Source organism: Bradyrhizobium sp. AUGA SZCCT0283 (genome assembly GCF_018130385.1).
Classification (GTDB): Bacteria; Pseudomonadota; Alphaproteobacteria; order Rhizobiales; family Xanthobacteraceae; genus Bradyrhizobium.
Genome location: NZ_JAFCLU010000001.1, coordinates 1 through 225,557, shown reverse-complemented (window position 1 = coordinate 225,557; position 225,557 = coordinate 1). Strand labels below are relative to the sequence as shown.

Annotated in this window: 212 protein-coding genes, 2 tRNA genes and 4 pseudogenes; 119 read left to right on the top strand and 99 right to left on the bottom strand. The window is 63.4% G+C overall.

Going from position 1 to position 225,557, the window contains the following annotated elements:
- Positions 1 to 38 precede the first annotated feature (38 nt).
- The 3 genes from JQ624_RS01070 (at position 39) to JQ624_RS01060 (ending at position 3,333) form a co-directional block, all read left to right on the top strand.
- On the top strand, positions 39 to 1,445 hold the full coding sequence (locus tag JQ624_RS01070; RefSeq protein WP_212416980.1) for an MFS transporter: 1,407 nt from the start codon (positions 39 to 41) through the stop codon (positions 1,443 to 1,445).
- Between the two features lie 150 nt (positions 1,446 to 1,595).
- Positions 1,596 to 2,798: a PHB depolymerase family esterase gene (locus tag JQ624_RS01065; RefSeq protein ID WP_212416979.1), complete on the top strand. Its 1,203-nt coding sequence runs from the start codon at positions 1,596 to 1,598 to the stop codon at positions 2,796 to 2,798.
- Between the two features lie 157 nt (positions 2,799 to 2,955).
- Complete coding sequence (locus JQ624_RS01060) at positions 2,956 to 3,333, top strand: Rid family hydrolase (protein ID WP_212416978.1); 378 nt, start codon at positions 2,956 to 2,958, stop codon at positions 3,331 to 3,333.
- A gap of 110 nt (positions 3,334 to 3,443) precedes the next feature.
- On the opposite strand, the gene JQ624_RS01055 is transcribed toward JQ624_RS01060, so the two are convergent.
- Positions 3,444 to 4,112, bottom strand: coding sequence for an MBL fold metallo-hydrolase (locus JQ624_RS01055; RefSeq protein WP_212416977.1), 669 nt, complete (start codon positions 4,110 to 4,112; stop codon positions 3,444 to 3,446).
- Between the two features lie 159 nt (positions 4,113 to 4,271).
- On the opposite strand from JQ624_RS01055, the gene JQ624_RS01050 reads away from it, so the two are divergent.
- The gene (locus JQ624_RS01050) at positions 4,272 to 5,087 is read left to right on the top strand and encodes an RMD1 family protein (RefSeq protein WP_212416976.1); all 816 of its coding nucleotides are present in this window, start codon (positions 4,272 to 4,274) and stop codon (positions 5,085 to 5,087) included.
- A gap of 59 nt (positions 5,088 to 5,146) precedes the next feature.
- Here the strand turns inward: JQ624_RS01050 and JQ624_RS01045 are convergent, their stop codons facing one another.
- Positions 5,147 to 6,265 carry a VWA domain-containing protein gene (locus JQ624_RS01045; protein WP_212416975.1) on the bottom strand — a complete coding sequence of 373 codons (1,119 nt, stop codon included), beginning with the start codon at positions 6,263 to 6,265 and terminating at the stop codon, positions 5,147 to 5,149.
- Positions 6,266 to 6,431: 166 nt separating this feature from the next.
- On the opposite strand from JQ624_RS01045, the gene JQ624_RS01040 reads away from it, so the two are divergent.
- Complete coding sequence (locus JQ624_RS01040; protein ID WP_212416974.1) at positions 6,432 to 6,917, top strand: MmcB family DNA repair protein; 486 nt, start codon at positions 6,432 to 6,434, stop codon at positions 6,915 to 6,917.
- A gap of 153 nt (positions 6,918 to 7,070) precedes the next feature.
- On the opposite strand, the gene JQ624_RS01035 is transcribed toward JQ624_RS01040, so the two are convergent.
- Together JQ624_RS01035 and JQ624_RS01030 are read right to left on the bottom strand one after the other, a co-directional pair.
- Positions 7,071 to 7,625, bottom strand: a complete 555-nt coding sequence (locus tag JQ624_RS01035; RefSeq protein WP_057852373.1) for an ActR/PrrA/RegA family redox response regulator transcription factor — start codon at positions 7,623 to 7,625, stop codon at positions 7,071 to 7,073.
- Between the two features lie 120 nt (positions 7,626 to 7,745).
- Positions 7,746 to 9,071 carry an ActS/PrrB/RegB family redox-sensitive histidine kinase gene (locus tag JQ624_RS01030; RefSeq protein ID WP_212416973.1) on the bottom strand — a complete coding sequence of 442 codons (1,326 nt, stop codon included), beginning with the start codon at positions 9,069 to 9,071 and terminating at the stop codon, positions 7,746 to 7,748.
- Between the two features lie 204 nt (positions 9,072 to 9,275).
- Here JQ624_RS01030 and JQ624_RS01025 point away from each other — a divergent pair, with 204 nt between their 5' ends.
- The 4 genes and pseudogenes from JQ624_RS01025 to JQ624_RS01010 all read left to right on the top strand — a co-directional run bounded on the left by JQ624_RS01025 (position 9,276) and on the right by JQ624_RS01010 (position 13,413).
- Complete coding sequence (locus JQ624_RS01025; RefSeq protein WP_212416972.1) at positions 9,276 to 10,073, top strand: ABC transporter ATP-binding protein; 798 nt, start codon at positions 9,276 to 9,278, stop codon at positions 10,071 to 10,073.
- 47 nt (positions 10,074 to 10,120) lie between these two features.
- Complete coding sequence (locus JQ624_RS01020) at positions 10,121 to 10,888, top strand: ABC transporter permease (protein WP_249129287.1); 768 nt, start codon at positions 10,121 to 10,123, stop codon at positions 10,886 to 10,888.
- Between the two features lie 127 nt (positions 10,889 to 11,015).
- A complete protein-coding gene (locus JQ624_RS01015; protein WP_212416970.1) occupies positions 11,016 to 12,365 on the top strand; it encodes a polyhydroxyalkanoate depolymerase in 1,350 nt (449 codons plus the stop codon).
- 197 nt (positions 12,366 to 12,562) lie between these two features.
- Positions 12,563 to 13,413 (top strand): annotated as a pseudogene (locus tag JQ624_RS01010) (M48 family metallopeptidase).
- A gap of 153 nt (positions 13,414 to 13,566) precedes the next feature.
- On the opposite strand, the gene JQ624_RS01005 reads toward JQ624_RS01010, so the two are convergent.
- The gene (locus JQ624_RS01005) at positions 13,567 to 15,792 is read right to left on the bottom strand and encodes a transglycosylase domain-containing protein (protein WP_212416968.1); all 2,226 of its coding nucleotides are present in this window, start codon (positions 15,790 to 15,792) and stop codon (positions 13,567 to 13,569) included.
- 146 nt (positions 15,793 to 15,938) lie between these two features.
- Between JQ624_RS01005 and JQ624_RS01000 the strand changes: the two genes are divergently transcribed.
- A complete protein-coding gene (locus JQ624_RS01000; RefSeq protein WP_212416967.1) occupies positions 15,939 to 16,400 on the top strand; it encodes a DUF1330 domain-containing protein in 462 nt (153 codons plus the stop codon).
- 186 nt (positions 16,401 to 16,586) lie between these two features.
- Here JQ624_RS01000 and JQ624_RS00995 read toward each other — a convergent pair whose 3' ends face one another.
- From JQ624_RS00995 to JQ624_RS00985, 3 genes are all read right to left on the bottom strand, one after another.
- Positions 16,587 to 17,813 (bottom strand): ABC transporter substrate-binding protein, encoded by a 1,227-nt coding sequence (locus tag JQ624_RS00995; RefSeq protein ID WP_212416966.1) that lies wholly within the window; start codon positions 17,811 to 17,813, stop codon positions 16,587 to 16,589.
- A gap of 327 nt (positions 17,814 to 18,140) precedes the next feature.
- The gene (locus tag JQ624_RS00990; protein ID WP_212416965.1) at positions 18,141 to 19,364 is read right to left on the bottom strand and encodes an ABC transporter substrate-binding protein; all 1,224 of its coding nucleotides are present in this window, start codon (positions 19,362 to 19,364) and stop codon (positions 18,141 to 18,143) included.
- Between the two features lie 130 nt (positions 19,365 to 19,494).
- Positions 19,495 to 19,857, bottom strand: coding sequence for a DUF1304 domain-containing protein (locus tag JQ624_RS00985; protein WP_212416964.1), 363 nt, complete (start codon positions 19,855 to 19,857; stop codon positions 19,495 to 19,497).
- A gap of 97 nt (positions 19,858 to 19,954) precedes the next feature.
- Here JQ624_RS00985 and JQ624_RS00980 point away from each other — a divergent pair, with 97 nt between their 5' ends.
- Positions 19,955 to 20,521: a methylated-DNA--[protein]-cysteine S-methyltransferase gene (locus JQ624_RS00980; protein WP_409334290.1), complete on the top strand. Its 567-nt coding sequence runs from the start codon at positions 19,955 to 19,957 to the stop codon at positions 20,519 to 20,521.
- Positions 20,522 to 21,196: 675 nt separating this feature from the next.
- On the opposite strand, the gene JQ624_RS00975 is transcribed toward JQ624_RS00980, so the two are convergent.
- The 3 genes from JQ624_RS00975 to JQ624_RS00965 form a co-directional block, all read right to left on the bottom strand.
- Positions 21,197 to 21,586, bottom strand: coding sequence for a response regulator transcription factor (locus tag JQ624_RS00975; protein ID WP_212416962.1), 390 nt, complete (start codon positions 21,584 to 21,586; stop codon positions 21,197 to 21,199).
- Between the two features lie 95 nt (positions 21,587 to 21,681).
- Complete coding sequence (locus JQ624_RS00970; protein WP_212416961.1) at positions 21,682 to 22,353, bottom strand: response regulator transcription factor; 672 nt, start codon at positions 22,351 to 22,353, stop codon at positions 21,682 to 21,684.
- The gene (locus JQ624_RS00965) at positions 22,350 to 24,113 is read right to left on the bottom strand and encodes a PAS domain S-box protein (protein ID WP_409334289.1); all 1,764 of its coding nucleotides are present in this window, start codon (positions 24,111 to 24,113) and stop codon (positions 22,350 to 22,352) included. The genes JQ624_RS00970 and JQ624_RS00965 overlap by 4 nt, the downstream gene beginning before the upstream one ends.
- Positions 24,114 to 24,547: 434 nt before the next feature.
- Here JQ624_RS00965 and JQ624_RS00960 point away from each other — a divergent pair, with 434 nt between their 5' ends.
- A complete protein-coding gene (locus JQ624_RS00960; protein WP_249129228.1) occupies positions 24,548 to 24,835 on the top strand; it encodes a hypothetical protein in 288 nt (95 codons plus the stop codon).
- A 654-nt stretch (positions 24,836 to 25,489) separates the two neighbouring features.
- On the opposite strand, the gene JQ624_RS00955 is transcribed toward JQ624_RS00960, so the two are convergent.
- Entirely contained in the window at positions 25,490 to 28,285 is a 2,796-nt protein-coding gene (locus tag JQ624_RS00955) for a [protein-PII] uridylyltransferase (protein ID WP_212416960.1), read from the bottom strand.
- A gap of 208 nt (positions 28,286 to 28,493) precedes the next feature.
- Here JQ624_RS00955 and JQ624_RS00950 point away from each other — a divergent pair, with 208 nt between their 5' ends.
- Both JQ624_RS00950 and JQ624_RS00945 read left to right on the top strand, forming a co-directional pair.
- The gene (locus JQ624_RS00950; RefSeq protein ID WP_212416959.1) at positions 28,494 to 29,003 is read left to right on the top strand and encodes an OsmC family protein; all 510 of its coding nucleotides are present in this window, start codon (positions 28,494 to 28,496) and stop codon (positions 29,001 to 29,003) included.
- Between the two features lie 144 nt (positions 29,004 to 29,147).
- Positions 29,148 to 29,942, top strand: a complete 795-nt coding sequence (locus tag JQ624_RS00945; protein WP_212416958.1) for a hypothetical protein — start codon at positions 29,148 to 29,150, stop codon at positions 29,940 to 29,942.
- A 131-nt stretch (positions 29,943 to 30,073) separates the two neighbouring features.
- On the opposite strand, the gene mutS is transcribed toward JQ624_RS00945, so the two are convergent.
- Positions 30,074 to 32,809, bottom strand: a complete 2,736-nt coding sequence (mutS, locus tag JQ624_RS00940; protein WP_212416957.1) for a DNA mismatch repair protein MutS — start codon at positions 32,807 to 32,809, stop codon at positions 30,074 to 30,076.
- A gap of 320 nt (positions 32,810 to 33,129) precedes the next feature.
- Here mutS and pcaF point away from each other — a divergent pair, with 320 nt between their 5' ends.
- From pcaF to JQ624_RS00865, 15 genes are all read left to right on the top strand, one after another.
- Positions 33,130 to 34,338: a 3-oxoadipyl-CoA thiolase gene (gene pcaF, locus JQ624_RS00935; RefSeq protein WP_212416956.1), complete on the top strand. Its 1,209-nt coding sequence runs from the start codon at positions 33,130 to 33,132 to the stop codon at positions 34,336 to 34,338.
- A 191-nt stretch (positions 34,339 to 34,529) separates the two neighbouring features.
- On the top strand, positions 34,530 to 35,231 hold the full coding sequence (gene pcaH / locus JQ624_RS00930; RefSeq protein ID WP_212416955.1) for a protocatechuate 3,4-dioxygenase subunit beta: 702 nt from the start codon (positions 34,530 to 34,532) through the stop codon (positions 35,229 to 35,231).
- Entirely contained in the window at positions 35,232 to 35,834 is a 603-nt protein-coding gene (gene pcaG, locus JQ624_RS00925) for a protocatechuate 3,4-dioxygenase subunit alpha (RefSeq protein ID WP_212416954.1), read from the top strand.
- A gap of 47 nt (positions 35,835 to 35,881) precedes the next feature.
- A complete protein-coding gene (locus JQ624_RS00920; protein WP_212416953.1) occupies positions 35,882 to 36,820 on the top strand; it encodes a LysR family transcriptional regulator in 939 nt (312 codons plus the stop codon).
- Positions 36,821 to 36,949: 129 nt separating this feature from the next.
- Positions 36,950 to 37,840: a shikimate dehydrogenase gene (locus JQ624_RS00915; RefSeq protein WP_212416952.1), complete on the top strand. Its 891-nt coding sequence runs from the start codon at positions 36,950 to 36,952 to the stop codon at positions 37,838 to 37,840.
- A 108-nt stretch (positions 37,841 to 37,948) separates the two neighbouring features.
- Entirely contained in the window at positions 37,949 to 39,085 is a 1,137-nt protein-coding gene (locus JQ624_RS00910; RefSeq protein WP_212416951.1) for an ABC transporter substrate-binding protein, read from the top strand.
- Positions 39,086 to 39,184: 99 nt separating this feature from the next.
- On the top strand, positions 39,185 to 40,060 hold the full coding sequence (locus JQ624_RS00905; protein WP_212416950.1) for a branched-chain amino acid ABC transporter permease: 876 nt from the start codon (positions 39,185 to 39,187) through the stop codon (positions 40,058 to 40,060).
- The gene (locus JQ624_RS00900; protein ID WP_212416949.1) at positions 40,057 to 41,055 is read left to right on the top strand and encodes a branched-chain amino acid ABC transporter permease; all 999 of its coding nucleotides are present in this window, start codon (positions 40,057 to 40,059) and stop codon (positions 41,053 to 41,055) included. Before JQ624_RS00905 ends, JQ624_RS00900 begins: the two co-directional genes overlap by 4 nt.
- Complete coding sequence (locus JQ624_RS00895) at positions 41,052 to 41,795, top strand: ABC transporter ATP-binding protein (RefSeq protein ID WP_212416948.1); 744 nt, start codon at positions 41,052 to 41,054, stop codon at positions 41,793 to 41,795. Before JQ624_RS00900 ends, JQ624_RS00895 begins: the two co-directional genes overlap by 4 nt.
- 11 nt (positions 41,796 to 41,806) lie before the next feature.
- Entirely contained in the window at positions 41,807 to 42,547 is a 741-nt protein-coding gene (locus JQ624_RS00890; RefSeq protein WP_212416947.1) for an ABC transporter ATP-binding protein, read from the top strand.
- Positions 42,544 to 43,602, top strand: a complete 1,059-nt coding sequence (locus tag JQ624_RS00885; RefSeq protein WP_212416946.1) for a Gfo/Idh/MocA family protein — start codon at positions 42,544 to 42,546, stop codon at positions 43,600 to 43,602. Before JQ624_RS00890 ends, JQ624_RS00885 begins: the two co-directional genes overlap by 4 nt.
- Complete coding sequence (locus JQ624_RS00880; RefSeq protein WP_212416945.1) at positions 43,599 to 45,470, top strand: bifunctional sugar phosphate isomerase/epimerase/4-hydroxyphenylpyruvate dioxygenase family protein; 1,872 nt, start codon at positions 43,599 to 43,601, stop codon at positions 45,468 to 45,470. Before JQ624_RS00885 ends, JQ624_RS00880 begins: the two co-directional genes overlap by 4 nt.
- 36 nt (positions 45,471 to 45,506) lie before the next feature.
- Positions 45,507 to 47,336 (top strand): tannase/feruloyl esterase family alpha/beta hydrolase, encoded by a 1,830-nt coding sequence (locus JQ624_RS00875; RefSeq protein ID WP_212416944.1) that lies wholly within the window; start codon positions 45,507 to 45,509, stop codon positions 47,334 to 47,336.
- A 6-nt stretch (positions 47,337 to 47,342) separates the two neighbouring features.
- Positions 47,343 to 49,064: an FAD-dependent oxidoreductase gene (locus tag JQ624_RS00870; protein WP_283816888.1), complete on the top strand. Its 1,722-nt coding sequence runs from the start codon at positions 47,343 to 47,345 to the stop codon at positions 49,062 to 49,064.
- Positions 49,064 to 49,873: a sugar phosphate isomerase/epimerase gene (locus tag JQ624_RS00865; RefSeq protein WP_212416942.1), complete on the top strand. Its 810-nt coding sequence runs from the start codon at positions 49,064 to 49,066 to the stop codon at positions 49,871 to 49,873. The genes JQ624_RS00870 and JQ624_RS00865 overlap by 1 nt, the downstream gene beginning before the upstream one ends.
- Before the next feature lie 14 nt (positions 49,874 to 49,887).
- On the opposite strand, the gene JQ624_RS00860 is transcribed toward JQ624_RS00865, so the two are convergent.
- The 3 genes from JQ624_RS00860 to JQ624_RS00850 are packed head-to-tail and all read right to left on the bottom strand — an operon-like array spanning position 49,888 to position 53,111.
- On the bottom strand, positions 49,888 to 51,447 hold the full coding sequence (locus tag JQ624_RS00860; RefSeq protein ID WP_212416941.1) for an MDR family MFS transporter: 1,560 nt from the start codon (positions 51,445 to 51,447) through the stop codon (positions 49,888 to 49,890).
- A gap of 4 nt (positions 51,448 to 51,451) precedes the next feature.
- On the bottom strand, positions 51,452 to 52,624 hold the full coding sequence (locus tag JQ624_RS00855; RefSeq protein WP_212416940.1) for an HlyD family secretion protein: 1,173 nt from the start codon (positions 52,622 to 52,624) through the stop codon (positions 51,452 to 51,454).
- Positions 52,617 to 53,111, bottom strand: coding sequence for a MarR family transcriptional regulator (locus JQ624_RS00850; protein ID WP_212416939.1), 495 nt, complete (start codon positions 53,109 to 53,111; stop codon positions 52,617 to 52,619). The genes JQ624_RS00855 and JQ624_RS00850 overlap by 8 nt, the downstream gene beginning before the upstream one ends.
- A 139-nt stretch (positions 53,112 to 53,250) precedes the next feature.
- Here JQ624_RS00850 and JQ624_RS00845 point away from each other — a divergent pair, with 139 nt between their 5' ends.
- Both JQ624_RS00845 and JQ624_RS00840 read left to right on the top strand, forming a co-directional pair.
- Complete coding sequence (locus JQ624_RS00845) at positions 53,251 to 53,742, top strand: Fur family transcriptional regulator (protein WP_212416938.1); 492 nt, start codon at positions 53,251 to 53,253, stop codon at positions 53,740 to 53,742.
- A gap of 34 nt (positions 53,743 to 53,776) precedes the next feature.
- Positions 53,777 to 54,715, top strand: coding sequence for a DMT family transporter (locus tag JQ624_RS00840; protein ID WP_212416937.1), 939 nt, complete (start codon positions 53,777 to 53,779; stop codon positions 54,713 to 54,715).
- A gap of 47 nt (positions 54,716 to 54,762) precedes the next feature.
- Here JQ624_RS00840 and JQ624_RS00835 read toward each other — a convergent pair whose 3' ends face one another.
- Positions 54,763 to 55,638 carry a sulfurtransferase gene (locus JQ624_RS00835; protein WP_212416936.1) on the bottom strand — a complete coding sequence of 292 codons (876 nt, stop codon included), beginning with the start codon at positions 55,636 to 55,638 and terminating at the stop codon, positions 54,763 to 54,765.
- 268 nt (positions 55,639 to 55,906) lie between these two features.
- On the opposite strand from JQ624_RS00835, the gene ispG reads away from it, so the two are divergent.
- The 4 genes from ispG to JQ624_RS00815 all read left to right on the top strand — a co-directional run bounded on the left by ispG (position 55,907) and on the right by JQ624_RS00815 (position 61,454).
- Complete coding sequence (gene ispG / locus JQ624_RS00830) at positions 55,907 to 57,193, top strand: flavodoxin-dependent (E)-4-hydroxy-3-methylbut-2-enyl-diphosphate synthase (protein ID WP_212416935.1); 1,287 nt, start codon at positions 55,907 to 55,909, stop codon at positions 57,191 to 57,193.
- Between the two features lie 202 nt (positions 57,194 to 57,395).
- Positions 57,396 to 58,289, top strand: coding sequence for a TauD/TfdA family dioxygenase (locus JQ624_RS00825; protein ID WP_212416934.1), 894 nt, complete (start codon positions 57,396 to 57,398; stop codon positions 58,287 to 58,289).
- A gap of 194 nt (positions 58,290 to 58,483) precedes the next feature.
- Positions 58,484 to 59,989, top strand: coding sequence for a toll/interleukin-1 receptor domain-containing protein (locus JQ624_RS00820; RefSeq protein ID WP_212416933.1), 1,506 nt, complete (start codon positions 58,484 to 58,486; stop codon positions 59,987 to 59,989).
- 124 nt (positions 59,990 to 60,113) lie between these two features.
- Positions 60,114 to 61,454: a Rieske 2Fe-2S domain-containing protein gene (locus JQ624_RS00815; RefSeq protein WP_212416932.1), complete on the top strand. Its 1,341-nt coding sequence runs from the start codon at positions 60,114 to 60,116 to the stop codon at positions 61,452 to 61,454.
- Between the two features lie 164 nt (positions 61,455 to 61,618).
- Here the strand turns inward: JQ624_RS00815 and JQ624_RS00810 are convergent, their stop codons facing one another.
- Positions 61,619 to 63,226: a Na+/H+ antiporter gene (locus JQ624_RS00810; protein WP_212416931.1), complete on the bottom strand. Its 1,608-nt coding sequence runs from the start codon at positions 63,224 to 63,226 to the stop codon at positions 61,619 to 61,621.
- Between the two features lie 189 nt (positions 63,227 to 63,415).
- Between JQ624_RS00810 and JQ624_RS00805 the strand changes: the two genes are divergently transcribed.
- Positions 63,416 to 64,777 carry an NAD(P)/FAD-dependent oxidoreductase gene (locus JQ624_RS00805; protein ID WP_212416930.1) on the top strand — a complete coding sequence of 454 codons (1,362 nt, stop codon included), beginning with the start codon at positions 63,416 to 63,418 and terminating at the stop codon, positions 64,775 to 64,777.
- Between the two features lie 7 nt (positions 64,778 to 64,784).
- Here the strand turns inward: JQ624_RS00805 and JQ624_RS00800 are convergent, their stop codons facing one another.
- Positions 64,785 to 65,159, bottom strand: coding sequence for a nuclear transport factor 2 family protein (locus JQ624_RS00800; protein ID WP_108512509.1), 375 nt, complete (start codon positions 65,157 to 65,159; stop codon positions 64,785 to 64,787).
- A gap of 102 nt (positions 65,160 to 65,261) precedes the next feature.
- Between JQ624_RS00800 and JQ624_RS00795 the strand changes: the two genes are divergently transcribed.
- A complete protein-coding gene (locus tag JQ624_RS00795) occupies positions 65,262 to 65,690 on the top strand; it encodes a GFA family protein (protein WP_212416929.1) in 429 nt (142 codons plus the stop codon).
- A 240-nt stretch (positions 65,691 to 65,930) separates the two neighbouring features.
- Positions 65,931 to 67,691 carry a caspase family protein gene (locus JQ624_RS00790; protein ID WP_212417429.1) on the top strand — a complete coding sequence of 587 codons (1,761 nt, stop codon included), beginning with the start codon at positions 65,931 to 65,933 and terminating at the stop codon, positions 67,689 to 67,691.
- Positions 67,692 to 67,779: 88 nt separating this feature from the next.
- On the opposite strand, the gene JQ624_RS00785 is transcribed toward JQ624_RS00790, so the two are convergent.
- The gene (locus JQ624_RS00785; RefSeq protein WP_212416928.1) at positions 67,780 to 68,460 is read right to left on the bottom strand and encodes a DUF1345 domain-containing protein; all 681 of its coding nucleotides are present in this window, start codon (positions 68,458 to 68,460) and stop codon (positions 67,780 to 67,782) included.
- A gap of 17 nt (positions 68,461 to 68,477) precedes the next feature.
- Entirely contained in the window at positions 68,478 to 69,398 is a 921-nt protein-coding gene (locus JQ624_RS00780) for a polyprenyl synthetase family protein (protein ID WP_212416927.1), read from the bottom strand.
- A 178-nt stretch (positions 69,399 to 69,576) separates the two neighbouring features.
- On the opposite strand from JQ624_RS00780, the gene mtgA reads away from it, so the two are divergent.
- From mtgA to JQ624_RS00765, 3 genes are all read left to right on the top strand, one after another.
- On the top strand, positions 69,577 to 70,248 hold the full coding sequence (gene mtgA, locus JQ624_RS00775; protein ID WP_212417428.1) for a monofunctional biosynthetic peptidoglycan transglycosylase: 672 nt from the start codon (positions 69,577 to 69,579) through the stop codon (positions 70,246 to 70,248).
- Positions 70,249 to 70,399: 151 nt separating this feature from the next.
- Positions 70,400 to 70,582, top strand: a complete 183-nt coding sequence (gene rpmF / locus JQ624_RS00770) for a 50S ribosomal protein L32 (protein ID WP_028347701.1) — start codon at positions 70,400 to 70,402, stop codon at positions 70,580 to 70,582.
- Between the two features lie 135 nt (positions 70,583 to 70,717).
- Complete coding sequence (locus JQ624_RS00765; protein WP_212416926.1) at positions 70,718 to 71,407, top strand: hypothetical protein; 690 nt, start codon at positions 70,718 to 70,720, stop codon at positions 71,405 to 71,407.
- A 56-nt stretch (positions 71,408 to 71,463) separates the two neighbouring features.
- On the opposite strand, the gene JQ624_RS00760 is transcribed toward JQ624_RS00765, so the two are convergent.
- The gene (locus JQ624_RS00760; protein WP_212416925.1) at positions 71,464 to 71,748 is read right to left on the bottom strand and encodes a hypothetical protein; all 285 of its coding nucleotides are present in this window, start codon (positions 71,746 to 71,748) and stop codon (positions 71,464 to 71,466) included.
- Between the two features lie 233 nt (positions 71,749 to 71,981).
- On the opposite strand from JQ624_RS00760, the gene JQ624_RS00755 reads away from it, so the two are divergent.
- A complete protein-coding gene (locus JQ624_RS00755; protein WP_212416924.1) occupies positions 71,982 to 73,673 on the top strand; it encodes a bifunctional diguanylate cyclase/phosphodiesterase in 1,692 nt (563 codons plus the stop codon).
- A gap of 28 nt (positions 73,674 to 73,701) precedes the next feature.
- Here the strand turns inward: JQ624_RS00755 and JQ624_RS00750 are convergent, their stop codons facing one another.
- The 4 genes from JQ624_RS00750 to phaR all read right to left on the bottom strand — a co-directional run bounded on the left by JQ624_RS00750 (position 73,702) and on the right by phaR (position 77,486).
- A complete protein-coding gene (locus tag JQ624_RS00750) occupies positions 73,702 to 74,415 on the bottom strand; it encodes an ABC transporter ATP-binding protein (protein ID WP_212416923.1) in 714 nt (237 codons plus the stop codon).
- Positions 74,412 to 75,647, bottom strand: coding sequence for an ABC transporter permease (locus tag JQ624_RS00745; protein WP_212416922.1), 1,236 nt, complete (start codon positions 75,645 to 75,647; stop codon positions 74,412 to 74,414). The genes JQ624_RS00750 and JQ624_RS00745 overlap by 4 nt, the downstream gene beginning before the upstream one ends.
- On the bottom strand, positions 75,644 to 76,720 hold the full coding sequence (locus JQ624_RS00740; protein WP_249129222.1) for an efflux RND transporter periplasmic adaptor subunit: 1,077 nt from the start codon (positions 76,718 to 76,720) through the stop codon (positions 75,644 to 75,646). The genes JQ624_RS00745 and JQ624_RS00740 overlap by 4 nt, the downstream gene beginning before the upstream one ends.
- 166 nt (positions 76,721 to 76,886) lie before the next feature.
- Positions 76,887 to 77,486, bottom strand: a complete 600-nt coding sequence (gene phaR, locus JQ624_RS00735; RefSeq protein WP_212416920.1) for a polyhydroxyalkanoate synthesis repressor PhaR — start codon at positions 77,484 to 77,486, stop codon at positions 76,887 to 76,889.
- Between the two features lie 304 nt (positions 77,487 to 77,790).
- On the opposite strand from phaR, the gene JQ624_RS00730 reads away from it, so the two are divergent.
- From JQ624_RS00730 to JQ624_RS00720, 3 genes are all read left to right on the top strand, one after another.
- The gene (locus JQ624_RS00730) at positions 77,791 to 78,969 is read left to right on the top strand and encodes an acetyl-CoA C-acetyltransferase (protein ID WP_212416919.1); all 1,179 of its coding nucleotides are present in this window, start codon (positions 77,791 to 77,793) and stop codon (positions 78,967 to 78,969) included.
- A gap of 223 nt (positions 78,970 to 79,192) precedes the next feature.
- Positions 79,193 to 79,918: an acetoacetyl-CoA reductase gene (phbB, locus tag JQ624_RS00725; RefSeq protein WP_212416918.1), complete on the top strand. Its 726-nt coding sequence runs from the start codon at positions 79,193 to 79,195 to the stop codon at positions 79,916 to 79,918.
- A 116-nt stretch (positions 79,919 to 80,034) separates the two neighbouring features.
- Entirely contained in the window at positions 80,035 to 80,907 is an 873-nt protein-coding gene (locus tag JQ624_RS00720) for a DMT family transporter (RefSeq protein ID WP_212416917.1), read from the top strand.
- Between the two features lie 32 nt (positions 80,908 to 80,939).
- On the opposite strand, the gene JQ624_RS00715 is transcribed toward JQ624_RS00720, so the two are convergent.
- Together JQ624_RS00715 and gloB are read right to left on the bottom strand one after the other, a co-directional pair.
- Complete coding sequence (locus tag JQ624_RS00715) at positions 80,940 to 81,371, bottom strand: cupin domain-containing protein (RefSeq protein WP_212416916.1); 432 nt, start codon at positions 81,369 to 81,371, stop codon at positions 80,940 to 80,942.
- Positions 81,371 to 82,138 carry a hydroxyacylglutathione hydrolase gene (gene gloB, locus JQ624_RS00710; RefSeq protein WP_212416915.1) on the bottom strand — a complete coding sequence of 256 codons (768 nt, stop codon included), beginning with the start codon at positions 82,136 to 82,138 and terminating at the stop codon, positions 81,371 to 81,373. Before gloB ends, JQ624_RS00715 begins: the two co-directional genes overlap by 1 nt.
- Positions 82,139 to 82,258: 120 nt before the next feature.
- Between gloB and JQ624_RS00705 the strand changes: the two genes are divergently transcribed.
- A complete protein-coding gene (locus JQ624_RS00705; protein WP_212416914.1) occupies positions 82,259 to 83,005 on the top strand; it encodes a methyltransferase domain-containing protein in 747 nt (248 codons plus the stop codon).
- Between the two features lie 145 nt (positions 83,006 to 83,150).
- On the opposite strand, the gene JQ624_RS00700 is transcribed toward JQ624_RS00705, so the two are convergent.
- The 5 genes from JQ624_RS00700 to JQ624_RS00680 all read right to left on the bottom strand — a co-directional run bounded on the left by JQ624_RS00700 (position 83,151) and on the right by JQ624_RS00680 (position 90,230).
- Positions 83,151 to 83,891, bottom strand: a complete 741-nt coding sequence (locus JQ624_RS00700) for a DUF4167 domain-containing protein (RefSeq protein ID WP_212416913.1) — start codon at positions 83,889 to 83,891, stop codon at positions 83,151 to 83,153.
- Between the two features lie 486 nt (positions 83,892 to 84,377).
- Positions 84,378 to 85,250: a peptide chain release factor N(5)-glutamine methyltransferase gene (prmC, locus tag JQ624_RS00695; protein ID WP_312014363.1), complete on the bottom strand. Its 873-nt coding sequence runs from the start codon at positions 85,248 to 85,250 to the stop codon at positions 84,378 to 84,380.
- Positions 85,247 to 86,326 carry a peptide chain release factor 1 gene (gene prfA / locus JQ624_RS00690; protein ID WP_212416912.1) on the bottom strand — a complete coding sequence of 360 codons (1,080 nt, stop codon included), beginning with the start codon at positions 86,324 to 86,326 and terminating at the stop codon, positions 85,247 to 85,249. Before prfA ends, prmC begins: the two co-directional genes overlap by 4 nt.
- Positions 86,327 to 86,382: 56 nt before the next feature.
- A complete protein-coding gene (ptsP, locus tag JQ624_RS00685) occupies positions 86,383 to 88,650 on the bottom strand; it encodes a phosphoenolpyruvate--protein phosphotransferase (protein ID WP_212416911.1) in 2,268 nt (755 codons plus the stop codon).
- A gap of 326 nt (positions 88,651 to 88,976) precedes the next feature.
- Positions 88,977 to 90,230, bottom strand: coding sequence for an aspartate kinase (locus tag JQ624_RS00680; RefSeq protein ID WP_212416910.1), 1,254 nt, complete (start codon positions 90,228 to 90,230; stop codon positions 88,977 to 88,979).
- Between the two features lie 173 nt (positions 90,231 to 90,403).
- Here JQ624_RS00680 and JQ624_RS00675 point away from each other — a divergent pair, with 173 nt between their 5' ends.
- From JQ624_RS00675 to JQ624_RS00665, 3 genes are all read left to right on the top strand, one after another.
- On the top strand, positions 90,404 to 90,883 hold the full coding sequence (locus JQ624_RS00675) for a PH domain-containing protein (protein WP_212416909.1): 480 nt from the start codon (positions 90,404 to 90,406) through the stop codon (positions 90,881 to 90,883).
- A gap of 3 nt (positions 90,884 to 90,886) precedes the next feature.
- The gene (ubiG, locus tag JQ624_RS00670; protein WP_212416908.1) at positions 90,887 to 91,657 is read left to right on the top strand and encodes a bifunctional 2-polyprenyl-6-hydroxyphenol methylase/3-demethylubiquinol 3-O-methyltransferase UbiG; all 771 of its coding nucleotides are present in this window, start codon (positions 90,887 to 90,889) and stop codon (positions 91,655 to 91,657) included.
- 123 nt (positions 91,658 to 91,780) lie between these two features.
- Positions 91,781 to 92,680: a DMT family transporter gene (locus JQ624_RS00665; RefSeq protein ID WP_212416907.1), complete on the top strand. Its 900-nt coding sequence runs from the start codon at positions 91,781 to 91,783 to the stop codon at positions 92,678 to 92,680.
- Positions 92,681 to 92,806: 126 nt separating this feature from the next.
- Here the strand turns inward: JQ624_RS00665 and JQ624_RS00660 are convergent, their stop codons facing one another.
- Genes JQ624_RS00660 through JQ624_RS00645 form a run of 4 tightly spaced genes read right to left on the bottom strand, consistent with a single transcriptional unit; the run spans position 92,807 to position 95,263 of the window.
- Complete coding sequence (locus JQ624_RS00660) at positions 92,807 to 93,280, bottom strand: DUF1178 family protein (RefSeq protein WP_212416906.1); 474 nt, start codon at positions 93,278 to 93,280, stop codon at positions 92,807 to 92,809.
- Positions 93,277 to 94,155, bottom strand: a complete 879-nt coding sequence (locus tag JQ624_RS00655; RefSeq protein WP_212416905.1) for a carbon-nitrogen hydrolase family protein — start codon at positions 94,153 to 94,155, stop codon at positions 93,277 to 93,279. The genes JQ624_RS00660 and JQ624_RS00655 overlap by 4 nt, the downstream gene beginning before the upstream one ends.
- Entirely contained in the window at positions 94,152 to 94,424 is a 273-nt protein-coding gene (grxC, locus tag JQ624_RS00650) for a glutaredoxin 3 (RefSeq protein ID WP_212416904.1), read from the bottom strand. Before grxC ends, JQ624_RS00655 begins: the two co-directional genes overlap by 4 nt.
- Before the next feature lie 29 nt (positions 94,425 to 94,453).
- Entirely contained in the window at positions 94,454 to 95,263 is an 810-nt protein-coding gene (locus tag JQ624_RS00645) for a ComF family protein (RefSeq protein WP_212416903.1), read from the bottom strand.
- Between the two features lie 78 nt (positions 95,264 to 95,341).
- Between JQ624_RS00645 and JQ624_RS00640 the strand changes: the two genes are divergently transcribed.
- Positions 95,342 to 96,187, top strand: a complete 846-nt coding sequence (locus tag JQ624_RS00640) for a methyltransferase domain-containing protein (RefSeq protein WP_212416902.1) — start codon at positions 95,342 to 95,344, stop codon at positions 96,185 to 96,187.
- 210 nt (positions 96,188 to 96,397) lie between these two features.
- Here JQ624_RS00640 and JQ624_RS00635 read toward each other — a convergent pair whose 3' ends face one another.
- From JQ624_RS00635 to JQ624_RS00625, 3 genes are all read right to left on the bottom strand, one after another.
- Entirely contained in the window at positions 96,398 to 96,808 is a 411-nt protein-coding gene (locus JQ624_RS00635) for a (deoxy)nucleoside triphosphate pyrophosphohydrolase (RefSeq protein ID WP_212416901.1), read from the bottom strand.
- 15 nt (positions 96,809 to 96,823) lie between these two features.
- Positions 96,824 to 98,065, bottom strand: a complete 1,242-nt coding sequence (gene argJ, locus JQ624_RS00630) for a bifunctional glutamate N-acetyltransferase/amino-acid acetyltransferase ArgJ (RefSeq protein WP_212416900.1) — start codon at positions 98,063 to 98,065, stop codon at positions 96,824 to 96,826.
- Between the two features lie 161 nt (positions 98,066 to 98,226).
- On the bottom strand, positions 98,227 to 99,135 hold the full coding sequence (locus JQ624_RS00625; protein WP_212416899.1) for a peptidylprolyl isomerase: 909 nt from the start codon (positions 99,133 to 99,135) through the stop codon (positions 98,227 to 98,229).
- A gap of 349 nt (positions 99,136 to 99,484) precedes the next feature.
- Here JQ624_RS00625 and secA point away from each other — a divergent pair, with 349 nt between their 5' ends.
- A complete protein-coding gene (gene secA / locus JQ624_RS00620) occupies positions 99,485 to 102,322 on the top strand; it encodes a preprotein translocase subunit SecA (protein WP_212416898.1) in 2,838 nt (945 codons plus the stop codon).
- Between the two features lie 124 nt (positions 102,323 to 102,446).
- Here secA and JQ624_RS00615 read toward each other — a convergent pair whose 3' ends face one another.
- The 5 genes from JQ624_RS00615 to JQ624_RS00595 all read right to left on the bottom strand — a co-directional run bounded on the left by JQ624_RS00615 (position 102,447) and on the right by JQ624_RS00595 (position 107,366).
- Positions 102,447 to 102,782: a GYD domain-containing protein gene (locus JQ624_RS00615; protein WP_212416897.1), complete on the bottom strand. Its 336-nt coding sequence runs from the start codon at positions 102,780 to 102,782 to the stop codon at positions 102,447 to 102,449.
- Positions 102,783 to 103,264: 482 nt separating this feature from the next.
- The gene (locus JQ624_RS00610) at positions 103,265 to 104,740 is read right to left on the bottom strand and encodes a L,D-transpeptidase family protein (RefSeq protein ID WP_212416896.1); all 1,476 of its coding nucleotides are present in this window, start codon (positions 104,738 to 104,740) and stop codon (positions 103,265 to 103,267) included.
- Between the two features lie 286 nt (positions 104,741 to 105,026).
- Complete coding sequence (locus tag JQ624_RS00605) at positions 105,027 to 105,989, bottom strand: acetyl-CoA carboxylase carboxyltransferase subunit alpha (RefSeq protein WP_212416895.1); 963 nt, start codon at positions 105,987 to 105,989, stop codon at positions 105,027 to 105,029.
- 200 nt (positions 105,990 to 106,189) lie between these two features.
- The gene (xerD, locus tag JQ624_RS00600; RefSeq protein ID WP_212416894.1) at positions 106,190 to 107,152 is read right to left on the bottom strand and encodes a site-specific tyrosine recombinase XerD; all 963 of its coding nucleotides are present in this window, start codon (positions 107,150 to 107,152) and stop codon (positions 106,190 to 106,192) included.
- A 67-nt stretch (positions 107,153 to 107,219) separates the two neighbouring features.
- The gene (locus tag JQ624_RS00595) at positions 107,220 to 107,366 is read right to left on the bottom strand and encodes a histidine kinase (RefSeq protein ID WP_212416893.1); all 147 of its coding nucleotides are present in this window, start codon (positions 107,364 to 107,366) and stop codon (positions 107,220 to 107,222) included.
- Positions 107,367 to 107,509: 143 nt separating this feature from the next.
- On the opposite strand from JQ624_RS00595, the gene JQ624_RS00590 reads away from it, so the two are divergent.
- From JQ624_RS00590 to JQ624_RS00580, 3 genes are all read left to right on the top strand, one after another.
- The gene (locus tag JQ624_RS00590) at positions 107,510 to 108,142 is read left to right on the top strand and encodes a shikimate kinase (protein ID WP_212416892.1); all 633 of its coding nucleotides are present in this window, start codon (positions 107,510 to 107,512) and stop codon (positions 108,140 to 108,142) included.
- A complete protein-coding gene (gene aroB / locus JQ624_RS00585; RefSeq protein ID WP_212416891.1) occupies positions 108,139 to 109,281 on the top strand; it encodes a 3-dehydroquinate synthase in 1,143 nt (380 codons plus the stop codon). The genes JQ624_RS00590 and aroB overlap by 4 nt, the downstream gene beginning before the upstream one ends.
- A 70-nt stretch (positions 109,282 to 109,351) precedes the next feature.
- Positions 109,352 to 110,704: a hemolysin family protein gene (locus tag JQ624_RS00580; RefSeq protein WP_212416890.1), complete on the top strand. Its 1,353-nt coding sequence runs from the start codon at positions 109,352 to 109,354 to the stop codon at positions 110,702 to 110,704.
- A 62-nt stretch (positions 110,705 to 110,766) separates the two neighbouring features.
- On the opposite strand, the gene pyrF is transcribed toward JQ624_RS00580, so the two are convergent.
- From pyrF to JQ624_RS00560, 4 genes are all read right to left on the bottom strand, one after another.
- A complete protein-coding gene (gene pyrF, locus JQ624_RS00575) occupies positions 110,767 to 111,669 on the bottom strand; it encodes an orotidine-5'-phosphate decarboxylase (RefSeq protein WP_212416889.1) in 903 nt (300 codons plus the stop codon).
- 163 nt (positions 111,670 to 111,832) lie between these two features.
- A complete protein-coding gene (locus tag JQ624_RS00570; RefSeq protein ID WP_249129220.1) occupies positions 111,833 to 112,276 on the bottom strand; it encodes a hypothetical protein in 444 nt (147 codons plus the stop codon).
- A gap of 143 nt (positions 112,277 to 112,419) precedes the next feature.
- The gene (locus tag JQ624_RS00565) at positions 112,420 to 112,935 is read right to left on the bottom strand and encodes an AAA family ATPase (protein ID WP_212416888.1); all 516 of its coding nucleotides are present in this window, start codon (positions 112,933 to 112,935) and stop codon (positions 112,420 to 112,422) included.
- Positions 112,936 to 112,969: 34 nt separating this feature from the next.
- Positions 112,970 to 113,248: a BolA family transcriptional regulator gene (locus tag JQ624_RS00560; protein WP_212417426.1), complete on the bottom strand. Its 279-nt coding sequence runs from the start codon at positions 113,246 to 113,248 to the stop codon at positions 112,970 to 112,972.
- 110 nt (positions 113,249 to 113,358) lie between these two features.
- On the opposite strand from JQ624_RS00560, the gene JQ624_RS00555 reads away from it, so the two are divergent.
- Positions 113,359 to 114,006: a J domain-containing protein gene (locus JQ624_RS00555; RefSeq protein WP_212416887.1), complete on the top strand. Its 648-nt coding sequence runs from the start codon at positions 113,359 to 113,361 to the stop codon at positions 114,004 to 114,006.
- A gap of 173 nt (positions 114,007 to 114,179) precedes the next feature.
- On the opposite strand, the gene JQ624_RS00550 is transcribed toward JQ624_RS00555, so the two are convergent.
- Positions 114,180 to 115,271, bottom strand: coding sequence for a citrate synthase/methylcitrate synthase (locus JQ624_RS00550; protein WP_212416886.1), 1,092 nt, complete (start codon positions 115,269 to 115,271; stop codon positions 114,180 to 114,182).
- Between the two features lie 73 nt (positions 115,272 to 115,344).
- Between JQ624_RS00550 and JQ624_RS00545 the strand changes: the two genes are divergently transcribed.
- Entirely contained in the window at positions 115,345 to 116,562 is a 1,218-nt protein-coding gene (locus tag JQ624_RS00545; RefSeq protein ID WP_212416885.1) for a citrate synthase family protein, read from the top strand.
- Here JQ624_RS00545 and JQ624_RS00540 read toward each other — a convergent pair.
- On the bottom strand, positions 116,520 to 117,203 hold the full coding sequence (locus JQ624_RS00540) for a DedA family protein (protein WP_212417425.1): 684 nt from the start codon (positions 117,201 to 117,203) through the stop codon (positions 116,520 to 116,522). The genes JQ624_RS00545 and JQ624_RS00540 overlap by 43 nt on opposite strands.
- Positions 117,204 to 117,502: 299 nt before the next feature.
- Between JQ624_RS00540 and cobS the strand changes: the two genes are divergently transcribed.
- From cobS to JQ624_RS00510, 7 genes are all read left to right on the top strand, one after another.
- Positions 117,503 to 118,501 (top strand): cobaltochelatase subunit CobS, encoded by a 999-nt coding sequence (gene cobS / locus JQ624_RS00535; RefSeq protein WP_212416884.1) that lies wholly within the window; start codon positions 117,503 to 117,505, stop codon positions 118,499 to 118,501.
- A 3-nt stretch (positions 118,502 to 118,504) separates the two neighbouring features.
- On the top strand, positions 118,505 to 118,759 hold the full coding sequence (locus tag JQ624_RS38335; protein WP_249129216.1) for a hypothetical protein: 255 nt from the start codon (positions 118,505 to 118,507) through the stop codon (positions 118,757 to 118,759).
- Positions 118,704 to 118,916, top strand: coding sequence for a GNAT family N-acetyltransferase (locus JQ624_RS38330; RefSeq protein WP_249129213.1), 213 nt, complete (start codon positions 118,704 to 118,706; stop codon positions 118,914 to 118,916). The genes JQ624_RS38335 and JQ624_RS38330 overlap by 56 nt, the downstream gene beginning before the upstream one ends.
- Positions 118,913 to 120,814, top strand: a complete 1,902-nt coding sequence (gene cobT / locus JQ624_RS00525) for a cobaltochelatase subunit CobT (protein WP_212416883.1) — start codon at positions 118,913 to 118,915, stop codon at positions 120,812 to 120,814. Before JQ624_RS38330 ends, cobT begins: the two co-directional genes overlap by 4 nt.
- Positions 120,815 to 120,818: 4 nt before the next feature.
- Complete coding sequence (locus JQ624_RS00520) at positions 120,819 to 121,889, top strand: esterase-like activity of phytase family protein (RefSeq protein ID WP_212416882.1); 1,071 nt, start codon at positions 120,819 to 120,821, stop codon at positions 121,887 to 121,889.
- Between the two features lie 125 nt (positions 121,890 to 122,014).
- The gene (locus JQ624_RS00515; RefSeq protein ID WP_212416881.1) at positions 122,015 to 123,127 is read left to right on the top strand and encodes an NADH:flavin oxidoreductase/NADH oxidase; all 1,113 of its coding nucleotides are present in this window, start codon (positions 122,015 to 122,017) and stop codon (positions 123,125 to 123,127) included.
- Between the two features lie 129 nt (positions 123,128 to 123,256).
- A complete protein-coding gene (locus JQ624_RS00510; RefSeq protein WP_212416880.1) occupies positions 123,257 to 124,357 on the top strand; it encodes an LLM class flavin-dependent oxidoreductase in 1,101 nt (366 codons plus the stop codon).
- 164 nt (positions 124,358 to 124,521) lie between these two features.
- Here the strand turns inward: JQ624_RS00510 and JQ624_RS00505 are convergent, their stop codons facing one another.
- From JQ624_RS00505 to rpmB, 7 genes are all read right to left on the bottom strand, one after another.
- A complete protein-coding gene (locus JQ624_RS00505) occupies positions 124,522 to 125,646 on the bottom strand; it encodes a DUF2336 domain-containing protein (protein ID WP_212416879.1) in 1,125 nt (374 codons plus the stop codon).
- Between the two features lie 1,262 nt (positions 125,647 to 126,908).
- Positions 126,909 to 127,346, bottom strand: a complete 438-nt coding sequence (locus tag JQ624_RS00500; RefSeq protein WP_212416878.1) for a hypothetical protein — start codon at positions 127,344 to 127,346, stop codon at positions 126,909 to 126,911.
- 24 nt (positions 127,347 to 127,370) lie between these two features.
- Positions 127,371 to 128,657 carry a DUF2235 domain-containing protein gene (locus JQ624_RS00495; protein WP_212416877.1) on the bottom strand — a complete coding sequence of 429 codons (1,287 nt, stop codon included), beginning with the start codon at positions 128,655 to 128,657 and terminating at the stop codon, positions 127,371 to 127,373.
- A 113-nt stretch (positions 128,658 to 128,770) separates the two neighbouring features.
- Entirely contained in the window at positions 128,771 to 129,097 is a 327-nt protein-coding gene (locus JQ624_RS00490) for a transcriptional regulator (RefSeq protein WP_212416876.1), read from the bottom strand.
- 182 nt (positions 129,098 to 129,279) lie between these two features.
- Complete coding sequence (locus JQ624_RS00485; RefSeq protein ID WP_212416875.1) at positions 129,280 to 131,031, bottom strand: UvrD-helicase domain-containing protein; 1,752 nt, start codon at positions 131,029 to 131,031, stop codon at positions 129,280 to 129,282.
- Positions 131,028 to 132,854, bottom strand: a complete 1,827-nt coding sequence (locus tag JQ624_RS00480) for an ATP-dependent endonuclease (RefSeq protein ID WP_212416874.1) — start codon at positions 132,852 to 132,854, stop codon at positions 131,028 to 131,030. The genes JQ624_RS00485 and JQ624_RS00480 overlap by 4 nt, the downstream gene beginning before the upstream one ends.
- A gap of 215 nt (positions 132,855 to 133,069) precedes the next feature.
- The gene (gene rpmB, locus JQ624_RS00475; RefSeq protein WP_212416873.1) at positions 133,070 to 133,378 is read right to left on the bottom strand and encodes a 50S ribosomal protein L28; all 309 of its coding nucleotides are present in this window, start codon (positions 133,376 to 133,378) and stop codon (positions 133,070 to 133,072) included.
- Between the two features lie 331 nt (positions 133,379 to 133,709).
- On the opposite strand from rpmB, the gene JQ624_RS00470 reads away from it, so the two are divergent.
- The 7 genes from JQ624_RS00470 (at position 133,710) to JQ624_RS00440 (ending at position 142,126) form a co-directional block, all read left to right on the top strand.
- Positions 133,710 to 134,600: a DUF3108 domain-containing protein gene (locus JQ624_RS00470; protein WP_212416872.1), complete on the top strand. Its 891-nt coding sequence runs from the start codon at positions 133,710 to 133,712 to the stop codon at positions 134,598 to 134,600.
- Between the two features lie 634 nt (positions 134,601 to 135,234).
- The gene (locus JQ624_RS00465) at positions 135,235 to 138,651 is read left to right on the top strand and encodes a helicase-related protein (RefSeq protein ID WP_212416871.1); all 3,417 of its coding nucleotides are present in this window, start codon (positions 135,235 to 135,237) and stop codon (positions 138,649 to 138,651) included.
- A 14-nt stretch (positions 138,652 to 138,665) separates the two neighbouring features.
- Positions 138,666 to 138,935 carry an RNA-binding S4 domain-containing protein gene (locus tag JQ624_RS00460; RefSeq protein ID WP_212416870.1) on the top strand — a complete coding sequence of 90 codons (270 nt, stop codon included), beginning with the start codon at positions 138,666 to 138,668 and terminating at the stop codon, positions 138,933 to 138,935.
- Between the two features lie 136 nt (positions 138,936 to 139,071).
- Positions 139,072 to 139,410, top strand: a complete 339-nt coding sequence (gene fdxA, locus JQ624_RS00455; protein WP_212416869.1) for a ferredoxin FdxA — start codon at positions 139,072 to 139,074, stop codon at positions 139,408 to 139,410.
- Positions 139,411 to 139,825: 415 nt separating this feature from the next.
- The gene (locus JQ624_RS00450; RefSeq protein ID WP_212416868.1) at positions 139,826 to 140,620 is read left to right on the top strand and encodes a CarD family transcriptional regulator; all 795 of its coding nucleotides are present in this window, start codon (positions 139,826 to 139,828) and stop codon (positions 140,618 to 140,620) included.
- Positions 140,621 to 141,373: 753 nt separating this feature from the next.
- Positions 141,374 to 141,559: a hypothetical protein gene (locus JQ624_RS00445; RefSeq protein ID WP_212416867.1), complete on the top strand. Its 186-nt coding sequence runs from the start codon at positions 141,374 to 141,376 to the stop codon at positions 141,557 to 141,559.
- A gap of 207 nt (positions 141,560 to 141,766) precedes the next feature.
- Positions 141,767 to 142,126: a hypothetical protein gene (locus JQ624_RS00440; RefSeq protein ID WP_249129212.1), complete on the top strand. Its 360-nt coding sequence runs from the start codon at positions 141,767 to 141,769 to the stop codon at positions 142,124 to 142,126.
- Between the two features lie 230 nt (positions 142,127 to 142,356).
- Here the strand turns inward: JQ624_RS00440 and JQ624_RS00435 are convergent, their stop codons facing one another.
- From JQ624_RS00435 to JQ624_RS00425, 3 genes are all read right to left on the bottom strand, one after another.
- Positions 142,357 to 142,713 carry a cytochrome c gene (locus JQ624_RS00435; protein ID WP_249129210.1) on the bottom strand — a complete coding sequence of 119 codons (357 nt, stop codon included), beginning with the start codon at positions 142,711 to 142,713 and terminating at the stop codon, positions 142,357 to 142,359.
- Between the two features lie 160 nt (positions 142,714 to 142,873).
- On the bottom strand, positions 142,874 to 144,406 hold the full coding sequence (locus tag JQ624_RS00430; RefSeq protein WP_212416866.1) for a M48 family metalloprotease: 1,533 nt from the start codon (positions 144,404 to 144,406) through the stop codon (positions 142,874 to 142,876).
- Positions 144,407 to 144,461: 55 nt separating this feature from the next.
- Positions 144,462 to 144,989 (bottom strand): thermonuclease family protein, encoded by a 528-nt coding sequence (locus JQ624_RS00425; RefSeq protein WP_312014362.1) that lies wholly within the window; start codon positions 144,987 to 144,989, stop codon positions 144,462 to 144,464.
- Here JQ624_RS00425 and JQ624_RS39480 point away from each other — a divergent pair.
- The 6 genes from JQ624_RS39480 to JQ624_RS00400 all read left to right on the top strand — a co-directional run bounded on the left by JQ624_RS39480 (position 144,978) and on the right by JQ624_RS00400 (position 152,925).
- A complete protein-coding gene (locus JQ624_RS39480) occupies positions 144,978 to 145,199 on the top strand; it encodes a hypothetical protein (protein WP_312014361.1) in 222 nt (73 codons plus the stop codon). The genes JQ624_RS00425 and JQ624_RS39480 overlap by 12 nt on opposite strands.
- Positions 145,200 to 145,224: 25 nt before the next feature.
- On the top strand, positions 145,225 to 145,746 hold the full coding sequence (locus tag JQ624_RS00420) for a VOC family protein (RefSeq protein ID WP_249129208.1): 522 nt from the start codon (positions 145,225 to 145,227) through the stop codon (positions 145,744 to 145,746).
- A gap of 640 nt (positions 145,747 to 146,386) precedes the next feature.
- Positions 146,387 to 149,734 carry an adenylate/guanylate cyclase domain-containing protein gene (locus JQ624_RS00415; protein ID WP_212416864.1) on the top strand — a complete coding sequence of 1,116 codons (3,348 nt, stop codon included), beginning with the start codon at positions 146,387 to 146,389 and terminating at the stop codon, positions 149,732 to 149,734.
- A gap of 210 nt (positions 149,735 to 149,944) precedes the next feature.
- Entirely contained in the window at positions 149,945 to 151,111 is a 1,167-nt protein-coding gene (locus JQ624_RS00410) for an ABC transporter substrate-binding protein (protein ID WP_409334296.1), read from the top strand.
- 234 nt (positions 151,112 to 151,345) lie between these two features.
- Positions 151,346 to 152,140, top strand: coding sequence for an enoyl-CoA hydratase (locus tag JQ624_RS00405; RefSeq protein WP_212416862.1), 795 nt, complete (start codon positions 151,346 to 151,348; stop codon positions 152,138 to 152,140).
- A gap of 20 nt (positions 152,141 to 152,160) precedes the next feature.
- Positions 152,161 to 152,925 (top strand): hypothetical protein, encoded by a 765-nt coding sequence (locus JQ624_RS00400; protein WP_212417421.1) that lies wholly within the window; start codon positions 152,161 to 152,163, stop codon positions 152,923 to 152,925.
- A 106-nt stretch (positions 152,926 to 153,031) separates the two neighbouring features.
- Here the strand turns inward: JQ624_RS00400 and JQ624_RS00395 are convergent, their stop codons facing one another.
- Genes JQ624_RS00395 through JQ624_RS00385 form a run of 3 tightly spaced genes read right to left on the bottom strand, consistent with a single transcriptional unit; the run spans position 153,032 to position 156,136 of the window.
- Entirely contained in the window at positions 153,032 to 153,832 is an 801-nt protein-coding gene (locus tag JQ624_RS00395) for an enoyl-CoA hydratase/isomerase family protein (protein ID WP_212416861.1), read from the bottom strand.
- Between the two features lie 41 nt (positions 153,833 to 153,873).
- Positions 153,874 to 155,034, bottom strand: coding sequence for an acyl-CoA dehydrogenase family protein (locus tag JQ624_RS00390; protein WP_212416860.1), 1,161 nt, complete (start codon positions 155,032 to 155,034; stop codon positions 153,874 to 153,876).
- A gap of 34 nt (positions 155,035 to 155,068) precedes the next feature.
- Positions 155,069 to 156,136: an acyl-CoA dehydrogenase family protein gene (locus JQ624_RS00385; protein ID WP_212416859.1), complete on the bottom strand. Its 1,068-nt coding sequence runs from the start codon at positions 156,134 to 156,136 to the stop codon at positions 155,069 to 155,071.
- Positions 156,137 to 156,417: 281 nt separating this feature from the next.
- On the opposite strand from JQ624_RS00385, the gene JQ624_RS00380 reads away from it, so the two are divergent.
- Positions 156,418 to 157,200, top strand: coding sequence for an SDR family NAD(P)-dependent oxidoreductase (locus JQ624_RS00380; RefSeq protein ID WP_212416858.1), 783 nt, complete (start codon positions 156,418 to 156,420; stop codon positions 157,198 to 157,200).
- Positions 157,201 to 157,416: 216 nt separating this feature from the next.
- Here JQ624_RS00380 and JQ624_RS00375 read toward each other — a convergent pair whose 3' ends face one another.
- Together JQ624_RS00375 and JQ624_RS00370 are read right to left on the bottom strand one after the other, a co-directional pair.
- On the bottom strand, positions 157,417 to 157,695 hold the full coding sequence (locus tag JQ624_RS00375) for a GlsB/YeaQ/YmgE family stress response membrane protein (protein ID WP_212416857.1): 279 nt from the start codon (positions 157,693 to 157,695) through the stop codon (positions 157,417 to 157,419).
- A gap of 165 nt (positions 157,696 to 157,860) precedes the next feature.
- Positions 157,861 to 158,433, bottom strand: coding sequence for a YidB family protein (locus JQ624_RS00370; protein WP_212416856.1), 573 nt, complete (start codon positions 158,431 to 158,433; stop codon positions 157,861 to 157,863).
- Positions 158,434 to 158,573: 140 nt separating this feature from the next.
- Between JQ624_RS00370 and JQ624_RS00365 the strand changes: the two genes are divergently transcribed.
- Together JQ624_RS00365 and JQ624_RS00360 are read left to right on the top strand one after the other, a co-directional pair.
- Positions 158,574 to 159,581, top strand: a complete 1,008-nt coding sequence (locus tag JQ624_RS00365; protein WP_212416855.1) for a 2-dehydropantoate 2-reductase — start codon at positions 158,574 to 158,576, stop codon at positions 159,579 to 159,581.
- Positions 159,582 to 159,655: 74 nt separating this feature from the next.
- Positions 159,656 to 159,859 (top strand): hypothetical protein, encoded by a 204-nt coding sequence (locus JQ624_RS00360; RefSeq protein WP_212416854.1) that lies wholly within the window; start codon positions 159,656 to 159,658, stop codon positions 159,857 to 159,859.
- A 74-nt stretch (positions 159,860 to 159,933) separates the two neighbouring features.
- Here JQ624_RS00360 and JQ624_RS00355 read toward each other — a convergent pair whose 3' ends face one another.
- The 3 genes from JQ624_RS00355 to JQ624_RS00345 form a co-directional block, all read right to left on the bottom strand.
- Positions 159,934 to 160,566: a hypothetical protein gene (locus JQ624_RS00355; RefSeq protein ID WP_212416853.1), complete on the bottom strand. Its 633-nt coding sequence runs from the start codon at positions 160,564 to 160,566 to the stop codon at positions 159,934 to 159,936.
- Between the two features lie 267 nt (positions 160,567 to 160,833).
- Positions 160,834 to 161,790, bottom strand: coding sequence for a helix-turn-helix domain-containing protein (locus tag JQ624_RS00350; RefSeq protein ID WP_212416852.1), 957 nt, complete (start codon positions 161,788 to 161,790; stop codon positions 160,834 to 160,836).
- Positions 161,791 to 161,879: 89 nt separating this feature from the next.
- On the bottom strand, positions 161,880 to 163,229 hold the full coding sequence (locus JQ624_RS00345; RefSeq protein WP_212416851.1) for a globin-coupled sensor protein: 1,350 nt from the start codon (positions 163,227 to 163,229) through the stop codon (positions 161,880 to 161,882).
- 453 nt (positions 163,230 to 163,682) lie between these two features.
- Between JQ624_RS00345 and JQ624_RS00340 the strand changes: the two genes are divergently transcribed.
- From JQ624_RS00340 to JQ624_RS00330, 3 genes are read left to right on the top strand one after another with little or no spacing between them, the layout of a single operon-like run.
- Complete coding sequence (locus JQ624_RS00340) at positions 163,683 to 164,321, top strand: RraA family protein (RefSeq protein WP_212416850.1); 639 nt, start codon at positions 163,683 to 163,685, stop codon at positions 164,319 to 164,321.
- 39 nt (positions 164,322 to 164,360) lie between these two features.
- Positions 164,361 to 164,729 (top strand): dimethylsulfonioproprionate lyase family protein, encoded by a 369-nt coding sequence (locus JQ624_RS00335; RefSeq protein WP_212416849.1) that lies wholly within the window; start codon positions 164,361 to 164,363, stop codon positions 164,727 to 164,729.
- 57 nt (positions 164,730 to 164,786) lie between these two features.
- Positions 164,787 to 165,746 (top strand): tripartite tricarboxylate transporter substrate binding protein, encoded by a 960-nt coding sequence (locus tag JQ624_RS00330; protein WP_212416848.1) that lies wholly within the window; start codon positions 164,787 to 164,789, stop codon positions 165,744 to 165,746.
- 104 nt (positions 165,747 to 165,850) lie between these two features.
- On the opposite strand, the gene JQ624_RS00325 is transcribed toward JQ624_RS00330, so the two are convergent.
- Positions 165,851 to 166,387 (bottom strand): PRC-barrel domain-containing protein, encoded by a 537-nt coding sequence (locus tag JQ624_RS00325; protein WP_212416847.1) that lies wholly within the window; start codon positions 166,385 to 166,387, stop codon positions 165,851 to 165,853.
- Positions 166,388 to 166,417: 30 nt separating this feature from the next.
- Positions 166,418 to 166,663, bottom strand: a complete 246-nt coding sequence (locus JQ624_RS00320; protein WP_212416846.1) for a hypothetical protein — start codon at positions 166,661 to 166,663, stop codon at positions 166,418 to 166,420.
- Positions 166,664 to 166,886: 223 nt separating this feature from the next.
- Between JQ624_RS00320 and JQ624_RS00315 the strand changes: the two genes are divergently transcribed.
- A tRNA-Arg gene (locus JQ624_RS00315) sits at positions 166,887 to 166,963 on the top strand.
- 48 nt (positions 166,964 to 167,011) lie between these two features.
- Positions 167,012 to 167,950, top strand: coding sequence for a 1-phosphofructokinase family hexose kinase (locus tag JQ624_RS00310; RefSeq protein WP_212417420.1), 939 nt, complete (start codon positions 167,012 to 167,014; stop codon positions 167,948 to 167,950).
- Between the two features lie 35 nt (positions 167,951 to 167,985).
- Here the strand turns inward: JQ624_RS00310 and JQ624_RS00305 are convergent, their stop codons facing one another.
- The gene (locus tag JQ624_RS00305; protein WP_212416845.1) at positions 167,986 to 168,948 is read right to left on the bottom strand and encodes an alpha/beta hydrolase; all 963 of its coding nucleotides are present in this window, start codon (positions 168,946 to 168,948) and stop codon (positions 167,986 to 167,988) included.
- Between the two features lie 248 nt (positions 168,949 to 169,196).
- Between JQ624_RS00305 and JQ624_RS00300 the strand changes: the two genes are divergently transcribed.
- Positions 169,197 to 169,439, top strand: a complete 243-nt coding sequence (locus JQ624_RS00300) for a hypothetical protein (protein WP_212416844.1) — start codon at positions 169,197 to 169,199, stop codon at positions 169,437 to 169,439.
- A gap of 94 nt (positions 169,440 to 169,533) precedes the next feature.
- Here JQ624_RS00300 and JQ624_RS00295 read toward each other — a convergent pair whose 3' ends face one another.
- Positions 169,534 to 171,381 (bottom strand): di-heme-cytochrome C peroxidase, encoded by a 1,848-nt coding sequence (locus tag JQ624_RS00295; protein ID WP_212416843.1) that lies wholly within the window; start codon positions 171,379 to 171,381, stop codon positions 169,534 to 169,536.
- Between the two features lie 238 nt (positions 171,382 to 171,619).
- Here JQ624_RS00295 and JQ624_RS00290 point away from each other — a divergent pair, with 238 nt between their 5' ends.
- The 3 genes from JQ624_RS00290 (at position 171,620) to JQ624_RS00280 (ending at position 173,615) form a co-directional block, all read left to right on the top strand.
- The gene (locus JQ624_RS00290; protein WP_212416842.1) at positions 171,620 to 172,303 is read left to right on the top strand and encodes an alpha/beta family hydrolase; all 684 of its coding nucleotides are present in this window, start codon (positions 171,620 to 171,622) and stop codon (positions 172,301 to 172,303) included.
- A 170-nt stretch (positions 172,304 to 172,473) separates the two neighbouring features.
- Positions 172,474 to 173,208, top strand: a complete 735-nt coding sequence (locus tag JQ624_RS00285) for an aspartate/glutamate racemase family protein (protein ID WP_212416841.1) — start codon at positions 172,474 to 172,476, stop codon at positions 173,206 to 173,208.
- A gap of 86 nt (positions 173,209 to 173,294) precedes the next feature.
- Entirely contained in the window at positions 173,295 to 173,615 is a 321-nt protein-coding gene (locus JQ624_RS00280; RefSeq protein ID WP_212416840.1) for a cupin domain-containing protein, read from the top strand.
- Between the two features lie 90 nt (positions 173,616 to 173,705).
- Here JQ624_RS00280 and JQ624_RS00275 read toward each other — a convergent pair whose 3' ends face one another.
- Positions 173,706 to 174,485, bottom strand: coding sequence for an SDR family oxidoreductase (locus JQ624_RS00275; protein ID WP_212416839.1), 780 nt, complete (start codon positions 174,483 to 174,485; stop codon positions 173,706 to 173,708).
- Positions 174,486 to 174,663: 178 nt separating this feature from the next.
- Here JQ624_RS00275 and bioB point away from each other — a divergent pair, with 178 nt between their 5' ends.
- Complete coding sequence (gene bioB / locus JQ624_RS00270) at positions 174,664 to 175,644, top strand: biotin synthase BioB (RefSeq protein WP_212416838.1); 981 nt, start codon at positions 174,664 to 174,666, stop codon at positions 175,642 to 175,644.
- Between the two features lie 23 nt (positions 175,645 to 175,667).
- Here bioB and JQ624_RS00265 read toward each other — a convergent pair whose 3' ends face one another.
- Positions 175,668 to 176,642: a ketopantoate reductase family protein gene (locus JQ624_RS00265; protein WP_212416837.1), complete on the bottom strand. Its 975-nt coding sequence runs from the start codon at positions 176,640 to 176,642 to the stop codon at positions 175,668 to 175,670.
- A gap of 230 nt (positions 176,643 to 176,872) precedes the next feature.
- Positions 176,873 to 177,028 carry a hypothetical protein gene (locus JQ624_RS38325; protein WP_249129207.1) on the bottom strand — a complete coding sequence of 52 codons (156 nt, stop codon included), beginning with the start codon at positions 177,026 to 177,028 and terminating at the stop codon, positions 176,873 to 176,875.
- A gap of 51 nt (positions 177,029 to 177,079) precedes the next feature.
- On the opposite strand from JQ624_RS38325, the gene JQ624_RS00260 reads away from it, so the two are divergent.
- The 7 genes from JQ624_RS00260 (at position 177,080) to JQ624_RS00230 (ending at position 184,057) form a co-directional block, all read left to right on the top strand.
- Positions 177,080 to 178,186, top strand: coding sequence for a Spy/CpxP family protein refolding chaperone (locus JQ624_RS00260; protein WP_249129205.1), 1,107 nt, complete (start codon positions 177,080 to 177,082; stop codon positions 178,184 to 178,186).
- Positions 178,187 to 178,262: 76 nt separating this feature from the next.
- Positions 178,263 to 179,060 carry an enoyl-CoA hydratase-related protein gene (locus tag JQ624_RS00255; RefSeq protein WP_212416835.1) on the top strand — a complete coding sequence of 266 codons (798 nt, stop codon included), beginning with the start codon at positions 178,263 to 178,265 and terminating at the stop codon, positions 179,058 to 179,060.
- Positions 179,061 to 179,867, top strand: a complete 807-nt coding sequence (locus tag JQ624_RS00250; protein WP_212416834.1) for an aspartate dehydrogenase — start codon at positions 179,061 to 179,063, stop codon at positions 179,865 to 179,867.
- 79 nt (positions 179,868 to 179,946) lie between these two features.
- On the top strand, positions 179,947 to 181,311 hold the full coding sequence (locus JQ624_RS00245) for an FAD-dependent oxidoreductase (RefSeq protein ID WP_212416833.1): 1,365 nt from the start codon (positions 179,947 to 179,949) through the stop codon (positions 181,309 to 181,311).
- 20 nt (positions 181,312 to 181,331) lie between these two features.
- Positions 181,332 to 182,336 carry an ABC transporter substrate-binding protein gene (locus JQ624_RS00240; protein ID WP_212416832.1) on the top strand — a complete coding sequence of 335 codons (1,005 nt, stop codon included), beginning with the start codon at positions 181,332 to 181,334 and terminating at the stop codon, positions 182,334 to 182,336.
- Positions 182,337 to 182,472: 136 nt separating this feature from the next.
- The gene (locus JQ624_RS00235) at positions 182,473 to 183,246 is read left to right on the top strand and encodes an ABC transporter ATP-binding protein (protein WP_212417418.1); all 774 of its coding nucleotides are present in this window, start codon (positions 182,473 to 182,475) and stop codon (positions 183,244 to 183,246) included.
- Complete coding sequence (locus JQ624_RS00230) at positions 183,239 to 184,057, top strand: ABC transporter permease (protein WP_212417419.1); 819 nt, start codon at positions 183,239 to 183,241, stop codon at positions 184,055 to 184,057. The genes JQ624_RS00235 and JQ624_RS00230 overlap by 8 nt, the downstream gene beginning before the upstream one ends.
- A 209-nt stretch (positions 184,058 to 184,266) precedes the next feature.
- Here the strand turns inward: JQ624_RS00230 and gtdA are convergent, their stop codons facing one another.
- The gene (gene gtdA, locus JQ624_RS00225; RefSeq protein ID WP_212416831.1) at positions 184,267 to 185,307 is read right to left on the bottom strand and encodes a gentisate 1,2-dioxygenase; all 1,041 of its coding nucleotides are present in this window, start codon (positions 185,305 to 185,307) and stop codon (positions 184,267 to 184,269) included.
- 111 nt (positions 185,308 to 185,418) lie between these two features.
- Between gtdA and maiA the strand changes: the two genes are divergently transcribed.
- Both maiA and JQ624_RS00215 read left to right on the top strand, forming a co-directional pair.
- On the top strand, positions 185,419 to 186,051 hold the full coding sequence (gene maiA, locus JQ624_RS00220) for a maleylacetoacetate isomerase (protein ID WP_212416830.1): 633 nt from the start codon (positions 185,419 to 185,421) through the stop codon (positions 186,049 to 186,051).
- Positions 186,041 to 186,550 (top strand): MarR family winged helix-turn-helix transcriptional regulator, encoded by a 510-nt coding sequence (locus JQ624_RS00215; RefSeq protein WP_212416829.1) that lies wholly within the window; start codon positions 186,041 to 186,043, stop codon positions 186,548 to 186,550. The genes maiA and JQ624_RS00215 overlap by 11 nt, the downstream gene beginning before the upstream one ends.
- Positions 186,551 to 186,726: 176 nt before the next feature.
- Here JQ624_RS00215 and JQ624_RS00210 read toward each other — a convergent pair whose 3' ends face one another.
- From JQ624_RS00210 to JQ624_RS00200, 3 genes are all read right to left on the bottom strand, one after another.
- On the bottom strand, positions 186,727 to 188,340 hold the full coding sequence (locus tag JQ624_RS00210; protein WP_212416828.1) for a benzoate-CoA ligase family protein: 1,614 nt from the start codon (positions 188,338 to 188,340) through the stop codon (positions 186,727 to 186,729).
- Positions 188,337 to 189,476 carry an FAD-dependent monooxygenase gene (locus tag JQ624_RS00205; RefSeq protein ID WP_212416827.1) on the bottom strand — a complete coding sequence of 380 codons (1,140 nt, stop codon included), beginning with the start codon at positions 189,474 to 189,476 and terminating at the stop codon, positions 188,337 to 188,339. Before JQ624_RS00205 ends, JQ624_RS00210 begins: the two co-directional genes overlap by 4 nt.
- Positions 189,477 to 189,705: 229 nt before the next feature.
- A complete protein-coding gene (locus JQ624_RS00200; protein ID WP_212416826.1) occupies positions 189,706 to 189,915 on the bottom strand; it encodes a hypothetical protein in 210 nt (69 codons plus the stop codon).
- 255 nt (positions 189,916 to 190,170) lie between these two features.
- Here JQ624_RS00200 and JQ624_RS00195 point away from each other — a divergent pair, with 255 nt between their 5' ends.
- Positions 190,171 to 190,530, top strand: a complete 360-nt coding sequence (locus JQ624_RS00195) for a hypothetical protein (RefSeq protein ID WP_212416825.1) — start codon at positions 190,171 to 190,173, stop codon at positions 190,528 to 190,530.
- Positions 190,531 to 190,572: 42 nt separating this feature from the next.
- Here the strand turns inward: JQ624_RS00195 and JQ624_RS00190 are convergent, their stop codons facing one another.
- Positions 190,573 to 191,397, bottom strand: coding sequence for a hypothetical protein (locus JQ624_RS00190; RefSeq protein WP_312014372.1), 825 nt, complete (start codon positions 191,395 to 191,397; stop codon positions 190,573 to 190,575).
- 7 nt (positions 191,398 to 191,404) lie between these two features.
- Here JQ624_RS00190 and JQ624_RS00185 point away from each other — a divergent pair, with 7 nt between their 5' ends.
- From JQ624_RS00185 to JQ624_RS00175, 3 genes are all read left to right on the top strand, one after another.
- Positions 191,405 to 191,596 (top strand): hypothetical protein, encoded by a 192-nt coding sequence (locus tag JQ624_RS00185; RefSeq protein WP_212416824.1) that lies wholly within the window; start codon positions 191,405 to 191,407, stop codon positions 191,594 to 191,596.
- A gap of 92 nt (positions 191,597 to 191,688) precedes the next feature.
- The gene (locus tag JQ624_RS00180) at positions 191,689 to 192,795 is read left to right on the top strand and encodes an efflux RND transporter periplasmic adaptor subunit (RefSeq protein WP_249129204.1); all 1,107 of its coding nucleotides are present in this window, start codon (positions 191,689 to 191,691) and stop codon (positions 192,793 to 192,795) included.
- 9 nt (positions 192,796 to 192,804) lie between these two features.
- On the top strand, positions 192,805 to 195,969 hold the full coding sequence (locus JQ624_RS00175) for an efflux RND transporter permease subunit (protein WP_212416822.1): 3,165 nt from the start codon (positions 192,805 to 192,807) through the stop codon (positions 195,967 to 195,969).
- A gap of 108 nt (positions 195,970 to 196,077) precedes the next feature.
- On the opposite strand, the gene JQ624_RS00170 is transcribed toward JQ624_RS00175, so the two are convergent.
- The 3 genes from JQ624_RS00170 to JQ624_RS00160 form a co-directional block, all read right to left on the bottom strand.
- Complete coding sequence (locus JQ624_RS00170; protein ID WP_212416821.1) at positions 196,078 to 197,079, bottom strand: NADP-dependent oxidoreductase; 1,002 nt, start codon at positions 197,077 to 197,079, stop codon at positions 196,078 to 196,080.
- A 93-nt stretch (positions 197,080 to 197,172) separates the two neighbouring features.
- Positions 197,173 to 198,489, bottom strand: coding sequence for a glutamate ligase domain-containing protein (locus tag JQ624_RS00165; RefSeq protein WP_212416820.1), 1,317 nt, complete (start codon positions 198,487 to 198,489; stop codon positions 197,173 to 197,175).
- Positions 198,489 to 199,487, bottom strand: coding sequence for a hypothetical protein (locus JQ624_RS00160; RefSeq protein ID WP_212416819.1), 999 nt, complete (start codon positions 199,485 to 199,487; stop codon positions 198,489 to 198,491). The genes JQ624_RS00165 and JQ624_RS00160 overlap by 1 nt, the downstream gene beginning before the upstream one ends.
- A 289-nt stretch (positions 199,488 to 199,776) precedes the next feature.
- Here JQ624_RS00160 and JQ624_RS00155 point away from each other — a divergent pair, with 289 nt between their 5' ends.
- The 6 genes from JQ624_RS00155 to JQ624_RS00130 all read left to right on the top strand — a co-directional run bounded on the left by JQ624_RS00155 (position 199,777) and on the right by JQ624_RS00130 (position 207,947).
- A complete protein-coding gene (locus JQ624_RS00155; protein ID WP_212416818.1) occupies positions 199,777 to 200,550 on the top strand; it encodes a ferredoxin--NADP reductase in 774 nt (257 codons plus the stop codon).
- A gap of 246 nt (positions 200,551 to 200,796) precedes the next feature.
- The gene (locus tag JQ624_RS00150) at positions 200,797 to 201,006 is read left to right on the top strand and encodes a hypothetical protein (RefSeq protein ID WP_212416817.1); all 210 of its coding nucleotides are present in this window, start codon (positions 200,797 to 200,799) and stop codon (positions 201,004 to 201,006) included.
- Between the two features lie 170 nt (positions 201,007 to 201,176).
- The gene (locus JQ624_RS00145) at positions 201,177 to 202,808 is read left to right on the top strand and encodes an FMN-binding glutamate synthase family protein (RefSeq protein ID WP_212416816.1); all 1,632 of its coding nucleotides are present in this window, start codon (positions 201,177 to 201,179) and stop codon (positions 202,806 to 202,808) included.
- Between the two features lie 152 nt (positions 202,809 to 202,960).
- The gene (locus JQ624_RS00140) at positions 202,961 to 203,365 is read left to right on the top strand and encodes a hypothetical protein (RefSeq protein WP_212416815.1); all 405 of its coding nucleotides are present in this window, start codon (positions 202,961 to 202,963) and stop codon (positions 203,363 to 203,365) included.
- A gap of 119 nt (positions 203,366 to 203,484) precedes the next feature.
- Complete coding sequence (locus JQ624_RS00135; protein ID WP_212416814.1) at positions 203,485 to 204,648, top strand: efflux RND transporter periplasmic adaptor subunit; 1,164 nt, start codon at positions 203,485 to 203,487, stop codon at positions 204,646 to 204,648.
- A complete protein-coding gene (locus tag JQ624_RS00130) occupies positions 204,648 to 207,947 on the top strand; it encodes an efflux RND transporter permease subunit (RefSeq protein ID WP_212416813.1) in 3,300 nt (1,099 codons plus the stop codon). Before JQ624_RS00135 ends, JQ624_RS00130 begins: the two co-directional genes overlap by 1 nt.
- Here JQ624_RS00130 and JQ624_RS00125 read toward each other — a convergent pair.
- From JQ624_RS00125 to JQ624_RS00110, 4 genes are all read right to left on the bottom strand, one after another.
- Entirely contained in the window at positions 207,867 to 208,217 is a 351-nt protein-coding gene (locus tag JQ624_RS00125) for a DUF3147 family protein (RefSeq protein WP_212416812.1), read from the bottom strand. The two genes, JQ624_RS00130 and JQ624_RS00125, sit on opposite strands and share 81 nt — an antisense overlap.
- Before the next feature lie 18 nt (positions 208,218 to 208,235).
- On the bottom strand, positions 208,236 to 210,137 hold the full coding sequence (locus tag JQ624_RS00120; protein WP_249129265.1) for a carbohydrate porin: 1,902 nt from the start codon (positions 210,135 to 210,137) through the stop codon (positions 208,236 to 208,238).
- Positions 210,138 to 210,886: 749 nt separating this feature from the next.
- Positions 210,887 to 211,150 carry a hypothetical protein gene (locus tag JQ624_RS00115; protein WP_212416811.1) on the bottom strand — a complete coding sequence of 88 codons (264 nt, stop codon included), beginning with the start codon at positions 211,148 to 211,150 and terminating at the stop codon, positions 210,887 to 210,889.
- A gap of 136 nt (positions 211,151 to 211,286) precedes the next feature.
- Positions 211,287 to 212,102 (bottom strand): creatininase family protein, encoded by an 816-nt coding sequence (locus JQ624_RS00110; RefSeq protein ID WP_212416810.1) that lies wholly within the window; start codon positions 212,100 to 212,102, stop codon positions 211,287 to 211,289.
- 147 nt (positions 212,103 to 212,249) lie between these two features.
- On the opposite strand from JQ624_RS00110, the gene JQ624_RS00105 reads away from it, so the two are divergent.
- The 5 genes from JQ624_RS00105 to JQ624_RS00085 are packed head-to-tail and all read left to right on the top strand — an operon-like array spanning position 212,250 to position 216,563.
- Positions 212,250 to 213,269, top strand: a complete 1,020-nt coding sequence (locus JQ624_RS00105; protein WP_212416809.1) for an ABC transporter substrate-binding protein — start codon at positions 212,250 to 212,252, stop codon at positions 213,267 to 213,269.
- Positions 213,270 to 213,275: 6 nt separating this feature from the next.
- Positions 213,276 to 214,088: an ABC transporter ATP-binding protein gene (locus JQ624_RS00100; RefSeq protein WP_212416808.1), complete on the top strand. Its 813-nt coding sequence runs from the start codon at positions 213,276 to 213,278 to the stop codon at positions 214,086 to 214,088.
- The gene (locus JQ624_RS00095; protein WP_212416807.1) at positions 214,085 to 214,873 is read left to right on the top strand and encodes an ABC transporter permease; all 789 of its coding nucleotides are present in this window, start codon (positions 214,085 to 214,087) and stop codon (positions 214,871 to 214,873) included. The genes JQ624_RS00100 and JQ624_RS00095 overlap by 4 nt, the downstream gene beginning before the upstream one ends.
- Positions 214,873 to 215,862, top strand: a complete 990-nt coding sequence (locus JQ624_RS00090) for a 2-hydroxyacid dehydrogenase (RefSeq protein ID WP_212416806.1) — start codon at positions 214,873 to 214,875, stop codon at positions 215,860 to 215,862. The genes JQ624_RS00095 and JQ624_RS00090 overlap by 1 nt, the downstream gene beginning before the upstream one ends.
- Positions 215,862 to 216,563 (top strand): AprI/Inh family metalloprotease inhibitor, encoded by a 702-nt coding sequence (locus tag JQ624_RS00085; protein ID WP_212416805.1) that lies wholly within the window; start codon positions 215,862 to 215,864, stop codon positions 216,561 to 216,563. The genes JQ624_RS00090 and JQ624_RS00085 overlap by 1 nt, the downstream gene beginning before the upstream one ends.
- A gap of 15 nt (positions 216,564 to 216,578) precedes the next feature.
- Here JQ624_RS00085 and JQ624_RS00080 read toward each other — a convergent pair whose 3' ends face one another.
- On the bottom strand, positions 216,579 to 217,091 hold the full coding sequence (locus JQ624_RS00080; RefSeq protein ID WP_312014360.1) for a GDSL-type esterase/lipase family protein: 513 nt from the start codon (positions 217,089 to 217,091) through the stop codon (positions 216,579 to 216,581).
- 207 nt (positions 217,092 to 217,298) lie between these two features.
- Here JQ624_RS00080 and JQ624_RS00075 point away from each other — a divergent pair, with 207 nt between their 5' ends.
- Positions 217,299 to 217,694, top strand: a complete 396-nt coding sequence (locus tag JQ624_RS00075) for a YciI family protein (protein ID WP_212416804.1) — start codon at positions 217,299 to 217,301, stop codon at positions 217,692 to 217,694.
- 31 nt (positions 217,695 to 217,725) lie between these two features.
- A complete protein-coding gene (locus JQ624_RS00070) occupies positions 217,726 to 219,003 on the top strand; it encodes an RNA polymerase sigma factor (RefSeq protein ID WP_212416803.1) in 1,278 nt (425 codons plus the stop codon).
- Position 219,004: 1 nt separating this feature from the next.
- Here JQ624_RS00070 and JQ624_RS00065 read toward each other — a convergent pair whose 3' ends face one another.
- Positions 219,005 to 219,316 carry a putative quinol monooxygenase gene (locus tag JQ624_RS00065; protein WP_212416802.1) on the bottom strand — a complete coding sequence of 104 codons (312 nt, stop codon included), beginning with the start codon at positions 219,314 to 219,316 and terminating at the stop codon, positions 219,005 to 219,007.
- A gap of 181 nt (positions 219,317 to 219,497) precedes the next feature.
- Between JQ624_RS00065 and JQ624_RS00060 the strand changes: the two genes are divergently transcribed.
- Positions 219,498 to 219,875 carry a hypothetical protein gene (locus JQ624_RS00060; protein ID WP_212416801.1) on the top strand — a complete coding sequence of 126 codons (378 nt, stop codon included), beginning with the start codon at positions 219,498 to 219,500 and terminating at the stop codon, positions 219,873 to 219,875.
- A 9-nt stretch (positions 219,876 to 219,884) separates the two neighbouring features.
- Here the strand turns inward: JQ624_RS00060 and JQ624_RS00055 are convergent, their stop codons facing one another.
- Complete coding sequence (locus tag JQ624_RS00055; protein WP_212417467.1) at positions 219,885 to 220,112, bottom strand: hypothetical protein; 228 nt, start codon at positions 220,110 to 220,112, stop codon at positions 219,885 to 219,887.
- On the opposite strand from JQ624_RS00055, the pseudogene JQ624_RS39650 reads away from it, so the two are divergent.
- Positions 220,024 to 220,281 (top strand): annotated as a pseudogene (locus JQ624_RS39650) (DUF3237 family protein); the annotation flags it as partial. The gene JQ624_RS00055 and the pseudogene JQ624_RS39650 overlap by 89 nt on opposite strands.
- A gap of 59 nt (positions 220,282 to 220,340) precedes the next feature.
- Complete coding sequence (locus tag JQ624_RS39235; RefSeq protein WP_283816887.1) at positions 220,341 to 220,514, top strand: DUF3237 family protein; 174 nt, start codon at positions 220,341 to 220,343, stop codon at positions 220,512 to 220,514.
- 75 nt (positions 220,515 to 220,589) lie between these two features.
- Here the strand turns inward: JQ624_RS39235 and JQ624_RS00045 are convergent, their stop codons facing one another.
- The 6 genes and pseudogenes from JQ624_RS00045 to JQ624_RS00020 form a co-directional block, all read right to left on the bottom strand.
- Positions 220,590 to 221,108: a GNAT family N-acetyltransferase gene (locus JQ624_RS00045; protein ID WP_212416799.1), complete on the bottom strand. Its 519-nt coding sequence runs from the start codon at positions 221,106 to 221,108 to the stop codon at positions 220,590 to 220,592.
- 13 nt (positions 221,109 to 221,121) lie between these two features.
- On the bottom strand, positions 221,122 to 221,796 hold the full coding sequence (locus JQ624_RS00040; protein ID WP_212416798.1) for a DUF6064 family protein: 675 nt from the start codon (positions 221,794 to 221,796) through the stop codon (positions 221,122 to 221,124).
- On the bottom strand, positions 221,796 to 222,713 hold the full coding sequence (locus JQ624_RS00035; RefSeq protein ID WP_212416797.1) for an aldo/keto reductase: 918 nt from the start codon (positions 222,711 to 222,713) through the stop codon (positions 221,796 to 221,798). Before JQ624_RS00035 ends, JQ624_RS00040 begins: the two co-directional genes overlap by 1 nt.
- 571 nt (positions 222,714 to 223,284) lie before the next feature.
- The gene (locus JQ624_RS00030; RefSeq protein ID WP_212416796.1) at positions 223,285 to 223,452 is read right to left on the bottom strand and encodes a hypothetical protein; all 168 of its coding nucleotides are present in this window, start codon (positions 223,450 to 223,452) and stop codon (positions 223,285 to 223,287) included.
- Positions 223,453 to 223,570: 118 nt separating this feature from the next.
- Positions 223,571 to 223,735: pseudogene (locus tag JQ624_RS00025) on the bottom strand (JAB domain-containing protein); the annotation flags it as partial.
- Between the two features lie 105 nt (positions 223,736 to 223,840).
- Positions 223,841 to 224,071 carry an AlpA family transcriptional regulator gene (locus JQ624_RS00020; RefSeq protein ID WP_212416795.1) on the bottom strand — a complete coding sequence of 77 codons (231 nt, stop codon included), beginning with the start codon at positions 224,069 to 224,071 and terminating at the stop codon, positions 223,841 to 223,843.
- Between the two features lie 188 nt (positions 224,072 to 224,259).
- Between JQ624_RS00020 and JQ624_RS00015 the strand changes: the two genes are divergently transcribed.
- Positions 224,260 to 224,339: transfer RNA gene (locus JQ624_RS00015), tRNA-OTHER, on the top strand.
- 310 nt (positions 224,340 to 224,649) lie between these two features.
- On the opposite strand, the gene JQ624_RS00010 is transcribed toward JQ624_RS00015, so the two are convergent.
- The gene (locus JQ624_RS00010) at positions 224,650 to 224,865 is read right to left on the bottom strand and encodes an AlpA family transcriptional regulator (RefSeq protein WP_212417414.1); all 216 of its coding nucleotides are present in this window, start codon (positions 224,863 to 224,865) and stop codon (positions 224,650 to 224,652) included.
- A gap of 128 nt (positions 224,866 to 224,993) precedes the next feature.
- A pseudogene (locus JQ624_RS00005) lies at positions 224,994 to 225,557 on the bottom strand (Ti-type conjugative transfer relaxase TraA); the annotation flags it as partial.

Below are 225,557 nucleotides of genomic sequence, written 5' to 3'. Positions count from 1 at the left end.
TCATCCGATGCAACGATTCCCGGACAAGGCCCGTTCCCATGCATCAGATCGTCTCGAATCCCGTCGATACTTCGCGCCGCTGGTGGGTGCTGGCGACCGTCGTCGCGGCGCAATTCATGTTCGGGGTCGACGCCTTCATCGTCAACGTCGCGATCCCGACGATAGCGGCCGAACTGCACGCGAGCGCGGCGCAGATCGAGGCGGTCATCGCAGTCTACCTGATCGCCTATGCCACGCTGGTCGTCACCGGCGGCCGGCTCGGCGATATCTACGGCGCGCGGAACGTGTTCATATCGGGCGTCGCCGGCTTTACCATCACCTCGCTGTGGTGCGCCCTGGCGCAATCCGGCCCTGAACTGATCGCGGCGCGGCTGGCGCAGGGCGCGACGGCGGCCCTGATGGTGCCGCAAGTGCTTGCCACCCTTCATTTGCTGTTTGCGGATGCCTCGCGGGCCCGCGCCTTCGGCATCTACGGCATCATGCTCGGCCTGGCCGGCGCGGCAGGCTTCCTGCTCGGCGGCATCCTGGTCACGCTTGATCTGGCGGGGCTCGGCTGGCGCGCGGTGTTCTTCGTCAATGTGCCCGTCGGAGCTGCCATCATCGCCGCGGCCTGGAAAATCATGCCGGGCTTTCAGCGCCGGGCCGGGACGCGGCTGGATATTCCGGGTGCGATCGTGCTGTTTCTTGGCCTGCTGTGCCTGATCGGCCCGCTGCTGTTCGGCCACGATCTGCACTGGTCGCCCGCGGTCTGGTTGGTGATGGCGGTAGGTGTTGCCATCGTCGCTGCCTTCCTGCGGCTCGAACGCGCGGTTGCCCGCCGCGGCGGCATGCCGTTGATCGATCTCGCACTGCTGTCGGACAAGGCCTTCATGCGCGGGCTGGCCGCCGTGTTCTTTTTCTTCTTTGCCAATCTGTCGTTCTATCTGGTCATGACGATCTATATGCAGAACCGGCTGCAGATTCCGCCGCTGCAGGCCGGGCTCGTCTTCCTGCCGCTGGCGCTAACCTTCGTGATCGCTTCGCGCCATAGTGGAATGCGCGCCAAATATCGCGGCACGCTGGTGCTGATCGAGGGCTGCGCCGTGCAGATTGCCGGCCTTGCGGCATTGGTGATGGCGATCGAATGGATCGATACGCCATCCGTAATGGTTCTTGCACCGGTGCTGACGATCTTCGGCTACGGCCAGGGACTCGTCATGGCGCCATTGTCGAGCGCCGTGCTCTCGACCGTGAAGCCCGTGAGCGCCGGCGCAGCCTCCGGCACCTACGGCACGACGGCGCAGATTGCGAACGCCGCGGGCGTCGCGGCGATCGGCGCGGTATTCTTCGCGATCGAATCGAATCAGTCGAGCCGGCTGGCGCTGCTTGCCGCATTGGCGCTGTTGACGCTGTCGATCGTCGCCTGCGCCGCATTTCTGACATGGACGCGTCGGGTCACGAGATGACAAATTAACGTCATCTGCCAAAATTTGATTGTGGGGAATGACAGTGCACGGCCTTTTTATTTCGCAGTGCAGCAACTATCTGTTCCTAGTAGCATGATTAAGTAACGTCATTAAGAACAATCACCCCGAACAATCGCCCCAGGAGTCCTCTTGTCGCTCGCGAAGAATGTCGAATTCTTGCGCCATTTCCCGAAGCTGAACGGGTTCAATGGCTTGGGAATCTATGGCCGAAGCACTTCGCCGGGGGCCAGCAGTCCGCTCGTCGAAATCTCAGGATTTGGCACCAATCCCGGCGCGCTCAAAATGTTCGCCTATGTGCCGGAGCCGTTGCCGCGCGCGCCGGCGCTCGTCGTCGTCCTGCACGGCTGCGGCCAGACCGCGGCTGGTTACGATTTGGGTGCCGGCTGGTCGACACTTGCCAAACGCTACGGCTTTGCGTTGCTGATGCCCGAACAGCAGGGCTCCAACAACGCCAACACCTGCTTCAACTGGTTCAATCCGGGCGACATCGCGCGCGGCCGCGGCGAAGCCGCCTCGATCCGGCAGATGGTCGCGCGGATGGTCGCCGATCACAAAATCGATCCCCGCCGCATCTATGTGACCGGCCTTTCCGCCGGCGGCGCGATGACGTCGGTGATGCTGGCGGCCTATCCGGAAGTGTTCGCAGGCGGCGCCATCATCGCAGGTCTGCCGTACGGCATCGCCAGCAATGTACGGGAAGCGCTCGGCGGCATGATGCAGTCGACGTCGCGTCCCGCCGGCAAGTTGGGCGATCTCGTCCGCAAGGCTTCGAAGCACAGGGGTCCGTGGCCGAAAGTGTCGGTGTGGCACGGCAGCGCCGACCGCACGGTCAACCCCGGCAACGCCGACGAAATCATCAAGCAATGGCTCGACGTTCACGGCCTGCCGTCAGCGCCGATGTCGATCGGCGATGTCGACGGCCATCCGCGCGAGGTCTGGTGGAACGCCGACGGCGAGACCGTCGTCGAGTCCTACACCATCACCGACATGGCCCACGGCACGCCGTTGGGCCTGGCCGGCAATGACGAACGCTATGGCGCGGAAGGTGCGTTCCTGATCGAGGCAGGGATCTCGTCATCCTATCACATCGCGAACTTCTTCGGCCTCACCGAGCGCGTCAGCGAGACTGCAAAGCCGGTGGTCAAGGTGCCGGTCACTCCATCGGCGGCTACGGTATCCCTGCAGTCCTCCGATCTCGCCGCCACGCTCTGGTCGAAGTCCCACAAGCCGGTTCGCCAACCCAAGCCGGCGCCGCGCGAACCCAAACGCCGCGGCATCGATGTCGGCGCCGTCATCACCCGCGCCCTGACGGCCGCGGGACTGATGAAATAGCGCGCCGGCGGCGCCCACGCTGACGCGGTTTCGGCAAACAGTTTGATCGGCGTGACCGTGACTTCGTCGCCCGCCATCTGGTCTTCTCGGTACGACGCTTGAAGACATCCACTCACGCGCGTGCTGTACTGAAGCAGTACCGCGGAGGAGTTGACCGTTGATCAGAACCAATTTCTCTTCGGGCTATCCCTTCGAGGACGCATACGGCTATGCGCGCGCCGTCCGCGTCGGGAACCAAGTGTTTGTTTCCGGAACGACGGCCCGCGGTCAACACCTCGATGGCGATGCCTACGCCCAGATGAAGTCCGCAATCGCCACGGTCGCGGTGGCGCTTGCGGAGGCCGGCGCGGAGCTACGTCACGTCGTACGAACCGTTGTCTATGTTCTCGACATGGCAGATGTCCACCAAATCGCGCGCGCGCATGAAGAGACATTCGGTGCGTCGCGTCCAGCAAGCACTCTTGTACAGGTCGCTGGTCTAACACCCGCTTCGGCTCGAGCCGAAATCGAGGTGACAGCTGTCATTCACGATTGATTCGATACACCACGTGCCCGCGCTCGTTCCCGCCATCGCCGCGATCGGCGACCGGGACACGCGCCATCTCGCGCCGGAAGATGCCGGGGATGGCGGCGGAATAGTCGCGCTTACATCTCGCCGGTGATGAAAGGATTGGTCATCCGCTCCTGGCCGATGCTGGAGCCGGCGCCATGGCCGCAGATGAAGCCGACATCGTCGCCGAGCGGCAGCAGCTTTTCCTTGATCGAATTGATCAGCGTGGCGTGGCTGCCGCCGGGCAGATCCGTGCGCCCGACCGAGCCGTTGAACAGCACGTCGCCGACAAGGGCGAAGCGCAGTTCCTTGTTGAAGAACACCACGCTGCCCGGTGAATGGCCGGGGCAGTGCAGGATGTCGAAGGTGAGATCGCCGATCGAGGCCTGATCGCCCTCGTCGAGCCAGCGGTCAGGCCCGAAATTGCGCACGCCGGTCATGCCAAAGCGCTCGCCGCTAGAGACGACGTTGTCGAGCAGGTATTTGTCGGCGATATGCGGGCCCTCGATCTTCACCTGCAGCGCGTCGCGCAAATCGGCCGCGCCGCCGACATGATCGATATGGCCGTGGGTGAGCCAGATCTTCTCGACGGTGACGCCGGTCTGCTTGATCGCCTCCAGGATCTTGGGAACGTCCCCGCCGGGGTCGATCACCACGGCCTTTTTGGAAGGCTCGTGCCAGATGATGGTGCAGTTCTGCTCGAACAGCGTTACCGGCACGATCATCGCGCCGGCCTTGGCCTGGGTATCGGTTTTGTCATCCATGGCAGGCACCATATTCTACCTTGAAAAGGGGTCAACACGGGCGGGAACCGATGTGTGGTCCGTTTCTGTCCGTGATAGGGTTTGCACATCGGGATATTTAGTGGCGAAAGCCGGAAATCGCATCGGTCAGATCGCGATTTCCGCCGGGGTGCGCAGTTCATGAACCAAGACTCCAAATCGCCGCTCGGCGGGACCCGAACGACGGCCCGGGCGTTTTTTGTCAGCGATCGCCTCAATACGTCGGGCCTCGAGCGCGGCGACGTACTGGCAACGACGCCGCTGGCGTTTCGCGTCAATGCGAATGGCGTCGCAATTCTCTTCCGCTATGGCGTGGTGGTCCTGATCGGGCTGAATGCGCTGGAAGAGGAGGAGTTCCTTCGCGGTCTGGACCAGCGCATGACGGGAAAGTTTGCGCGGCGGGACGAGGAAATCGCGATCATCGAGTTGGCCCCGGAAAGGGAGGACCAGATTCCACCCGGCGGCCCGATCTGCCTGCAAAGCCTTTCGCCGGAGCGACTGATCCTGATCGGCGAGGCGCTGGCGAAGAGCGTCGTTCTGGCCCGGCACGAACGCGAGGTTGCCAGCGTCTTTGACACGACCGAACCATTCGCGCGGGAGCTGGCGCGGAGCGGGCGTATGCGCGGCAGCCGTCGCTCGATCCTGCAAAATATCGGCAACGCACTTTTGGTACGGCACCGGGTATCGGGGCCGGTCGAAGTGGAAGAGAAACCCGACGTGCTCTGGGACAAGCCGCATCTGGAGCGGCTGTATGCCCGGCTGGAGGACGAGTACGAACTCGAGGAGCGCGCGGAATCGCTGAACCGCAAGCTCGCCGTGATCGCCGAGACCGCGCAGGTGCTGACCGATATCATCGACACGCGGCGCTCGCTGCGGCTCGAAGTGATTATTGTGCTCCTGATCCTGTTCGAAGTGATTATGACAATCTACCAGCTCGCTATAGGCCGGCACGCCTGAATGGGTCGGTCATTCCGGGTTCGCTGGCGCTCGCGCCCCCGGAATGACGCGTGGGTGACCTACCGCTTGATCTGCGCCTTCAGCGTATCCTCGACCACACGGTCGAATGACGACGCTTTCGCCGGTGCCTTGGCGCGCTGATCGGCGACGTATTTGTCGCGCTTCGCCACCAGGGCTGCGAGCTTTTCGTTGAGCGCCTTGCGCTGGCTCATCTGCTTGTTGACTTCCTCGCTACGCTGCTCGGGCTTCATCGCGCGCAGATTGTCGGGCAGGTCTTCCTCCTTGATGGTGGAAAAGCTGCTGCGGCCGGCCGAGACGTCGGAGACGAGATCGCCATCGCCGGTGACGGCTTCGGAAGTCGCCTTGGAGCGCTTGTTGAGATAGCTCGCCATCTCCGAGGCCTGCGCCGGCGCGGCGGCGGCGACCTCGGACAATTGCTTGGTCTTGCCTTCGGTGCGCTTCTGCATGGCGCGCGGCCCATAGGGGATCACGGTGCCGTTGATCTCCCGCTGCAGGATGATGATCTCCTCGTCGAACGGCGTCTCGATCAGGACCACCTGGCCGCCGTCCTGCGGGATCGGGATGAAGCGGCCGTTGCCGTTCTGGGCGATGTCGCGCCACACCCGTTCGGTATCGCGGGCATCGCCGGCCAGCACCGCGTTGACGATGATGTCCTTCTGCCTGGCCACCGACAGCGTGATCGGATATTTGGTGTCCTGCGCGTAATCCATGTGCGGCGGCGCGTCGCCGACCAGGAACACGATCCGCCTGGTATCGCCGCCAGAGGTCCATCGCAGCTTGTTGACGGCGACATCGAGCGCCTCGTTGACGCTCTCCGGCCAGTCACCGCCGCCGCGGGCCTTCAGTTCCAGAAGGCTGGCGTAGAGATCCTGGATATCTGTGGTGAGCTCGACCTTCCTGGTGACGTAGTCGTCGCCGATGTCGCGATAGGCGACGAGGCCCATGCGGATGTCGGCGTCGGGATTGCTATCGACGATTGCGGTCGCGATCGACCAGATCTTGCGCTTGGCGCCTTCGAGCAGGCCGCCCATCGAGCCCGTGGTGTCGAGCACGAACGCCACTTCGACGGCGGGCTTTGCAACGGCCGATGACGGGCCGGCGGACAGCGACAGGGCAGTGAGAGCGAGGGCAAGAGCTGATGTAGCGATGCGTGGCATCGTTGGATCTCCTCCAGTGTTTTGTCCCTCGAGCCAAGGTTCCCTTGGCTTCACGGTGCGCTGAGGTCCAAAAAAGGCGGGCTGCGGACAAATTTATGGCCGGCTTTCCGCCGGACTTGGCATCGCTGCTGGGTGGTCGTCGTGAAATCGGATATGGTTCACGACCATGGAATCGCCCGCCCGCCAGATCAGCCTCGTGCCCCCGTTAGACCGCCGCCAGTCGGAGACGGCGCTGGCAATCGCACGCGGCACCGCGCGGCTGCTTCACTCCTTGGGGTTTTCCTGCATCAGCGAATTGCCGCTGCCCTCGGGGCGGCGCGCCGATCTGGTGGCGCTGAATGAGAAGGGCGAAATCTGGATCGTCGAGATCAAGTCGTCGGTGGAAGATTTGCGCGCCGACCAGAAATGGCAGGACTACCGGATGCACTGCGACCGGTTGTTCTTCGCCTTCACGCAGGATCTGCCTTGCGAGATTTTTCCGCAAGATACCGGCCTGATCATCGCCGACGCCTACGGCGCCCACCTGCATTGCGAGGCCCCCGAGCATCGCCTGCCGGCGGCCACGCGCAAATCGATGATGGTGCGCTTTGCGATGGCGGCGGCGCAACGGATCAACCGCCTGGTCGATCCGCAGGGGCATGGGGAGTTTTAGATTTTTGTAGTGTTTCGCAGGGTGGGCAAAGGCGCTCTTGCGCCGTGCCCACCATCCATCCAAACCGTTGTCGTGAATGATGGCACGCTTCCGCCTTCGCTCTACGAGCTACGGCGGACAAGTCGCTTTTCCCACCCTACAATTCTGCGCAAACTACCGCGGCGCGCGCTTGGCCAGGATCCGCTGCAAGGTGCGGCGGTGCATGTTGAGCCGCCGGGCGGTCTCGGAGACGTTGCGGTTGCACATCTCGTAGATGCGCTGGATGTGTTCCCAGCGCACGCGATCCGCCGACATCGGATTTGACGGCAGCTCGGATTTTTCGGTGCCGCTGGCGAGCAGCGCTGCAACGACGTCGTCGGCATCCGCGGGCTTCGAGAGATAGTCCACCGCGCCCATCTTCACCGCGGTGACGGCGGTTGCGATGTTGCCGTAACCGGTCAGCACAATGGTACGCGCGTCGGGGCGCTTGCGCTTCAGCGCCGACACTACGTCGAGCCCGTTGCCGTCGCCAAGCCGCAGGTCCACCACGGCGAAGGCCGGCGCGGCCTTGTTGATCTGGGCCAGCCCGTCGGACACGGTATCGCAGGATGTCACCGCAAAACCGCGGGTTTCCATCGCGCGCGACAGGCGCTCGAGAAACGGCTTGTCGTCCTCGACGATCAGCAGCGAGCGGTCGGCGAGATCGTTCAGTTCGGCGATGGCGTTCAAGTCGGCTATCCCCCGGGTTGCGGATGCAGGGCATGATATAGAGCATATGGCGCGGCAGTCTTGCACTGCCAAGGGCCCCTGGGGCCGATCGGCTCCCTTTCCCTAATGCCTGGGACGGTTCTAATCCGCTGGCCCGGCAGCACTTTCCTCGGCCTCGAAGCGGGCGCGCGGCCAGGCGATCTGCACCACGGCGCCGTGATCGGGAAAGGTCCGGTTGGAGAAGGAAACCTTGGCGCCGGTGCGTTCCAGCAGCGTGCGGGCGATGAACACGCCCAGCCCGAGGCCGGCGCGTTCGCGGTGGGCTTCATCGGCGCTGCGGCGCCTTGATAAATAGGGTTCCCCGATCCGTTTCAGCATATCGGGCGCGATGCCGGGGCCGTCGTCCGAAATGATGATTTCGACCGTATCGGCGTTCCACCAGGCGTTCACCTCCACCGTGGTCCGGGCGAAATCGACCGCATTCTCCAGGATGTTGCCGACGCCATACAGGATGGCCGGGTTCCGCGCGCCGACCGGCTCGCGCGTGGCTGCGACAGCTAGCCGCACCTTGATCGCGACACCGAAATCGCGATGCGGCGCCACCGCTTCCTCGATCAGCGTCGACAACGGCATGCGGTCGAATGGCGCGCCGGAGGAGGAAAGCTGGGTGATCTTGGCCAGGATGTCGCGGCAGCGCTGCGCCTGCTCGCGCAGGGTCTTCAGATCGGACGCCAATGGGTCGTTGTCGTCGACCGCCTTTTCCAGCTCCCGCGAAATCAGGAAGATCGTCGACAGCGGCGTGCCGAGTTCATGCGCGGCGGCGGCGGCGAGACCGTCGAGCTGGGTCAGGTGCTGCTCGCGCGTCAGCACCAGCTCGGTCGCGGCCAGCGCATCGGAAAGCTTCCGCGCTTCCTCGGTGGCCTGGAACGCATAGAGGCTGGTGACGCCGATCGCGAGCACGATCGAGAGCCAGACCCCGAACAGGTAGATCGGCGGCAGCACCAGCGGGTCTTCGCTGTCCCACGGGAGCGGCAGATGGAAGAATACCAGCGCGGAGGCGCAGGCGACCGCGAGCAGGCCGAGCCCGACCGTCATCCGGATCGGCAACACCGTCGCCGAGATCAGGACCGGACCGAGGAACAGGAACGAAAACGGATTCTGCAATCCCCCGGTCAGGAACAGCAGCGCGGCCAGTTCGACGATGTTGAGTGCGAGCAGCGCCGCCGCATAGACCGGTTCCAGCCGCTGCATCGGGTTGAAGGCAATCTGCAGCGCGAGATTGAGCAGCGCCGAGACGCCGACGATGGCGACGCAGGCAATGGCGGGAAAGGCGAATTCGAGCCCATGCGCCACGATGAAGATCGCGGTGAGCTGGCCGAGCGCAGCCAGCCAGCGCAGCCGGAGGATCGTATCGAGACGGACATAGCGGTGCGGAAGGCGGAAATCGGAGGCGGCGACGTCGGTCATGACTGGAGTTTACCCGCGCGGGCGTGCGATCACAAATTCGCGCGGGTCATTTGGTGCAGCACGGGGGCCTGCATGGTTCGAGACGCCGCGGAGCCTGTCATCGGGCCGCGCTCCGCGCGAACGCGCCGTCTCGAAGGATGAAGCCACGATGCCTGCCCCGAACCCTTGCGCTATCAGCCCTGATGGCCCAATGAACGGGCTGAAATGGTCAACAGCGACCCCACGCCAGCACAGTCGGCCGCGGCCGGGCCGGAAAGCTCCGCCGCGATCGACGTCGCGCATCTCATCAAACTCTACAAGACCACCCGCGCGGTGGATGACGTGTCGTTCCGGATCGCGCGGGGCAGCATCACCGGCCTGCTCGGCGGCAATGGCGCCGGCAAGACCACGACGATCGCGATGATTATGGGGCTGGTGCTGCCGACCTCGGGGCGCGTCCGGGTGCTCGGTCATGCGATGCCGGAGCAAAGCGCCGAGGTGCTCGGCCGGATGAATTTCGAAAGCCCCTATGTCGACATGCCGATGCGGCTCACGGTGCGGCAGAACCTCACCATCTTCGGCCGGCTCTATGCGGTGCAGCATCTTGCCGAGCGCATCGAACAGCTCGCATCCGACCTCGATCTCAAGGATTTCCTCGACCGCGCCAACGGCAAACTCTCGGCCGGGCAGAAGACCCGCGTCGCGCTCGCGAAGGCGCTGATCAACCAGCCGGAGCTGCTGTTGCTCGACGAGCCGACGGCTTCGCTCGATCCCGATACCGCCGACTGGGTGCGGCAGCATTTGCAGGATTACCGCAAGACCCATGACGCCACCATCCTGCTGGCGTCGCACAACATGCTGGAAGTGGAGCGGCTGTGCGACCGCGTCATCATCATGAAACGCGGCCGCATCGAGGATGATGACAGTCCCGACCAGATCATGGCGCGCTACAACCGGAGCACGCTGGAAGAAGTGTTCCTCGATGTCGCGCGCGGCCGGGTGGCAGAAGGGACATCGTCGTGAGCGAGATCACAGTCCATCGCGCCATCTCCTGGCACCGTATTCAGGCGATGGTACTGCGCTATTGGTATCTCCTGATGTCGTCGTGGCCGCGGCTGCTGGAGCTGATCTACTGGCCGGCGCTGCAGGTCATCACGTGGGGCTTTCTGCAGAACTACATTTCGCAGAACGACAATTTCTTTGCGCGTGCCGGCGGCACGCTGATCGGCGCGGTGATCCTGTGGGACATCCTGTTCCGCGGCCAGCTCGGCTTCTCGATTTCGTTTCTCGAGGAGATGTGGGCGCGCAACCTCGGCAACCTGATGATGAGCCCGTTGAAGCCGATCGAATTCCTGATCTCGCTGATGATCATGAGCCTGATCCGGCTTGCGATCGGCGTCATCCCGATGACGCTGCTGGCGCTGTTCTTCTTCGATTTCAACTTCTTCGCAATCGGCCTGCCGCTGATCGCATTCTTCTGCAACCTGATCTTCACCAGCTGGTCGGTCGGAATTTTCGTATCCGGCCTGGTGCTGCGCAACGGTCTCGGCGCCGAGAGCATCGTCTGGACCTTGATGTTCGGCCTGATGCCGCTCGCCTGCATCTATTATCCGGTCGCGGTGTTGCCCACCTGGCTGCAATATGTCGCCTGGACGCTGCCGCCGACCTATGTGTTCGAGGGCATGCGCGCGCTCTTGATCAATCACGTCTTCAGGGCCGACCTGATGGTCTGGTCGCTTGGCATCAACGTGGTGCTGTTCGCTGCCTCCTTTGCGATCTTCCTTGTCCTTTTGCGCAGCGCCAAACACCACGGATCTTTGCTCGGGGGTGGCGAATAAGTCACAGTTTCCCGTGTATTTCCGGGGCTTTTTGGCCTTTTGGCAGGTGGACATAACTAATCGGTCCATTGACGCATTATTACGCATTCTGCACTATGCTGCGGCGCAAACAGAGGTCAGAAACAAAATGCCGATTGGTGAGTTTGGCGGCGCACCGCCCCTAGTGGCCGAAGGCAGTCCGGCGCTTACGACGCCGATGTACTGGATGTACGAAATGGGCCACGCGTCGCTCAACCCGGCACGCGCCGTGACCGACGCCACCAAGATCCTGTTTCAAAATCCGCTCAATCCGTGGTCGCACACTCAATTCGGCAAATCGATCGCCGCGGCCTGCGAATTGTTCGAACGCACCACCCGCCGTTACGGCAAGCCCGAATGGGGTCTCGACTTCACCGAGGTCAACGGCGTCCGCACGGAGGTCGAAGTCCGCTCGATCTGGGAAAAGCCGTTCTGCCGTCTGCTGCATTTCGATCGCAAGCTGACCCGGCCGCTGCGCAGCCCTCAGCCGCGCGTGCTGATCGTGGCGCCGATGTCCGGCCACTACGCGACGCTTTTGCGCGGCACGGTCGAGGCGTTCCTGCCGACGCATGAAGTCTACATCACCGACTGGTCCGACGCGCGCATGGTCCCTCTCACCGAGGGCCGCTTCGATCTCGACGACTATGTCGATTACGTCATCGAGATGCTGCACGTGCTCGGCGGCAACATGCATGTGATCGCGGTGTGCCAGCCTTCGGTGCCGGTGGTGGCGGCGGTTTCCGTCATGGAGGCCGCGCGCGATCCCTTCGTGCCGCTGTCGATGACCCTGATGGGCGGCCCGATCGATACCCGCCGCAACCCGACCTCGGTGAACAACCTCGCGGGCGAGCGCGGCATCGAATGGTTCCGCAACCATGTCATCACCAAGGTGCCGTTCCCGCATCCCGGCGTGATGCGCGACGTCTATCCGGGCTTTTTGCAGCTCTCGGGCTTCATCACCATGAACCTCGATCGCCACACCGACGCGCACAAGGCCCTGTTCAACAATCTGGTGAAGGGCGACGGCGACATGGTCGACAAGCACCGCGAATTCTACGACGAGTATCTCGCGGTGATGGATCTGACGGCTGAGTATTACCTGCAGACCGTCGATGTCGTGTTCGTCAAGCACGCGCTGCCCAAGGGCGAGATGACCCATCGCGGCAAGCCGGTCGATCCGTCGCAAATCCGGCGCGTGGCGCTGATGACGGTCGAAGGTGAGAAAGACGACATCTCAGGCCTCGGCCAGACCGAAGCGACGCACGCGCTGTGCCCCGCAATTCCCGATCATCGCCGCGTGCATTACGTGCAAAAGGGCGTTGGACATTACGGTGTGTTCAACGGATCGCGATTCCGTTCCGAAATCGTGCCTCGCATCTCCGATTTCATGGTGTCGGCGGCCAATACCACGGTGTCAGCGGCCAATACTAAGCCAACATTGGTTCGTGCAGCCGAATAGCAGCGATCGCGGCATCGATTCCGTGCTGCCGATAAGTTGCTGAATAGATTCAAACATTCCAGTTTTCGGCCGAATCAAGGGGTGAGTTCAGACTCACTCCTTGAGGCCGTTTTTGACCCCCGGTTCCAGCCAAAATTTTGGGTTCCAGCCCCTGCCGGTAGGGGCCATTTGGCTCTAAGCCCCTGTATATTGGGCAAATGATTTGTTTTTGCGCCGAGCGATTTAGATGAGATTCCCTTGGCGGCGGATATGGCAGAATCCGGGCGAACTCCTACTCCCCGGACTCCAAGACATGGCTACTCGCGCCCTCCTTTATCGGCGGCCCGCCGAACCCGCGACTCTTTTGGTCAAGCACGGCTCGCAAGTCTTTGCGATCAGGCTTCGCCGGCACCGCCGCGCGCGGCGTTACACCTTGCGCATTCATCCGACCGATCGCGAAGCCATCCTGACCATGCCGCCGCGGGGCACGCTGGTGGAAGCCAAGGACTTTGCGCAGCTTCACGGTGGCTGGATCGCCGCCCGTCTCGGTCGTTTGCCGAAGGCTGCGCCGTTTCAGGCCGGCACAGTCGTACCGTTGCGCGGTGTGCCGCACCGGATCGTGCATCGCGCGGGCGAGCGCGGCACGGTGTGGACCGAAACCCGCGACAGCGGCGAGAAGATTTTGTGCGTGGCCGGCGGCGCCGACCACATGGACCGGCGCGTCCACGACTTTCTCAAGCGCGAAGCGCGGAAAGACCTGCACAAGGCATCGTTGGCCTACGCCGCGGATCTTGGCGTGCGGGTCAGGCGGGTGTCGATCCGCGACCAGTCGAGCCGCTGGGGATCGTGCACCTCGGCCGGATCATTGTCGTATTCCTGGCGATTGATCCTCGCGCCGCCCTATGTGCTGGACTATCTCGCCGCCCATGAGGTCGCCCATCTCGTCGAGATGAACCACTCGCCGCGGTTCTGGCGCGTTGTCGGCCGCATCTGCGACCATGTCGAACGCGCCAAGCGCTGGCTCGACACCTACGGCAACGACCTGCATCGCTACGGGGTCGAGGATTAGTTCCGTCATCTCCGCAAATTCCGGCGTCGTCACCCGCGAAGGCGGGTGACCCAGTATGCCAGAGACATTGGTAATTGACCGAGAAGCCGCGGCGTACTGGGTACCCCGCCTTCGCGGGGTACGACGATGTAAGACGGCCGCACGATTTCGGCCTTATCTTCCAAACAACCGATCCACCAGCCAGCCATCCAGTCCCGCTGCCGCTTCCGGGCGTGCCGACGGATTGGGGGGTGGCGCCGAGGTTCTTGCCGGTGGCGGCCGATAACCGCCGCCCGACGGGACCGGCGCCGACGGGCCCGGCGCGGCGCTGACCTGCGACGCAGTCTGGAACAGGTTCGACATGAAGCCGCCGCGCTGCGCGTTCGGCAGACTGGCCACCGGAACGCCCTGATGCGCCGTGCGCATGAAGCGGGTCCACACTTCCACCGGCAGGCCGCCGCCGGTCGCCTTCTTGGTCGGCGAGTTGTCGTCATTGCCGAGCCAGACGCCGGTGACGAGGTTCGCGGTGTACCCGATGAACCAGGCGTCGCGGAAATCCTGGCTGGTGCCGGTCTTGCCGGCGGCCATCCAGCCCGGAATCTCCGCCTTGCGTGCGGTGCCGCTCAAGAGCGTTTCCTGCATCATCGTGTTCATCATCGCGGCGTGGCGCGGCTCGATCACCTGGCTGAGCTGATCGGGTTGCCGCATGTACAGCACCTTGCCTTCATTGGTGCGGATCTTGGTCACGACATGCGGGGAGACCCCGAGCCCGCCATTGGCAAACGGCGCATAGGCGCCGACCAGTTCGATGACCGACACTTCCGAGGTGCCGAGCGCGATCGAGGGATTGGCCTCGAGCTTCGATGAAATCCCGAGCCGGTGCGCGGTCCGCACTACGTTCTTCGGCCCGACCTCGAGCCCGAGCCGTACCGCGACCGTGTTGAGCGACATCGCCAGTGCCTGTGTCAGCGTCACCGCGCCGAAATATTCATGGGTGTAGTTCTCAGGTTTCCAGCCCTTGAGATCGAGCGGTGCGTCCTGGCGGATGGTTTCCGGCGTCAGGCCGCCTTCGATCGCCGTCAGATAGATGAACGGCTTGAACGCCGAGCCGGGCTGGCGTTTGGCCGTCACTGCGCGGTTGTACTGGCTCTCGGCATAGTTTCGCCCACCCACCATGGCGCGCACCGCGCCTTCGGGCGTCATCGCCACCAGCGCGCCCTGCGTGACGTTGAATTTCACGCTCTTCGCCGCCAGCTCGTCGATGATGGCGGCTTCCGCGACGCTCTGCAGTTTTGGATCGATCGTGGTCTCGACCACGATGCTCTGGTCGATCTGGCCGACGAGATCGTCGAGCACCTCGCCGATCCAGTCGGCGACGTAGTTGACGGTGCCGGCGCCGGCCGGTTTCACATGATAGGAGGGATGGCCGATCGAGGCCTTGGCCTGGGCGGCGCTGATGAATTTGGCCTCCGCCATCGCCGCGAGCACGATTCCAGCGCGCGCTTCGGCGCCTTCGGGGTTGCGGTTCGGCGCCAGCCGCGATGGCGACTTGACGAGGCCGGCCAGCATCGCCGCTTCCGCGATCGTGACGTTCTTTGCCGACTTGCCGAAATAGCGCTGCGAAGCCGCCTCGACGCCATAGGCGCCGGAGCCGAAATAGACGCGGTTGAGGTAGAGCTCGAGAATTTCATTCTTGGAGTGCTTGCGTTCCAGCCAGAGCGCGAGCTCCACTTCCTGCAGCTTGCGCGCCATCGTGCGTTCCTGGGTCAGGAACAGGTTTTTCGCGAGCTGCTGCGTCAGCGTCGAGCCGCCCTGCGAGACGCCGCGGTGCAGGACATTGGCGACGGCGGCGCGCGCGATACCGACGGGGTCGATGCCGTAATGCGAATAGAAGCGGCGGTCCTCGATGGCGATGAACGCCTTCGGCAAATAGGGCGGCAGATCCTTCAGCGCGACATTGGTGCCGGCCATTTCGCCGCGTGAGGCCAGCAGACTGCCATCGAGGCCTGTAATCTGGATGGTTGGCGGTCGCTTTGGAATTTCCAGCGACTGGATCGCCGGCAAATGCGCGCCGACCCAGATCACGACGCCCACCACCGCGATCGCCGCCCACAGGCCGAGCACCGCGCCCCAATAGATCAGCCGGCCGAACCTGAACCGGTCGCGCGATTTCGCGCGCCGCTTGGCGCCGCCTCTTGCCGCGCGGGGCTTGCGCTCGCGCGGCGGCGGCTCGTCGTCGTCCTCATCGTGCTTGCGCTTGGGCACTGATTTCTTCGGTTTGTCGTCGTCGACGGCGGCTGGGATGCGATCCGCAGGTGAAAGCCGCAAGTCGGCGAGCGCTGCCGGAAGCCCAAACAGCGGCTCCTTGCGTCCGCCGCTCTTTTTCCGTCCCCACGCCATGACAAACGCCGTTCACACCCGTCCCGCCGCACGCTAGCGGGGGCTGTTTAAGGGTCGGTTACGGAAAGGTTAATGCGGGATTAGGAGGTGCGGCGGGGCCATACTAATATGGCTGCAAACCACAGCGTTCTCGGGGGAAATTCTCCATGGGCCACATCGATCCGACCAAAGAAGTGTTCGCGCAATTCAGGGCCGATGACCGGCCGGGGCCCATCCACATGCTCAACCTGGTCCGCTTACGCGCGCAGGCCGCCTATCCCGACGGCCGCCAGGCGACGGGCGCGGAAGCCTACGCGGCCTACGGGCGCGAAAGCGGCCCGGTGTTCGAACGGCTCGGCGGCCACATCGTCTGGCAGGGCAGGTTCGAACTGATGCTGATCGGGCCACAAGACGAGCGTTGGGATCACTGCTTCATCGCCGAATACCCAAGCGTCGCCGCCTTCGCCGAAATGATCCGCGATCCCGTCTACCGCGAAGCGGTGAAGCACCGCCAGGCCGCGGTCGAGGATTCCCGCCTGATCCGGCACGCCGTGCTGCCGGTCGGCAAGACGTTTGGCGAGATTCCGAGTGACAGCAGACGCGCAGTAATCGTTATTCCCTCATGGTGAGGAGGCGCTTTAGCGCCGTCTCGAACCATGTGGCCGCGCTGGTGCCGTTCATCCTTCGAGACGCCGCTACGCGGCTCCTCAGGATGAGGTCTGGCACCTTGCCACCCTGCAGATCAAAAAAATCGGCGGCCCCGAGGGGCCGCCGATCGCTCCTTTCCGCCGATCGTTTCGATTGGTTCGCCGCGCCTAGCCGGCGGGACCCGCGTCCTCGAGGATCGGGCCGAACATTTCCCAACGCTCGCCGTTGAACTTCATCATCTGCAGCTGCTTGTTGACGCGGTAGTCGGTCGGCGTGGTGCTGACCGAGATGCCCGGCAGCAGCAGGTCGAGCTGAACGTTCTTCAGGTTGGTGGCCTGCTTCAGCACGTTCTCACGGGTCAGATTGTCGCCGCACGCCTTGAGCACATGAATCAACAATTGCGTGGTCATGTAGCCATAGGAGTTGAAGCTGGAGTCCTTGTCGCCGTCGGGATAGTACTTCGCCATGAACTCGAAATACTTCTTCATGCCGGCGTCGTCCTTCCAGGTCGGATCGAGCGGATCCTTGCCGTAGTTGACGCTGATCACGCCCTTGGAAGCTTCGAGCCCTGCCGGCTTCATCACCGCGCCGACCGAGGTGGCGTTGATGTCGAGGATGTGCACCGGCTTCCAGTTGAGTTCGTGGATCTTCTTGATCGCCTGCGCCGCCTGCTTCGGCGTCGTCGCCGAGAAGAACAGGTCCGCGCCGGCGTCCTTGATCTTGAGGATCTGAGAATCGATGGTCGGATCGGAGACTTCGTAGGAGGCCTCCGCCACCACCATCTTCGCGGCCTTGTCGCCGAGGCCGGCCTTGATGCCGGTCAGATAGTCCTTACCGAGGTCGTCGTTCTGATAGAGGATTCCGATCTTGGCATTCGGATATTCCTTCAGGATGTACTGGCCGTAGATGCGTCCCTCGACGAAGTAGTTGGGGTTGAAACCCATCGTCCACGGAAAATTCTTCGGATCGGTGAACTTCGACGCGCCGGTGGCGGCGAACAGCTGCGGCACCTTCTTGGCGTTGAGATACTTCTGAACCGCTGCGTTCGAGGGCGTTCCGAGAACCTGGAAGGTGAGCAGCACCTCGTCGCTCTCGACCAGCTTGCGCACCTGTTCGACCGCCTTGGGCGGTGAGTAGGCGTCGTCATACTGGATCAGATTGATTTTGCGGCCGTTCACGCCGCCCTGGTCATTGATCATCTTGACATAGGCGGCCTGGGTCTTGCCGATCGTGGCATAGGAGGACGCGGGGCCGCTGAATGGATTGGTCTGGCCGATCTTGATCTCGGTGTCGCTCGCGCCGGTATCGTACTTCTTCTGCGCGTAGGCCGACGAGACCGACAGCGCAACCGCAAGCGCCGTGCCCGTGACCAGATGGAAAATACCCTTCCTCATAATGCTGCATTCCTCATGTGTTTATCATTGAGCTGATGATCTTGCCGCGAGCTTCGTTTGGCCAGCGGACGTCATCGCTGCCACGATAGTGGCGGAAGCCATGTTGCAATGCAAGGCGAGCGGTCGCGCGATTTCCTGCCGGCGCTCGCAGCGCCCAAAGCAAAGGCATCAGCCGGCGAATGCATAAAAACAGTTCATCGGTATCGCCATGCCGCTGAAAGACGGAACCGGTCTGAACGGATGGGACCGGACAGCGGCGAAAAACTGCCGGCGCCGTGAGAAACACAGCGCCGGCAGTCGTTTCGATTTCAATCAGGCGTGCTCGATTTAACCGGCCGGTCCGGTATCCTCGATGATCGGGCCGAACAGCTCCCAGCGCTCGCCGTTGAACTTCATCATCTGCATCTGCTTGTTGATGCGATAGTCGGTCGGCGAGGTGTTGGTGACCATGCCGGGCAGCGACAGGCTGCCGGTGACGTTCTTCAGATTGGCCGCCTGCTTCATGATGTTTTCGCGCGTGAGATCGTCGCCGCATTGCTGCAGGATCTTCACGAGCAATTCCGCGGTCGAATAGCCATAGGTGTTGACGGTGTTGAGCTTGTCGCCCTCCGGGTAATATTTGTCCATGAAGGCGAAATAGGCCTTGATGCCGGCATCGTCCTTCCACTGCGGATCGCCCGGATCCTTGCCGTAGTTGGTCGAGATGATGTCCTTGGAGATGTCGAGGCCCGCAGGCTTCAGCGTAGCCGACACCGGGCTCGCATTGATGTCGAGGATATGGACCGGCTTCCAGCCGAGGTCGGCGACTTTCTTGATGGCTTGGGCCGCGAATTTCGGCGTTGAGGCGTCGTAGAGCAAATCGGCGCCGGCCGCTTTCAATTTGACGATCTGCGAGTCGATGGTCGGATCGGTCAGCTCGTAGGAGGTTTCGGCGACGATCATCGACGCGGCCTTGTCGCCCAGGCCTTCCTTCAGGCCGGTGATGTAATCGCGGCCGAGGTCGTCGTTCTGGTAGAGAATTCCGATCTTGGCGTTGGGGTAATTTTGCAGAATGTATTTTGCGTAGATGCGCCCTTCGGACTGGTAGTTGGGATTGAAACCCATCGTCCAGGGGAAATTCTTCGGATCGGTGAATTTCGATGCTCCGGTCGCGGCCAATAGCTGCGGCACCTTCTTGGCGTTGAGATATTTCTGAACGGCGGCGTTCGATGGCGTGCCGATGATCTGGAAGGTGAGCAGAACCTCGTCGCTCTCGACCAGCTTGCGCACCTGCTCGACGGCTTTCGGCGGCGAGTAGGCATCGTCATACTGGATCAAATTGAGCTTGCGGCCGTTGATGCCGCCCTGCTCGTTGATCATCTTGAAATAGGCGGCCTGCGTCTTGCCGATGCCGGCATAGGCCGACGCCGGTCCAGAGAACGGAACGGTCTGGCCGATCTTGATTTCGGTATCGCTTGCGCCGGTATCGTATTTCTTCTGCGCATTGACCGGCGATGCCAGCGCGATCGCAACCGCCGTGCCTGCAAGCAGATGAAGAATGCCACTTCTCATATCGCTGCCTCCGTTGTGTTGACCGATGATCGTGTCCGGTCATTGGTTCGGATGGCCAGCCGTCATCGTTACCAGGGAGTGTGGCGGAACGGATTTGGCAACGCAAGGCAGTGACGGAAAGGTGAGCCTGTCAAGCCAGCCAGAGCAGCACCAGGGCGAGCGCCGCAGGCGTCGCCTGCACGTAGAGGATCCGGCGGCTGACGGTCGCCGCGCCATAGGCGCCTGCCACGATCACGCAGAGCAGAAAGAACACCTTGATCTGGAAGGCGAAGGCGGGATTGGGGTGGAACAGGCCCCAGACAAGGCCCGCGGCGAGGAAGCCGTTATACAGGCCCTGGTTGGCGGCCAGCACTTTCGAGTCCCTTGCCTTCTCGATTCCGTTGCGGAAGATCTTCAAGCCCAGCGGCTTGTCCCAGAGAAACATCTCCAGGACGAGAAAGAACACATGCAGCGCGGCAACCACCGCGACGAGAAAATTGGCGATGAAGATCATGTTGCGGTCCCCCAACCGGCAGCGGAATTCGGGTGGACGCTAGCACGGCATGGGTAAAAAGTGCGGGACGCCTGTCGATATTTTTCAGGGAATGCCGATGCCAGAGAGCTTCAATCTCGACCGCCTGCCAACGCCGATCGGGACGGCGCTGCTGGTCACCGATGCGGACGGCTTGCTCCGCGCGCTGGACTGGGAGGATCATGAGCCGCGCATGAGGCAGTTGCTGCGCCTGCATTATGGCGCGGTGAATTTGAAGGATGCGCGGGCGCCGCGCGAGCTGCATGCCGCATTGACCGGCTATTTCAAGGGTGACCTCGACCGTCTCGCTGCGATCGGATGGCGCGTTGCCGGCACGCCGTTCCAGCAAAAGGTCTGGAACGCGCTGCCCAAAATTCCCGCGGGCACGACGCTCAGCTATGGGGCGCTGGCGGCGAAGCTCAAGATGCCCAAAGCCGTCCGCGCCGTCGGCCACGCCAACGGCTCAAATCCGCTCAGCGTGGTGCTGCCCTGTCACCGCCTGATCGGCGCCAATGGTTCGCTGGTGAAGTACGGCGGAGGCCTGGAGCGCAAACGCTGGCTGCTGATGCACGAGGGCGCCCGGATTCAAAAAAGGGACGGGTCAATCAAGCGGCTGGGAGCTGCTGCGCTTGAGGACCCGTCATAGTTTAATCGAGGCCGCGTGTGTCTCGCATGTCCCGCACGATATAGATGAACACAAGAACCGTGGGTGCCCAGGCCAGTATCGCTCCCACCAGCATCGCATACACCGTCGTCATGATCGCTCCCGGGTGTCCGCTCCACCCCGTGGCTGGATCAGCTTCTTTCCGCGACCGACGGTTCAGGGCATTTACAGAGCCATTTCCAGTAAGTCCTGTTGCGTTCAAGCTGACGCTTGTAGATCTCGCGGCACTTCGCCGAGCAAAACTGCTCGAAGTACCAGCTGCGCCGGACCAGCCCGAAGGGGCGCTTGCATTCCGGATTTCCGCAACAATTGTTCATGACGCGACCTCCGCATTCGCACGCCGTATCCAGCGAATGAAATTCTCGTGACCCTTGTCGAGACAGAAGCGTCCGCAGTAGCGTTCACGTGCAGGATCCCGCAGAGAGATGATTTTCGGGTCCTCACTGTCGCAATGAGAGCAGCGCGGTTCTAAATGCATGGCGACCTCCTTCTGAGGAATTGCCACTTGCCGATCGGAATGTGATGCTTTGCTGTCGCCTCCTTCTCTCGAGGAGCGACGATGCGAAGTCTCGCGCCGCGACCGTTTTTCTTCAACCTGTCTAGATGTTTGGCGAGATCATCCTTGTGTATAGACGGCTCGCGCAGTGCCGGATCGGCTCATTTGCCCGCTGCCGCGCCGTTCTGCGCCAGCGCGGTTTCGAGGCATTCGATCAGGGCCTCCCCGTCGAATGGTTTGCTCAGGAAGCAGGTTGCTCCCGCCTTCAGGGCCCGGTCGCGATCGCCTTCGACGGAAAAGGCCGTGACGAAGATGAAGGGAAAGGTCCGGCCCTTGGCCAGCAAGTGGGCTTGCAGATCGAGTCCGCTCATGTCCGGCATCCTGACATCGGTTATCACGCAGGATGTGTCGTTGAGGTGGGGCGATTGCAGGAAATCTTCCGCCGAGGCAAATGTATGAACGACGTAGCCAAGCGACCTGACGAGATTCCGGGTGGCGGCGCGAACCGAGCCATCGTCATCGATGATCGATATGACTGGTGGGTTGGACAAGGAGTTTTTTTTCCTGGAGACGACCAGAGGCTGTCCTTTGCCGTGCCGCCGCTTATTGAGAGAATGCGCCGCAAATCACGATCGGAGAATCATACTTAGGTTTGCGGCCTCCCGGATGCGGGTCCGATCCCGAGCATCTCCGCCATTCTCACCAGATCGGGCAGCGATTTCGCGGCCATTTTTCGCATGATGTGCCCGCGATGTATCTTCACGGTGATCTCGGCAATGCCGATTTCGGCGGCGATCTGCTTATTCATGAGGCCGGCCGTGACCAGGCCCATCACCTCCCGTTCCCGCGGGGTCAGGGTCGCGAAACGCGCATGCAGGTCCGAGAGGACCCTGGCTTCATCGCGGCTAACCCGGTCGCGTTCGATTGCCGTGGTCACGGCATCCAGCATGTCCTGGTCGCGGAACGGCTTGGTCAGGAAGTCGACGGCTCCGGCTTTCATCGCCCTGACCGTCATCGGGATATCGCCGTGCCCCGTCATGAAGATGATCGGAATGCGAATATCGGCCTTCGCCAGCTCGGCCTGAAAGTCGAGCCCGCTCAGCCGGGGCAGCCGGATATCGAGGATCAGGCAGCTGGCAACGTTCGGAAGCTTGCTCTGCAGAAACTCGTGAGCCGAACCGAACACTTCGACCCGCAAGCCCACCGACCGGAAAAGATTACTCAGTGCGTCACGCACCGATGCGTCGTCGTCGACAACGAAGACGACCGGTTCCTCGGCGCTCGCGAGGGTGTGAGGCGATGCTGGGCGGCCGCTCACGTACTGTCCTCCTGATTCAATGGCAAGGCGAACTGGAACGTCGCGCCGGGACCGGTATTGGCGGAGGCCGATAGCCGTCCTCCGTGCGCGTTGACGATCGAGCGGCAGATCGACAGGCCCATGCCCATGCCGCCGGATTTGGTGGTGAAGAAGGCATCGAACAGCCGATCGGCATTCTCGGCGGCCACGCCGACACCGCAGTCGCTCACCGTGACCAGAACCTGGCCTGTCTCATCCTGTCGCGTCCGGATCTCCAGTTCGCGCGGCCGGTCCTTGACCGGCTGCATCGCTTCAATCCCGTTGATGACGAGGTTGAGGATGACCTGCTGCAGCTGGATCCGGTCGGCGAGGATCGGGGGGAGGGCGGGGGCAAGCTCCAGCCGCAGCGCCACCCGGTGGCTGAACAGCTCATGCTGCACGAGGCTGATGACCTCGTTGACGACGTCATTGATGTGGAGCGGCGCCTTCCGATCGGCCGTCTTGTCCACGAGCGCACGGACGCGCTGGATCACCTCGCCCGCCCGATTACCGTCCGCGACGATCGATTGCAGGGTACTGCGCGCTTCTTTCAGGTTGGCAGGTTCGCGGTCGAGCCAGCGCAGGCATGCGGCGGCATTGGTGACGACCGCGGCGAGCGGCTGGTTCACTTCATGGGCGATCGACGCGGCGAACTCGCCCAGCGCGGTCACACGCGTGACATGCGCGAGGTTCGCCAGCGCTTCATGCAGTTCCGCTTCGGCTCGCTTGCGGGAGGTGACGTCCGTCACCGCTCCGACAAGTTCGATGCCGCCCGACGCATCTTTGACGGCATGCGCGGTGGCATGGACATGTTTGACCGAGCCGTCGGGCATCAGCAATCGATATCCGTGCGCGAAGTCCTTGCCGTCGCGGGACGCGCGGTCGATGGTCTGTTGCACGCGCGCACGATCATCCGGATGAATGCGCTGAATGACTGCATCGAGCTTGACCGAAGGGGCACGCTCGAACTCGAATATTCTGAAAGTTTCTTCCGACCAGACAATTTCACCGCTGGCGACGCGCAAGCCATAACTGCCGGTGTGGCTCAATCGCTGAGCTTCGGCCAAATACATTTCACTTTGCCGCAGCGCATCTTCGGCCAGCTTGCGTTCGGTGACGTCCTCGCATGCGATGAGCACGATCAATTGATTGTCCAGCCGCCGCACGGCTTTGGCGTTTTCACGGACCCAGAGCGACGAACCGTCCTTGCGAACCTTGCAGATCTCCCAACTGTGGGTTTGGCCGATATTTTCCAGGCATATGGCGACGTTGCTCCGGGCCGCACGTTGCTCTTCGATGGGAAAGACTTTCAGCACGGATTGCCCGAGCAATTCGCTGACGGAGTAGCCAAGCTGTGCAGCGCCGAACGTGTTGACGGATAGCACTGTGCCGGCTGCGTCGACCATGAAATACATCACCGGGTTGTGCTCGAATACCTCCTTCCATTGCGCTTCGCTATGGCGCAGCGCTTCTATCGCGTGTTGTTCGGCTCGCGCGCGGCCATCGAGCACGGCTTCCAATTGCCTGCGGGTCATGCCCACCCGGAGCATCATGATCAGGGAGGCGAGAAGCGAGGCGATGAGCAATACGACAGCGGTCAAATAGGCGGGGGCCGCCGGTGCGGGGCCGAGAACAAGCCAGATGAAAGCCGCCATCGCCAACGCCAGCACCATGCTGCCCAGCAGCCATTGCTCGGCTGAGCGCCAGGATCTCATGGTCTGGTTACGCATCATCGGCAGCATCACTCGGCCACCCCGGGCCCGCTGCGTCGCTAGGTGATCTCTATCATCAGCGGCGACAACGTCGCCCTCCTAACAGGCCGCATACTAGCAGCTTTTGGACGCCCGGAAGGATATTCCGAAGGGCATAAGGATCCGGGGCGGTCCTTTCGTGCACCGATGCGCCTCCCGGGAGTGCCGATCACCCGCCGCGGCCCGGATCGCGGTCCCAAACCTAGGTATGATCCTGCCAACCGAATGTAACGTGTGGATCAACCTCCGTTTAATGGTCCGTTTCGTTTCAATGATGAAGCTTATCGGGTAACCCTGATGGCATCAGAGTTTTCTGCCCTGCGGGAACGGCCTTTACGCGAGACCTTCAACCGGACGTCCCCGCCGAACGCAAACATCTCGTCGCAGTTGTCAAACCCGTAACCCAGCGCTCGCCGACCGCAAATTTGGGGATTGATATGCCGAAAGCACAACTGCACTTGATCCATTGCTCCGATGACATCGGACCCGAAGCCAGGCACCGGAGATCCGACCGCAGCTTCCGGCCTTCCGTGATCGATGGCGGCAAGCTGGCAATCGCCGTGCCGGCAGGGGACCCATGGCAAGCGTGGCTTGAACTGTTCGATCTGGGCCTTCTGGTTTCCCGGACAAATTATCTCGCCTTCGTCGCAGCGAGCCTGGCCGCTCTTGAGCATCACGGCTGGGCTGATTTCGTAACAGAGCAATCAGACTAGATGGTGCGTTTGCTGCCATCGCCCGGATCGGCGCCAACGGCCGCGGCGAGCCCGGGGTGATTTGCCCGACGTGTCCAGCCCCTTTTGCAAAAATATTCCGCTTAACTTCGAGAGCAAATCATCGGCATAACTCCGCCCGTCTCGCGGCAGATGAGGGGCGTTGGCCATCGTCACGAACGCGCGGTGAGATGCGATGGACGCGAGGGCTGCGACTGACGTGTGTGGCTCAAGCGTACGGCGAAGTCGTGTGGTCCTGACGCCGCGGTGCTGGCGTCAAGTTCTTGAGAAGCAAGCTTCTTGAGGGCGACGGTGGCAAGAAAGCCGTTCACCGGGGAGAGCGCGAAGTAAGCCGTAAAGCCATTGCGCAGGGAAGGCCGGAGTGTTTCCGCTGGACCTGTATGCTCGTGTGCGCGTTCCTTGTGCGCAATTGCACACGAGACCGCGGGTGCAGCGTGCACCCGGTCTTCCCTGCGCCCTCTGATAACGAGGGCGGGAAGTTCTCCAGCAAACCTCGGGCGCCAGGCGCCGCGAGATCGCGAAGTCATATCCACGTCATTGCGAGCGCAGCGAAGCAATCCATCTATCGCCGCGCCGCGCCGTGGATTGCTTCGCTGCGCTCGCAATGACGCGGAGAGAGCGGGGGCCACCAAGCAGCTACGCCGCCGGCTGCGCGACGTTGTCTTCGCTGGCGAGCAGATGAATCAGTGCGCTCTTGATCGCGGCCTGCCGGGTCGGCGCGTTGATCTGGGCGCCGAGCAAATCCGTCACGTAGAACACGTCGCGGGCGCGTTCGCCGAAGGTCGCGACATGGGCGGAGGCAATGTTGAGGTTGAGCTTCGAGATCGCGGTCGTCAGTTGATACAACAGGCCGGGGCGATCGAGGCCGGAAACCTCGATCACGGTGTAGCGGTCCGACCACTGGTTGTTGATGGTGACCTCGGGCTCGACCACGAACGCGCGTACCTTGCCGCGGTTGGCGGCCTTGCGGGCCACCACTTCGGGCAGCCGCAGCTTGCCTTCCAGCACCTGCTCGATCATCTCGCCGATGCGGGTGGCGCGCCGTCCCTCGTCCTCGTCGCGGTCGTACTCCCTGGAGATCGCGATGGTGTCGAGTGCGCGGCCGTCGGTGGTCGTGTAGATCTGCGCGTCGACGATATTGGCGCCGGCGGACGCGCAGGCGCCTGCAATGATCGACAGCAGCCACGGATGGTCGGTCGCAAGTATCGTCAGTTCGGTGACACCGCGCGCCTCGTCGAAGCCGACATTGATTGCGAGCTGGTGGCCGGCCTGTTCGCTGGCGCGGATGAAGCGCGCCTGGCGGATCTTGCGTTGCAGTTCAACTTTGAGCCAGTAGGCCGGGTAATGCCGCCCGATATAGGCGTTGAGTTCCTGTTCCGGCCATTCGGTGAAGGCGGCGCGGAATTCGGACTGCGCCACCGCGATGCGCTGCGCGCGGTTCACTTCCGAGAAGCCGCCGGTCAACGCCGGCTCGGTCTCGTAATACAACGTGCGCAGCAGTTGCGCCTTCCAGCCGTTCCACACGCCGGGGCCGACGCCCCTGATGTCGGCGGTAGTCAGGATGGTCAACAGCTTCATCTGCTCGACGGATTGCACGACGGCGGCAAAATTCTCGATCGTCTTGCGGTCGGAGAGGTCGCGCGACTGCGCCACCGTGGACATCGTCAGATGTTCCTCGATCAGCCATGCCACCAACTCGGTGTCGGCGGTGGAAAAGCCGAGGCGCGGACACAGCCGCCGCGCCACCCTGGCGCCCGCACTCGAATGATCCTCCGGCCGGCCCTTGGCGACGTCATGCAGCAGCGTGGTGATGTAGATCACCGCGCGATGCTCGGGCTGGATCTTGCGGAACAGGTCGCTCGCGACCGTGAATTCGTCATTGCCGCCGCGCTCGATCTCCTGCAGGTGGCCGATGCAGCGGATCAAATGCTCGTCCACCGTATAATGGTGGTACATGTTGAATTGCATCATCGATACGATTTTGCCGAAGGCGCGGATGAAATGACCGAGCACGCCGGTCTCGTTCATCCGCCGCAGCACGGTCTCGGCGTTATCGGACGTCAGGATCTCCATGAACAGCCGGTTGGCTTCCGGATTTTCGCGGAGCTGGCTGTTCACCAGTTTCAGCGAGCGCGTCACCGTGCGCATCGCGTCGGGGTGGAAGGCGAGGTTGTTCTTCTGCGCCAGCTGGAAGATCCGGATCAAATTGACCGGGTCGTGCTTGAAGACGTCGGGCGCGGCGAGGTTGATGCGGTTGTTGTCGATGATGAAGTCGTCGCTGTCGGGCACCCGCCGCCGCTTGGTGCCCGGCCGCAGCCGCGCCACCATGCGGCTCAGCACCGGCGCGGGCTTGGCCTGCTCGTCTTCCAGCTTGGCGCACAGGATCGCAGTCAGGTCGCCGACGTCCTTGGCGACCAGGAAGTAGTGCTTCATGAAGCGTTCGACATCCTGCATGCCGGGATGCGAAGTGTAGCCGAGCCGCACCGCGATCTCGCGCTGCATGTCGAACGACAATCGTTCCTCGGCGCGCCCGGAAACGAAATGCAAATTGCAGCGCACCGACCACAGGAAGTCGGCGCAGCGGCGGAAGGTGCGATACTCCTGCGCGTCGAACACGCCGCGTTCGACCAGCTCGTCGGTCTCGCGTACGCGGTAGACGTACTTGGCGATCCAGAACAGCGTGTGCAGGTCGCGCAAGCCGCCCTTGCCGTCCTTGACGTTGGGCTCGACCAGATAGCGCGACTGTCCGGCGCGGCGGTGGCGCTCCTCGCGCTCGGCGAGTTTGGCGGTGACGAATTCGGAAGCGGTGCCCTGCACGACGTCCTTGTCGAAGCGGGCGACCAGTTCGTCATACAGCGGCTGGTCGCCGGTCAGAAACCGCGTCTCCAGGATCGCGGTGCGGATCGTCATGTCGCCGCGCGCCTGGCGAATGCATTCGTCGACCGACCGCGTGGCGTGGCCGACCTTCAATCCCATGTCCCACAGGCAATAGAGAATGGCTTCGGCGACCTGCTCGCCCCAGGCGGTCTGCTTGTAGGGCAGGATGAACAACAGATCGATGTCGGATTCCGGCGCCATCAGGCCGCGGCCGTAACCGCCGGTGGCGACCACAGCCATGCGCTCGGCGCCGGAGGGCACATGCGAGCGATAGAGATGCCGTGTCGCGGCAGAGTAGAGAATGCGGATGATCTCGTCCTGCATGAAGCACAGCCGCTCCGCGCAGCGGCGGCCGTGGCGATCCTTCAGCAGCACGGCCTGCGCGGTCGCGCGCGCCGCGATCATCTCGGCCTTGAGCAATTGCGCCAGCGCCGAGCGAAACACGTCCTCGCGGCCGGCATGTTTTTCGGCCAGGGCATCGACCGCCACGGTGATCCGCGCGGTATCGAAACGTTCGTCCGCCCCGGAGCGGTCCTCAATTACGACGCTATCCATGATCTATCCCGATATCGGACGGCGCAGGGGCTGTCACGGGCGATTGTACGGTCAAATCAAAGCTATGCCGCCGCGTGCGCGAATGCCAGCCATAACCTGTTGGAAAAGCGTGGATTTCCAATGCCGCATGGGGCGGCCGCGGGGGCCGTGATGACAGCGCGTCGATAGCCCTCTATATCCGATGCACAAACAAAGTCGGGAGATGGAAATGGACGCTGCCGAACTCCGCGCGATGCAGGCCCCGATCAAGGAACGCTACAAGTCTGACCCCTCGGCCGCCGTCATCACCCTCAAAGCCAAAGGCTCGATCGACAATGAAGGCATCGCCTGCAAGGTCGAGACCGGCCGCGCGCTGGCGGTAGCTGGCCTCCACCCCGCCACCGGCGGTTCCGGCCTCGAGCTCTGCTCCGGCGATATGCTGCTGGAAGCCCTCGTCGCCTGCGCCGGTGTGACGCTCAAATCGGTGGCGACCGCCGTCGACGTTCCGCTCAGAAGCGGCACCGTCATCGCCGAAGGCGACCTGGATTTTCGCGGCACGCTCGGCGTCGACAAGGAAGCCCCGGTCGGTTTCGAGGAGATCCGCCTGCGCTTCGAGCTCGGAACCGACGCGCCGCAAGACAAGCTCGACCTGCTGTTAAAGCTCACCGAACGCTATTGCGTGGTCTATCAGACCATCAGGAATGGCCCGAAAGTCTCGGTGTCGATGAAGCGGGTGTGAGGCACAACGGTTCGACGTCGGCCCTGCGAACGCAGGGGCCCATAACCACGGGAGTCCGTGGGTGCGGGAAGTGTCAACCCACACCTGCCAAAATCGAGAAGCCGCGGCGTATGGGTTCCTGCGTTCGCAGGAACGACGGATAGAATGTCCCCCGAACTCGCCTTCATCCTCACACTCGCCCTGCGCATGGCGATCACCGCGGCGTTCGTGGTGACCGCCTCGATCGTCACCGAACGCTCAGGCCCGGTGATTGGCGCGCTGATCGCGACGCTGCCGATCTCGGCCGGGCCGGCCTACGTGTTCCTCGCGCTCGACCATGACGCCGCCTTCATCGCCGAGGGTGCGCTCGCGAGCCTGCCGATCAACGCCGCGACGATCTTCCTCGGGCTGACCTATGTCGTGCTGGCGCAGCGCCATGGCGCGCTGCTCAGTTGTGCCGTGGCCGTGGTCGTGTGGCTCGCGCTCGCCGCGATCATCCGCTCGGTGCAATGGTCGCTCGCCAGCGGCCTCATCGTGAACGCCATTGCGTTCGCCATCTGCGTGCCGCTGCTCGCCCGCTACCGCCACGCAAAAATGCCGCCGATCAGGCGCCGCTGGTACGACATCCCGCTGCGCGCATCGCTGGTCGCAACGCTGGTGGCGACGGTGGTCACGACGTCGAGCTGGGTCGGCCCCAAGGTGAGCGGCATGATCGCGCTGTTCCCGATCGTGTTCACCTCGATGATGCTGATCCTGCACCCGCGCATCGGCGGCCGTCCGACCGCGGCCGTGCTCGCCAACAGCGCCTGGGGCCTGATCGGCCTCGGCATCGCGATCGCGGTGCTTCAAGTCGCCGCGCTGCAGTTCGGCTCGGCGATCGGGCTGAGCCTCGCGCTGGCGACGTGTGTCGGCTGGAACTTGAGCCTGTGGTGGCTTGGGCGACAGAAGGCCACTGGCTAGGCTGTCATTGCGAGGAGCGAAAGCGACGAAGCAATCCATCTCGCCGTGAGGAAGTACGGATTGCTTCGCGGAGCCTGTCATCGGGCGCGCATTCGCGAGACCCGTTGGCTCGCAATGACGGGGTGAGAGTCTTACCCCTTCGGCAATTTCGCCTTCAGCGCATACAACGCCTCTAGCGCCTCGCGCGGCGACATCTCGTCGGGATGCAGCGCCTTCACCGCCTCCATCAATTGCTCCGCCTCGCTCGGCGGCGCGGCTTCGGCGGCGGCGCGGGAGGGGACGGCGAACAGCGGCAAATCGTCGGCGAGCGCGCGCGCGGTCTGGCCGCGGTCTTGGGCTTCGAGCTTGGCCAGCACCGATTTGGCGCGCGCGATCACGGCGGGCGGCAGGCCGGCGAGCTTCGCGACCTGAATGCCGTAGGAGCGGTCGGCAGAGCCCGGCAGCACCTCGTGCAGGAACACGACGTCGCCCTGCCACTCCTTGACCCGCACGGTGGCGTTGAACATCCGCGGCAGCTTGGCGGAGAGTGCAGTCAGCTCATGGTAATGCGTGGCGAACAGCGCGCGGCAGCGGTTGGCTTCGTGCAGATGCTCGATCGCGGCCCACGCGATCGACAGGCCGTCGAAGGTGGCGGTGCCGCGGCCGATTTCGTCGAGGATGACCAGCGAGCGCTCGCTGGCCTGATTGAGGATGACGGCGGTCTCCACCATCTCGACCATGAAGGTGGAGCGGCCGCGCGCGAGATCATCCGCCGCGCCGACGCGTGAGAACAGCCGGTCGACGACGCCGATCCGTGCGCGTGACGCCGGCACGTAGGAGCCGATCTGCGCCATCAGCGCGATCAGCGCGTTCTGGCGCAGGAAAGTCGATTTGCCGGCCATGTTGGGGCCGGTAATCAGCCAGATCTGGCCGGATTTCTGCGCGGGTCCCGGTGAGAGGTCGCAGGCGTTCGCAATGAACGGCTGGCCGTCGCGCTTCAGCGCCTGTTCGACGACGGGATGCCGGCCGCCCTCGACGGCGAAGCCGAGCGAGCCATCGACTTCGGGGCGCACATAATTGTCATCGACCGCCAGCTTCGCCAGCGCGGTCGCAACGTCCAGCAGCGCAAACGCATGCGCCGCGGCGCGCAAATCGTCGCTGGCCGCAAGCGCCATCGCGCAGAGCCGCTCGAAGATTTCGAGTTCGAGGTTCAGCGCGCGGTCGCCGGCATTGGCGATCTTGGCTTCGATCTCGCCGAGCTCGGACGTGGTGAAGCGAACCTGTCCTGCCAGCGTCTGGCGGTGGATGAAGGTCGCATTCAACGGCGGCGCCATCAGCCTGTCGCCGTGCTGCGCCGTCACCTCGACGAAATAACCGAGCACATTGTTGTGACGGATCTTGAGCGCCTTGATGCCGGTATCCTCGGCGTAGCGCGCCTGCATCGCGGCGACGACGAGGCGGGAGGCATCGCGCAGATTGCGGCTCTCGTCGAGGGCGGGCTCGTAGCCTTCGCGGATGAAGCCGCCGTCGCGCTTGATCAGCGGCAGTTGCTCGGCGAGTGCGCGTTCAAACTCGCGGGCAAGGTCGCGCGAGGGGCGGCGCAGCGCCTCCATCACGGCCACGATTTCAGATGGTGGCGCTTCGAGTTGCGCCAGCCGCGCCAGCGCCTGGTCGGCGGCAACGATTCCGTCGCGCAGGCCCGCAAGGTCGCGAGGGCCGCCGCGTCCGACCGACAGCCGCGCCAAAGCCCGCGACATGTCGGGCGCGGCGCGCAGTGTGGTTCTGACGTCGTCGCGCGCCGCGCTGTCGGCGACAAAGGCGGCAATCGCGTCCAGTCGCCGCGCGATTCCCGCGCTGTCGGTGAGTGGGGCTGCGAGACGCTGCGCCAGCAGGCGTGATCCCGCGGCGGTTACCGTGCAGTCGATCGCATCGAGCAGCGACCCGCGCCGTTCGCCTGACAGCGTGCGGGTCAATTCGAGGTTGGCGCGGGTGGCGGGGTCGATCGCCATCGTGGTGCCGGCGGCTTCCCGCGATGGCGGCGACAGCGGCGGACGCTTTCCGACCTGCGTGCGGTCGATATAGGTGACGGCGGCGGCCGCCGCGGTTGCCTCCAGCCGTGACATCGCGGAAAGGCCATCCATGGTCGCGACCGCGAAATAGTCGCACAGCCGCCGTTCCGCGGTGGCGCCGTCGAAGACGTCGCGGGTGAGCGGCGTCACCGACGGCAGTTCGCGCAGCAGCGGTCCCAAATCAGGATCGCCATAGAGCGCGTCAGTGACGATGACCTCATTCGGATTGATCCGCGCCAGCGTCGCCGCAAGTTCCGCGTTCGCACATTCCGTGACCATGAACTCCGAGGTCGAGATATCGATCCAGGCCAGGCCAATGCGGTCGCCGCCGGAAGAGGCGCGGGCGCGCGCGATGGCGAGCAGATAATTGTTGGTGCGGGCGTCCAGCAGCGTGTCTTCGGTCAGCGTGCCTGGTGTCACCAGCCGCACGACGCCACGGGCCACCACGCTCTTGTTGCCACGGGCGCGTGCCGCGGCGGGATTCTCTGTCTGCTCGCACACGGCAACGCGGTGGCCGGCATTGATCAGGCGATGCAGATAGTCCTCGGAGCGCTCCACCGGCACGCCGCACATCGGGATGTCCATGCCCTGGTGCTTGCCGCGCTTGGTCAGCACGATGCCGAGCGTTTTGGAGGCGATCTCGGCGTCCTCGAAGAACAGCTCGTAGAAATCGCCCATCCGGTAGAACAGCAGCAGCCCGGGATGGGCGGCCTTGATCTCGAGGTACTGTTCCATCATCGGCGTGACGCGCGAATTTGCGTCAGCGGCCGGCGTGGCTTCGGGAGGCGCGGGGGCGGGGATGGATTGCTGGATCGTCATCAGAGCGTTTTCAAGTGAAGTGGGCACCGGTTCGCGTAAAGAAAACGCGTCAAAACGAGAAGCTGGAACCGGCCGCGGCTCCAGCGGGCGCAACCTACAAAATTTTGCTGTCCGGTCCTATTCCCATACCTGCATTGTCAGAGTTTTCCACGCTCGCCGCCGCACGATTGATCATACCCACCACAAGGGCATGGCGGCCCCCCGCGAAAGCAGCGCACGGGGAACGACGCCTCAATTGACCTGTCGCGGGCACGCTCCTAAAACTCGCCATCAATCCAGCGGGTCAAACGCCTAAAGCACGGCATTCAGGGAGAGATTCTATGCGTGATGTATTCATTTGCGATGCCGTCCGGACCCCGATCGGCCGTTTCGGCGGCTCGCTCGCCAAGGTGCGCGCTGACGATCTGGCCGCGACCCCGATCAAAGCGCTGATGGCGAAGCATCCCAATCTCGACTGGTCGCAGGTGGATGAGGTGTTTTTCGGCTGCGCCAACCAGGCCGGCGAGGACAACCGCAACGTGGCGCGGATGGCGCTGTTGCTGGCGGGCATGCCGGAATCGGTTCCCGGCCAGACCCTCAATCGCCTCTGCGCCTCCGGCCTCGATGCGGTCGGCGCCGCGGGACGGGCGATCCGCGCCGGCGAGATCGATTTCGCGATTGCGGGCGGCGTCGAATCCATGACGCGCGCGCCGTTCGTGATGGGCAAGGCGCCGGAAGCGTTCGCGCGTTCGGCGGAGATTTACGACACCACCATTGGCTGGCGCTTCATCAATCCGTTGATGAAGGCGCAGTATGGCGTCGATGCGATGCCGGAGACCGGCGAGAACGTCGCCGAGGAATTCCAGGTCTCGCGCGCCGACCAGGATGCGATGGCGATCCGCTCGCAGCAGCGCGCGGGCGCCGCGATTGCATCAGGCTATTTTGCCGAGGAAATCACACCCGTCTCGGTGCCGGGCGGCAAGGCCGGGCCGGTCATCGTCGACAAGGATGAGCATCCGCGGCCCGAAACCACGTTGGAGAACCTGACGAAACTGAAGCCGATCGTCCGCAACCCAGGCACGGTGACCGCAGGCAATGCATCCGGCGTCAATGACGGCGCGGCGGCGATGATCCTCGCCTCCGAAGCCGCCGTGAAGAAGCACGGACTGACGCCCCGGGCGCGCATCCTCGGCCTCGCCTCGGCCGCGGTGCCGCCGCGCATCATGGGCATCGGCCCGGTGCCGGCGACCAGGAAGCTGATGGAGCGGCTTGGCATCAAGATCTCTGACTTCGATCTGATCGAGCTCAATGAAGCCTTCGCCTCGCAGGGGATAGCCTGCTTGAGGCAACTGGGCGTCCAGGACGACGCCGACTTCGTCAACCCGCATGGCGGCGCGATCGCGCTCGGCCATCCGCTCGGTATGAGCGGCGCGCGGCTGGCGTTGACGGCGGTGCACGGCATGGAGAAGCGGGGCGGCAAGCTTGCCTTGGCAACCATGTGCGTCGGCGTCGGTCAGGGCGTCGCGGTCGCGATCGAAAAGATTAACTGACGCCCACGGCGTCATTCCGGGGCGATGCGTAGCATCGAACCCGGAATCTCGAGGTTCCGGGTTCGTGCTTCGCACGCCCCGGAACGACGATGACGGAACAAGTCCAATGAAATGGCTCTTTCCCAAATTAGTTATGTCCTATAATGATCGGCAGCGCGGCTGAACGGCGCGATGCGAGGGAGGAGTTGGTCATGACATTGGTCTATCCAGTGCAAAGTCTCGCGGCGCACCCGCCGCGGCTGTCGCCCGCCTACAAGAGCACGGTCAAGCGCTCGCCCTCCAAGCCGCTGATTCCGATGCGGCACACGCTGTCCGAATTGACCGGGCCGGTCTACGGCCACGAGACGGTGCGTGAGAACGATCACGATCTCACCGTTCAGGGCAAGGGCGAACCGATCGGCGAACGCATCATCGTGCACGGCCATGTGCTCGACGAAGACGGCCGCGGCGTCCCGAACACGCTGGTCGAACTCTGGCAGGCCAATTCCTGCGGCCGATACGTCCATGTCGTCGATCAGCATCCCGCGCCGCTCGATCCGAATTTCACCGGTGCCGGCCGCACCCAGTCGGATGCGCAGGGCTATTACCGCTTCGTCACCATCAAGCCTGGCGCCTACCCCTGGGGCAATCACCACAACGCCTGGCGGCCGGCCCACATCCACTTCTCGGTGTTCGGCCACTCCTTCGTGTCGCGTCTGGTGACGCAGATGTATTTCCCCGGCGATCCCTTGTTCCCGTTCGATCCGATCTTCAATTCGGTCACCGACGAGAAGGCGCGCAACAGGATGATCTCGTCGTTCGATCTGGAGAACACCAAGCCGGATTGGGCGCTGTGCTACCGCTTCAACATTGTGCTGCGTGGGCGCAACGCCACGCCGATGGAGAACAGTTAAGTGCAACAGACCAGGCCAGACGGCATCACCCCGTCGCAAACCGTCGGTCCGTATTTCGCCTATGGCCTGACGCCGAACGGCAAATACGACTGGAACGATGCGTTCAACAACAACCTGGTGACGTCGGACACGTCGGGCGAACGCATTCGCATCGAAGGACAGGTGTTCGACGGCGACGGCGCGGTCGTGCCGGATTGCATGCTGGAGATCTGGCAGGCGGACGCGCAGGGGCGCTTCTCCGATCCGCAGGACAAGCGAGCGCTGACGAATACGTCATTCAAGGGATTCGGCCGCATTGGCACCGATGCAAAGGGCGGCTACGCCTTCGACACCATCAAGCCGGGCATCGTGCCCGATCCCGACGGCAAGCCGCAGGCGCCGCATATCGTGCTTGCGGTCTATGCGCGCGGCATGCTGCTGCATCTCTATTCCCGGATCTATTTCGACGGCGAAGCCGCCAACGCCGCCGATCCGGTGCTGGCGCTGGTGCCGGCCGATCGCCGCACCACGCTGATCGCGACGCGGCAGCCGGGCGGCAATGCCGTCTATCGTTTCGATATCCATCTGCAGGGTGACAAAGAGACGGTGTTCTTCGACGTGTAGCTGCAATCACATCGCAGCCGCACCCAGCGACAGGCGAGACTTCGCACATGATGACGCTGCGCCAGGTCGAGGTGATCCGCGCCGTGATGGTGACCGGCACGATCGGCGGGGCTGCGAGGCTTCTGAACGTGTCGGCGCCGGGCATCAGCCGGCTGGTGAAGTACACCGAGAAGTCGCTGGGCGTCCGCTTCTTCCAGCGCCAGAACGGGCGCTATTTCCCGACCCCCGAAGCCCGCAACATCTTCGAGCAGATTAACGGTGTCTACGAGAAGATGGATGACCTCTCCGAGATCATCTCCAAGATCGGACGCGGCGATCTGTCCGAGCTGCGCATCGGCTCAGTACCCAGCATCTCGCAGGTCATGGTGCCGCGCGCGATCGAGCGGGTCCGGCGCCGCTATCCCGAATTGCGGATCGACATCAACATCCTCAAGATCGAGGAGGCCGTCGATTACCTGTTGCTGGGCCGCGGCGATTGCGTCGCCATGAGTTATCGGCTTGAGCATCCCGGCCTCGACTTTCTGCCGCTGGCGTCGGGCGAATTGTTCTGCATCGTGCCGGCGGGGCATGAGCTTGCCGGATGCAAGCAGGTCTCGGCCGCGGAAATCATCCGCTATCCGCTGATCGGGATCGATCCCAACGATCCCTACGGGCGGATCATGGCGGAGATATTTGCGCGCAACAAACTCGCTTACGACATCACCATCCGTGCGCGCTTCGGCACCACCGTGTGCGCGCTGGTCAAGGCAGGACTAGGCATTGCCGTGATCGACCAGTTTACCGTCGCCCATGGCGGCTATCCCGGCGTCGAATTGCTCAGGATCGTCGAGCCGACCAGGTTCGACACTTACATTGCGGTGAAGCGCGGCGCGCCGCTGTCGCTGCACATCGAACATTTCATCGAATGCCTGCGTTCGGAAATGCGGGCGGTGGGGCCGGGCAAGGCGGCGCCGCGCAAGCCTGATTCCAGGCCGCGTAAGAAATAACATGATGTTATCTATCCGGCATAAATGGGTAATTGTGTTAGGTCAGCAAAGCGCTATCGTCTGCCCGGGTCGGGGCCTATCCCGAACCGACCGCCGCCGCCAACGCGCATTGCGCCCGATGACGAGATCATGAGCCCTGCCGCCCGACCGCTTGCTCCCGCCGACTGCCGCTTTCTCACCGGCCTGATCGGTGCGCCGATTGCGCATTCGGCGTCGCCCGCGATGCATGAGCGGGCCGCCGAAGCGCTCGGCGCGCATTGCCACTACCAGCTGATCGAGGTTGCCGGTGCCGGGCGCGAAGAGCTGCGGTTGCTGCTGGACGGCGTGCGACGCCTGGGCTTTGCCGGCGTCAACGTCACCTTTCCCTACAAGGAGGCGGTGGTCTCCCTGCTCGACGAACTGTCGCCGGGCGCGCAGGCGATCGGTGCGGTCAACACCGTCGTGGTCCGCGATGGCCGGCTGACCGGACATAACACCGACACTACGGGATTTGCCCGGGCAATCACCGAGCTTGTCCGTGACCCCGCGCAGAGCACGGTCGCTGTGATCGGCGCCGGCGGCGTCGGCAAGGCGATTGCCTTTGCGCTGGCCGGGATCGGCGTCGCCGAGATCAGGATCTTCGACACTGACCGCGCCAAGGCTACGCAACTCGCCGGCCAGATCGGGAAACGCGGCAAGACAAGTGTTGTCGACAGCGTCGAGGACGCCATGCGCGGCGCCACCGGGGTCGTCAACGGTTCACCGGTCGGCATGTTGCCGAACCGCGGCACGCCCGTTCCGGACGCCCTGCTGCATCAGGACATATGGGTCGCCGACGCGGTCTACACGCCGCTCTGGACGCCGCTGTTGAACGCTGCAAAGGCAAAGGGCGCCAAGGTCATGACCGGGCGTGAGCTCGCGATCTATCAGGCCGCGGACGCCTTCGAACTGTTCACGGGGCTGAAGCCATCGGCCGCCGAGATGGGAAATGCATTCGACGCCGTGATGGCCAGACGCTACGCTAAAGTGAACGCAGCCTAGAGCATGATCCGGAAAAGTGGGTACCGGTTTTCCGAAAAGATCATGCTCAAATCAAAGAACGCGGCCGGTCACAAGGCCGCTTAATTGTAACGAGAAGAGGGGATGGAAATGAGATCTGGATTTTTCGCAGGATTCCTGCTTGCCACCGTGTCGGCCGCAGCCGCATTCGCGCAAGGTGCGCCGATCAAGCTCGCCAATGTCGCCGAACTGTCCGGCGGCGGCGCCACCGTCGGCAATAACTGGAAAAACGGCATCGACCTTGCGATCGAGGAGATCAACGCCAAGGGCGGGTTGCTCGGCCGCAAGCTGGAAGTCACGCACGCGGATTCGCAATCGAATCCCGGCGTCGCGCGTGCGCAGGTGCAGAAGGCGCTCGATAGCGAGCCCTATGTGCTGCTTGGGCCCGGCTACTCCGGATCGGTCAAGGTCACCGCGCCGCTCGCCGCGGAAGCCGGCATCGCGCAGATCATGGGCGGCGAGGCCGCCGAACTGACACAAGGCGGCAACAAATTCCTGTTCCGCACGTCGTTCGGCCAGCAATCCTCGATGCCGAAGGTCGCCAAATACATCAACGACGAGCTGAAGGCGAAATCGGTCGCGATCGTCTGGGTCAACAATGATTTCGGCAAGGGTGGCCGCGACGTCATCACCAAGGAATTCGCCAAATACAACATCAAGGTCGCGGCTGACATTTCCACGGAAGCCGGACAAGCCGACTTCGCCGCCGACGTCAGCAAGATCAAGGCCGCGGCGCCCGATGCGGTGTTCGTCTATGTCAACGAGGAAGAAAGCGCGCGGATGCTCAAGGAGCTGAAGCGCCAGGCGATCACCGTGCCGCTGATGGGCGAGACGACGTTGGTCGGCCAGAAAGTCGTCGAACTCGCCGGCGATGCCGCAAACGGCGCACGCGGCCATGTCGGCCTCACCACCGATGCACCGGTCGACCTGATCAAGGCGTTCCGGGAAAAGTTCGTCAAGAAGTACAATTACGTGCCTGATCACAACGGGCTGAAGGGCTATCTCGCGATCTACATGATCAAGGCCACCACCGAGAAGATGGGCAAGGTCGACGCCAAGGCGTTCGCCGACAATCTGCACGGCCTCACCATCAAGGCCGCGAGCGAGCCCGGCATCCTGATGGATGTGACCTTCGATGAGAAGGGCGACATCGATCGCCAGGGTTTTCTGGTCGAGATCGTCGACGGCAAACAGGTCGTCAAGCAAGTGCTGCCAAAACTGAACTGAGCCACGGCCCGGGCGGCGCGCGGAAGAACGCGCCCCCGTCGCGATCAGTCATTGCGAAACAGCATTGATATCGTCCACCTGTGACGGTGAGGGAGAAGCATGTCCAATCTGCTCGATTTGCTCGTGGCAGGCCTTGCGACCGGGGCGATCTACGCCCTCGTCGCGGTCGGTTTCATGCTGCTGTGGCAGACGTCGCAAACCATCAATTTCGCGCAAGGCGAATTCGTGATGCTGCCGGCGTTCCTGATGCTGGCGGTGATGCATGCCGGCGCGCCGTTCTGGCTCGCGATCATTCTCGGCATCCTGCTGTCGCTGCTGCTGCTGGGGCTCGGCTTCAAGCTGCTGCTGGTTGACCCGATGCTGCGGCACGGCGTGCTGCCGCTGGCGATCGCGACCATGGCGCTGGCGATCGGCATGAAGGAGGCGGTGAAGCAGTTCTTCAGCGCCGAAGCGTCGCCGTTCCCCTCCATCGTGCCGGCCGGTGACGTCTCGATCCTCGGCCGGGTGGTCTCGTTGCAGAGCCTCGGCGTGCTCGCGCTCGCGATCGCGGTGGTGATCGGCCTGACCGCGCTTTTGAACCGCACCTCGGTCGGTCACCAGATGCAGGCGACCGCCCAGAACCCGACAGTCGCCCGCATCATCGGCGTGCCGGTCGAGCGCATGATCCTGCTGACCTTCCTGATCAACGCCTTTCTGGTCGCGCTGGCCTCGCTGCTGATCACGCCGATCTATCTGGCGAAATTCTCCTCCGGCGAGATACTGGGGCAGGCGGCGTTCATCGCGGCGATCGTCGGCGGTTTCAACCAGGTGCGCGGCGCCATCGCCGGTGGGCTGTTGATCGGCGTCGTCGACAATCTGTCAGCCGCCTATGTGTCGACGCAGTACCGCGCCGCGGTGCCGCTGATCCTGCTGATCGTCATCATCCTGTTCCGTCCGCAGGGGCTGCTCGGCCGGCCCGAGGAGCGCACGGTATGACCGCCACAGGGAAATATCTGCGCATCGCGCTCGGCGTCGTGGTGATCGCCGCCCTGATCATCGTGCCGATGAACTTCAACCGCTATGGCCTGTTCATCCTGAGCCAGTGGGCGGTGATGACGATCGCCGCGATGGGGCTCAACCTGACACTGGGCTATGCCGGCCAGGTCTCGCTGGCGCAGGGCGCATTCGTCGGCATCGGCGCCTATGCGGCGGCGATCATGACCACCCAGGGCCTGCCGCTGGTGGCCGCGCTTGGCGTCGCCATCGTGCTGTGTTTTGCGATCGGCTGGATCCTGGGCTATCCGGCGCTGCGCGTGCAGCATCATTATCTGGCTTTCGTCACGCTGGCTTTCTCGACGCTGGCCTTCCTGGTGTTCCGCAACGAGGACTGGCTCACCAAGGGCATCTACGGCATCTCCAACATTCCGCGGCCCAATGTTCTGGGCTTCGCGACCAACCGTCCGCTGCCGTTCTATTATTTCTGCCTCGGCTCGCTTGCGCTCGTCTCGCTGGCGATGTGGTGGCTGATCCGCTCGCCCTGGGGCCGCGCCTTCGTGGCACTGCGCGAAAATCCGGTGCGGGCGCTGTCGCTCGGCATCGACACCCGGCGCTATACGCTGATGGCGTTCGCAATCGGATCGGCGCTCGGTGGCGTCGCCGGCACGCTCTATGCGCCGCTGACGCAATATATCGATCCGGTTCCGTTCAACCTCTCGCTCTCGCTCGATCTGTTGATGATGGTGATCGTCGGCGGCTCCGGATTCTTCTTCGGGCCGTTCCTCGGCGCGATGATCGCGGTGCTGCTGCCGGAGTGGCTGCGCTTCACGCAGGGCTATTACCTGATGCTCTACGCGGTCGCCGTGATGCTGCTCCTGATCTATTCGCCGACCGGCATTCTCGGCAGCCTCGATCGCTATCTGGCCGAGCGGCGCACCAAGGCGGCATCGGCGCTCCGCGCGGTCGCCAAATCCCGGCTGGAGACGGCGCCATGACCGCGGTCCTCGAAGTCAGCGACATCAGGAAGAGCTTTGGCGGCATCAAGGCCGTCGACGGCGTCAGCTTCGACGTGCAGGAGGGTGAAATCCTCGGCCTGATCGGCCCGAACGGCTGCGGCAAGTCCACGCTCTTCAACTGCATCCTCGGCCAGCTCATGCCGACCGGCGGCGAGGTGAAGGTCGACGGCAAGGTCGTCACCGGATTGCGGCCGTCCGAATTGAACCGTCTCGGTGTCAGCCGCACCTTCCAGCTTTTGCAGGTGTTTCCCAAGCTGTCGGTGCGGGAGAATTTGATCCTCGCCGGCCAGGAGCATCAGGGCAATATGATGTCGCGGCTGTTCGGCCCTTCCGACGCCGGATTATCAGCGGCGGCCGACCAGATGATCGGTTTCTTCAAGCTCGATCATCTCGCGACCGAAGCGGCCGGCGGCCTGTCCTACGGCCAGCAGAAACTGCTCGATGCTGCCATGGCGTTCATGGGCGGGCCGCGGCTGGTGCTGCTCGATGAGCCCGCCGGCGGCGTCAACCTCACCATGCTCGGTGATCTCAAGGAGCGGCTGGCGGCGATCAACCGCGAGAGGCGCGCCACCTTCGTCGTGATCGAGCACAACATGGAATTCGTGATGTCGCTGTGCACGCGCGTCATGGTGATGGCGGAAGGCAAGATGCTGGCGATGGGCACGCCGGCCGAAGTCCGCGCCAATCCCGCCGTCATCGAAGCCTATCTCGGCCATTGAGGGATCGATCCATGAACGATGCCATCCTGGATGTTCAAGGCCTCGTCGGCGGTTACGGCAAGATGACGATCCTCAACGGCACCACCTTTTCGGTGCCGGCGGGCTCCATCACCACGGTGATCGGCCCGAACGGCGCCGGCAAATCCACCGTGTTCAAGGCGATTTTCGGCCTGTTGAAGTTGCGCGAAGGCAGGATCGTATTCAAAGGGCGCGACGTCACGGGGCTGAGCCAGCGCGAATTGCTGACATCAGGCATCTGCTACGTGCCTCAGGGCCGCAATATCTTCCCCGAGCTTTCCGTGCGCGACAACATCCAGCTCGGCGCTGTCGTCGCCGGGCGCGATATCACGGACCTGCCTGACCGGATCGAGGCCGCGCTCGACAAGTTCCCGGTGCTGCGCAAGAAGGCGACCCAGCAGGCATCCACGCTGTCGGGCGGCGAACAGAAGCAGCTCGAAGTCGCCCGCGGCCTACTGCTCAATCCGCAACTGGTGCTGATCGACGAGCCGTCGATCGGGCTTTCGCCGCTGATGGTGCAGCAGACCTTCAACATTCTGAAAGATCTCCGCGACCGCGGCGTGTCGATCCTGATGATCGAGCAGAACGCCCGCTCGGCGCTGGAGATTTCCGATTACGGCATCGTGCTCGAGCTCGGTCAGACCCGGCTTGTCGACACCGCGCAGCGCGTGCTGAACGATCCCCGCATCGGGCAATTGTTCCTGGGCGGCGCCATGACGGAAACTGCCGCATGAGCGGCGCGATCCGGATCGGCGTGGCGGGCGCGGGCCTGATTGGCCGCAAGCACATCGAGCTGATTGCGGCATCGCCGGATTGCACATTGGCGGGGATCGCCGATCCGTCGCCCGAAGCGAAGGTGTTCGCTGAATCGCGACAAATTCCCTGGCATGCCGATCATCGCGCCCTGCTGGAGCGGGAAGCTCCCGACGGCATGATCGTCGCATCGCCCAACGCGCTGCATCTGGGGATGGTGCTGGATTGCGTTGCGCGCGGTGTGCCGGCGCTGGTCGAGAAGCCGGTGACGGATACGGTGGCCTCCGCGCAGCGCCTCGCCGAAATGGTGCGGCGAACCGGCGTGCCGGTTCTGGTCGGCCACCATCGCCGCCACAATCCCCGGATCAAGGCGATACGCGACAAGGTGGCCGGCGGCGAAATCGGCGAGCTTACCGCGGTCATCGGGCTGTGGCTCTTGAAGAAGCCCGACGACTATTTCGATGTCGCGTGGCGGCGCGAGGCAGGCGGCGGACCGCTGCTGATCAATCTGGTGCACGACATCGACAATCTGCGCTTCATCTGCGGCGAGATTTCAGAGGTTCAGGCCATGACCTCCAACAGAGCGCGCGGCTTTGCCGTCGAGGATACCGCGGGCCTGCTGTTGAAATTCGCGGGTGGCGCGATTGGCACGGTAACGCTGTCGGATGCGACGCCGGCGCCATGGAGCTGGGAACTGTCATCGGGCGAGAACGCGGCCTATCCGAAGCAGGACCAGCCTTGCTATCTGTTCGCCGGCACCAAGGGGGCGCTGTCGGTGCCCACCATGGAGCTGTGGTCGTATCCGGGCCAAGGCGGCTGGTATACGCCACTCTCCCGCACCACGGTCGATGTGCCCTCGGCAGATCCGCTGGTGGAGCAACTCCGGCATTTCTGTGCGGTGATTGCGAGAAGCGAGGTCCCGCTGATTTCCGTCGAAGACGCCATGGGGACACTTGCCGTGGTCGAGGCCGTGCGCGAAGCGGCGCTTACCGGCGCCCGCATATCCCCGGGCCGGATCATGGAGCAGGTCGCATGAACAAGCGCTCGATCGCCACGGTATCGCTCAGCGGCGCGCTCGACGAAAAGCTGCGCGCGATCGCCGCGGCCGGCTTCGATGCCGTCGAGATTTTCGAGAACGACCTCTTGTCGTTCAGCGGCAGCCCGCGCGACGTCGGCCAGATGTGCCGGGATCTCGGGCTGTCGATCTGCGCCTTCCAGCCGTTCCGTGACTTCGAGGGCATGCCGGAGCCGCAGCGCACCCGCAACTTTGCCCGCGCCGAGCGCAAGTTCGACCTGATGCAGGAATTGCAGACCGACTTGATGCTGATCTGCAGCAATATCTCTCCGGCTTCGCTCGGCGGCATCGACCGCGCGGCGGGCGATTTCCGCGAATTGGGTGAGGGCGCCGCGGCGCGCGGACTGCGTGTCGGTTATGAGGCGCTCGCCTGGGGGCGTCACGTCAACGACTACCGCGACGCCTGGGAGATCGTGCGGCGCGCCGACCACAAATCGATCGGCGTCATTCTCGACAGCTTTCATGCGCTGGCGCCGTCGTTTCCGACGCTGCCGATTCAATCGATCCCGGCCGACAAGATCTTTTTGGTGCAGCTGGCCGACGCGCCGAAACTCGGCCTCGACGTGCTGTCCTGGAGCCGGCATTTCCGCTGTTTCCCGGGCCAGGGCGACCTGCCGGTCGCGCAGTTTGTGAAAGACGTGCTCGCCACCGGCTATGCCGGTCCGCTATCGCTCGAAATCTTCAACGACCAGTTTCGCGCGGGCTCCGCGGTCCGCACCGCGACCGACGGGCTACGCTCGCTCATCCTGCTCGAGGATGACGTCCGCGGCGCAACATCGGGCGCGCCGGCCATGCCGCTGCAGCCGAAGGCGCGCAGCCGCGGCGTCGGCTTCATCGAATTCGCCGTCAGCGAAGAGAAGGCTAACGATCTTGCCGCGCTGTTCAGCCAGCTCGGTTTTCGCAAGACCGGCGCTCACCGTAGCAAGGACGTCGAACGCTGGTCGCAGGGCCATGTCGACCTCGTGATCAATTGCGAGCCGGACGGTTTTGCGCATTCGCACTTTGTCGCGCACGGCCCCGGCGTCTGCGCCATCGCCATTGACGTGGATGATGCCGCCAGCACCATGGCGCGGGCGGAAGCGCTGCAGGCGCGGACGTTCTACCAGCCAGTCGGGCCGGGGGAACTCGAGATTCCGGCGATCCGCGGCGTCGGCGGCAGCCTGCTGTATTTCCTGGAAGATGCCGGCAAGAACTGGGACCTCGATTTCGAGCCGCTGCGCAGCGATGCGGCGACCGATCGGCTCGATGCCGTCGACCACATCTCGCAGTCGATGCCCTATGACGAGATGCTGTCGTGGCTGTTGTTCTACACCGGCATTCTCGATCTGGAACGCCTGCCGCAGATGGAGATCGCGGATCCGGTCGGACTGGTTCAGAGCCAGGCGCTGATCAACGGCAATCAGGGCCTGCGCGTGGTGCTCAACGGCTCATCCGCCACCCGCACGCTGTCGGCCCGCTTCATCCACGAATTCTTCGGCTCCGGCGTCCAGCACGTCGCGTTCTCTTGCCGCGATATCTTCGCTGCGGTCGCCGACATGCGCGCGCGCGGCGCAGGCTTCCTGAAAATTCCTGACAATTACTACGACGACATCGAAGCCAAATACGGCCTCGACGCTGTGACCATGGTCGCGCTTCGCGACAACCAGATTCTCTACGACCGCGAAGGCGAGGGCGAATTCTTCCAGGTCTATACCCACGCTTTCGACGAACGGTTTTTCTTCGAGATCGTCGAGCGCCGCAACTATCAGGGCTTCGGCGCCGCCAACGCCGCGATCAGGCTGGCGGCCCAGACGCGGGAATCGCGGCCGCTGACGATGCCCAAGGCGTGACTTGCACAACAAGAAAATCAAAAGGGAAGTGAAACGATGTCGATCACGCGAGGAACCAACATCTCCGCGGCGCTGCTGTTGGCCGTCTGCTGCCATCTGACGCCGGCGCTGGCCGAGCCGTTGCCCTGCGATGACGGCATCAAGGCCGCCTTTCGTCCAGACGCTGAAACGTCGGTCATCGCGGTTCGGCTGGTGAAGAAGGGCGAGGAACTGAAAGCGCCCGACGCGGCGCAGCCCGTGACGGCGGCGGCCGATCTTTGCCTGGTGAAGCTATTGGTCGGCCCCGGCGCCACGGCGGAGAAGGACAAGACCGCGCGCTCCTGGTCGGAAGGCATCGGCATCGAGGTCTGGCTGCCGACGCATGCCAACTGGAACGAGCGCATCCGCAACTATGGCGGCGGCGGATGGGTCGGCGGTGGGCATCGCTATGCGGACAAGATCGGCAGCAAGGTGCCGGCCATCGTCAACGCCAATATCGGCTACGCGTCGGGCACGACGGATGCGGGCCAGCCCTGGTATCAGGACGGCTCATTCGCGTTTCTGTCGGACGGCAAGGTCAACGTGGAATCGCTTCGCGATTTCTCCGTGCGAGCGATGGTCGAGCAGGCCGTCAAGACCAAGGCGCTGGTCAACCTCTATTACGGTAAGGCGCCGAAATATGCCTATTACGACGGCCATTCGCAGGGCGGCCGGCAGGGCATGAAGCTCATGCAGGAGTACCCCGAACTGTACGACGGCTACATGATCGCGCAGCCGGCGCTGAGCATCGCGAAGTTTGGCGCGGCGGGGCTCTATCCCCAGATCGTGATGAAGACCGAGCTCGGCTTCACCTCGGCGAACAAGGCGGAGGCCGCAGCCTTCGCCGCAAAGGTCGCCGCCGCCAACAAGCGCGCAGTTGCCGCCTGCGACAAGGCAGGGCTTGGGTTCCTGCTCGATCCCTTTGCCTGCGACTACAATCCCGCGCGCGATGCCGAAGCGCTGTGCGCGGGAGAAGCCGGCGAGGGGGTCACCGGAAATAATGCCGACGCTGCGACCTGCATGAGCCTCAAGGAGGCGAACGCGCTGAACCGGATCTGGTATGGCGCCACCAGCGATGGAAGTTTCGATGCCGCGCAGAGCGCCGACGCGCGGGCCGGCAAATCGCTCGGCAAGAACCAGCTCTGGTGGACGTTCACCAAGAGCACCGCCATTGGAAACCAGATTACCAGCGCTTCTTCCTACGGCGTCGCTTTGGCGCTGCAGGACGTCAGCTACGCCCCCGACGCCAGCACGTCGTCAGGTGATCCGATCACGAATGGTTCGACGGGAGTACGAAATGAATGGCTTGAGCTGGATTACGCCGGGCTCGCCGACGCCGTGAACAAGGGCGTGGCGTTGCAGCCGACGCTATTCAGCGACCTCATCACGGACAAGCCAGACCTAGGCAAGCTGCGCGAGCTCGGCCGCAAGGTCATCGTCTATACGGGCCTCGTCGACGACGCGATCCCGCCCGCCGGCAACATCAATTATCACGAGCGCGTGGTGGCGGCGATGGGCGGGCACGCCGAGGTGCGGAAGTTCATGCGGATGTATTTGCTGCCGGGCTCGGCGCATAGCTCGCAAGGGAGGGCCTACACCGTCGGCGGCAAGAACGACACCGTGCCGCTGCCGAAACTGCCCGGCAATGCCAACCAGACGCCGACGCGCGAGCAGGATCAGTTCTTCACCGCGCTGGTGGATTGGGTCGAGAAGGACACCGCGCCCGGTGAAATCCTGCTGACGTCGCGCGACAACAGCGTCAGCTATCCCGCCTGCGTCTATCCGTTGCGGACGACATGGAACGGCAATGGGGATACAAAGCAGGCTTCGAGTTATAGCTGCCGGTAGCTGTCCTTGCGCCGCCGTCGATTATCCGAGGTCTCGCCCGGTTACGACGTCGTCGTGATCGGCGCCGGAGCTGCCGGTATGTCGGCTGCGCTTTTTTCCGCCATTCAAGGCGCGAAAACGCTGCTGGTCGAGAAGACCGGGTTCGTCGGCGGCACCTCCGCGCTGTCGGCGGGATCGATTTGGATACCCAATACGCGCCATGCGTCGGCGGTCGGTGCGATCGATAGCACGACGAACGTCGAAAAATATCTGCAGCAGATCGTCGGAAACCACGCCGACGTTGCGCTGCGCGCCGCCTTCCTGAAGGCGGGTCCCGCGGCAATCGAGGTTCTGGAAAATCATTCCGAAGTGAAATTGCGGGCCTATGTTCGTCATCCCGACTATCGCTCGGAGCTTGAGGGCGCGGCGCTGGCCGGGCGTGCGCTGGAGCCGTACCCGTTCGACGGGAGGTTGCTTGGCGAGGCGTTCAAGCTGGTTCGTCCGCCATTGCCGGAGTTCACGCTGCTTGGCGGAATGATGGTCGACAGGACCGATATCGGTCATCTGTTGTCATCGACGAGGTCCGTCACATCGTTGTGGCACTCCACCAAGCTCCTTGCGCGTTACACGCGTGACAAAGCGAGCTACGGCAGGGGCGCGCGACTCGTGATGGGTAATGCGCTGGTCGGCCGGCTTCTGTATTCATTGATGCGTCAGGGTGGTGTGGATATCCTGACGGATGCATCGCTCGCGAAGATCATCCGGGAGCCTGGCGGCCCGGTAACGGCTGCGATGTTGGTATCTGAGGGAGTATCGCGCGAGATCGGCGTCAATGCCGCGCTGATTCTGGCTGGAGGCGGTTTCAACCGCCATGCCGGGCGACGCATCGCCGCGCTTGGAACCGAGGCCGGCTGGTCGTCCGTTGCGCCGGGCTCGAGCGGCGATGCGCAGGACAAGGCCCTCGAGATCGGTGCGCGCCTCAGCGAGCGCGATGTCAGCCCTGCATTCTGGGCGCCCGCATCGATCCGGCGGCGCCGCGACGGATCACAAGCGGTCTTTCCGCATTTTGTGCTCGACCGTGCCAAACCGGGGACGCTGGTTGTCGACAGCAACGGGCGTCGGTTCGTCAACGAAGCGATCTCCTATCACCAGTTTGCGCTGGAGATGTTGGCAAAGGGAAAATCGGCCATCCCGGCGTTTCTGATCGCGGATGCCGCAGCTGTCAGGAAGTATGGTATCGGCATGGTGCGTCCCGGCGGCTGGGGAACAAGGGCTGCCGTCGCCGACGGATATTTGATCGCCGGACCAACGATCGAGCAGCTTGCGCGGGGGCTGAACATCGACCCCGGCAATTTGCGCGCGACGGTCGACAGGATGAATGAGCACGCACGCGCCGGCCGCGATGTCGAATTCGCCAGGGGGAGCACGGTGTATCAAAATCACAACGGCGATGCGTCAACGGGTGGGGCCAATCCCAACCTCGGCCGCATTGCGACGCCTCCGTTTTACGCCCTGCGGCTTTATCCTTCCGATATCGGCACGTCGGCGGGACTTGTAACGGATGACGCCGCCCGCGTTCTCGATGCCGGCGATCAGCCCATTGTCGGCCTTTACGCTTGCGGAAACGACATGCAGTCGATTATGGGCGGAACCTATCCCGGACCGGGGATCACGCTCGGACCGGCGATCGTGTTTGCCTTTATTGCCGTGTCCGACGCGCTCGCTGTTCGTTTCGCGAGTGTCGAGTGATGCCGTCATTCTCCCTTGCCGCGCTTACCGCGCTCGAACTTGCGCCGCCCGGATTGATCGACGTGGCCGCGGCCTGCGGTTACGATCACGTCGGAATCCGGCTTCTGCCCGCGATGCCCGGAGGCGTCGCCTATCCGCTGATGGAGGATGCGGCGGCCTTGCGGGAAACCATCGCGCGGCTGGATGCGACCGGCGTGACGGTCGCAGACCTTGAGGTGGTTGCCATCCGGCCGGAAACGGAGATCGCAGCCTTTTCAGCGTTTTTCGAGGCGGGTGCACGCCTCCGCGCAAGGCATGTTCTGGTCGCGGCATACGATCCCGATCTGCACCGGTTTGCGGATCGTTTTGCCGGATTTTGCGAGGCTGCGGCGCCGTACGGGCTGACTGCCGATCTCGAGTTCATGCCCTGGACTTCCGTGCCTGATCTTGCGACGGCCAGACGAATTGTCGAACATGTTCCGCATGCAAATGCCGGGGTTCTCGTGGATGCCTTGCATTTCGACCGGTCGCAGAGCGCGATCGGCGACATTGCAGGGATACCCGCCGGCAAGCTTCACTATTGGCAGTTATGCGACGCCCCGACCGAACGGCCGACGTCGACCGAAGAAATGATGCACGTCGCCCGGAACGAGCGAATGTTTCCTGGGGAAGGCGGTCTCGATCTCGTCGCGCTGGCGCACGCCATGCCGCCGAATATCGTTGTTAGCCTCGAAGTGCCAACCGTAACACTGGCGAAGACCATGGATGCAGCGGCGCGCGCGCGCCGCGCGCTCAGCGGTGCGAAGGGCATATTCATGGCGGCGCGCTAGATTTCCCCGCAACACTACTCGATGACGGCATGATCCGGCGCGACCGATTGGGCACGGAGGGCGACCTTGGTCGAGCCGATCATGATCGCAAGCGGGATCGCGCAAGCGGTGAAGATCATCACCATCTGGTAATCGTACGAGAACGCGATGATCTGGGCCTGCACCTTGAGCATCATGTCCGCCATGGCGCGGCCCTTGTCGGTGGCGAGATCGATCATGCCGCGCACCGCGGGCATCTGCAGCGCATGATTGAACGGGTTGATATGCTCCGAGAGGACCGCATAGGTGTAGCGCGTGCCCTGCGTCAGCTGCGAGATGACGAGCGAGATTCCGACCGAGCTTGCGACATTGCGCATCAAGGTCAGCATCGAGGTGCCGTCGGTGCGCAAATGATTGGGCAGCGTCAGGAACGCCACCGTGGAGAGCGGTACGAACACCAGGCCGAAGCCAAAGCCCTGGACCACGCTGATGATCACGATTTCGGTCACCCCGGTCTGGTCGGTCCAGCCGGTCATGTAGAACAGCGACAGGCAGGTGATGCCGAGGCCCGAGACGATCAGCGTCCGCGCCTCGATATGGCGCATCAGGCGTCCGACCAGCATCATCGCCACGAACGTGCCGCAGCCCCGGCTCGCCAATAGAAGTCCGGCGGTGATGATCGGATAGCCGATCACGTTCTGCAGGAAGGGCGACGACAGCGCCATGGTCGAGAACAGCACCAGCCCCATCACGGCCATGAATACGCAGCCGCCGACGAAATTCTTGTCCTTGAACAGCGCGAACTGGATGAATGGATGCTGCGTGGTCAGCGAATGCGCGAAGAAGTAGTAGAAGCCGATGACGGAGACGATGAACTCGGCGATAATTTCGTTGGATTCCAGCCAGCCGAGCTGCTCGCCGCGGTCGAGCGCGAGCTGCAACGCGCCGATCGCGACCGCAAGCGCGGTGAATCCGAACCAGTCGAACCGCAGCGCGACGTCCTTCCTCGTCTCGTCCATGAAGATCACGAGGCCGAGCACGGTGATGATGCCAAACGGCAGGTTGACGAAGAACACCCAGTGCCAGGAATAGGTCTCGGTCAGCCAGGCGCCGAGCGACGGACCCATGATCGGCCCCATCATCACGCCCATGCCCCAGATTGCCATCGCCTTTGCCCGCTCATGCAGCGCATAGGAGTCGAGCATCACCGCCTGCGACAGCGGCACCAGCGCCGCGCCGAACACGCCTTGCAGCAGGCGGAACAACACCATCTGGCCGATATCCTGCGCCAGCCCGCACATCACGGAAGCAACGGTGAAGCCGGCCGAACAGACGATGAAGATGCGCTTGCGGCCGAAGCGGTTGGCGATCCACCCGACCGGCGCGGTCATGATCGCGGCGGCGACGATATAGGAGGTCAGGACCCAGTTGATCTGGTCCTGCGAGGCGGACAGCGTGCCCTGCATGTAGGGCAACGCGACGTTGGCGATGGTGGTGTCCAGCGCCTGCATGATCGTTGCCGTCATGGCGCAGATCGTCACCATGTTCCGGCGCAGGCCGGGAACGGCAGCCGATGATGCGCCCGGCGTCGCCATGGCGCTATTCGTGGTCCTGGTTAGCCACCGCCGGCGACAGGCCGAGCAGGGTCGACAGCGACCGGCGATGGTTGGTGTCGATCGTGGCGTAGACGCTCATGCCGGCTTTCAGCTTGCGGACGAACTTGTCGTTCTTGTCGAAATAGATCCGTACCGGCACGCGCTGCACCACCTTGACGAAATTGCCTGATGCGTTCTGCGGCGGCAGGATTGCGAACTGCGCGCCGGTGCCGGGCGAGAGCGAGCCGACTGTGCCCTTGAACAAATGATTGGGGAAGGCATCGACCTCGAGCGTGACGGACTGGCCGACCGCGACGTAGGTGAAATCGGATTCCTTCGGATTGGCGTCGACCCAGGGGTTCGAGGTATCGATGATGCTGAACACCGGCGCGCCCGCCATCACGAAGCGGCCGAGCTGAATCTGTTCGACCTGCGTCGCGATGCCGGCCATCGGCGCACGCATCACCGTGTGGTCGAGATTGCGCTGGGCCTGGTCGAGCGCCGCCTTGGCCTGGGCATAGGGCGGGAATTCGCCGAGCGGCAGGTCGGGATTGCCGAGCAGTTGCGCTTTTGCGGTCGCAATCTTCTGCTGCAGCAACTGGAACTGAGCGCTGGCGGTGACGAGGGCGGTGGAAGCGTTGTCGAGGTCGAGCTGCGAGCCGAAATTGTTCTTCACCAGCGCCGACTTGCGTTCGACGTCGCGCCGTTTCAGATCCATGCCCTGCTGCGAAAGCTCGCTCATCTGGCCGTAGATCCTGAGGTCGGCGATCAAATTGTCATAGGTGACGTTGGCCTGCGCGAGGCTGGCCTTGGCCTGCGCCACGGCGAGGCGGAACGGCACCGGATCGATCTCGAACAGCACGTCGCCCGGAGCAACCTGCTGGCCCTCTTTCACCACGACCTTCTCGATCTTGCCGGAGATGTCGGGCGTGATCAGAACCTTCTGCGCGCCGACATAGGCGTCGTCGGTGGTCACGTAGCGGCCGCCGTTGAGATAGAACGTCACGCCGGCCACCAGCGCGACCAGCGGCAACACCACCAGCAGCAGGAAGCGGCGGTAACGTCGCATGCCGGCCATCAGCCGGCGGCGTGGCTCGGCCGCGAGCTTCGGCCGCGACAATGGCGAAGCGGGATTACCCTTCTGTTCGGGCGGAAATTTGAGTACGGGATCAGCCATAACGCTGTTCCTTTCGCGGAGGTTCGTTCGCCGGATGCTGGATCGCGTTGCGAACGTTTTCCTTGATCAGGTCGAGTTGGTCGAGCAGGCGGTGGGCGTCGGCGGGATTGATACCGTCGAGCGCGGTCGCCGTCAGTTCGGAGCGAAGGCCGGCGAGCTTGCCGAGCAACGGACGCGCGGCCTTGCGCAGATAGAGGCGGTTGACGCGACGGTCGTTCTCGTCGCCGCGGCGTTCGATCCAGCCATTGTCGCAGAGCTTGTCGATCAGCCGCGTCAGCGTGATCGGCTGCATCTCCATCTGTTCGGCGAGTTCCGATTGCTTCAGGCCTTCAGTTCGCTCGACCTTGGCCAGAACCGCCCATTGCGCGCGGGTGATGCCGTAACGCGCCGCCTGCCGGTCGGCATAGGCGCGCACCATCCGCTGCACCTCGCCTAGCGTAAACAGGAAGTTCATATCCACGGAACCGCGCATGGCCCTCGCCTCCATAAGCCTGCAATATAATAAGCTTGCTTATGAATTCTGCATGGCGAGTTAACAATGGCCTGATCCGCTTCCAGCACATGGCTGGGAACCAACGGGTGGCCGGGCTTTGGGATTGGCCGCCAAACTGCTACAAAAGTCCGAGATGACCCTGACAAAGCCGACATTTCCCGCGCCCGACCACGATCACGGCCGCTGCACTGCGGAAGCGATCGCGCATGCGGAAGAGGTCTGCGCACGGCGGGCGCAGAAATTCACGCCGATCCGGCGCCAGGTGCTGCAGGCGCTGTTGTCGAGCCACCGTCCGCTCGGCGCCTATGAGGTGATCGACGAACTCGCCAAGTCGATACCGCGGCCGGCGCCGATCACGGTCTACCGCGCGCTCGACTTTTTGATGGAAAACGGCCTCGTTCACAGAATCGAGAGCCGCAACGCTTTCCTCGCCTGCGCGCATGATCATGCTCATGACGAGACCTCGATGGTGGCGTTCCTGATCTGCGATCATTGCGGCTCGGTCGGCGAAATTCCCGCGGCCCCCGTGGCGCAAAGCCTCAATGCGGCGGCGCGCGCGTCGGGTTTCGCGCCAAAGCTCTCCGTCGTCGAGATCGCGGGCACCTGCGCTCACTGTCAAAAATAACAAGAAGGCGGCGCCAGGCCGGCCATGAGGATCGATGTCTTCCAAACCAGCAGGACCTTCCGCCGGGCGTGCGCTCACCCCGGGCGCCATCGCCTTGATGCTGATGCTGTGCCTGAGTTGGGGCTTCAACCAGATCGCGGTGAAGCTGGTGTTGCCGGACGTGCCGCCGATGCTGCAGGCATTGAGCCGCTCTATCGGCGCGCTGCCGGTGTTGCTCGCGATCGGCTGGTTTCGCGGGGTGAAATTCTTCGAGCGCGACGGGACGCTGTGGTCCGGCGTGAGCGCGGGCCTGATCTTCGGTATCGAATTCGTGCTGATCTATCGCGGCCTGCAGCTGACATCGGCGTCGCGGGCCGTGGTGTTTCTGTATACGGCGCCATTCTTCGTCGCGCTCGGCTCGTATGTCTTTCTCGGCGAGCGGCTGCGGGCGCCGCAATGGGGCGGTCTGGCTTTGAGTTTCGCCGGGGTCGCGCTGGCGATTGGCGTCCCCCAGGCCAATGTCGACGCGAAGGTCTTGCTGGGCGACCTCCTGATCGTCGCCGGCGGCGCGCTCTGGGCGACCACGACGCTGATCGTCAAGACTACCGCGCTGATCAAGGCGCCTGCGGAAAAGGGGCTCGGCTATCAGGTGGCGCTGTCGATCCCGATTCTCGCTGCTGCCGCCTGGATATCGGACGAAACCATCACCCACGTTCCCGGGCCGCTGTCGCTGGCGCTGCTGGCCTATCAGGCGTTCTGGGTGGTGGGTCTGACGTTCCTGCTGTGGTTCGCGCTGGTGAAGACCTACTCAGCCAGCAAGCTGTCAGCCTTCACCTTCGTCACGCCACTGTTCGGCGTCGCCGCCAGCTATTTCATCCTGAACGATACGCTGACGATTGCCTTCGGCGTCGCCGCGCTGCTTGTCATCGCCGGGCTCTATCTCGTGAACAAGCCGGATCCGAAGGTGGTGCCGGATCCGAACCTGCCGGCGTGACTCTTCGTCGCTATCGCTCCTCGCTATGACGCCGAGAGATATCGGTTTCAACCCGTCTCGATCGGCAGCGACGCATCCTTTGCCCATTCGCCCATCGAGCCATCGTAGAGCGTGAGGTTGTCGTAGCCGAGCCGGTAGAGCAGGAATAGGTCGATCGTCGCCGAGATGCCGCCACCGCAATAGGCGACCACGCGCTTGTCTTTCGTAATGCCCTGCGCCTTGAATTTTGCTTCGGCTTCCGCAAGCGGGATGAAGGCCTTGGTCTGGGGATCGAGCAGCGTCGCGGCCGAGACGTTGCAGCTGCCGGGCACGCGGCCGGCCCGGCCGTAGCGGCTTGGCTCCAGGCCCTTGTGGAATTGCGGACCGAGTGCGTTGACGACGACGGTGCCCCGTTCGGAAGTGGCCGCGAGTGTTTCGTGCTTGTCGACGAAAAATCCGTCCCTCGGTTTTGCCGTGAATGTGGCCGGCGGATATCCCTTCGCCGATCCGGTTTCGAGCGCGCGGCCTTCGAGCTTCCATTTGTCGAGCCCGCCGTCGAGCACCGCGGCGTTCTCGAAGCCGAGCGATGTGAGCATCCACCAGAACCGCGTCGCCCACATCGGCGAGCCGATGCTGTACAACACCACCCGGTTTCCGTTGGATACGCCGTGACGGCCGAACGCAGCTTCGAGATGCGCAACATCCGGCATCATGAAGCGAAGCTCGGTATTGGGATCGGAGAACTCGCCCTGCAGATCGAGAAAATCCGCCCCCGGAATACGCCCGGCCTCGAACGTGTGCCGTCCGGGCACGGCAAGGTAGGGAAGGTTGCTGCCTGCGGGCGCTGGTTCGAGATAGGTGGTGCAGTCGAACAGGCGCAGATCGGGCTGGTGTAAAATTCCAGCGAGTTCCGCCGTGGTGATGAGCCCGTTGCGCCCCGACATTGTTGGCCTCCCGTTATTTTGAGGCCGATGCTAGGGCCCGCATCGGGCTATGAAAAGGCGGCCGGGAAGGGTGCTCGCCCTTTCAATTCGGCGATTCCTGTCCAATATAGCGGATAACGGAAGTCGCGGTATTACTGCCCTGCTTCCGGCCGCCGTGACCGGCCTAAGCTATTGAATATACAATGCAAAAATCCGAAGCGTGACGGGGCGCACAGACCTTTCGCGCCCCCCTTGGTGAATGTCATCAAAACCTGATATTCGAGGCCCCATGAACAAGCCCGAACTAATTCCGCAAGACGACGTCGCTGGCCCCCGCGCCCGGCATAAAACCACCCAAGTCATGGTCGGCAATGTCGCCGTCGGCGGGGGGGCGCCGATCGTCGTGCAGTCGATGACCAATACCGACACCGCCGATGTCGAAGGCACGATCGCACAGGTCGCGGCGCTGTCGCGCGCCGGATCGGAAATGGTGCGCATCACCGTCGATCGCGAGGAGGCGGCCGCCGCCGTTCCGCATATCCGCGACGGCCTGCGCAAGCGCGGCATCACCACGCCCCTGATCGGCGACTTCCACTATATCGGCCACAAGCTGCTCGCCGAATATCCGGCCTGCGCCGAGGCGCTCGACAAATACCGCATCAATCCCGGCAATGTCGGCTTCAAGAACAAGCGCGACACCCAGTTCGCTGACATCATCGAGATCGCCAACAAGAACAACAAGCCGGTCCGCATCGGCGCCAACTGGGGTTCGCTCGACCAGGAGCTGCTGACCAAGCTGATGGACGAGAACACGGCGTCAGCAAACCCGCGCGACGCGCGCGCGGTGACCCGCGAAGCCATGGTGCAGTCGGCCTTGCTGTCGGCGGCCCGCGCCCAAGAGCTCGGCATGCCGAAGAACCGCATGATCCTGTCGGCGAAGGTTTCCGCCGTGCAGGACCTGATCGCGGTCTATCAGACGCTTGCCTCGCGCTCGGATTATGCGATCCATCTTGGCCTCACCGAGGCCGGCATGGGATCGAAGGGCATCGTGGCGTCGTCCGCGGCGCTCGGCATCCTGCTGCAGGACGGCATCGGCGACACCATCCGCATTTCGCTGACCCCCGAGCCCGGCGGCGACCGCACGCTGGAAGTTCAGGTCGCGCAGGAATTGCTGCAGACCATGGGCTTCCGCACCTTCGTGCCGCTGGTCGCGGCATGCCCGGGCTGCGGCCGCACCACCTCGACCACCTTCCAGGAGCTGGCGCGCTCGATCCAGGATTTCATCCGCGAGGAAATGCCGGGCTGGAAAACGCAATATCCCGGCGTCGAGACGCTCAACGTCGCTGTCATGGGCTGCATCGTCAACGGCCCTGGCGAATCCAAGCACGCCAATATCGGCATCTCCTTGCCCGGTACCGGCGAAGCGCCGGCTGCCCCTGTCTTCGTCGACGGCAAGAAGTTCCGCACCCTGCGCGGGCCGACCATCGCCGCCGACTTCAAGGCGCTGGTGATCGATTATATCGACCAGCGCTATGGCGCAGGCGCCAAGGCGCCGGAGACGACGGCGGCGGAGTAATATTTCTCTGTCGTCCCCGCGAACGCGGGGACCCATAGCCACAGGATTTCGTGGTTATGCCGCGCTGTAGCTCCAGCCCGTACAACAACAACCTCTTGTGGTTATGGGTCCCTGCGTTCGCAGGGACGACGAGCCACGTGCATTGCACTTCGTATCGCCTGAGCTACGATGATCCCAATCAAGAACGATTGGGAGAACGCCCATGTCTTCGCTGTCCGGCAAACAGGGACCGCGTTATCGCCACCTCGCCGCTGAAGCCGAACCTTACGAGACCATTGCTGTCGAAAAACTCACGCCGATCATCGGCGCGGAGATATCAGGCGTCGACATCGGCAAGCTCGTATCGGACGACACGCGCTCCAATCGCCAAATGGATGAAATCCATCGCGCGCTCGCCGAAAATCTCGTGATTTTCTTTCGCGACCAGCACATCACCCCGCAGCAGCACCTCGCGTTCGGGCGCAAGTTTGGCGAATTGCATGTGCATCCGGCTGCGCCCAACGAGGGCGACCCGGCGCTGATGAGGATCTACGCCGACAAGGATTCCCCGCGCGCCAATGGAGAGGGCTGGCACACCGACGTCTCCTGCGACGTCGAGCCACCGATGGGCTCGATCCTCTATATCAGGCGATGCCCGCCGCGCGGCGGCGACACGCTGTTCGCCAATATGTACGCCGCCTACGAGGCGCTATCGGACCGCATGAAGACCTATCTCGACGGGCTGACCGCGCTGCATGACGGCGAGCAGACCTATCGCGGGCTCTACGCCAATTATGGCGTCGCCGACCGCCCGGAATATCCGCGCGCCGAACACCCGGTGGTGCGCACGCACCCCGTCACGGGCAAGAAGGCGCTCTACGTCAACCGCGGCTTCACCCGCTTCATCATCGGCATCCCGCGCGACGAGAGCGATGCCATGCTGGCCTATCTGTACCAGCACGCGGAGAACCCGCTGTTCCAGTGCCGCTTCCGCTGGACCGAACACGCCATCGCGTTCTGGGACAACCGCTGCGCCCAACACCGCGCGATGTGGGATTATTGGCCGCACACAAGATCAGGCACGCGCGTCACCGTGAAAGGGGAAAGGCCGGTGTGAAGATGGCGCGCCGCGTGCGGCCTAGCGTCGCCATCTCGTGATCCCGGCCCCTCTTCGCCACATAAAATTCTCCTCTGTGAACTGCGTTACATTTGCCGGTGGCGCGCGCCGGTTAGGCTCGCCCCATACGCAACCATCCGTTGCAAGAGGTGTCTATCGATCCAACCCAAAGCGATATTTTTCGGGGGTGCGAAATGGCAGAAGAACGGCTCCACGTATTCATCAGTTATTCTTCCGAGGATCGGGATCTCGCCACCGCGATCGCTGAAGAGCTGCGGCGCGCTTTCAATCCCACCATTCTCAAGCTGACCATTGACGTCGAATTCTCGCTTGGCTCGAACTGGCGTGAGCGGCTGAAGGCCGATCTTGACGACACCGACATTCTGCTGGTCGTTGCCACCGGCAAACAAAAAGTGAGCCATTCGTTCACCGGCTTCGAAGTCGGCTATTTCGATGCCTCGATTTCGCATTCGCCGAAGATGGAGCATTTCCCGACCCAGGACCGGATCATGATTCCGATCGCCGTTTTCACCAAAACGCCGGAGACCATGTCCGACATTCAGGCGCTGCAGATCAATGCACCGTTCGAACCGATGGTCGTGGACCCGGCCGCCCTGAAAAATCCGGCGAGCCCGGCAGGCGGGACCAACATCGCCATGAAGAAAACTCCGATATTCAAGCTGTTCAAGCGCATCCAGGGCATCATCAATCACTCGATCCAGCTTTCCGAGGAAGAGCTCGAGGCTTTCAATGCACAATTGCTCGAGTCCTCCGCGCGCCTCCTTAACGTCATTCATCTTGAGTTGCAGAAGCGCGTCTATCAGGAGAATTTTCCTGAACGCAAGATCGTCGTTCGCACCAGCCTCGCGGCGGGCCGTCCCGGCCATGTGGACGCCTTGTCTGATGCAACCGTCGAATTCTTCGGGCGGTTCGATTCGTTCGGATTTCAGACGCCGCAAGGGGGGCCAGTTCCCTGGTCCCAGTTCGCCGAGAATATCGGAGAGGAAGACATCGCCCGCTGCTGGACTTCCACCATTCAAATGCTGGTGTCGGCTGCCATGCGCGGCGATTTCCGGGACAACCGGCAGGTCGTCACCTCGCAGGAAAAGGACCGTGCGTTCAGAATGTTCGTCGCGCGAAGCGTCATCTATTACAGCGGCGTACGCGAATTTCACATCTACATCGTCGAGATCAGATACAAGGATTACGGTGATCCGACCACAACGATGCTGCTGAAGGCGATTTCCATCGGGCTGCAGTATCGCTTCATGTTCCTTGAAGGCAAGACGAGCGAATTTTCGCCGAATAGCTTCAATGCGACATTGCAGCCAGGTCTGCGTGGAAAAATTGCCGAGATGATCCAGCAACTGGATTACCTGCTGTGGTACAGCCAGGACGCCGGCTTGAACGAGCCCGAAAGCATTCTTCAAATCCTGGGTGATCTGCCGACTGGCGAGATCGACAGGAAGTCGAGAATCTGGGAGGAACAGAAAAGCAAGCTTTATGCGGCCGCGCATAAAATGCTTGCGACCGACGACGCGCAGCTTTTGCAAAACAAGGTCGAGTTCGTAACCGTGCTGCAGGCCTTCTGTGACAGCACGCGCGTTCTAAATGAAGATTTCACCTCCAAGGTCCTGCTGGCGCTTGGCCGGATCGTCTCGGGCGAGCAACCGAAGGTCGGGCTGAACGCAGCGGCGTGACGGCGCTACCCGCTGGACCAAAGACAAGTGGGGCCGCGCGTCGCGGCCCCGCAAGACACGTTGACGCCTAGTCGCGTCTGCGCCAATCTCCGGGAAAAGCAAAACAAGAACCCGGAGGCCCCCCATGCTCCGCGCAGAAGACAACAAATTCCTCACCGAGAGTGGACCGGGAACAGGCATGGGCGAGTTGCTGCGCCGGTTCTGGATCCCCGTGCTGCTGTCAGAGGAATTGCCGGAAGCCGACGGTCCACCGAAGAAGATCGTCGTCATGGGTGAGGAGTTGCTCGCCTTCCGCGACAGCCGCGGCGTCGTCGGCGTCATCGATCAATATTGCCCGCACCGTGGCGCCAATCTCTGGCTTGGGCGCAACGAGGAATGCGGCATCCGCTGCGTCTATCACGGCTGGAAGTTCGATACCGACGGGCGCTGCGTCGACATGCCGACCTCCTATCCCGACCTCAACGCAAAAGACCTGATCCGCATCAAGTCCTATCCGGTGCGCGAATGGGGCGACATGATCTGGGCCTATATGGGCCCGGCCGAGGAGATGCCCGAACTGCCTGATCTGGAAATGGCGCTGGTGCCGGCCTCGCACCGTTATGTCTCGAAGAAATGGCAGGACTGCAACTGGGTGCAGGCGCTGGAAGGCTCGATCGACACCGCGCATTTCACCTTCGCGCATCTCTCCTTCGAGAAGGAAGAGAACGAGATCCTCGACATCAAGAAGCACTTTGTGAATCCGTTGACGCGGGTCGCGACCGATCACATGCGATGGATCGCCGAAGACCCGCGCCCGGTGATCAGGATCAATCCGCACGAGGCCGGCCTGACTGTCGCGGGCGGCCGGTTGACTGGCTCCGACAACATCTACTGGCGCATCGCCCAGTTTTTGATGCCGGTTCACGCCTATGCGCCGAGTTCGATGCCGGGTGAGAATATTTTCGGCCAGAGCTTTGTTCCAGTGACGGATACCAATTGCTGGATCTTCACCTATGCCTGGAATCCGGAACGCCCGCTGACACAGGCCGAGCGCGACGGCTACGCCCGCGGCAACGGCGTGATGGCCGTGGTCGACGAGAATTATGTTCCGCTGCGTAACAAGTCGAACGATTATCTGATCGATCGCAAGCTGCAGAAGACCCATAGCTACACCGGCATCAAGGGCGTGTCCGAACAGGACGCCGCCGTGCAGGACAGCCAGGGACCGATCGCCGACCGCACCCGCGAACATCTCGGCCCGACCGATCTCGGCATCCTGCATTTCCGCAAGCTGGTGATGGATGCCGCCCGCGCGCTGCAGAAGGGCGAGGCGCCGCCGCACGTCAAGCACCAGGATCGCTATGCGGTGCGCTCCGGCGCCTGCGTCACCAGCAAGGCCAAGGACCTCGCCGCGGTCATGATCGAGCGGTTCGGCGACGCGGCCGGCTATGTCGGTCGTCCCGGCAGGAGCGCGGCGGCGGAGTAGGCTGAACTCCAACCATCGTCATTGCGAGCCAACGGGTCGTGCCCGCCCGATGACAGGCTCCGCGAAGCAATCCATCTCACGGGCGACGAAACAAAGGATGGATTGCTTCGTCGCCTCGCTCCCTTGCGCAAATGCTTCGCGTTTGTCGCAGGCAATGACGACCTTTATAGCGGGATCTTTCGATACTCCCGGTTGCTGAGACTCGCTTCCTCCAGATCGAGGTCGCGCTCGATCCGCCGCCTGGTTTCGTCGGTGATCCTGCCGTCGCGCAGCAGGGCGTGGATGAATTTCCGTTCGGCTGCGATCAGCTCGCGCGTCAGGGCGGTGCCGGCCGCCGAGACATCGTGGGCGTCGGGATCGAGCACGTCGGGGAGCTGGTTGCTGCGGACCTCGTGCCGCGCGCGCAGCAGCTTGACGACTTCGTCGGAAAGTTCGCGGTCGTCGGTGATGGCGTCGAGCGATTTGAGCGCCGCATCGAGCGCCTCGCGGCGCGCCGCGATCTCGGCTTCATGCTCCGCCAGATGTTCGGTGCGGCCGTCCCTGGTGACGCCGAGCCATCGCGCCACCGGCGGCAATCCCAGCCCCAGTCCCACCAGCGTGATGAAGATGACACCGAAGGCCACGAACAGGATCATGTCGCGGTGGGGAAAGGCCTCGCCGCCCGGCAGCGCGAACGGCAGCGCCAGCGCCGCAGCCAGCGACACCGCGCCGCGTACCCCGGTGAAGGCGACCACGAACACGGCCTGCCAGGAGGGCGACGGATCGCGGTCGCGCGTTCGCCTGCTGAGCAGCCGCGGCAGATAGGTTGCGGGATAGACCCAGGCAAAGCGCGCGACGATGACGATGACAGCAACCAGCGCGGTGGTGAGCAGGATGTCCTGCAGCGGAAACGCCTTCGATTTCTCGAACAAAAGCCGCATCTGGAATCCGGTCAGCAGGAACAGCAGGCCCTCGACCAGAAAAATGACGAGGTCCCAGAAGAAAATGCCCTGCAGCCGGGTCGCGGACGAGATGAAGAGCGGCCCGTTCCAGCTGATGTAGAGGCCGCAAGCGACCGTCGCGATCACGCCGGAGCCGCCGAGATGTTCGGGAATCCAGTAGGCGAGATAGGGGGTAATCAGCGACAGCGTGATCTCGACCTGCGGATCCCGCGCGCGGTGCCGGGCGCGCAGGGATAGCCAGCCCACCGCCACGCCGAACAGGATCTCGCAGACGACGATCGCCGCGAACGCGCCTGTCGCCTTCGGCAATGAGAACAATCCGGTCGAAATGGCTGCCACCGCGAACCGGTAGAGGATCAGCGCGGTGGCGTCGTTGGCGAGCCCCTCGCCCTCGAGCACGACGAGGATGCGGCGCGGCATGCCGAGCTTGCGGGCAATCGCCAGCGGCGCCACCACGTCCGGCGGCGCGACGATGGCTCCGAGCAGAAAGCCTGTGCCCCAGGGCAGGCCGATCAGGTAATGCGTTGCCGCGGCAACCGCAAAGGCGGTGAAGATCACGCAGCCGACCGATAGCAGGATGATCGGGCGGAGGTTGGATTTGAACTCGCGCCAGCTCATGGCGACGCTGGCCGAATAAATCAGCGGCGGCAGTACCACAAGCAGCACCAGTTCAGGCGGCAATTCCACCGCCGGCATGCCCGGCACGAAGGCAAGCGCGATGCCGGCGAGCAGCAGCAGGATGGCCGGCGCGATATTGATTCGGCGCGCCAGCAGCGCGGTCCCTGCCAGCACGGCGAGCAGGATCAAAAAGATCTGAAACCTGGCCTCCATGATCGCCCCCATTCGCAGGGAAAAACCGCGAGGTCAATGCGCAAGCGCGCGTGCTCACGGATGACGGGCGACGCGGTTTCAGGCCGTCCCTGACAAATTTGTGACGTCAGCATCACAACCCGCCCGATCATTCGCGCGTACCAGCGAAGACCCTGTGGGCTGCAGGCGAAAGAGAGCGGGAGTATTGCGATGAAACATATTGGTCAGCATGCCATTGTGATTGGCGCCAGCATGGGTGGTTTGCTGGCCGCGCGTGCGCTGTCGGATTTCTACGCCGTCGTCACGGTGCTGGAGCGCGATGCGTTTCCACAGTCGGATATTCCGCGCAAGGGCGTGCCGCAGGGGCGGCATGCGCATGGCCTGCTGGCGCGGGGCCGAAACGTCATCGAGAATTTCTTCCCGGGCTGGACCGATGAGGTCGTCGCCAGCGGCGGTGTCAGGGGCGACATTGCCGGCGACGTGAACTGGATCGGCCATGGTGTCACGATCAAATCGGCACCGAGCGATCTGGTCGGCTTGCTGGCCGCCCGTCCGGTGCTGGAAGGTCACGTGCGCCGCCGCCTGATGGCGTTGCCGAATGTGCGCGTGATCGAGAATTGCGCCGTGCAGGAGCTGATCGCCGACGATGGCAGGGCGACGATCAAGGGCGTGCGCGCCAGAATTGGCAGCGGCGCCGAGCACAGCATCACCGCCGATCTCGTGGTCGATGCGTCCGGCCGCGGCTCGTCGAGCCCGGCCTGGCTCGAGAGCTTCGGTTTCGCCAAGCCGGAAGAAGAGCGGATCGAGATCGGAATCGGCTACACCACGCGCCTCTATCGCCGCCGCCCGACCGATCTCGGCGGCAAGCTTGCGGTCGTAGTCGCTGGCAGCGGGCCGAACTGGCGCAACGGCGTGGTCCTGTACCAGGCCGAGGACCGCTGGATCGTATCGATTGGCGGCTATTTCGGCGACCATGCCCCCGACGACGACCAGTTGTTCGCCGCCTATGCCGGATCATTGCCGACATCAGACATCTACGACATCGTGGCCCATGCCGAGCCGCTCGGCGATTTCGTCCGCTATCGCTATCCGGCGAACTTGAGGCGGCGTTACGAGCGGCTGGCGGAATTTCCAAAAGCCTATCTGGTGTTCGGCGACGCCTTGTGCAGCTTTAATCCGGTCTACGGCCAAGGCATGACAGTGGCGGCGCAGGAAGCGATGCTGTTGCGCGAATGCCTTGATGCCGGCGCGGCCGATCTGGCGCGGCGCTTCTTCGCCCGCGCCGCGGCCGTGATCGATACGCCCTGGGACATTGCCGTCGGCAACGACCTGCGGCATCCGAAGGTCGAGGGGCCGCGCCCGGCGAAGGTGCGCTTCATCAACTGGTATATCGGCAAGCTGCACATGGCCGCGCGTTACGATGCAAGGCTGGCGACCGCCTTTCTCGAAGTCGCCAATCTGGAGGCGCCGCCGACGCGGCTGCTGCAACCGGCCGTCGTGATGCGCGTGATCCGGGGCAACCTTGGCCGCAGCGGCGGCACGGAGGCTGCGCCGGCGGGGGCGCAAGCCTGAATGGATATTACTCGCGCAAATCGTAGCGGTAGGATTTCGAGACGATCTTCCAGCCGTCGCGCAGTTTCATCGCCACCAGATAATCGGTGAAATAGCGCGGCGGCAATTGGCAGCGTACCTTGATGAAGGCGGTCTGATCGTCGGAGCGGTCGATCGTGACGATGAAATCCTCGCGCGGCTTGCCTTCAGCCTTGGCTGAAGGGCGCTTGCGCACGCGATCGAGCCAGTCCGGTACGGTCAGCACCTGCAACTCGCCCTTCTCCAGCCAACGCAAATCGGCGGTGGGGTCAAAGATCGCGCCGAGCTTGTCGGCATCGCCCTCATACAGGCCATCGAAATAGTTCTTCACCACGGCTTCGACGGTCGATCGGTCGTGACTCACGGCGGTTCCTCCCGGCGAAAAGAAAATTTGTTCGAACTGAATTAAGCCACGAACCGCTTCATTGCGCTAGGCTGACCTCATCACGGTTGCGAGGAGTTGCAGGTGGCGGGTTCAACAAGATCGAATGCTCGCATTCTTGCCGGAGAATGCTATTGCCGTGCGGTCAGCTACGCCGTGGCTGACGAATTCGGCTACGCCTTGAACTGCCATTGCTCGAATTGTCGGCGCGCCACCGGTGCGGCGTTCAAGCCGTTCGCCGGCATCGCGCGCGACAAATTCAGCGTCACCAAGGGCGAGGACGATCTCATGATCTATGGCGACGAGGCCGGCCACGACGCGCATTGCCGGAAATGCGGCTCGCTGCTCTATTCGGTGGTGCGTGAAGGCGCTTTCGTCCATGTCGCCATGGGCACGCTGGTCGACGATCCCTCGATCCGACCGACCGCTCACATCTTTGTCGGCTCCAAGGCATCGTGGTTCGCGATCACGGATGACCTGCCGCAATACCGGGAGCATGTCGTGCCGCGTTGAGCGGCTCACGCTGCTCCGGGAATAGATGCTCGTCGCCGGAGGTTTATATCTGGACGGGAACCCGGCGGAAAAGGGGACCGGCCATGGCCGAACCGACGGGCCGCTGGCCCGACTAAGGATATAGCGAGGGCACAATTCACGTCAGCGTGGATCGTGACTTAACTCACAAAGCCGGGCTGTGGCTTCTGGTAGGCAGGTCGGTGTGGTAAAAAGGTACAAGGCTCCGGAGGAGTCATGATGATGTCAGGATCGCTAAAATTGCGCCAATGGGCGCTTGCAGCCGCCGCCTTCCTGCTGGTGAGCGAGCCGGCCTTTGCCGAAAAGCGCGTGGCGCTGGTGCTCGGCAATTCCAACTACCAGAATGTCGCGCCGCTGGCCAATCCGGTTAACGACAGTGCCAAGATCGCGTCGACGCTAAAGGACGCCGGCTTCGACGTCGTCGATTCCCGCCGCGACTTGCCGGCGGCCGAGACCCGTCGCGCGCTGCGCGATTTCGCCGATCGTGCCCGCGATGCCGATATCGCGGTGGTCTATTACGCCGGCCACGGCATCGAGGTGGATGGCGGGAACTACCTGATCCCGGTCGATGCGCGGCTGGAACGCGACACCGACATCTATGACGAGGGCCTCTCGCTCGACCGCATCCTGATCGCGATCGAGCCGGCCAAAAAACTCCGCCTGGTGATTCTCGACGCCTGCCGCGACAATCCGTTCGCCCGGACCATGAAGCGCACGGTCGCTTCGCGCGCGATCGGGCAGGGCCTGGCCAAGGTCGAACCGACCAGCCCGAACGTCCTGATCGCCTATTCGGCCAAGGCCGGGTCCACCGCGGCCGACGGTGACGGCAAGAACAGCCCGTTCACGGCGGCGCTGTCGCACCATCTGACGAAGCCGGGGCTCGACGTGCGCCGCGCGTTCGGTTTTGTCCGCGATGAGGTGCTCAAGACCACCAACAATCGACAGGAACCCTTTGTGTATGGGTCGCTCGGCGGTGAAGACGTGCCGCTGGTGCCGGCGCCTCGCCCGGCGGCGGCCCCTGCGGCACCCGCCCCCAGCGCGCAGGCCGAAGCCCGCCGCGATTACGAACTCGCCCTGCAGATCGGCAACAAGAGCGCGCTCAACGCCTTCCTCGCGCAATATCCCGATGGCTTCTACGCCAGCCTTGCCAAGCTTCAGCTCGACAAGATCGCCGCCGAGGAAACGCGCGTCGCCGCGACTGAAAAAGCGCGGCTGGCCGAGCAGGAGCGGGCGCGGCTCGCCGCCGAGGGCGCCCAGAAGTCGCAGCAGGTAAAAGCCGAAGCGGAAGCCAAAGCCGCCGAGCAGGCGCGCATCGCGGCTGAAAAGGCCAAGCAGGTGGCGCAGGACCAGGCGGCCGCGGCCGAACAGAAGCGCGCCACCGCCGAAAGCGCCGCCGCCGACAATGCGTCCGCTCCAGCTCCGGCTGACAAGGCGGTGAACGTTGCCGCGCTCGCCGCGGGGCCGCCGCAAGCCGACGTAACCAAGTCGGTGCAGGACGAACTGCGCCGCGTCGGCTGCCTGACCGGCAGCGCCGATGGCAACTGGAACAGCGCCTCGCAGCGGTCGCTGACGCAGTTCAACCGCTATGCCGGAACCAGGCTCGACACCAAGGTCGCCAGCGTCGATACGCTCGATACGATCAAGCTGAAATCATCACGGGTGTGCCCGCTGGTCTGCGAACACGGCTTCCGGGCCGATGGCGAACGCTGCACCAAGATCACCTGTGCCGAAGGCTCGTTCCTCAACGACGACAATGAATGCGAGAAGCGCCGCGCCAAAAAGCCGGTGGCAAGGCGCGACAGGCCGGAAGCAAGGCGCGTTCCCGAAGCAAGGCAAGTTCCGGAACCCAAGCAAGTTATCGTCAGGCGTTCTCAAACACCGACTGGTCCAGGGCTGTCGTCCACAGGCCGGCCGCTTACCGGCCAGGAACGTGCGCTGGGTTGCAACTCATACCAGGCCATAATGTCGGGAGTGTGCCCATAGCAACAGCCGCGTGTTATCGAACACGCTGGGGCCGGGCTCATCTCTGTCTTGACTGTGTGGACCGATCCAAGGCCGGGCCGACAGGGAGTCAGATCGCACTCCCGGCAATATTGACCATTAACGCGATCAGCGCGGTGTTGAAGACGAACGAGATGATGCCGTGCACGGTCGCGGTGCGGCGGATGCCCCTGTCGGTGATGCCAACGTCGGAAACCTGCGCGGTCATGCCGATCACGAACGAGAAATAGACGAAGTCCCAGTAATCGGCCTCGACATGCGTGTCGCCGCTCGGAAATTGCAGGCCGCCGGGCTTGCCGGCGCGGTAGAACTCGTGCGCGTAGTGCAGCGAGAAGGCGGTGTGAACGGTCGCCCATGACAGCACGATCGTCACCGTGGCCAGGATCAGCCCGGCCGGGTTGCCCTTCGAAGCGCCGAGCTCGATCACGATGGCGGCGAGGCTCGCAAAGGCGCCGAGCGCGGTCAACAGCAGCAACAGGAAACGCCCGTCGTCCTGCAACACCGCACTGCGCCTTATGTGGGCGACGTCACAGCGCAGCATCATGATATAGGCGAGCACGAGGTACAGTGCGGTGAATACGTCCCAGCCGACGACAAGCCGCGTCGGCAGCCGCAGCGTGCCGGGCAGCAACAGGAACGCGATGACGCCAACCGCGAGCGCGATGAAAGTGCGTGGCCTCCCGTAAACCACGCGAACCGGCAGCGGCAGATTGCGGAACCGAACAAGGTGCTCTTCGAATTCCTTGCTCATCCGCTGCCTTTACTGCCCTAGTTCTTGCGCTCCGCGACGAACCGTGCGGCTGCCCGCAATACGTCGCCCTTCGCCCCGAAGATCGAAAGTGCTGAATCGGCGCGCGCCAGCAGATCGCGCACGCGCTGCTTGGCGCCGTCAATACCGAGCTGGGTGACGAAGGTGGTCTTGCCGAGCGCCGCATCCTGCCCGGTCTGCTTGCCGAGCGCCGCGGCGTCGCCCTCGACGTCGAGCAGATCGTCGGCGATCTGGAAGGCCTCGCCAAGCGCGCGGCCGTAATCGTCGAGCGCCTGGTATTCCTTCTGCGAGGATTGGCCGAGGATCGCACCTGCGATGCAGCCATAACGCAACAGCGCGCCGGTCTTCATCTGCTGCACCCGTGCCACGTCGACCGGTTCGCGGTCGCCGAACCGCCCCTCGCCCGCGAGGTCCAGGATCTGGCCGCCGACCATGCCGCCGATGCCGGAGGCGCGCGCCAGCGCCCGCGTCAGCAATAGGCGCACGGTGGCGTCCTTATGGATCTCGTCACGGGTGACGATGTCGAACGCCAGTGTCAACAGTCCGTCGCCGGCGAGGATCGCGGTGGCGTCGTCGGTATTCTTGTGCAGGGTGGGCCGGCCGCGGCGCAGGTCGCTGTTGTCCATCGCCGGCAGGTCGTCATGGATCAGGGAATAGCAATGGATGCATTCCAGTGCCGCGCCGACCAAAAGGGCGGCCTCGCGCGGAACACCGAACACGGCCGAGCTTTCGACCACCAGAAAAGGGCGCAGTCGCTTTCCACCGTTGAGGCTGGAATAGCGCATGGCGTCCATCAGCCGCTTCGGACGTGCGATCTCGTCCGGCAAGAGCGTGTCGGAGAGCAGCTTTGCCAGCAGCGCTTCGGTATCGTCCGCGGTCTGGTCCAGGCGTTTGGCAAAATCGGCGGTGGCGGTCGTCATTAAGAATAGCTCCAGATCAAATTTGGCCCGGACAATCGTTGATGGCAAAGGCTTCGTCAATTCCATGACGTCCGTCACAAAAGCGCTGGAAAACTCCCGAAATATCATGGAGATGTCACGTGGGTGGGGCCTGTTCACCGGCCCCGGGCCGGCCTGGGCTGAACCGGAAGCATCCAATTTGCGCATTGTCCGAATTTTGCTGCTGATCCTGCTCGCGGTGCTGTTGCTGCCTTATCTGGTGACGCCGTTCTACCGAACCGGCCATCCGGTGTCGGCGCTGATGGTCTGGCGCTGGCTCAAGGGCGCGCCGGTGTCCCGGCAATGGGTCGATTTCAACGCGATGTCGCCCTACCTGCCGCGATCGGTGGTGGGCTCCGAAGACGCCAAATTCTGCAGCCATCGCGGGGTCGATTGGGGCGCGTTGCAGGATGCGATCGACGATGCCGAGGACGGTGAGCCCGCCCGCGGAGGCTCGACCATCACCCAGCAGGTGGCCAAGAATCTGTTCCTGTGGCCGGGCCGCAGCGTGGTCCGCAAGGCGCTGGAACTGCCGCTGGCGATGTGGATCGATCTCATGCTGCCCAAGCAGCGGGTCCTGGAAATCTACCTCAACATCGCCGAGCTCGGCCCGTCCGGGCAGTTCGGGGCGGAGGCCGGGTCGATGTATGCGTTCGGCCGCTCGGCCGCGACGCTTTCGGCGCGCGAGGCCGCCTTGCTGGCGGCGATCCTGCCCAATCCTGTCAGGCGCAGCGCCCGCAATCCCGGCCCCGGGGTACGCCGTCTGGCCGGGACCTATATGGCGCGGGCGGGCGCAATACAGCGCTGCTGGAGCGAAAATCGTGCTTTTTGAGCCAATTTTCGGCCCCTTTAACCGCAAGCTGGCCTAGCTTTACGCCATCCCATCCTCTATAAGCGCGGCCTTATCGGCATCGCAGGCCGCGCGCAGCGCTGGGCCGTCCGGTTTTGGACGATGCCTCCGACAACACCCCTAGAGGACCGTTATGGCCGTTCCCAGAAGAAAAACATCGCCCTCGCGGCGTGGCATGCGCCGCTCGGCGGACGCGCTGAAGAAGCCGACCTATGCCGAGGACAAGGATTCCGGCGAACTGCGCCGTCCGCACCACCTCGACCTGAAGACCGGCATGTACAAGGGCCGGCAGGTGCTGAAAAAGAAGGAATCCTGATCGGGTTCGGGGGATAAGGCGCCGCTTTTCGCGGCGTCTGCCCGAATTTGGCCAACGAGTGGGCCAACGGTTCCACACGGTGAAGCGAGGCTTCGCCCGGGGACATTCCGGTTTTCCTAGCAAGGCGCGATACCCATGGTCGGTTTTCCGCTGCTTCTGATTCCGCTCGCGATCTACAACATCATCGTCTTCCTGATGCCCGGCGTTTCGTTCACCGATCCGCTGGATCTCAAGCTGACGTTGATGTCGGGTGCGGAATGGACGGTGACGCTGAGCGACATGCTCCTTACGCTCGCCATCCTGTTGCTGCTGGCCGAAGTCATCAAGGGCGCGCGCCCGGGTGCGAAATATCTGACCGACCACCTGCTGTCGCTGATCGTGTTCGGGGCGGCGGCGGCCGAATTCCTGCTGTGGCCGAAGTTCGGCACCTCGACCTATTTCCTGATGACGGTGCTGTCGCTGGTGGATTTCCTCTCCGGCCTCGCCTTGCGAACGCGGCGCCGTGTCGTTGCGGTAGCGGCCGCGCCTGCGCCAAAAGGCGCGGAAAAAGTCGAGGCTCCGGCGGCCGCGCCCGAACCTGAACCCGCGCCGGCGGCACCACCCGCGCCTGCTGCGCCGTCGGTACCGGCGGCAACATCTGTCGCCGAATCCGTGCTGCAGGATCACCCCGAACCGAAACCGGCACAGCCCGCCGTCGCGCCCGAGGCGGCCTCGCCGAAAACGCCTTCCCTGGAAGCATCGTCACCGGAAGTCCCGTCGCCGGGAATACAGCCGGGCAGCGGCCCCCAGCCCTCGCCGGACAAGCCGGATACGCCTCAACGCTGATTCATAGCGTTTTCCAGCGAGGTGGAAACGGTTCTGATTCCATCAGAACCGAAGCTCTAAATGATTTGTCGCGTCCGGAAGCCGGTGCAGCAACGCCGGATCTGGCTGGCGCCGTAGGCCGTCTGCGCATCCGCCAGCGAAGCCCGCCGCAGGCTGCGGGTTTGCGGCGCCCGGTCGGCGGTCGCGATCAGCTGCGCGACGAAGGTTGGATCGGGCCGCGGCGCCGGTCTCGGCGACCAGTGCACGGACTGGGTCACCGGCACCAGCTCGGCGCCGGCCGGCTCGTCGAGGTTGACGAACTCGCCGTCCAAGATTTCGTCTGATCGATCGGTATCCAGCATCGCACACCGTAACCGGCTAAACTGTCACGTTTTGGGACGTTACGCCCCCACTGCGATCTGACCTCGCAAGGCCTATGCCGCTTCCTCCCGTTTCGTTCCCGCCAGGCCCGGGAAGTCCGTGAAACGTGGTTTCCGGATTATTTATGAACTTGGCCTAGCCTTGCGCTCGATAGCGCCACTATCCTCAAGGCCATGGGAATCACCCCGGCGGTGTCCCGAATCGAGGCGTCCTGATGCTCCCTGTCCCGCAAGCCTCCAGCATCCTTGCCTCGCTAGGTCAGGCGGCCTTCCTCTGGGACCTGACAGCGGACACCATCGTCTGGAGCGACAATGCCGGCGCGGTCTTCACCGATATTCCGGCGGAGGCGCTGGCCAGCGGTTCCGCCTTCGCCAGGCTGATCGAGCCCTCCCGTTCGGTCCGGACGGAGGCGCTCGCTCGATCGGCGCCGGCGCGGGGCGGCGAAGGCGTCGCCTACCGGATCGAATATGGCGTACGGGCCGCGGCCTCCGCGCCCTTGATCTGGATCGAGGAGACCGGTTGCTGGTTTGCAGGGCCCGACGGTACGCCGGTGCGGGCGCAAGGCATCGTCCGTGTCAACAACGAGCGCCACGCCCGCGACGAACAGCTCATGCGGCTTTCGCGGCACGACCCGCTGACCGGTGAACTCAATCGCACCCATCTCGTCGCGGCGCTGGCGGAAACCATCGAAGAAACCATGCGTTTGCGATCGTCCTCCGCCTTCATGCTGATCGGCATCGATCATCTGGCGCGCGTCAACGACGCCTTTGGCTTCGACGTAGCGGACGCCGTGATCGCCGAGGTCGGAAAACGCGTCCGCGCCAAGCTGCGCGGTGGCGACGTGCTCGGCCGGTTCTCCGGCAACAAGTTCGGGCTGATCTTGCGGAACTGCACCGTCGACGACACCAATACCGCGGCCGAGCGCTTTCTGGCAGGGATCCGCGACACGGTGATCCCGACCAAATCCGGCCCGGTCTCGGTGACGGCCTCGATCGGCGCGATCACCATCCCGCGCTATGCCCGCAATGCCGATGAAGCCATCAATCGCGCCCAGGAAACACTCGATGGCGCCAAGCGCCGCCGCGCCGGATCGTTCGCGCTGTGGCGTCCGAATGTCGAACGCGATGCCCAGCGCCGCGTCAACATCCGCGTCACCGACGAGATCGTCACCGCGCTCAACGAGCGCCGGATCGTCGCGGCGTTCGAGCCGGTGGTCGAAGCACGCTCGCGGCAGCCGGCGTTCTATGAGTGCCTGGTGCGGATGGAGCAGGCGGATGGGCAGGCGCTGCTGGCACCCGATATCGTTCCGGTCGCTGAGCGATTGGGCCTGATCCGGCTGGTCGACCACCGCGTGCTGGAACTCGCGGTTGCCGAACTTGCGGCGTCGCCGAACGTGCGGCTCAGCCTCAATATTTCGCCCGACACCACCATGGACCCGGACTGGTGGACTTCGATCGAATCGCTGATGCAGGCGCATCCCGGCGCCGGCGAGCGGCTGATCGTCGAAATCACCGAGACGGTTGCGATCCAGGATATCGACGACATCAGAGGCTTCATCACGCGACTGAAAAATTTCGGCAGCCAGATCGCGATCGACGATTTCGGCGCCGGCTACACTTCATTCCGGAATTTGCGCAAGCTCGGCGTCGATATCGTGAAGATCGACGGCGCCTTCGTGCAGAACATCGCACGCTCCGCGGACGATCGCGCCTTCGTGCATACCCTGATCGATCTGGCGAATCGCCTGCAGATCAAGACGGTGGCGGAATGGGTGCAGGACGAGGAAGCCGCCGTGATGCTGCGCGAATGGGGCTGCGATTACATCCAGGGCCGCCTGATCGGGCTGGCGTCGCCGGATCGGCCGTGGGCCACGCAGACTGAGACGGTATTGCCGGCGGCGGGCTGATCGCTGGCACGACGGGATCGGGCGCGCGTCAGGCCGGGGCGTGGCCGTCGGCCGCAGCCGTCGCATCCTTTTGCACCTGGCCGTCGACCACGTGAATGCGGCGATGCATCTGCGCAGCGAGATTGAGATCGTGGGTGACTGCGACCACGGTCTTGCCGTCCAGCGCGACCAGGTCGCGGAGGATGCCAAACACCTGCGCGGTGGAAACGGAATCGAGGCTCCCGGTCGGCTCGTCCGCGAGAATGACCGGCGGATCGTTGGCGAGCGCCCGGGCGACCGCGACCCGCTGGCGCTGACCGCCGGATAGCTGGTCCGGTGTCTTGCGGCGATGGTCGCCCAGTCCGAGCGATCCCAGCAATTCCTCGGCGCGCGTCAGGATCGCCCGGGGCGACAAGCGTCCCTGGGCGCGCATCGGCAACGCGACATTCTCGGTGATGCTGAATTCCGGAAGCAGAAAGTGGAACTGAAACACAAAGCCAAGCCGGGCGAGCCGAACCTCGGCCCGCTCGTCTTCCGTCATGGCCGTGGTAGAGCGGCCGTCGATCAGGACGTCGCCGTCGGTCGGCAGGTCCAGCAGTCCCAGCAAATACAGCAATGAGGATTTTCCGGAGCCGGACGGGCCGGTGATGGCAATAAACTCTCGCGGCATGATCTTGAGATCGATATCCCGGACCAGCGTCACCGGCACGACGCCGCCGAGGATCTTGGTCACGCGTCGCGCCTCAATCAGCGGCATGCTCATGTCGCGCCCCTGATGATGTCGACGGGATGAACGCGTGCCGCGGCGCGGGCCGGGAAATAACCCGCAACGAAACTCGACGCCAGCGCCACGGCGGTGGCGAGCAGATAGTGCTTCACCGAATAGATAACGGGCAGATGGTTGTAGTCGGAAAACGGCGTCTTGAATTCAAGTGAGGCGAGGCCGCGGGTCAGGAGATAACCGAATATCCAGCCGAGCGCCGCGCCGACGAGTCCAACCAGCAGAGCCTCGCAAATGAAGATTGTCCGGATGGTACGATCCCGGAAGCCAAGCGATTTCAGAATCGCGATGTCTCGGGTCTTTTCATGGGTGATCGTGGAGATGATGTTGTAGGTGCCGAAGCTCGCCACCAGCAGGATGGCGCCGACGATGGTGTACATCAGCACGTTTCGTACCGTGATGGCCGAGAGCAGGTCCTCCTGGGCTTCCTGCCAGGAGATTGACCGATACCCGGTCTGTTCGCCGATGCGCTCGCTGATCAGGCGCGCCTCCATCGGGTCCCGCGTGCGGACGCGGATTTCGTTGACGACGCCGGTCTGCTTTTCCAGAACCTGCGCGGTCTTCAGCAGGACATAGCCGGTGGTTTCGTCCGTCATCCGGAACCCGGAATGGAACGTGCCGACCACGGTGGCGCTCATGTTGGCGCCCTCGGCGGAGGCAAGCGTGATGTTGGAATTGACGCGCGCGCCGATCTTGCTCGCCAGCCGGTCGCCGAGCAGAATGGCATTGGACGCCCGATAGAGCGAATGCAGCGAGCCCTGCCGCATGTGGGTGGCCAGGTTGGAGACTTCCGCTTCAGTTCGGGGATCAATGCCGACGATCGAAACGGTGATGTTGCGGCCGGCAAAGCGCAGCACCGCCTTTGACTGCACCGAGGGCGTCAGTGCGCCGGGCACCCAGGTCTGCAGCGAGGCGATCGTGGCCATCGGGTTCTTGATGCCCGGGCGGCGCACCTCCGGCGTCAGGCCATGGAATTCCGCCGCCGCGTAACGGATGTCGGCCGGTTGCCGGTTCGGTTCGCGCAGCTCATCCGTCACCGAAATATGAGGCAAGGCATTGACCAGAGTCTGGATGAAATCGTCCTGCGAGCCTTCCATCATGGCCGCCATCATGATGGAAAAGCCGACCCCGGTCATGACGCCGGCGATCGCCACAAGGGTCTGGCGGGCGCGGTAGCGGACGTGGGTCCAGGCAATGGTCAGGATCAGGTTCACGGTGCCGACGACTCCACTGGCGTCGCGCGGACCCGGGAACCGTTCTTGATGTTGGCGGTCGCCGGCGAGGCGACCGATTCTCCTTCGCTCGCGCCCTGCAGGATTTCCACAAAGCCAGTGCCGCGGATGCCGATCTCGACCTTGCGCAGCCGTGCGCGGCCGTCCTCGATCGCGAACAGGCTGTTGTGGACCACGGCGTTGGCCGGGACGAGAACGGCGTCAGGTTTTTCGCGGCTGATGATGTTGGCTTCGACGCTCATGCCGACCCGCAGCGGCGTATCGTCGGGCAAGCCGATCCTGACGCGAAACGTCTTCGATACGGGATCGCCGGCCGGCGTAATCTGCTTGACGGTGCCGGGCAACACCTGACCTGCGAACGCATCGGTACGCAGCAACGCGTTCTGGCCGACCTTGACCCGGGGAATGTCCTCCTCGTTGACGTCGGCGACAACCCATAACGGCTTTTCCAGCCCGATGCGGTAAAGGATCGTGCCGGGTTCGACCATGTCCCCGACCTCGCCGTCCTCCTTGAGAACGGTTCCATCCATCGGCGACACCAGCTTGTAATATTCGAGCCGCTGCGCCTGTGCCGCGATCTGCGCCTTGATGCGTGCCAGGTCGCTCTCGGCCTTCTGGAACGCCTGCGAGGTTGCCACGCCACGCGATAGCAGTTGCGACTGGCGGTCGAATTCGCGCTGTTGAAAATCCTCCAGCGCATGCAGGTCGTTCAGCGTCGCCAGCGCTTCCTTGTCGTCAAGACGGGCAAGGAGATCGCCGCGTTTGACGGTCTTGCCCTCGCATCGGCAGCGCTCGATGATCCGGCCGCGAACCAGCGGTGTCGAACGCGACCATGTCTCGGGCTCGACCGCGCCGGTCGCGTAAACGATTTCAGCAGCCGCGCCACGCGTGACGCGGGCAACCGTAATCGCAGGCCCTCGCAGCAGCCACCACCCGATGGCGAGCCCCGCAGCCGCGATCAGGATCGCAGCCGCGAGCGTCCACGAAAGTCGCCGGTTTTTTTCAGGTGGCAGCCCCGCCGGGGCCGCGGTCGAGTCGATAGCCGCAACGCGCATATCCATATGCACATTGTGGCTGCGGCAGGGCTTTCCCGCTTGATTCAGGTCAATGGGAAAGCCAAATCTCTTTACGATCCGGCGGACCGGAGTCGCGACGATGGTTGCGCGGGCGACGGAAGAAGCCGGGCCTGCACGTCGCCGGTTAGTTGATGCCGCAGGGCGGCTATTCTTCCTTCTTCGGCTCTTTCGACATGCGCTCGAGGCGTTCCTGCATGTCCTTCATCTGGCGGCGAAGGTCGTCGATATTGTCTTCGTCCGGCGCCGGCTCCGGTGCCTTCTCCGGCTCGGACGACGTCGATCCGGCGCGCGGCGGCACGAACGGCTTGAACATCGAGAACGTCTGCTGAAACAATTCCATGTTGCGGCGGACATGTTCCTCGAGCGGCGCAAACGGCGTTCCACTGAAGGTGTTGGTGAGCTGCTTGCGGAATTTTTCCTGTTCGCGCGTCAGCGTGTCGATCGACTGCTCCAGATATTTCGGCACCACCATCTGCATGCTGTCGCCGTAGAAGCGGATCAACTGGCGCAGGAAAGTGGTCGGCAACAGATTCTGTCCGGCCTTGTTTTCCTGTTCGAAGATGATCTGCGCCAGCACCGAGCGGGTGATGTCGTCGCCGGTCTTGGCGTCGTAGACGAGAAAATCCTCGCCATCCTTCACCATCGCCGCGAGATCCTCGAGCGTCACATAGGTGCTGGTGCCGGTATTATAGAGCCGCCGGTTGGCGTATTTCTTGATGGTCGTAGGTTGGTCTGACTTTGCCATAAGCTCACACAATACACCGAGAGCGGGAACCCGACGGCATCGCCGACGGGCAGACGAGCAACGCAACGCAGCAAAGTAAGCATTTTCAATGCGGTTCGGCTACCGTTTTGTGCGGCACGGTTAATTCCAAGGCATGGACGCTGCTATGGAAACCCTCACGGGGATCAATTTGAATGCGCCGCGGCAGGATTTTGGCCCCTGGCCGATTGACATGGATCAACGAGGTTAAGAGGATGAGGTGAGAGACAGGCACGCCATCCGGCCGCCCGCCGTCAAAAAGAAACCTCAACCCCAGGAGATGTCCATGTCAGACGATGTCGTCATCGTCAGCGCCGCCCGCACCCCGGTCGGCAGTTTCAACGGCGCGTTCGCCACCACCCCGGCCCACGACCTCGGCGCCATCGCCATCAAGGCTGCGCTGGAGCGGGCGGGCATCGAGCCGGGCCGCGTCTCCGAAGTCATCATGGGCCAGATCCTGACCGCGGCCCAGGGCCAGAACCCGGCCCGCCAGGCCTCGATCGCCGCCGGCATTCCGGTGGAAAGCCCGGCCTGGGGCGTCAACCAGCTCTGCGGCAGCGGCCTGCGTACGGTAGCGCTGGGTTATCAGGCGCTGCTCAACGGCGATTCCGAAATCGTTGTCGCCGGCGGCCAGGAATCCATGAGCATGGCCCCCCACGCGCAGTATCTGCGCGGCGGCACCAAAATGGGCCCGATCGAGTTCGTCGACACCATGATCAAGGACGGCCTCTGGGACGCCTTCAACGGCTACCACATGGGCAACACCGCCGAGAACGTCGCGCGGCAGTACCAGATCACCCGCGCACAGCAGGACGAGTTCGCGGTTTTCTCGCAGAACAAGGCCGAGGCCGCGCAGAAGGCCGGCAAGTTCAAGGACGAGATCGTCCCCGTCACCATCAAGACCCGCAAGGGCGACATCATCGTCAGCGACGACGAATATCCGCGCCACGGCGCGACCATCGACGCGATGGCAAAGCTGAAGCCGGCCTTCGAGAAGGACGGCACCGTCACCGCCGGCAGCGCGTCCGGCATCAATGACGGCGCCGCCGCCGTGGTGCTGATGACCGCCAGGCAGGCCGCCAAGGAAGGCAAGAAGGTGCTCGGCCGCATCGTGTCGTGGGGCCAGGCCGGCGTCGACCCCAAGATCATGGGCACCGGGCCAATCCCGGCTTCCCGCGCCGCGCTGAAGAAGGCCGGCTGGAACATCGGCGACCTCGACCTGATCGAGGCCAACGAGGCGTTCGCGGCGCAGGCCTGCGCGGTCAACAAGGACCTCGGCTGGGATACCGGCAAGGTCAACGTCAATGGCGGCGCGATCGCGATCGGCCACCCGGTCGGCGCATCCGGCGCACGCGTGCTGGTGACGCTGCTGCACGAGATGCAGAAGCGCGATGCCAAGAAGGGCCTCGCCACGCTGTGCATCGGGGGCGGCATGGGCATCGCGATGTGCATTGCGCGCGACTGAACTAAAGGCAGAGTGACTGGTTGAATGATGAAAAGATCATCTCGCAACCGCGGCTCGAATTGGTAAAGATGAAATGCCCGGTCTCGCGCCGGGCATTTTCATCTCTGCAAGCGTTTCCAAGAGCGCTGCAAAACAAGAACGCTTCAAAACCTGAAGACTGAGTTTCGTCAAAAGACCGGAGCAATTCCGGCATAGAAAAAAGACCACCAAGGAGGACTACGACATGGCACGTGTTGCATTGGTAACTGGGGGGACGAGGGGCATTGGCGCGGCGATCAGCAAGGCGCTGAAGGCTGCGGGCTACAAGGTTGCGGCGAGCTATGCCGGCAATGACGCCGCTGCCGAAAAATTCAAATCCGAGACCGGCATCCCTGTCTACAAATGGGACGTCAGCTCATTCGACGCCTGTGCGGCCGGCGTCAAGCAGGTCGAGGCCGACCTCGGCCCGGTCGATGTGCTGATCAACAACGCCGGCATCACCAAGGACGGCGCCTTCCACAAGATGACGCTCGATCAGTGGAACGCGGTCATCAACACCAATCTCGGCTCGCTGTTCAACATGACGCGCCAGGTGATCGAAGGCATGCGCGCCCGCAAATTCGGCCGCGTCATCAACATCTCCTCGATCAACGGCCAGAAGGGCCAGTTCGGCCAGGTCAACTATTCCGCGGCCAAGGCCGGCGACATTGGCTTCACCAAGGCCCTGGCGCTGGAGAACGCCAAGGGCGGCATCACAGTGAACGCGATCTGCCCCGGCTACATCAACACCGAAATGGTGCAGGCGGTGCCGAAGGAGGTGCTCGAGAAGAGCATCCTGCCGCTGATCCCGGTCAACCGTCTCGGCGAGCCCGAGGAAATCGCCCGCGCCGTGGTGTTCCTCGCCGCCGACGAGGCCGGCGGCATCACCGGTTCCACGATGACCATCAACGGCGGCCAGTACATGATCTGACGCATTCCCCACGACAAACGCCAAGCGTTTGCGCAAGGGAGTACTAGCGACGAAGCAATCCAATTTCGCTATGTAACAAGGATGGATTGCTTCGCTTCGCTCGCAATGACGGCCCAATGGCTCCCCGCACCGCTACGCTGATCGGACTGACCGCGATCCTGATGTGGTCGCTGCTGTCGGTTTTGACGGTTGCGACCGGAAAGATCCCGGCGTTCCAGCTCGCCGCGATGACGTTTGCGATCGGCGCCCTGGTCGCCTTCGCCAGCTTCCTGTTCCGGCCTTCCGCCTTCGACGCGCTCAGGCAGCCGCTGGTGGCCTGGGTCGTTGGGGTCGGCGGCCTGTTTGGCTATCACGCGCTGTATTTCCTCGCGCTGCGCTTCGCGCCGCCTGCGGAAGCGGGGTTGTTGAATTATCTCTGGCCGCTGTTGATCGTGCTGTTCTCCTCGCTATTGCCGGGCGAGCGATTGGCGCCGCATCATATCATCGGCGCGCTGCTCGGGCTTGCCGGCACCGTGTTGCTGTTCGCCGGCAATGGCGCGACCTTTGCCCCCGGCCAGATACCGGGACTTGCCGCAGCCTTCGTCGCCGCCTTTGTGTGGGCGGCCTATTCAGTGATGTCGCGCAAGCTGAAGGCGGTGCCGACCGATGCCGTGGCGGGCTTCTGCCTCGCGACTGCGGTGCTGGCTGCGGTGGTCCACGGCATGGTCGAGACCACGGTGTGGCCGGAGACGATCGGGCCATGGCTTGCGATCATCGCGCTCGGCGTCGGCCCTGTCGGAGCCGCCTTCTTTGTCTGGGACATCGGCATGAAGCGCGGCGATATCCGCGTGCTGGGGGCTGCGTCCTACGCGACGCCATTGCTGTCGACGGCGTTTCTGATCCTCGCCGGCTTTGCGCAGCCGACCGCCACGATTGCGATCGCAGCGGTGCTGATCGCCGGCGGTGGTTTGATCGCAGCGAAAGATATGGTGTGGAGGAAGAATCCGTAGGGTGGGCAAAGCGTAGCGTGCCCACCATTAAATCACGTTGGCTCCCAACCCATCGGCGCCAGTTCGAAATTCGCAAATTCGAATCCCGGCGCCACGGTGCAGCCGACGAGCGTCCAGTCACCGGTGCTCTCCGCAGCCTGCCAGGTGTGCGCCGGAACGATTGCTTGCGGGATTTCACCCGCGGCGAGATCGGGGCCTAGCTTCACGCTGCGTTGTCCGGTGTCATCGGAAATCCGCAGCGTCAGCGCCGCACCTGCGTAGTAATGCCAGGTCTCCACGGCGTCGATGCGATGCCAGTGCGAGCGTTCGCCGTGCGCCAGCAGGAAATAGATCGCGGTCGATCGCGAGCGTCCGTCGGCGTCCACGCGCGCGTCGCGAAACGTCTCGCGATAATGGCCGCCTTCCGGATGCGGCTTCAGGTCGAGCCGCGCGATGATGTCGGCGGCCTGTTTCGACAGCGCCATCAGGACTTGTTCTTGCGCTCGCGCAATTCGCCGAATACCTCGGCCGCGCCGGCGCCCTTCATGTGCAGCTTTGCCGCCACCGACGGTTCGTCGGCGCGCAGGAAGACGTTGGCTTTCTTCTCCTCACCCAAGAGCACAGGGATCGTAGGCTTGTTCTCGGCACGCAGCCGCGTCACTTCCTCCGCGCGCGCCTTCAGCGCGGGATTGTCGCCGTCGACCGTGAGCGCGAATTTGATGTTCGACGCCGTGTATTCGTGACCGCAATAGAGTTTGAAATCGTCCGGCAGCGCGCGCAGCTTCAGCAGCGAATCCCACATCATGGGATAGGTACCCTCGAACACCCGGCCGCAGCCGATCGAGAACAGCGTGTCGGCGGCAAACACCGCTTTTTCGGTATCGAACACGTAGGAGACATGATCGAGCGTATGGCCGGGCGTTTCCAGCACCCGCGCCAGCAGGCTGCCCACCTTGATGACATCGCCATGGGCCGCGCGCAGGTCGACATTGGCGATCTTGGTGGACTTGTCGTTGGGGGCGACGACCCGGCAATTATATTTCTGCTTCAGTTCGGCGACGCCGCCGACATGGTCGTGATGGTGGTGGGTGACGAGAATATCCGTCAGCGTCCAGCCCTCCCGCTCCAGCGCCTGGATGATCGGGGCGGCTTCCGGCGCGTCGATCGACGCGGTGGCCTTGGTCGCGGGATCGTGGATCAAATAGCCAAAATTGTCGTTGAGGCAGGTGAAGGTGCGAATTTCCGCGGCCATGATAGCTCCGTGGTTAAGGCTTTCAGCCTCATTAATTGCCCAGAAATATGGCGTTAACGCTTGCGCGGCAATGCCATTTTCGGCGCGCCGCAATGAAACACGGTGTGGTAGATTGCGCTCATGACTATCGACGTCATCGATCTCCGCGATTTCTATTCGCAGCGCCTCGGCATCGTGGCGCGGCAGTTGATCAACCGCGGCATCCGGGCGCGCTGGCCCGATGCGACGGGTCAGCGCGTGCTCGGCCTCGGCTACCCGACGCCCTATCTCGGCCTGTTTCGCGAGGATTCCGAACGCTGCATCGCCTTCATGCCGGCAGCGCAAGGCGTGTTGAAATGGCCGACCGCGCGGCCCGCGCTGGCGACCCTGATCGACGAATTCTCGATGCCGCTGCCGGACGCCGCGGTGGATCGGATCCTGCTAGTCCACGCCCTGGAAATGTCCGACGACCCGGAGCGCCTGCTGCGCGAGGTGTGGCGCGTGCTGGCGCCGTCGGGCCGGCTGATCGCGGTGATCCCGAACCGGCGCGGCGTGTGGACGCGCACCGACAATACGCCGTTCGGTCACGGCCGGCCCTATTCGCGCGCGCAGATCACGCAATTGCTGCGGCAGACCTGGTTCACGCCGGCCTCGTGGGGCGAGGCGCTGTTCCTGCCCCCGGTCGGCAATAGCTGGTTCCTGCGCTCGGCGATGGCGTGGGAGCGTGTTGGCGCAGCGCTGTCGCTGCCGTTCGCGGGTGTCCATATCGTGGAGGCGACCAAGCAGGTCTATCGCGCGATCCCCGCGGGCCGCGAACGCACACGGCTGATTCCGTCGCTGGAGCCGGTGCTGGTGCCGTCATCGACGGCGACAAGGGATAAGGCGTAATCCTCCGTCGTCGCCCCTGCGAACGCAGGGGCCCACAGCCACCGTCAGTAGTTATTTGCAAAGGTCGTCCACCAGCGTGCCTTAAATCAAGGCCGCGGCGTATGGGTCCCTGCGTTCGCAGGGACGACGACCATGAGTGAACTACCTACTCATTCCCCGGATTGAAATCTTCGCCCGGGGCGGCTGGCGCGGCCATGTTGTCGGGACGCGGACCATGCGGCCGACGGCGCCGGCGCGGGAAACGCTCGCCGCCACGGCCCTCTTCATACCCGCCGGGCGCGCCATTCACCTGCGGCTGCGGCCCGGTGATGAAGGAGGGCAGCCGATCGACGCCGCCCGTGTCGGCAATCACCGGCTGCGGCTGGGGTTGCGGCTGAAATTGCGGCTGCGGACGATGCTCGCGTTCGCGATGGTGTTCGCGCGGCTGCTGGTCACGCTGGTAGGGCTGGCCATCGCCGCGCTGTTCGCGCGGACTGTTGTCGCGGACGAAGGGCTGCGGCTGCTGCGGGACGAAGCCCGGCTCCTGGCCGAAATGCGAGAAGCTCTCGCCGTCGTCGTCACCGTCTTCCGCCGCCTGCGTATCGGTGTCGATGCGCGGCTGCGGCTGGTTCTGCCGGAATTGCTCCTGGGCGGCGGCGATCAGGCGGAAATAATGTTCGGCGTGCTGGTAGTAATTTTCGGCCGCGACCGGGTCGCCGGATGAGCGCGCATCGCGCGCCAACTGAACGTATTTTTCCGCAACATGCGAAGCGGTGCCGCGGATCTTGATGTCGGGCCCGTTGGATTCGAACACCCGGGTCATCGGGTTCTGACCGCGCCGGCCATCGTTCCGGTTACTGCCTTGATTCCGGTTACGCATCCGCTTGTTGTTTTGACCGTTTCTCATGTCTCGCCTTTAATTCCAGCCCTGAAGTTATGCAGTTGCCGTCGTAGCCTCATCCGACTCGGCGCGCGCTCATGCGCACCAAATCACGATGCCGTTCAGATTCATGTCGTCGATTTCGCCAACCATCGCGTTCAGCAAAGACGCGTTCCCCAACCGGCCGCATTCACCTTGCACCGGACCAAATCATTCAGCCTGCCAAAACCAGCCTCATCGTCTTGCGTGACGGCTTCGCGGGACAGGCGGTTGCGTAAGTCTTCAAGCGCAATATCAGGCTTTCGTTCGCTTTACGGTCGAGAGCAGCACAGCTCCAGCTATTGCGCTCAATTCGACCTGCTTTTGGAACCTTTCACACGGCGGGCTCTCGTTTCGAGAACTCTGGCCTCACCCGCATCGTCTTACGGGGCCAACCCTGGACCGATGTTGTGAACGGAACGTAGTCGCTCCCGGGGAATATTCCAAGGGGTTTTTTTGCGTTCCAAAGGTACTTTATCGGGCCTTTTTGTGGCCCGCGAGGGCCCGCGGAATGCCCGCCAGATCGGCTTTGGGGGCTGTTGCAGGCGTTAACCCTGCGGTCGTCATCAAAGCCTCGATCTGGGTGCTTTGACCCTCCCCGGCCTCCACCACAAGGGCTGCACCCGGGGCCAGGAGGCCAGCCGCCTGGGGTATCAGCGCGCGGTAGGCGTCCAGCCCGTCGGCGCCGCCATCAAGCGCGGCCAGCGGATCGTGATTCCGCACCTCCGCCGCCAGACCATTGATGTCCGCCGAGCGGACATAGGGCGGGTTCGAGACGATCAGATCAAACGGGCCGGCTAGTCCGCTCGCATAATCGCACGCGATGAAGGTCGCGCGATCCGACAGCCCTGCGCGAGCAGCATTGGCCGCGGCGGTTTGCAAGGCGGCCTCAGAAATGTCGGTCCCGAATCCTTGCGCCGCGGGCAATTCGGACAGCAGCGCCAGCAGGATCGCCCCGGAGCCGGTGCCGAGATCGGCGATGCGCAACGGGCGATCGAGGTCTCCGCCGGCGCGCAGCAGTTCCAGCGCCAGTTCGACCACCGTCTCGGTATCGGGCCGCGGCACCAGCGTAGCCGACGAGAGTTGCAGCGGCAGACCCCAAAACTCCTTCTCGCCGAGAACGCGGGCGACCGGTTCTCCCGCGAGGCGACGGTGGGCGAATTCCTCAAGGCGTGCCGATTCGTCCGAGGTCAGTTGGCGCTGCGCTGCCGATATCAAGCCGGTCAAATCGAGGCCAAGTGCATGGCCTGTCAGAATCCGCGCGTCGAGTTCAGCGGATTCGATGGCGGCGGATTTGAGTCTCGCTGTGAGCGCGCGCCGCGCGGCCTCGACGGTCGGTGCGCTCACGCCGCTGCGCCCTGGGCTGCAAGCTGGGCGGCCTGGTGCTCGGTGGTCAGCGCGTCGATCAATTCACCCAGCGCTTCGCCCGAAATCACCTGCGGCAGCTTGTAGAGCGTCAGGTTGATGCGGTGGTCGGTGACGCGGCCTTGCGGGAAATTATAGGTGCGGATGCGCTCGCTTCGGTCGCCGGAGCCGACCTTCTCCTTGCGGTCCGCGGAGCGCGCCGCATCGACGCGCTGGCGCTCGGCGTCATAGATGCGCGAGCGCAGGATGTTCATCGCGGATGCGCGATTTTTATGCTGCGAGCGGCTGTCCTGCATCATGACCACGATGCCGGTCGGAATATGAGTGATCCGGATCGCGGATTCGGTCTTGTTGACGTGCTGGCCGCCGGCGCCCTGCGCGCGCATGGTCTCGATCCGCAAATCGTCGTTCTTGATGTCGACGTCGACATCCTCGACCTCGGGCAGCACGGCGACCGTAGCCGCGGACGTGTGAATGCGTCCCTGCGTCTCGGTGTCGGGCACGCGCTGCACGCGATGCACGCCGGATTCGAACTTCAGCTTGGCGAACGCACCACGGCCCTGTACCTCGGCGATGATTTCCTTGTAGCCGCCCATGGTGCCTTCGGAGGCCGAGATCACCTCGACCTTCCAGCCCTGGAGCGCAGCAAACCGCTCATACATCCGGAACAGGTCGCCGGCGAACAGCGAGGCCTCGTCGCCGCCGGTGCCGGCGCGGATTTCCAGCACCACGTTGCGGTCGTCCATGGCATCCTTGGGCAACAGCGCCACGCGGATCTTCTGCGACAGTTCATTGACGCGCGCCTGCAGCGTTTCGAGCTCGGCTTCGGCCATGCTGCGCATTTCGGGATCGGTGGCGGCATCCGCCAGCAGCGATTCGGCGCCCGCAATCTCGGCCCGCGCCGCGCGATAGGCCTTGACCGCATCGATCAGCGGATTGAGCTCGGCGAGCTCGCGCGTGATCTGGACGTATTTTTCGGAATTCACCTGGCCCAGCAGCTCGGCTTCCAGCGAAGCGTGGTGGGCGAGCAGGATATCGAGTTTGGCTTCGGGCAACATGGCGTGGTTCTCAGAGAGCGGATGCGGAAGGGCTGCGTTGTCGGGACAGGGCCTCGCTACAACGACAGCCCCTCGGCTTCCGCGAATTCCGTCAGCTTCTGCCGGATCGAGACGCTGCCGGCCGGTGCATCGAGTAGCGGCATGATGACAGCCTCGGCCTTCTTGGCGTCGAGATCGAGAATCATTGCCTTGACCGGCCCATGTGCGGTGGCGGACAACGACAGCGAGCGGTAGCCGAGCGCGATCAGCGCCAGCGCGCCGAGCGGCTTTGAGGCCATCTCGCCGCATAGCGAGGCCGCTTTCTTGGCCGCATTGGCCTTGCGCACGATGTCGCGCAGCGCCCGCATGATCGGCGCGGACATGGTGTCGAACCGCTCGGAAACCTTGGCGTTGCCGCGATCGACCGCGAACAGGAACTGGAACAGGTCGTTCGACCCGACCGAGACGAAATCGACCTTCTTCAGGAGTTCGTCGAGCTGATAGAGCAGCGCCGGCACTTCCACCATGGTGCCGACGTCGATGCGCTCCGGCAGGGCATGGCCGTGCTGACGCAAATAGGTCAGTTCGCGCTCGACGATGGCCTTGGCCTGATCGAACTCCGCGACTTCCGATATCATCGGGAACATGATCTTCAGGGCGCGGCCGCCGCCGGCCCGCAGCAGCGCGCGGATCTGACCGCGCAAGAGTCCCGGGCGGTCCAGCCCGAGCCGGATCGCCCGCCAGCCGAGCGCGGGATTTTCCTCGATCACGGTCTCCATGTAGGGCAGCGCCTTGTCGCCGCCGATGTCGAGCGTGCGGAACGTGACCGGCTTGGTGCCCGCCGCGTCGAGCACCGTGCGATAGAGCGCGAGCTGGTCGGAGCTGCGCGGCAGGCTCTGGCCGACCATGAACTGCAACTCGGTGCGGAACAGCCCGATGCCGGCGCTGCCGGTATCGTCGATATGCGGCAGGTCGATCACGAGGCCCGCATTGATCATCAGTTCGACGGCCTGGCCGTCCTTGGTGACGCAGGGCTTGTCGCGCAGCGCGGCATACTGCGCCTGCCGCCGCGCGCGAAACCGCACCCGCTCGGCATAGGCCGATTCGATCTCGGCCGAGGGGCGGACATAGATCGAGCCCGAAGTGCCGTCGACGATGATGGCATCGCCGGGATCGGCGATGCCGGGGGCGTTCGGCACCTCGCCGACGGCGGGAATGCCGAGCGCGCGCGCCACGATCGAGACATGGGAGTTGGCGGTGCCTTCCTCCAGCACCAGGCCGCGCAGCCGCTTGCGATCGTAGTCGAGCAGCGCCGCCGGTCCCATCGCGCGCGCGATCAGGATGGCGTTTTCGGGAAGCTGCTCGCGCGACGGCGCATGATCCTGTCCCACCAATTGCCGCATCAGGCGATGGCCGAGGTCTTCCAGATCGTGCAGGCGGTCGCGCAAATAGGGATCGGTCGAGCGCAGCATGCGGGCGCGGGTGTCCGACTGTACGCGCTCGACGGCGGCTTCCGCGGTGAGGCCGGTGGCGACCGCCTCGTGCAATTTGTGCGACCAGCCGTGGTCGTTGGCGAACATGCGGTAGGCTTCCAGCACGTCGCGGTGCTCGCCGCCCTCGGCGACGTCGCCGCGCTCCAGCATGCGGTCGAGGTCGGCGCGCAGCTTGGCCAGCGCAGCATCCAGCTTCTTGATTTCCTTCGGCAGGTCTTCGGCGATGTAGTTGGTGATGACGACGCGCGGCTCGTGCAGCACGACATGGCCGAGCGCGATGCCGTCGGAGAGGATCGCGCCGGTCTTGTGCAGGGAATGCCGCGCCGCCGGTTCCGCACCGGGCTGTGCCAGCGCCGCCAGTTCGCCGGAGGCGATCATTTCCGCCAGCACCATGGCGGTGGTTTGCAGCGCCTCGACCTCTTCCTCGACATAGGTGCGCTTGGCGCGGTTCTGAACGACCAGCACGCCGAGCGTGTTGCCGGCCCGCAGGATCGGCACGCCGAGGAACGAATGGTAGATTTCTTCGCCGGTTTCAGGCCGGAACGAGAACGCCGGGTGGTTTTGCGCGTCCGAGAGGTTGAGCGGGCTCGCCTCGCTGGCGACCAGGCCGACGAGGCCCTCATGCGCGTTCAGCACCGTCCGGTGCACCGCGTCGCGGTTCAGACCTTCGGTGGCGTAAAGTTCGAGCGTGTTATCGATGCGCAGCACGTAACAGGAGCAGACCTCGGCCACCATGTTGGCCGCGATCAGCACCACGATCTTGTCCAGGCGTTCCTGGGCCGAGACCTGCTCCGCCATGGTTTCGCGGAGCCGTCTCAACAAGACGCGGGGGCCTCCCGACGCGCTCCGCATGTGCTGGTATCCTCCCCCGCGAGTCCAGGCCGCCGGGCGGCCGGCGGCTGGCGTGAAACGCACGAAAAACAACAATTTTATTCATTCGGCGCGGTCGCAGGCACCTGATCCCGGCCGAATCGGGATCGCCAAAACCGTGGCGCAGTTTGCGGCAACCCACCTCACAGGCCGTATAGCCAATCGAGGCTTGCTTTGCCAAGCAAAACGCCTGCCAGAACCAATAACGTGTGTGTCAGAGCCGATGCTGCGCCAGCGAAGCGCATGATCCGCCAAACCGCCGCCGGTTTGGCGATCAGACCATGCGCTGAATTTGAGAGAAAATCGTTCTAAGTCTGGTCGAGCCCGTAGAGCGTGTGCAGCGTGCGCACCGCAAGTTCGGTGTAGGCAGCGTCGATCAGCACCGAAAACTTGATCTCGGAGGTGGTAATGGCGCGGATGTTGATGTTGCGCTCGGATAGCGCCTTGAACGCCTTCGCCGCGACGCCGGCATGGCTGCGCATGCCGCTGCCGATCACGGAGACCTTGGACACATCGGTGGCGCTGTCGAGCCTGATATAGCCGATCTTGCCCTTCGACGAGGTAATGGTGTCGCGGGCGCGGTTATAGTCGGAGGCCGGAACGGTGAAGGTGAGGTCGGTGGTCTTGCCGTCCTCGGAGACGTTCTGGACGATCATGTCGACATTGATGTTGGCGTCCGCCAGCGGCCCGAAGATCGCGGCGGCAACGCCCGGCTTGTCCTCGATCTGGCGCAGCGAAATCTGGGCTTCGTCCTTGGAGAAGGCGATGCCGGTGACGACGTGGTTTTCCATGATTTCCTCCTCGCTGCAGATCAGCGTACCCGGTGGCGTGCCGTGCGGGTCGATATCCCCGGGCTTGTCGAAGCTGGAACGGACGAACACGGGCATGTTGTACACCATGCCGAGTTCCACCGAGCGCACCTGCAGGACCTTGGCGCCCAGCGAGGCCAGTTCCAGCATGTCCTCGAAGGCGATCTTGTCGAGCCGCCGCGCCTTGGGAACCACCCGCGGATCGGTGGTGTAGACGCCGTCCACATCAGTATAGATGTCGCAGCGGTCGGCGCGGATTGCGGCCGCAATGGCCACCGCCGAGGTGTCCGAGCCGCCGCGCCCGAGCGTGGTGATTCGGTTGGTCTGCGGGTTGATGCCCTGGAAGCCGGCAATGACGGCGACTTCCTGGCGATCCCCGAAACGGTTGATGATCTCGGTGCCATCGATCTCGAGAATCCGCGCCGAGGCGTGGGCGTCGGAGGTCTTGATCGGGATCTGCCAGCCCTGCCAGGAGCGGGCCTGGATGCCCATGCCCTGCAGCACGATCGCGAGCAGGCCCGAGGTCACCTGTTCGCCGGACGCCACCACGGCGTCATATTCGCGCGCATCATGCAGCGGCGAGGCGTCGCGGCACCAGTCCACCAGCTCGTTGGTCTTGCCGGCCATGGCCGACACGACGACAGCGACATCGTGTCCGGCGTCGACTTCGCGCTTGACGTGACGCGCGACGTTGCGGATTCGGTCGATATTGGCGACGGACGTACCGCCGAATTTCATCACGAGGCGGCCCATGACGACGCGTGCATTCCCTGTGAGGATAAGTAAGGTGACCCGCACGGAAAGTGGAGCGCCCGGGCCGAAAGCGGCGTATACATAGCGGCGCGGTCCGGAGCAAGCAACCAGCTTTGTTTTCGGCCCAAAATGGCGCAAATGGCTGTAGTAGCGGGTTAATTCAGGGCAGGCGTATGGGCCGGTATATCGACGAAATCCTGCAACCCGGCGAGACGGTGCTGTATTCGACCAACGCGCACTGGATGTTCTACCTGCCGGCCATTGGGGCCTGGATCATTGCGATCGTTTTCCTGGTGCTGTCGCGCATGGTCGGCACCGACGCTCTGATGCTGGTCTGCCTGGCGTTCGCCGCGGGCGTCGGGCTCGCCGCCCTGTACTGGACGGCGACCGCCTGGTTCCATCGCTGGACCACAGAGACCGACGTCACCAACATGCGGATCGTCCACAAGACGGGCTTCATCAAGCGGCGCACCTTCGAGATGAGCCTCGACAAGGTCGAGAGCGTCGACGTCGATCAGAGCATTCTTGGCCGCATCATGAACTACGGCAACGTCACGATCATGGGTGTCGGCGAGGGCAAGGAAACCATTTCCACCATTGCGTCGCCGCTGGCGTTTCGTAATGCCATCACGACTCGACCGGTTGGCACTTAAATTATGGCCATGCAGCAAAATTCCTCCGCCGGCGGCTTCTCCGCTACGGGCTCGACCGTTGACCCGGCCGAAGTCGCAAAGTTTTCAAAATTGTCGGACGAGTGGTGGGACCCCAAAGGCAAGATGGCCCCGCTGCACAAGATCAATCCGCTGCGGCTCGCCTATATCCGCGACGCCGCCTGCCGCAAGTTCGATCGCAACGCCAGGAGCCTGAGTTGCCTGTCGGGCCTGCGCATCCTCGATATCGGCTGCGGCGCAGGTCTGCTGTGCGAGCCGTTCACGCGGCTGGGCGCGCAAGTGATCGGGATCGATCCGTCCGCGACCAACATCGCCGCCGCCAGGCTGCATGCCGACAAGGGACATCTGTCGATCGACTATCGCTGTACCACCGTCGAGGCGATGGACGTGCGCGAGCGCTTCGACATCGTGCTGGCGATGGAAGTAATCGAGCATGTCACCGATGTCGGCGCGTTCCTTTCCCGCTGCGCGGCGATGGTCAAGCCGGGCGGGTTGATGGTGGTCTCGACGCTGAACCGCAACTGGAAGAGCTTTGCGCTCGCGATCGTCGGCGCCGAATATGTGCTGCGCTGGCTGCCGCGCGGTACCCATCAGTGGGACAAGTTCGTCACGCCCGACGAACTCGCGCAGCATCTCGCCAGCAACCGGTTCACCATCACCGAACAGGCCGGCGTGGTCTATAACCCGCTCGCCGACCGATGGAGCATCTCGTCCGACATGGACGTGAACTACATGGTGGTGGCCGAGGGAGTGTAGAGGCCATCCGTCGTCCTGCGACGGCGGGTTTGTGGTGCACGCGCAATCCTGTCATGACGCAGCTCCGGTTGACCGCATCCGTGCCGCCCGGCACGGTGCGGCAGCTTCCTGCCGGTATTTCCGATGCTCTCCGTCGCCTCCCTCTGGATTCCCTTCACCATCATCGCCGCGCTGGGCCAGGTCGCCCGCAATGCGATGCAGCGCTCGTTGACGGGGCCGCTCGGGACCTGGGGCGCGACCAATATCCGCTTTCTGTTCGGCTTTCCGTTCTCGATCATCTTCTTTGCGGTCGTCGTGGCGGTGACCGGCGACCCTGTACCGTGGCCGACGGCGGTGTTCTGGCCGTGGTTGTTGCTCGGCGCGCTCAGTCAGATCGTTGCTACCGGTCTGATGCTGCTTGCGATGAACGACCGCTCCTTCGTCGTGACGACGGCGTATCTCAAAACCGAGGCGATCCAGACCGCGATCTTCGGCTTCATCTTTCTCGGCGATCATTTGACGCTGCTGAAAGTGGTCGCGATCGTGATCGCGACCGTCGGCGTGGTCATCACGGCGCTGCGGCCGGGCGGCGAAAAGGGCTTTGCGGAGTTGAAGCCGACCATCATCGGTCTGGTCGCCGCGGCGGGCTTTGCGCTTTCGGCGGTCGGCTTTCGCGGCGCTGTTATCGTGGTGCCCGGCGTCTCCTTCGTCACGGCGGCGTCCTATATGCTGGTGTTCGGCCTGTTCGTGCAGACGCTGGTACTGACGGTCTATCTCCTGTTTCGCGCACCGGACGTGCTCAAGAAGATTTTGACGCTGTGGCGGCCCTCGATGCTCGCGGGCTTCATGGGCGCATTCGCCTCGCAATTCTGGTTTCTGGCATTTGCGCTGACGGCGGCCGCCAATGTGCGCACGCTGGCGCTGGTCGAGGTGCTGTTCGCGCAGGCCGTGGCGTATTATTCGTTCAAGCAGCCGCTATCGGCGCGTGAATTGTCCGGCATCGTGCTGATCGTGGCGGGCGTTGCGCTGCTGGTGGCGGCTTGATTCGGGAATCGTAGGGCGGGCAAAGGCGCGTAAGCGCCGTGCCCACCATTTTAGTTACAAGCGATCATTGAGAAGTGGTGGGCACGCTTCGCTTTGCCCACCCTAGGAATCTACGGAACCGCCGCATCAATTCCGGTCGTCCGGCAGCACCGGCAGCGGGGAAACCTCGACGCCTTCGTCGATCAGCGCGCGCGCCTCGTCCGGCGAGGCCTCGCCGTAGATCGGGCGATGCTCGATATCGCCGTAGTGCATCTTGCGCGCCTCGTTGGGGAAGCGATCGCCGACATTGTCGGCATTTTTCACGATGTGATCGCGCAATTCCTTGAGCTTGGCGCGCAGCTCGCGCTCCTGGGCCATCAGGAGCGGCGTCGATTCCGATGACGCCGTTGCTTCCGCAGGCGCGGCTGGCGCAGGCGAGGCGGCCTCGCGGCCCTTCTTGCTCACGATCTGCGGGGCCATGATGGCGCGCTCGACCTTGACCGAACCGCAGGCAGGGCAGCTCACCAGCCTGCGTTTTTCCTGGCTCTCATAGGCCGCAGAGCTTTGAAACCAGCTTTCGAACGCATGGCCCTTCTCGCAGCGAAGGTTGTACCGGATCATGCCGAACCCCGGACGAGATGCAGATGCTCGGGGCCAGCCTTGGGGTCGGCGATGCCGAAGCGCCTGCCATGCTGCAGCGACGGCACGGCTTTCCGCGCCGTCTCGACCTTGGATGTATCGATCTCGGCGAGGAACACGCCGGGCTCGACGCCACCCTCGGCGAGGATTTCGCCCCATGGCGCGATGATCAGCGAATGGCCAAACGTCTCGCGCTTGTTCTCATGCATGCCGGCCTGTGCCGCGGCAAACACGAAACAGCCGTTCTCGATGGCGCGGGCGCGGAGCAGCGTATGCCAATGCGCTTCGCCGGTCTTTCTGGTGAAGGCTGACGGCACCGTGAGGAACGACGCGCCGGCCTCGGCCAGCGCGCGATAGAGCGCCGGAAAGCGCACGTCGTAGCAGATCGTCAGACCGATGCGGCCCCACGGCAGGTCGGATATCACGGCGGTCTCGCCCGGCTGGTAATTGGTGGATTCGCGATAGCTCTCGCCGCCGGGCAGATCGATATCGAACATATGGATCTTGTCGTAGCTGGCGAGCACATTTCCGTCAGGCCCGATCAGGAACGAGCGGTTGACGGCGCGCTCCGGCGAAAAGCGCAGCGCCAGCGAGCCGATATGGAGATGGATCTTCAATTCCGCGGCGAGTGCGCGATAGGCTTTCAGCGAGAGATCGTCTTCCTCGGACGCGAGATGCTCGAACAGCGCCTTGCGGTTCAGTTGCATCATGTTGCTCACCTCCGGGGTGAGCACGTAATCGGCGCCTTGCGCTGCGGCTTCGCGAATCAGCTTGATGCCCTGCTCGAGGCTCGGCTCGGGCAATAGCCCGGTGCGCATCTGCACCATGGCAGCGGTAAAGGTCGAGCCAGCGCTCATGAGGAGGCCTTTTCTCCTGCCAGCAGGCCATCGAGCTTGCCCGCGCGATCCAGCGCGTAAAGCTCGTCACAGCCGCCGACATGGGTTGTGCCGATGAAGATCTGAGGGAAGGTCGAGCCGTGGCCGGCGCGATCGTACATCTGCTCGCGATAGGCCGGATCGGTCGCCACATTCAATTCGGTGAACGCGGCATTCTTGCGCGTCAGCAGCGATTTGGCCGCGGTGCAATAGCCGCAGCCCGGGCGGGTGTAGATTTCAATGGCAGTCATGGCGCGCTCTGATTTGGCAAGTCTTTGAATTATATGGGAGCCCGGTGGCTGTCCACAACCCGCGCGAATACCAGCACGTCGACCTGCGCGGCCTTGGCGCGCAATAGCGCCCGGGCGCAGGCGTCCGTTGTGGCGCCCGAGGTCAGAACATCGTCGATCAGGATGACACGGCGGCCCTGGATATCAGCCATGCGATCGGGAGCGACCTTGAAGGCGCCCTGCACATTGCTGGCGCGCTGCGGTCGGGACAGCCCGATCTGCTGCTGGGTCGGGCGGATGCGCTGGAGCGCCTCGGTGGCCAGTTTGACGCCGCTTTGGCGCGAAATCACCCGCGCCAGCGCCCCGGACTGGTTGTAGCGTCGGCTCCAGCCGCGCCGCCAGTGCAGGGGAACCGGCACCAGCACGTCGGCCTCATCGAGCAATTCCTTACCCGCGCGGGCCATCCAGCGGCCCATCGCCGGCGCCAGATCGGTGCGGTCCTGGTATTTCAGCGAATGAACCAGCGTGCGGGCAACGTCGTCATAGCGCACCGCGGCTCGGGCGCGCTGGTAGGCCGGCGGGCTGGCGATCGCCTCCATCGACAGCAATTCCGGACCGGGATCGTAGACAAAGGGGATGCCGAGCCGCGGACAGAACGGCGGTGCGATGAACGACAGTTTGGCCCAGCATGCCGCGCACACGCCCTCGCCATCGACCGGCTCGCGGCAGGAAACGCACAGCGTCGGCAGCGCGATGTCGAGCGCGAGCTTTGGCAGATGCGCGAATGCGTCGCGGCAGGCGCTCAACGCGCCGCGCAGGTGGCTGGAGATGGAGCGTGGTGGCGATGCCTCGGCGTCCATCGGGCGAGGCTAGCGCTGGTAGGCATTGTGCTCAAGCGCAGGATTGCCAGAGACAGGGGAGCCAGCGTACCAACCGGCATGGTTTCGAACCCGATCGCCGCACCCGTTCTGTTCGACCGCGCGCTCTTGCGCGCGCGGATGGAACGCGCGCGGCGTGCCGGGCCGGTGGCGTTCCTGCTTGATCGCGTCAGGGCGGACATGGAGGAGCGGCTGCAGGCGGTGATGCGGAATTTTGCCGATGTCGCCGATATCTGGACGCCGGGCGAATTGCTGCGAAAGCCCATCGCCGATCGCTTCCAATCGATCACCCGCATCGATCCCGATCAATCGGAAACGCTGCGCTTGCAGCCAGCGTCGATCGACCTCGCCGTCTCGGCGCTCGCATTCCAGTTCGTCAACGATCTCCCCGGTGTGCTGGCGCAGATCCGCCGCGCGTTGAGGCCCGATGGCTTGTTGCTGGCGGCAATGATCGGCGGCGATACGCTGACGGAGCTCAGGCAATCCTTTGCCGCCGCGGAAGCCGAATGCGAGGGCGGGGTATCGCCGCGTGTCGCGCCGTTCGCGGATTTGCGCGATATCGGCGGCCTGTTGCAGCGCGCCGGTCTTGCGCTGCCGGTCACCGACGTCGATCGCGTCGTGGTGCGCTATGACAGCGCGTTTTCGCTGATGGCCGATCTCAGGCGGATGGGCGCGACCAATATCCTGATCGAGCGGCGGCGGACGCCGACCCGCCGCGCCACCATGTTGCGAATGGCGCGGATTTACGGCGAACGTTTTGCCGATCCCGATGGTCGCATCCGCGCAACCTTTGATGTGATTTGGCTGTCCGGCTGGGCGCCGCATGAAAGCCAGCAGCAGCCGTTGAAGCCGGGCTCGGCGACAGCGAGCCTGGAAGCGGCGGTGAAGAAGGCGAAGCGCGATTGATGCGCAATTCCCGTCAGCGAAAGTCGCGAGCGGGGTCCCATTCTACTTTGCATGGGGTTGTTTTCGCGATTTTGTGTCGTGGCCCTGCGTGTACCACCCAAGAAGCAATGCGCTGCCTCCGGGAGGCGAGATGATCGTGCTTCGCACCCACGATGAACCGATTCAACGGTGGGCCGGGCATGCTCGCCCGCATTCGGGGCACGAGCCCGCTCACATCAACAAATCGATCAAATGCGGGATCAGCGGAATGTCCGCGGGCGGCATCGGGTAATCGCGTAGCTTGTTGGCGCGGACCCAGGCCAGTTGCTGGCCCTCGCGCGCGATCACCATGCCCTCCCAGCGCCGGCAGATGTAGAGCGGCATCAGCAAATGGAAGCTGTCATAGGCGTAGCTCGCAAACGTCAGCGGCGCCAGGCACGGCTCGCTGACGTCGATCCCGATCTCCTCATGCAGTTCGCGGATCAGGGTCTGCTCCGGCCGTTCGCCGGGCTCGACCTTGCCGCCGGGAAATTCCCAGAGCCCAGCGAGCGCCTTGCCTTCCGGGCGCTGCGCGATCAGCACACGCTTGTCGGCATCGACGAGGGCGCAGGCGACGACGAGAGTGAGCTTGATGTCAGCCATGCGCCACTGTCTCGCTCACGACCGGTAATCGCCATTGATCGCGACATATTCCTTGGTGAGGTCGCAGGTCAGCACGCGGTCGCGGCCCTTGCCGAGGCCGAGGGCTACCTTGATCTGGATCTTCGGGTTTTTCATCACCTCGGAAACCTCGGCCTCGTTGTAGGACGGATCGCGCGCGCCGCTCTTTGCGACGCGAATGCCGTTGAACGAGATCGAAAGCTTGTCGCGGTTGGCGGGCTCCCCGGCCTTGCCGACCGCCATCACCACGCGGCCCCAATTGGCGTCCTCGCCGGCGATCGCCGTCTTCACCAGCGGCGAATTCGCGATCGACATCGCGATTCGGCGCGCCGAGGCCTTGGTGGTCGCGCCTTCGACGATCACCTCGACGAGCTTGCGCGCGCCTTCGCCGTCGCGGGCCACCTGTTCGGCGAGATTGGCCAGCACCTCGTGGAAGGCCTTGGCGAACGCCTTCAGGCGCGGATCGCTGGCGCGGCTGATCTTCGGCGCGCCGTGGGCGGCGGCGGTGCCGGTCGCAAAGGCGAGCAGGGTGTCCGATGTCGAGGTGTCGCTGTCGATGGTGACGGCATTGAAGGTGTCCTCGACGCCGCTCTTGAGCAGCGACTGCAGCACGGCCGACGACAGCGGCGCGTCGGTGAACACAAAGGACAGCATGGTCGCCATATCGGGCATGATCATGCCGGCGCCCTTGGCCATGCCGTTGATGGTCACTTTGGCCTTGCCGAGCTTCACCGTGGCGGTCGCGACCTTCGGGAAGGTATCGGTGGTCATGATGGCCTTGGCAGCGGCCATCCAGTGGTCGGGCGTGGCCGCTTCGGCCAACGTCGCCAGTACGCCGTCGAATTTGGTGGCGTCGAGCGGCTCGCCGATCACGCCGGTGGAGGCGAGGAACACGTCGCCGGCGGTGCAGCCGACTGCCTTCGCTGCGGTTTGCGCGGTCAGCGCCGTCGACTGCTTGCCGGTCTTGCCGGTGAACGCGTTGGCGTTGCCGGAATTCACCACCAGCGCGCGGGCCTGTCCCCGGCCGAGCTTGGCGCGGCACCATTCAACGGGAGCGGACGGGCATTTCGATTTGGTGAAGACGCCGGCAACCGTGGTGCCCTTGTCCATGACGGCGAGCAGCACGTCGGTACGTCCCTTGTAGCGGATGCCGGCGGCGGCGGTGGCGAGCTTCACGCCCGCAATCGCGGGCATCTCGGGGACATCGGTCGGGGCGAGGGGGGAAATGGTGGTGGACATGCGGGCACCTTCTTCGACCAGATCAACCATAGCCGGACCTGCGCCGGCATCGACGTCCTCAGGGCCTGCCAACCAGTCCCCGGACATGGAACGGCCGGGCGCTTCGGCCCGGCCATGACGATGGTCAATACTATCGGTCGCGCAGAAGGGACAGCGATTTCTTACTTCTTCGCCGGTGCCATCTTGGAATCCGCGGGCTTTGGGGCCTCGGTCTTGGCGGCTTCCGCCGGCTTGTCCATGCGCTCGACCTTGGCGGCTTCGCGCAGCTTGGCGACGTATTCGGCCTGGGCCTTGCGCGTCACATAGGTCTCGATCTGGGCCTTGACCTGCTCGAAGTCGGGCGCCTTGCGGGCGCGCTTTTCCTCGACCTTGATGATGTGCCAGCCGAATTGCGACTTCACGGGGTCGGAGATCTTGCCGGGTTCGAGCGTGAACGCAACGGCGGAGAATTCCGGCACCATCTGTTCCTTGGTGAAGAAGCCGAGATCGCCGCCGTCGGAGGCGCCGGGGTCCTTGGACTTCTTCTTCGCCAGCTCGGCGAAGTCGCCGCCCTTCTTCAGCTCTTCCGCGATCGCCTTGGCCTCGTCCTCGGTCTCGACCAGGATGTGCCGGGCGCGAACTTCCATTTCGCCGGTGATCTGCTTGGAGGCCTCCTCATAGACCTTCTTCATGGCCTCATCGGTGGTCGCAGCCTTGCCCTCGGTGGCGAGCAGGCTGTCCATCAGAAGACGGCTGCGCGCGAACGCCAGGCGCCTCTTAAAGTCTTCGGAGTTCTCGACCTTCTTGTCCTCGGCGGCCTTGGCGACGATTTTCAGGTCGATCAGGAAGGCCAGCACATTGTCCTTCTTGGTCGCCGGGTCCATTTGCGCGAGGCTGGGGCCGAGTTCCTCTTCCGCGATTGCGACGTCGCTCTGGCGGATCTCAACACCGTTAACCTTGGCGAGAACGGGGTTGTCCTGGGCACGAACCGGCAGGCTGGCGGCCAGAATCGCAGCCAGACAGGCCGTTGCGGCCAGGGAGGCGAGGCCGAAGCGCAGGCCGGTTTTCGTTTCCGGGAACGAGGTGGTCATGGAAAATCCTTGTCTTGAAGAAGGGGGCGGCAAAGGCGGCGGGACACTCGCCCAATCATGCGGCCTTGGCAACGCGAAAAGTCTGTCAAAATGATGAATTCCTTGACAGATGGACCCACGTTGACAAGGCCCCAACCCAGCCATATCTGTGCCGGATCGTACGGCGGCGATAGCGCTTATTTTGCTGCGTTTTTTGCCGTTGAACCTTGGATTGCTTAATTCCCACTCATTAGGCGGATGACGCCCCGGAACGGGGTATTTGCCGCGACGCGTCACGGTGAGTTGATAAGCAACTTGGTGGACCACGTCACGGCTTGCAACGCAAGTAACGGCAAAGGCAGGAATTGGCATGATCGGCGCGCTCGCCCGCAAGTTTTTCGGCTCCGCCAACGACCGGCGGGTGAAGGGATATCAGTCCCGCGTCAACGCGATCAATGCGCTTGAGCCCGACCTCGCTGCGCTGTCCGACGAGGCGCTGAAAGCCCGCACCGCCGAATTCCGCCAGCAGCTCGCCGACGGCAAGACGCTCGACGACATCCTGGTTCCAGCCTTCGCCACCGTGCGCGAGGCCGCCAAGCGGACCCTCGGCCAACGGCATTTCGACGTCCAGCTGATCGGCGGCATGGTGCTGCACGAGGGCGACATCGCCGAGATGAAGACCGGCGAAGGCAAGACGCTGGTGGCCACGCTCGCGGTCTATCTCAACGCGCTGGCCGGCAAGGGCGTCCATGTCGTCACCGTCAACGATTATCTCGCCCGCCGCGACAGCGAATGGATGGGCCAGATCTACCAATTCCTCGGCCTGACCGTCGGCGTGATCGTCCACGGCCTCGACGACGCCGAGCGCAAGGAAGCCTATTCGCGCGACATCACCTACGGCACCAACAACGAATACGGTTTCGACTATCTGCGCGACAACATGAAGTACCGGCTGGAGGACATGGTCCAGCGCGGCCATTTCTACGCCATCGTCGACGAAGTCGACTCGATCCTGATCGACGAGGCGCGCACGCCGCTGATCATCTCCGGTCCGCTCGACGACCGCTCGGAATTCTACAATACCATCGACACCTTCTTCCCCAAGCTCGACAAGACCGATTACGACGTCGACGAGAAGCAGCGCACGGTGACGCTGACCGAAGCCGGCATGGAGAAGCTCGAAAACCTGCTTCGCGATGCCGGCCAGCTCAAGGGCGACTCGCTCTACGACGTCGAGAACGTCTCGGTCGTGCACCACGTCAATCAGGCGCTGCGCGCGCATACACTCTTCAACCGCGACAAGGACTACATCGTTCGCGACGGCGAAGTCATCATCATCGACGAATTCACCGGCCGCATGATGCAGGGCCGCCGTTATTCCGAGGGCCTGCACCAGGCGCTGGAAGCCAAGGAGCACGTCCAGGTCCAGCCGGAAAACCAGACGCTGGCCTCGATCACGTTCCAGAACTATTTCCGGATGTACGAAAAGCTCGCCGGCATGACCGGTACGGCGCTGACCGAGGCCGACGAACTGTTCGACATCTACAAGCTCGAGGTCGTGGAAATCCCGACCAATGTGGCGGTCGCGCGTCTCGACGAGGACGATGAGGTTTACCGCACCCAGAACGAGAAATACGCCGCGATCCTGGCCGAGATCGAACGCGCCAACAAGCGGCTGCAGCCGGTGCTGGTCGGCACCGCCTCGATCGAAAAGTCGGAAGTACTCGCCGAGTATCTGAAGAAGCACGGCTACAAGCAGATCGATTTCGGCGCGGAATCCGGAATGGAGAAGCTCTACGCCGCGGCGCGCGCGGGCAAGCCAGCAAAATTGTTTGCGGTGCTGAACGCGCGCTTCCACGAACAGGAAGCCTATATCGTCGCCGAAGCCGGCGTCCCCGGCGCGATCACGATCGCGACCAACATGGCCGGCCGCGGTACCGACATCAAACTCGGCGGCTCGCTCGAGATGCGGATCCAGCAGGAGACCGCTGACATCACCGACGAGGCCGAGAAGGCCAAAAAGATCGAACAGATCAAGGCTGACATCGAACGCTTCCGCGAGATCGTGCTGAAGGCCGAGGACGTGGTCGAGATCGAGCCCGCCAAAGGCAGCAAGCCGGCCAAGACCGTGACCAAGCCCGGCGGGCTCTACATCATGGGCTCGGAGCGGCATGAATCCCGCCGCATCGACAACCAGTTGCGCGGCCGTTCCGGTCGTCAGGGCGATCCCGGCCGCTCAAAATTCTTCCTGTCGCTGGAAGACGATCTGATGCGGATCTTCGGGTCCGACCGGCTCGACAGCATGCTGCAGCGGCTCGGCCTGAAAGAGGGCGAGGCCATCATCCATCCCTGGATCAACAAGGCGCTGGAAAAGGCGCAGCAGAAGGTCGAAGCCCGCAACTTCGACATCCGCAAGAACCTGCTGAAGTTCGACAACGTCCAGAACGACCAGCGCAAGGTGATCTTCGATCAGCGCGTCGAGCTGATGAAGAGCGACAGCGTGGCCGAAATGGTTGCGGACATGCGTCATGACTTCATTGACGACATCGTCGTCAAGCATGTGCCGGAACACGCCTATGCCGAGCAGTGGGATGTGGCGGGCCTCAAGGAAGAACTGAAGCGCGTGCTCGACGTCGACCTGCCGGTCGAGGAATGGGCCAAGGAGGAGGGCATTGCCGACGAGGAATTGCTGACGCGGATCGAGCAGCGCGTCGACGAACACATGGCGGCCAAGGTGGCGCAGTGGGGCCCCGACGTGATGCGCTACGTCGAGAAGACCATTCTGCTGCAGACGCTGGATCACCTCTGGCGCGAGCACCTGATCATGCTTGATCACCTGCGTCAGGTGATCGGCCTGCGCGGCTACGGCCAGCGCGATCCGTTGCAGGAATACAAGTCGGAAGCCTTCAGCCTGTATGAGGCAATGACCGCGCATCTGCGCGAGGCAGTGACGGCGCAACTGATGCGCGTCGAGATCGTGCCGCCGGAAGAACAGCAGCCGGTGCTGCCGGCGATGGAAGCGCACAAGTTCGATCCCAACACCGGCGAAGACGAGATGGCCTTCGCCAGCGCCTCGCTGGTGCCCGAGACCATTGCCGCCGATCGCGATCCCAAGAATCCCGCAAGCTGGGGCAAGGTCGGCCGTAACGAGGATTGCCCCTGCGGCAGCGGCAAGAAGTACAAGCACTGCCACGGGAAGTACGCGTAGGCACAGATTTCAATAACGTTCGTGTCTTCCTCACGACATTGGCGGCAGGTCATCGCCTGCCGCCAATGTTTTAACACCGTGTTCGACAGCTGCAGGCACAGTGGCCAGAGCCGTCGCCGACCATTTAACCACCGGGCGGCGTGTACGAGCCCCGAAGCTGGGCGGCCTTTTGCCGAACTTGCGCAATTTCATCCTGCGTCCACAGGCGCGTGAGGGTTATGTTGTGGACGGCGCCGGCTGCGACCGCAATGCCGGATATCGCCGGTGCCGAGTTGGGATCGGGCACATCGAAGATGACGAGAACGCCGGGCCCGTCGGCAGCAGTGCTATACATTGAGATCAATTTGCCACCGGCAGCTTCAATCAGCTTCTTTGCTGCTTCGTAGCGATTGGTCTTGGGATTTTCCAGGATGCTGTTGAGAGATTTTGGCGTGTATTGCGCTGTCATACAAAAATGCATGATGTCCTCCTGTTGGGGCGTGTTTGATCGATGAGGCGTTAGCCTCTCTTCCGGCTCAAATGAAAAACGAACCGGCCCAAAACCTGGAGATGAAGGACTTTAGCCTCGCCGTGGGCACGATGCCGCTAATACTCCGACGGGCCTTCGGCACTGCCCGCTGGCGGCCTGTCTTCAGGCTATATTAATTTCACACCATGCGGAAGAAATCATGCCTCAGCGGTAAAGCACTCTGGTACCAGCAGGCCAGCCTGAGACAAGCACCGATGACACACGCAAAAGTTTGGGGCGCAGCGAAGCGCAGCGGGACAATGAAGAAGCGTCGTTGAGTCGCGTAACGGATCAGGCGTCATCATCCGCGGAAGCAGATGAACGAGTACACCGCGCTGTCGCGGTAAATTCACCGTCGCCAATAGCGGATGCCGCTTTCGCGGCACATGACGGCTCTTGTTGTTCTGGAGTCTGCGTAAAGCGCGTCGCGCTGCTTACTTCATCGCGCCGAAGCGGCTGTCGAATGAGTTCGGCGGCACGATCGGCGCGGAGCCGGCGACCTGATTGTCCTTGGCGGCGGGGGCCGGGTTATCCGACACGGAGGCTCTCAGCGGCGGACGGGCGGCGGCCTGTTTGCTGTCATGCTTTGGCGGCGTGCTCTTCGGCGCCGACGCCTCGGGACGGGGCGCTGTTTGCTTGGCCTCGATCACCTTCGGCTTCGAAGGCGGCGTGCTTGCGGTAGCGTCAGCCGCGCCGCCGAGGCCGACCTTGCGGGCGAGACTGGAGAAGAATCCGTCATCCTGAGCTGCCGGCGCTGCATTGGCGACCCGCGTCGGTGCTGCGGAAGGGGCAGGGGCGGCCGCCGGCGCTGCGGCCAGTTTCGGCTGTTCCGGTGGACCCATCAGCAGGTTTTCGGACGGAGCTCTCGGCGGATTCACGTGGGAGGGGATGGTGCCGGGAGCGCGAGCCATCAGCGACAGGGTCGAGGCATCTCCGGGCTCCGAAAGACCGGTGTTGCCTTCGGGTACGCGCGCCGCGAATACCCGGTGCATGCCGCCGTCGATGCCGGTGTTGATCCGCGCCACCGGTGTTCCCTTGGCGATCAGCCGCGCGGTCTCGGCGAGGTCGGTGGCCTGCTTCTCGCGCACCGCGTCGGCTACTTCGTCGGAGATCGCGTAGGCCGGGCATTTGGCCGAGGCGTCGAACACCGGATCGCGCGTAGCACCCGGCGCCTTGACCGCATCGAACACGTATTTCTTGTCGCAGAAATCGACCTTCGGCTCCTGCCGCGTCACCTCGAAATGATCATTGCCTTCCTTGATCATCTTCCAGAACGGCATGTTCGGATTGTTGCGGTGCTTGGCCATGTTGGCCGGCGTCATCTTGAACGGGTAGGCCTGCAACTGGAACGACTTCTGGCCGCCGAAGAAGGATTCGCGGCCCAGCGAATAGATTTCCGCGATCTGCTCGTCGGTCATGGCGTAGCAGCCGCGCGATGAGCAGTCGCCATGCACCATCAGCTGCGAGCCGGTACGCCCCAGCGCCTTGTCGAAGGCGTTCGGATAGCCGGTGTTGAACGAGAGATAATAGGCCGACTGCGGGTTCATCTGCGCCGGCGAAATCGCATAGAAGCCTTCCGGCGCCTGGCGGTCGCCCTCGCGGACCTTGGGGCCGAGATCGCCGGACCAGCGGCAGATCGGATAGGTTTTCAGGAGCGCGAAACGGCCGGAGCGGTCCTGCTTCCAGATCTCCAGTTCGGCTTCCTGTTTGAACAGGCGAACCAGGATCGGCGACTGCAGGTCCATGTCTTTCGCCGTCATGTCGGCGATCAGTTTTGGCGGAACCGGCTGGTTGGCCTTGGCGTTGTTGGCCAGCGAGATGTCGTCGCTGTTGCAGCCGGCTATCAGCACGCCCGCACCCGCGAGGGCAGCCGACGTGACGAGCGCGCGAACCAGCGGACGGTTAATCAAAGGTTAAGCTCCACACCCACCGGGCATTTTCGCACCCCAAATCACAGCGAACATGCCCTGAAGCCAATGCATAAAATAGTACCCTTTGACCTTCCGCGCCGCAACCCGAACGCGATGCGCCGGCCGCTTCCACGGCAGGCATGGTCAATAGAGTTTAAAGACCGGGTCTGGGCCTAATTAGGGCCGAATCACGTGATTTGACGAAATAAAGCACCAGTAAGGCGGGCGGTAACGAATGGGATGCCGGGCCGGCCGACCCCCATCCAGGGGGAAGGACAAAGGCCTATCAGCCGAGCTTGCGGCCGATATCGAGGAATTTCTGCCGCCGCAGCCGGCGGATGCCGTCCGCGTTTAGGTTGCGGAGGTCATTGAAGGCCTCGGCGATCGCGTCGCCCGTGGCCGATATCATGGCGGCGGAATCGCGGTGGGCGCCGCCGGAGGGTTCTTTCAGGATCTGGTCGATCACGCCGAAGCGCAGCATGTCCTGGGCCGTGATCTTCATGCCGTTGGCGACTTCCTGGGCCTTGGTGCCGTCGCGCCACAGGATCGAGGAGGCCGCCTCCGGAGAGATCACGCTGTAGATCGCGTGTTCCAGCATCAGCACCCGATTGGCGGTTGTAATGGCGATGGCGCCGCCCGACATGCCTTCGCCGGTGATGATCGCGACATTGGGGACGCCGAGCGAGAGGCATGTGTCGGTCGAGCGTGCGATCGCTTCCGCCACGCCGCGCTCCTCGGCGCCGATGCCGGGATAGGCGCCGGCGGAATCGACGATCGACAGCACTGGAATGCCGAAGCGATCGGCCATCTCCATCAGCCGCACGGCCTTGCGATAGCCCTCAGGGCGCGCCATGCCGAAATTGTGCTTGATGCGGCTGTCGGTGGAGGCGCCCTTTTCCTGGCCGACCACGCAGATCGCCTCGCCGCGGAATCGGCCGAAGCCGCCCACCAGCGCCTCGTCCTCGGCGAATTTGCGGTCGCCGGCCATCGGCGTGAATTCCGTCATCAGCGCGTTGACGAAATCGGTGAAATGCGGGCGCTGTGGATGGCGCGCCACCAGCGTTTTCTGCCACGGCGTCAAATTGGCGTAGAGGTCGGCCAGCGCCTGCTGCGCCTTGTCCTCAATGCGCGCGATCTCGTCGCCGATGTCGCTGCCGGACGCTGCCAGTGCGCGCAGTTCATCGACCTTGGCCTCCAGTTCGGCGACGGGTTTTTCAAAGTCGAGATAACTGCGCATCTGATCCGGCATCAAACCAATATAGGTAACAACGTGCTTTGAGGCGAAGCGGTTTCGATTCGCTTAAGGAAAGCACGCATCTTCAATGATTTAGCGTGCATCTCGGTCCGGATGACCCGGTTTGCCGAAAGCGCGCCAAACAAGGTCGCGGGCGGGAGACGGCTGTTTCAGGGGAGAAGCCGCGGAAGTCAAGGCGTGGTGTGCGATGAAGTCTACTTCTCCGCCAGCGGATGCAGGTCGCGCACCAGGCTTTTCAGCCGTTCCTCGACCACATGGGTATAGATCTGCGTGGTCGAGATGTCGGTATGGCCGAGCAGCGTCTGCACGATGCGCAGGTCGGCGCCGTTATGCAGCAGGTGACTGGCAAAGGCGTGGCGCAGCACGTGCGGGGAGACCAGCCGCGGCGCTAGGCCCGATGCCGCCGCCAGCTCCTTCAGGTCGCGCGCAAAATGCTGCCGCGTCAGATGGCCGCTCTCGCCGAAGGAGGGAAACAGCCACTTTGACGCGACGGCGTTTTTCTTCTTCTCGGGCTTGAGCGCTTCCATCGCGGCGAGATAATCGGCCATCGCCTGCCGCGACGCTTCGTTGAGCGGAACCAGCCGTTCCTTGTTGCCCTTGCCGCGGACCACGATCATGCGGGCGTCGCGCCGCGAGGCCGACAGCGGTAGCGCCACCAGCTCCGAGACGCGTAGGCCTGTGGCGTAGAGCACCTCCAGCAGGCAATACAGCCGCATCGCGCGCAGCCGCTGCTGCGGCGAAGCGTTCTCGGCCTCGGTCAATTCCTTGGCCCGTGTCAGCATGCGGTCGACATCCGCAATCGACAGCACCTTCGGCAAGCCGCGGCCGCGCTTCGGGCCGGACAGGATCGCCGCCGGATCGTCGCTGCGGATGCGCTCGTTCAGGAGGAAGCGGAACAAATGCCGCATCGCCGACAGCCGGCGCGCCACGCTGGAGGACTTGAAGCCGCGGGTGTCGAGGTCGGCGAGGTAGTCCCGCAGCGCATCGGTCCCGGCGCCGGCAAAGCTTTGTCCCTTGCGGCCGAGAAATTCGGAAAAATCCGTGAGGTCGCGGCGATAGGCGTCGAGCGTGTTGGCGCCCGCGCCCTGTTCCGCCGCGAGCATGTCGAGGAACAGGTTGGTCAGTTTCGCGTCTGTCGCCGTCTTGCTGGAACGCATTGCCCCCGGCATCCCGTCACGAGATGCCGCTCCCCGAGTTCGTCTCTCACAAATCAGACGATAGCGGCTATTTCTTGAGGAACTTGTCTGCGGGGATGGTGACCGTCATTTCCCGGGGCTTTGGGGTGACGAAATTCGCCAGCGAAAAAACCACGCCATAGATCACCCCGGCGATGATGCCGACGACCGTCAGAAAGCGGAACAAACTGGGCATAGGGGGCTCAGGGCGACGAATTAACCAATGAAATCATCCAACATGTTCCCATCCCCGTGGCAAGAGTCTCTGGCGGGGGCGTCAATGGGGGTAGTATAGGTGTCGCAGCACGGAGCAAGTCCCGCAAAACCGCAGAGTTTTTGATGTCCGAGACCGCCGTACCGGCACAAACGAGCCCCACCCCGGAGGCCGACATCACGTCGGCTCTGGGGAGGCGTTCGGTCGTGCTGGTCGGCATGATGGGCGCCGGCAAGTCGACCATCGGCCGGCGGCTGGCGGCCCGGCTGCGCCTGCCGTTTCTCGATGCCGATATCGAGATCGAGGCGGCGGCCGGGATGTCGATCCCGGACATTTTCGAAACCCATGGCGAACCGCATTTCCGCGACGGCGAGGCGCGGGTGATCGCGCGGCTACTCGACAGCGGCCCCGCCGTGATTGCCACCGGCGGCGGCGCCTTCATGCGCGAGGAGACCCGCAACCGCATTCGCGACAAGGCGGTCTCGATCTGGCTCAAGGCGGATGTCGAAATCATCATGAAGCGCGTCAAGCGCCGCGCCGACCGGCCGCTGCTGCAGACCGAGGATCCGGTTGCGACCGTCAGCCGTCTGCTCGAAGCGCGCGAGCCGGTCTATCGCACCGCCGACCTGACGATCGGCTCGCGCGACGTGCCGCACGACCGCATCGTGGAAGAATGTATCGATGCCCTGCGCGCCCGGCTGTGCGCCGGCGCGCCTTCTGCCCAGCCGACAACCGACGGGATCAGCGTTACGCCATGACTGCGCCTCTGAAACATTCCGCCGACATCACCGTCGACGTCGCCCTCGGCGACCGCGCCTATGACATCGTCATCGGCCGCGGCGTGCTGGCGTCGCTCGGCGCGCGCGTCGCCGCGTTGCGCCCCGGCGTGCGCACGGCCATCGTCACCGACCGCACCGTGGCCAAGCACTGGCTGGAGCAGACCGAGCGTTCGCTGGCGGAAGCCGGAGTTCCGACCTCACGCGTCATCGTCGAGGAAGGCGAGGTGTCGAAAACCTACGCGGGGCTCGAAAAGGTCAGCGAGGCGTTGATCGCGGCGAAGATCGAGCGCAACGATCTGGTGATTGCGCTTGGCGGCGGCGTGGTCGGCGATCTCGCCGGTTTCGCGGCGGCGATCCTGCGCCGCGGCGTCGATTTCGTGCAGGTGCCGACTTCGCTTTTGGCCCAGGTGGATTCCTCGGTCGGCGGCAAGACCGGCATCAACTCGCCGCAGGGCAAGAACCTGCTCGGCGCGTTCCATCAGCCGGTGCTTGTGATCGCCGACACGTCGGTGCTCGACACGCTGTCGCCGCGCCAGTTCCGCGCCGGCTACGCCGAAGTCGCCAAATATGGCGTGCTCGGCGACGAAGCCTTTCTCACCTGGCTCGAGGCCAACCACGCCGACATCTTCTCCGGCGGCGCGGCGCGCGAGCACGCGATTGCGACGTCCTGCCGCGCCAAGGCGGCGATCGTCTCCCGCGACGAGCGCGAAACCGGCGAGCGCGCGCTGCTCAATCTCGGCCACACTTTCGGCCATGCGCTGGAGGCCGCGACCGGCTTTTCCGATCGCCTGTTCCATGGCGAAGGCGTTGCCGTCGGCATGGTGCTGGCGGCGGAATTTTCCGCGCAGCTCGGCATGGTCTCTGACGCCGACGCCGCCCGCGTCGAACGCCACCTTGCCTCGGTGGGCCTGCCCACCCATTTGCAGGATATCGCAGGCTTTGCGCAGGAGGGGCTTAAGGATGCCGACGCCCTGATGGCGCTGATGGCGCAGGACAAGAAGGTCAAGCGCGGCAAGCTGACGTTCATCCTGCTGCAGGCGATCGGCCGCGCGGTGGTCACAAACGACGTCGAGCCCGCTTTGGTTCGCAGCTTCCTGCAACAAAAGCTCGCGGGATGAGAACGGCATCGTCCAGTCGCATTGTGGGCAACACGTCGCGCAGGCCTGGGCCCGTCGCCGCGAGGCAAACATGAGTTCGACTGCATTCAATCTGCTGCTTGCGTTCCTTCTGCTCGCCGCCAACGCGTTCTACGTGGCCGCCGAGTTCGCGCTGGTGAAGAGCCGCGGGTTCCGCATCAGGGCGATGGTCGAGCAGGACCGCTTCGGCGCACGCCTGCTGCACAGCATGATGGGCAATATCGAGGCCTATCTCGCATGCTGCCAACTCGGCATCACCATGGCCTCGCTCGGCCTCGGCTGGGTCGGCGAACCGACCGTTTCGGCGCTGCTCGAACCATTGTTGATTCCACTTGGATTGTCGGAACGCACGCTGCACTTCGTGTCGTTTCTGGCCGGGTTCCTGATATTCTCCTCGCTGCATATCGTGATCGGCGAGCAGGTGCCGAAGACACTCGCGATCAGGGAGCCAATGCCGGTCTCGCAATGGATCGCCTATCCGCTGCATTTGTCCTATCTGATTTTCTGGCCGCTGAACTGGCTGCTCAACAGCGCGTCACGCGGGATTTTGCGCCTGCTCGGTGTGAAGGAATCCTCGCAGCACGAAATCCTCACCGACTCCGAGATCGAAGGGCTGGTGGAGGAATCGGCCGTGCACGGCGGGATCGAAAGCGGCGAGGCCGAATACATTCACAATGTCTTCCGCTTCGGGGACCTCGCCGTCTCCGACGTCATGGTCCACCGTACCGCTATGATGATGATCAATGCCGACCTGCCGGCGGACGAACTGGTGCGCGAGGTGCTGGCGACCGAATACACCCGCATTCCGCTGTGGCGCGACAAACCGGAAAACATCATCGGCGTGCTGCACGCCAAGGACCTGTTGCGCGCGATCCGCGCTTCCGAGGGCGACATGTCGCGCATCAACGTTTCCGCCATCATGCTGCCGCCCTGGTTCGTGCCGGAGATGCGGCCTTTGTCCGAACAGCTCAAGGCGTTCCGCCGTCGCAAGACGCACTTCGCGCTGGTCGTCGACGAATATGGCGAGGTCGAGGGCATGGTGACGCTGGAAGACATTCTGGAGGAGATCGTCGGCGATATTTCCGACGAGCACGACGTGGTGGTGGCCGGCGTCCGCGCCCAGCCCGACGGCTCCGTGGTGGTGGACGGCTCGGTGCCGATCCGCGATCTCAACCGCGCCATGAACTGGCATCTGCCGGACGAGGAGGCAACGACCGTCGCAGGCCTCGTGATTCACGAAGCGCGCTCGATCCCCGAGCGCGGCCAGAGTTTTACTTTCCACGGCTTCCGCTTCCGCGTGCTGCGGCGTGAGCGCAACCGCATCACGGCGCTCAAGATCGCGCCGGTGCCGCGCGAAGCTGAGGGCGAGGATCCCAAGCCAAAGCGGGCGGGGACGGCGTTCTAACGATCGCGCCATGACGCCTGCGCGGCGTCTGCGCGACTGTGCCGGCCGAAGGAGATTCCACGTCAGGCCGGGATGGCGCGATTGCCGAGATAGTCATAGGCGACCGCCGCCTTGAAGCCGTCGATCCTGCCGACGATGAGCTGTCGATAGTCTTCGGCGGAAATTGAGCGATCCCGCACCAGCGTCAGGCCGCGCGATACCGGAATCAGCAGGTCGCCTGGCGTGTTGCCGCGCAAGGAGTGGATGGCCGCAGCATCTCCGCCTTGCGCGCCAAGACCGGGCGCCAGGATGATCGAGCGGGGCAGCAATTGCCGCAGGCGTCGGCCTTCGCGCGGCACTGTTGCGCCCACCACGGCGCCCACGGCATTCAGCCGCAAATCGCTGTTCGCGCTGGCTCCCATTGCGGCAATGAGATCGGCGACGCGGTCGGAAACGAGGCGATTGCCGGTCATCTTGTCCTGAAGCCAGCCCGCGCCGGGATTGGACGTTCGGCAAAGCACGAACAGGCCCTTGCCGAAGCGGGTGGCGCATTCGACGAAGGGCTCCAGCGTATCCGGACCCATCAAGGGATTGACGGTCAGGCAATCGGCTTCAAAGTCGCCGCTGCCGCCGGCGGAGGCGGGGGTCAGGTAGGCACGGGCATAGGCTGCGGCGGTCGCGCCAATATCTCCTCGCTTAGCGTCGAGAATGACGCCGATGCCTGCCGCCCTTGCTTTCCTGATTCCAGCAGAGAGCGCCGTCAGGCCCGTCAGTCCACACGCTTCGAAATAGGCCGACTGGAATTTGACGAAGCCGATGTGTCCATCGATCGCTTCGATCACGAAATTGACAAAGCGGTCGATCCACGCGCCGTCATGGTCGAAAAATTCGGGAATATCGGAAAGCGATGGGTCGATACCGGCGACGAGATCGCCAAATCTGGCGACGTTGCGTTCGACCAGCTCAATCCATGAGGGAGCTTCCATCTCCTGCCTTCCCGCGAAAGGATACCGTCACCGCTTTTGGCCGTACGTATCCGAATAGCATCCGGGCGCGACAAAGGGGAAATGAAGTTTGGGCTTCGCACCGTTGATTGCCTGCCGGGTGGAGCTCTTTCACGTCGTTGGCTGTCGCGAGGAGACTTGTTCGCTATTCGATGTCGATGGTGATGCCGCTGAGCTTCCACTGGCCGTCGGAGGGGATGAAGCCGAGCTGGTACCTCACCTTTTTGGGCGTCGTGTCGAAATGGCCCTTCAGGCGCAGCACGCCTTTGTCGTCGATCTTCGCGTCTTCATCCGGGATGACCGGGCTTGCGACGATCGCGTCGAACACGGCGTGCTTCTCGACGAGGTCCTTGAAGACGGCCCGCAGCTTGTCGGGTGGAAACTGATCGCGGAACGGCTTTGAAATCTTGGCATGGAGGACCGTGAAATTATCCGATACCACCGCATCGTTGAGCGTCACCAGAAGGCTCTTGATCAGCACTTCCTGGACAAAGGGGCTCGGCATATCCAGCGCGCGCGCCCTGGTTGGGGAGGCCGTAACCAGCAGCGCCACGGCGGCGGCCCATCTGAAGCGTGCCCAATATCGCATCGGACGACCCCATCGACCTGCGACGGCGTCAGCCCGACCCCGCGTCCGCACGGAACCTGATCCATCGCTTCGGCGATTGTTTCACATGTGCGAAGACGGTTCTACCGTCCCGGCCGATCTTCACTGGAAGCTGGCGGACGGCCTCACGCCAGATAGCCGATGGCTTCCGCGAGCAACCGTTCGGCGGGGTGCGCCGATGTATCCAGCGTCAGCCTTGCATCGGTCCAGGCTTCATAACCGGTGCGCCGTTTCTCGACCTCGGCCCACGTAATCTCGGTCATCCCCTCGATGGCGCGCATCCGCGCCTCGATGCGCCGGCGGTGCGTCGCCTCATCCACGCAAACGCATTCGATGATCGCGAGGTCCGCGCGATATCTCGCGGCGAGGTTTCGCCATGCGGCGCGCGGCGCCTCCACCGGATTGACGGCGTCGATCACGACGGACTGCCCCAGCCGCAGGTGCTCCTCGGCCAAGGTTTGTGCGATGGCATAGGCGGCAACTCCCGTTTGATCCCGGGGCAGGCCGCCGCGCCACATCGCCGCCTCGATCGGATCGACCGAGAACAACGGGAGCGAAAAATGGCGCGAAAGCCCTTCGGCCAGCGTGCTCTTCCCGGAACCCGGGAGCCCTGCCAAAATTACGAGCTTCTGCGACAGCATCGAACGCTCATATTCTTGCGGCAGGTTTGCCAAATTACCGGCCGGCGGTTTCTCCCGGCGCCTGCGCCTTGATGGCGAGCGCGTGGACGGAGCCCTTGAGTTCCGCTGCAAGCGTCGCATTTACCATACGATGGCGCTCGACCCGGCTCTTCCCTTTGAAGGCCGGAGATACGATATTGACCCTGAAATGCGTCTCGCCGCCCGGCCGGTGGCCCGCATGGCCCTCATGCAGATGAGATTCGTCCGTTACGTCGAGGCTTTCCGGCAAGAAAGCTTCACGCAACTTGTTTATGATAACGTCCCTGATGCTCATGATGCTGGCAGATAATTCTGTTGTCCGCTTTTCGTCAATGATGCATCCGAACAGAGGTATTCGCAATGTCAAGACTTGAAGCCTCGGGCATTGCGTAGTCAAAGTCAGCCATGGCAATTGATTCATCCAAGTTCTTCGACTCCATTCGCATCAAGCCCAACAAGCTGAGCGCGAAGCAGCAGGCGCAGGCGCGCGAGGAAGCCGCCATGTGCGAATGGGCGGGCTGCCAGAACAAGGGGCCGCACCGCGCGCCCAAGGGCCGGGAGAATTCCCGGGAATACTGGCATTTCTGCCTCAACCACGTCCGCGAATACAACCAGTCCTACAATTTCTTCCAGGGCATGAATCCCGATGCCGTCGCGCGCTACCAGAAGGATGCGCTGACCGGTCATCGCCCGACCTGGAAGATGGGCGCCAACACCGCCGGCAAGAAGGGTAAGCAGGCCGCCGAGGATTTTGACGGCGCCGCCGATCCCTTCAGCGTGTTCTCCGAGCTCAACGGCCGCGGTCGCTGGCGGCCCGGCCCGGGCGCCGAGGCCAAGGCCGAAACCCGGAAGGTGATGAACGCCGAGCGCAAGGCGCTGCAGGTGATGGGCCTCACCGCCGAAGCTACCCTCGAGGACGTCAAGGCGAAGTACAAGGCGCTGGTCAAGCAGCACCATCCCGACGCCAATGGCGGCGACCGCTCCACCGAGGACCGCCTGATCGAGATCATCAAGGCGTATAATTATCTGAAGACCGTGGTGCGCGGCGCGTAGTTTTGTCGTCCCTGCGAACGCAGGGACCCATACGCCGCGGCTTCTCGATTTTAATCCGCTGGTCGACGGCTTTCGCGCAATAATAAGCGCCTGTGGCTATGGGTCCCTGCGTTCGCAGGGACGACAGCGGAGATAATCTCGCCGCTGTCGCCCCTCCCAACGCTTCCGCCCTCTCACCCGGGCATCGGACCGATATACGCCGAACTCGGCCGTATCAGCCTGCCGCCGCGCTGCTGCTCGCGGGCATGCGCGGTCCAGCCTGCGGCGCGTGCGACCGCGAAGATCGGCGTAAATGCCTGCCGCGGGATTTTCAGCGCGTCGAGCAGGATCGCGGTGAAGAACTCCACATTGGTGTCGAGCGGGCGGTCCGGATTCTTGATTCGCAACGCGCTACGGATATAGGCCTCGACCTCGCCCGCGAACGGCAAATCGGCGCCTTCGCCGGCAAGCCGCTCGATTGCACCCTTCAGCACATCGGCGCGCGGATCGCGGACGCGATAGACGCGGTGTCCGAATCCCATCAGCCGTTCGCCGCGGGCCAGCGCACTGTCGACCCAAGGCTTGATGCGCTCGGTCGAGCCGATCGCATCAAGCATTTCCAGCACCGGTTCAGGTGCGCCGCCATGCAGCGGCCCGGTCAGCGCGCAATAGCCGGCGGTGACGGCTGCGAACAAATCCGCCTGTGTCGAGGCTACCACCCGCGTCGTGAAGGTCGACGCGTTCATGCCGTGGTCGCACACCGTGACGAAATAGGCGTCCAGCGCCGCCGCCTCGCGCGCGTTAGGCTTGCGGCCGAGTATCATCGACAGCGTGTCGGCGGCATGGCTCGCAGTTGGATCGGGTGCGACGGGGTCGTTCCCCTTCACGCGCTGGACCAGGGCGCCGGCGATGACCGGAAACGCGCCGACGATGGTGGCCTCGTGCGCAAGACCCGCTTCCGCACGCAGCCCTGCGATCGCCGCGCGAAAACCATCGACGATCGATAGCCCGCGCGTGATGCCGAGCAGATCCGGCAGCCGGGCGAAGGCGCGTTCGCGGCCTGCGCCAAGGGCGGCCCGCACGGCGGCTTCGCCGACCGGCTGGCCGGTTCCGCCGCTCCACAGCCGGGCGGTCACGCCCTCAAAACCGGTCTTGCGCGCGAGGTCGCCGACCCGCTCGCCGGCGATGATCAGTTCGCCGCGCTCGCCATCGACATGGCTGAGCACGGTTTCGGCGGCCGGAATCCCGTCCAGGCCGATCGGGGTCTTCGAAAGCTGCATATTCATGAGGGCTCTCCTTTGTCGCCAACAAAGGTCGGGCCTCTCGACAGATTGATCAATCTTGATTATGTAAATCAATATGAAAAAATCCGCCGGCCTTTATCTCTCGGCCCGCGAGGCCTCCGCCGAACTCGCGATCTCGCAGGCCACCCTCTATGCCTATGTCAGCCGCGGGCTGATCCGCTCGGAGCCGTCACAGGATTCGCGCAGCCACCGCTACCGGGCCGAGGACGTCCGCACGCTGAAGGAACGGCGCACGCCGTCGCCGGAGCCGCGCGGTCTGCGCAGCTTCGACGCCGATCTGCCGGTGATGGATTCGGCGGTCGCGACCATTACCGAGGACGGGCCGATCTATCGCGGCGTCAATTGCGTCGACCTCGCCGAGCGCGACACGCTCGAACATACGGCCACACTGCTGTGGGATGTCACCGGCGTCGATCCGTTCGAACAGGACAATTGCCCCGTCGTATCGGAAGAAATGCGTGTCGTGGCTGAAGCTACACGTCAGGCCAATGCGATCGATCGCACGATCGCCGTGCTGGCGCTGGCGGCCAGCGCCGATCCACGGGCGTTCACCCGGGCGCCCGAAGGGCGTGCGATGCTCGGCGGCCGCATCATGCGGCTGGTGGTCGCGACCATGCTGAACGCCAGATCCTCGGCAAAACCGCTTCATCTGCAGATCGCGCGCGTCTGGGCGCCGGAGCACAAGCACGCCGCGGATCTGATACGCCGCGCGCTGGTGCTGCTGGCGGATCATGAATTGAATGCCTCGACTTTCACCGTGCGCTGCGCGGCCTCGACCGGCTTGAATCTCTATGACGCCATTATCGCCGGCCTCGTGGCGCTGAAGGGCCCCAAGCACGGCGGCGCCGGCGTGCTGGCGGCGCAGCTTCTGAAGACGCTTGCCAAGGGTGAGGTCGCCCCCGTCATCCGCGAGCGCGTCGCGCTCGGCGAACGCTTCGCGGGCTTTGGTCATGGCGTCTACAAGCATGGCGATCCCCGCGCGCGGGCGCTGCTGGAAGCGCTGGCGCGCTCCGGCGCGGATCGCAAACTCACGCACGAAATTCCCGAACGCATCGCCGAAGCAACCGGCGAGTTCGTCAATATCGACTATGCCCTTGCGGTGCTGGTGCACACGCTGGGCCTGCCGCCCGGCCATGAGCTCGTGCTGTTTTCCATGGCGCGCACGGTGGGGTGGATCGCGCATGCCTGCGAGCAATTGCGGCATGGCCGGCTGATCCGGCCCCGCGCCCGTTATGTCGGGCCGGCGCCCGGGCGCAGTCCCAGCCGGGCCTGATCGGAAGAGGCCTTTCCGATCCGGCGGCGGCGCAGCATCCAGACGCCGAGCGCGATGATTGCCGCCGCGAACACGGCCAGCATCCACAGGTGTTTGCCAGTGTGCTGGTGATGCGGCAGTCCGGCATATTCATGCAATGCCGAGACCGCGAGCACGCCTGGCAGCACGTGCGCCAACGCCCAGGCGAGTACCGTGGGAATACTGACGCCGAAGAAGATCATCGGCGGCATCCCGAGCGCGCCCGCCGTCACCGGCACGAAGGCGCGGATCGGCGGCACAAAGCGCGCGAACAACACGGCCAGCGTTCCCCAGCGGTGGAAGAACGCCTCGCTCTGCGCCATGACGCCCGGATATCCCGACATTGGCAAGGCGCCCAGAATTTCGCGTTGCGAGCGATGGCCGGCCCAGAACGCCGAGCCGTCGCCGAGCATGGCGCCGGCGATCGCTGCCGCCAGCACGCCCCACAGCTTCAGTTCGCCACCCGGCACCAGCGCGCTCAGGGCAAGGATGAGGGTCGAGCCCGGCACCAGCGCCCCCACGACGGGGATCGCCTCCAACAGGGCCGCAAGAAATAGCGTCAGATAGGCCGCCCACGGATGGGCCGAAACGAATGCAATCACGGGATCGAGGAATGAAGTCACAATCTTGCTGTCCATAGGGGGCCGAACCAGAGGTACCAAGCCCGGGCAGGGGCTGAAAGTGCCGCCTAGCCTTCGCTTTTGAGCCTGGCGGGGCGGCCAAGGCGGCAAAAGTGCGGCGCGATTCGCAGGGCAGCCCTCCAAAAACCTGATACACAGCCTATCTCAATGATAAGGCAACGGAACTTTGATTGAGCCGCGGGCTTCTGCCAGCCCTTGCTCTCTGCTAGGTTTGCGCTAGCCCCCATCCGCAGCCATTCAACAGATCTGGTTTCGGGAACGCCCGGGACCTCGGAGGATTGATGACGACCGCCGCCATGACCAAAGTTACGGAGCCTGCCGGTTTGCCCGATATGAAGGTGTCGGTCCGGCAGGTCTTCGGTATCGACAGCGATCTCGAAGTGCCGGCCTATTCCGAAGTCGACCCGCATGTGCCGGAAGTCGATTCGGACTACCGCTTCGACCGGGCTACTACGCTCGCCATCCTCGCCGGTTTTGCCAAGAACCGCCGCGTCATGGTCACCGGCTATCACGGTACCGGCAAATCGACCCACATCGAGCAGGTCGCGGCAAGGCTGAACTGGCCCTGCGTGCGCGTCAATCTCGACAGCCACATCAGTCGTATCGACCTGGTCGGCAAGGACTCGATCGTGGTCCGGGACGGCAAGCAAGTCACCGAATTCCGCGACGGCATCCTGCCCTGGGCGCTGCAGCACAACATCGCGCTGGTGTTCGACGAATATGACGCCGGCCGTCCGGACGTGATGTTCGTGATCCAGCGCGTGCTGGAAGTCTCCGGCCGCCTGACACTGCTCGACCAGAACAAGGTGATCAAGCCGCACCCGGCGTTCCGCCTGTTCTCGACCGCCAACACGGTCGGCCTCGGCGATACGTCCGGCCTCTATCACGGCACCCAGCAGATCAACCAGGGCCAGATGGACCGCTGGTCGATCGTTACCACGCTGAACTATCTGGCGCATGACGAGGAAGTCGAGATCGTTCTGGCCAAGGCCAAGCACTATCGCACGCAGGAGGGCCGCGACATCGTCAACAAGATGGTGCGGCTCGCCGATCTCACCCGTAACGCGTTCGCCAATGGCGATCTGTCGACGGTGATGAGCCCGCGCACGGTAATTACCTGGGCCGAGAATTCCGAGATCTTCGGCGATATCGGCTTTTCGTTCCGCGTCACCTTTCTCAACAAGTGCGACGAGCTGGAACGGCCGCTGGTGGCCGAGTTCTACCAGCGCTGCTTCAACCAGGAACTGGCCGAGTCCGCGGTCAACGTGGCGCTCAGCTAGCCGATGGCGAAAATTTCCGTCGAGCGCACCATTGGAAAGACCAAGAAGGCGGTGCTCGGCGGACTCCTCGGCTACAACGCCGAGAAGATGGGGAAGCAGAAATACAAGCGCTTCGCCATCTCGCTGCGCCAAGGCGACAGGATCGTCGGCGGGATTGTCGGCGAAGTCTGGACCACGGTGCTGTTTATCCAATTCTTCTGGAATGGAGCAGAAACTGCGCGGCAAGGACTACGGGACGCGGCTGATAAAGGCGATTGAGGACGAGGCAAGAAAGTTTGGGGCCACGCGGTCCTATCTCGACACGATGAGTTTTCAGGCGCCGGGTTTCTACCGCGCTTGCGGTTATGAGGAATTCGGTTCGATCGAAGGCTATCCCGGCGGCGTCACGCGACACTGGTTTACGAAAGCGCTATGAGCACATCCAATTCCAAATTCCGCACCGGATCCAAGGAAGCCCCGACCGAGCCGTTCAAGCGCGCGGTAACCTCCTGCCTGCGCGCGATCGCAAAGGCGCCGGAACTGGACGTGACGTTCGCGGCCGAGCGTCCCGGTCTCGCGCCGGGCAAGGCACGGCTGCCGGAGCCCGCCCGCAAGATGACCAAGCGGGATGCGGCGATCGTGCGCGGCCATGCCGATTCGATCGCGCTCAAGCTCGCCTGTCACGATCCAAAAGTGCACCGCAAGCTGATGCCGGGAAATCCGCAGGCGCGCGGCGTGTTCGAGGCGGTGGAGCAGGCCCGCGTCGAGGCCATCGGATCGCGGCGGATGGCGGGGGTGGCGAAAAACCTCACCGCGATGCTCGACGATCATTTCCATCGCGGCAAGTACGACGAGATCACCGACCGTGCCGATGCGCCGCTGTCGGATGCGCTGGCGATGCTGGTGCGCGAACGGCTGACGGGGTTAGCACCGCCCACGTCTGCCAGGAAGATGGTCGACCTCTGGCGGCCAGTGCTGGAAGACAAGATCGGCGCCCGGCTCGACAAGCTCAGCCGCGTCACCGAGGACCAGGCGAGGTTCGGCGATCTCGTGCACGATTTGCTGTCGGCGCTCGATCTCGGCGACGACCGCGATGCCGACGCCGATGACGACGAAAACGACGAGAATCAGGACGGCGAGAACGACCAGTCCGGCGCCGAGGGCTCACCCGATTCCGACGCCGCGCAGGAAATGAGCGCCGACCAGGCGCAGGCTTCCACCGACGAAATGTCGGAAAGTGCGATGGAGAGCGCGCAAGCCTCCACGTCAGATACGTTCGACGACGGCGAACTCGGCGACGACGAGACGCCGGGCGAGGCGACGCGGCCGAATACGCGCGGCGCCAACGAGCCGCGCGGGCCGGAATATCACGCGTTCGCGCCGAAATTCGACGAGGTGATCGCCGCCGAAGATCTCTGCGACCATGACGAACTGGAACGGCTGCGCTCCTATCTCGACAAGCAACTCGCGCATCTGCAGGGCATCGTCGCGCGGCTCGCCAACCGGCTGCAACGCCGCCTGATGGCGCAGCAGAACCGCGCCTGGGAGTTCGATCTCGAGGAGGGTATCCTCGATCCCGCCCGCCTGTCGCGCGTGGTCACCGATCCCTACCACCCGCTGTCCTTCATGCATGAGAAGGAAGCGACCTTCCGCGATACCGTTGTGACGCTGCTTCTGGACAATTCCGGCTCAATGCGCGGCCGCCCGATCACGGTGGCGGCGACCTGCGCCGATATTCTCGCGCGCACGCTGGAGCGCTGCGGCGTCAAGGTCGAGATTCTCGGCTTCACGACGCGCGCCTGGAAGGGCGGGCAGTCGCGCGAGGCGTGGCTCGCCGCCGGCAAGCCGGCCAATCCCGGCCGGCTGAACGATCTGCGCCACATCATCTACAAGTCCGCGGATGCGCCCTGGCGGCGCTCGCGCAAGAATCTCGGCCTGATGATGCGCGAAGGCCTCTTGAAGGAAAACATCGACGGCGAGGCGCTGGATTGGGCGCACAAGCGCCTGCTCGGCCGGGCCGAACAGCGCAAGATCCTGATGATGATTTCGGACGGCGCGCCGGTCGACGATTCCACGCTGTCGGTCAATCCCGGCAACTATCTCGAGCGACACCTGCGCCACATCATCGAGGAGATCGAGACCCGTTCGCCGGTTGAACTGATCGCGATCGGCATCGGGCACGACGTCACGCGCTACTATCGCCGTGCCGTCACGATCGTCGATGCCGAGGAACTCGGCGGCGCCATCACCGAGAAACTCGCCGAATTGTTCAGCGAGACCCAGGGCGCCGCGCCCGCCACGGGCCACCGCCGCCCGCGCCGGTTGCATTCGTGAGAGCATGCGCACGCCCATAAGCCGCCGCCGGCTTTTGAAATATGCAGCGGCGGGGCTTTCGGTGACGGCCATGCCTGGCGCGGCGCTGGCGCAAACCGCCGTTCAGCGGCCACCGAAGCCGGCCGTTCCCGACGAATTTTCAGTCACCGCGCCGGTCTCGATCGAGGTCAATGCCCGGCCGCTGCCCTCGTTCGACACCCGCGACCGGTCGCGTCTGCGGTTCGGCGAACTCGAATATCGCAGCGGGCTGATTCTGACCTCGCGGTTTCGCGGTTTCGGCGGATTGTCGGGTCTGCGGCTCGACGCCAGGGGCGAGCGCTTTATCGCGATCAGCGACAAGGGCGGCTGGTTCACGGGACGCATTGTTTACAAGGGCCGCGAGATGACCGGGCTCGACGACGTCGAGGCTTCGCCGATGCTCGGTCCCGACGGCAAGCCGATCACCTCGCGCGGCTGGTTCGACACCGAGGCGCTCGCGCTCGACGGCTCGCTGGTCTATGTCGGTCTCGAGCGCGTCAACCAAATGCTGCGCTTCGATTTTGCCAAAGGTTTTACGCGCGCCCATGGCGAACTCGTTCCGCTGCCGCCGGCGGCGCGCAAGCTGCCCAATAACAGGGGGATCGAGGCGCTGGTGATGGTGCCGAAGGGCCTGCCTTTGGCGGGTACGCTGATCGCGATCTCCGAACGCGGCCTCGACGCGCAGGGCAACATCATTGGCTTTCTGATCGGCGGCAAATCGCCCGGGCAGTTCGCGGTCCGCCGCGCCGACAATTTCGATATCAGCGACGCGGTGCTGCTGCCGTCCGGTACCCTGTTGCTGCTTGAGCGCAAATTCTCCTGGCTCGGCGGGGTCGGCATCCGCATCCGCCGCATCGCGCTTGCCTCCATAGCCTCCGGCGCCGTCATCGACGGGCCTTCGATCTTCGAGGCTGATCTCGGCCACGAAATCGACAACATGGAAGGCATCGACGCGCACGTCACGCCGGAGGGCGACACGGTGCTGACGCTGGTCTCCGACGACAATTTCTCGCTGATCCAGCGCAATCTGCTGCTGCAGTTCACGCTGGTAGAGTGAAGGTGCCGGAGGCGCGGCCAGCGATAAATCGCCCGGGAGGGTTGCAATCCCGGCGGGTTGAGGAGAGGGGAGCGGCTCGCTAGACATGGCGGGTCGCTTTCCCTCCGGTCCGGATCCCTCAGCCCATGAGCGCTTTGTTTACCCCGATCAAGCTGCGCGGCCTTAATCTTGCCAACCGCATCATGGTGGCGCCGATGTGCCAGTACTCGTCCGTCGACGGCGAGGCCAATGACTGGCACTTCACCCATATCAATTCGCTGGCGCTGTCGGGGGCCGCGATCTTCTGCATCGAGGCCACCGCCGTCGAGGCGAGCGGCCGCATCACGCCGGGCTGTCTCGGCCTGTGGAACGACGCCACCGAAGCCGCCTTGAGGCCGATCCTGGCCTCGGTGCGCAAGCGCTCGAAGGCTAAGGTGATGATCCAGCTCGCGCATGCCGGCCGCAAGGCCTCGAGCCATACGCCATGGGACGGCGGGCAACTGATCCCGGTGACTGAGGGCGGCTGGCGGGCGGAGGGCCCCTCGGCGATCCCGCACAAGGAGGGCGAGACGCCGCCTTTGGCGTTCGACGCAGCGGGCCTTAAGCGGGTGCGCGAGGCCTTCGTGGCGGCGGCCAGGCGCGCCGAGCGGCTCGGCATCGATGCGATCGAGGTGCATTCGGCGCACGGCTATCTCCTGCATCAGTTCCTGTCGCCGATCGCCAACCGGCGCACCGATCAATATGGCGGTAGCTTGCAAAACCGCATGCGCTTTCCGCTGGAAGTGTTCGACGCGGTGCGCGCGGCGTTCCCGGCAGACAAGCCGGTCGGATTGCGCGTCTCCTGCACCGACTGGGTCGAGGGCGGCTGGGATCTGCCGCAGACCATTGAGTTTGCGCAGGAGCTGAAGAAGCGCGGCGTCGACTGGATCGACGCGTCCTCGGGCGGCGTGTCGCCGTTGCAGAAGATTCCGCTCGGCCCCGGCTACCAGGTGCCGTTCGCGCAGGCGATCCGCGAGGCGACCGGGCTTGTCACCATCGCCGTCGGCCTGATCACGGAAGCCAGGCAGGCCGAGGAGATCATCGCCTCCGGCAAGGCCGACATGGTCGCGCTGGCGCGCGCCATGCTCTACGACCCGCGCTGGGGCTGGCATGCCGCGGCCGAACTCGGCGGCGAGGTGTTCGCCCCGCCGCAATACTGGCGCTCGCAGCCCTCGACGCAGAAGGCGCTGTTCGGCGCGACGACGTTCGGAACGAGGTAGCGCGTTACTCCGCCGCGCGAACCTCTGCCCATCCGTTTCGTCATATCTCAGCCACGCGCGTCGCGTGCTATGCTCTCGCTTGCGCGCGACAGACGCGTTTTGAAAAAATGAACAGCGAGAGGACACCCCATGGAGATCGGATATTTCACGATGCCGTCCCATCCGCCGGAGTGCGGGTTGAAAGAGGGTCACGACTGGGACCTGCAGACGCTGCGATGGCTCGATGAGCTCGGCTATCAGGAGGCCTGGATCGGCGAGCACCACACCGCACCATGGGAACCGCACCCCGCCCCCGATCTCATTCTCGCGCAGGCGTTTTTGCAGACCAAGAATATCCGTCTCGGCCCCGGCGGCTTCCTGCTGCCCTATCATCACCCGGCCGAACTCGCCAACCGCGTCGCTGTGCTCGATCACCTCTCCGAGGGACGGCTGAATTTCGGCGTCGCGGCATCGGGCCTGCCGAGCGACTGGGCGATGTTCAACGTCGACGGCATGTCCGGCCAGAACCGCGACATGACGCGGGAGGCGCTGGAGATCATTCTGAAAATGTGGACCGAGGACGCGCCCTGGACCTACAAGGGCAAGTTCTGGACGGTGAGCAAGCCCGACACCATGTTCGACTTCCTCAAGCCCCACATCAAGCCGAAGCAGGCGCCGCATCCGCCGATCGGCGTCGCCGGCCTGTCGAAGGGCTCGGACACGCTCAAGCTCGCGGGCGAGCGCGGCTACATTCCGATGAGCCTCAACCTCAACCCGGCCTATGTCGGCAGCCATTGGGAATCGGTCGAGATCGGCGCTGCCAGGACCGGGCGCAAGCCGAAGCGCAGCGACTGGCGGCTGGTGCGCGAGGTCTTCATCGCCGACACCGACGAGGAGGCGTGGCGGCTTTCTGTCGGCGACATGATGGGCCGGATGATGGGCGAATATTTCCTGCCGCTGCTCGGCCATTTCGGCTTCAAGGACTACCTCAAGGCTACCCCCGACGTCGCCGACTCGGACGTCACCGTCGACTATTGCGCCCGCAACAACTGGATCGTCGGCTCGCCCGCGACCGTCACCGAGAAGATCGAAAAGATCTATCACGAGGTCGGCGGCTTCGGCACGCTCTTGGTGTTCGGCTTCGACTACAAGCACAAGCCCGAGGCGTGGCACCATTCGCTGCGCCTGTTGAAGCAGGAAGTGATGCCGCGGCTGAAGCATCTCGATGCGGACCTGACCAGGGCGGCGTGATCGTTCTTCCTTCTCTCTTTGTAGGAGAAGGGAGGGAGCATTCCGCTCTTTCACCGTCATTGCGAGCGAAGCGAAGCAATCCATTCTTTCATTGCGCGGAGAGGGTGGATTGCTTCGTCGCTTCGCTCCTCGCAATGACGGAAGGGGCGCGGCGCCGCCACCCCTCAATTCGGCTTCGGCGGTGCATCGGCGGCGCGGACCTGCCAGAATTTCAGCAGGCGGCGGGCATTTTCGACCGTCAGCTTGCCGTATTGCTCTTTCGCTTTCGCCAGTTCATGGCGGCCCAGGCTGCCGGAGGCGAAGCGGCTGTCGAGGACGGCTGCGACCGTCTCCCAATTCAGTCCGGCGACGCGGCAGGGGATCAGCACGCCGTCGTCGCGCAGGCTCTGCATGACAGGGCGGATCACCTCGATGGTCGAGCCGGATAACTCGGCGAGTGCTGCAACCGTCTCGGCGTATTTTCGCTCTTTCGCAAAGGCCAATAGCGCCGGCTCGTTGAGCTTGCCGTGCTTGGCAAGTGCTGCGACGAAGCGGCGGGCGGCGCTGAAATCGCGGGTGCGCGACATTTCGCGGTTGGCGCCGGCCGCAGCCAGCGCGATCGCGTTCCTGATGTCCTCGAACAGATGCGGCGGCGCGCGCGACAGCAGCCGCGTGCGCACGGCCTCGGTGGCGCTGCGCAACAATTGCTGGCGCTGCTCGGGCGGCAGGTCGATGCGAATGCCGGTCTCGATCGCAAGCTCCGGATCGCTCTCGGCCTGCTTCAGCACGATGGCATAGCCGCTAGCCGACATCCGCGCGCCGGGATTGGTGACGAGCCGCCGGCTGACGGAGGGATAATGCCGCTTCAACAGCGCATCGGTGACGACCTCGGTCAGCCACCAGCGCCCGGAGATCGCCAGCAGATGCTGCTCGCCCTTGGTTTGTGCGAGCTCGACCAGATCGTCGGCCGTCAGCCGCGCCGATTCGGTCAGCACCGGTCGCGCAATCGAAATCTCGTCATTATGCGCGAGGCGGCGGACCACGGCGGGCGGCGCCTGCTTGATGGAGGCGAGCTGCGTGCTCATTTCGGCGAGCGCAATGCGCGCCGAGACATCGGCCAGCGCGCGCAGCTCGACGGTCCGGATCAGCCGTTCCAGCACATCGCCGAACAGCTCGATCTGTTCGCCGGAATAGCCGTCGGCGGACACGAGAAACAGGTCGGTGACCTGCCTCAGCGTATCCAGATGTTTTTCCGTCGAGCCGGCCTTGATGGCCGCCTCGACTTCGTCGGCGATCGATCGTTCCAACATCGCTCGTCCTGAGCGTTTCAAGCCGGTTCTGGCGGTAGATGGGTGAGAATAGGGTTGAGAGTTGAACGATCCGTAAACCATTTGGGTCGGGAGCGGGCGGGAATGGGGCCGCAAGGTTGCGGGGGTGCTGGGCCAGTGGCCGAGCTTTTGAGCTTCGCACCCAACCATCCACACGTCGTCCCTGCGAACGCAGGGACCCATAACCACCGACCTCAGTTGTTGGAAGAAGCCGTCGACCATTTTGCCAAACCAACATCGGCCGCGGCGTATGGGTCCCTGCGTTCGCAGGGACGACGGCTGTTTTTGGATTCGGTTTTCAAAGAGCAGATCCCGTAGGATGGGTGGAGCCAACGGGTCCGACCTTCGGCCGGCCCGATGATAAACTCCGCGATACCCATCGATTGCCTCCGTTCGCTCTATCGACGTCATTGCGAGCGAAGCGAAGCAATCCATTTATCCCCGCGTTCAACCATGGATTGCTTCGCTGCGCTCGCAATGACGGCAGCCTGTTGCAAACACATCTTCACCTTCTCGCGGCGCATTGCGCCGAGCTTTGCATATCGTTTCGCCCAAAGAAGAGGGCGCAGGGAATGCCGGGTGCCGGCTAGCACCCGCGGTCTCGTGTGCAAATAGCGCTGTAGATTGCGCACACGAGCATACAGGTACAGCCGGAGCAGCCCGGCATTCCCTGCGCGATGGGTTTACGGCTTATACCGCGCTCTCCCCGGAGACGAATTCCTCTTGCCTCCGTCGCCGGCGGATTGAAGACTTTGGCGAAACCCGGTTGGATCTCTCAAAACCTCCGCCGGCTTGACGCCAGCAACGGGCGCCAGGACCACACGGCTTTGCCGTCCGCTTTTCACGCCGTCCGTCGGCGCGCGGCCTTCGCTCATGAGCGAGCTCACCCTGCGAAACTTGTTGCGCGCCCGGCGTGCCGCGGCCACCGCTCCCCGCACCCAACGTCCGTGACGATCGCGATACGCCCCTCTTGTGAGCGCGGGATGGCGGAGTTGTAGGAGTGATTTGGGGTGAACGCGAAGCGGAATATTTTTCACGCGAGGGCTGGACAGGTTTTAGTGATTTGCCCGTCGGGCAGTCACACAGGACATCACACATGCCAGACGACCTCATCCTGAGGAGCGCGCTCGCGCGCGTCTCGAAGGATGAAGGCCCGTCTGTGGCCTGCATGGTTCGAGACGGCGCTGACGCGCCTCCTCACCATGAGGGTTGAAGATTGTTCGCGCGTGACGACGTGCGAGCTCTTAGACCGCATCCGCAGAACCCGGGCGCCCCTCCATCCCACTTGGGTCGGCCATCAAGAGTTCCTCGTAAAGCGTGCTGACGTCGTCTTCTTCCAGACCTGGATCGCTGAACGCGTAGAGGGTGCCGAACGTGGCCTCGTAGGCAATGTTGCGAAGAACGAGACGCAGGTCGCGTCCGGATGCGCCAGCGGCCAGGAGCCGCTCTATCGCGGCCCCTGTGTCGCCGAAGGGGCCGTCGGGATTGCGCTTGCAATGCTTGACGATGTTGTCGAGTGCGTCATCGCGCATGACTGCGTTGATCACTTCCTTCCAAAGATGCTCGAGAAGTTCTTCTCTCGTTGCCATCTGTTCCCTGATGCCTCCATGCTGAAAACAATTGGTAGGGTGGGCAAAGCGAAGCGTGCCCACCATCATCAGCGCGTCGTGAAGGGTGGGCACGGCGCAAGCGCGCCTTTGCCCACCCTACGAATCTTCCTCCATCTCCGCGGACGCATGCACCGGCGGCACCGGCATCGGAAACTTCTCGTATTGCTTCGGCAGATTCACCGGCCGGTAGCTCGGCATCGCGTCCATGCGCAGAAGTGCGGATTCGTGGATGATGGCGCCGTCGGGAATGAGGCGCGGTTCGGCGTCGGGGATGTAATAGCCGAAATAGCTCTTGCGCGCCGGCCATTCCCTGTACCACGCGCTCTTCGGCAGATATTCGAGGATCCACCACAAGCCCCTCAGCGAGGTGTGCAGGTCGCCGCGCACGTCGGGCGCGACATAGGAGTATGGGCTGCCCTTGCGCTGGATGCCCCAGGCGAGCTGGTTGACGGTGGCCTGGTTGACCTTGAGCCCGCATTTGACCGCCTCGTCGATCATCCAGAGCAGCGGATATTTGGATAGCCCGCTTTGCTTTTCCGGATAGCCGCCGCCGATATCGGCATGCACGCCTGCGAACCACACCTGCAGAATATCCTGCGGCGCGGCGTGGACGTTGTTGAAGCGCACCGGCTTGTAGGTCTGCGGGTCATCCCACTTTTTGAGGCGGAACATGCAGCGGCGCTCGTCGATCGAGATCGCCTGCCGGAATGTCTGCACGCTCGGGTTCGCAAGCGTGAACGCCAGCTCTTCCAGGCTCGGCCAGTAAAAGCGATCGGCCCGCGGCACGAACACGCTGGCGACCGTATCCCAGACGCCGACGAAGCGAATGGTGGGCCAGCGCGACGAGGTGATGCGCGCAAATTGCGCGGCGTTGTCGAACGCCGTTTGCGGCAGTGTGTCTTCCGCGGCGGCGGCATCGACGGCCGACTTGAACTGCGCCCGCAGCGCCGGCGCCTCGTCCGAGGAGAACTGCTTGTAGGCGATCAGCCCCGAACCTGCGAGATTGACCTGCTCCGGCGTGATCAGGCCGACCTTGTGGATCAGCCCCGCCAGCACCCGCACGGTATAGGCGCCGCGGGAAAAGCCGAACAGATAGATCTGGTCGCCGGTCTGCCAGGTGTGGACCAGGAAGGAATAGGCCGCCAGCACGTTGTCATCGAGCCCATAGCCGGTGGCGAGCCCCAGGATGGCGTTGAAATCCTGCTTCAATTTGTGCCACGGGTCCGGCCGCTCCAGCGTGCCGACCCCCGGATCGTAAAACACCAGCTGCCGCGGGGACGTCTTCTCCGTCTTGCGCAGGCAGCGATAGAGCTTCAGCACATTGGAAATGTTCTCGGAAATCTCGTTGCCGGTGCCGTCGCAGCAGATGATGATGTTGCGCAAGGTATTGCTCCCCCGATGCTACCGGAGCGAGTATAGCGGAATTTGGGGATTTTGGATGACGCTTCCGGCGCCAGCCGCGCCTCGTCCACGACATTCCCGGCGCGAGGCCCGCGTCAGGCCGCCTCGGTGACCGCGCGAATCTTCAGATGCACCCCGGTCGCTTCCTGAAGCGCGCCGATGACGCCGAGCAGGTTTTCGGCGGTGGGGTTGCCGTCCGGGCCGAACATCCGCATCAGGCTCTTCGGCGATCGCTTGAGCACCTCACCCAGCCGGTCGAATCCAACCGTTGCGTTGATATAGGCCCGTAGCGCCGCGCGGCCCTCATCGGTCTCGCCCTGCAGCAGGGCCTGCACCGCCTCCTGAAACAGCGCCCTGCGGAAGGCGGGCTCGCGCTCCGCCCGCGCCCGCACCGTGTCGCGAAAATTCCGAGTCAGTTGCATGGCTTCATCCATCGCTGCGTATTTGCTTCTAGTATTCGCGCCAGCGGCTCAGCGCGGCCTCGATGTCGCTCTGCTGCCACTGCTTGGTGTCGCCGCCAAGCAGAATGACCAGCACCTTGGCATGGTTCTGCGCACATAGATCCCTCCCGTTGGTCTGTCACAGAGCAAGAGAGGTCAGTAATTTACAAGGAGTGTCCCTGCAAAAGCGGGCACGCGGGGAATACTGGGTCTAAGATCAGAACATGCTTTTTTGCTCGGGTGATTCCTACTCGCAGGATTTTTCGACTTCGCGGATACGGATACATATCGTCTCGCCATACAAAAGAGGAGCGCCATTGGCGCTGCCCCACAGGGATACTCTTCCGTACCACGATAACACCGTCGAACTGCTTTCCTTTGGCGCGGTGAATAGTCATGACGTGAATTCCACCGAGGTCTTGCGACGTTTCCAAGATTGAATCTTGGGCCAACGCGGAATCGAAGGCCGCACGAGCGCCCGCATAAGTTGCTGTTTGCATCCAACATCCCAGAAGATTAGAGGCGAGAAAGCGTCCGCGCCCAAACGCCACCAGATAATCTAAATGGCTTGCGATCTTAGCGAGCCGTCGATCATCTGAATTACGGACGGCTTCTTTGACGCGCAGCCAATCAACCCACGGGTCGCCACAGTATCCCGTCTTGTGCAGAGCCATCATTACAGAACGCATAGCGGTGGCGAGCCCCTTGTTTGGTAGCTTCTTCCCACCCTTGTACTCTTCGGCCCATCTTCGATAATCCTCAGCAGCTTTGCGTCCGCCAACGGTTCCTGCAGCTCGTTCTAAATTGCCCAGGAGTTCCAAGCCTTCAATAACATAAGACACAATCGATTCGGGTCGTTTGGGCTCTAGAAGAAAAGCTGCAAATCTGCTTGCAAGAAGCGCTTGCGCTTCGTCGAAGACGACGCGATGGGCGACTGGCCGCGAACCATTAGACAGCGCTGCTGTTATTTCCGCTACCTGCGGGCCCGTCGTTGCAAGGATTGCGCAACTTTCAGGGTTGATACCAGCTTCACGAGCCTTTCTGTAAACTATGGCGAGGGCTTTTCTTAGCGTCTTGTTTAGGTCGTGCTTTGGATGATAAGCGAGGCGCGAAACGCCTGTGTAGGCCTGACCACGCGGTCGACCGTGCATCACATCGTTCGCGAACACGGCGATTTCGGTTCCAGGGCTGCGATTGTTCTGTTGGCCCAGGTCGACTTCCATCGGAGCGAGTTCATTCAGGATGGCGTTGATCCGCTCTGGACCTACCCCCGGTAGATGGTCAAAAATTTGTTGCTCGGGATCGACTAGGCTCACAATCTGCACCCTGTCTTTCATTTCGCGAATAACTTCCCACGCGTGTTGTCCGGTGTCCTGTGCTTCATCCACAATGATTAGAGGATACTGTTGGCCAATGAGATTCTTGATGCTTGTGGACTCCCTGATGAGTCGCAGCGTCATGGGACCGAATAGGTCGAAGGCAAGCCGGCCCTCCTCGTAAAAAAGCCGTTCGCGTTCCTGCTCCCACATTGGCCAATTAGGGTCGTCGGATTTGATACCTTGCGATAGCGCGCGCTCATCATGCGGCATCAGGATATGCAATCGTCGCGGCGCGCCGAGCAAATAGGCATGGCAACCCAGTAGATTCCAAAAGAAGCTGTGAAACGTTTGGACGACCAGCTTATTGCGGTACTCTCGCGGGATCGATTGAGCCCCGGCTTCGATTAGGCGGCCTACTGCAGCACGCGAAAAGCTTAAGAAAAGAACAGCCTGCCCCGGTCCTACGCCAGCGGCGAGGTGCGTAATGGCTTTTCTAAGCGCCAGAGTTGTCTTGCCGGAGCCCGGTCCACCAGACACAAGGCAATGGCCTGAGGTAGCCAAGAAGTCGATAATCGCTTGCGGAATCGGCTCATTCACGATGAGGTGCCTGTCGCGGACTGAGCTTGAGCGGCATTTGCTTGTCCGACCTTAGCGGCCGGCGCCAAGACCGGTGGCTTCTGCGGCTTCGGAAAATGAGCATACACCTCTTGCAGGAATGTCACGATTGTCAGCGGAAGCTCTGCGTCTGCGCATAGCTCGATAAGTTGCCCGGCGTAGCCATTTCCCTTATTGGACCGAAGTGCACTGTAGATTAGCGCTTCTAGTTGAGCGGGCGCTGGACGCGCAGCCGGAATGCCGAGATTTCCTTGTGTGCCAGCATCACGAACTGCCACAAGCAAATCCCAGTGCCTGTCTGCGGGTATCTCCGCGATCAGCAATTTCTCGATGCTGTCGAAGCGTGTCTCACGTGGAATGTCGAAGTTGCTTGCAAATTCGGCATTCTTGGCGGCCGGGCGAACCTTGTGGTCGTAGAAGGCGAAAGTCTTGAGACCAAGTGCTTTGAAGAAGGCGCCAAAGGTCGGCATGTCGCCATCACCATCAACAGAGAAGATTGTTACACCCGCTAGGTCGAGCGGCCAGATCCAGGGGGCTGCGGACTCGAGCTTCGCAGCAACAGCCTGAAGCGCCGAAGATTCAGTCACGCCTTCGGCAACAATAATGCCTTTACCAAGCATCGCTTCGGCAACGCCTCGACGCGCATGACGTTTGTAATGCTTGGGTTTGAGTGCCGCTGCGCTCGCTATTGGTGTCCCAGTAAGTTTCGCTGTTGGATCGCGTCGGAGTATCTGAATCTGGTCCTGATCGAACCGTTCAATAACGTAAGGCGAGTGCGAACTAACAAGGCATTGCGCAGTATCATTGAGCAGATAATTTGCGATTCGTCGCTGGGTATGCGGCGGCAAAGCGATCTCGGGTTCTTCCATGGCGAAGATCACGTTGCCTGGCTTCGCATCTGCAATGAACGAGAGTAACGCTAAGACCAATGTGTTGAGCGTGCCCGTTCCTGATTCCTGAAAGGGTACGGGTGATTGGTCCGCATTGGTGGAGAGGAAGAACGACAAGGTCTTTCGTAAGTGCTCACGGGTCAATTGAGAAACGTACAATCCGGTAGCGCTCCCGGCTGCCTGGAGCGGGATATATTGGGCTAAACGAGCTTCGATGTTGTCGAGGACAGGAGTCAACTCGTGCGCGTCATTACCGATCGGCGGGTTCAGTTTGCGCAGGCGCGAGATGGATCGCTCCCATAGGCCGGTGCGCACTCCTTGGACTCGCAAGATAATGTCTAGGAGCGAATTGCGCTCCAAGCTAAGTGCACGAGACCCGGTCCTCAACGTTCGCAGATATATGAATCCGATCAGGCGCTTTACGGGTTTGCTCACAGTGTCGAGCGTGCCGTCGGACTTGAATACGCCGTGCGAATAGTACGTGTTCGCTTCAAACTCGTCTTCTTCCGGGTTGTATCGCCCTATCGTTTCAAGCCGAAGAGACGGCTTCGTGGTCGGAGCATTTGCGAGTTCAGCTTCGCCGCGTTGAAGCAGCCGGCGCTCGGCTTCGTGCCAAAACTCAAGATGCGCGCCGCAGGTGTTCTCAAGTTCTGGGCTAAGATCGGTGATTAGCACCTCGACCCGAAGGGGCTGTGGCTCGTCAAATATGTTGAGATACTCGGCGTTATAGAAGTCGAACTCTTCCAGCGCGGGATATTTGGAAAGGCGATCTGGACCGAGAACAAGATCAAGCGCCTCAAATACCGTCGACTTGCCAACGTTGTTTGGACCGACGAAAAGCGTATGGCCCGTGAAGTCTAAGGTCGCTGATTTGATGCTACGAAAATGACTGATCGACATACGTACGACGCGCATAATTTCCCCCGGGTCAGGGACGCGTCAAAAATCTGTTTGGTAAATAAGGATAGCTGGCGCCCCCTTGACAACCTAAGCGCGCGGTAGGGACCCTTGCAAGTTCCTTCCACGCTCTCGATGTGCGCTGTGCATCTTAGAGGTCAGACCAAAATGAAAAGCGGCCGGGTCTTTCGACCCGGCCGCTCCAAACTCCGATCCGCCGATGTAGCTAAAACTCAGCTCGCCTTCTTCACGAATACCGGTTTGCCGACCTTCTTCTCGATCGCGCGCTTCAGATCCAGCGCGCGGGGGGAGAGCAGGTCGGCCTTGGCCTTCAGCAGATACTTATCGAGGCCGCCATTGTGGTCGACGCTCTTGAGCGCATTGGTCGAGACGCGCAGGCGCACGTTGCGGGCGAGCGCGTCCGAGATGAAGGTGACGTTGACCAGGTTCGGCAGGAAGCGCCGCTTGGTCTTGATGTTCGAGTGGCTCACCTTGTGGCCCACCTGGGGGCCCTTGGCCGTCAGTTCGCAGCGCCGGGACATTTGTCAAAAATCCTCTTCCATCCCCGCCATAGCCGAGCCGCTTCGCGCAGCCTCCCGCGGGGGTCCAAAATCGCGTCCATTTTCAGGAACCGCGGACGTATAGGGGGAGACGGCCACCCGGTCAAGGTTCTTGGGGTGGTCCGGGCCGCAGAGTTCGCGGGTTTATAAGGGGTTCCAGCCACTTAGGCCATCATATAAAGGGCGCAATCCCCGCCGACATCATGGGTTTAGCAGTAAAAACACCCTGGCCTTCCGCAAGCGGCTGAAGGCAATGAGGGATAAGCGTGGTTTTCGCGGAAACACGCGTTGTTTGCCGGATATTTCTGCCTAAATGAACACCCACTCGCGCCGATCCCGGGACAAGCCATTCGTGACCGCCAAACGCGCCGTTTCGCCGCTCTCAAGGCTCGGTTTCAGCCTGTGCGCCATCGCGTTATCAGCGCTGGCGCCGCAGGCGGCCTCCGCGCAGGGGCGGCTCGATGCGCAATATGAGGCGACGCTGGCGGGCATCCCGGTTGGCAAGGGGGCCTGGACCATCGAAATCGGCGACGACACGTTTTCGGCCTCCGCCCAGGGCGGCACCGCGGGCCTGTTGAAGGCGTTTTCCGGCGGCACGGGCTCCGGCGCCAGCCAGGGCCGCGTCGTGGGCGGCGCGCTGGTCGCCAATGCCTATACCGCCACCACCACCACGCAGAAGAAGTCCGAGACCATCCGCCTGGTGCTGGCCAACGGCAATGTCAGGGATTTTTCGATCGATCCGGCGCCGCCGGTCGATCCGGACCGCATCGTCGTCACCGATGCGCACCGCAAAGGCGTGCTCGATCCCATGACCGGCTCGATGCTGCGCGTGCCCGGCAATGGCGAGGTGCTGTCGCCGGATTCCTGCCGCACCGGTGCGGGGATCTTTGACGGACGGCTGCGCTACGACCTCAAGCTCGATTACAAGCGCATGGAGACGGTGAAGGCCGAGCGGGGCTATCACGGGCCGGCGCTGGTCTGCGCCATCTACTTCACGCCGATCGCTGGCTACATCCCCGATCGCCCCGTGATCAAATATCTCGCCAACGAACGCCGGATCGAGATCGCCTTCGTGCCGATCGCGGGAACCCGCATCCTGGTTCCCTTCCGGATGACGATTCCGACGCCGTTCGGCCCGGCGATGCTGGAAGCGACGTCGTTTGTGACATCAGCGATGCCGCCGAGGGTGGCGAAGACGAATTGAGGTTTCGGTCGGCCCTCGCGCTCCGCTGTCGTCCCTGCGAAAGCAGGGACCCATATAACCACAGGCTTTCGTGATTGCGGGCGGTAGCAACTCCCACCGCCTCCAAGCCGCACGGCCGCGGCGTATGGGTCCCTGCGTTCGCAGGGACGACGGAAACAAGAGCGCAGTGACGACGAGATAGCGGAATCCGCCTTGACTCTTGCCCACTTCTGATTCGACTCCGCCCTTTAAGGATTTCACCCCAAGACCGCCGCTTGTGGAGCCCATGTAAACTTGATCTAGTGCCACCCGAAGCGCCTCAGCGCGAGATGTTGCGGTGAACGTATCGGGTTTAGGTAGGAGTCAGCGATTCGGGCGCGTTTCGTTCCAGACTCGTTCCAGACCTTAAGCCGCGACCGCATCGCCGTCGCAGAATGAAACAGATTCGGCGGATTTGACGCCGAGCGAGCAGAAAGGCTTCGCTCCTCGCAAAGAAGATACCCTCATGGTGAGGAGGCGCGATAGCGCCGTCTCGAACCATGAAGCCCGACTGGTGCCATTCATCCTTCGAGACGCCGCTAACGCGGCTCCTCAGGATGAGGTCTGGCACCTGCGATTTGAGCGACGGCATTTAAAAAAGAAACACCTGCAACACATGGCTTTCTCACCTTCCACGTTCGCGGCTGATCGCGCGCCCGGCGCCGGCGTCACCGCCGTGCTCGGGCCGACCAACACCGGCAAGACGCATCTGGCCATCGAGCGGATGCTGGCGCATTCCTCCGGGGTGATCGGCCTGCCGCTGCGGCTCTTGGCGCGCGAGGTCTACAACAAGATCGCGGATCGTGCGGGGCCTGAGAGCGTCGCGCTGATAACAGGCGAAGAGAAGATCAAGCCGAAGAACCCGCGCTACTGGGTCTCGACCGTCGAGGCGATGCCGAGGGATCTCGACGTGAGTTTCTTAGCCGTCGACGAAATCCAGATCGCCGCCGATCTCGAGCGCGGGCATGTTTTCACCGACCGCATCCTGCATCGCCGCGGCCGCGACGAGACGCTGCTGTTGGGTGCTGCCACCATGCGCCCGATCATCGAGCGGCTGCTGCCGGGCGCGTCCATCGTCACCCGGCCGCGGCTGTCGCAGCTCGAATTCGCCGGCGACCGCAAGATCACGCGCCAGCCGCGCCGCACCGCGATCGTCGCGTTCTCGGCCGATGAAGTCTACGCCATCGCCGAACTGATCCGCCGGCAGCATGGCGGCGCGGCTGTCGTATTGGGCTCGCTCTCGCCCCGCACGCGCAATGCGCAGGTCGCGATGTTCCAGAACGGCGACGTCGATTATCTCGTCGCCACCGATGCGGTCGGCATGGGGCTGAACCTCGACGTCGATCATGTCGCGTTCGCCTCCGACCGCAAATACGACGGCTACCAGTTCCGCAGGCTCAACCCGGCGGAGTTCGCGCAGATCGCGGGCCGCGCGGGCCGCGCCACCCGCAACGGTACTTTCGGCACCACCGGGCGCTGCGCGCCGTTCGAGCCGGAACTGGTGAACGCGCTGCAGAACCATACTTTTGACAGCGTCAAAATGCTGCAGTGGCGCAATTCGAAACTGGATTTTTCCTCGCTCGGCGCGCTGCAGGTGTCGCTGGCGCTCTCGCCCGGGCATGAGGCCTTGACCCGCGCGCCGATCGCCGAGGATCTGCGCGTGCTCGATCACGCGGGGCGCGACGGCGAGGTGAGGGACATGGCCCACGGCGCTTCAGCCGTGGAACGGCTGTGGGACGCCTGCCAGATCCCGGATTACCGCCGGCTGGCGCCCGCCGCCCACGCCGAACTGGTGACCACGCTGTACGGTTTCCTGATGAAAAAGGGCCGGATTCCCGACGCATGGTTCGCCGCCCAGGTCGACCAGGCCGACCGCGTGACCGGCGATATCGACACGCTGTCGGGCCGGATCGCGCAAATCCGCACCTGGACCTTCGTCGCCAACCGCCCGGACTGGCTGTCCGACCCCGATCACTGGCAGGGGATCACCCGGGAGGTCGAAAATAAATTATCCGATGCGCTGCATGAACGGCTTACGGAGCGTTTCGTTGACCGCCGTACCAGTGTATTGATGCGCCGCCTGCGGGAGAACTCAGTTTTGAATACGGAAATTGGCAAGACCGGCGAAGTGATTGTGGAAGGCCACGCGATCGGCCGGCTCGATGGATTTACCTTTGCACCCGATGCGGCGGAAGCCGGCTCGGATGCCAAGGCGTTGCAGGCGGCGGCCCAGCAGGTGCTCGCCAGCGAGATCGACACGCGCGCCACAAAACTTGCCGCCGCGCCCGACGATCAGTTCGTGCTGACGTCAGACGGCACCATCCGCTGGACCGGCGACGCGGTCGCAAAGCTCGTTGCCGCTGACGACGCGCTGCATCCGCGTATCAGGATCATTGCCGACGATCGTCTCTCCGGCGCGCCGCGCGAAGCCGTGCAGGCGCGGCTCGATCTGTGGCTGAAGACGCATATCGAAAAGCTGCTGGGGCCGCTGTTCGGACTCTCCAAGGCCGAGGACATCACCGGCATCGGGCGCGGCATCGCGTTCCAACTCGTTGAAGCGCTCGGCGTGCTGGAGCGCGCAAAGATTTCCGCCGAGATGAAGGATCTCGACCAGGCCTCGCGCGCCACGTTGCGCAAATACGGCGTGCGCTTCGGCGCCTATCACATCTATTTCCCCGGGCTGTTGAAGCCCGCCGCGCGCGCGCTGGCTTCGCTGCTGTGGGCCGAGAAGCAGGACAATGTCGACATGTCCGCGCTGTCGGGCGCGCAGCATCTGGCGAGCTCGGGCCGCACCTCGTTCCCGGTCGACAAGGCATTGCACCGCGACGCCTATCGCGTGCTCGGCTATCGCCAGTGCGGCGAGCGCGCGGTGCGTGTCGATATTCTGGAACGGCTTGCCGATCTCATTCGTCCCGCGCTGGCGTGGCGCGAGACCTCGCCCGGCGAAAAGCCGACCGGCGCGTTCGACGGCCGCGGCTTTGTGGTGACGCAGGCGATGACGTCGCTGACAGGATCTGCTGGCGAGGACTTTGCCTCGATCCTGCGCGCGCTCGGCTACCGCATGGACAAGCGTCCGCAGCTCGCCCCGAAGCCCGCGCCCGAGGTCGTTGTCGAGACCGTCTCCACTGAGACACCGCCGGTCGAGGCGAGTGCCGAGGTGGCGGCAGAGACGCCGGCGGAAGAAGTCGCCGCTGAAGTGCCGGTTGCCAGCGAGCCCGTGTCATCGGCGTCGTTGCTGCCCAACGTCACGCCGGTGGCGGAAGTGACCGAGGAGGTTGCGGCCGCCGAGACCACGCCGGCGGAAGCCGCGATCGCGGACGCGCCCCCGGAACAGGAGGCGGAGCCGACGATCAGCGCCGCGGAAGCCGCGGCCGAGCCCGCCACCGCGAGCGAAGCTTCTGCCGAATCCGAAGCTCCGGCGGAATTCGCTGAAGCCAAATCCGCTGAAGAAGCGCCTGAAACGAAATCCGAGACGCCGGCCGAGCCTGTACTCGTCGAGGTCTGGCGGCCTGGTGGCCGTTCCGAGGAACGCCGTCCGCACCACGACCGCAACCGCCAGCGCCATCACGCCCGCCCGGCCGAGAGCGCGCCAGCCGTGGCTGGCGAAGGCGGCGAGGGCGCGCCGCGCGAGCAGCGCCATCGCCGTGGCCGCCGTAATGACTTCCGCAAAGCCCGCGAGGGTGCGCCGGCGGATGCCACGGCTACGCCGGCGGCAGTTGAGGGCGCGCCGGCGACGGAAGCGCGTCAGGACCGTCCGCCCCGTGAGCGCGTCGAGGGCAAGGGTCGCGACAAGTTCGATCGCAACAAGGGCGATCGCAACAAGGGTGGTGGCCGCGACAAGGGCGAGCGCGGCGGCCGTGATTTCGGCGGACGCGACAAGGGCGGCCGTGACAAGCGCGACAGCGGGCCATCGCACCGTCAATGGGCGACCAGCGCGGCGCCGCGCGAGCGTGATCGTCCCGTCGATCCCAATTCGCCATTTGCAAAACTGGCGGCGCTGAAGGAACAGCTTGCGGGCAACCGCAAGGAGTAATCACGGAAAGATAGTTGGAGCGGCAGCGTCTCGATAAATGGCTGTGGCACGCGCGGGTGGTGAAGGCCCGCGCCTCCGCTGCCGCGCTCGTCGAGGCCGGTTACGTCCGCATCAACGGCGTGCGCGAAAAGGCGCCGGGACATTCGGTTAAGCTCGGTGACGTGCTGACGATCGGGCTCGATCGCAGCGTGCGCATCCTCAAAGTGGTGGGATTTTCCGAGCGGCGGGGCGACGCTGCGGCCGCGCGCGTGCTCTATGATGATTTGCAGAACGGCAAACCATAACTATCTGCAATGGGCGCGCGGGGACGCCTGAAAAACGGCCGTTTGCGGCCCGCAGCTTCCCTTGCGGCAGCGCACCGCATGCGCTACGCAAACCCCGGAAAACTGATCCGTTTCGGAGCCTTGTTCGGAGCCCTGGATGACTTACGTCGTCACTGAAGCCTGCATCAAATGCAAATATACCGACTGCGTTGAGGTCTGCCCCGTCGACTGCTTCTACGAGGGCGAGAACATGCTGGTCATCCATCCCGACGAATGCATCGACTGCGGCGTCTGCGAACCCGAATGTCCCGCCGACGCCATCAAGCCGGACACCGAGCCCGGCCTGGAGAAGTGGCTCGAGGTCAACACCGAGTACGCCAAGAGCTGGCCCAACATCACCCAGAAGAAGGAAGCGCCGACGGACGCGAAAGAATTCGAGGGTATGGAGGGCAAGTTCGAGAAATATTTTTCCAAGGAACCCGGTTCCGGCGACTAGCCTGTGGATAAGTTAAGGGCTCGTTGAGCCTGTTTTCGGCCCCAAGCTGAACCGAACCAGCTTGGCGGATTTAACCCTGTTCGTGGACTTATAGCGGAACCGGCCCCGTAAAGGCCCGGAACCCGGCGTAAATCATTGATTTTTGCGGAAAATGTGCTATATTGGGCACATTACAAGCCGATCCTGGCCATGCGTAGCTTGTGGCCCCGGTGGGTTCCCGTAAAAACATCGAACAGGGGCGTGGCAGTTCCGCGCGCAGGCTGTGTCACAGAAAACGCGTAAAAAGAGTGCTTCCAAGACCACGAAAAAAGCCGCTCCGGCCAGCCGCAGCGCAACCAAAGGCCGTGCCAAGGCGACCGTAAAGGTGGCCAGGAAGGTTGCGGCCACAAAGTCCTCAAAGAACAAAAGAAGCGCAATGCCAGAAAAGACTGCCAAGACCGCCGCGAAAGCGACGGGTTCGAAGACTAATGCCCCGAAAGTTGCTGCCAAGGCTCCCGCAAAGACCCCTGTGAAGGCTGCTCCTCCGAAGGCTGCCGTCGTTGCGCCGAAGGCCCCCGCCAAGCCAGCTGCCGCTGCCGCGCCGCGCGTCGAGGAGCCGAAGAAGGTCGTGACCCAGCGTCAGGGCTTCAAGGCCAACGAATTCGTGGTCTATCCCGCCCACGGCGTCGGCCAGATCCTAGCCATCGAGGAGCAGGAGATCGCGGGCGCCAAGCTCGAGCTGTTCGTGATCAATTTCATGAAGGACAAGATGACGCTCCGCGTGCCGACCGCCAAGGTCGCCAATGTCGGCATGCGCAAGCTGTCCGAGCCGGCGCTGGTCAAGAAGGCGCTGGAGACGTTGAAGGGCCGTGCCCGCGTCAAGCGGACCATGTGGTCGCGCCGGGCGCAGGAATACGAAGCCAAGATCAATTCGGGCGACATCGTCGCGATCGCCGAAGTGGTTCGCGACTTGTACCGTTCGGAATCGCAGCCCGAGCAGTCCTACAGCGAACGCCAGCTGTATGAAGCAGCGCTCGATCGCCTGTCGCGCGAAATCGCCGTCGTGCAGCATTCGACGGAGACCGAAGCGGTCAAGGAAATCGAAAGCCAGCTCGCCAAGAGCCCGCGCCGCGGCGCCAAGACTGAGGCGACCGAAGCTGACGGCGAAGCCGACGAAGCCGATGTCGAAGCCGACGGCGACGACGCTGCCGTGGCGGATGAAGCCGCCTGAAAGGGTTCGACGGATTGAGATAAAAGCCCGGTCGCGAGACCGGGCTTTTTGTTTGGGTGGCGCGAGTTTCTTGTCCTCGCGCCGCTTCCCTTCTTCTCTCTGCACCAGCACGGTCGAACTCATTGCGGCAAGATGAGCGGCCGCGGGTTAATCTCTTGTTAACCATAACCGCTCAGCATCCCGGATCATAAAGAGTCGCCAAAAGGCGGTATTCATCGTTCATCCGGGGGGCGAGCCAAAGGCTTGCGGGGGGCTCCAAGGAGTAACGCCATGTCGTTACCTGATGTACGACCCCAAGCAAATCTGCTCTCCGAGTTCGCCCTGGCTACGCTCAGCGCATTTGGCTTGGGCTTGCCGATTGCGGTCGCGATCATCTGGATCTGTTCCTGATCTCGGTGTCGCTTCTCGCGGTCGGGCGGCGAAACGATTCGCCTGCACACGCGCTGATAGATAGTTGCCGCCTCACCTCAACCCGCTGTGCCGCCGTTCGCCCGGAATGTGGCCAAATTTTCGGCCATTTGTGACCAAATTTAAGAGTGAGGCTTCTGTCCACATCTAATTGAACCGCAGGGGTGTTCAATGAAGACGCAAATTCTCCCAGTCCTTCTCGTCGCTTGCATGGCTGCTCTCGCGCCGGTTGATGCGGCAAATGCGAAGGCCATGGAATGCAGTGTCGCTCGCCCATCGAGTGCGCAAGGGTATTGGTCCTGGCGCCTGATCGATGGACGAAAATGCTGGTACGCCGGCAAGACCATGATCTCGAAATCACTGTTGCAGTGGCCCGCGAAGGCGCCGGCGCAAGCGAAAGCCGATACAGCGCCAGCGCCAGTAACCGTCACCACGGAGAAGCGCAGCGATCCACTCGACGCGCAAGCGCGGCTGCTTGACTACGCCAACAGTTTCGAAGCGCGGTGGCGCGCGCGGGCGATCACCGACTAGACTCGGTCACGAAGCCGCAGGAAAATAAGTCGGCGAATACGTGCGTCCGGCGGGCAGTGTCCGCGCCCTTGATGGGACCACCGGAGATCATCCCAGATGGCGTTTTGAGGGCTTTGACGTGGAAGCCGGCCAGATTTTCGACCTCTTATAACCAGAATAGAGGGCGAAGTTGCTCCTGCGCTCAACTAACCGCAGGGGGAGTGACCGATGAAGATGCAGATACGGCTTTTCTTTTTTGCCGTTTGCATTGCTGCGCTCGCACCGATTGGCATGCTGACCGCGCAGGCCAAAGCGCAGATCAGGGAATGCGTTGCTTCGCCGTCAAAGGCGCAAGGGCATTGGTCCTGGCGCCTGATCGATGGGCGAAAATGCTGGTACGCCGGCAAGACCGTGATCTCGAAATCATTGCTGAAGTGGCCCGCAGCGGCGCCCGCGCAAGCCAAAGCCAACGCGGCGCCCGTCAGCGTCGCCACGGAGAAACGTAGCGGCCCCATGGCTGCACAGGCACGGATGCTCGACGACGACAGTTTCGAGTCGCGGTGGCGTGCGCGTGTAACCAGCGAGTAGACCACGCCGATGATGCGGCGAAGCGTGCGGCCGCCTGGCTCGATGTGGTCGTGTTTTGGCCGATCGCGACAAAGTTGGCCAGATTGCTGGCCAACCCCAGGGCGCGGCCTGATCTTTCTGTTCCGAGCCTGGTGCCGCAGTGTTGAATGCGTCGGCCCGCAACGGACGCAACAACGTCTCACGCATCCGAACGTCGCGCTGTCACGGCTCAAGTAGTACCGTTCGTGCGACTATTTGAAGCTCAGAATGTAGTCTGCCATGTCCGCGACCTCCGCCCGACTTAGCGATATGCTTGGCATGTTCGGATGAGGTTGCAGGAGAAGAAAGGCGAGCTTGTTGGCGTTGAAGTCAGGCGTTCTCGCCAAGTAATCGAATGGTGGGGCCTGATCAGTCGCTCTTGTTTGTCCGCGTTCTACAAGGTGGCAGCTCGCGCACCAGCGCCTTGCGATTGCCTTTCCGTTGTCAGGATCGGCAGCAAATGAGGGCGTGGCTATCGCCACGATGCACCATCCGAAGAACAGTCGTCTGAACGCTTCCAACATTTCTCGGGCTCCCAGAACTTCCGTGTCGTTCTCTTCTTTGATCAAACGCCTTTCTTCGGCCTTGGTTCGAAGCTGTCGATGGCGTGTGCAGGGTTATTGGCTGTGCACGGCATTTATCACACGACGTCTTGGCGGAAGAGAATTTCAGCACATTGGCGCCGCGCGATGAGCCGTCCTGTCGTTGAAGTGACGTTTCGCGCGCGCCTCAATCCACCACGATCTTCACGCGATCACGCGGCTTGACCTGCGCGTGCTGGTCGAGGCCGTTGAGGATGCGGAAGCGCTCGGCGGGGCGGTCGATGCCGGCCATGCGGTGGGAGAGCGAGTCCACGGTGTCGCCGGGCTGCACGGTGATGACCTTGATGCGCAAGGGACGCGCGGCCTGGATTTCTTCCAGCGTCAGGCGGCGGAACGAGTTGACGGTCTCGCGCGCATTGCGTTCGCTCTCGGTGTTGCGTTGCTTGGCGGCGAAGATGAAGCGGTAGACGTCGCTGCCGTAGCGCAGCGCATAGACCTTGAACTGCCATTGATCGCCGTTTGCCGACGCCGAAGCCACCGGGAAACCGTTGATCATGAGGTCTTCGGTCGAGCCCTTGTCGACACCTTCCATCCAGCCGGAATTGAGATAATCGGCGAGCGACTGTTCGGCCGGTACCCGCACCACGTCGAAGCGCATCGCCTGCGTGCCGCCCTCGCGCACGCCGATCACGGCCTGCGCGGTGTTATCCAGCGTAAACGTATCGGGGGCTTGGAAGGTGAAACCGAGCTTCGGATGCAGGAAGCGCCGGCCGCGCACAAAGCCTTCGCTGGGATCCTCGCCATAGACGATGTTGTCGATCGCGGCGAGATAGGTCTCGCGGTCGCGCTCGGCGCTCTGCGGCGAGGTGTATTGCCGGGCGCTGGCCTGGGCATTCTGCACGCGTTCGGGCGTCGCCGGATGCGAGGACAGGAAATCCTGCGCGCGGGGATCGAGCGAGGTCTTGCCGGCCTTCATCGCCGCATTGCGCTCCATCGCGGCGAGGAAGCGCGCCGCGCCGTAGGGATCGAAATGGGCACGCGCCGCAATGCTGACGCCGATGCCGTCGGCCTCGAATTCCTGTGCGCGCGAGAAGCTCGCCATCGTCAGTTTGGTTTTCGCCAGCGCCAGCGCCGTCAGATCGGGGTCGTTGCTCATGTCGGTGACGACCCGCGTCACCACCGCCGCCTGCCGCGCCTGGTCTTCCCGGATCGAGGCGTGTTTTGCAATGACATGCGCCATCTCGTGGCTCAGCACCGAGGACAATTCGGAGGTGTCGCTGGCCAGCGCCACCAGGCCGCGCGTGACATAGAGCTGGCCGGTCGGCAGCGCGAAGGCGTTGACCGCGCCGGAATTGAGGATGGTCACCCGGTAGGCCTGCTCGGGACGGTCGGAGGCCGCGACCAGCCGGTCGACCGTCTTGCCGATCAGGGTCGCGAGTTTCGGATCGTCATAGGCGCCGCCATAGGAGGCGAGAATGCGCTCATGTTCGCGCTCGCTGGCAGGCGTCTGCGCGACGGTGCGGCTCGGCTTCGGCGCCGCCACCGTCGGCGCGGCTGTCTCGAGCTTTCCTAGATTTCCACAGGAAGAGAGTGTGAGCGCGGCGCACAACAGCGCCGGCGCAGCCAAAAGGCGGCAGCCCGTGTTTCCTTCGCGCGGTTGTGCACGATGCGTCAAATCAGCCACTGGGACCCACGATCCGATTGGGATCGTCGATCTCATCCCTTTTTTGCGTCTGATCCAAACGAAAACCGGTGCCCAGTCTTCGGATCAAGCGCTATTTCCCGCCCAGCACCTCAATTTGCCCCACCCGGAGCAGTTCGATCCGTGGTCCTCCCCGCGACGAGACAACGCCGCGGACACGAATCTTTCGATTTTCGAGCGACTTAGGTCCAAGGTTGGCGCTCTCGAACGCCGGTATGATGCGCCTTGAAATAGTCGCAGCAAAGTCCCGTGTCCAGTTCCGCCCGAAGTTCAGGTAGGTGATTGCCCCAGCCTGCCGAACGGACAGAACTCTGCCCTCGACCACCACAAAATGCCCAATCGCGGACAGAATATCGCCCGGACTTTCCGTGTTTTTTATGGCCGTGGTATCCGCCCAAATGCCCAATTTGGCATCCCGCGCCGCGCCCTCGGCGGCAACCAGTGCTGCAGCGCAATTTTTTTCGGATATATCGGCCGAAAACAGCGCCTCGCCGCGGCGCAGCAGTTCGCTTTGCACCGAGTGTTCCGAGCCGGTCACGAACACAAAGGCGCCCTGGCGGCCATAGCGATCTGGCGTGTCGTCTTCGCCATGCAGCGTCACGTCGCGACCGCCGGCGATGGCGGCCAGCGCAGCGTGGTTCCGCGTCTTGTCGGTTCCCGCCTGCTCGATTCCAACGAGGCGGACTTCGCGGCCGTCGTCGAAACGAAGGGTGCGTCCATCGATCACGGCGGCGACACGGCCTTCGCCCTGCGGCTCCAGCGCGCAATCGACGGCATCGGCCCGTCCGACGGAGGCCAGCACGAGAAGTGACGCGGCGCATGCCGGGAGCACGGCGTTGCCGCGCCATGCCGGACGGGTCATAGCGCTGCTCTCCATCCCGCTTGTTCCTGTATACTCGATAGCAGCGGCGTTACTACCTGAGATTGCCACGCAGGGGGAGACAATGGAAGTCAACGGCATTGCACATATTTTCCTCACCGCCTCGAATTACGAACGCTCCCGCGATTTTTATCGCAAGCTGCTGCCGTTTCTCGGTTTGAAGCCGGTGATCGATACAGAGACGACCTACTACTGCGTGGGCGGCCGGACCGCGGTTGGCATCAGCGCGCCGTCAGCCGAGCATGAGGGTGCGGCATTCGAGCAGAAGCGTGTCGGTTTGCATCATCTCTGCTTCCGTGCCCGCGAGCGCGCCGACGTCGATGAGCTGCATGGATTTCTGACGACGCTCGGCGTCAAGATCATCCGTGGGCCGCGCGAGGATCAATGGGCGCCGGGATATTATTCGATCCTGTTCGAAGATCCCGATGGCATCCGGCTCGAGCTCAATCATGTGCCGGGGAAGGGGTTGTTGGGGTAGTTCACGCGTCGCTTGGCACCGTAGGATGGGCGGACTCCGCATCACGGATTGCAGACAGCACAAGGTTGAATGTCCGCGTTCTTCTGCAGCCCGTTCTACAGCATCGAAAGCATTCCGGCGATTAAACGGACCATGCCACCTTCCATTCTTGCCGCTATCCGCTCTTTGAGTGCCGTGTCCATGATTGCAGTAGACGCAGTCAGCAAGATGTATGCGGCCTCGTTTGCGGTGCCAATTCTCATAAACGTAATAAACGTTCTTCCATACAGGATGTTGTCATACTCGACGGTCTCTTGTCCGGTGTCGCTCTGTTAGAACTTGCGATGGTGCGTAGGATGGGTGGACCCATCTCTCCGCGCAATGATTGATGGGTTTCGCTGCGCTTGACCCATCCTGCGCAGTGGTTGTGCAACGCTGCTTGATGCAAATCGCGCGCGCATCAAGATCCAGTTGCTGGCATCACGTCATGCGCTGCTTGGTAGTGAGCATCCGTAGCCGAACACCGCTTCGCAAGAAAAACAGAGCTAATCGCAGCCGAATCGCTGCATCAAGGCGTGCCATTCCAGCGACATTGGGATAAGTTTTTGTTGCCGTGGCCCGCCATGCGGCCTGCTGTCAACCACATATTCCGGTGGAGCCGATGCAGCAGATTTCAGACTGGCTCGCGAAGCTTGGGCTCGAACAATACGCGCTGCGTTTTGCCGAGAACGGGATCGATCTTGATGTCCTTCCCGCGCTGACGGATCAGGACTTCGACAGGCTCGGGGTCCTGCTCGGCCATCGACGTAAAATGCTGCGCGCGATCACCGAACTCAATCGAGGCGAACCGGGCGCAGAGCCGGCGCTTCAGCGTGATGCCGAACGACGCCACCTCACCGTCATGTTCTGCGATCTGGTAGGCTCCACCGCGCTCTCGGCTCGCCTTGACCCCGAGGACATGTGGGAGGTGATCCGCGCCTATCGGGCCGCCTGCGCGCGGGTGATTGCCACCTACGACGGCAGTCTCGCCAGGTTTGTGGGCGACGGGATACTCGCCTATTTCGGCTATCCCCGCGCACACGAGGATGACGCGGAGCGCGCGGTGCGGGCGGGGCTCGACATCATCGCCGCAGTAGGACCGCTTGAAACGCGCTCGGAACGGCTCGAGGTGCGGATCGCGATCGCGACCGGGCTGGTGGTGGTTGGCGACCTCATCAGCGGAGGTGCGTCAGAGCAACAGGCAATGGTCGGCGATACACCGAACGTCGCGGCCCGGCTCCAGGGCTTGGCAGAGCCGGGGGCGGTCGTCGTTGCTGCTTCGACGCGCGAGCTGCTTGGCGATCTGTTCATTTTTCGCAGCCTCGGTCTCCGAGAGGTCAAGGGCATCTCCGAGCCCATCGCGGTCTGGGCGGTCGAAGGCGGAGCTGCATCGGAGAGCCGCTTCGAGGCGGTGCGTACCGCGCGCTCGCTGGGCTTTGTCGGCCGCAAGGCAGAGATCGAATTCGCGCTCTCGCGCCAGCAACTGGCGTGGCAGGGCCAGGGCCAAATGGTGCTGATTTCCGGCGAGGCCGGGATCGGCAAATCGCGCCTTGTGGCAACGCTCTCCGAAAGCCTCGCGTTGGGGACGCACCGCCGGATACGGTATCAGTGCTCGCCCTACCACACGAACAGCGCGCTCCATCCCTTTGTCGCCCAGCTCGAGCGCGCTGCCGGCATCGGGTCACAGGATACATCCGAGCAAAAGCTCGACAAGCTTGAGGCAATGCTTGCGCTTGGAACGGACCAGGTCGCTAACACGACACCGCTCATCGCCGCGCTGCTTTCGATCCCGACCGGCGAGCGCTATCCGCCGCTCGGCTTGAATCCGGTGCAGCAGCGGCGACAGACATTCGCTGCGCTGCTCGACCAGCTTGAGGGTTTGGCGCGGCAGCAACCTGTGCTGATTGTCTGCGAGGACATGCATTGGGCTGATGCCACGACGCTTGAGCTGTTCGATCTCACCGTCGACCGGATCAGGGGACTGCCGATACTCGTGCTCATGACCTTCCGGCCCGAGTTCGAGCCGCCCTGGGCGGGTCTTGCCAATGTCAGCCTGCTGCAGCTTGATCGGCTTGACCGGCAGGACACGCGCGCTCTGGTCGAGCAGGTGACCGTTGGCCGGCATCTGCCAGGCGAAATGATGACGCAGATCATCGACAGGACGGATGGTATCCCGCTGTTTGTCGAGGAACTGACCAAGATGGTGCTGGAGTCCGGACTGCTCGTGGAAGATGCCGGACGCTATCGCCTCGATAGTCCGCTCCCGCCGCTCGCCATCCCCGCGACGCTGCAGGATTCGCTGATGGCTCGCCTTGACCGGCTGGCGCCGGTCAAGGAAGTGGCGCAGATAGGCGCTGCCATTGGCCGCGACTTCTCATACACGCTGTTGCGAAGTGTGGCGGGGCGCGATGATCTGACGCTGAGCGCCGCGCTCGGCCAGCTCGAAGACGCCGAACTGCTATCGCGCCGCGGGACGCCGCCGGAAGCGAGCTATAGCTTCAAGCATGCGCTCGTTCAGGAAGCAGCTTACGAGAGTCTGCTCAAGAGCCGCCGGCAATTGCTGCATCGGCAGATCGGCGATGTCCTGCGTGAGAAGTTCCCGATCGTCGCTGAGACCGAGCCGGAGCTGCTGGCATATCACTTCACCGAGGCGGGGCTGGGCGGAATAGCCCTCGAGTGGTGGCGCAAGGCGGGTCAGCAGGCGCTGAAGCGCTCGGCATATACCGAAGCAATCGCACATCTCGGCAAGGCGGTTGCGATCGCCGATGGGTTGCCCGATGAGCCGGGCCGGGCCATGAACCGGCTCCATCTTCAAATCGCCTATGGCCGCGCGCTGCGGGGCGGCCTTGGGCACAGCGCTCCCGAAACGGTGGCCGCATGGAAGCGCGCGCGACAGCTCGCGGCCGACATCAATGATCCGGTCGAGCTGGCGCCGATCCATTCGGGCCTGTTCAATGCCTGCCTGACCCACGGCGAGATCGCGCCGATGCGGGAGTTGACGGAGGCCATCAGGGGCGTCGCCAGGCAGCGACCGGAATCGCCGGTGGCCGCAGTCGTCGCGCATTGGACAACAGGGGTAACCTGCTGGTTCGGTGGCGACTACCTGAACGCGCGACTGCATCTCGAGCGCGCGCTTGCGATCTATGAGGCTGAGCCTGATCCGGCGACCTTCAAGGCGTCGGCGCTGGACCTGCCTTTCGTCATCATGCGGTTTCTTGCGCTGGTGCTTTGGCCGCTCGGCAGGATTGATCGATCGCGCCGGCTCGCCGCCGGAGCGGTGCGGGCCACCGGAGACAAGCCGGCGCTCTCTCAAGCCAATGCGCTCGTTCACAAGGCGGTCTTCGATGGGCTATGCGGAGGCATGTTGCAGGAAACAGAGACGATTCTGGCTCTCGGCCTCGCGCGCGAGCATACGATGCCGCTGTATGTCGCCGCCGGCAGCTACCTGAACGGCCTGGCAAAGTGGCGCGCCGGCGACCGGATGGGCGGGCTTTCGGAAATGCAACGGGGCTGGACACTGCTTCACGAGAATGATTGCTACCTCTGCGAACCATTTTGGGGGATGCAGGTTGCCGCGGCGAACGCGGAGGCCGGGCAACCTGAGGCTGGCCTGGAAATCTTGCGGGAGTTGATCTCCTCGACTGAACAATCCGGCCAGCATTGGCTCGATGCCGAACTCCATCGCAGCAGGGGTGAGCTTTTGTTGCGCCTTGGCCCGCCGAACGTTTCCATGGCCGAAGACACGTTCCGCAGAGCCCTGGAAATCGCCCGAACCCAACAAACGAAGACTTTCGAGCTGCGCAGCGCCATTGGACTTGCGCGCCTCTACCGTGCAAATGGGCGAGCCGAGGCAATACCCGAGCTGCTCGCACCCGTTCTTGTTTATTTCGACACGGAGCGAGATCTCCCCGAAATCGCAGAAGCGGAAACCCTGCTCGGGCATAGGCAATTGGCGCAGCCCGGCATCTGATGAGCGTCGCTGCGCTCCACCCATCCTACGGATCGCTGTGGGTCGCTCGGTTGGTCATTCCGTTTAGCGGAAAACGTCAGCGCCTTGCCGCTGCTGACCCCATGCGGCATGATCGCGCCGAAAATTTCAAAGCCGCAGGCAATGCGGCGCGTGAACAGGGAGGCCTCCGTGAAAAGAACAACAACAGGCATTGTCGCCGCGGTTCTGGCGATGTCGGCGACGGCGGCATTGGCGCAAGGCAAGCCGCCGCTCAAGCTCGGCGGCATCCTCGACATGTCCGGGCTTTACGCCGATATCACCGGGGCGGGCTCGGAGACCGCCGCGAAGATGGCGGTGGAGGATTTTGGCGGCGAGGTGCTGGGACGCAAGATCGAGATCGTCGCGGCCGATCATCTCAACAAGGCCGACCTTGCCGCCAGCATCGCGCGCGACATGCTCGACAACCAGGGCGTCGAGATGCTGTACGACGTGGCGGCGTCCGCGACCGCGCTGGCCGCCGGCGAGATCGCGAAAGCGCGCAACAAGATCGTGATGTATAGCGGCCCGGCCTCGATCCGCCTCAGCAACGAGGCCTGCGGTCCCTACACCGTGCATTATGCCTATGACACGTTCGCGCAGGCCAACGTCACCGGGCTTGCCACCGTCAAGTCAGGTTTTGAGACCTGGTTCTTCCTCACCGCCGACTATGCGTTCGGCCAGGACCTGGAAAAGGACACCACCAATGTGGTGGTGAAGGCCGGCGGCAAGGTGCTGGGTGGCGTCAAGCATCCGCTCAACACGTCGGACTTCTCCTCGTTCCTGCTGCAGGCGCAGAGCTCGAAGGCCAAGGTGGTGGGCCTTGCCAATGCCGGCGGCGACACCATCAACGCGATCAAGCAGGCGGCGGAATTCGGTCTCACCAAGAGCGGCGGCCAAAAACTGTCGCCGCTGCTCGCCTTCGTGACCGACATCGACAGCGTTGGACTGGAGACGGCGCAGGGCCTGCTGCTGGCGGAGGCGTTCTACTGGGACCTCAACGACGAGACCCGCGCGTTCTCGAAACGCTTTCAGGAGCGCGTCAAGCGGCCGCCGACCGCCGCGCAGGCCAGCGTCTACTCTTCCGTCGGCCATTACCTGAAAGCCGTGAAGGCCGCCGGCACCACCGACGCCGCCGCGGTCATGAAGGTGATGAAGGAGATGCCGGTCAACGACATGTTCGCCAGGAACGGCAAGATACGCGAGGATGGCCGCATGGTGCACGACATGTATCTGTTCGAGGTCAAGAAGCCGTCTGAATCGAAGGCGCGCTGGGACTATTACAAGCTGCTGGCCACGATCCCCGGCAGCGAGGCATTCCAGCCGCTGGAAGCCTCGCGCTGTCCGTTGGTGAAGAAATAGGACGCATCTTCGTAGGGTGGGCAAAGCGCAGCGTGCCCACCATTGCAGCGGCAAGAGTTGGTGGGCACGGCGCAAGCGCGCCTTTGCCCACCCTGCGACACCGCCCATCGTCATTGCGAGCGAAGCGAAGCAATCCATAGCGCAACAAGGAAAGAATGGATTGCTTCGCTTCGCTCGCAATGACGGGGTGAGGCCGGAATTCCATCTCAACCAACACCAACGAAAGCACGACACATGAGCGCAAACGAAATGGTTCTCCAGAAGCTCGACTCTGGCTTGCTCACCATCACCATGAACCGCCCCGACCGGCGCAATGCGCTCAATCCGGACATGACGCGCGGGCTGGTGGAGGCGGCGCGGCGCGCGGCGGAGGATCACGAGGTGCGCGCGGTGCTGCTGAAGGGCGCCGGCGGCACCTTCTGCGTCGGCGGCGACGTCAAATCGATGGCGGAGGGCAGGGCGCCGCTCGGCTTCGAGGCCAAGATGGCCAATCTGCGCCGCGGCATGGAAGTGTCGCGCATCCTGCACCAGATGCCAAAGCCCGTGGTGGCGCAGGTCGACGGCGCCGCTGCCGGCGCCGGACTTTCGATCGCGCTGTCCTGCGACATGCGTATCGCCAGCGCGTCCTGCAAAATCACGACAGCTTTTGCCAAGGTCGGATTGTCGGGCGATTACGGCGGAACGTACTTCCTGACCCAGATGCTCGGCAGCGCCAAGGCGCGTGAGCTTTATCTGATGTCGCCGGTGCTGAGCGCGACAGAGGCCTACCATCTCGGCATGGTGACAAAAGTGGTGCCGGATGCCGACATCGACGCCGAGGCGCATGATCTCGCGATGTCGCTGGCGCAGGGACCGTCGGTGACGCTGGGTTACATCAAGTGCAACATCAACAACGCCGAGACGATGTCGCTGGAAGCCTGCTTCGACGCCGAAGCGATCCACCATTCGCGCTCGGGCGACACCGCCGATCACAAGGAAGCGGCAAAAGCCTTTGTCGAGAAGCGCAAGCCTGTATTTCAAGGCCATTGAAAATGGCCGAGGGCATTGAGATGGCCGAGTATCTCAGGCTGCGGCAGATCTGTCTGGTGGCGCCGCATCTGGCGCCGGTGATCTCGGATATTTCCGACATCATGGGCCTCAACGTCTGTTACCGTGACGGTAATGTCGCGAAGTATGGGCTGGAGAACGCGCTGCTGCCGGTCGACACCATTTTGCTGGAAGTGGTGGCGCCGACCCAGCCGGGCACCGCGGCGGGGCGTTTTCTCGACAAGACCGGCGGGCGCGGCGGCTACATGGCGATCTTCTGCTGCGACGACCCCGATGCGCGCGGCAAGCATGCCAACGGGATCGGCGTGCGCACCGCCAACGTGATCACGCACGCACCCTATCACGGCGTGCAACTGCACCCGCGCGACTGTCGTGCTGCCTTCATCGAGTTCAACCACACCGACGGCAGCGACGATGTGCTGGGACCCTATCCACCGGCGGGTCCGGATTGGCAGAAGGCGATCCGGAAAGATGTGACGCTGGCGCTAACGGAGGTCGAGATGCAGAGCCCGGATCCGCAAGGGCTGGCCGAGCACTGGGGAAAGATTTTGGGGATCGCCGTCAGCAAGAATGCGGGCGATGAGCCTGAATTGAAACTGCCCAATGCCAGCTTCCGCTTCGTCAAGGGCGGAAGCGATCTGATGAGCGGGCTGACGTTCAAGGTCGCCGATATCGCGAAAGTGCGCGACGCGGCCAAGGCCAAGGGCTGCAAGGTGTCGGGCGATGCGTTCGATCTTTGCGGCGTGACGTTCAAGCTGGTGGCGTGAAAACGTAGGGTGGGCAAAGGCGCGTTCGCGCCGTGCCCACCATGCATCTCAAATCATGATCGAGATGGTGGGCACGCTACGCTTTGCCCATCCCACGTAGCGGACCCTACCGCCCCTTAAAATTCGCGACGCGGCGTTCCGCCGTCGCTTTGACGCCTTCCTTGAAATCCTCCGTCGCGCGGAGTTTGGTCTGCTCGGCGAGTTCGTGGTTGGTGGCGGCCATGACGCGGTCGGCGAGGCCGGCGCGCATGGTGGCGCGGGTCGAGATCAGGCCGAGCGGCGAGCATTCGGCGATCTCTGCAGCGAGCTTCATCGCTTCGGCTCGCACCTGGTCCTGCGGCACGCAGACATTGGCAAGGCCCATGCGGGTGGCTTCCTCGCCGGTGATGCGGCGGCTGGTGTAGAAGATCAATTCCGCATTGTTCTTGCCGACCAGTTCGGGAAGCGTCGCGGTCAGGCCGAAGCCGGGATGAAAGCCGAGTTTTGTAAAATTGGCGGCGAAGCGCGCTTCGGGGCAGGTGACGCGGAAGTCGGCGGATACCGCAAGGCCCAGGCCGCCGCCGATGGCGGCGCCGTGGACGGCGGCGACGACCGGCTTCTTGTTGCGGAAGATGCGCACGGCCTGAACGTAGAGATGGTTGATCGGCAAATTGGCGGCCGGGTCCTTCTGCGCGCTGGCTTCCTGCTCCTGCCGCTTCGGATCGGAGAAATCGGCGCCGGCGCAGAACGCCTTGCCTTGGGCTGCCAGCACCGAGGCGCGGATTTCGATGTCCCTGTCGAACTCTTCCAGCGCGTCCGCAATCTGGTTGATCAGCGCGACGTCGAAGAAGTTCAGCGGGGGTTTTCGGATTTCGATCAGGCCGACATGGCCGTGCTTCTCGACGCCGATATCCGTGTACTTGGTCATTGGGTTTCCTCTTTGAATTAGCGCAAACCAAGCCCGCGCGCTCAGCGCAAACCAAGCCCGCGGGCGATGATGCCGCGCAGCACTTCGGTGGTGCCGCCCTGGATCGTCAGCTTGGGCGCGGTCTTGATGGCGAAGTCGAGCTGCTTTTCCAGCGTCTCGCGGTTGGTCGCGGTTTCCTCGACAAAGGCGGCGAGGTCGCGGACGCGATGCGGCAATTGCTGCTCCCACACCGTGCCGATGTCCTTGACGATGGAGGCTTCGACCACCGGCTCCTTGCCGGCCTGCAGCATGCCGGCCACTGAAACCGACATGCGACGCATGGTGTGGACCTGCGCCACCAGCCGGCCGATGCCCTCGGCGCTGCGGGTATCCGGGTTCTTGCCCACCGCGCGGACCAGTTCGGTCAGCACGTAATAGGTTTCGAGAAAGCGTTCGGGGCCGGACCGCTCATAGGCGAGCTCGCTGGTCGCCTGCTTCCAGGCGCCGTCGATTTCGCCGAGCACGTGGTCGTCGGGAATGAAATGGTCGGTGAAGACCACCTCGTTGAATTCATACTGCCCGGTGATCTGGCCGATCGGATTCACCTGGATGCCCGGCTGCTTCATCTTGACGAGAAATTGCGTCAGGCCGTGGCGACGGTTTTCCTTGGTCGGCGGCGAGGTGCGGAAGATCGCGATCATGTAGTCGGCGATATGGGCCGAGGAGGTCCAGATCTTGGTGCCGTTGATCAGATAGCCGCCGTCGGTCTTGGTCGCGCGGGTCTTCGCCGCGAACAGATCGGAGCCGGAGTTCGGCTCGCTCATGCCGATCGCAAAGCAGACCTCGCCGCGGCAGATCCGCGGCAGGATGTCCATCTTGATGTTCTCGGGCGCGTATTTCAAAAGCACCGGCCCGCTCTGGCGGTCGGCGACGAAGAAGCGCCGTGTTGGCGCATTCGCCACGCGCATTTCCTCGGTCACGACATAGCGCTCGAGGAACGAGCGCTCGTGGCCGCCATATTTCTTCGGCCAGGTCATGCCGAGCCAGCCGCGCGCGCCGACCTTTCGGGAAAATTCCGGCACGTCGGTGTCTTCGCGGTTCGGCTTGTGCGGATCGAAGGTGCCGGCGGCGATTTCCTCGGCGAGGAAGGCGCGCACTTCCTTGCGCAACTGCTCGCATTCGCTCGGCAGGCGGATCGGATCGAAACGGAGGGCTGCGGTCATTGTGACTCTCTATGCAGGCAAATCGGTGTTGATTTCAGCGCGAGGCTACCAGCGGCCACAATTCATCGGCGCCTCTGGCGGCCACGAGCTTGCCGAGCTCGACCGCCCAGTAGCTTTCCGAGCCGAAATCGTCGCGCCACGCCAGCGCGCGCAGCGAATAGCGATGCAGGATGTGCTCGATGGTGAAGCCGATCGCGCCGTGCACCTGATGGGCGATGGCGCCGCCCTTCTCCGCCGCCTCCGCGCAGCGGATCTTTGCAGCCACCGCTTCGAGGAACACCTCGTCGTTGAAGGTGGTCGCGTTGGCAATGGCATCCGCGGCCGAGGTCGCCGCGGCCAGCGCCGCTGCCGACTCGCCGGCGAGCCGCGCCAGATTGTGCTGCACCGCCTGGAATTTCGAGATCTTCTTCTCAAAAGCCACGCGCTCGTTGGAATAGCGCACGGAAATTTCCAGCATCGATTCCAGCGCGCCCGCGATCTGCAGGGATCGCGCGACGCCGCCCATCAGCATCAGCCGGGTCTGGTCGAAACCTTGCGGGGCGGGCTTGATTGTGAGGGGCTGCACCTGGTCCAGCGTCACGGTATCCGAATTGTCGCCGCCGAGATTGAGCCCGGTCTCGATCCGGCACTTGCCAGCATCGACCAGCGCGATCGAGAAGTTACCCTTCGCATCGCTTGCGAGCACCGCGAAGCGCTTTGCGGCCTTGGCAAACGGCACGCCGCGGGCCCTGCCCGACAGGCTGCCATCGGCGTTGACGGTAATCCGGTCCTTCGGGCTCGCGGGCACCACCGTCATTTCGCCATCGGGCGAAGCGATCCTGGCCTGCGCCAGCAGCCAGCCTGCCAGCATGGTTTCAGCCAGCGGCACCGCCACCGCAAAACGTCCGGCGGCGCTCAACACGCTGAAACCTTCGGCGAGCGAGGCGCCCGAGCCGCCGCAATCTTCCGGTACCCACGACAAAGGCAGGCCGGCCTCGGTCAGCGCCTGCCAGAGCGGGGCTTTCCACGCGCCTTTATTATCGCGATTGATGGTTTGGGCGTCGGCGAGATCGGCGAAGATTTTCTCCGCGGTCTCGGCAACGATGTTGTCACTCTCCGCCACAGCGTTCCCCGAAATTGATTGGCACCCGCCGGCCTTGCGCTTTCGCCAAGGCCTCGGGTGCGGTCTTTTCTTGCGCTTTATGATGAGCAAAAGCCATAGCCGTGACAAGCGCTGTCCGCAGGGCGGCATGAGGCGGCGGCATGATGATCTTTCGCGCAAAGAATAAATTCCGCGCAACGGATTTCCCGGATTTGCACGCCGTTCATCGCGGGATATGGTAGCCGTGAAGCCTGTCCACGGGCGGTTCGAAACCCAGCCAAAAGCAACAAGAGGAAATGCGGATGTCGAAGGATGGTTTGTGCGCGATTGTCACCGGTTCTGCCTCAGGCCTCGGGGCCGCCACCGCCGCCATTCTGGCAAAGGGCGGCGCGCGCATCGTTGTCAATTATTCCAACAGCAAGGCGGAAGCTGAAGCGACCGCCGACCTCTGCCGCAGCGCGGGCGCCGAAGTCGTGGTCGTGCAGGGCGACGTCTCGCGCGATGAAGACTGCAAGAAGATTGCGGCAGCGGCCGCGCCGTGGGGCCGTCTCGATGTGCTGGTCAACAATGCCGGCACCACCAAGCACGTGCCGCATCACGATCTCGACGGGCTTTCGGCCGAGGATTTTCAGCGCATCTACGCCGTCAACACGATCGGCCCGTTCCAGATGATCCGCGCGGCGCGCGCGCTGCTCGAGGCCGGCGCAAAAGCCTCCGGCCTGCCGTCCGCCGTGGTCAATGTGTCGTCGGTTGCCGGCATTTCCGGCGGCGGCTCCTCAGTCGCCTATGCTGCGAGCAAGGGCGCGCTCAATACCATGACGCAATCGCTGGCGCGCGCGCTGGCGCCCTTGATCCGCGTCAACACGGTGTGCCCCGGCTATATCGACACGCCCTGGTTCACCAAGGGCCGCGGCGAGGCCGGCGCCAAGGCGGTGCGCGATGCCGTGGTGGCGAAGGTGCCGCTGAAGGTGGCATCCACGGCCGAGGATATCGCGCAACTGGTCTGCTTCCTGGCCTCGCCGGCGTCGAGCAACATGACCGGCGAGTTCGTCCGCATGGATGCGGGCATGCATCTGGTGTTGTGAGGGGCGCGGAATCGTGGCCCGGATGAGCGCAGCGATATCCGGGATTGACGCGGGCAGTGGCCCCGGATGTCGCTGCGCTCATCCGGCTACGGTCTAAACCGTCATTGCGAGGAGCGAAGCGACGAAGCAATCCATGCAACCGCTTGTGGCTCTATCGCTTGTGGCTCTATGGATTGCTTCGCTTCGCTCGCAATGACGGCGGAGAGAGCGCCGTCCCTATCTGTTCCCTGGATCCGAGATCACGCGGCTGGCCACCAGCCGGTTCCAGATGAACAGCACCACCAGCGCGCCGATGGTGGCGGTGATGAAGCCGGCGCCCTGTTCGGGGCCGTAATGGCCGATCGCCTGGCCGATCCAGGTCGCCAGAAACGCGCCGGCGATGCCGAGCACCGTGGTCAGGATGAACCCGCTCGGATTATTCGGCCCCGGTGAAAGCAGGCGCGCGATGATGCCGGCGATGAAGCCGACGACGATGATCCAGATAATGCCGCTCATGGCTGTCCCTCTCCGATGCGTCGATGATGAAGCAGAGCGGCGCGGACGCCGCGTTAGATTCGTGTTTGACGCGTTTTCTACCGCAGATAAGTCTACGCAATCTGCGTAAACTTGATTGCTACGCGAACCGGTATCCACTTCGCTCGAAAACGCGATGAAACATCGTCAAATCCGTCCCGACAATTCGTTCTCGTTCGGCAGCCGTCCGTCCGGCGTCAGATGATTGACGACGTCGGGCAGATACTGGCTGAGGCCTTGCAGCAATTCGTCGCGGGACAGGCCGCTCTGGGCGGAGAGCTGATCGATCTGGTCGGCGCCGAGCGCGTTGGCGAGATCGCCGGGTGCGATCTGCTTGTTGGGACCGTTGCTGACCCAGGAGTTGGCCTGATCGCCAAGCCCTTTCTGCTGGAATTGATTCAGCAGGTCGCCGAGCCCGCCGCTTAAAATGCTGCCGGCCGCGCCGCCCGCGAGCAGTCCGCCCAGGCCGCCCTTCAGCATGTCGCCAAGTCCACCACCGCCCATGCTGCCGCCGGGCATGCCGGCGTTCACATTGCCGGGCGCGGGCTGCGGCGCCGAACCGGTCTGGTTGCCGCTGAAGTGCTTGATGCCTTTCCAGGCCAGGAGTGCCAGGATCGCCATGGTCAAGGGCGACATTCCGCCGCCGCCGGATTGTTCGCTGGGGCGGCTTGGGCCGCGCGGGCCATTCTGCATGCCGTTGAGTACGTCGAGTAAACCCATGGTCGTCTCCTCTGCGTAGCCCCGCGTGAAACATAACGGCGGCGTATGACGGTTACAAGGAGCGGGCGGCCGGCGCCCTGCGATAGGCATGGTCCGTGCGCTCTGCTATTCGAAGCCGGGTGCAACGCGGTGAGTGGCGAATGGTTTCGGGCCAAACGATCGGTATTGCGGGGGCGGGCAGCATCGGCTGCTTCGTCGGCGGCATGCTGGCGGCCGGCGGCCGCCGCGTTGCGCTGCTGGCGCGTCCGCGCGTGATCGCTGAAATCGAGGCCCACGGCTTGCGGCCGACGAGTTTTGAAGGCTTTGACCAGACCATCACGCGCGATCGGTTCGCATTGTCGGAAAATCCTTCCGTTTTTGAGGATGCCGGCATCGTGCTGGTCACGGTCAAGAGCGCGGATACCGCTGCCATGGCTGACATCATCGCCAAGCACGCACCATTGGATGCCGTCATCGTCAGCCTGCAAAACGGCGTTGGCAATACGGCCGTCCTCCGCGACCGCCTGCCGGGGCGGCGCGTGCTCGGCGGCATGGTGCCGTTCAACGTGATGGCGCTCGGCAAGGGGAGGTTTCATCGCGCCACTTCCGGCGACATCGTCATCGAGCAGGACGAGGCGCGCACGGCCGAAAAGCTGTCGGTGCCGGGCCTGACGATGCGGCCGACCGACAATATCGACGGCGTGCAATGGGGCAAGCTCCTGCTCAATCTCAACAACGCGCTCAATGCGCTAGCCGACCTGCCGCTGCGCCGGCAACTCAGCTCACGTCCATGGCGGCGGTTGTTCGCCGATCAGCTGGCGGAAGGGTTGGCTGTGATTCGCGCCGAGGGCATCAAGCCGGTCTCGCCGACGCCGATCCCGCCTGCGTGGATGCCGCCACTGCTGCGCCTGCCCAACATCATCTTCGAACCGATGCTGGGACGGACGATGAAGATCGATCCCGAGGCGCGCTCGTCGATGTGGGAAGATCTGAAACACGGCCGCCGCACCGAGATCGATTATCTGCAAGGCGTCATCACCGGGATCGCCGAGCGTCGTGGACTGGAGGCGCCGCTGTCGCGCCGGATCGTGGAACTGATCCGGCAGGCCGAGCGTGACGCCAAGGGCTCGCCCGGCCTGACGCCGGAGCAGATTCGCACTGCGAATTGATTTGGCAGAGCGCGCGCGACTTGCTTGATAATGGGCTGGTCGAGCGATTTGAGGGAGCGCCGAGGGAGAAACGAATGAAACGAACAGGTCTGGCGCTAATGACGGTGGCTGCCCTGGCTGTCTGGGGGGCGCCGATTCCTGCTTATGCCGTGCCGCCGACGGCGACGCCGTCACCGGGCTATGACGCGCGGTTGCAGGAGCAGCGGGCGGCGTCACGGGCAGCTGTGGCGCCGGTCGTCAAGCCGCGTCGCGTCAAGAAGCCGCCGCGCGCGCATTGATGCTGATGTCGCCGCGTGAGCACGCCTCACCCCCACGTCGTCCTGCGAACATATTCGCAGGGACGACAGAAGTGTCAGCTCTTCTTCTGTTTGGCCGGCTGCTGCTGCTGTGGGTTGAACAGCCTTTTCAGTTCGTTGATGCTCTCTGAAAGTCGCGGCCATTCACACGAGAATTGGTTCTTGGCGCATTGGGCAGCCTTGATGCGTGCCGCCTGCTTGACCGGACTTGCCACCGGCACCGGCACCTTTTCGGTTTCAGCCAGCAGAGGAGCGGCCTGCTCGGTGCGCAGCGAGACCTGCTGCAACCCTTGCGCCGGCGGCGGCTCTGGCTGTTGCTGCTTGGCCGCCAGCGCCGCGGCGATGTGGCTGCGCCGCTCGCGCTCGAGGTAGGCGGTATATTGCTCGTCGATTTTCTTCTGCTCTTCCGGCGTCGGGTTGGGGCCTGCGATGTCGAAGGTCCGGTCCTGCATGAAATCGTAATAGGTGTAGCCGCCGCCGGGCTTGCGGCGGCCGGCGAATTTCGCGTTGCATTCGGCGAGCTTCGCCGTCTTTTCTTCCTTGGTCTTCGCCTTCTCGGCGACATCGGCGCAGGATTCGAAATCGACAGGCGCGCTGCGCCACCACTGCGCGTCGCAGCGCACCGGTGCCAGCACGACGAGGCTCCCGATGGTGGCAACAACAAACGAAGATGCACGTGAGGCGATCACGGACGGTACGCTCCAGTCGAATTCTCTAGGGAACTTTGATCGAGTCGATTGTCATCATTTTGGCAGCGCTGTCACGCCGAAATTGCACGGTTTTACCGCTATCGTTGTGACCTTACCCGGTGGATGTGACCGATGGAACACAGCGCTATACCATTGAAAATCATCAAGGAAATTCAACGGCAACGCACGCCGCGCCCAGGAAGCTGCAGCGAAGAATCACGCACCATCTGGAGGCGAGCAGATAAGCACGCCACATTGTGGCAAGAATCAGTCAGTCCCGCGCGCACGGGCCAATGTCCCCGATGCCGTTTCATGGAACGTTGCGCGATAGAGTCTTGCAAACTCGCCCATGTGATAAAAGCCGTTGGCGCGGGCGCACGACGTCACGGTGATGGCGTCGGACCCTTTCACGAGTTGTGCGCGGGCCGACCAAAGCTGCTTGAGACGCAAATAGCGATGCAGGCTCATGCCGCGAACGCTCGCCACCGCCGTGCCCAGGGTTCTGACCGACACGCCGCATTGGTCGGCGAGGTCGGCGCTGTAGATCGCCGAGGCGGCATGAAAGGCGACATAGTCGTCGATCATGCGAACGAGGCGGCAATAGCCCCTGCTCGCAAGCCGGCCCGCCAATTCCGGTGGCCGGCTGCGGCGGAACATCTCATCGATGGCGAGCAGCAGGCTTTCCTGGAAGGCAAGCGCCGAGCGCGGCTCCTGCAACAGCTCAGGTCTGGCGGAAGCCGCCTGCAAAATACCTGTCGTGACGGACCTGACCGTCGCCAGAGCGTCGGCGTCCGGCGTGAACGGGCACAGCTCGTCCGGCGTATCGAACCATTCCCGGTCCTGCAGGCCGGCGCCAAGGGTGATGATCGCGTGCAGCGATCCCCGGGGTTCGACGAACTGCAAATCCACGTTGCCGCGCATGCTGATAAACGCCGGACGGTTCACGGACATGCCGTTGACCGACACCTCGTGGCGGTCCTCGAGCTGGAACATGACGACGCCATGCGCCGCGCGGTAGCTGACATCGACAATGCGGGGAAACGAGGTGAGCACGGCGACCTGGCAGAAGGGCAGCTGCACTATCGCGCGCGCGGTATGGAAATTCGCAAGATTCAGCGGGACGCTGCGCGCATCGGCGACAAACTCGGCCGGCCGGAAGGCGTCAATGTCGAAAAATTGCGTGATCGAAAGCGCCGGTGAAGGCGAAAGGTTCTGGAACAGCATCTCGATGTGACCGGCGGCGCGAATCTTCGGTATCAGCCTCGGCCGGCCTGGTTAAGACCATGTTAAGAAGTGTGGCCGGCGTGAAGATTTCAAGCGGCTTTCACGGTCGCCAGGAACTTCGAAACCTCGTTGCGCAGCATTTCCGACTGCCGTGACAATTCGCCCGCGGCTTCGAGCACGTTGGACGCCGTGCCTCCGGATTCTTCCGCGGCGCGCGTTACCTCCTCGATATTTTTCGAAACATCGTTGGTTCCGGCGGCGGCTTGCTGGACGTTGCGCGAAATCTCGTTGGTGGCCGCGCCCTGCTGCTCGACGGCCGAGGCGATGGCGGTCGACACTTCGCTCATCGAGCCGATCACGCCGACAATGTCGGTGATGGCGCTCGCCGATTCCGTGGTGGACTTCTGGATGTCGGAGATCTGTGTGGCGATCTCCGCGGTCGCCTTGGCCGTCTGCTCGGCGAGCGACTTGACCTCCTGGGCAACCACGGCAAAACCTCGGCCGGCGTCGCCGGCCCTGGCGGCTTCGATCGTCGCGTTCAAGGCCAGAAGGTTGGTCTGGCCGGCAATGCTGGTGATCAGGTCGACGATGGCGCCGATCTGTTGGGCCGCTGTCGACAATTGCTGCATCTTCTCGCCGGCCGTATTGACCTTCTGGCTTGCTTCGGTGGAAATCCGCGCGGAATCGCTGACGCGCTCGCCGATCTCGCGGATGGAGTTCGTCAGTTGCTCGACGGCGGCGGCCACCGCGTTGACGTTTGCCGTGGCTTCGCGCGATGCCGCCGTGACGAGGTTCGATTGCGTCGAGGTTCGCCCCGTCGCCACCTGCAGCGATTGCGCCGCCGCCTGCAATTCGGTCGCCGCGGATGCGACGACATCGACCACGCCGCCGATGGCGGCCTCGAAGTTCCCGGCCAGCCCGTCCAGCATCTGCCGCCGGTCGCGGCATCCTGCGTCGATGTAGACGGTGATGGCGATATCCATGTCGAGCATGGCGGCGTTGATGACCGCCTGCTGCATGGCCGCTCTCTTCGACGCTGAACCCCGGTCCAGCAGGCGGCCCGGCACGCGAAGGGCGATCTCGCTCACCAGTGCGGACAACAATGCATTGTAGCCGCCGATATACCAGCGCGGCTCGAGCCCGAGCTTGTTATGGACTTCGCCAATACGGGTGACCGAGGCCTCATAATCGGCGTCGAAGCGCCCTTCGAGAATGATGGCCCAATGCTTCATCTGCATCGCCTTCGCGTGCATCATGTGCTCGCGGTTGCGAAAGAACGTATTCGTCTCCGAAAACCGGCCGACGTGATCGTAGAACCCGTCGAGGATGGCGGGCATCGCAGGGATTACGAACTCGCGGGCTTCCTTGAGCAGCGCAACGGTCTTTGCGTCGATATTATTAAAGGCGAGGCGGGTCGCCAGTGAGCTGGCTGTGCGCATGAAATTTCTCCGGCAAAAGAACGGGCAAAGGCAAATGTCGGTCTCCAACCGGGGAGAGGGACTGGTCAAAAATGATGCAGCATTTGTCACAATTTGTTTTGATCTATATCAAATGTGCGTAAAACTACTGAGTGATTTGAATGACTTAGGGAGAGCCTGACCCTCTGACCGTCGCGCTCCGGTTATCGGGGGCGATAGCTGCACGTTGCGCGGGTTCGCGTTTCAACGATCGGACAAGTCCGGGTCGTACGTCCTCTCCGCCTCCGGCTTATTGCGCGATCGGCGCCCGGCCGGGCACAAATCTGAGCGAAAGGCGGGCCGCCTGACCCATCCAAATCCATTATACCTGCTCAAGCGGAATGCTAATTGTTTCGCCGCGACCGAAGCCATCAAGTGGCCGCCAAACCAAAACCGTGTGCCGGCGTGCCGGAGCCGCTGGGGGAAACAATCTTTATGAGCATCACCACGGCCATGACGAGCGTGCCGAAGCCCGCGCCTGACCTGATCGAGGCATTCAGGGGGGCGCCGACCTCTGTGATCAGCGACAATCTTGCCCGGCTGCCGGGCGCCGTAGGCCTGCGCCCGTTCCATCGCGGCAGCAAGCTGGTGGGCGTCGCGTTCACCGTGCGCACGCGGCCGGGCGACAATCTCGCGATCCACCGGGCGCTCGAGCTGGTCGGGCCGGGCGACGTGATCGTGGTCGACGGCGGCGGCGACGAAACGCGGGCGCTGGTCGGCGAGATCATGAAGACCATCGCCGAGTATCGCGGCGCCGCCGGCTATGTGATCGACGGCGCGATCCGCGATGTCGCGGCTTTCGCTGCGTCCGACTTTCCCTGCTTTGCCCGCACCGCGATCCACCGCGGGCCCTACAAGAGCGGACCGGGCGAAATCAACGTGCCGGTTTCGATCGGCGGCTCGGTGATCTCCCCCGGCGACATTGTGGTCGGCGACGAGGACGGCGTGGTGTCGTTTCCCGCGGCGACGGCCGCCACCTTGCTGGAAGCTGTTCGCGCCCAGATCGCGCGCGAGGAGCAAACCATCATCTCGATCCGCGAAGGCCGCTACCAGGGCAGCTACGGCAAATCTTGAAGCGCTTGATCGATGCGCAACCGCGCTGACGGAGGAACGATGAGTCAGAAGGACGAATTTCACAATCTGGATAATCCGGCCGACGGCCTGTTTCGCGAACTCGCGTCCGGGGTCACGACGCGAATCTTCTCCGGCGAGCACGCGATGCTGTCGGTAGTGACGCTGGTGCCGCACGCGCAAGGCACCCTGCATCACCACCCCGAGGAACAATGGGGCGTGCTGCTCGATGGCTCGGCCATCCGGGTTCAGGGGGATGAGGAGATTCCGGTCGGGAAGGGCGATTTCTGGCGCACGCCGGGAAATGTGCCGCACACGATGCGGGCTGGACCGGACGGCGCGCGCGTGCTTGACATCTTCAGCCCGCCGCGGCCCGAGTACAAAAAGGCCGGGTCCGGCTTCGGCACTTAGGACAAGTCTGCGAACAACAACAAAAAAAGCGCAGCCACAATCGGGAGGAGACACTTGGTGAAGATTACCAGACGCAATCTGCTTGCGGCGTCGGCCGCGTTCGCGGTGACGCCGGCGCTGGCGCAGCCGGCAAAGAACATGACGCTGGTGGTGCCGTTCCCGCCGGGCGGCTCCACCGACGCGCTGGCGCGGCTATTGCAGTCCCATCTGCAAACGAAGCTTGGCCGCACCGTGCTGGTGGAAAACAAGTCGGGAGCGGCCGGCTCGCTTGGCGCCATCCAGGTCGCCAAGAGCGCGCCTGATGGCGCGACGTTCCTGGTGACCTTCGACTCGCACGCGGTCATCCCCTCGATTCTCGAAAAGCCGGGACTGGACGTCGAGAAGGATCTGGTGCCGGTGTTCCTGGTCGGCACCGCGCCTTACGTCGTCGCCGCGAACGCCGAGCGGCCGTACAAGACTTTTGCCGACGTCGTCGCGGCCTGCAAGGCAAACCCCGGCGCGGTGAAATATGCCTCCGTTGGCATCGGCACGCTCGGTCATCTGGCGATGACGGTGCTCGGCAAGAAGGCGGGCGTCGAGATCACGCATGTGCCCTACCGCGGCGGCGGCCCGGCGATGAACGATGTGCTCGGCGGCCATGTCGATTTGATCGTGGGCTCGGCGGCGCTGGTGACGGCGCAACTCGGCACCAACATGCTGCGTCCGATCCTGCAAATGGGACGTGAGCGGATGTCCGTGCTCAAGGACACGCAGACCGCCATTGAAGCAGGCTTCCCCGACTTCGAGACGCTGGCCTGGTGGGGCGTTTTCGCGCCCAAGGACACCCCGCCCGACATCATCGCCAGCATGGCGAAATCGGTGAAGGAGATTCTGAGCGAGCCGGCCGTGGCCGCGCAATTGCGCGATACACAGCAGATGACGCTGCTGCTCGCCGACGCCAAGGAGTTCTCGACGTTCTTCGCCAAGCAGGTCAGCATCTGGGGCCAGGTCGTGCGCGAGAACAATATCAAGGCGTAGCGGCTGCGGGACGCGCTTGGTCGCGACAGCGCCTCAGTTTTTGATCGGCTCATGAAAAAGGCCCCACCAGGGTGGGGCCTTGATCAGCCGAAGCGCCGGACGCCTCAGTTGTAGTCTGAATACTTGAACTGCGGCATCGCCTTGAGCTGCTCCTTGTTGCCGCTCATCACGGCGTGGTCGGGCGTCCAGTCGTTCGCATTACTGCTGCGTGCGGTCGTGGTGGTGGTCGTAGCCGCGCCAGTCGTTGTTTCCTTGGTCGTTGTCTCCCGCGTCGTCGTCGCGGGCGCGGTCGAGCTGGTGCGGACCGGCTCTTCGATGAATTTGAGCTTGTCCATGGAAACGGCGATGTCGTGCTCGCCCATGCCCAGGAAGCCGCCGACACCGATGACCACGGCATTGACCTTGCCGTTCTTGTCCAGGATCAGCTCATTGATGTCGCCAAGCTTTTCATTGGCTTCGTTATAGACGTCGAGGCCCATGAGCTTGGAGGCGCGCCAGTTTCCCTTGAGCATCATCTTTTCATGCGAGCCGGCGGTCGTCGCGGCCGGCGCCGCACGATCCGTAGGCTGGGCGGTTTGCGCATAGGCGGGGGCACTGAAGACGGCGGCGCTCAGGAGCGCCGCGGCTAAGAATTTCTGCATTGTATCCTCCTCCGTATTTGGTCTGTTGCTCTAGAACAGAACGCGCGAACGAATGTTCCTAAGCGTCTCGGAGAAGTTCGGAGTACGCCAGAGCTTGCGGCGCAGGAGTCCCGTGCGACGACGAGGAAATGCGTCTTTCTTCGGAAACATATTCTCGCCCCGCGCGTTGAAATGGCCGCTCATGTCGGGTGGCAACCGGCCGCAACGGAGAATGATGGACGCAGCAATTTTGCCGGCTTCTTGCTGCGACACCAACGCATCGGTACGCGCTGACATCTAACCCGTTCCCGGCATGGGCGCTCGTCGTTAGCTGTTCCCGGCGCGGGCACCCAGTCGAACCCGTCGCCCAAATTCGGTGAGCACGCCGGTTCTCGCCATCTTAGGACCCCTGAAGCGGGATGCTTCCGCGCGACCCAAGGGGGCCGCTCCGGAGGGCTGGCGATACCAGTCTTGCTTTGCTATGAAGCGTCCCAGCACCTGCCTTGCCCCGCAGGTTCGCGGTCCCGTAGCTCAGCCGGATAGAGCGACGGTTTCCTAAACCGTAGGTCGGAAGTTCGAGTCTTCCCGGGATCGCCAGCACGTTCGGGTCCACAAATGCGGATCACCCGCGGGTCCAACCAGCACATGACCGATATCGTCACGATCACTCCGAACCCGGCGGTCGATCTCTCGACGGTGGTCGACAAGATCTTGCCGGTGGCCAAGCTGCGCGGCCAATCGCAGCGGCGCGATCCCGGCGGGGGCGGCATCAATGTCGCGCGGGTCATCCGGCGGCTTGGCGGCGATGCCCGCGCGATCTACCCGGTGGGCGGAGCGATCGGAAAGCTGCTGCGGCAATTGCTCGATAAGGAGGACATTGCCAGCCACACCTGGATGATTGCGGGCGAAACGCGGGAAAATTTCTTTGTCGACGAAATCAGTGCGGGCAAGCAATACCGCTTCATTCTTCCCGGCCCGCGGCTTCACGAGGTCGAGTGGAAGCAATGCCTGAAGCTGGTTGCGGCACTCGAGCCCTTTCCTCGCTTCCTGGTCGCAAGCGGCAGCCTGCCCGATGGCGTTCCTGACGACTTCTATGCCCAGGTAGCGAGGATTGCAAAGCAGCGCGGCGCCAGGTTTGTTCTGGACACGTCGGGACCGGCGCTTGCCGCAGCGACGGCCGAAGGCGTCGATCTCATCAAGCCAAACCTGCGCGAGATGCGTGAACTGACCGGAAGCGAGCCATCGGACGCTTACGCTTGGGAAGTTGCCGCAAAGCAGCTTGTCGAAACGGGGAAGGCGACCGTCGTCGCGTTGACGATGGGCCACCTTGGCGCGGCGCTCGTGACGCGCGACGAGGTCCTGCGTGCGCCGCCGATCCCGATCACGCCGCGGAGTGCGGTCGGGGCCGGGGACAGCTTTCTGGCGGCGCTGATCTGGCGGCTCGCTTCGGGAGCATCGCGCGCAGACTCCTTCCGCCTGGCGGTCGCTGCCGGCGCTGCGGCCCTGCTCCATCCCGGGACGGAATTGTGCCGGCCGGACGATGTCGCGCGCCTTGCCGGTCAGGTGACGATCGAAACGGCATGATCGGCCGTCGTTCGGCCGGATGGCGCAACCGCTTGCTACGCGCCCTTTTCCAGCAGCGCCTTGAAATCCGCCCGCGCGCGTTGCGCTTCGCGTTTGGCGGTCTCGGAGGCTTCGCCGAGGCCGAAATAGCCGTGGATGAGGCCGAGGCCGTCGTAATAGCCGGTCGGAACGCCGGCGGCCTTTAGCGCGTCGGCGTAGGCCTTGCCCTCGTCGCGGAGCGGATCGAACCAGGCGGTCGCGACGATCGCGGGCGCAAGCCCCGCGAGGTTTTTGGCGCGCAGCGGCGACACGCGCCAGTCAGTGCCGTGCGCGCTGTCTGCGAGGTAATGGCCGCAAAACCATTCCATGGTGGCGCGGGTGAGGAAATAGCCTTCCGCGTTCTCGCTGCGCGAGGGAAAGCGCGCGTTCTCTTCTGTATCCGCGAAATTTCCGGCGACGTCGGTGACGGGATAGACCAGCAGTTGCGCGGACAGCCCGATGCCGGCATCGCGGCAGGCGATCGCGGTGGCGGCCGCCAGATTGCCGCCGGCACTGTCACCGGCGACGCCGACGCACCCCTCGTCGCCGCCGAATTCGGCGATGCGGGCGATAACGTCCCTGGTCGCTGCGAAGGCGTCCTCAAACGCGCCGGGAAACCGTACCTCGGGCGGGCGGCGATAATCGACCGAGACGACGACCGCGCCGGTCTCGATCGCCAGCCAGCGCGCCTGCCGGTCATGGGTGTCGAGATCGCCGGCAACCCAGCCGCCGCCATGGAAGAACACCACCGTCGGCGACTTCTCGCTTGAGTTTCGGTAGGCCCGCGCGTTGAGGAACCCGGCGGCGCCTTTCACCTTGATGTCCTCCGCGCTTATCACCGGCGGTGGCGGAACCGCGGCGCGCGAGGCCGCCAGCGCGCGCAGCGCATCGCGCGCGCTCTGCGGCGTCATCGTCGCGGCATCGCGCAGCGGCAGCAGCGGAATAATCTGGGCGACCACGGGATCGAGCGGTGGAATCATGCGGGGAGCGCCTCGTTGCGGAACAAGCGGCAGCATAGGTAACGGGCGCGGCCGTCGCAATCGCGGCGTTTTGCCTAAGCGGATCGGCCGATTTCCTTCAATTGATAATGAGCCCGGCAAGCAGATGCGCGTCGCGCGTTGATAGAGTCGTGCCCCGTTTACTTCTCGTTATCCGTAAACAAGCATGCGCGGGGAACGGGCCGGCGCGCTGCTCATTATTCCTAACTCCTTCCTGAGGGAGTGGTGCGATGGATCAATTTGCCGGAATGGATCAAGCGCTCGACGAAATGCTGGTGCAACTCGGCGGGATGGTGCTGCGGCTGTCCAGCCCGCAGGTAACGCGGACGCCCGAAGAGCGGCGCGCGCTGGCGTGCTCGGTCAACCAATATTCGGTGTGCGCGGCGCGCTCGGGCGATCCGCGCGTGCACCAGCTCAAGGTCGAACTGGAAGAGACGATCAAGCCGCGCTTGCGGCTGGTCGCCAGCCGGTAAGGCGGGCCGCCCGATCCATCTGTGACGCAAGCCGCGTCGGGTCATCTGACGCGAAGACGCGCTCCGCGCTTTTGCCCGGCCGTCGCGGCGTCCCTCAAAGCGTCTTCAGATATTCGATCAGCGCCTTTCGATCGTCCACCGACAGGGCCGGCCCGATCACGCCCTTGATTTCCTTGTCCTTGCTGTAGTCCTTCCTGAATTCGTGGCCTCGGTTCGAGTTGCCGCGGATGGAGGTGTCGAATTCGAACCCGTTGGTGATCGGGTCGGTCTTGTAACCGAGCTTCACGGGATCGTATTCGCGGCTGCCGAGATAGAATGTCGCCGGCCTTTTCTCGGGATCTCCGAGCAGATCGTCGATGGTCGGCACCGAACCATTGTGCAGATAGGGCGGCGTCGCCCAGACACCGTTCAGCGGACGGACCTTGTAGGCAAGCTCACCCCGGAGTTCGTTCGGCATATATCCGTCGATCCGCTTCCGCTCCGCGGAGCTCACCGGCGGCTTCTTCTGGTCGTAGATGTAGTTGACGGTCTTCTCGACCAGTTCGCCCAGTGCGAACGCGAAGCTGCTGCTCTTGATCCCGAGATTTTCGGGCACCGCGACCGTTCGGGCCAGCATGTCTGCCGCCTGTGCGGGATCGGTTCCGATATGCGAGATCGGAATATTTTCGACCTTGAGGATCGCCTCGCCGGCCTGGTTCTTGGTCCACCAGTCCTTGTTGTTGAAATCGTAGAACGCTTCATTCGTCACCGGCGGCCGGTGGCATTCCTGGCAATGGGTCTTGTAGAGGTCGGCGCCCTTGTCGGCCAGCTTCTGGTCGATCGGCGGCAGGATGTCGCCCGGCCATTTCGGAGATTGCAGGCCTGAGAATTTGTCCTTCGCGTTCGGCGGCTTATCGCCCTTGATCATCTGCTCCATGTCGTCGAGCGACTTCACATCGACGCTCGATTTGTACAGACCCTTCGACGGGTCGGTCAGATTGAGCTCCGCCGATACGCCGAGCGATTCGCCGGCGTTGCGCACCATCGGCTGCATGATGGAGCCGTTATACTGCACCCAGTCGAACCACGGCGTGTTCCAGATGCGCGGGAAATGCACCGGCGCTGAAGAGCCCCGGTAGTTTTCCGGCTTGTTCAGGTCCAGTGAAAACACCTGGTTGCCGATCCGGTTGAGCGCGTCGAGCCGTCCGTAACCTTCCAGGATGCTTTGGGAGGCGACGCGCTCTTCCAGGTTCTTGACCTGCTTGTACTGATTGAGAACCTGGTCGATCTGGGTCTTCAGCGTTTCGCGGTCGTCGAGCGTGGCGTCCGGTCCCAGGATGCGCTCGGCGAAGCGGTCGAACCGGCCGGGCCAGTAGCGCGTCAGCAAGAGCGAGATGCCCATGCCCTGCTTCATAGCGAAGAGATTGGTGAGCGCCGGTCCGCCGTCGATGACGACGGCGGTGTCCTTGTAGGTGAAGCTGCCGGTGTGGCAGGCCGCGCAGGTCAGGCCGACACTGATCATCTCCTTCTTGGTGCGCGGGTTGCGCCATACAGCGCCCGTCGGATCGAGCATCGGGGTACCTTTCGCGAACCCGATCGGAAGTGCCTCCTTGCCGGGAATAATGGTATCCGGGATAAAGCCATAGCGGTCGAGATAGGCGGTGTCGCTGAAGAGACCGACCTTGGCGAAGGGCAGCCACGAAATCGTCGGCTGCTCCAGCGCCATGAACCACTCATAGGGGAAGCCGAAGGTCCGCGTGCCCTGATCGGCGTGATAGAACCAGCTCAGTTTGTTCTTGCTGATGCCCTGGTCGAGCCAGACGGTTTTCTTCGGCGTGGGACGCTCCACGATCTTCACATGCAAATCTTCCCACAGCGCGGCGATGTCGTCCTTGAAAGCGGCATAGCCGATGCCGACGATCGCCAGCGCGATCACAATTTTCGCGATCCTCTTGCCACGCATGGCCTGCCCCTTCTCAAAACTTGCGCTGCAAGCGCGCAATATCCGTCTGTTATCAAAAAACGCCGGAGGGCGAATCACCCTCGGCGTGCGGTTGAGTATGATGCCATCTTATAGTGGCGCTAAAGACCTGTCCATAAATCCGATTTCCCGAACCATGAGGTTTCCGGCCGGTTCGGCTTTCGCCAGGCTGTTTCCAGTATAGAGTCCCGATCATGCAGTTGGATATCGGTCAGATCACATGAAGGCCGTCGAGGCGCAATCGATCCGAATCGAGACCGGCCCCGATGAAGCGGTCTCCGCCTTGCTGATCCAGCCGACGCAATCCCGCGCGTGTTACGTGTTCGCGCACGGGGCTGGCGCCGGCATGACCCATGCGTCGATGGAAACGGTTGCCGCCGGTCTCGCCGAGCGCGGCATTGCGACGCTGCGCTATCAGTTTCCCTATATGGAAAAAGGCAGCAAGCGGCCCGATGCGCCCAAGGTCGCCCACGCCGCGGTGCGGGCGGCGGTGGCGGAAGCCGGGCGACGCTGTCCCGCACTGCCGCTGATCGCGGGCGGCCGATCGTTCGGCGGACGAATGACATCGCAGGCGCAGGCGCTTTCACCCTTGCCCGGCGTGCGAGGGCTGGCGTTTTTCGGTTTTCCCCTGCATCCGGCCGGAAAGCCTTCCAGCGACCGCGCCAGGCATCTCGCCGATGTCAAAATCCCGATGCTGTTCCTGCAGGGCACGCGCGATGCGCTGGCGGAGCTGAGCCTGCTTGAGCCTGTCGTCAAAAGCCTGGGATCGCGCGCGACGCTGCATTTGCTGGACGGCGCCGATCATTCCTTCCATGTGCTGAAGAGTTCGGGGCGGAATGATCGCGAGGTGATGGGCGAGGCGCTGGATGCGTTCGCGGCGTGGGTGGATGAGGCCGTGGGCTAACTCAGATGTCGTCCCTGCGAACGCAGGGACCCAAAACCACGAATGCGCATTGTTGAAGAAAGCCGTCTCCCATCGTGCCCTTTCCGCAGGCCGCGGCGTATGGGTCCCTGCTTGCGCAGGGACGACAGGGATAGAGTTGCGCTTCGCGCGATACGCACTACCATGCGTCCATGACAAAAATCCTGATCGTCAATCCGAACACCACTGCGTCGATGACCAAAACGATCGGTGCCGCCGCGCGCGCTGTCGCTAGCCCCGGCACCGAAATATCCGCCGTCACGTCGGCGATGGGGCCGGTCTCGATCGAGGGCTATTACGACGAGGCGTTCGCCGTGCCCGGCCTTATCCAGGCGCTCATGAGTGCGCCGGACGCCGATGCGGCGATTATTGCATGTTTCGACGACACCGGGCTCGACGCCGCGCGCACCGCTGCGCGTTTTCCCGTGGTCGGCACTTGCGAGGCGGCGCTGGTAACAGCCGGACAAATTGCAAAGCGCATCGCCGTGGTCACCACGCTGCCGCGCTCGATCGTGCCGCTCGAGGAGCTGGTGCGCCGCTATGGCTTTGCCGAGAGGGTGCAGGTCACCGCCTGCGACGTCGCGGTGCTCGATCTGGAAAAGCCCGGCTCGGGCGCGGAAGCAAAACTGGAAGCCGAGATTGCCCGCGCGCTCGACAAGGGCGCGGAGGCGATCGTACTGGGCTGCGCGGGGATGGCCGATCTCGCGCAAAAACTGTCGCGGAAATTTGATGTGCCTGTCGTCGATGGCGTAGCGGCCGCGGTGAAGCAGGCCGAGGCGCTGGCCGGCCTGAAGCTCGCGACGTCGCGCCGCGGTTCCTACGCATCGCCGGGCGTGAAGAAATACGACGGCGTGTTGGCGCCATTCGCGCCAAAGACCTCAGACTAGGGTCCGAACTCACTAGTCCGGAAGTGTCTCAGCTTGAAATTGCCGTATGATGTGCAATCCTTGTTTCCTTGTCGGGAGGGAGAACGATGGATCGCACGCCGCCGCCAGTGTCGCTCGCCGCCGCGCTCGCTCTGCCACGGACGCCAGGGAGATCGTCCGAAGTGTTCGTTGACGGTGATCTTGAGGTCAGATTCGCCGCCCGTCCCACCAACGGACCGCAGGTCCCGCATCAACGCGATGAACTCTATTTCGTCGCCTCCGGAAGCGGCCATTATCGAGTCGAGGAAACGGTAACCGCAGTTGGTCCTGGCGACGTGCTGTTCTGTGCCGCGCACGCTCCCCATGGTTTCGAGGACATTTCGGAGGATTTTTCCGTGTGGGTGCTGTTTTACGGCCAGCAAAAGTAGCGGCACTCAATTTCAAACTGGTTCATTACCATTAGTCCTTCCGCCACGCGTTTTCTTTACGCGAACCGGCATCCACTTCGCTCGAAAACACTATTGTTGCGGCGCGCCGTAGATCTTGTCGCGCAGCCGGCGCATGCCGGTGAGCCAGCGGTCGCGGTTGGACGCCTTGCGCTGCATGTATTCGGCGACCTGCGGGTGCGACAAAATGAGAAAGCGTTCTTCCGCCATCGCCTCGATCACCATGCGCGCCACCTCCGGCGGCTGCAGCACGCCGTCGACCCGCGCGGCGCTCGGGCCCGGCGTCGTCATGCCGGTCTGAACCGACTGCGGGCAGAGCACGGACACGCAGATGCCGCGGTCGCCATATTGAATGGCGAGATGTTCGGCGAGCGCGACCGCCGCATTTTTCGTCACGCCATACGGCATTGAGTTCAGCGACGCCAACAGGCCAGCCGCGGACGCGGTGTTGAGCAGATAGCCGGAGCCGCGCGCGAGCATGTCTGGCACCAGGGCACGCGCCGCGAACACATGGCTCATGACATGGACGCGCCAGCTCACGTCCCAATCGGCATCGGAGGCGCTCTCCTGTCCCTTGCGCGACAGGCCGGCATTGGAGAAGAACACGTCGACCGGCCCATACTTGTCTTCGGCCGCGGCTATGAGTGCCTTGATGTCTTCTTCAAGTCCGACGTCGGCCGTGATCGGCAAGCCGTCGATATCGCCTGCGACCTTGGCCAGTCTGTCGCGCGAGGTCTTGAGGTCGGCGATGACGACACCGCGCGCCCCGGCCTCCGCATAGGCACGCGCCACCGCTTCGCCGATGCCGCTCGCAGCTCCCGTGACGACGCAGACCTTGCCTTTGACATGCATGCTCGGTTCCCGTTTCTTTTTATTGAACGGGGTCGAGAGTGATACGAGCTGCGCTGCACGGTCAATGCCGGTTTGCGCGGGCGATCAATTTTTACAAGCGCGGCGCGCGCCGCTGGCGTCAGCTTCGCCAGCATGCGATGACGGCCGCGCGGGGCAATCAGGATCGGAGAATTGAAGGATGCTCGAAGTGCGGGATGAAGTGACTGTGACGGCGCCGCTTGCGGACGCTCCGGAGTGGACGAGCGAGGCGGCCTGGTCGCTCTACCAGCTGCCGTTCAACGATCTCTTGTTCAAGGCGCAATCCATTCACCGCCGGCATTTCGATCCCAACCGCGTCCAGCTCAGCAAGCTGCTCAATATCAAGACCGGCGGCTGCCCGGAAGATTGCGGCTATTGCAGCCAGTCCTCGCATCATTCGACGGGGCTTGCCGCCTCGAAGCTGATGGACGTCGAAAAGGTCGTCGCCGAGGCACGCAAAGCCAAAACCGGCGGCGCGACGCGCTACTGCATGGGCGCGGCGTGGCGCAATCCGAAGCCGAGAGACATGGATGCCATCGTTGAAATGATCGGCGCGGTGAAAGCGCTCGGGCTCGAGACCTGCATGACGCTGGGAATGCTGGATCGCGATCAGTCGGACCGCCTCAGCGCGGCGGGGCTCGACTACTACAACCACAATATCGATACGTCGGAGCGCTATTACCCGCAGGTGACCTCGACGCGCAATTTCACCGATCGTCTCGACACTCTCGAGAATGTCCGGCAATCCGGCATGAAAGTGTGTTGCGGCGGCATTCTCGGCATGGGCGAGGAGGAAACCGACCGCGTCGAAATGCTGGTCGTGCTTGCGAATCTCGCCGAGCCGCCGGAAAGCGTTCCGATCAACATGCTGATTCCGATCGCCGGTACGCCGCTCGCCGAAGCGGCGCCGATCGCGCCAATCGAGTTTGTCCGTATCGTTGCGCTGGCGCGCATCATGATGCCGAAATCATATGTCCGCCTGTCGGCGGGCCGCTCGGCCATGACCGATGAAATGCAGGCGCTCTGCTTCTTTGCGGGGGCGAATTCGATCTTCGTCGGCGACACTTTGTTGACAGCCGGCAATCCGGAGGACGAGGCCGACCGAAAGCTGTTCCAGCGGCTGGGACTGGAGGCGCTCTGACCGGGTTTGGAACAGCAGGGCTTTCAGCCCGTGTAGAGCCCCTTGTCGCGCGCCTGGCGGATGGCGAGCGCCGCCATCATGTCGAGCATCGGCGTCGACAGTCCGGCGGCGCGCGCGAATGCGGCGGGCGCGCGGACCAGCACGTCGATCTCCATGGCGCGGCCAAGTTCGTAATCCTGCAGGATCGACGGCTTGTGATCCGGCGCGGGGCCGGAGCGCGTGACGCGCTTGACGGCGGGGAAACAGCTCTGCGCCACGCTGTTGGCCTCGTCGAGCAGGCGCGGCACGATCCCGGCGAGATCAGGATCGTCGCGCACGGCGCGCGCGGTCTGCCCGGTCAACAGGCACAGTACCGACATCGACATGTTGGTCAGGAGCTTTGACCAGATCGTCTCCCGGATCTCGGCGACATCAGGCGAGTCGATCGCAGCCTCGTTGAGCGCCGCGCGCAGCCGTGCGACCCGCTCGCTTTGGCGGTCGTCGCATTCGCCGATCAGGAGCCGGTTGCGCTCGGGCGAAAGGTTCGCAACCACGCCGGGGGCTACGACTTCGTTGGATGAAAACACCACGCCGCCGACGATAAGCTGCTTCGGGATCGCGGTGCGCAGGCGTCCGCCGGGATCGAGGAAGGCCAGATCCGGCACCGGCGGATGCCCTGGCGAGAGCCCGATATCATACCACCAGGGAATGCCGTTCTGCGCGAACACCACGGCGGTATCCTCGCCGAGCAGCGGCTGCAGCCCGTCCGCGAGGCTGGGGAGGCCCGTGGCTTTCAGCGTGCAGATGACAGCGTCCTGCCGGCCCAGCGCGGCCGGATCGTTCGATGCGCTCACCTTCGCCTTGAACTCGCCATTTCCAACACGCAGCGTCAGCCCGTTGGCTTTCACGTTATCCAGATGCGCACCCCGCACGACGCAGGAAACGTCATGTCTTGCCAGAGCGAGCCGCACCGCAAAATGGCTGCCGACGGCGCCCGCACCGAAAACGCAAATTCGCATGGGAAAGTCCTGCCGATGATGTCCGGATTAGTTTTCATAAGCCTTGTTCAGGTGCAACCGGTCCGCCGCACAGGGCGGGTTGCGGAGGGCGCGGCCTCGCTGGCGCGGGAACCTTATTGTTCAGTCGGCGTTCATCACCGTGCGGTCAAGCTCGCGGCCCAGCGATGATCGGACATGCCATGTCAAAATTCGGACTGGGAATTGCCGTCATTGTTTTTGCGACGGCGCTGTCAGTGGCGGACTTTGCCATCGCGAGAGGCGGCGGCGGTCATGGTGGCGGGCATGGGGGTGGTCACGGCGGCGGCCATCACGGTGGTGGGCATCGTGGCGGCGGTCATGGCCACGCTCATTTCGGCGGCCGGCATCATGGCGGCGGCCATTTTCATGCCAGATCGGCCCGTTCATTCTCCGCACACCGTTCATTCTCCGCATCTCGCATGAACTTTGCCGGGAGCGGCCGTGCGCTGAACTCGCGCGCGCTCGCCCGCAGCTATCGCCACACCGCCGCACTGCACAGTCCGGCCATGCGGGCCAGCGTTACCGCGGGCGCGGCGCTTGCAGGCTGGCAATACGGACGATCCAGAGGCGGCGGCTGGTGGCGACACGGCAATGGCGGATACGGCTGGGTCGGGCCGCTGTTCTGGCCGTTCGCCTATTACGATCTCTACGACTATGCGCTGTGGGGGCCGGGTGTCGGCGCGCCGTTCTGGTACTATGGCTATGACGACATTTATGCCGGCCTGTTCGGGCCCTACGACTATCAGGGTCTTGCGGGCTACCTGCCACCGCGCGGTTCTCCCGGCACCGGGCCGGACCGGCTGGCGCTATTATGCGGTGAGGATAGCCGCGAAATCGCCGGGCTCCCGATCGACCTGATCGCGCAGACGATCGAACCGACCGAGCCGCAGCGCGCAGCCCTCGACGATCTCGCTAATGCATCGGTGACGGCGGCACAGAAGATCAAGGCGGCGTGCCCGACCTCGATCGCATTGACGGCGTCCGGCCGGCTTGCGTCGATGCAGCAACGCATCGAGGCGATGATATCAGGTGTCGCGACCGTGCAGCCGGCGCTGGACAAGTTTTACGGCCTCCTGAACGACGAGCAGAAAGCGCGGCTGAACGCGGTCGCCGAAGATCAGGAGAGGAAGACCGAGCGGCGCCGTAACAGGTCGTTTGCGCGGCCCTGTGACGTCACGCAATCATCGAGCTTGCAATGGCCGACCGAGGAAGTCGAGGCAAGGTTGCATCCGACCGATGCGCAGAAGGCCAAGCTTGCCGCGCTGCAGGACGCAAGCGCCAAGGCGGCCGACATGCTGAGCGCGTCGTGCCGGCCCGAGGAAGCCGCCACACCGTCGGCGCGGCTCGCTGCCGCCGGCAAGCGGCTGGATACCATGCTGCAGGCGGTCAAGCAGGTGCGCACGGCGCTCGATGACTTCTACACCACCTTGAACGATGAGCAGAAAGCCCAGTTCGAGGCGATCGGCCCAAGGCGGGCCTCCTTTGCCGACAGGGCAGACATGATGCAGCGGCGCGGCCGAAGATAACCTGGCGGCGGTGACAATGGCTGCGATCCCGGCCTATTGTCCGGCATAACAAGATGCCGAACAAAGGGGCCGCTGAATGACTGCCAATCCGGTTTTGTGGGATCTCGACGCGCGCGGCGTCGCCACGGTCACGTTGAACCGTCCCGAGGTGAACAACGCCTATGACGCTGGCCTTATCAACGGCGTGCTCGCGGCGATGGATGAACTCGGCAGGAAACCCAATCTCCGCGTCGTGGTCCTCAAGGGCAACGGCAAGCATTTCCAGGCCGGCGCCGATCTGAAATGGATCAACGGCGTCCGGCCGAAATCGGCGGAAGAGAACGAAAAGGTGTCGCGGGCGACGTTCGAAGCCGTGCAGCGGCTGAACACGCTGCCGATTCCGACGGTGGCGCTGGTGCAGGGCGGCTGCTTCGGCGGCGGCACCGGGGTGATCTCGGCGTGCGACGTCGTGATCGCCGCCGACAATGCGCTGTTCTCGATCACCGAAGTGCGCTGGGGCCTGACCGCCGCAATCATCATCCCGCAGCTTTGCGATGCCATCGGCGTCCGCCAGGTCCGCCGCTACGCGCTGACCGGCGAACGGTTTGGCGCGGAGGAGGCGCGGCGCATCGGGTTGGTGCATGAGGTGGTGCCGCTTGCCGAGCTGGAGACTGCGGGCGCGAAAGTGGTGGAGCAACTGCTCGCCAATGGCCCCGAGGCGCTGGCGGAAACCAAGGCGCTTGCAATGGAGAGCTCGTTCGGCGGCATGGGCGTAGATGACGAGGCCTATACGCGGCTGGTGAAGATGCATGCCGCGAGGCGGCAGACTAGCGAGGCGTCCGAAGGGCTGGCGTCGTTTGCGGAGAAGCGGGCAGCGAATTGGGGGATCGCGTAAGTGTCGTACAAACGCATCGCCATCGCCGGATTGGGTGAGATCGGCAAGACTGTGGCGCGCAAGCTTGCTCAGGGGGTGCCGGGGCTTGCGCTCGCGGCGATCGCGACACGGGATCAAGCGAAGGCGCGAGCCTGGCTCGATCGCGAAGGCATCTCCTGCCCGCTGGTTGCGCTCGATGAGCTGCCCGCTCACGCCGACCTCGTTGTCGAATGCGCGCCGGCTGATATCCTCGACCAGATCTGCCGACCGATGCTGAGCGCCGGCAGGCAAGTCATGGTGCTGAGCGCCAGCGCCCTGTTGCCCCGTCCTGATCTCGTTGACCTTGCCCGGGCGCATGGCGGTCAGATCATCGTGCCGACCGGCGCCCTGATCGGTTTCGACGCGGTTTCGGCGGCTGCCGAAGGCACGATCAATTCGGTGCAGATGGTCACGCGCAAGCCGCCCGGAGGTCTCGCCGGCGCGCCCTATCTCGTCGAGAACGGAATTTCCATGGAGGGCCTGACATCCGCCCTCTGCGTCTTCAAGGGCTCGGCGCGGGATGCCGCCGCGGCGTTTCCCGCCAACGTCAATGTCGTGGCGGCATTGTCGCTGGCCGGGATCGGGCCCGATCGCACGACGATCGAAATCTGGGCCGATCCGGCGGTGACGCGCAATTGTCACCAGATCAGGGTCGATTCCGACTCTGCCTCGTTCACGATGTCGATCGAGAACATCCCATCGGAAAATCCGCGGACGGGCCGCATCACCGCGCTCTCGGTGATCGCGGCGCTGCGCAAGCTCACCTCGCCGCTGCAGGTCGGGACTTGAGTCGGCTCACTTGCCACGATAGCTAAAATGGCGCGTCGAGGGCATTATCCCCCCCATCCATCGGTCCGGAAAGTCTCATTTGCCCGCGAAAACCATCACCGAACCCGCGCGCCAAATTCCGCTCTACGGCGAATATGAAGTCGCCGTCCTCGGTGGCGGACCTGCGGGCATCGCCGCCGCCGTCGCCGCGGCGCGCGCCGGCCGCCGCACGCTGCTGATCGAGCGCTACGGCTTTCTCGGCGGCATGGGCACGGCCGCAGGTGTCACGAATTTCTGCGGGCTGCACGCCAACGTCCATGGCGCGATGCATCGGGTGGTGCAGGGCATCGCCTCCGACCTGCTCGCGCGGATCGACCGGCTCGATGGGCTCAATGCGCCCCATCTGATCCTCGGCAAGATTTTTGCGCAGGCCTACGACACCGCGGCCTACAAGATTGCGGCGGATGATTTGCTCGCCGCCCACAGGGTCGACATTCTCTTTCATGCGCTCGGCGCCGGCGTGGTGATGCAGGACGACAAGCGCATCAACGTGCTGATGGTGGAGACCAAGGCCGGGCGTCAGGCGGTGCGCGCCGGCATCTTCATCGATTGCTCGGGCGACGGCGACCTCGCGGCCTGGGCGGGGGCGCCGTTTGAAGTCGGCGACAATGCCGGCAGCATGCTCTATCCCTCGATGATGTTCCGCCTCAACGGCATCGATCCCGAGAAGGCGGGCGAGGCGTGGCGGACGATCCCGGCGCTGATGGAAAAGGCCGAGGCCGCGGGCACGCATCGCTTTCCACGCAAGACCGCGATCGTGCGGCCGCAGCGCTCGGCGATCGAATGGCGGGTGAATTTTACGCAGTTGGCGCGCGAGGACGGCACGGCGGTGAATGGCCTGGAGCCCGACGCTCTCACGCGCGGCGAGATCGAGGGCCGGCGGCAGGCGGTCCAGGCGTTCGAATTCCTGCGCACGGTGCCCGGATTTGAAAAATCCTACATCGTCGACCTGCCGCCGCAGCTCGGCATCCGCGAGACGCGGCGCGTCACAGGCGGCTACATGCTTTCCGGTGAGGACGTGCTCGGCTGCGCCTCGTTCGAGGATTCCATCGGCGTCAATGGCTGGCCGATGGAGCAGCATGTCGCGGGAGATGTGACCTTCACGTTCCCGCCTATCCCGGAATCCCGGGGCTTCAACGAATTGCCGTATCGCATGCTGGTCCCTGAGGGCATAGACAATCTCCTGATGGCCGGGCGCTGCGCTTCGATGACCCATGAGGGCCAGTCGGCGGCGCGGGTTTCCGGCGCCTGCTTTGCGATGGGGGAGGCGGCAGGCTCCGCGGCGGCGCTGGCGCTGTCGGGCAATACGATTCCACGCGACATTGCGGTTGAAAAGTTGCAACAAGCGCTGAAACAACAGGGCGCATTCATCGGGCGGGACCAGAAGGTGCCCGAAGGGCTATAAGAAGCGACGGAGGAAACGGGATGACGAAGTTTGCACGGCTCGCACTGGCGGGTTTGTTGGCGATGGCCGCGGGCGGGATTGCCTGGGCCGATGATGCGCAGAAAGCCAAGATCGGCGTGCTCCGGCTGTCGTCCTCGGCGCCGGTGTTCATCGCGCAAGACAAGGGCTATTTCCGCGAGGCAGGCCTCGATATTGAATTGAAATTCTTCGACGCGGCGCAGCCGATTGCGGTGGCGACGACGTCGGGCGATGTCGATTTCGGCATCACCGCGTTCACCGCCGGGCTCTACAATCTCGCCGGCAAGGGCACGCTGAAGGTGATCGGCGGCATGAGCCGCGAGAAGGCGGGCTATCCCCTGATCGGCTACTTCGCCAGCAACAACGCCTATGCGGCGGGTCTGAAGACGCCGAAGGACCTGGCGGGCAAGCGCATCGCGGTCACTCAGGTGGGCTCCAGCTTTCATTATTCGCTGGGGCTACTCGCCGACAAATACGGCTTCAAGCTCGCCGACGTGAAAGTGCTGCCGCTGCAATCGTTGTCGAATGCCGCGGCCGCGCTCAAGGGCGAAACCGTCGATGCCGCGCTGCTGCCGATCTCGACCGCGCGCTCGCTGGTCGATTCCGGTGGCGCCAAATTCCTCGGTTGGGTCGGCGACGAGACGCCGTGGCAATTGGGAGCCGTGTTTGCCGCGCCGAAGACGCTGGCCAACCATGCGATGGTGACCAAGCTGCTCGCCGCGCTGGCGCGCGCCGATCGCGAGTATCACGACGTGATCCTGGCTTCCGTGAAGGGCGGCAAGGCCGAGATCAACGACAAGACAAAGCCGTTGCTGGAAATCATCGCCAAGTACACCAACCTGCCGGTGGAGCAGGTGGTCGGCAATTGCGCCTATATCGATCCGGACGGCAAGCTCGACGTCAAGAACGTCGACAACCAGATCGCGTGGCTGCAGGATCAAGGCTTTGTCGACAAGGGATTTGCGGCAGACGCGATCATCGCGAAGGAGTATGTGAAGGCGGATTGATGCTCATGCTAACTCCGTCATCCCGAGGAGGCCGCGAAGCGGCCGTCTCGAAGGACGATGGCCACCAGCCGGGCCGCGCATCCTTCGAGGCTCGCTCCGCTCGCACCTCAGGATGACGGATCGAAAACGTACGCACATGGACCTGATCGCCGACCATATCAGCCACCGCTTCGGCGGACTCGACGTGCTCGATCACGTGTCGTTCACGGTCGCCTCCGGTGAGGTGGTCGCGATCGTGGGGCCTTCCGGCTGCGGCAAGAGCACGCTGCTGTCGATCCTTGGCGGGCTGCTGCGCCCGAGCGAGGGAAGGGCCGAGCTGCGCGGCGCGCCGCCGGCCGACAGTCTCAATCCGCTGACCTTCGTGTTCCAGGATTTTGCGCTGCTGCCGTGGTGCACCGTGGAAGCAAATGTCGAGTTTCCGCTGGTGCATACCGCGCTCGACGCCGCTACGCGCCGCGCCGTCGTCGATGACGCGCTGAAGCGCACGGGGCTAACCGATTTCCGCGGCGCCTATCCAAAGCAATTGTCGGGCGGTATGCGCCAGCGCGTCGGCATCGCGCGGGCGCTCGCGGTGCGGCCGGCCATCCTGCTGATGGACGAGCCATTGTCGGCGCTGGATTCGCAGACCCGCGAATTGCTGATGGAGGATTTCATCCGCCTGCTCGCCGATGGCGCGATGGGCGCGGTCTATGTCACGCATAATCTGGAGGAGGCGGTGCGGCTCGCCGATCGCATCGTGGTGCTGTCGCGCCGCCCCGGCCGCGTCAGGGAGATCGTCGACATCCCGATGACGCGCGCCGAACGCGGTGCGATCGATGCGCGCGGTAAGTTGCTGGCGCTGCAGAACGATCTGTGGTCGCTGATCCGCGAGGAGGCGATCGATGCCGAGCGCGAGGTGCAGCATGCTTGAGCGCGCGCCGCAGGACGATCGCGTAACCGAAGTGCGGCCGGTCGCATTTCGCGGCGCCGGCTTTGTACCAAAGGCGGGACGCGCCTCCGGCTGGACGGCGCTCGCGCTGGTCATCGCGCTGTGGCAGCTCGCCGGCAGTGCCGGCTGGGTCAATCCGCTGTTCCTGCCGGCGCCGTCAGCGATCGCGGTCGCACTCTACAAGCTCGCGATGTCAGGCGCGCTCTGGCAACATGTATCGGCTTCGGTCGTTCGCATCGGCAGCGGCTGGCTGCTCGGCACCGTCGCCGGTGTCATCATCGGCTTTGCGATCGGGCTGTCGACGCTGGCGCGCGGCGTCGGTATCACCTTCATTTCGGCGCTGTTTCCGATCCCGAAGATTGCGCTGCTGCCGCTGTTGATCCTCTGGCTCGGGATCGGCGAGGAGCCGAAGATCGCGACCATTGCGCTCGGTGTATTCTTCTCCACCGCGATCTCGGTCTATAGCGGCGTCGACGCGGTGCCGCGCAACCTGATCCGGATGGCGCAGAGTTTCAACGTGCCGTTCCATGCCATCGTGACCAGGGTGATCTGGCCGGGCGCGCTGCCCTCGATCCTCGCGGGTTTCCGCATCACGGCGTCAGTGGCGCTATTGCTGGTGGTAAGCGCCGAAATGATCGGCGCCCAGTTCGGCATCGGCGCCTTCGTGCTGCAGGCCGGCAATCTGATGCAGACCGATCAGTTGCTCGCCGGTGTCGTGATCCTGTCGCTGTTCGGGCTGGCGGTGGGGAAGGCGATCAACGTGCTGGAAACACGGTTGCTGCATTGGCGATGATGCACGGAGTAGGGTGGGCAAAGCGTAGCGTGCCCACCATTTCGGTCTCCGCAAGAATGGTGGGCACGTCGCTAGCGCTCCTTTGCCCACTCTACTGTATCCTCGTCATTGCGAGGAGCGATAGCGACGAAGCAATCCATACTTCGCTTGCAGCGCGATGGATTGCTTCGCTTCGCCCGCAATGACGGTGGAGGGCGCTAACCGCGCGCTCACGCATTGCCGCGGTCTTCGCGGAACAAATCGAGCTTCTGCTGCACCGGACGGTCGGAGAACGAGAACAGCACCGCGTCGGTGTCGGCCTCGTGCGTGACCCAGTGCCAGCTCGGCACCACGAACAGGTCGCGCGCGCCCCACTCGAAAATCTGGTCGCCGATCCGGGTGCGGCCCTTGCCTTCGATCGCGGCGAACACGGTGGCGTCGGTCGAGCGGTAGCGCGCAGTCTTGAAACCCTTCGGCAATAGCTGGATGAAGGTGCCGATCGTCGGCATCGCAAAATCGCCGGTCGCGGGATTGGAGAATTTCAGCTTCAGCCCGTGGCAGGCGTCCCATTCGTTGCGCGTCTTGGCCTGCTCCAGCGCCTCGCGGGTGTAATGATAGGGATAGTTGAAGATCGGCGAGGTCCTGGATTTGCGCTTCTCGTCGACCGGCAGCAGATTGTGGCCGTAGCGCGCAAAGCTGTCGCCGGCGGGCTTGGAGACCTTCTGCTGGTCCTCGTTCGATCCTTCGGCAAAGGAGGCATCGAAGAATTGCACCATCGGGATGTCGAGCCCGTCGAGCCAGAACATCGGCTCGTTCGTCTCATTGGAATGGTCGTGCCAGGTCATCGACGGCGTGATGACGAAATCGCCCGGCTCCATCGCGGTGCGCTCGCCGTCGACGGTGGTATAGGCGCCCTTGCCTTCGAGCACGAAACGCAGCGCCGACTGGCTGTGGCGGTGCGCCGGGGCGACGTCGCCCGGAACCACCATCTGCACGCCGGCAAACAGCGATGTCGTGACCTTCGACTGGCCGCGCAGGCCGGGATTTTCCAGCACCAGCACCCGCCGCTCGGCTTCCTTGGCGGTGATCAGCCTGCCGGCTTCGGTCATGTAATCGCGGATCGAATCGAATTTCCACAAGTGAGGCCGGCAGGCGCTTCGCGGCTCCGGCGTAACGAGATCGCCCAGCACGTTCCACAGCGCGGAAAGATTCTCGCCGTCGATCTTCTTGTAGAACGCCTCGCGTTCCGGGGTCTTCTGCACGGCTTCCATGGTCAGCCTCCCGTCACTCTTTATTGTTTCATGATTGACAGTATACTTACTATATGGATAGCGTCAATCACGGCCCGCCGGGGCAAACGACAAAAACCGAGGGAGGTTCCGATGAAGCTGCATGGCTATTTCCGCAGCAGCGCGGCATACCGGGTCAGGATCGCGCTGAACCTCAAGGGGTTGTCGACCGATCATCTGCCGCATCACCTTCGCAAGGGCGAACAATGCGCGCCTGCCTATCTCGCGATCAACCCGCAGGGGCTGGTGCCGACGCTGGAGAGTGACGACGGCGCGGCGCTGACCCAGTCGCTCGCCATCATCGAATGGCTGGACGAGACCCACCCCAGCCCGCCGCTGTTGCCAAAGGATCCGCTGCGCCGCGCCAAGGTGCGCGCCTTCGCACTGGCCATCGCCTGCGATATCCATCCGGTGCAGAACTTGAAGGTTCTGGCCCGGCTGCGCCAGCTCGGCGTGGCCGAGGAAAAAGTGACGGAATGGGCGGCCTGGGCCAATCGCGAAGGCTTGGCCGCCTGTGAAGCGCTGATCAAGGGCGAGAAGGGGCCGTTCTGTTTCGGGGCGACGCCGACGGTTGCGGACCTCTGCCTGGTGCCGCAGCTTGCCAACGCACGGCGCTTCGGTGTCGACGTCGCAGCGTTTCCGCGCCTGCTCGAGGCAGAAGCCGCGGCCAGGAAAATCAAGGCGTTCACTGATGCCGCACCGGACAGGCAGCCCGATGCCGAGTAAGCCATCCCCCATCACGATGGACGCGGTCTATACCGCGCCCGGCTACCTGTTCCGCAGGATGCAGCAGATTGCGGTCTCGATCTTCGTCGAGGAATGCAGCGCGTTCGACCTGACGCCGGTGCAATATGCGGCGCTGGTGGCGATCCACACCCATCCCGGCATCGACGCCACGCGGCTGTCGGCGGTGATCGCCTTCGACCGCTCGACGCTCGGCAACGTGATCGAGCGGCTGGAGAGCAAGGCGCTGATCGAACGCAAGCCGTCGCGCGGGGACAAGCGCGTCAAGCTGCTCCATTTGACCAAATCGGGCGCAGCCGTGCTGCGCGACATCATGCCCTCGGTGGAGCGAGCGCAGTCAAGGATGCTGCAGCCCTTGAAGCCGGCCGACCGCAAGGCCCTGCTGGCGCTACTGACGCAACTCGTCGATCTCAACAACGAAGCTTCACGCGTGCCGCTGCGCGCCGAAGACGCGCTGGAGCATCTGGGGAAAGCGGGGTGAGGGAGTGTTACGGACGGGGAGCTAATGCCAAAATCTCCGCCGTCGTCCCGGCCTTGAGCCGGGACCCATAACCACAGGAAGTGGTGTTAGGCACGCGGGGGCTACAGCGATCGGAACACAAGCATCAGTGGTTATGGGTCCCTGCGTTCGCAGGGACGACACCGAGTTTGTTGCCGCTACATCCTCATCAGCGCCTGTCGGTCGATCTTGCCCGTGCCCGTCTTCGGCAGTTCCGCGATGAACCGGATCTCGCGCGGGTACTTGTAGGGCAGCAGCTTTGCCTTGACGTAATCCTGCAGCGCCTTCGTCGCATCCTTGCTGTCGAACTCGCCCTTGTTCATCACCACCACCGCCTTCAGCGTCATGCGCCGATCCGGCAGTTCGGCGGCGAAGACGGCGCATTCCCGGATGTCGGGATGCTCGGCGAGGCACAGTTCGACTTCCAGCGGGTAAACCCACTGGCCTGATATCTTGATCAGGTCGTCGGCGCGGCCGCGGAAGAAATGGAAGCCGTCGCTGTCGCGGACGAAACGGTCGCCGGTGTAGATCCACCCCTCCTCACGGATAGTCTCCGCCGACTTGTCCGGCCGGTTCCAGTACAGCGGCGTATTGGAATCGCCGCGCACCCACAAAATGCCTTCCTCGTTGTCTCCGACCTCGCGGCCGTCCTTGTCCTTCAGCAGGATTTCGTAGCCGGGAACGCGCAGGCCCGCGGCGCCGAGTTTTTTGCTTTCGGGGCGATTGGAAAGGTAGATATGCAGGGCCTCCGTGGAGCCCAATCCCTCGATGATCTCGAGCCCCGTCAGCGCCTTCCAGCCGTTGAAGACTTCCGCCGACAGCACTTCGGCGGCCGACAGCGCCATCCGCAGCGAGGAGAAATCGGTGGCCGAAGCACCCTCGGCCTTGGTCAGCGAGGTATAGAGCGTCGGCAATCCGTAGAACACCGACGGCCGGTATTTTCCGATCGCCTCGAAGATCGTTGCCGGCTTCGGCTGGCCGGGCAGCAGCAGCGTCGCCGCGCCGACCGAGAACGGGAAGGTGATGGCGTTGCCAAAGCCATAGGCGAAGAAAATCTTCGGCACCGAGAAGCAGATGTCATCGGGCGTAAGCTTGAGCACGTTGCGGGCAAACGCCTGCTCGCTATAGGCCATGTCGTGCTGCAGATGCACGATGCCCTTGGGGCGTCCGGTCGAGCCGGATGAATACATCCAGAACGCCATGTCGTCGCGTTGGGTGTCGGCTTCCGGCAGATCGGTGGAGAATCCCTGCAACCATTGCTGGGCGATCAGGGTTTTCGGCACGGCGTGTTCGTCCGCCACGCCATTGACAACGATCAAGGTTTGCAGCGGCGTATCCTTGCAGGCCTCCGCATTGAACCGCGAGGTAAACTCAGCCTCCGCAACCGCCACGGCCGCGCCGGCGTCCGAGAGATAAAACTGCAGCAAATCCGGCGGCGTCAGCGTGTTGATCAACAGCGGCACGAAGCCGGACCGCACTGCGCCGAAGAACGCCGCCGGGTAGGCCGGCGTGTCGTCGAGGAACATCAGGATGCGGTCGCCGCGCTTCAGGCCGAGCGACTGGAAGCCATGCCCCCATTGCGAAGCCTCGGCGCAGAGCTCTGCGTAAGTGCGGGTGCCGCCGGGGCCGGTCAGCGCCAGCCGGTCGCCGCGGCCGTGGCTGAGGTTGTCGAACAGGATGCGGCCGGCGTTATAGCTTTCCGGAATCGTAAAGCCGATCTCACGCGCGCCGGGATTGTCGCGGGGCACCAAGTCGGAAATTGCTGACGTCATGCCTGGCTCCCGATCTTCTTTTCCGCCTCGTAGCGCGCCATGAATTCGGGCGACATCGCGCGCAGCCGCGCATCGGCGATCCGTCCCGAGCGGGTGATGTAGCTGTAGGCAAAATCCATCAGGTCGAGCTTCATGCGTTCCGGGAAATGTTCGTACCAGTCGGCGCTGGTACGCGCCGCCGTCACCAGCTTCTGCACGATCGGCTTGCGTTCGGCCTGGTAGCGGGCGAGGCCTGCGGCAATCTCCGTCTCCGCCTCCAGCGCCTTGGTCAGCGCGATCGCGTCTTCGATGGCGAGCCGGGTGCCCGAGCCGATCGAGAAATGCGCGGTATGCAGGGCGTCGCCGATCAGCACCATGTTGCCGTGCGACCAGTTCTCGTTCCAGATCCAGGGAAAGTTGCGCCACACCGACTTGTTCGAGACCAGCGAATGGCCATCCAGCGTGTCGGCAAATATCTCCTCGCAGATCGCCTGTGACTGCTCGATGGTCTTGTGCTCGAAGCCGTAGGCCTGCCAGGTCGCCGCATCGCATTCGACAAGGAACGTGCTCATGGAGGGCGAATAGCGATAGTGGTGGGCGTTGAACGATCCGAGATCGGTCTTCACAAAGGTCTGCGACAGCGTGGCAAAGCGTTTGCTGGTGCCGTACCAGGCGAATTTGTTGGTTGAGTGCGATACCGTCGTGCCGAATTCCTTCTCGAAGCCGCGGCGCACCAGCGAGTTCAGCCCGTCGGCGGCGACGATCAGGTCGTATCCCCCGAGTTCGTCCAGTGACTGGATCGTGGTGTTGTATCGCGCGGCGATTCCGGCCGCGCGCACGCGCTGCTGCAGGATGGTCAACAGTTCGAGCCGGCCGATCGAGGAGAAGCCGACGCCGTCGATCTCGACGCTCTGCCCATCCAGGTTGAGCGTGATGTTCTTCCAGCTCTCCATCCGCGGCGTGATGGCGTCGACGGTGTCGGGATCGTCGGCGCGCAGGAATTCCAGCGCCTGTTCGGAGAACACCACGCCGAACCCCCAGGTCGCGCCTTCGGGGTTCTGTTCGAACAGGTCGATCTGCACGTCCGGATGACGCCGTTTCCAGAGATAGGCGAAGTAGAGACCGCCGGGGCCTCCGCCGATGACGGCGATGCGCACGTCTTCCTCCCAATCGACAGTATACTTACTAATTTGGGCTGGAGACTAATCCGCGCCGGAAATTTGCGCTACAGAAAAATGATCAGGGAACGAAGAAGCATCCGGTCCCGACCTGCGTCAGAACCGGGCGCCAATGGCCTGTTTCAGCCCCGCCGGTTCTGTCCGCGAACGGTTGTCCGCTCTGCGGCAGCTTCGGCCAGACCGGGCCTTCGATGGAAACCCCTGGGGCTCAGGTGCAGCGGCGAACCTTCACGCCGTTCACCACCACGGTCCTGCAGGCCACGGCAGGCTTGCGGACGACGACCGCGCCACGGGCTCCGGCGCAGCCGGCGCGAACGACGCCGCGGGCGCAAACCACCGCATTGGCCTCGGTGGTTTCAAACGTCATGGTGGCGGAAAAAGACAGCACGGCGGCTGCCATCAGCAGGAAGGAACGCATGTTGGTCTCCCGGACTGGTACTGGTTGATGTTCAGGTCTTGAAAGTTTTTTCTTGAAAGTTTTTCGGAAGGTTCTGCGGATACCTGTGGCGGTTTTCGCGCACGCCGATCTCGTTTCGGTTGACGGCCGGCATGAACGCCGGCCGTCCCCTCATTTCTTCTCGGACTATCCGCAAACCAGGCAGGCGGCGTTCTTGCTTCCTGATCGCCGACCCGCTGTAGTGAAGCTCCCATTCATCGTTGCAGGGAAAACCCAATGGCGCAGGTCAGGGCCAAATGGCTGGCGTTCTATTCCAAACAGGTCGAGCCGGTCTCCAGGGAAATTTTTTCTCACGTCGAGAAGATGATCATCGGGACGCTGATCGTATCGGCCGGCGCCCATGTCTCGAGCAGTGAGCCAGCGATCGTGCTGTTCGGCTATCTGCGCCATGGTCTAATCGGCCGCGGCGTCATGCTGTTCGGCGTCATTCTCCTGTTGCTGAACTTCCTCGACGGTCTCTACAAGCTCGCCAGGCTCAATTGGCATATTGCGTACCAAATCCTGATGACGGTCCTCTATATCGCCCTCTCGGTTCGCCTCATTCAGCTGATCCTCGCCTTTCGCGGAGGCGAGTGAACGGCAAAACCGGTCAATCGTGGACAGCCATCGCCGTGCGTTCTATCGCGCGGCGAACTGGGACAGAACATCCTTGCACGCCGGCGAAAGCTGGGCGGCGTTGGTTGCAAGACATTGCACGATCCGACCGCCGCCAGCGGGCACGCCGCCGCAAATGGTGCGGACGTCGGCGCCGCAGGCCGATCGCAGCACGAACAGCTCTTCGCGCGGCCGCATCGGCCGCAGCACGATCACGGTCGGAGCCGCCGGAGCCGCGGTGGCCGCTGCCCCCGCTGCGGCCGGAGCCGCACCTGCCGCGGGGGATGCTGCTGCCGCGCCACCGCCGCTAACGGCGGCGACGGCTTTCTCGCAGCCCGCTGAAAGTTTCGCTCTGTTCTTTTCCAGGCATTGCTGCGCCGGCGCGCCGCCGGTCGGCACGCCGGCGCAGACCTTCGGATAATCGGAGCGGCACGCGCTGCGGATGGCGGACGTCTGTGCGCTGGTCGGCTGACCGGCAGAGGCGCCAGCTGCGGCCTTTGGCTCCGCAGATTTAGCCGGCGCTGCCGTTGCAGCCGCCGGCGCTGCGGATTTCGGCGTCGCGGCCTCGGCCGGCTTGGCGGTCTCAGCGGGCTTGGCCGCTTCTGCCGGCTTGGCGGGTGCTGCCGCCGGCGCTTCGACGGCGCGCACAGCGCTCTGGCAGTTCGATGAGAGGCTCGACATGTTCTTCTGCAGGCATTGCAGGGACGCCTCGGTCCCCGACGGCACGCTGGAGCAATGCGCGATGTAGTCTGAGCGGCACTGGGATTTGATCGCGTCGCGTTGCGCCTGGCTCGGCGCTTGCGCAAGCGCGGGTGCTGCAATTGCGAGTATCGCGGCCGCGATTTGAATAAATCCTTTGTTGTCGCCGGAAGCCGCCGCTTCAATCGAAGTGAAATATCGAATGCGCCTTTTGGAAAAAATCGGGATGCATCATTTTCGCTTTCCGGTTCCGCTGCAAGCGGATTGTTGCTATTTTCATGGGGTGGCGGAAAGCCAGTTTTTGAATAATGCCTTTTCCAGAACAAAAGCTATTGGGGCACGAAAATGAAGGCTTCGCGTTCGCCTGCACGATTGAGACCATACGGCACCGCCGCACAAAGAGGCGCCGCCGCCTGCCGTGCGGGTTTCGCAATTGCGGCGATGGGCATCTTAAGTGCCTGCGAACAAAATGCTTTTGTCCCGCCGCCGCCGCCGAAGGTCGAGGTCGCAGCGCCGGTGCAACGGTCCTTCACGCGCTATCTGGAAACAACCGGCAATACCGCGGCGATCAAAAATGTCGATCTCGTCGCGCGCGTGCAGGGTTTTCTGCAATCGATCAACTACAAGGACGGCGCCTTTGTGAAGGAGGGCACGTCCCTGTTCACGATCGAGCCGGATACCTACAAGCTGAAGCTCGATCAGGCGCAGGCTGCGGAGAGCGGCGCACAGGCATCGGTGAGACAGACCGAGGCGGACTTCAAGCGCCAACAAGAGCTGGTGCAGCGGCAGGCCGTCTCACAGGCTACGCTCGACAATTCTACCTCCGCCCGCGACAATGCGCAGGCGAGCCTGCTGCAGGCCCAGATCAATACCAAGATCGCGGCGGTCAATTACGGTTATACCAATGTGACCGCGCCGTTTGACGGCGTTGTCAGCGCGCATCTCGTCTCCATCGGCGAACTCGTCGGCGCCTCGTCGCCGACGCAACTCGCCACCATCGTGGCGCTCGATCCCATCTATGTGAATTTCAACGTCAATGAACAGGACGTGCTGCGGATCCGGGAGGAAGCCCGCCGGCGCGGGATGACACCGGACGATCTCAGGCAGTTGCCGGTCGAAGTGGGCTTGCAGACCGAAACCGGCTTTCCGCACAAGGGCAAGCTCGACTATGCCGCGGCGACACTCAACCAGTCGACCGGTACGCTTCCGGTGCGCGGCGTGTTGCCCAATTCGGACCGGGCCCTGCTGCCGGGATTCTTCGTTCGGGTCCGCGTTCCCATGGATCAGGTGCAGAACGCGCTGTTCGTGCCCGACGTCGCGCTGGGCAGCGATCAGGCCGGGCGCTACGTGCTGGTCGTGAACGGCGAAAATATCGTCGAGCAGCGCAAGGTGCGGGTCGGGCCGCTGGAAGGCGAGCTGCGCGTCATCGAAGAAGGCTTGAAGGCCGACGACCGCGTGATTACCGCCGGACTGTTGCGCGCGATTCCCGGCCAGAAGGTCGATCCGCAACTGAAGAAAGTCGAAGCGCAGCCGGCGTCGGCCAAGTAGGAGCCGGCCATGATTTCAAAATTCTTCATCGAGCGGCCCGTTCTTTCCAACGTCATCGCGATCCTGATGATTTTGATCGGCGGCGTCTGCCTGTTCCGGCTCGCCGTTGCCCAGTATCCCGACGTGGTGCCGCCCACGGTGCAGGTCACCACCCGCTATCCCGGCGCCAGCGCAAAAACCGTGATCGACACGGTGGCGCTGCCGATCGAGCAGCAGGTCAACGGCGTCGAGGACATGCTCTACATGCAGTCCTACAGCGGCGCCGACGGTTCCTATTCGCTGACGGTCACGTTCAAGATCGGAACCGACCTCAACTTCGCGCAGGTGCTGGTGCAGAACCGGGTGTCGAGCGCGCTGTCGCAGCTGCCGCAATCGGTGCAGAACCAGGGCGTCACCGTGCAGAAGAAGTCGACGGCGATCCTGCTGTTCGTGACGCTGACGTCGCCGAAAGCGACCTATGACAGTCTGTTCCTGTCGAACTACGCCACCATCAATATCCGCGACGAACTGTCGCGTCTGCCCGGTGTCGGCAACGTCACCGTGTTCGGCGCCGGCCAGTATTCGATGCGGGTCTGGCTCGATCCGAACAAGCTGCAGGCACGCAACCTGATGCCGCAGGATGTCATCTCGGCGATCCAGCAACAAAGCCAGCAGGTGACCGCGGGCCAGGTCGGCGCGCCGCCGGCCCCGGCAGGGCAGGCGTTCCAGTATACGCTGAACGTCAGCGGGCGGCTCGACGACACCAGCCAGTTCGAGAACGTGATCGTCAAGACCGGCAATAGCGGCGACGTCACGCGCGTGCGCGACGTTGGCTGGGTCGAGCTCGGCGCCCAGACCTACAGCCAGATATTTTCGCTCAACAACAAGCCGGCCACCGGCATCGGCGTGTTCCAGTCGCCCGGCGCCAATGCGCTCGAAGTTGAACAAGCCGTCAAGAAGAAGATGGAGGTTCTGGCGAAGGCGTTTCCGCAGGACGTGACCTACGACGCGCCGTTCGACACCACCAAATTCGTCTCGGAATCGATCAACGAGGTCTACAAGACGCTGGTCGAGGCCGGCCTCCTCGTGCTGGTCGTGATCCTGATCTTCCTGCAGGACTGGCGCGCGATGCTGGTGCCGGCGACCACGGTGCCGGTGACCATCATCGGCGCCTTCGCGGCGATGGCGGCGCTCGGCTTCACCGTCAATATCTCGACCCTGTTTGCGATCGTGCTTGCGATCGGCATCGTGGTGGATGACGCCATCGTGGTGGTGGAAGGCGCGGCCCACAATATCGAGAAGGGGATGTCGGGACATGACGCCGCGATCAGCGCGATGGACGCGCTGTTTGCGCCGATCATCGGCATCACGCTGGTGCTGATCTCGGTGTTCTTGCCGTCGGCGTTCCTGCCGGGATTGACCGGGCGGATGTATTCGCAATTCGCGCTGGTGATCGCCGCAACCGCCCTGCTCAGCGCCATCAACGCGGCGACGCTGAAGCCGACGCAGTGCGCCTTGTGGCTGCGCCGGCCCGCGCCGCCGGAACAGCGCAACTTCTTCTACCGCGGCTTCAATGCGGCCTATAACCGCCTCGAAGCCTGGTATGGCCGGCTGATCGGCCGGCTGGTCGCGCACAGCAATGTATCAGTCATCTGCGCGCTGATCCTGATCGCGATCGGCGGTTATGGCCTGTCGCGGGTGCCGACCGGCTTTATTCCGATCGAGGACCAGGGCTATCTCCTGGTGGCCGTGCAACTGCCCGACGGCGCTGCGCTGGATCGTACCCAGCAAGTGCTCACGCGGGTCAGCGAAATCACCGGCAAGGCGGCAGGCGTCGAGCAGGTGATCACCATTGCCGGCATTTCCGCGCTCGACAATTCCTCAAGCCTCGCCAATGCCGGTGTGGCCTATCTGATCCTGAAGGAGTGGAGCGCGCGCGGGCAGGGCGAGGATCTGCGCTCGCTGTTCGTCGGCTTGAACGAGAAGCTGTCCGTGATCGAGGAAGCGCGGATCCTGGTGATCCCGCCGCCGCCGATCCAGGGCATCGGCAACGCCGCCGGCTTCGCGATGCAGGTCCAGCTTCGGGACGGCAATTCAGATTTCGGCAAGCTGCAGGCGATTGCCGGCGCGATGGTATCCAACGCGTCAACGCAGAGCGCGCTGCAGCGCATCAACTCGCCGTTCCGTTCGATGGTGCCGCAGTTCGACGTCGAGGTCGACCGGGTCAAGGCCCAAACCATGCATGTCACCACCGACCAGATCTTCTCGACACTGTCGTCCTACATGGGGTCGAGCTACGTCAACCAGTTCAACAAGTTCGGCCGCACCTTCCAGGTCTATGCACAGGGAGACGCGCAATTCCGCCTGACGCCGCGCGACATCGAAAGGCTGACGGTGCGCAACAGCCAGGGCGACATGATCCCGCTCGGCGCGGTGGCAAAGATTACTCCCGCCGTCGGTCCGTCGCTGATCAGCCTGTATAATCTCTATCCGTCGGCCACCATCATCGGCCTGCCGGCCACCGGCTACAGTTCCGGCCAGTCGATGAACCTGATGGAAGAGATCGCCGCAAAGACGCTGCCGCCGGGCACCGGCTTCGAGTGGACGGCGATGTCGTACCAAGAGAAGGTCGTCGGCGGCCAGATCTACTGGGCGTTCGGCCTTGCCTTGCTGCTGGTGTACCTCGTGCTGGCCGGACAATATGAAAGCTGGTACGCGCCGATCTCGGTCATTCTCGCGGTGCCGTTGTCGCTGCTCGGCCCGATGGCGGTGCTGACGGGCTTGAGGATCGAGAACAACCTCTACACCCAGATCGGCATCATCCTGTTGATCGCGCTGTCGGCCAAGAATGCCATCCTGATCGTCGAGGTCGCGCTGGAATTGCACGTGCGCGACCGCAAGCCGCTATTGGAATCCGCAGTCGAGGCGGCTCGCGCCCGGTTCCGGCCGATCCTGATGACGTCGTTCGCCTTCATCCTCGGCGTCGTGCCGCTGGTGCTCGCGACCGGCGCCGGCGCCAATGCGCGGAAGTCGATCGGCATCACGGTGTTCTCGGGCATGCTGGCCTCGACCTGTCTGGCCGTGCTGTTCGTGCCGACGTTCTTTGTCGTGGTGCAGCGGTTCGAGAACTGGCTCAAGGAGCGGAAGGTGAAGAAGGCCGGGGCGCAGGCTGCGCAAGCGCCCGCAGCCCATTAAGAGTCTGTAGGGTGGGCAAAGCGAAGCGTGCCCACCATCTCACAGCGCGGTCGGGGATAGATGGTGGGCACGTCGCTTAGCTCCTTTGCCCACCCTACCGATTGCAATCTACACCTTCACCATGCGCTTGCCGCGGTTTTCGCCGGCGAGCAGGCCGATCAGGGCTTTCGGCGTGTTCTCGATTCCGTCGATCACGTCTTCCTGCACCTTCAGTTTGCCCGAGGCGACCCACGACTGCAGGTCGGCGAGCGCCGCAGCGCTCTGGTCCATGTAATCCATCACGATGAAGCCCTGCATGATGAGGCGCTTCACCACGATCAGGCCGGGCACGCCGCGCGGGCCATGGGCCGACGGCATGCCGTCATATTGCGAGATCGCGCCGCAGCAGGCGATGCGGCCGCGGTTGTTCATCAGCGCAAGGCAGGCTTCGAGAATGTCGCCGCCGACATTGTCGAAATAGACGTCGATGCCCTTCGGCGCCGCGGCGCGTAGCGCCTTGAAGGTGGCGCCGTCCTTGTAATCGACCGCGGCGTCGAAGCCGAGTTCGGAAGTGAGCCAGTGGCACTTGTCCTTGCCGCCGGCGATGCCGACGACGTGGCAACCCTTGATCTTCGCGATCTGTCCGACGATCGATCCGACCGAACCGGCGGCCGCCGACACGACGACAGTCTCGCCTTCCCTGGGCTTGCCGACATGCAGGAGACCGAAATAGGCGGTGAGGCCGGCGATGCCGTAGACGCTGAGCAGATGCGTCATCGGTTCCATCTTCGGCATCTTGGTGAGATGCTTGGCGGGCACCGCGGCATAATCCTGCCAGCCGGTGTCGCCGAATACGATATCGCCCGGCGCGAGGCCTGGGGCCTTCGAGGCGACGACTTCAGCGATGCTGCCGCCGGCCATCACCGTGTTGGCTTCGACGGCTGCGCGATAGGTGGCGCCGTGCATCCAGGCCCGGTTGGCGGCGTCGAGCGAGATATAGCGCGCCTTCACGAGCACCTCGCCGTCCTTCGGCTCGGGCACCTTGCCGTTGACCATCTTGAAATGCTCAGGCCCAAGCTTGCCGATGGGCTTCTCGACCAGCAGGATCTGACGATTGACGGTGTCGCTCATGATGTTTCCCTTCCCTCGGGGTGTCGTATTTTGAGCCCCCCGGATGCATGCACCGCTGAGGAGCCGTTTAACTGCGCGGATTGTGCGCCACGTTCAGAAAAACTCCAAATCCTCGGCGCGGCCACCTTTCGCGATGGTGGCATATTCGATCGCGAGGAACAGTCCGCCCGCTACATAAATTCTTCGCTGTTGTGCGCTCGCCATCTCCTGCGAAAGCCGCACGGCCTCCCCGATCGACGCGGCTGCATGAACAGCCGCCTTGGGATTGGCGTGCTGTGCGGCCGCCGCGATGCCTTGCACGTCTGCGCCCTTGTGGTGGGCTGCCGTGCAGATGATCGTGTCGAAGGAAGGCGCCAGCGCGCCGACGATTTCGTCCGACTTCTTGTCGCGCGAGGCACCGGTGACGAGGATCCAGCCGCCGGTGCCATGAATCGCGGTGAGGCTTGCGAGCGATTGCCGGATGCCATCGGGGGTATGGCCGACGTCGATCACGGTGAGCGGGTCCTGCTGGATGACTTCGAGACGGCCGGGCCAGCGCGCCGCGCGCAGTCCGGTGCGTATCGCGGTCTCGATCCGGTCAGGAGCCCTGCGGGGTTGCTCGCGTTGCAGCCACATCAGAAAAAGCGTGACGGCGATGGCTGCATTGTTGAACTGGAACGCGCCGGGCAGGCTCACTTCGAGGCGGCGAAAATCGTGATATCCGAACTGGAAATCGAAATGCTGGGCGGACGCCGCTGTCACCTCGTTGTCGATGAGGATATCATCGCGGACGAACAGCGGCGTGCAGCCGCGCGCGCGATTGTATTCGACCAGATGCGGCCGCAGGCCTCGGCAGTTCTCGCCATAGACGATCGTGCCGCCGGCAGCGCAGGCGTCGCTCTTGTCTGATACGATCAGTTCAAGCGAGTTTCCGAGCAGTTCGACGTGCTCGTAATCGACCGAAGTGACGCCAGTCTGGTGCGCGCCGACGAGGCGGACCGGATCGTAGCGTCCGCCGATGCCGGCCTCGAACACGGCGAAGTCGCATCCGCTGTCCTGGAAGTGGAGACAGGCGAGCGCGAACAGCGCTTCGAAAGCGCCGAATTTTTCGCCGAGACGCTTCGAGACATCCGCAATGGCTGCCTCGACCTGGCGCCTGAGGTGGGCGAACGCGGCATCGGCGATTTCTTCGCCGTCGACCTGAATCCGTTCGTTAAAACGAAAGAGGTGCGGGGAAGTGAACAGGCCGGTTCGCAGACCATAGGCGCGGCCTATTTGAGCGCACATCGCCGCCGTGCTGCCCTTGCCGTTCGAGCCGGTCACCACCACCGAGATGCGCTGCAGCCGCGCGCGATCGACGCCAAGCGCTTCCAGCAACCCGGCCATGCGCGCGAGGCAGATGCCATCGCCGTATTTCGGCAGGTCGAACACTACAGCAGCCCCATGGCGGCGAAGGTGTGATGCCAGATCTTCAGGATCAGGTCGCCGCGATCGGAATCCTCCAGCAGCCGGATCGCCGGGTTGGAGTTGACCTCGATGATCTCGTTTGCATCCGGCTTGCCGCCGATATCGACGAACATGTCGATGGCCGCGACGCGAAGCCCGATCGCACGGGCGGCTTGCCGCGCCAGGATGATGGCCTTTTCGGATGGTGCATCCGCGAGCATCATCGTGCCCCCCGCGCTCAGATTCATGCGCCCCGGGATCTCGCGACGTTCGCCCTTTGCCGGTACGGCATCCAGGGACGGATCGCGATCCGGCAGCGAAGCAGGCGACAAGCCGCGGGCGCGCAGGGCGTCGTTATGGACGGCGAGCAGTTCACGAACGGTGTGTACGCCGTCGCCTGTGACGGACGGCGGATATTTTCGCGCGCAATAGAGCACATCATCGTCGAGCAGAAAAACGCGATACTCTGTCCCTTCGACGATCGGTTGGATCAGGATCGCATCATAATACTTCACGACGTCATCGAGATACCGAACCAGCGCAGCTTCGCCGTGGACGGGCTGCGCGAAATCGCCGCGCGATCCCGTGAGCGGCTTGACGAAGGCCGCTCCGCCCAATCTCCTGAAACAGTCGCTCGCGTCGCTGCGCTCGTGCCCCGCGGGGCGATGCGCGCGGTGGCGCTCGTGCAGGAAGAAATATTCACCGCCGAGCGCGGGCACGCCGGCTTCTCGCAGGATCCTGCTTGCAAAGTGCTTGTCGGATGCAAGCGTCGAGGCGGTCGCGCTGTTCTGCGGATACCAGGAGCATCGGCCGGCGCCGAAATGCAGCAGCTTGGTGCGCGAGGCGACGCTGAACAGCAGTCCCGACCCGCCGTCGAGATCGCGAAAATGGAGCCCAAATTCAGCGCAGGCGAATTCGGCATAGACCGATTGGTCCGGATAGAAGCCCGGTTTTCCCTTTCGAAACTCAGTTGGGCTTCGCATGCGATCTCTTTTGAAACGTTCTTAATTTGACGTGGTCATTTATTGCCAGATCGGCGCCGAATTCAGCAAGTTAATTGCGCGAGAAAGCGTTAACGAAGCCAATCGAACCTTTTTGCAAAATAGACCGACAGCCATTCCGAGTTCTCAATTGTGCTGCAAGTCATATTGACTATGTGTGTCCCGTGCGCAAATGAAGCGCCAAATCGCCAATGATTTCGCTGATTTTTGGCACTTCGAGGCCCGAAAACCGAAACGTTCTACATCGAGACGTCAGGAAAAACGAAAACCCATGAGCGCATTCTATAGAGAGAAGGTTCTTTCTGTCCGCCACTGGACCGATACGCTTTTCAGCTTCCGAGCCACCCGCGATTCCGGTTTCCGCTTCCAGAACGGCCAGTTTGCGATGATCGGCCTCGAGGTCGAGGGCCGGCCGCTGTTGCGCGCCTACAGCATGGCGAGCGCCAATCACGAGGAAGAACTCGAATTCTTCTCCATCAAGGTCGCGGACGGGCCGCTGACCTCGAAGCTGCAGAAGATTCGCGAGGGTGACGAGATCCTGGTCGGCCGCAAGGCGACCGGCACGCTGATCACCGACAATCTGATTCCGGGCAAGCGCCTCTTGCTGCTGTCGACCGGCACCGGCCTCGCGCCGTTCGCGAGCCTGATCAAGGACCCCGACGTCTATGAGCGGTTCGAGACCATCGTGCTCGTTCACGGCTGCCGTCAGGTTTCCGAACTCGCCTATGGCGAGGAGCTGGTCGCCAAGCTGCGCGACGACGAACTGTTCGGACCGCTGCTGTCGGAGAAGTTGCTGTATTACCCTACGGTGACCCGCGAGCCGTTCCGCAACCGCGGCCGCATCACTGATCTGATCTCGTCCGAGCAGTTGTTCAACGACATCCATCAGCCGCCGCTCGATATCGAGACCGATCGCATCATGATGTGCGGCAGCCCGGCGATGCTGGACGAACTGAAGCAGATGTTCGAGTCCGGCGGCTTCCTCGAAGGCAGCCACAACACGCCCGGCCATTTCGTGATCGAAAAGGCGTTCGTCGAGCGCTGACAAGTTCGCCGTCATTCCGGGGCGATGCGAAGCATCGAACTACGATGCGCAATTGCGCATCGGAGAATCTCGAGATTCCGGGTCTGGTCCTGCGGACCATCCCGGAATGACGACTGCTTGAGTAGCCCGCCCCATCCCTCCACTGCTATAAACACTCCCGTACGTCGCGCGGCCTGTTGCCGATGCGACGATGAGGGAGTGGGTGCGTGTCGGTACGCGATGAGATCAGTCCGGCAAAGACCGCCTTTGTATTTGCAGGCGCCGCCGGGGCGGTTGCCAACGCGCCGCGAGTATTTCGTGGTGCCGCCGCTATGTCGGCTGGTGGGCTCACCCTACGATTTCTCCCGAACCGCCGATCATAGCGACCGCGCCATTCTCTCCACCGACGCGTGGCTGGCCCAGCATGGGCTGCGGCAGGGCAAGATTCCGCACGAGATGCGGCTGCACAGCCACTGACCGGCCCACGCCGCGCCATTACGCTGCACTGCAAAAGCGATCGACCGAACCCGCAAATATTTTTGCCGCCCGTTGTCACTTCCGCGATCGTCGGCCCGTATACCGTATGGGCTTGCCGCATCGGTTGGACTAAGCTGCCGGCCGGCAAGGATAATTTGGCTGAGGGTTCTATGGACACGCTGCTGCTGCCGTTCTCGCCACGCTTCATTGTGCTGACGATCTGCGCCGTCGTAACCGCGTTGCTGGTCGGCATCGGGATTTTCGACCACAACCCGAAGGCGTGGGAAATCCTGCTGATCCCGATCATGATTTTCGGCGCGCTCACGCTGCTCGGCGTTCGCGATCTGCTGCAGAAGAATCATGCCGTTCTGCGCAACTATCCGATCTCCGCGCATATCCGTTTCCTGCTCGAAGAGATCAGGCCGGAGATGCGGCAATACTTCTTCGAGAGCGAGAAGGACGGCATGCCGTTCTCCCGCGACACCCGCGCTCTGGTCTATCAGCGCGCCAAGATGCAGCTCGACAAGCGGCCGTTCGGCACCCAGGAAGACGTCTATCGCGAGGGTTACGAATGGATGCATCATTCGGTGGCGCCGAAGGCTCGTAGCGGCGCGGAATTCCGCGTCACCATCGGCGGCCCGGATTGCACCAAGCCGTATTCGGCATCGGTCTTCAACATCTCGGCGATGAGTTTTGGCGCGCTCAGCCCCAACGCCGTGCGTGCGCTGAATACCGGTGCCAGGAAGGGCGGCTTCGCGCATGATACCGGCGAGGGCGGTGTCAGTCCCTATCATCGCGAAAACGGCGGCGACATCATTTGGGAGATCGGCTCCGGCTATTTCGGCTGCCGCAACCGTGATGGCTCGTTCAACCCGGAAGAATTCGCCCGCGTCGCGGCCGACGACCAGATCAAGATGGTCGAACTCAAGATCAGCCAGGGCGCCAAACCCGGACATGGCGGCGTGCTGCCGGCAGCCAAGGTGTCGAAGGAGATCTCCAAAATCCGGGGCGTCGCGATGGGCGAGGATTGCATTTCGCCGGCCACCCACCGCGCGTTTTCGACGCCGCTGCAGATGATGGCGTTTATCGGCGAGATGCGCAGGCTGTCGGGCGGCAAGCCGGCCGGGTTCAAGATGTGTATCGGCCACCCCTGGGAATTCCTGGCGATCTGCAAGGCGATGCTGGAGACCGGCATCTATCCGGATTTCATCGTCGTCGACGGCAATGAGGGCGGCACCGGCGCGGCTCCGCTGGAGTTCATGGATCATCTGGGCATGCCGATGCGCGAGGGCGTCAGTTTCGTCCACAACGCGCTGATCGGCATCAATGCGCGCGACCGCATCAAGATCGGCGCCGCCGGCAAGATCGCGACCGCCTTCGACATGGCGCGCGCCATGGCAATCGGCGCCGACTGGTGCAATTCCGCGCGCGGCTTCATGTTCGCTCTCGGCTGCATCCAGTCCTTGAGCTGCCACACCGACCGCTGTCCGACCGGCGTGACCACGCAGGATCCTTCCCGCGCCCGGGCGCTGGTGGTGCCGCTCAAGACCGAGCGGGTCTTCATGTACCATCATGCCACCCTGCACGCGCTGTCCGAGCTTCTCGCCGCCGCCGGCCTCGACCACCCGCAGCAGCTGCGGCCGATCCACTTCTCGAAGCGAACGTCGAGCACCGAGGTAATGCCCTTCGCGAAGCTCTATCCGCAACTGCGTCCGGGCGAGTTGATCGAAGGCACCCAGGATCCGCGCTTCCGCGACGCCTGGGCGATGGCGCGCACGGATTCGTTCCAGCCGGTGGGATGAATAGCCCGGCGGTTTCCCCACGCTCTGTTGAATCGTGCCAGGATGGCTTCCGGCAAGGTTTCCGGATTGCGGCAATTTTGGGGGCCTCAGTTCCGGATTGTCGCATCTGCGATAGTTCGGCGTTGTGGGATTTCGTCCGACTATCTATATGTATGGTGATGAACGCCCCTCGCAGGAGGCCGGGGCTGGCCGGGTTTCGGTCACGCTGGCTGGCTCTAGTCTGTATCGCGCTGACCCTGTCGTTTGGCGCGAGCGCGGCCGTGTCCGCGAGCGAGAGCGCTCATCATGAGGTCGAAGTCGCGCAAGCCTCGCCGCTTGTTGCGACGATTATCTGCCTGGGTAACGACCGTTCCTGCGGCCTGCCCGATCACGACGAGAACCAGGTCATTCCGCATCTTCACACGATCGATATCGGATCAATCGGACTGCTCGCCGTGGACGCCCCGGTCACAATCCTTGAACTGCGAGGGAAGAGTGTTCCTCTTCCAGCATTCCGGTCCGTCGACGGGCTGACGCAGCCGACCCCCGAACGTCCCCCAAGAACCACCTGCATCTGAAGCGGCTGGCGCGTCTGCGCCCAGCGAATGGATTCGAACGGTGTCCATGCGCCGCGTCGGTCGTCGGCATATCCGCCACGACTCGCGCAGTGCGAGCTTTTCTTGCAGGAACGATCTAGATGTCGATATCAAGGAAGTTGTCAGCCCTCGGCTTGGGGTTTGGCTTGGCGCTCGGCTTGGCGTGCATGCAGCCGGTCTCGGCTGCGCCTGAAAGCCAGCCTGGCCGCGAAGGCCTCATCAAACTGTCAACCGAACAGATCGCCGCCTTGCGCATCGAGGTGGCGCCGGTCGGGCCGGGCACGCTCTCGCGAACCGTGCGCGTCCCGGGCAACGTCACCATGGACTCCGATCGGATCGGTCATGTGCCGGCGAAGGTGACCGGCACCGTGGTCGAGTTGCGCAAACGCCTCGGCGATGTGGTGCAAAAGGGCGAGGTGGTTGCCTTCCTGGAAAGCCGCGAAGTCGCCGACGCCAAGAGCGAATTCCTGACGGCAGGGGCCAATCTCGAGCTGCAAACGACTCTGTTCGAGCGCGAGCGGTCGCTGTTTGAGAAGAAGATATCCGCCGAGCAGCAATTCCTCCGCGCCGAGAACGCATTCTCCCTGTCGAAGCTGCGGCACGATCTGGCGCGTCAGAAACTCTCGGCGCTGGATGTCGACGAGGCGGAGATCGCAGAGCTTCCGAAACAACCGGTCGCGAACCTGCGACGCTATGCGCTGCGCTCGCCGATCGCCGGCCGGGTGATCGAGCGGCGGGTCGATCTCGGCGCGCCGGTCGGCGGCGACCAGCAGGAGAAGGAGATTTATGTCGTCGCCGATCTGTCGTCGGTCTGGGTTGAACTCGTCGCCTCGGCGCCGGACCTTGCGCTGCTGAAGGAGGGCGATGCCATCGCGATCGAGGACTCGGCGCGCGCAAAGGCGGTCGGCAAGACCATCTTCATCAGCCCGATGGTGAGCAAGGAGACGAGGACGACGCGGGTCATCGTCTCGCTCGACAACACGGACGGACGCTGGCGTCCGGGATCTTTCGTCGGTGCAAGCATTCCGGTCGACCGGCGCTCCGTTCCGCTGCTGCTGCCGAGAAGTTCGATCCAGACCGTTGATGGAAAGCTGACGGCATTCGTGCAGGTGCCGGAGGGGTTTGAAGCCCGTGCGGTGCAGGCGGGCGCCATGACCGAGGATGCTGTCGAGGTGCTGGGCGGCCTCAAGCCGGGTGAGATCGTCGCCGTCCTCAACACGTTTGTCCTGAAGTCCGATCTCGGAAAAGCAAAGGCGGACGAGTGATGATCGAGAAAATCCTCGACCTTTCGGTCCGCAACCGCTGGTTCGTCGTGCTCTTGACCGGCGTCGCCTGCGCCCTTGGCGTCTGGTCGCTCAACAAGCTGCCGATCGACGCCGTGCCTGACGTGACCAACAACCAGGTGCAGATCAATGCCATCGCACCGGCGCTGACGCCGGTCGAGATGGAAAAGCAGATCACGTTCCAGATCGAAAATATCCTGGCCGGCACGCCGACCCTCGAATACACGCGCTCGTTCTCCCGCAACGGCTTTGCCCAGGTGACGGCGGTATTCAGCGACAAGACCAGCATTTACTTCGCGCGGCAGCAGGTGAATGAGCGTCTGCAGGAGATCCGGCGATCGCTTCCGCCCGAGGCCGAGGTCAGGCTCGGTCCGATCTCGACGGGACTGGGCGAAGTATACTGGTGGGCGGTCGAATACCAGAAGCCGCCAAAGGATACGCCGGTCGCCGATGGCAAGCCGGGTTGGCAGAGCGACGGCAGCTATCTCACGCCGGAAGGCCGGCATCTGCGCGACGATTTCGAGCGCGCGGTCTATTTGCGCACGGTGCAGGACTGGATCATCCGCCCGCAGATGCGGACGGTGCCGGGCATCGCCGGGGCCGACGCCATCGGCGGCTATGTCAAGCAGTATCAGATTGCGCCGGATCCGGCCAAGTCGGTCGCCTACGGCATCTCGTTCGCCGACATCGTCAAGGCGGTGGAGGCCAACAATGCCAGCCGCGGCGCGAATTATGTCGAGCGCAACGGCGAGAACTATGTCGTGCGGGCCGCCGGGCGCATCGAAGATATCTCCGAGATCGGCGAGATCGTCGTCGCCACCCGCGGCGACACGCCGCTGCGGGTGAAGGATCTGGCCGAGGTGTCGATCGGGCGCGAACTGCGGACCGGCAGTGCCAGCCTCGACGGGCACGAGGTCGTGCTCGGTACTGCGCTGATGCTGGTCGGCGGCAACAGCCGGACGGTGTCCGCCGCCGCGGCTGCCAAGATCGAACAGATCAGCAAGGCGCTGCCGCCCGGGATCGTCGCAAAGACGGTGCTGAACCGGACGCAACTGGTCGACGCCACCATCTACACGGTGGCCCAGAACCTGTCGGAGGGCGCGCTCCTCGTCGTCGTCATTCTGTTCGCGCTGCTCGGCAACTTTCGCGCGGCATTGATCACGGCGCTGGTGATTCCGGCCGCGATGCTGTTGACGGTCACCGGCATGCTGCAGGCCAGGGTCAGCGCGAACCTGATGAGTCTCGGCGCGATCGATTTCGGCCTGATCGTCGACGGCGCCGTCATCATCACCGAAAATTGTCTCCGGCACCTGGCCAACCGGCAGCACCAGCTCGGCCGCCAGCTCGATGTTCCGGAGCGGCTGGAGACCGTGCGGCTCGCCGCCAAGGAGATGGTTGCGCCGTCCGTCTACGGGCAGGCGGTGATCATGCTGGTCTACGTCCCGCTGCTGACGTTTTCCGGCGTCGAAGGCAAGATGTTCGAGCCGATGGCGCTGACCGTCATCATCGCCTTGCTCTCGGCGTTCGTGCTCTCGCTGACATTCGTTCCGGCAATGATAGCGATCGCCGTCACCGGACGTGTGCAGGAAAAGCCGAACAGGCTGGTGCGCGGGCTTGCCGATCTTTACCGGTCGGCGCTCACGCGGTCGTTGAAGGTGCCGGGCCTCGTGCTGGCTACCGGCGCGGCGGTCTTTGCGCTGAGCGTCATGGTGTTTCTGTCGCTCGGGCAGGAGTTCAACCCGACGCTCGACGAAAAGAACATCGTGGTCGAGGCGCGGCGGATTCCCAGCGCCTCGCTGGCCCAATCGCAGGCCATGCAACTCGATCTCGAACGGTCCGTTTCGAAGTTTCGCGAAGTGGCATTCGTGTTCTCTCGCGTCGGCACGCCCGACATCGCCGCCGATCCGATGCCGCCGAACGCGGCGGACGCTTACGTCATCCTGAAGCCGCAGGCGGAATGGCCCGATCCGTCGATGACAAAGGCGGAGCTGATCGAACGTTTGGAATCCGAACTGCAGAAGCTGGCGGGCACCAGTTTCAGCTTCTCCCAGCCGATCCAGATGCGCTTCAACGAGCTGATCGCCGGTGTTCGCGAGGATATCGCGGTCAAGATATTCGGCGACGAGTTCGAGCCGATGCTGAAATCCGCGAACGAGGTGGCCGGCGTGTTGCGGGGCATCGGCGGCGCCCAGGACGTCAGGGTGGAGCAGGTGACGGGGCTGCCGTTCATCGAAATCGGCATCGACAAGAAGGAGATATCGCGGCGGGGCCTGAGCATTGCCGCCGTTCAGGACGTGATCGGTACCGCGATCGGCGGGCGGGAGGCCGGGCTGGTATTCGAGGGCGACCGCCGTTTCCAGATCGTGGTCCGGCTACCGGATGCGCTGCGCGCCAATGCCGACGTGATCCTCGGCCTTCCGGTGCCGCTGCCGGGCGAGGGCGGGGCGCCGTCGCGCATGACGATTCCCCTGCGCGACGTGGCCTCGCTGACGTTCACGGAGGGGCCCAACCAGGTCAGCCGCGAAAACGGAAAGCGCCGCGTCGTGGTGACGGCGAACGTGCGCGGCCGGGACATCGGCTCGGTGGTGCGCGAAGCCCAGGAGAAGATTTCGCAAGGCGTAAAGCTTCCGCCCGGATACTGGATCGCCTGGGGAGGGCAGTTCGAGAACCTCACCTCGGCGCGGCAGCGCCTGGCTATCGTAGTGCCCGCCTGCTTTGCGATGATCTTCCTGATCCTGTTCGCAGCGCTGGGCTCCGGGCGCGACGCGCTGCTGGTTTTCAGCGCGGTGCCGCTCGCGCTGTCGGGAGGCATCGTGGCGGTCTGGCTGCGCGGCATGCCGTTCTCGGTCTCGGCCGCGGTGGGCTTCATCGCATTGTCCGGCGTTGCCGTGCTCAACGGGCTGGTGATGCTGACCTTCATCAAGCAGCTCATCGAGCGCGGCCAGCCTGCGCGGGAGGCGATCATCGAGGGCGCGGTCACGAGGTTGAGACCGGTTGCCATGACGGCCCTGGTGGCCTCCGTCGGTTTCATCCCGATGGCGCTGGCCACCGGCACCGGCGCGGAGGTTCAGAAGCCGCTGGCAACCGTCGTGATCGGCGGGCTGATTACGGCGACGTTCCTGACCCTGTTCGTGCTGCCGGCGCTCTACCGTCTGGTCGGTGCGGAAGCGAAAAGTGCGGGGCCGGGAAAGCCTACCGTTTCAGAGATGGATGCCGAACCTGGCGAGCACCCAGGCGGTGATGAAGTAGAGGATCACCGTTACCGCGCAGCTCGCCGCTAGGCTGGGCCAGAAGCCTGCGCCCGCCCTCAGCATCGCCGGCAATATCAGGAACAGCGGCAGCGACGGCAGCACGTACCAGAACGTCGTTTCCGCGACACCGGCAATGCGCTCCGCATCGCCGGTGTCACGCCAGAGCCAGAGGAAGCTCAACAGCGAAAGCAGCGGCAGCGACACGACGAGCGCGCCGAACGCCGGGCTGCGCTTGGCGATTTCCGACACCGCCGCGATGATGATGCCGGACAACGCACATTTGATCACAAAATACAGCATGGGGTGCCTCAGGGGGCACTAGAACTCTCCGTGCAGCCTCCCGGAGAACACATGGACCGGGCCGCGGTCGGCATTGTACGCGGGATTGGTGACGAACTGGTAGTCCGCCGTCAGTGTGATCTGCTTGTTGAGCGCATAGGCGTAGTAGGTTTCTAGGATGCGTTCCTTGCGGTAATTGAGCTGCCCGTCGCCGATCAGCGGGCCGAGCCCGCCGGCGGCAAGGAAGTCACGATGATCGCGCGACAGTGCGTTGACCGCGCCGGCCAGTCCGATCACGTCGTCCGGGCGACCCCATTTTGTGCCCTTGATCGAGGTGCCGAGCGACAAGGACGCATCGATGTCGGTGAACGACATGATTTCGGTCTTGCCGTCGTTCCAGCTCCAGCGGCCGAACAGGCCGATGTCATCCGTGACGGACTGCTCGACGTTGACGACGTAGCCGTATTTGGGGCGGCCCGTGCGCGTCAGCGAAATATCGAGATTGAGCGCCGGATCGTTCAGCGTGTCGCGATAGCTGCCGGAATTGGCGCTGCTCAACCAGCCGATGGTGCGCAGCTTGCCCGGACGGGAGAACAGCGTGTACCGCGTCTCCAGTTCGGCCACATACTGGCCGCGGCGGAATACCTGCGTATCGAAATTGTTGGAGTTGGATACCGCGCCCATCAGGAAATAGCCGCCGCGCAATGCCCAATTCTTCTGGTTGAGCTCGGCGGTCATGCCGTAGGTGAGCCCGAGCTTGTCGGCGGCATAGTCGAACGCGCCGGGGGCCCAGATCGACCAGTTCATGAAATCCCGGCGGGTATCCTTGGCATAGGCGTTGCCGTCAAAGACATCGCCGACCGAGAACTTGCCCGCCTGCAGCGTCAGCCTGTTGACGTCGACCTTGCCGGCAAGCTGTTGCTGCCCGCTGGCGAGTTCTTCCTGCTCGCCGCCAAACCCGAAGGTCTGGCGCACGTATAGCCGCGAGGTGTTGTAGTGCGGGTAGGGGAAGTTCGACTTCTGCGCCTCGCCGCTGGAAAATCCGGCAAGGCCGACGGTGTCGCTCAAACCGAACCCCTGCAGCAGTTCGGGATTGTAATAGACCTCGCCGCCTTCCCAGAGCCGGGCGTTCAGATAGAGGCTGTTGCTCCAGGTGGCCTGATACTGCCGCGCCGGGGTCAGGCTGTTGGTGCCGGTATAGGGCGCGCGGAATGCCGGATAGCCCTGACCCAGATAGGTGGTCTGGCCATGAATTTCCCAGCGGTCGGATTCGGTATCGGTCAGGTCTGTCTTCGGTGTCCAGCTCTTCGATCCAGCCCAATCGACCTTGCGATTGAGGCCAAGGCGAAGCGACTGGAAGTCGAGTGTCGAACTGAACTGCGTTCCCGACGGAAGGCGGACATCGGCTTTTCCGAACTGGGCGTAGAGATATTCAAGCCTCACGCTCCAGTGCGGCGCGAACGCATATTCCAGTCCCGCGCCGGCCGCCCACCCCGGCCGGACGTTGATATGCTTTTCCTCGACATCGACGCCGGCCGGTATGTTGAGGAAGCGTTCGCCGGCCCAGGCGAATCCACCGGTGGCGTAAGCGAGCCACGGCCCGCTGGCGTAGCCGACGCGGCCGCGCACGGTGCCGACATAGTCCCATCGCTCCTCGGCATCCGAGCGCGCGGTTACGAACTTGGAGACCACATGGTTGGACGGCAAATAGTTTGGGAAGGTAAGATCGGCTTCGACGCCGAACAAAATCCCTGAGGAGAGGCGATAATTATATCCGGCCTGCACGCCGCCGATCAGGCCGCTGACCACGCTGTTGGTCGTCGTGATGGCGGGGTCGGTAAGCGTCGCGATCGACGAGCCGCGGTGGTAGCCGGTATGCCCGCCGATGTAGAAGCCGCTCCAGTCGAACGCTGGCCGAAGATAGGGGGCCTTGAGCGGCATGTCGGCCGCAACAGCCGGGCTGCCGAGCGCCAGCGCGCCGAACGCGGCGCCGGCCAGCGCATGTTCCAGAGATCGGCGCTTGCGGTTCACAGTGCGGACATTCCCGGTGCGACCCATGTTGTCGCAGCTTGCCATCACGGCAGATTCGAGTGCCTGCCGCCACCCAGCTAATGAAGTCATCAACCCCGTCGCCCCCGATCGGATTTCCTGCGGTCCCCCGGTCAGCGCCAGACCGGGATCATTCCGCCATTTACGCCTCGATCCTTATTGCAAGTAATTCGCAATAGCAAGAAGGGGCCGACCACAAATGGTTAGATGGCGCCAGCGCGTGACGTGGCTGCAACATTCAGCCCGGCACGTGGGCGCCGCAGCAGCTACCGTTCGGACAGATCGCTGACGGGCGTTCGGGGGCATCGCGGCCACTTCGCGACGCGTCGGCTCTGCGGCCGGGCCTCCACCCCCCAAAAAGTTGACCCGCCCGGGGGGACAACCGGGCGGGTCGGTTCAGCACGGGGGTGGATGAGGCGCCCGTGCCGGACGCAAATCCACGACAGAAGCGTTTTCGAGCGAAGTGGTATTCCGGTTCGCGTGAAGAAAACGCGTCAAACAAGAAGAAGCGTTTTCGAGCGAAGTGGCATTCCGGTTCGCGTGAAGAAAACGCGTCAAACAAGAAGAAGCGTTTTCAGGGTTTGAAGTGGTTCGCTTGAAGAAAGACGCTTCTCAAACAGCAACCAAGTCAGCCGCAGAAATCAGTAACCGCAGGTCCGGACGCGGCCGATGTAATTGCCGAAAGCGTCGAACTGGCGAACCCAACCGCAGCGGCGATAGCCGTCGTAGTAGTAACCGTCGTTGCTGGCGGCGATGGCGGTACCGACAATCGCGGCGCCGACGAGGCCGGCTCCAATGCCCCAGCCGAGCGGCTTGGCCTGCGCCTGGGTGGTGGATGATGCAATCGTGCCGGTAACGGCAAGGGTAGCGAGAGCGAGAGCGGCGAACTTGGTCTTGATCGACATGGAAGTCTCCATCCTGCGTTGAGCGGCCATTGTGGTCCGCATGCCCAGTTGGACGGAGCGTGTTGGAAAGCGGTTCGAAAACGCGCTTGGAAATATGGTTTCGTCATTTATTTCTTAGATATTACAAATAGTTAGCTCAATTCCTTGGCCTGCGAAGAAACAATTCCGGATCGAATTTGTCGACGTCGTCGAGCAATTCGCAGAACGCGCGCGCGCCGTGATCGAGCAGTCGTTCGCCTTTTTCCGCGGAGGCTTTGGTGGCGTCGCCGACCGCGCCGCTTTCATGCAGGTCCTGCGTCTGCCACGCGAAGGGGACCGGCCGATGCGCGGAGAGCCAGCGAAATTCTTTCTCCATCGCGATGCTGGCCGGATGAAAATCGGCGATCGCTTCTGTCCGCACGGTGTGCGGATAGCGCGCCAGCATGATCGAAGTCTCGACCGCGCCGCCATGGATGCCGTGACGCAGCTCTTCCGCGGAAAACAGTCCATCCGGCGCACCGAAGCGCGACCAGCTCGTGGTGACCACGAGAAGCCCGTGATGCGCGCGCAGATCCTGCGCCACCAGCGACATCGCCGCGCTGTTGCCGCCGTGGCTGGTCACGATCACCAGCTTGCGGATGCCGGCTTGCGCAACGCGCTCGCCGATCGCCATCCATTCTTTCAGCGCGACATCGGTCGGCAGCGTCAGCGTACCCGGATAATCGATATGCTCGGTGGAAATGCCGACCGGCTCCAGTGGCAGAAAGGTGACGGGAAGCGCGACAGGCAACAGTTCGCGCACCCGCGCCAGATAGGCCTCGCCGATCAGGACGTCGGTTTCCAGCGGCAGATGCGGGCCGTGCTGTTCGGTCGCCGCCAGCGGCAGCACCGCGATCCAGCGCGCGGCGTCCGCCCTGGCGATGTCGGGCCAGTGGATCTCGGTCCAGTCGCGGGGCGGAACGGTTGAAGCCATCGAGCGAAGCGTTTCTTTGGATGAATTTGCGGGGTAGTTTGTTAGATATTCCGGGGATGCTATCCGCGCCTTGGATAAACCCCCGAGGGACGTGATCCACGTCCATAGCCTCCCATCATGGGCCAAAACGATCGACGGAGTCCAACCATGAACCCGGCCTTTTTGTCGCGAGCGTTAACCGCAGGCCTTCTGGCGCTGGCTGCGGCGCTGACGCCGGCGCGTGCGCAGACCCTCGACAAGGTGTCGTTTGGAACCAACTGGGTCGCGGAGGCCGAGCATGGCGGCTTCTTCCAGGCTGTTGCCGACGGCACCTACAAGAAATATGGCCTCGATGTCACCATCGTGCCGGGAGGCCCCAACACCAACAACCGCATCCTGCTGACCGCCGGCAAGCTCGACTTCTTCATGAGCGCGAACACGCTGCAATCGTTCGACGCGGTCGCCAACAACGTGCCGCTGGTCGCGGTCGCCGCCATCTTCCAGAAGGATCCGCAGGTCTTCCTCACCCATCCGGAAAGCAAAATTACAAAACTCGAAGATCTCAAGCCGCTGACGCTGCTGGTGTCCAAGGAAGGCGTCACGAGCTATTTCCAGTGGCTGAAGTCCGAATACGGGTTCAGCGAGAGCAAGGTGAAACCCTACACCTTCAATTCGCAGCCCTTTATCGTGAACAAGCAGAGCGCGATGCAGGGCTATGTCACATCGGAGCCCTACGCCGTCGAGAAGGCGGCGGGCTTCAAGCCGGGCGTGATCCTGCTCGCCGATCACGGCTTCAACGCCTATTCGACGCTGATCGAGACCCGCCGCGAGATCGTCGACAAGACGCCCGACCTCGTGCAGCGCTTCGTCGATGCTTCCGCCATCGGCTGGTACAATTATCTGTACGGCGACAATTCGGCCGGCAATGCGATGATCAAGAAGATGAACCCGGAAATGACCGACGAGCTGCTCGGCTACTCCGTCGCCAAGATGAAGGAATACGGCATCGTCGATTCCGGCGATACCTTGCGCGACGGCATCGGCGCCATGAACGACGCGCGGGTGGCGAGCTTCTTTGACAAGATGGTGCGGGCCGGCGTGGTTCGCCGCGATATCGATTACCGCCAGGCCTATACGCTTCGCTTCGTCAACAAGGGCGTTGGTGTCGATCTGCGACCGAAGAACTGAGGCGAGATGGCCGAGCCCGCTGTGTCCGAGATGGATATCGATGCGGCGGGCCTTGCAGTGCGTCTGCGCGCCGTTACCAAGATCTATGATAACGGCGTGGCCGCGCTCGGGCCGCTCGATCTCGATGTTGCAAAAGGTGAATTCGTCTCGTTGCTCGGGCCGTCCGGCTGCGGAAAATCGACCGCGTTGCGGCTGATCGCAGGGCTCAGCGCGCCGAGCGCAGGGACGGTGAATGTTTCGCACCGCGCCAACAGGAAGGATGGGCGGCATCCCATCGGCTTCGTGTTTCAGGAGCCGACGTTGATGCCGTGGGCAAGCGTGCGCGAAAACGTTCGCCTGCCGCTGAAACTTTCGCACGCGCCGGCGACTGACGCCGACAGCCGCATCGAGGAGGCGCTGGCTCAGGTCGGTCTTGCCGAATTTGCCGATGCATACCCCCGCGAATTGTCCGGCGGCATGAAGATGCGGGTCTCGCTGGCGCGCGCGCTCGTCACCGACCCGGATATTCTGCTGCTGGACGAGCCGTTCGCGGCGCTCGACGAGATCACGCGCTTTCGGCTCAACAACGACCTGCTGGCGCTGTGGCGCAAGCTGCACAAGACCGTCATCTTCGTCACCCATTCGGTATTCGAGTCGGTCTATCTGTCGCAGCGGGTGCTCGTGATGACGGCGCGGCCGGGCCGCTTGGCAAGCGCGTTTCGCATCGCCACGGTGGAGCCGCGCGGTGAGGAGTTTCGCACCTCGGCCGAATATGCCGGCTATTGCCGCGAGGTCTCCAGCGCGCTCGCGCCTTCCTATTCCGGGCAGCGCAGCGCATGAGCTCCTTCCAGAATATCGGCCGGATGCTGATGCCCGCAGCCGTGTTCGCCGCGGGCCTGGGCTTCTGGGAACTCGTGGTGCGCGTCAACGACATCCAGCCCTACGTGCTGCCGAGCCCCTTTGTCGTGTTTCAGACGCTCGTCGGCGACTGGCCGGTGCTGTCGGAATCGCTCGGCGTCACCTTGCTCACCACGCTGGAAGGATTTGTCGCCGCGGCCGTCGGCGGCGTCGCGCTGGCGCTGTTGTTCAATCAGTCGAAATGGCTGGAATATTCGCTGTTTCCCTATGCGGTGATTCTGCAGGTCACGCCGGTGATCGCAATTGCGCCGCTGTTGCTGATCTATCTGCCGCAGCAGACCGCGGTCATCGTCTGCGCCTGGATCGTCGGTTTCTTTCCGGTCCTGTCCAACACCACGCTCGGGCTGAATTCGGTGGACCGCAATCTGGCCGGGCTGTTTCAGCTCTATGGCGCGTCGCGGCTGCAGACGCTGCGGTTCCTGAAATTGCCGGCGGCGCTGCCGTATATTCTCGGCGGCTTGCGGATCGCGGGCGGCCTGTCGCTGATCGGCGCCGTGGTCGCCGAAATCGCGGCGGGCACCGCGGGCGCCGGCTCCGGCCTTGCCTTCCGGATCGCCGAGTCCGGCTATCGCCTCAACATTCCCCGAATGTTCGCCGCGTTGCTGTTGCTGTCCGTGGCCGGGATTGTCATCTATGGGCTGCTGGCGCTAGTTTCGCATCTGGTACTACGGCGCTGGCATGAGAGCGCGCTTGGAAAGGAAAATTGATGGCTGCCGCGAATATTTCGTCCGAAAAGATCGATCTCCTGATCTACGGGCCAATCCGGCCGATCCTGGAAAACGGCTTTTCGGATCAGTTCGTCCTGCATATGGCGGAGAGCCGCGCCGACCTTGAGCGCTTGACGCCCGATACTGTGGCGAAGATCCGCGGCATGGCGGTGACCTATCACACGGTGCCGGCCGATGCGAAGGCGCTGTCGCAATTTCCGAAGCTCGAAATCGTCGCGAGCTTCGGCGTCGGCTACGACCATGTCGATTCCGCCTATGCGCGCGAGCACAACATTGTCGTCACCAACACGCCCGACGTGCTGACCGAGGAGGTCGCCGACGTCGCGATGGGCTTGTTGATTTCGACCCTGCGCGAGTTCGTCAAGGCCGACCGCTATCTGCGCTCCGGCCTGTGGCAGACCCAGAACTATCCCCTGAGCGTCGGTTCGCTGCGCGACCGCAAGATCGGGATCGTCGGCATGGGCCGCATCGGACAGGCGATCGGACGCCGGCTCGATGCCTCGCGCGTGCCGGTGTCCTATCACTCGCGCAATCCCTCTTCGGCGGTCTCCTACAAGCACTATCCCGACCTGATGGAAATGGCGAAGGCGGTGGACACGCTGATCGTGATCGTGCCCGGCGGCGCTTCCACCGCCAAGATGATCAATGCCGACGTGCTGAAGGCGCTCGGTCCGCGTGGCGTTCTGATCAATGTCGCCCGCGGCTCCGTCGTCGACGAGCCGGCGCTGGTCGCGGCGCTGAAATCCGGCGCCATCCTCGCGGCCGGGCTCGACGTGTTCGCCAACGAGCCGAACGTGCCGGACGAATTGAAGGCCATGCAAAATGTCGTGCTGTTGCCACATATCGGCTCAGCTTCGGTGGTAACGCGCAACGCCATGGATCAGCTTGTCGTCGACAATCTGAAAAACTGGTTTGCCGGCAAGGCGCCGTTGACGCCCGTTCCGGAAACCCCGGTGAAGGGACGCTGATGTTGTCTGGGCGTTCGGGCATCACGGTGGCAGCGCTGACGGCGCTGCTTGCGCTTGCACCGCAGGTCGCGGCGCAGGATGCCTCGACCCTGAAGAAGGACATGATCGGGCAGTGGGAGCTTGCCACCACCGAGCGCAGCAAGACCTGCGTCGTCACGCTGAAGGGCGATACGTCGCCGCAGGGGCTCAAGCTCGAGCTTGAGCCCGGCTGTGCCGCCGCACTTCCGTTCACCAAGGAAATCACGGCCTGGAATATCAAGGGGCTGGATATCGTGCGGATGCAGGATGCGGCAGGCCAGCCGGTGATCGACTTCACCGAAGTCGAGAGCGGCATCTTCGAGGGCTTGCGGACCGGCGAGGGCGTCTACATCCTGCAGAATCTCGCCGCCGCCCGCTCGCTCGCCAAGTCGATGGACCAGATGATCGGCGACTGGTCGATGGTCCGTGGCAACGGCCAGACGATCTGCGGCCTGACGCTGACCAATACCGAAGCCACCGGCGATAATTTCCAGGTGTTTTTGAAGCCGAAATGCGATCCCGCGGTCGCAGCTTTCGCGCCGAACCAGTGGCGGCTTGATCACGGCCGGATGCTGCTGCTGTCGGCCAAGGGCGACATCTGGCAGTTCGAGGCTGACGACAATGCGCAGTGGCGGCGGGTGCCTGACGCGGCCGATCCGCTGATCATGATCCGGGGACAATAGTCCGGCGGCCGTGTCTTAGCGGCCAATGACTCCGGCGACCTGAGAAGCCACATGCTCGGCGAGCATGTGGTAGCCTTCCGGCGTCAGATGCTGGCCGTCGGGTTGATGCGGCAATCCCCTGAACGTGCCATTGGCGATCATGATCACCGGTATGCCCCGGGCGCTCAGCCGGCTCTGAATGTCCGATGTTCGATCCGGCGAGCCCTTGCGCCGGTCGTTGCCGCCGGGCTGCAGGATGACGGCACTGGTGCCGTTCGGCACGACACGTTCAAGGCGCTGCAACATGCCTTCCGTGGTGTCGCCGTTGATGCCGGCGTTGACGACACGGACGTTGGCTCCCTTTGCCCGCAATATCGCCTCGAGTTGTGCTGGATATGCCTGATTGCGCGCGACCCCCTTGCCATATGTGTTGCTGGCGCCAAGCGCCACGATGGTGGCGGCGCCGGCGGGCGCGGATGTGAAAATGAACATGGCCGCCAGGATCGACAGGAAACCCAGGACGCCAAATCGATAGCCGCGCGATTTCATGCTTGCCCCCGATGAGCACTGATTCCGGGAGCCTACAGCGCCGGCATCCCCGGTTGCAATCATCCGGCCGGCCGATTTCCTGCAAGCGGCCCGCGAAAATAATTCCAAAACTTCTGTCGATCCGGCGCCATCCCGTTCGTCGTCTCCCATAGCGAGCCAGTTTTGCGGGCGATCACCGCCGCAACTCGCCTTAACGGGAGTTCCGCAATGCGCTTCATGTATATCGTTACCTCGTCCCAGCCCATGCGCGGCCCGACGCCGGCCTTGATGGAGGCGATGGCCAAGCTGGCCGACCGGGAGATCAAGGCCGGCCGCATGATCGACAGCGGCGGGCTGATGCCGGTCTCGCTGGGAGCTCAGGTCAAGATAACCGATGGCAAGCTCAGCGTGGTCGACGGACCGTTCGTCGAGACCAAGGAAATGATCGGCGGCTACGCGATCTTCGAGCTGCGCGACAAGGAAGAGGCGGTCGCGGCCGCGAGGGAATTCATGCAACTGCATCTCGATCACATGCCGGGCTGGGATGGCACCTGCGAGGTTCGTTCCTTTGCGACGCCGGGCGTGGATGGTGCGTGCGAGGTCGATGTGCACGCGCACGCCTGATGCGAGCGTTCGGCAAGTGCAGTCGGCGGCGATGACGGCCGCCGACGTCCATCGCACCATTCTGGCGGTCTGGCGTATCGAGCAGCCGCGCCTGATCACCGGCCTGTCGCGAATGCTGCGCGACGTGCCGCTGGCCGAGGACCTGACACAGGAAGCGCTGGTGGCGGCGCTCGAACATTGGCCCGCCAATGGCGTGCCGGAAAAGCCCGGGGCGTGGCTGATGGCGACGGCCAAGCGCCGGGCGCTGGACCAACTGCGCCGCCGCCGCATGCTCGATCGCAAGCACGAGATGCTGATACGCGACATGGAGCAGGAGCAGCAGGCGATGCCAGATCCGGATGCTGCGCTCGACGACGATATCGGTGACGAGTTGCTGCGGCTGATATTCACCGCCTGCCATCCGCGACTGTCGCGCGAGGCGCGCGCAGCCCTTGCACTCAGGATGATCTGCGGCCTGACGACGGAGGAAATCGCGCGCGCCTTCCTGCAGCCGGAGGCGACCATTGCCCAGCGCATCGTGCGCGCCAAGCGCACGCTTTCGGAGTCCGGCCTGGCCTATGAGACCCCGCGCGGCGCGGCGCTTTCGGAGCGGCTGGCCTCGGTGCTGGAGGTCGTCTACCTCATCTTCAACGAAGGCTACACGGCCGCGCGTGGCGACGAGTGGCTTAGGCCGCAGCTCTGCAACGACGCGCTGCGCATGGGCCGCGTGCTGACGCTGGTCGCACCGCAGGAAGCCGAAGCCCACGGGCTGCTCGCGCTGATGGAGCTGAACGCTTCGCGCATTGCGGCGCGCACGGATGCGGCTGGCGATCCGATTCTTCTGATGGACCAGAACCGGATGCTGTGGGACCGGCTTCAGATCCGCCGCGGATTACTGGCGCTGGCGCGGGCGTACGAACTCGGCGGCGGGCGAGGATTCTACGTGCTGCAGGCGGCGATCGTCGCTTGTCATGCCAGAGCCGCCACACCTGATGACACGGAGTGGCCGCGCATCGCAGAGCTCTATAGCGAACTCTCAGGCCTGGTGCGCTCGCCGATCATCGAGCTCAACCGCGCGGTGGCGATCGGCATGGCCGAAGGCCCGGCGGCCGCGCTTGCGATGGTGGACGGATTGGCAGGCGAGCCCGCGCTGAAGACCTACCATCTCTTGCCAAGCGTCCGCGGCGATCTGCTTTGCAAGCTCGGCCGCCTTGCGGAAGCGCGGGCCGCGTTCGAGGTCGCGTTAGCGCTTGCGACCAACAAGCGCGAACGCGAATTGCTGAAGCGGCGAGCCACCGAGGCTGGCGGTGGCTCGCCGGAGCCTTCCTGACTCAGATGAAGCGGAACTGCTGCCGCTCGCGCCTGGCGAGTTTTGGGATCGCCTGGCCGACGATGATGTTCTTGAAGTGGTCGGTCTGCTGATGATCGGCAAACGCCGCTTCGCCTGCGAACACCTCGTAGAAGAAGAATTCCCGCGGCCTGGCGACATTCTGGTGAATCTGGAACTCCTTCACGCCCGGCTCGCGCTGCGCCTGCGGAAGAAAGTCTTTCAGAAGTGCCGCGACCGCACCTTCCTCTCCGGAATTGACCTCCCAGAATGCGGTGACGATCAGGTGCTGGTTTGCAGTGTCGGTGGTTGCCATGGTGCTCTCCTGTGAAGCCGGCGCCGATTTGATGTCCGATCAGCGACTGAAGATCATCATGCCCGCTTTGATGACATGAATGCTTCGATACAAGACGAAGTATCGTATCCGTGATGTGGAACTTCGGCGGCAATCGAAGCGTTGGCCAGAGCTATCTCCCACTTCGGAATGGAGCAGGCACATGAGGAAAAAAACCGTGCTCGCGATCGGTATCGAGCCTTCCCTGGTTGACTTCAGCGCCTTCCCGGGGCTCACGGCCGAACTGGTGACGAGCTACATCAAGGCGCAAATCGAGAAGCTTCGCGCGATGGGTTATGAGGCCGATAGCTGCCTGATCGATCTCGGTGATACGGCCGAAGCCGTCGTTGCGGCGGCGCTGGGCGCAAAGCATTACGACTGCGTGGTGATTGGCGCCGGGCTGCGCGAGCCGAGAGAGCGGCTGCAGCTATTTGAACGGATCATCAATCTGGTTCACCTCGGCGCGCCGCAAACCCGCATTTGCTTCAACACCACGCCCGCCGACACGGCCGAGGCGGTGCGGCGGTGGATCGAGCCGTGAGGCGGGCGCTCAAGCTGTACGAAACGAGCCGAGCAGACTGCCGATGATCTTTTGCCCGCGCGCCCGCAGCTTCTTCGGATTCTCCGCACCCGGCAGCAGCAGCGCCACCTCGCAGATCATCGCATCGACCATCCGGTTCAGCAACTCGATGTCCTCGAAATCGAGTTCGCCCTGGCGCTTCAGCGCCGCCAGCGTCGCGGTGAGCAGCGCCATCGGATGGGCCCCGAAACGGAACATCGGTGACGGCCCGCTCGGCCTTCGCATCCTGTTCGGCGCGGCCGGCGGAACCTTCGAAGGCCCAAGGCTGCGCGGCGAGGTGGTGCCTGGCGGCGGCGACTGGGCGCTGTTTCGTGCCGATGGCGCCATGTCGCTGGACGTCCGCCCGACGCTTCGCACCCATGACAGCGCGCTGGTGCAAATGACCTATGGCGGCCGCTGGATCACGCCTCCCGAATTGCGGTCGAGATGGCCGACCCCGCGAAGCGATATCAGGTCGACCCGTCGCGCTATTACTTCCGCACCAATCCGCTGTTCGAAACTAGCGCAGCGCAATATGCCTGGATGAACGACATCGTCTGCATCGGGTCGGGCTATCTGGTCGAGGGCGGCATCGCCTATAACATCTGCCAGATCGTCTGAAGATGTCTTGCGGATTGCGCGACGCTACCGTCGCTGTCGCGCGGTATGGCAGTCGAGGCGCTCGGCATCGGCTTTCTACAGGATCTTTTCGAAGTAATAGCGACGAATGCCACCTCCCAACGTCTTGTTGCTCGCTTGCTCGGCGAGGGCCTCGTTCAGCAATCGATATCCCGCGCGCCTGTACAATTCGAGCGCAGCCGGCTGCAATTCAGACGTGCTCAATTCAAGTCTTCGCATGTCAAGCCGACGGCATTCGGCTTCTGCAAATTGCAGCATCAACCGGGCGATCCCGCTACGTCGGGCGGACGGGTCGACATACATGCGACGCAGCTCCATGGCGTCAGGCGCTGCGGGTTCAAGGCCGAACATGCCGACGACTTTCTCCTTCCTCAGCGCGACCCAAAACCCGCCGCCTCGCTCACCATAATAAGCACTGACGCGATCCATTTCCTCGGTCAATGAACGAGCGATGTATGCTTCAAAGGCATCGCGCATATGTGGTGGCGACAGCAGGCGGTTGACGATGATGAATAACCCGCGCACTTGAGATGCGTCTTCCTCCCGGAACGGCCGGATGGTTACTTCGGCGCTCAAGTTCGGTTCTCCTTCATGATACGGCCCTCTGCCGGATGATCGTCCAGATCCAGGCGGCAGTGGCGAGCGCCAGGGTGGCATGAAGAGCCCAGGCTTGCGGCTCTCCCATCGTGCCGAGGGTTAGGCCGCTCAGGAGGCACCAGAGAACGGGGATCGGCAGCAGCACTGGCAACAGTCTGCCGCGGGCGAGGAGCAGAACGCCGAGCGTCGCGATCGCCGTTGGATCCGGCGCGATGCCAAAGACCTCCGACGAGGCCCAGTTGCGTCCCTGCAGCGGCGCAAGCAATGGCTGCCCGGCGAGCGCGAAGGCAAGGATGAGATATCCGATCCAACCGGCAAGCCCGCGCCGGTCGAAGGCGAGGCCATCGCGCAGAGACACGATGAGAAGCAGCACGCCTTCAACGGCGAAAGCCGGTGCGACATAAGCGACAGCCCAGTTGATGGTCGCGTAACGGTGCCACAGGAAGGACCACCCGACGAAGACCCATGCGATCGCGAGGATAAGTGCGAGCCAGCGTACCCAGGAGCGCGGCCGCCACGCGATGAGCAGGATGATGATGAGGCTGGCGGCGAGCGTCAGCAGGTGCAGAGGCCAGAGCGCCGCATTGTGCAGTTCGAACATGCGCCAGTAGACGCGCGGCGAAAACAGCAGGAAATCCTCGGCCCGGTAGGTCCACCACTCCGACATCAAAGAGCCTTCACGTGGGCCGAGATGCGCTGCCGCATCGCGCGATCCGGCATGGGGCCGGCAGCGGCCGAGAGGTTTTCACGCACGTGGTCGACACGGGTGGTCGCCGGAATTGCGACGGTGACGGCCGGGTGGGAGAGGATGAATTTTAGCATGAGCTGCGCCCAACTCGATGCGCCGAGTTCGGCGGCCCATTCGGGCAGCGGCTTGCCCTGGAGCCGCTGGGTCAGCGCGCCTTGCCGGAACGGCCGGTTGACGATCACGGCAATGCCGCGCTCCGACGCCAGCGGCAGCAGCCGTGCCTCCGCCTCGCGATCGACGACGTTGTAGGAGAACTGCACGAAATCGATCGGCTCGTTCCGCATGATCTGTTCGAGGAGATCATGCCGGCGGCCTTCGGACGTGGTGATTCCGACGTAACGCACGGCGCCCGCCGCCTTCATCTGGAAGAGCATCGGCAGATGCGCCTTCCAGGCGAGCAGATTGTGAACCTGAACGAGATCGAACTTCGGCACACCCCAGAAGCGACGCGATTGCGCGATCTGGGGAGGACCTGCCGCTGCCGAGGACGTCCAGACCTTTTCGGCCGAGAACAGCGCGGAGGGTCGCCCGAGCTTTTGCAGGCCGTAGCCGATCACCGGCTGCGACGAGCCATACATGGGAGAGGAATCGATCATGCGGCCGCCCGCCGCGAAGAAGGCGGCCATGACACCAGCACACTCGTCCCGGAGCACCGGATCGTCGCCGACGTTGAAGGTGATCCAGGTCCCCAGCCCGACGATCGGAATCTCCTCGCGGGTCGAGGGTATCGGTCGGCGGGCGGGCTGGCCTTGCTGGGCATGCAGAGAGATCGGCAACAGCGCAGCAGCGGCCGTCGCCAAGGAGGCCTGCACGAACGTTCGGCGTGTCGTCCGCATCCGATGCTCCATCATCGCGGCAAATGCGCGGGGTAACGGAACGCCACCGCCAGCTTTGCACGACGAAATTGCCGATTAAGACACTGGAGCAAATATGCAGTCAGGCGCCGTCCTCAATCTAAGACGGACAGCTGAACATCGCTAGATGAGCGTCGGTCCCCTCAAACATGCGTGACCTATCGCATTGATGCTGTTTGATTTTGGAATGGAGCGATCAGGATTGGGGTCGGTACGAAATGCTGGTCTTGCGATTGTCTGGCAATCTCACGCTCCTTCCCAGGGAGCGATTTTTCGAACACGCCGGATGACTGTTTCTACGCCCGCCTGTCCTCCATGGAGGCGAGAAAGCGGACATCGAAGGACTTCCGGGCTGGGTCCAGAAGCAGACCTGTTGCAAGCCGGCGGACGGCTGACCTGCTATCGCAATTTGCCTATTTGGGGCAAACATCCACTCCATTTGGCCCGGTGCTGACTTGTTTCAACGGCTTTGTGCCATCGCACCCGGCCAACAACAATAATAGGCTAAAGCACGATGGCGGTTCGACCGTGCCATCGCGCTTTAGTCGCCGAATCAATCGAACAGCACCTTGGTTCGCGCCTCGTTGCGGGCCAAACTGTTGATTTCAGCCAGCGCCATCGCGCCCCTCAGTTCCTCGAGCCAGTCCAGAAATTTGTCGATCATGTGCTCCGGGCTCATCGAAAGAGCCGCGACCCTCATCCGCTCTGCTAGCTGATTCATCATCGATCCCCTCTCATTCGAGAATGAGCTACCCCCCTCTCATCCCGATGAACCACTCTCTCACGCGTTCGCCAAAGCGCGAAGCGGATAGTTAATAGATGGTAAATGCAGGCGATAACTAGATCAGCTTCAGTCCTCTCAAGCTCGCATGCCCGTTCTTGCCGACGATGATGTGGTCGTGGACGGAAATCCCGAGCGGGGTGGCGATCTGGACGATCGCCTTGGTCATATGGATATCGGCCTGCGACGGCGTCGGATCGCCGGAAGGGTGGTTGTGCACGACCCTGCTCTTCTCGAGTAACATATTGAAAGTAAACGAATTGGGAGAAGTAATTGACCTGCGAGGGGACGGCGATTGGGGGCGGCTTTGCGTGCTCCTCCGTGATCATCACGCTTCTTCACCATCATCCACGTTGGGTCTCGCTGAAGCTCGGCAAGAGACCGTATTCTTTTGATCCCAAGCATCAAGTTCATTCGTTGGGTACAAAACAGCCTTGCCAATTTTGACGAAGGTTGGTCCGATCCTCATCGCTCGCCAATTTCGAAGAGTGCCAACTGAAACGCTGCCACGATATCTTTCGGAGACCTCTTCGGCGGTCAGAAATTTATTGTGAGACATCAACTTCCCCTACGCTAGCGACAAAGCGATCACATTTAGAAAGGCCATAGAGCTTCCAATCATGCTCGTGCACGGTTTGGTGCAACGGCCGCGCATCTGTTGAAAGGAGAGGATTGTCGCCGTCGCGAAAACGGATGTCGCGGGATAGACAAAGGAAGGGCTGTTTTTCGCTACTTAGCCTTGTGCGTGCGCTCGAAGATCGCCACTTTCTACGAGATCCAGACTACGAATCTGGGGGTCAGGAGTTCGAATCTCTTCGGGCGCGCCATCTATCTTCTTCACACGTCTTCGATTTTCAGAACGGCCTAAAATGCGCCCAGACTAAAATTTGCGTTTAGTCTGGGGTTTAGTCTGGGGAATTTTTTTGCCGCCGACTCCGCCCGCTGCCTTTCTGTTCCGAATTGGAAGTGCGACCGCTACCAGCCCGCCTTTGTCTGCTTGGAGAGCTCAAACCGGGGCGGCGTCAGGCGGTCAAGGCCGGCGCGTCAGCGCCGCCGCGCAGCGGCTCGGCCTTGAGGGGCTGACGCCGGTCTGGTCCCATGGCTCGCCACCAGCAAAGGGAGCTGCTGCTGCCGCTCTTATTGGACTTCATCTAACGCGCGTTTCGGGCGCCATGCGACGGGATCGGCGATCCAGCGGTTGATGTCGGACTCATGCCAGCCGCTCCCGTTAATGCTGATCTTGATCTGCGGCGGGAACGTGCCCTCGGCGATCTTGCGGTAGATGGTGGACCGGGACAGCCCGGTCCGGGAAAGAACAGTTTTCAGACGGATGATACGGTCTGGTTCGCGCATGGCCACGCGGCCTCCTGCTGGCTGTTTCTGACGGCTGCTGAGACCAGACAGGACAAGCAGTTGCGGGTGGGCAAGAGGGGTGTTCGACTCGTCATAGTGTGGCGTAGAGACGGCGGCAGATGGATGGATCAAATTCCGATGCCCCGGCCTCTGCCGAGGTCGATGCCGTGAATGAAGGCCAATTCCTGGCCGAGCCGGCGGCCTGATTCAAACGCGATGCCGAGTTCCTGCTTGCGGTTGGCAAGGATGGATTCCAGTTGCGGATCGCGTTCCAGGCTTTTTGCCATGTCGCCCATCGCCGAGCGCGCCGCCTTGTAGCCGGCGATGTCGCCCGCCTGATACTGACGCTGGCTGGTGTGGTCGAGCTTCTGCCAGCGCTGCACGAAACGGTCGGCGCGGCGGCTCGGATTGGTGCGCAGTTCGGTTTCGAGCTGGAGCGCGCGGATGGCGCGGGTGGAGTTGCCCGAACCAGCTTCATGGGCGATTTCCCTGTTCTTCTTGTAGGCAGCTTCGGCGTCGTGCGAGCCGTAGGGCCGCACCTCCTCGAAGACCTTGCGGGCCTCCTGCAATTCCTTCACCTGCTCCGGGCTGGCCTTGGCGCCCCGCTCCTGCATATCGAAGATCGCAGCCACGGCCCGGGCATGACGGCTGAGAGCCTCCGTGCGGGCCTTGCGCAACGCCGCTTCCGGATC

Bases quoted from the DNA above. Each gene is read 5' to 3' on its own strand.
- aroB (WP_212416891.1), top strand. From the start codon at position 108,139: ATGACTGCGCCTCTGAAACATTCCGCCGACATCACCGTCGACGTCGCC.
- JQ624_RS00700 (WP_212416913.1), bottom strand. From the start codon at position 83,891: ATGAGAAACGGTCAAAACAACAAGCGGATGCGTAACCGGAATCAAGGC.
- JQ624_RS00030 (WP_212416796.1), bottom strand. From the start codon at position 223,452: ATGAATCAGCTAGCAGAGCGGATGAGGGTCGCGGCTCTTTCGATGAGC.
- JQ624_RS00515 (WP_212416881.1), top strand. From the start codon at position 122,015: ATGAGCGCTTTGTTTACCCCGATCAAGCTGCGCGGCCTTAATCTTGCC.
- JQ624_RS00035 (WP_212416797.1), bottom strand. From the start codon at position 222,713: ATGCGGACGACACGCCGAACGTTCGTGCAGGCCTCCTTGGCGACGGCC.
- JQ624_RS00520 (WP_212416882.1), top strand. From the start codon at position 120,819: ATGCGCACGCCCATAAGCCGCCGCCGGCTTTTGAAATATGCAGCGGCG.
- JQ624_RS39480 (WP_312014361.1), top strand. From the start codon at position 144,978: ATGCAGCGTCACGTCGCGACCGCCGGCGATGGCGGCCAGCGCAGCGTG.
- JQ624_RS00945 (WP_212416958.1), top strand. From the start codon at position 29,148: ATGTCCCCCGAACTCGCCTTCATCCTCACACTCGCCCTGCGCATGGCG.
- JQ624_RS00400 (WP_212417421.1), top strand. From the start codon at position 152,161: ATGGCCGAGTATCTCAGGCTGCGGCAGATCTGTCTGGTGGCGCCGCAT.
- JQ624_RS00370 (WP_212416856.1), bottom strand. From the start codon at position 158,433: ATGGGTTTACTCGACGTACTCAACGGCATGCAGAATGGCCCGCGCGGC.
- JQ624_RS00310 (WP_212417420.1), top strand. From the start codon at position 167,012: ATGACCGATATCGTCACGATCACTCCGAACCCGGCGGTCGATCTCTCG.
- JQ624_RS00480 (WP_212416874.1), bottom strand. From the start codon at position 132,854: ATGCGCGTCGTACGTATGTCGATCAGTCATTTTCGTAGCATCAAATCA.
- JQ624_RS38325 (WP_249129207.1), bottom strand. From the start codon at position 177,028: ATGAAAATGGCCGCCGCCATGATGCCGGCCGCCGAAATGAGCGTGGCC.
- JQ624_RS00765 (WP_212416926.1), top strand. From the start codon at position 70,718: ATGGTCGGTTTTCCGCTGCTTCTGATTCCGCTCGCGATCTACAACATC.
- prfA (WP_212416912.1), bottom strand. From the start codon at position 86,326: ATGTTGCCCGAAGCCAAACTCGATATCCTGCTCGCCCACCACGCTTCG.
- JQ624_RS00740 (WP_249129222.1), bottom strand. From the start codon at position 76,720: ATGCGCGTTGCGGCTATCGACTCGACCGCGGCCCCGGCGGGGCTGCCA.
- JQ624_RS01040 (WP_212416974.1), top strand. From the start codon at position 6,432: ATGGAATCGCCCGCCCGCCAGATCAGCCTCGTGCCCCCGTTAGACCGC.
- JQ624_RS00655 (WP_212416905.1), bottom strand. From the start codon at position 94,155: ATGAGCGCTGGCTCGACCTTTACCGCTGCCATGGTGCAGATGCGCACC.
- JQ624_RS00810 (WP_212416931.1), bottom strand. From the start codon at position 63,226: ATGGAGGCCAGGTTTCAGATCTTTTTGATCCTGCTCGCCGTGCTGGCA.
- JQ624_RS00490 (WP_212416876.1), bottom strand. From the start codon at position 129,097: ATGCAACTGACTCGGAATTTTCGCGACACGGTGCGGGCGCGGGCGGAG.
- JQ624_RS00675 (WP_212416909.1), top strand. From the start codon at position 90,404: ATGGGCCGGTATATCGACGAAATCCTGCAACCCGGCGAGACGGTGCTG.
- JQ624_RS00055 (WP_212417467.1), bottom strand. From the start codon at position 220,112: ATGTTCCGTTTCGGGGCCCATCCGATGGCGCTGCTCACCGCGACGCTG.
- JQ624_RS00990 (WP_212416965.1), bottom strand. From the start codon at position 19,364: ATGAGAAGTGGCATTCTTCATCTGCTTGCAGGCACGGCGGTTGCGATC.
- JQ624_RS00380 (WP_212416858.1), top strand. From the start codon at position 156,418: ATGTCGAAGGATGGTTTGTGCGCGATTGTCACCGGTTCTGCCTCAGGC.
- JQ624_RS00730 (WP_212416919.1), top strand. From the start codon at position 77,791: ATGTCAGACGATGTCGTCATCGTCAGCGCCGCCCGCACCCCGGTCGGC.
- JQ624_RS00325 (WP_212416847.1), bottom strand. From the start codon at position 166,387: ATGCAGAAATTCTTAGCCGCGGCGCTCCTGAGCGCCGCCGTCTTCAGT.
- JQ624_RS00360 (WP_212416854.1), top strand. From the start codon at position 159,656: ATGAAACGAACAGGTCTGGCGCTAATGACGGTGGCTGCCCTGGCTGTC.
- JQ624_RS00665 (WP_212416907.1), top strand. From the start codon at position 91,781: ATGCTCTCCGTCGCCTCCCTCTGGATTCCCTTCACCATCATCGCCGCG.
- JQ624_RS00175 (WP_212416822.1), top strand. From the start codon at position 192,805: ATGATTTCAAAATTCTTCATCGAGCGGCCCGTTCTTTCCAACGTCATC.
- JQ624_RS00850 (WP_212416939.1), bottom strand. From the start codon at position 53,111: ATGGAGGCGAGGGCCATGCGCGGTTCCGTGGATATGAACTTCCTGTTT.
- JQ624_RS00635 (WP_212416901.1), bottom strand. From the start codon at position 96,808: ATGGCTGACATCAAGCTCACTCTCGTCGTCGCCTGCGCCCTCGTCGAT.
- JQ624_RS00645 (WP_212416903.1), bottom strand. From the start codon at position 95,263: ATGGACGCCGAGGCATCGCCACCACGCTCCATCTCCAGCCACCTGCGC.
- JQ624_RS38335 (WP_249129216.1), top strand. From the start codon at position 118,505: ATGGCGAAAATTTCCGTCGAGCGCACCATTGGAAAGACCAAGAAGGCG.
- JQ624_RS00070 (WP_212416803.1), top strand. From the start codon at position 217,726: ATGACGGCCGCCGACGTCCATCGCACCATTCTGGCGGTCTGGCGTATC.
- JQ624_RS00750 (WP_212416923.1), bottom strand. From the start codon at position 74,415: ATGAGCATGCCGCTGATTGAGGCGCGACGCGTGACCAAGATCCTCGGC.
- mutS (WP_212416957.1), bottom strand. From the start codon at position 32,809: ATGACGATCCAGCAATCCATCCCCGCCCCCGCGCCTCCCGAAGCCACG.
- JQ624_RS00160 (WP_212416819.1), bottom strand. From the start codon at position 199,487: ATGCGAAGCCCAACTGAGTTTCGAAAGGGAAAACCGGGCTTCTATCCG.
- JQ624_RS00955 (WP_212416960.1), bottom strand. From the start codon at position 28,285: ATGGATAGCGTCGTAATTGAGGACCGCTCCGGGGCGGACGAACGTTTC.
- JQ624_RS00470 (WP_212416872.1), top strand. From the start codon at position 133,710: ATGAACACCCACTCGCGCCGATCCCGGGACAAGCCATTCGTGACCGCC.
- JQ624_RS00905 (WP_212416950.1), top strand. From the start codon at position 39,185: ATGTCCAATCTGCTCGATTTGCTCGTGGCAGGCCTTGCGACCGGGGCG.
- JQ624_RS00450 (WP_212416868.1), top strand. From the start codon at position 139,826: ATGCCAGAAAAGACTGCCAAGACCGCCGCGAAAGCGACGGGTTCGAAG.
- JQ624_RS00950 (WP_212416959.1), top strand. From the start codon at position 28,494: ATGGACGCTGCCGAACTCCGCGCGATGCAGGCCCCGATCAAGGAACGC.
- JQ624_RS01050 (WP_212416976.1), top strand. From the start codon at position 4,272: ATGAACCAAGACTCCAAATCGCCGCTCGGCGGGACCCGAACGACGGCC.
- JQ624_RS00020 (WP_212416795.1), bottom strand. From the start codon at position 224,071: ATGTCTCACAATAAATTTCTGACCGCCGAAGAGGTCTCCGAAAGATAT.
- pcaF (WP_212416956.1), top strand. From the start codon at position 33,130: ATGCGTGATGTATTCATTTGCGATGCCGTCCGGACCCCGATCGGCCGT.
- JQ624_RS00110 (WP_212416810.1), bottom strand. From the start codon at position 212,102: ATGGCTTCAACCGTTCCGCCCCGCGACTGGACCGAGATCCACTGGCCC.
- JQ624_RS00785 (WP_212416928.1), bottom strand. From the start codon at position 68,460: ATGAGCAAGGAATTCGAAGAGCACCTTGTTCGGTTCCGCAATCTGCCG.
- JQ624_RS00285 (WP_212416841.1), top strand. From the start codon at position 172,474: ATGACAAAAATCCTGATCGTCAATCCGAACACCACTGCGTCGATGACC.
- JQ624_RS00565 (WP_212416888.1), bottom strand. From the start codon at position 112,935: ATGCTGTCGCAGAAGCTCGTAATTTTGGCAGGGCTCCCGGGTTCCGGG.
- JQ624_RS00375 (WP_212416857.1), bottom strand. From the start codon at position 157,695: ATGAGCGGCATTATCTGGATCATCGTCGTCGGCTTCATCGCCGGCATC.
- JQ624_RS00200 (WP_212416826.1), bottom strand. From the start codon at position 189,915: ATGCGTTCCTTCCTGCTGATGGCAGCCGCCGTGCTGTCTTTTTCCGCC.
- JQ624_RS00085 (WP_212416805.1), top strand. From the start codon at position 215,862: ATGTTGTCTGGGCGTTCGGGCATCACGGTGGCAGCGCTGACGGCGCTG.
- JQ624_RS00615 (WP_212416897.1), bottom strand. From the start codon at position 102,782: ATGCATTTTTGTATGACAGCGCAATACACGCCAAAATCTCTCAACAGC.
- JQ624_RS00125 (WP_212416812.1), bottom strand. From the start codon at position 208,217: ATGCTGTATTTTGTGATCAAATGTGCGTTGTCCGGCATCATCATCGCG.
- JQ624_RS00900 (WP_212416949.1), top strand. From the start codon at position 40,057: ATGACCGCCACAGGGAAATATCTGCGCATCGCGCTCGGCGTCGTGGTG.
- JQ624_RS00595 (WP_212416893.1), bottom strand. From the start codon at position 107,366: ATGCCCAGTTTGTTCCGCTTTCTGACGGTCGTCGGCATCATCGCCGGG.
- JQ624_RS00105 (WP_212416809.1), top strand. From the start codon at position 212,250: ATGAACCCGGCCTTTTTGTCGCGAGCGTTAACCGCAGGCCTTCTGGCG.
- JQ624_RS00130 (WP_212416813.1), top strand. From the start codon at position 204,648: ATGATCGAGAAAATCCTCGACCTTTCGGTCCGCAACCGCTGGTTCGTC.
- JQ624_RS00580 (WP_212416890.1), top strand. From the start codon at position 109,352: ATGAGTTCGACTGCATTCAATCTGCTGCTTGCGTTCCTTCTGCTCGCC.
- JQ624_RS00790 (WP_212417429.1), top strand. From the start codon at position 65,931: ATGTCAGGATCGCTAAAATTGCGCCAATGGGCGCTTGCAGCCGCCGCC.
- JQ624_RS00965 (WP_409334289.1), bottom strand. From the start codon at position 24,113: ATGCTGCCGATGATGCGTAACCAGACCATGAGATCCTGGCGCTCAGCC.
- JQ624_RS00040 (WP_212416798.1), bottom strand. From the start codon at position 221,796: ATGTCGGAGTGGTGGACCTACCGGGCCGAGGATTTCCTGCTGTTTTCG.
- JQ624_RS01020 (WP_249129287.1), top strand. From the start codon at position 10,121: ATGGTACTGCGCTATTGGTATCTCCTGATGTCGTCGTGGCCGCGGCTG.
- JQ624_RS00815 (WP_212416932.1), top strand. From the start codon at position 60,114: ATGCTCCGCGCAGAAGACAACAAATTCCTCACCGAGAGTGGACCGGGA.
- JQ624_RS01030 (WP_212416973.1), bottom strand. From the start codon at position 9,071: ATGACCGACGTCGCCGCCTCCGATTTCCGCCTTCCGCACCGCTATGTC.
- JQ624_RS00550 (WP_212416886.1), bottom strand. From the start codon at position 115,271: ATGAATATGCAGCTTTCGAAGACCCCGATCGGCCTGGACGGGATTCCG.
- JQ624_RS00210 (WP_212416828.1), bottom strand. From the start codon at position 188,340: ATGACGTCAGCAATTTCCGACTTGGTGCCCCGCGACAATCCCGGCGCG.
- JQ624_RS00415 (WP_212416864.1), top strand. From the start codon at position 146,387: ATGCAGCAGATTTCAGACTGGCTCGCGAAGCTTGGGCTCGAACAATAC.
- JQ624_RS00545 (WP_212416885.1), top strand. From the start codon at position 115,345: ATGAAAAAATCCGCCGGCCTTTATCTCTCGGCCCGCGAGGCCTCCGCC.
- JQ624_RS00505 (WP_212416879.1), bottom strand. From the start codon at position 125,646: ATGTTGGAACGATCGATCGCCGACGAAGTCGAGGCGGCCATCAAGGCC.
- JQ624_RS00980 (WP_409334290.1), top strand. From the start codon at position 19,955: ATGCCAGAGAGCTTCAATCTCGACCGCCTGCCAACGCCGATCGGGACG.
- JQ624_RS00060 (WP_212416801.1), top strand. From the start codon at position 219,498: ATGAGGAAAAAAACCGTGCTCGCGATCGGTATCGAGCCTTCCCTGGTT.
- JQ624_RS00835 (WP_212416936.1), bottom strand. From the start codon at position 55,638: ATGTCGGGGCGCAACGGGCTCATCACCACGGCGGAACTCGCTGGAATT.
- JQ624_RS00135 (WP_212416814.1), top strand. From the start codon at position 203,485: ATGTCGATATCAAGGAAGTTGTCAGCCCTCGGCTTGGGGTTTGGCTTG.
- ubiG (WP_212416908.1), top strand. From the start codon at position 90,887: ATGGCCATGCAGCAAAATTCCTCCGCCGGCGGCTTCTCCGCTACGGGC.
- gloB (WP_212416915.1), bottom strand. From the start codon at position 82,138: ATGGCCGCGGAAATTCGCACCTTCACCTGCCTCAACGACAATTTTGGC.
- JQ624_RS00300 (WP_212416844.1), top strand. From the start codon at position 169,197: ATGGATCAATTTGCCGGAATGGATCAAGCGCTCGACGAAATGCTGGTG.
- cobT (WP_212416883.1), top strand. From the start codon at position 118,913: ATGAGCACATCCAATTCCAAATTCCGCACCGGATCCAAGGAAGCCCCG.
- JQ624_RS00155 (WP_212416818.1), top strand. From the start codon at position 199,777: ATGAGCGCATTCTATAGAGAGAAGGTTCTTTCTGTCCGCCACTGGACC.
- JQ624_RS00715 (WP_212416916.1), bottom strand. From the start codon at position 81,371: ATGGCGCTGTCGAAACAGGCCGCCGACATCATCGCGCGGCTCGACCTG.
- JQ624_RS01000 (WP_212416967.1), top strand. From the start codon at position 15,939: ATGGGCCACATCGATCCGACCAAAGAAGTGTTCGCGCAATTCAGGGCC.
- JQ624_RS00145 (WP_212416816.1), top strand. From the start codon at position 201,177: ATGGACACGCTGCTGCTGCCGTTCTCGCCACGCTTCATTGTGCTGACG.
- JQ624_RS00560 (WP_212417426.1), bottom strand. From the start codon at position 113,248: ATGAGCATCAGGGACGTTATCATAAACAAGTTGCGTGAAGCTTTCTTG.
- phaR (WP_212416920.1), bottom strand. From the start codon at position 77,486: ATGGCAAAGTCAGACCAACCTACGACCATCAAGAAATACGCCAACCGG.
- JQ624_RS00255 (WP_212416835.1), top strand. From the start codon at position 178,263: ATGACTGCCAATCCGGTTTTGTGGGATCTCGACGCGCGCGGCGTCGCC.
- JQ624_RS00845 (WP_212416938.1), top strand. From the start codon at position 53,251: ATGACCCTGACAAAGCCGACATTTCCCGCGCCCGACCACGATCACGGC.
- JQ624_RS00915 (WP_212416952.1), top strand. From the start codon at position 36,950: ATGAGCCCTGCCGCCCGACCGCTTGCTCCCGCCGACTGCCGCTTTCTC.
- JQ624_RS00465 (WP_212416871.1), top strand. From the start codon at position 135,235: ATGGCTTTCTCACCTTCCACGTTCGCGGCTGATCGCGCGCCCGGCGCC.
- JQ624_RS01045 (WP_212416975.1), bottom strand. From the start codon at position 6,265: ATGCCACGCATCGCTACATCAGCTCTTGCCCTCGCTCTCACTGCCCTG.
- JQ624_RS00365 (WP_212416855.1), top strand. From the start codon at position 158,574: ATGGTTTCGGGCCAAACGATCGGTATTGCGGGGGCGGGCAGCATCGGC.
- JQ624_RS00780 (WP_212416927.1), bottom strand. From the start codon at position 69,398: ATGACGACCGCCACCGCCGATTTTGCCAAACGCCTGGACCAGACCGCG.
- JQ624_RS00235 (WP_212417418.1), top strand. From the start codon at position 182,473: ATGGACCTGATCGCCGACCATATCAGCCACCGCTTCGGCGGACTCGAC.
- JQ624_RS00340 (WP_212416850.1), top strand. From the start codon at position 163,683: ATGAGCATCACCACGGCCATGACGAGCGTGCCGAAGCCCGCGCCTGAC.
- JQ624_RS00075 (WP_212416804.1), top strand. From the start codon at position 217,299: ATGCGCTTCATGTATATCGTTACCTCGTCCCAGCCCATGCGCGGCCCG.
- JQ624_RS00720 (WP_212416917.1), top strand. From the start codon at position 80,035: ATGGCTCCCCGCACCGCTACGCTGATCGGACTGACCGCGATCCTGATG.
- argJ (WP_212416900.1), bottom strand. From the start codon at position 98,065: ATGTCCACCACCATTTCCCCCCTCGCCCCGACCGATGTCCCCGAGATG.
- JQ624_RS00705 (WP_212416914.1), top strand. From the start codon at position 82,259: ATGACTATCGACGTCATCGATCTCCGCGATTTCTATTCGCAGCGCCTC.
- JQ624_RS00095 (WP_212416807.1), top strand. From the start codon at position 214,085: ATGAGCTCCTTCCAGAATATCGGCCGGATGCTGATGCCCGCAGCCGTG.
- JQ624_RS00195 (WP_212416825.1), top strand. From the start codon at position 190,171: ATGGCGCAGGTCAGGGCCAAATGGCTGGCGTTCTATTCCAAACAGGTC.
- JQ624_RS01055 (WP_212416977.1), bottom strand. From the start codon at position 4,112: ATGGATGACAAAACCGATACCCAGGCCAAGGCCGGCGCGATGATCGTG.
- JQ624_RS01015 (WP_212416970.1), top strand. From the start codon at position 11,016: ATGCCGATTGGTGAGTTTGGCGGCGCACCGCCCCTAGTGGCCGAAGGC.
- JQ624_RS00010 (WP_212417414.1), bottom strand. From the start codon at position 224,865: ATGCGCGAACCAGACCGTATCATCCGTCTGAAAACTGTTCTTTCCCGG.
- JQ624_RS00120 (WP_249129265.1), bottom strand. From the start codon at position 210,137: ATGCCGCTCAAGGCCCCCTATCTTCGGCCAGCGTTCGACTGGAGCGGC.
- JQ624_RS00090 (WP_212416806.1), top strand. From the start codon at position 214,873: ATGGCTGCCGCGAATATTTCGTCCGAAAAGATCGATCTCCTGATCTAC.
- JQ624_RS00170 (WP_212416821.1), bottom strand. From the start codon at position 197,079: ATGAGCGACACCGTCAATCGTCAGATCCTGCTGGTCGAGAAGCCCATC.
- JQ624_RS01070 (WP_212416980.1), top strand. From the start codon at position 39: ATGCATCAGATCGTCTCGAATCCCGTCGATACTTCGCGCCGCTGGTGG.
- maiA (WP_212416830.1), top strand. From the start codon at position 185,419: ATGAAGCTGCATGGCTATTTCCGCAGCAGCGCGGCATACCGGGTCAGG.
- JQ624_RS00240 (WP_212416832.1), top strand. From the start codon at position 181,332: ATGACGAAGTTTGCACGGCTCGCACTGGCGGGTTTGTTGGCGATGGCC.
- ptsP (WP_212416911.1), bottom strand. From the start codon at position 88,650: ATGCGGAGCGCGTCGGGAGGCCCCCGCGTCTTGTTGAGACGGCTCCGC.
- JQ624_RS39235 (WP_283816887.1), top strand. From the start codon at position 220,341: ATGGCCGACCCCGCGAAGCGATATCAGGTCGACCCGTCGCGCTATTAC.
- JQ624_RS00985 (WP_212416964.1), bottom strand. From the start codon at position 19,857: ATGATCTTCATCGCCAATTTTCTCGTCGCGGTGGTTGCCGCGCTGCAT.
- JQ624_RS00755 (WP_212416924.1), top strand. From the start codon at position 71,982: ATGCTCCCTGTCCCGCAAGCCTCCAGCATCCTTGCCTCGCTAGGTCAG.
- JQ624_RS00820 (WP_212416933.1), top strand. From the start codon at position 58,484: ATGGCAGAAGAACGGCTCCACGTATTCATCAGTTATTCTTCCGAGGAT.
- JQ624_RS00230 (WP_212417419.1), top strand. From the start codon at position 183,239: ATGCTTGAGCGCGCGCCGCAGGACGATCGCGTAACCGAAGTGCGGCCG.
- JQ624_RS00805 (WP_212416930.1), top strand. From the start codon at position 63,416: ATGAAACATATTGGTCAGCATGCCATTGTGATTGGCGCCAGCATGGGT.
- JQ624_RS00640 (WP_212416902.1), top strand. From the start codon at position 95,342: ATGGTTTCGAACCCGATCGCCGCACCCGTTCTGTTCGACCGCGCGCTC.
- JQ624_RS00605 (WP_212416895.1), bottom strand. From the start codon at position 105,989: ATGCCGGATCAGATGCGCAGTTATCTCGACTTTGAAAAACCCGTCGCC.
- JQ624_RS00350 (WP_212416852.1), bottom strand. From the start codon at position 161,790: ATGCTGTTCCAGAACCTTTCGCCTTCACCGGCGCTTTCGATCACGCAA.
- pcaH (WP_212416955.1), top strand. From the start codon at position 34,530: ATGACATTGGTCTATCCAGTGCAAAGTCTCGCGGCGCACCCGCCGCGG.
- JQ624_RS00180 (WP_249129204.1), top strand. From the start codon at position 191,689: ATGGGCATCTTAAGTGCCTGCGAACAAAATGCTTTTGTCCCGCCGCCG.
- JQ624_RS00885 (WP_212416946.1), top strand. From the start codon at position 42,544: ATGAGCGGCGCGATCCGGATCGGCGTGGCGGGCGCGGGCCTGATTGGC.
- JQ624_RS00855 (WP_212416940.1), bottom strand. From the start codon at position 52,624: ATGGCTGATCCCGTACTCAAATTTCCGCCCGAACAGAAGGGTAATCCC.
- JQ624_RS00590 (WP_212416892.1), top strand. From the start codon at position 107,510: ATGTCCGAGACCGCCGTACCGGCACAAACGAGCCCCACCCCGGAGGCC.
- JQ624_RS00290 (WP_212416842.1), top strand. From the start codon at position 171,620: ATGAAGGCCGTCGAGGCGCAATCGATCCGAATCGAGACCGGCCCCGAT.
- JQ624_RS00920 (WP_212416953.1), top strand. From the start codon at position 35,882: ATGATGACGCTGCGCCAGGTCGAGGTGATCCGCGCCGTGATGGTGACC.
- JQ624_RS00865 (WP_212416942.1), top strand. From the start codon at position 49,064: ATGCCGTCATTCTCCCTTGCCGCGCTTACCGCGCTCGAACTTGCGCCG.
- JQ624_RS00680 (WP_212416910.1), bottom strand. From the start codon at position 90,230: ATGGGCCGCCTCGTGATGAAATTCGGCGGTACGTCCGTCGCCAATATC.
- JQ624_RS01005 (WP_212416968.1), bottom strand. From the start codon at position 15,792: ATGGCGTGGGGACGGAAAAAGAGCGGCGGACGCAAGGAGCCGCTGTTT.
- JQ624_RS00140 (WP_212416815.1), top strand. From the start codon at position 202,961: ATGGTGATGAACGCCCCTCGCAGGAGGCCGGGGCTGGCCGGGTTTCGG.
- JQ624_RS00660 (WP_212416906.1), bottom strand. From the start codon at position 93,280: ATGATCCGGTACAACCTTCGCTGCGAGAAGGGCCATGCGTTCGAAAGC.
- fdxA (WP_212416869.1), top strand. From the start codon at position 139,072: ATGACTTACGTCGTCACTGAAGCCTGCATCAAATGCAAATATACCGAC.
- grxC (WP_212416904.1), bottom strand. From the start codon at position 94,424: ATGACTGCCATTGAAATCTACACCCGCCCGGGCTGCGGCTATTGCACC.
- JQ624_RS00390 (WP_212416860.1), bottom strand. From the start codon at position 155,034: ATGACCGCAGCCCTCCGTTTCGATCCGATCCGCCTGCCGAGCGAATGC.
- JQ624_RS00430 (WP_212416866.1), bottom strand. From the start codon at position 144,406: ATGAGATCGACGATCCCAATCGGATCGTGGGTCCCAGTGGCTGATTTG.
- cobS (WP_212416884.1), top strand. From the start codon at position 117,503: ATGACGACCGCCGCCATGACCAAAGTTACGGAGCCTGCCGGTTTGCCC.
- JQ624_RS00065 (WP_212416802.1), bottom strand. From the start codon at position 219,316: ATGGCAACCACCGACACTGCAAACCAGCACCTGATCGTCACCGCATTC.
- JQ624_RS00445 (WP_212416867.1), top strand. From the start codon at position 141,374: ATGATCTCGAAATCACTGTTGCAGTGGCCCGCGAAGGCGCCGGCGCAA.
- JQ624_RS00570 (WP_249129220.1), bottom strand. From the start codon at position 112,276: ATGCGATATTGGGCACGCTTCAGATGGGCCGCCGCCGTGGCGCTGCTG.
- JQ624_RS00510 (WP_212416880.1), top strand. From the start codon at position 123,257: ATGGAGATCGGATATTTCACGATGCCGTCCCATCCGCCGGAGTGCGGG.
- JQ624_RS00410 (WP_409334296.1), top strand. From the start codon at position 149,945: ATGTCGGCGACGGCGGCATTGGCGCAAGGCAAGCCGCCGCTCAAGCTC.
- JQ624_RS00910 (WP_212416951.1), top strand. From the start codon at position 37,949: ATGAGATCTGGATTTTTCGCAGGATTCCTGCTTGCCACCGTGTCGGCC.
- JQ624_RS00405 (WP_212416862.1), top strand. From the start codon at position 151,346: ATGAGCGCAAACGAAATGGTTCTCCAGAAGCTCGACTCTGGCTTGCTC.
- JQ624_RS00345 (WP_212416851.1), bottom strand. From the start codon at position 163,229: ATGCGCACAGCCAGCTCACTGGCGACCCGCCTCGCCTTTAATAATATC.
- JQ624_RS00265 (WP_212416837.1), bottom strand. From the start codon at position 176,642: ATGCGAATTTGCGTTTTCGGTGCGGGCGCCGTCGGCAGCCATTTTGCG.
- JQ624_RS00995 (WP_212416966.1), bottom strand. From the start codon at position 17,813: ATGAGGAAGGGTATTTTCCATCTGGTCACGGGCACGGCGCTTGCGGTT.
- JQ624_RS00890 (WP_212416947.1), top strand. From the start codon at position 41,807: ATGAACGATGCCATCCTGGATGTTCAAGGCCTCGTCGGCGGTTACGGC.
- JQ624_RS00100 (WP_212416808.1), top strand. From the start codon at position 213,276: ATGGCCGAGCCCGCTGTGTCCGAGATGGATATCGATGCGGCGGGCCTT.
- JQ624_RS00875 (WP_212416944.1), top strand. From the start codon at position 45,507: ATGTCGATCACGCGAGGAACCAACATCTCCGCGGCGCTGCTGTTGGCC.
- JQ624_RS01025 (WP_212416972.1), top strand. From the start codon at position 9,276: ATGGTCAACAGCGACCCCACGCCAGCACAGTCGGCCGCGGCCGGGCCG.
- JQ624_RS00335 (WP_212416849.1), top strand. From the start codon at position 164,361: ATGAGTCAGAAGGACGAATTTCACAATCTGGATAATCCGGCCGACGGC.
- secA (WP_212416898.1), top strand. From the start codon at position 99,485: ATGATCGGCGCGCTCGCCCGCAAGTTTTTCGGCTCCGCCAACGACCGG.
- JQ624_RS00215 (WP_212416829.1), top strand. From the start codon at position 186,041: ATGCCGAGTAAGCCATCCCCCATCACGATGGACGCGGTCTATACCGCG.
- JQ624_RS00080 (WP_312014360.1), bottom strand. From the start codon at position 217,091: ATGAAATCGCGCGGCTATCGATTTGGCGTCCTGGGTTTCCTGTCGATC.
- JQ624_RS00895 (WP_212416948.1), top strand. From the start codon at position 41,052: ATGACCGCGGTCCTCGAAGTCAGCGACATCAGGAAGAGCTTTGGCGGC.
- JQ624_RS00115 (WP_212416811.1), bottom strand. From the start codon at position 211,150: ATGTCGATCAAGACCAAGTTCGCCGCTCTCGCTCTCGCTACCCTTGCC.
- JQ624_RS00760 (WP_212416925.1), bottom strand. From the start codon at position 71,748: ATGCTGGATACCGATCGATCAGACGAAATCTTGGACGGCGAGTTCGTC.
- JQ624_RS00275 (WP_212416839.1), bottom strand. From the start codon at position 174,485: ATGCATGTCAAAGGCAAGGTCTGCGTCGTCACGGGAGCTGCGAGCGGC.
- JQ624_RS00395 (WP_212416861.1), bottom strand. From the start codon at position 153,832: ATGACCAAGTACACGGATATCGGCGTCGAGAAGCACGGCCATGTCGGC.
- xerD (WP_212416894.1), bottom strand. From the start codon at position 107,152: ATGCGTTCCAGCAAGACGGCGACAGACGCGAAACTGACCAACCTGTTC.
- phbB (WP_212416918.1), top strand. From the start codon at position 79,193: ATGGCACGTGTTGCATTGGTAACTGGGGGGACGAGGGGCATTGGCGCG.
- JQ624_RS00625 (WP_212416899.1), bottom strand. From the start codon at position 99,135: ATGACCACCTCGTTCCCGGAAACGAAAACCGGCCTGCGCTTCGGCCTC.
- JQ624_RS00280 (WP_212416840.1), top strand. From the start codon at position 173,295: ATGGATCGCACGCCGCCGCCAGTGTCGCTCGCCGCCGCGCTCGCTCTG.
- ispG (WP_212416935.1), top strand. From the start codon at position 55,907: ATGAACAAGCCCGAACTAATTCCGCAAGACGACGTCGCTGGCCCCCGC.
- JQ624_RS00840 (WP_212416937.1), top strand. From the start codon at position 53,777: ATGTCTTCCAAACCAGCAGGACCTTCCGCCGGGCGTGCGCTCACCCCG.
- JQ624_RS00260 (WP_249129205.1), top strand. From the start codon at position 177,080: ATGAACTTTGCCGGGAGCGGCCGTGCGCTGAACTCGCGCGCGCTCGCC.
- JQ624_RS00555 (WP_212416887.1), top strand. From the start codon at position 113,359: ATGGCAATTGATTCATCCAAGTTCTTCGACTCCATTCGCATCAAGCCC.
- rpmB (WP_212416873.1), bottom strand. From the start codon at position 133,378: ATGTCCCGGCGCTGCGAACTGACGGCCAAGGGCCCCCAGGTGGGCCAC.
- pyrF (WP_212416889.1), bottom strand. From the start codon at position 111,669: ATGGAAGCTCCCTCATGGATTGAGCTGGTCGAACGCAACGTCGCCAGA.
- bioB (WP_212416838.1), top strand. From the start codon at position 174,664: ATGCTCGAAGTGCGGGATGAAGTGACTGTGACGGCGCCGCTTGCGGAC.
- JQ624_RS00880 (WP_212416945.1), top strand. From the start codon at position 43,599: ATGAACAAGCGCTCGATCGCCACGGTATCGCTCAGCGGCGCGCTCGAC.
- JQ624_RS00295 (WP_212416843.1), bottom strand. From the start codon at position 171,381: ATGCGTGGCAAGAGGATCGCGAAAATTGTGATCGCGCTGGCGATCGTC.
- gtdA (WP_212416831.1), bottom strand. From the start codon at position 185,307: ATGGAAGCCGTGCAGAAGACCCCGGAACGCGAGGCGTTCTACAAGAAG.
- JQ624_RS00860 (WP_212416941.1), bottom strand. From the start codon at position 51,447: ATGGCGACGCCGGGCGCATCATCGGCTGCCGTTCCCGGCCTGCGCCGG.
- JQ624_RS00825 (WP_212416934.1), top strand. From the start codon at position 57,396: ATGTCTTCGCTGTCCGGCAAACAGGGACCGCGTTATCGCCACCTCGCC.
- JQ624_RS00305 (WP_212416845.1), bottom strand. From the start codon at position 168,948: ATGATTCCACCGCTCGATCCCGTGGTCGCCCAGATTATTCCGCTGCTG.
- rpmF (WP_028347701.1), top strand. From the start codon at position 70,400: ATGGCCGTTCCCAGAAGAAAAACATCGCCCTCGCGGCGTGGCATGCGC.
- JQ624_RS00440 (WP_249129212.1), top strand. From the start codon at position 141,767: ATGAAGATGCAGATACGGCTTTTCTTTTTTGCCGTTTGCATTGCTGCG.
- JQ624_RS00320 (WP_212416846.1), bottom strand. From the start codon at position 166,663: ATGTCAGCGCGTACCGATGCGTTGGTGTCGCAGCAAGAAGCCGGCAAA.
- JQ624_RS38330 (WP_249129213.1), top strand. From the start codon at position 118,704: ATGGAGCAGAAACTGCGCGGCAAGGACTACGGGACGCGGCTGATAAAG.